This window comes from Nocardia sp. NBC_01009 (assembly GCF_045208035.1).
Taxonomy (GTDB): domain Bacteria; phylum Actinomycetota; class Actinomycetes; order Mycobacteriales; family Mycobacteriaceae; genus Nocardia.
Genome location: NZ_CP108695.1, coordinates 2350775 through 2579087, shown reverse-complemented (window position 1 = coordinate 2579087; position 228313 = coordinate 2350775). Strand labels below are relative to the sequence as shown.

The window sequence follows — 228313 nt, the reverse complement described above, 5'->3', positions numbered from 1 at the left end:
CTGCGCGATCCGCATATTGGCCTCGGCCTCGACAGTGGCCAAAGCCCAGCTGCCGCCGTTTTCGACGACAAGTCGCTCGAGCAGTTTGACCAACTCGACGCTGCCGGGGCTGCGCTGCGAGTACAGCGCGACAACCACCGGCACCGCGATCGAGCGGCGCAAAACCTTTGTCTCGAAATCCGTCTCGTTCACCGCATAGTCGCCACCGGGCGCACCGGCCGCCCCGGCCGGGGGCTGCTTCAGGCTGGACAGATCGACCGCACCGGACATAGCGGCGGCGACGGCGGGCGAAGGACGGCGGGCAGCAGGTCGAGTCACGGCTTCCAGTTTGTCACGGCGTGACGGATGCGGGAGCCCCGGAGTCGACCGACGGCGCGTTGCTCAGCTCACCCAGCTGACCCGTCCGCACCGCCCACACCTCGAAAAGCATCGTGCAGAACGGCGGAATGCTCGACAGCAGCGCAAGCACCGTGGTCTTCACGGTCCAGCCCAGCTCACGGGCCGCGACGATCGTCGCGATCACGAACAGCACGAAGATGATGCCGTGCGTCATCCCGAACACCTTGACCGGCCACAGGACCGGCTCGGGGAGACGCTTGAACACCATGCCGACAATCAGGAAGGCCCAGGAAATAGCCTCCAGCACGGCGATGAAGCGGAAGCGCTTGGCCACGGTGCTCAGGTCGAAGAAATTGTCCATGGCCACCATTGTGCCGGACTCCTACGACGGTCCGTAGTTGAACCCGTCACACCACGGCGGTGCGGATCAACCTGCCCATCGCCATCGGCGCCGCGGGCGTGCTGATCACGGCGAATGCCCCGATCAGACCGCCTGGTCCGGCACCGGTCGGCTAGACCTTGATGATCAGGGCGTCACCCTGACCGCCGCCACCGCACAACGCGGCAGCGCCGATGCCACCACCGCGGCGCTTCAGCTCCAGCGCAAGGTGCAGCAGGATCCGCGCGCCGGACATGCCGAGCGGGTGACCGATCGCGATCGCGCCACCGTTGACGTTGACCTTCTCCGGGTCGATGCCGAGCTTGCGGGTGGAGGCGATGCCCACCGCCGCGAAGGCCTCGTTGATCTCGACCAGATCCAGCTCCGCGGGCGAAATACCTTCGCGCGCACAAGCCTTGGCGATCGCATTGGCAGGCTGGTCCTGCAGCGACGAGTCGGGACCGGCCACCACGCCTGCGGCGCCGATCTCGGCGATCCAGCTCAGCCCGAGCGCCTCGGCCTTGGCCTTGCTCATCACCACGACGGCAGCCGCGCCGTCGGAGATCTGCGAGGCGGTGCCCGCGGTGATGGTGCCGTCCTTGCGGAAGGCCGGACGCAACTTGGCCAGCGACTCCGCGGTGGTGTCCGCGCGAATGCCCTCGTCCGCGGAGACCAGCACCGGGTCGCCCTTGCGCTGCGGCACCGCGACCGGAACGACCTCCGCGTCGAAAAGCCCGTTCTTCCACGCCGCCGCGGCCCGCTGGTGCGAGGCGGCCGCGAACGCGTCCTGGTCCGCGCGGCTGATCGGCTCGGTGTCGTTGCGCTGTTCGGTCAGCGCACCCATCGGCTGGTCGGTGAAGATGTCGTAGAGGCCGTCGTAGGCCATGTGATCGCGCAGCGCCACGTCGCCGTATTTGAAGCCCTCCCTGCTCTTTTCGAGCAAGTGCGGCGCCTGGCTCATCGACTCCTGGCCACCGGCGACGACGATCTCGTACTCGCCCGCCCTGATCAGCTGGTCGGCGAGGGCGATCGCGTTGATACCCGACAGGCACACCTTGTTCAGGGTCAGCGCGGGCACGTCCATCGGAATGCCGCCGGCTACCGCCGCCTGCCGAGCCGGGATCTGGCCCGCGCCCGCGGTGAGCACCTGACCCATGATCACGTAATCGACCTGCTCGGGCGCGACGCCACCCTTCTCCAGCGCCGCCTTGATCGCGAAGCCGCCGAGGTCGGAACCGCTGAAGTCCTTCAGCCCTCCGAGCAGCCGGCCGACCGGGGTACGCGCACCGGAGACGATCACGGAAGTGGTCACGACGAGCCCTCTTTTCCTTACAGCAGCATTCGTTGGATCGCCAACGGCCGCGCCCGGGCGCGGCGTCGAATCTTGTACTCAACGGTAGCTTGTCCGTCCGAGTCGGCCCCTGCCAGGTACGCGGTGCCCTCACCTGCGCTGGGCCGAGCACGGGACTACCGCTGGACGTCGTCCGACTGCGCCCCACCAAGCGGTGGCCTCGCCTGCGCTCGACCGAGCGCTGGACTGCGGATGGACCCCATCCGACTGCGTCTCACCAAGCAGTGTCTTCGACCGAGCACAGAACTATCGATGGTCTTCATCCGGCCGTGTCGGGCAGACGCTACGTTCGAGTGGTGAGCAACGTTATGGATCCTTCGAGCTTCATCCCCGGCGACTACGTCATCGCCGTCGATCATGTCGGCATCGCGGTGCCCGATCTGGATGCCGCGATTGCCTGGTATGCCGAGAATCTCGGCATGATCGAGACGCATCGCGAGGCCAACGAGAGCCAAGGCGTGCACGAGGCGATGCTGTCGCTGCCCGGCGCACCGGACAGCGCGACTGCCCTGCAGTTGCTGGCGCCGCTGAACGCCGACTCCACCATCGCCAAGTTCATCGACCGTAGCGGACCGGGCCTGCAGCAACTCGCCTACCGCGTCACCGACATCGATGCGGTGTCGACCTATCTGCGCGATCGAGGTCTGCGTTTGCTGTACGAGGCGCCACGGCGCGGAACCGCCGATTCCCGCATCAATTTCATCCACCCGAAGGATGCTGGCGGTGTGCTGATCGAGTTGGTCGAACCGAACGCGAATGTTACGCACTAGTATCAAGATCGGGCCCGAAAAACTCTTCAGAATCACATTCGCGGTCGAGTCACCATGATGTCTCGGTAGGCTGTAGTTTGTTGGCCATGTCGTCACCTGAGTCCGATCGCAATCGCTTCGTTGCACTGCCCTTCACCGTTGTGCGCAAGGGTTATGCGCAAGACGAGGTACGCAACTACTTCGACCGCTTCGATGCAGAGCTGAGGGTCACCGCCACTGACCGGGATGCTGCTGCGGCACAAGCCCGTAACCTCGCGAGCCAGTTGGAGGACGCGCGGGACGAGATCGACGAGCTCCGCAAGGAGGTCGACCGCCTCTCGGTTCCGCCGACCACTGCGGAAGGCATGTCCGACCGCATCTCCCGCATGCTCCGCCTGGCCTCCGACGAGGCCTCCGAGGTCCGCGCCCTGGCGCAGGCCGAGGCTGCGGAAATGGTGTCGATCGCGGAGCAGCAAGCCACGGAAATGCGTGGCAAGTACGAGTCGTTGCTTGCCGAGACCAAAGAAAAGCGCGAAGCACTCGAGATCGAGTTCGAGCAGACCCTGGCCAATGCGCGTACCGAGTCCGCCAAGATCATCGAAGCCGCTCAGGCCGAGGCCGACCGCCTCGGCAAGGAAGCCGACGCCAAGCGCAAGGCGACCCAGCAGGACTTCGAGGTCACCATGGCCGAGCGTCGCACCAAGCTCACCCGCGCCATGGAGGAGCTGGAGGCCACCAGCCGCGCCGAGGCCGCACAGCGGATCAAGGACGCGACCGACGAGTCGAATCGCCTCATCACCTCCGCCACCCAGACCTCCGAGCGCAAGATCGCGCACGCGAAGGAACTGGCCGAGGAGATGCGCGTGCTGCGCGGTCGGGTGCTCGCCCAGCTGCTCGGCATCCGCGGCCAGCTCGACTCGGTGCCCGCCATGCTCGCTGCGGTCAACCGGGAAAGCGAACTGCTGGACGGGGTTCCGGACCAGCGCAAGTCGATCGGCGGCAACACCAAGTCGGTGACCGGCTCGCGCACCAAGGCGATCCCCGATGTCGCCACCGAGGATGACGACATCGTGGACGAAGAGCGCGAGAACGCCGACATCACACACTGACGTCGGACCACGCGGCGACACGCGGTACCACCAAAATTCACACTGAAGGCCGCCCCGACCGGGGCGGCCTTCCTAATTCTCCGACCGCCACTGCATGTACCCGGGCTGTACCCGTTCGCTGCTACGACAGTTGCGTTCAGGTCCCACGGCGGATGCCGAACCAGTCTCGGGCGTGCCCGACGCGTTATTCGACCTGCCCGCGAATTCAGTCGTTCCATCGGCTAACAGGGCCTGCGTCTCCAGGAAAGCACGTTCGGCCGCAAGGGCATTCACGACCAGCGACGGGTTATCCTGCGCGTCTGGCGGCCGTTCCAGCAACCCCGATGCCAGTGCCTGCGATCGTCCTCACCGCCATAGGCGGGCCAGGCGACGACATGGGCTACGCCGGGGGCGATTTCGTGATCACAGCCCGGACAGCGATATGTCTTGATTGCCCGACTACCTGGGATGGTCCGGACGGTGTAGAGGTCGTCACTGTCCGGTCCCGGCTCGGTACTTCCGAAGACGTCGCCGAGCCCACCGCCCGCGGGCGGACCCGCGCGGCGGTCGGTGCGAGGCTTCCGACGCGGCATGCACTCAGCCTAAGCCTCGACCGAACGCGCTCTTTGCGCCCGTCTGGATCGATCGGAGCCATCGGTCGGCTACTTCGACTCAGAAGAGGCGGAATTCGTTGCTCTCGGTGCCGCGTAGGGCGTTGTAATCGAGGATCAGGCATCGAATTCCGCGGTCCTCGGCGAGCGTACGGGCCTGCGGCTTGATCTGCTGCGCCGCGTAGACCCCGGCGACAGGGGCGAGCAGCGGGTCGCGATTGAGCAATTCGAGGTACCGGGTGAGCTGTTCCACACCGTCGATCTCGCCGCGGCGTTTGATCTCCACGGCCACGGTGGCGCCGTCGGCATCGCGGCACAGCAGATCCACCGGCCCGATGGCCGTCATGTATTCACGGCGGATGAGCGTATAGCCGGGACCGAGGGTCTGCACGTGCTCAGCGAGCAACTCCTGAAGATGCGCCTCCACGCCGTCTTTCACCAGACCAGGATCGACGCCGAGCTCATGCGAGGAGTCGTGCTCGATGTCCTCGATAGTTATCCGCAATTCTTCGCCGGCCTTATTGGTGACGACCCACAGCGCCTTCGCGCCGTCGGGCACCTCGTCACCGCTGCGTTCCTCCAGCCAGCACGGCGGGCTCATCCAGTTCAGCGGCTTATAGGAGCCACCGTCGGAATGCACGAGAACCGAACCGTCCGCTTTCATCAGCAGCAACCGGCGGGCCATTGCGAGATGGGCGGTGAGTCGCCCCACGTAGTCGACCTGACAGCGAGCAATCACTAGGCGCACCCAAGCACTGTAGGCGAGTGCCCGGCCGCCCCTGTCGCCAGCCCGTCGCGCCGCCGGTCAGCCCATGAGCATGATGGCCGCGAGCAGTACGCTCACCGCGAGCAGAGCCGATTCGACCCTGGTGAGTTTGTGGGTGGATGTCGCATTGGCCCGAATCATGCCGAACCCCACGGCCGATCCGATGCAGCACGAGAGCAGATGACCGACGCTGGTGAAGGTCCGCTCGATCAGGACGCCCTCTGCGGCGATCATGAACCATGTGGTGGCCCAGGCGATCCGCCAGCGGTGTGGGACCGCTACGACGAGAGCACCGATCAGTGCCATGGCCCCATAGCTCACGCCGACATCTTCCGCCCAGCGGATACTCGCGGGCACCCAGCCGACATCGATGGCAACCCAGAGACCTGCGGCGACGAGCAGCGTGGCCCCGAGGTGCCCAGCCAGGAAGACGCGCACCACGTGCACCGCGCCGAAGCGCAATTCGGCAAGGGCGAGCAGGCAGCCGAGCAAGGGAATGATGGCCCAGGCTGCGCTCACATCACCGATCACCAGGGCGCTCGAAAAAAGGGTGCCGACGTGCCCGTTCAGCAGATTATGGAGGTTGGTGCTCGCGTGCAGCACCATCTTCGACTGGTCGGAATCGCTCAGTACCGAGAAGATCGTCGTGACGATGACGAGCGCGGCCAGGTAGCCGGCCGTCGCGGGCAATCTCGGCCACGAGCGAGATCGGGTCGGTGCGCCGGCATCACTGGGCGCCCGGTCGGCCGTTGTCGTCGCCACGACCATGTGCACCTCCATGCTTCTCGGCTTATCCGTCCCACCGATGATATATGTCTACGTTCATGATCAACGCCGGTGCTCTGCTTACCTTGACTGTTCCCTGCGAGATTGCTGCGAAACCACTTCGTCCTGTGTATCTCGTCAGTAAACGACGAAAGCCCCCCGACCGAAGTCGGGGGGCTCTCGCGAATGATGTTCCGGCGGTGTCCTACTCTCCCACACCCTGTCGAGTGCAGTACCATCGGCGCTGGCAGGCTTAGCTTCCGGGTTCGGAATGGGACCGGGCGTTTCCCTGCCGCTATGGCCGCCGTAACTCTATGAAACTATCCACACAGAGAGCACACCATCAAAAACAGAAAACAATCTGCTTCATCAAGGTGCTTCTGTATCTGTGTATTGTTTCAGATACCGCACAGTGGACGCGTAGCCTCTTCGTTGGTAAGTCCTCGGCCGATTAGTACCAGTCACCTACACCCGTTACCGAGCTTCCAGTTCTGGCCTATCAACCCCATGGTCTGTGGGGGGCCTTAACCACTCAAGGTGGTGAGAAACCTCATCTTGGAACAGGCTTCCCGCTTAGATGCTTTCAGCGGTTATCCCTTCCGAACGTAGCTAACCAGCAGTGCTCCTGGCGGAACAACTGGCACACCAGAGGTTCGTCCGTCCCGGTCCTCTCGTACTAGGGACAGCCTTCCTCAAGTTTCTGACGCGCGCGGCGGATAGAGACCGAACTGTCTCACGACGTTCTAAACCCAGCTCGCGTGCCGCTTTAATGGGCGAACAGCCCAACCCTTGGGACCTACTCCAGCCCCAGGATGCGACGAGCCGACATCGAGGTGCCAAACCATCCCGTCGATATGGACTCTTGGGGAAGATCAGCCTGTTATCCCCGGGGTACCTTTTATCCGTTGAGCGACACCGCTTCCACTTGCCGGTGCCGGATCACTAGTCCCGACTTTCGTCCCTGCTCGAGCTGTCGCTCTCACAGTCAAGCTCCCTTGTGCACTTGCACTCGACACCTGATTGCCAACCAGGCTGAGGGAACCTTTGGGCGCCTCCGTTACATTTTAGGAGGCAACCGCCCCAGTTAAACTACCCACCAGGCACTGTCCCTGAACCAGATCATGGTCCGAGGTTAGAGGTCCAATACGATCAGAGTGGTATTTCAACGATGACTCCACAAACACTGGCGTGCCCGCTTCACAGTCTCCCACCTATCCTACACAAACCGTACCGAACACCAATACCAAGCTATAGTGAAGGTCCCGGGGTCTTTTCGTCCTGCCGCGCGTAACGAGCATCTTTACTCGTAATGCAATTTCGCCGAGTCTGTGGTTGAGACAGCAGAGAAGTCGTTACGCCATTCGTGCAGGTCGGAACTTACCCGACAAGGAATTTCGCTACCTTAGGATGGTTATAGTTACCACCGCCGTTTACCGGGGCTTAAATTCTCAGCTTCGCGCCGAAGCGCTAACCGGTCCTCTTAACCTTCCGGCACCGGGCAGGCGTCAGTCCGTATACATCGTCTTACGACTTCGCACGGACCTGTGTTTTTAGTAAACAGTCGCTTCTCTCTGGTCTCTGCGACCCAACCCAGCTCCGAGAGTAAATCTCATCACCAGACCGGGTCCCCCTTCTCCCGAAGTTACGGGGGCATTTTGCCGAGTTCCTTAACCACAGTTCTCTCGATCGCCTTAGTATTCTCTACCTGACCACCTGTGTCGGTTTGGGGTACGGGCCGTGTACCAACTCACTAGAGGCTTTTCTCGGCAGCATAGGATCACTGAATTCGCCTCAATCGGCTACGCATCACCTCTCAGGCACATGCTGTGCGGATTTGCCTACACAACGCCCTACAGGCTTACACCAGTACAACCACTGACTGGCCCAGCTACCTTCCTGCGTCACCCCATCGCTTGACTACTACCAGCCGGGGTCATGTGCATCCCTCCACTCGAGACCCGAAGGTCTTCTCGGAAGTTCAGGACACTTAGCACAACTGATTCATCATGGGCGCGGATACACGGGTACGGGAATATCAACCCGTTGTCCATCGACTACGCCTGTCGGCCTCGCCTTAGGTCCCGACTCACCCTGGGCGGATTAACCTGGCCCAGGAACCCTTGGTCATTCGGCGGACGAGTTTCTCACTCGTCTTTCGCTACTCATGCCTGCATTCTCACTCCCGTAGCCTCCACGGCTGGATCACTCCGCCGCTTCCCTGGCTACAGGACGCTCCCCTACCCATCCACACCACTGCACCACCCCCCGCAGGGAATGGCGGATGTATTGTGTGAATGCCGCGGCTTCGGCGGTGTACTTGAGCCCCGCTACATTGTCGGCGCAGGATCACTTGACCAGTGAGCTATTACGCACTCTTTCAAGGGTGGCTGCTTCTAAGCCAACCTCCTGGTTGTCTTCGCGACCCCACATCCTTTTCCACTTAGTACACGCTTAGGGGCCTTAGCCGGCGATCTGGGCTGTTTCCCTCTCGACTACGAAGCTTATCCCCCGCAGTCTCACTGCCGCGCTCTCACACACCGGCATTCGGAGTTTGGCTGATTTCGGTAAGCTTGTAGGCCCCCTAGACCATCCAGTAGCTCTACCTCCGGTGTGAAACACGCGACGCTGCACCTAAATGCATTTCGGGGAGAACCAGCTATCACGGAGTTTGATTGGCCTTTCACCCCTACCCACAGCTCATCCCCTCAGTTTTCAACCTAAGTGGGTTCGGGCCTCCACGACGTCTTACCGTCGCTTCACCCTGGCCATGGGTAGATCACTCCGCTTCGGGTCTAGAACATGCGACTGGAAACGCCCTATTCGGACTCGCTTTCGCTACGGCTACCCCACACGGGTTAACCTCGCCACATGCCACTAACTCGCAGGCTCATTCTTCAAAAGGCACGCCATCACCCACCCAACCGAAGTTGGCGCAGGCCCTGACGGATTGTAAGCGCACGGTTTCAGGTACTATTTCACTCCCCTCCCGGGGTACTTTTCACCTTTCCCTCACGGTACTAGTCCGCTATCGGTCACCAGGGAGTATTCAGGCTTACCGGGTGGTCCCGGCAGATTCACAGCAGATTTCACGGGCCCGCTGCTACTCGGGCACTCACTACGAGAGCCGCCAGGTTTTCGTCTACGGGATTCTCACCCTCTACGACAGGCCGTTCCAGACCACTTCGACTAACCCAACGGTTTCTTACTCTCGCTCATCACGGCAGTGATAAGAAAATGAGCCCCACTACCCCACATGGACAACGCCTGCCGGCTATCACATCCACATGGTTTAGCCTCATCCGCTTTCGCTCGCCACTACTCACGGAATCACTGTTGTTTTCTCTTCCTGTGGGTACTGAGATGTTTCACTTCCCCACGTTCCCTCCACACACCCTATATATTCAGATGCGGGTAACACGACATCACTCGTGCTGGGTTTCCCCATTCGGAAATCCTCGGATCTCAGCTCGGTTGACAGCTCCCCGAGGCTTATCGCAGCCTCCTACGTCCTTCATCGGCTCCTGGTGCCAAGGCATCCACCGTACGCTCTTAAACACTTACTAACAAAGATGCTCGCGTCCACTGTGCAGTTCTCAAACAACACACCCAGTACGAACCGAACCACCACCATGCCCACTCATTTACACAAGTGCGGTCTGCGTGAAGCCCGAACCGGATCGTTATCTTGCCTAAGAGGAAACACTCGCGTGTTCTCTCAGGACCCAACAGTGTGTCGATATATCAACCGCGGGACCGGCCACTGAAGGACCGACCACAATGCGGGAGAGCTTGTCAGCGTTCCACCCATGAGCGTCCGCAGCTCCACATACGGGAACTAAACGGTCTCTGGCATCAACGTTTACCATCCCCGACTCTTCGGGGTGCGATGCAGAAGTGCTCCTTAGAAAGGAGGTGATCCAGCCGCACCTTCCGGTACGGCTACCTTGTTACGACTTCGTCCCAATCGCCAATCCCACCTTCGACGGCTCCCTCCACAAGGGTTAGGCCACCGGCTTCGGGTGTTACCGACTTTCATGACGTGACGGGCGGTGTGTACAAGGCCCGGGAACGTATTCACCGCAGCGTTGCTGATCTGCGATTACTAGCGACTCCAACTTCACGGGGTCGAGTTGCAGACCCCGATCCGAACTGAGACCGGCTTTAAGGGATTCGCTCCACCTCACGGTATCGCAGCCCTCTGTACCGGCCATTGTAGCATGTGTGAAGCCCTGGACATAAGGGGCATGATGACTTGACGTCGTCCCCACCTTCCTCCGAGTTGACCCCGGCAGTCTCTCACGAGTCCCCGCCATTACGCGCTGGCAACATAAGATAAGGGTTGCGCTCGTTGCGGGACTTAACCCAACATCTCACGACACGAGCTGACGACAGCCATGCACCACCTGTACACCGACCACAAGGGGGCCTACATCTCTGCAGGTTTCCGGTGTATGTCAAACCCAGGTAAGGTTCTTCGCGTTGCATCGAATTAATCCACATGCTCCGCCGCTTGTGCGGGCCCCCGTCAATTCCTTTGAGTTTTAGCCTTGCGGCCGTACTCCCCAGGCGGGGTACTTAATGCGTTAGCTACGGCACGGATCCCGTGGAAGGAAACCCACACCTAGTACCCACCGTTTACGGCGTGGACTACCAGGGTATCTAATCCTGTTCGCTACCCACGCTTTCGCTTCTCAGCGTCAGTTACTTCCCAGAGACCCGCCTTCGCCACCGGTGTTCCTCCTGATATCTGCGCATTTCACCGCTACACCAGGAATTCCAGTCTCCCCTGAAGTACTCTAGTCTGCCCGTATCGCCTGCAAGCTTAAGGTTGAGCCCCAAGTTTTCACAGAAGACGCGACAAACCGCCTACAAGCTCTTTACGCCCAGTAATTCCGGACAACGCTCGCACCCTACGTATTACCGCGGCTGCTGGCACGTAGTTGGCCGGTGCTTCTTCTACAGGTACCGTCACTTGCGCTTCGTCCCTGTCGAAAGAGGTTTACAACCCGAAGGCCGTCATCCCTCACGCGGCGTCGCTGCATCAGGCTTTCGCCCATTGTGCAATATTCCCCACTGCTGCCTCCCGTAGGAGTCTGGGCCGTGTCTCAGTCCCAGTGTGGCCGGTCACCCTCTCAGGTCGGCTACCCGTCGTCGCCTTGGTAGGCCGTTACCCCACCAACAAGCTGATAGGCCGCGGGCCCATCTCGCACCGATAAATCTTTCCACCAAAAACCATGCAGCTCTTGGTCATATCCGGTATTAGACCCAGTTTCCCAGGCTTATCCCGAAGTGCGAGGCAGATCACCCACGTGTTACTCACCCGTTCGCCGCTCGTGTACCCCGAAGGGCCTTACCGCTCGACTTGCATGTGTTAAGCACGCCGCCAGCGTTCGTCCTGAGCCAGGATCAAACTCTCCGTTGAAGACTCACAACCACACCCCGAAGGGTGCAATCAGAAGAATAACTAGAGTCCGAAAACCTAGCAAAACAAAACGCCAGCAAAAAGATTTGCTGACTAAATGTCCAACCCTACAACCGGGGGGTATGCAAGGCCGGAACCAATTAAATAATTGGCACTGACATTCATCGACACACTATTGAGTTCTCAAAGAACACACGCACACACCATCGCCCAGATTTACTCTGATTGATCGGTGAGGCAACTTTTCAAGCTTAGCTCAGCCGCATACCCAGGCGCAAACCGGAGTCTCGATCGAGCTAGTGTGATCGTCAGGCGCTCCTCGTACTACCTCGTTTCCCTCGCCTCCGCTCAGCGTTTCCGCTGTGCTTCTCGGCTCCGGGTCGGTGTCCGTGTCGCTCTGACTTGAATAAAGTTACGTGTCTGCGTGCATGATGTCAAATCGCCTGGTCAGGAACGGTTTTCGACGACACGCGATCATTGTGTCCGTCCATTCCTGGCGGACAAGATCAATCAGCCGCGCCGACCCGCTCCACTTGACCACCCAATGCCTGCAGCTGCTCGACGAAATTCGGGTAGCCGCGGTCGATATGGAAGACGTCGTGCACTTCGGTGACACCATCGGCAACCAGACCCGCGAGCACGAGTCCCGCGCCTGCACGAATATCCGACGACCACACCGGCGCACTCGACAACCGCGGAATTCCGCGCACCACAGCGTGGTGTCCATCAGTTCGCGCGTCGGCACCGAGCCGAATCATCTCCTCAACGAAGCGGAACCGCGCTTCGAAGACGTTCTCGGTGATCATCGAGGTGCCGTCGGCGATCGCCGCGAGGCCGATGGCCATCGGCTGCAGATCGGTCGGGAACCCGGGGAAAGGCAATGTGGAGAAGTTGACTGCACGCGGCCGGTCGGCCTGGACCACACGGAAACCGTCCGGTTCGAACGAAATCCGCGCTCCTGCCGAGCGCAGCTTGTCCAGCACCAGGGACAGATGCTTCGGGTTGACGCCGGTCACCCGGATGTCGCCCATAGTCATCGCGGCGGCAATCCCCCAGGTGGCGGCGACGATGCGATCACCGATCACACGGTGCGTGGTCGGCGAAAGGCGCTCGACGCCCTCGATCGTCAGCACCGACGTGCCCGCGCCACTGATACGGGCGCCCATCTGAACCAGCATGTTGCACAGGTCGACGATGTCCGGTTCACGTGCGGCGTTATCGATGACCGTCTCCCCTTCGGCCAGCACGGCCGCCATGAGGATGTTCTCGGTCGCCCCCACCGACGGAAAGTCCAGCCTGATCCGCGCGCCGCGCAGTTCGTCCGCCCGCGCGACCACACAACCGTGTTCGATTTCGCTGGTCGCCCCGAGCAGGCGCAGGCCGGCCTGATGCATATCCAAGGGACGCGAACCGATTGCGTCCCCACCGGGCAGCGCGACAACGGCCCGCTTGCACCGAGCCATCAATGGTCCGAGCACACAAACCGACGCGCGGAACTGTGTCACCGCGGGAAAGTCCGCGTGGTACTTCGGTTCCGCAGGAGTGTTGATGATGACGACCGAACCATCGATCGTCACGTCGCAGCCCAGGCCGCGCAGCACATCACCCATCAGCGGCACATCGAGGATGTCCGGGCAGTTCGTAATGGTGGTCGTGCCCTCGGCCAGCAGGGCAGCGGCCATCAGCTTGAGGACGCTGTTCTTGGCACCCCCGACCGCGACCTCACCGACGAGTTGATTCCCGCCGGTAACCAAAAACCTCTCCATGCCGCCTCTCAGTCCGCCTCTCCGGATATTCAGCGCACTATTGAGTGCCACGATAGTTGCGTTTCGGGCCGGCGGTAGGTGCCTGGCTCAGTTCCGGGCGTACCCGGCGAGTTACCCATGTAGTCACGAAATCAGCCGTTGCGTGTCGAGCCCATCGTGTCCGCGTTCGCGTCCATCATGATGCACCCGCCTGGTCTCCGCCCGGCTTCCAGAGCACATCGCCGCCAGGGTTGGCGACCCGGCTCAGGATAAACAGCAGATCCGATAGACGATTCAAGTACTTGGCCGGCAGCACGTTCGTGTCGTCCGGGTGTGCCTCCACCGCAGCCCATGCGGCGCGCTCGGCGCGGCGCGCGACGGTGCGCGCGGTGTGCAACAGCGCAGCAAGCGGAGTGCCGCCGGGCAGGATGAACGAATTCAGCGGCGCCAGTTCGGCATTGAATTCATCGCACCAGGCTTCGAGCCGGTCGATGTAGGGCTGGGTGATCCGCAGCGGCGGATACTTGGGCTCCGCGACGACGGGGGTGGACAGGTCCGCGCCCGCGTCGAACAGGTCGTTTTGAATCTGGTGGAGCACCGCCAGTAGTTCCGGCGTCGGGCTGCCGAGTGCGATGGCAACACCGATGGCAGCATTGGTCTCGTCGCAATCGGCGTAGGCGACCAGTCGGGGATCGGTCTTGGCGACCCGGGAGAAGTCACTGAGTCCAGTGGTCCCGTCGTCCCCGGTACGCGTGTATATCCGCGTCAGATGCACGCTCACAAGACCACCTTAGATGTCGGACCCGAACGACTGACCGTTCAGAGGCCTGGAAGCCTGCGGGTGCGGTCGGACGGACGGGATTCGACCCAGGAAAGGAAGGCCGCGAGAGAACCGCGGTCCAAGGCGAGTTCGAAAGCGCCGTCGCTATCGGACACCGCGGTCACCGACAGTTCTTCGGTCATGATGTCGAACTCGTCGCCGCGCGGGCCGCGACGGTCACCGATCTCGATGCCCTGGCGTCGAATGGTGGAGTCGGGGCCGAGTTTGAGGCTCGACAGCTTGTAGAAAACCAGCCGATCCTCGTCGTATCGGATCAGGCCGTGCCGCCAGCCCTGGCCACCGCGCGCGGGCAGCACCCGCAGCAACGCAGCCGTGCCACCTCGACGCAGCATGATCAGACGGTAGGTCGAAGCCAGCGCCAGAAAAACGAGCATGAGCACCAGAATGATCAGGAGAACCATCCCGGTCTGCAATGCCGTTCGTCCCTTCGCTCCGCCGCCGTCTCGGCGACACCTCGCGGTCATTCAACCACGGACCCGAGTTTACAAATGGCGCGGCCATGTCTTTTGCCCCGCAGCTCGTACCAACCCCCGAAACGACGCTGTCGGCGGCGAATAAGTTTCGCCGCCGACAGCGTCGTGCGCAATGGTGGTGCGTGACTACGCGTTCGCGTTCTGCTCGACCGCGCGCACTCGGGCCTGAGCCGCCCGCTGCTGTTCCTCGGTGGCGTCCGAGTCGGCCAGCACCCGGCGGGCCGCCTCGACGTCGACCTCACCGGCGAACTCCGCGGACTCGGCGAGCACCCGGACCGTGGTAGCGGTCACCGAGAAGAAACCGCCGTGCACCGCAGCGACGATGCGCTGCCCATCGGTGTCGACGATGGCCACGGTGCCGCCCTCGACCAACTGGCCGAGCAGCGGCTCGTGGCCCGGCATGATGCCGATTTGGCCCTCGGTGGTCTGCGCGCTGACGAACGACGCCTGGCCGGACCAGAGCAGTCGCTCGACCGCGACGAGATCAACTGACATTTCCGCCATCGGTGACTACTTTCCGGCGATCTTCTTCGCGGCGGCCTCGACGTCGTCGAGTCCACCGCAGCTGTTGAACGCCTGCTCCGGGAAGTGGTCGAACTCGCCCTTGCAGACGCGGTCGAACGCCTCGATGGTGTCGGACAGCGGCACCACCGAACCCGGCTGGCCGGTGAACTTCTCGGCCACGATGAAGTTCTGGCCGAGGAACTTCTCCAGGCGACGGGCCCGGCCGACGAGGACCTTGTCCTCTTCGGAGAGCTCGTCCATGCCGAGGATGGCGATGATGTCCTGCAGTTCCTTGTACTTCTGCAGGATCCGCTTGACCTCGTTGGCGACCCGGAAGTGTTCCGCACCGACGATCGAGGCCTCCAGGATGCGGGAGGTCGAGGTCAGCGGGTCGACAGCCGGGTAGATGCCCTTCTGCGAGATCGGGCGGGAAAGCTCGGTCGTCGCATCGAGGTGGGCGAAGGTGGTCGCCGGAGCGGGGTCGGTGTAGTCGTCGGCGGGCACGTAGATGGCCTGCAGCGAGGTGATGGACCGACCACGGGTGGAGGTGATGCGCTCCTGCAGCTCACCCATCTCGTCGGCCAGCGTGGGCTGGTAACCGACGGCGGAGGGCATCCGGCCGAGCAGCGTCGACACCTCGGAACCGGCCTGGGTGAACCGGAAGATGTTGTCGATGAACAGCAGCACGTCCTGGTGCTGCACGTCGCGGAAGTACTCGGCCATGGTGAGGGCCGAGAGAGCGACGCGCATACGGGTGCCCGGCGGCTCGTCCATCTGGCCGAAGACGAGGGCGGTGTCCTGCAGGACGCCCATCTCTTCCATTTCCAGGTGCAGGTCGGTGCCCTCACGGGTGCGCTCACCGACGCCGGCGAACACCGACGTACCGGAGAACTCACGCGCGATACGGGTGATCATCTCCTGGATCAGCACGGTCTTGCCGACACCGGCGCCACCGAACAGACCGATCTTGCCGCCCTTCACGTACGGGGTCAGCAGGTCGATGACCTTCACACCGGTCTCGAGGATTTCGGTCTTGCCCTCGAGCTGGTCGAATGACGGTGGCTTGCGGTGGATGCCCCACTGCTCGCCGTCCCGGCCGAGGCCGGGGGTGTCGAGGCAATCGCCGAGGGCGTTGAACACGTGGCCCTTGACGACGTCACCGACCGGCACCGAGATCGGCTTACCGGTGTCAGAGACCTTCGCCCCACGGACCAGGCCGTCGGTCGGCTGCATCGAGATGGTGCGCACGATGTTGTCGCCGAGGTGCTGGGCAACCTCGAGGGTCAGGGTCTTGGCCACCGACGCCAGCGCGATCTCGGCGTGCAGAGCGTTGAACAGCTCTGGGATGGAACCCCGCGGGAACTCGACGTCCACGACGGGGCCGATGACACGGACGACGCGGCCTGTTGTCGCGCCCGTCCGGCTTTCTTGCGTGACTGCTGCGGTCATTATTCTCTTCCTGCGCTTAGTCGCGGTCCGAGCTCGAAGCCAGCGCGTTCACGCCGCCCACGATTTCACTGATTTCCTGCGTGATCTGGGCCTGCCGCGCCGAGTTCGCCTGCCTGGTAAGGACATTCGACAGCTCATTGGCGTTATCGGTGGCGGCCTTCATTGCGGTGCGCCGAGCCGCGGACTCGGATGCCGCTGCCTCGAGCAACGATGAGTAGATACGCGTGTTGATGTACTTGGGCAGCAGCGCCGCCAGCAGCACATCGGCGTCGGGCTCGAACTCGTACTGCGCGTGCACATCGGCGGTGGCCGAATCGGACAGGCTGTCCTCGCCCAGGTCGAAGTTCTCGTCGACGTAGCTCACCTGGATCGGCGCCAACCGGCGCACCTCCGGGGTCTGCGTCAGCATCGAGACGAACCTGGTGTACACGATGTGCAGCTCGTCGACCCCGGCGATATTGCCGGTGCCGTTCGGAGCAGGAACCTCGCCCTCGGAGCCCGCCATGAAGCTGTCCACCAGGTGCCGGCACGCGGCCGAGGCATCGGTGTACTTCGGCTGCTGGGAGAACCCGGTCCACGACGCACGCGGCGCACGGTTGCGGAAGGTGTAGTAGATGAGGCCCTTGTTGCCCATCACGTACACCACCGGCTCTTTACCCTCGCCGCGCAGCGTGGTCATGAGCTCCTCGGCGCGCTTGAGCACGTTCGAGTTGTAGCCACCACACATACCGCTGTCACTGGTGATCACCAGCACGGCGGCGCGACGCGGGTTGGAGCGCTCCGTCAGCAGCGGATGCGAGAGGTTCTTCGACGCACTCGCCAGCTCACCGAGAACCTTGGTGATCTCCTCCGCGTACGGCTTGGCCGCAGCAACCCGGGCCTGAGCCTTGGTGATTCGCGAGGTCGCGATCAGCTCCTGGGCCTTGGTGATCTTCTTGATCGAATTCACACCACGAATGCGGGAGCGCAATTCACGCAGGTTTGCCATCAGCGGTTCACTCTCCCTTCATTCGCCAGATTCCAATAACGCATGCTCGCCCGCGCTACTTCTCGACGTGCTTGCGGGTCACGGTCAGCGACTCGACCTCTTCGGACTCGAGCTCACCCGCTCCGTCCTCGCTCACCACACGACTGCCGTCAGAGGCGAGGAAGCCCTGCTTGAACTTGTCGGTGGCCAGCTTGATCGCGTCGGCCGCGTCGCCCTGCAGCACCTTGCCGCCGGCGATCGACTCGAACGCCTCGGGTGCGGTGCGGTGCAGGTCCTCGATCAGCTCGGCGTTGAACCGGCGGATGTCGGCAACCGGGACCGACTCGTAGTAACCGGCGTCGACCAGGAAGATCGAAACGATCTGGTCTTCGACGGGGACCGGCGAGTACTGGTCCTGCTTGAGCAGTTCCACCCAGCGGGCGCCACGCTCGAGCTGGGCGAGGGAGGCCGCGTCCAGGTCGGAAGCGAAGGCGGAGAACGCCTCCAGCTCGCGGTACTGCGCCATTTCCAGACGCAGCGAACCGGCGACCTTCTTCATGCCCTTGGTCTGGGCGGCGCCACCGACACGGGAGACCGAGGTACCGACGTTGATCGCCGGACGGACACCCTTGTTGAACAGGTCGGACTCGAGGAAGACCTGGCCGTCGGTGATGGAGATGACGTTGGTCGGGATGAAGGCCGAGATGTCGTTGGCCTTGGTCTCGATGATCGGCAGACCGGTCATCGAGCCCGCGCCCATCGCGTCGGACAGCTTCGCGCAACGCTCCAGCAGACGGGAGTGCAGGTAGAAGACGTCACCCGGGTACGCCTCGCGGCCCGGCGGGCGGCGCAGCAGCAGCGAGATCGAGCGGTAGGCCTCGGCCTGCTTGCTCAGGTCGTCGAACACGATCAGGACGTGCTTGCCCTGGTACATCCAGTGCTGGCCGAGGGCCGAACCGGTGTAGGGCGCAAGCCATTTGAAGCCGGCGGAGTCCGAAGCGGGGGCCGCGACGATGGTGGTGTACTCCATCGCACCGTGCGCCTCCAGCGCGGTCTTGACGCCCGCGATGGTGGAGCCCTTCTGGCCGATCGCGACGTAGATGCAGCGCATCTGCTTGGTCGGATCGCCCGACTCCCAGTTGGCCTTCTGGTTCAGGATCGCGTCGATGCAGACCGCGGTCTTGCCGGTCTTACGGTCGCCGATGATCAGCTGACGCTGACCACGGCCGATCGCGGTCAGCGCGTCGATGGCGGTGATGCCGGTGGCCATCGGCTCCTCGACCGGCTGGCGCTCCAGCACCGACGCGGCCTGCAGCTCGAGCACGCGCTGCTCTTCGGCTTCGATCTCACCGAGGCCGTCGATCGGCTGACCGAGCGGGTTGACCACGCGGCCGAGGAACTTGTCGCCCACCGGAACCGAGAGCACGTCGCCGGTACGGCGGACTTCCTGGCCCTCTTCGAGGGTGGCGTACTCGCCGAGGATAACCGCACCGATGGCGCGGTCCTCGAGGTTCAGCGCCACGCCGAGCACACCACCGGGGAACTCGAGCAGTTCGTTGGCCATCGCCGAAGGCAGACCGCTCACGTGGGCGATACCGTCACCGGTGTCGGTGACAACACCGACTTCTTCGATGGAGGTTTCCGGGGTGTAGCTCTGGGTGTAGCTCTCGATCGCGCTACGGATCTCATCGGTGGAGATCGTCAGCTCCGCCATAGTCTTCCTGCTCTCGCTGTCTGGTCTCGAATGTCGGGGGGATTAGGAGTCGTCAGGCTGTGACATCAAGCCAGGGCCCGACGCAGCCGTTCCAGTCGGCCGGTGGCGCTGCCGTCGATCACGTCGTCGCCGATGTGCACGACGACACCGGTCAGCAGACTCGGATCGACCTGGACGTGCACCGTGACCGGCTTGCCGTAGATGCGCTGCAACGACGCCGCAAGGTGGCCGCGCTGCTGGTCGGTCAGCATGATCGCCGCGCGAACATGCGCAACGATTTGCTCGCGCCGCGCGGCCGCGAGATCGGACAGCTCGTCGAATGCTTCGCCGATGCCCGTCTTCGACCGGGTGACCACCTGGTCCGCCAGGGTCTGGGTGATGGTGTCGGTTTTGCCCGTGAGCAGGCGTCCGATCAGCTCACGTTTGGCCGTTGCCGGCTTCCCGTGGTCCGACAGTGCCTGCTCCAACTCGGGGTTGTCGCTGATGATCCGGCCGAGTCGGAACAGTTCGTCCTCGACCGCGTCGATCCGCCCGCTGTCGGCAGCCGACTCCAGCAGCGCTTCCTGCCCGAGCAACACCAGAGTGTCGACCAAATCGGCAGTGCGCGACCAGTTCTGGGCCACCGCGGTGGTCAGCACCGCCAGCGTGGCAGCGCTGACCTTGCCGCTGAAGACCCGCTCGCTCAGCTCGGCGCGAACCGCGCCGGGCACCGAAACGTCCGCGAGCGCAACACGCAGCGAACGCTGGTCATCCAGCACGGCGACAACGGCGAACAGTTCCGACCCCGTCGTGGCCGCAACACTGTCGCTTCCGGTCAGAGCGGCCCGAAGCGCCTCCCGGGACCGGGAGCTTGCCTCGCGGCTCGCTGCGTACATGCTTCTCACTTTCGCGTCGCTACCTTCCGACCCCGATGCCGGCATTCGACTGGTCGAGCTCGGACAGGAACCGCTCGATCGAAGCCGCTTGCTTGGCCTCGTCCGAAACCGACTGTCCGATAATCTTTTCCGCCAGATCGACGGCCGTCTGTCCGACCTCGGCACGCAGTTCGGTGAGGATCTGCTGCCGCTGGGCTTCCAGCTGGCTGTGGCCTGCCGCGACGATGCGGTCGCTTTCGGCCTGGGCTTCCGTGCGCATCTGCGCGAGGATCTGCTGGCCTTGTGTGCGTGCGTCCTCACGGATGCGCGCGGCCTCGAGCCTGGCCTCGGCCAGCTGCTGCTGATACTGCTGCAGGGTCAGCTGGGCCTCTTCCTGCGCGGCCTCGGCCCGCTGGATGCCACCCTCGATCTTGTCGGCACGCTCGTCCAGCACCTTCATGAGGCGCGGAATTACGTACTTGTAGAAAATGAAGCCGATGATCGCAATGCAGACCACCGACCACACGATGTCGTATGTCTCGGGGATAAGGGGGTTGACATCTTCCCCTGTCTCCGCGGCGAGCACAGAAAGCGTGGTCATCGCAAACTCAGAAAATGAAGCCGGCGACGAGGCCGATCAGCGCGAGCGCCTCGGTGAACGCGATACCGAGGAACATGTTGGTGCGGATCGTGCCCTGGAGCTCGGGCTGACGGGCGATGCCCTCGATCGCCTTACCGACGACGATGCCCACGCCGATGCCCGGGCCGATGGCGGCCAGACCGTAGCCGATGGCGCCGAAGCCCTTGAACTTCTCGGAGGTGGTTGCAGCTTCCTGGGCCAGGTACGCGAGGCTCATGAGTTCCATTCCCTTTCTATTGCTCACCCGCCGGTCGGCGTGATGTAGCAGGTTTCCGGTAGTTGTTGCGGGTCAGTGCGAGTCAGCGTGTTGCGCGAGTCCGATGTAGACCGCGGTCAGCAGGGCGAACACATAGGCCTGCAGGAAGATGACCAGGATCTCGAAGAGGGTGAACCCGAGTCCCGCGATCAGCGAGAACGGCGAGAACACCTTCATCCACGCGGTGGCGTCGAACAGGAAGAACCAGGTGGCGCTGAAGAACAGCACCAGCATGATGTGCCCTGCGAGCATGTTCGCCATGAGTCGGACGGTCAGCGTGAACGGGCGGAGCACGAACGTCGAGATGAACTCGATCGGAATCAGCAACCCGTGCAATGCGAGCGGAACATTCGGGACCACGATGCTGCTGCGCATGTACTTGAGGAATCCGTACTTCTTGATACCCACGTAGTTGAACGTGATGTACGCAAGCAGGGCAAGTACCAGCGGCATGCCGACTCGGGCGTTCGACGAGATGTTCAACCCCGGAATGATGCCGGAGAAGTTCAGAAAGAGGACCGTGAAGAAGATTGTCGCGATCAGCGGGAAGAACTTGCGGCCGGATTCCTTACCGAGAACCTCATCGCAAATCTGTTCCTTGACGAAGACCAATCCGGTTTCGGCAATGTTCTGCAGGCCGCGCGGGACGATGCGGGGACTCCGGAATGCCAACACCATCACAATGACAAGAACTGCCGTCATGATCAGACGGATCAGCATCAGTCGGTCGAGTTCGAACGGCGTACCCTCGAACAGCACAGCTGGAGGGAAGAAGTCGGACAGCGATGGCGCGTGGAACTCGCCCGCCAAAGTGGTGACGCTCAGCGTTCTCTCCCGTGTTCGGGCCGTGGGTTCGGTCGTACCCACGGTTCGATCGGACATTGACGATCAATTAGTCGACTCAGGTCGGCTCGAATTTCGTCAGCAGCTGTGCGGTGGGATGGACTCCACCTGGCGTCTGTACGTGTGTCGGCGACATCGTCGACATGCAGAACCGGAACCCTCGGAGCCCGGCACGGCAGTAAGCATAGCGGCACTCAGCGGGATCGGGGTGATCCCCCCTCGCTTGGTTGCTTGCTTACCAACACTTTACCAAGTTATCTACGACAGTGTGTAGGTGGGTGGGATTTATTACCGACCAGTACCCGGTTCGGGCTCGGCATCGGGCACCGTCACGTACGGAACCTTCTGGCGCAGAACGCCATACGTCTCAGCTCCGAGCACGATGACGAGGGCGCCCACCACGGTCAGGAACAGGGCCATCCGGTTGTAGAAATCGAAGTTCTGCAGCACCGCAACCACCACCATCGCGACCAGCAGCTTGCCGACCCAGCTGACCAGCATGACCAGGCCCGCAGTGCTCGCGGGCAGCTTCGCGCCGAGCAACACGACGACCGCCGTGGTGAGGATGAAACCGCCGCCGATGGCCGCGCCGATCAGCGCACCCCAGAAGCCGGGCATACCGGCCGCCGCGGAGGCGATCGCCACGGCGAGCACGACCAACACGATCAATCCGATCGCGCCGTAGCGCAGCGCCGCCTTGAGCGGCGCTTGGGGACCGGGGACAGGTGTCGGAGTAAAGCTCACGACCAAAACTTTACCCGGGCGGCGTCCGGTCACCCGCGGCATCCCCGCGGCGCAGGCCTGGGATCGCCGTAACGACGAGGGCGAAAACCAGCCCGCCCGCCATCAGCAGCACCACCAGCCGCCGGTCCATCAGTGCGGTGCCGACAGCGCCGAAGGCGAGCACACCGACCCACAAATAGATAAGCAAAACCACGCGCCGGTGCGAATGTCCGATCTGCAGCAACCGGTGATGCAAGTGCATTTTGTCCGGAGTCGAGAAACTGACGCCGGCACGGACTCGGCGCACAATCGCCAGCACGAGATCCAGCACCGGAATGAACATCACTGCGCCGACCAGCAACAGAGGTGACAGCAAGCCGACTACATCGCGAGGCCCGAAGCCGTTCAGCGGTATCCGCCCGGACGCTCCGGTGGACACTGCAGCCAACATCAACCCGATCAGCATCGAGCCGGAGTCGCCCATGAAGATTCGCGCCGGCTGAAAATTATGCGGAAGAAAACCCAAGCACGCACCGGCCAGCGCTGCAGCGAGCAGAGCTGGCCGATAGGTGTCAGCTGCTCCACCCTGCTCGTTCAGCAATCCGATAGTAAAGACGAACACAGCCAAGGCCGCGATCAAGCCGAGGCCCGCCGCCAGGCCGTCCAGACCATCGACAAAATTCATTGCATTGATCATCACGACGGTGATGCCGACAGTAATCAATCCGCCCAGCAATCTATCGAGAACCACCGTCTCGTTGTTGAACGGGTCGTAGACGATAACCCAGCTCAAACCCATAACGGCCATCACTCCCGCAGCAGTCACCTGCCCGGCAAACTTTGTCAGCGCGTCCAAACCCCAGCGATCGTCGACAATGCCGACCAACACGATGAGTGTCCCTGCCACCAGAACTGCTGAAATATCATGCTGCCACTCGAACCCACGACGCAGCGCGGGCAACTGCTGAGCGAAGAGGATTGCGGAGACGACCCCGACATAGATGCCGACCCCACCCATGCGGGGGATCGGCTTGACGTGGACGTCCCGCTCACGCGGCACCGCGACTGCACCGAAGGCAATCGCCATCAACCGAACCCCTCCGGTCGCCAGGAACGTCACGGTCGAGGCAACCAGCAGCACAAGCAGTAGCTCACGCAGGGGGACCACAGCTCCCTGACCGGTCACCGCAGCCCCTCATCCACCAGAAGCACGCTGCCCGTCCCCAGCAAACGACCATCGAAATAGATGTTGTCCCGGACCATCTTCACGGCGACCATCATCGCATCCATCACCTGAACACCACGCATCCCAGATTGATCGGGCCAGGCAGCAGCGGCGACCCACACCGGCCCGGTTCGGCTCCGCGACCATACCGAGGCCTGCGGTCGACATGCGCCACGCGACCGACAGCATCGGACGGCAAGCCGCTTCATGTCCGTGGCCGAGGTCAAGAGCTCAGCGCCTCGGCTTGCGGTCCGACATCCAGGGTTACTGCATCCGGGCCGAGCAACTTATCGCGACACAGCGCCGGTCAGGGCTTCCGGCGACATTCCCAGCACCTCGGCAATATCGGCGACCGCCACCGCGCCCTCGCGCAGAACGCGCGGCTGGTCGGCGGTGAGATCGACGATGGTGGAGGCGACGGCATGCTCGGAAGGTCCGCCGTCGAGGTAGACCCCGACCAGATCGCCGAGCTGATCGCGAGCCTCGGCGGCGGTCTTGGCAGGCGGCTGTCCCGAAACGTTGGCACTGGACACCGCCAGCGGGCCGACCTCACGCAGCAGCTCGAGCGCGACCGGGTGCAGCGGCATCCGCAGCATTACCGTTCCTCGGGTGTCGCCGAGATCCCAGGCAAGCGAAGGGGCTTGCTGCACAACCAGACTCAGTCCGCCGGGCCAGAACGCACGAATCAGTTCGCGGGCCTGTGGGCGCACCGAGAAGACCAGGCCGTCGATGGTGTGCCACGATCCGACCAGCACCGGCACCGGCATGTCCCTGCCGCGTCGCTTGGCCGCAAGCAGCGAACCGACCGCCGAAGAATCGAACGCGTCGACGGCAAGGCCATAGAGCGTGTCGGTGGGCAGCACGACCAACCGCCCGGATTTCAAGGCGCTCGTCGCTGCGGTCAGTCCGGCGGCGCGGGAGTCGGCATCCGCGCAGTCGTAGACGGTACTCACGCCCCCATCCTGTCACAGTGTTTTTTGGCAGGGTTGTGTTGTCTTGGCAGCGCCTGCGGCGCTGCGTGTTCGCGGCCCCCTTGGTCTCGCTTCCGAGCCGTCGAGACTCGCGCCTGCGGCGCATGCGCTTCGACGGCTCGGAAGCGAGACGGGCCGCGAACTCTAGTGCTCGGTCTCGCTGCGCTCGGAAGGTGTCATCGTGCCTAGTGGGGGCGTCGGTAGTTGAGCTTGCGACTTCGGTCGAGGCGCTTCGGTGGCTGTGGAGGTGGGATGCGCCGCGAACTCTCATGCTCGGTGTCGCTTTGCTCGGAAGGTGTCTTCGTGCCGAGTGGGTGTGTTGGTAGCTGAGCTTGCGACTTTGGAGAATGCGCTGCGGCTGTTGCGGAGGTGGGGCGGGCCGCGAAGTCTGGGGCTGGATCTCGCTGCGCTCGGAAGGCGTCACCGTGCCGAGTACGTGCGTCGGTAGGGCTTGCGACTTCGGTCGACGTGCTTCGGCTGTTGTGGAGGTGGGGACGGGCCGCGAACTCTAGGGCTGGATCTCGCTGCGCTCGGAAGGCGTCACCGTGCCGAGTACGTGCGTCGGTAGGGCTTGCGACTTCGGTCGACGTGCTTCGGCTGTTGTGGAGGTGGGGACGGGCCGCGAACTCTAGGGCTGGATCTCGCTGCGCTCGGAAGGCGTCATCGCGCCGATAGGGGTGCATCGGTAGCTACACGCGGCATTTACTGCCGGCCGAAATCCGACTGGTCGAAGGACATAGGACAAGGTCGCGAGCATCAGTTCGACGCACCCCTCGGCACGACATCGTCTTTCGGGCTCACCAACCCCCCTTGGCAGGACGACACCGTGGTGGATGCTGTTGGGCTGCACGAGTGGTGGGATAGACCGCGGGCTCTAGTGCTGGATCCAGCTGCGCAGAGCAGGCGAGACTCGGGCCGTGGGGGTAGGGCGCTCGGCGTGTAGCGCAGCTGACGAGCTGGACCGGATCAAGGGCGTGGTGGGGCGGTCATGTGTGGTTGGCGGCGACGAAGCGCGGTTTTCCGGCGAGGTCGGGGTGTTCGACGATGTCGGTGAATTCGCCCTGTTTGCCGAGTAGGGCCGCCAGTTCCGAGCCGTTGGTGTCGTCGTGTTCGATGGCCATGGTGCCGCCGGGGCGCAGCAGGCGGGTGATGGTGGGGATCATCGCGCGGATGACGTCCAGGCCGTCGGGGCCGCCGAACAGGGCCAGATGCGGGTCGTGGTCGGCGACCTCGGGGTCGAGTTCGGCGGCATCCGGGATGTAGGGCGGGTTTGATACCACGAGGTCGACGCGGCCGTTGAGCTCGGACAGCAGGTCCGGGTCGGTGACGTCGTCGGCGTACAGGGTGATGGCGGTGTCGCCGTCGGCGATACGGAGGTCGGCATTGCGGCGGGCCCATTGCAGTGCGGATGGATCGATCTCGATGGCGTGCACGTCGGCGTCGGGGCGGGCGTGCGCGATGGCCAGGGCGAGCGCGCCGGAACCGGTGCACAGGTCGACCACGATGGGCGTGTGATCGTGCGGCAGCTTCTCCAGCTGGCCCAATGCCCAGGCGAACAGCAGCTCGGTCTCCGGACGCGGCACGAAAACGCCGGGCCCGACCGCCAGGTCGATCTCACCCATCGCGGCCGTACCGGTCAAGTGCTGCAACGGGATTCGTTCCGCACGCTTGGCGACCAGCGCGCGGTACTGCGCCAGCTTCTCGGGCTCGACCAGAGGCGTCAACGCCAGTCGTGTTCGCTCGACGCCGAGCACGTGTGCCGCGAGATGTTCGGCGTCTGCCTGCGGACTGTGTACCCCGCTCGCCCGCAGGGTCTCGACGGCTTCATTGATGACTGGACGCAACGGCTCACGACTCATAGCGCTGACTTTGCCCGATCGAGGCCTATTCGGCGGCCATTCGGGCCTCGCGATCCGCCTTGCCCAGCGCATCGAGCAATGCGTCCATATCGCCATCGAGCACAGCATCCAGGTTGTGGGCCTTGAATCCGATGCGGTGGTCGGCGATCCGATTCTCCGGGAAGTTGTAGGTGCGGATGCGTTCGGACCGGTCGACCGTGCGGATCTGGCTGGCTCGGCCCGCCGCGGCTTCCTGGTCGGCCTGCTCCTCGGCGAGCGCCTGCAGCCGTGCGGCGAGCACCTGCATGGCACGTGCCTTGTTCTGCAGCTGGGAACGCTCGTTCTGGCAGGTCACCACGATGCCCGAGGGCAGGTGGGTGATGCGAACGGCCGAGTCGGTGGTGTTGACGCCCTGACCGCCCTTGCCGGAGGAGCGGTAGACGTCGATGCGCAGATCGGTTTCGTCGATCTGCACCTCTTCCACCTCGTCGGGCTCCGGATAGATGAGCACGCCCGCGGCCGAGGTGTGGATGCGGCCCTGCGATTCGGTCACCGGGACGCGCTGCACCCGGTGCACACCGCCCTCGAATTTGAATCGCGACCAGACACCGTCGCGTGCGGCGTCCTTGCTCTTGATCGATAGCGTGGCGTCTTTGTAGCCGCCGAGGTCGGAGATGGTGACGTCGAGAACCTCGACCTTCCACCCGTGCCGCTCGGCGTAGCGGATGTACATGCGAGCCAGGTCAGCAGCAAACAGCGCGGATTCCTCGCCGCCTTCGCCGGACTTGACCTCGAGCACCACATCGTCGCCGTCGTGCGGGTCGCGCGGAGCGAGCAGATCCGCCAGCGTCTGCTCCAACTCGACGACCTGGCGTTCCAGATCGGGCACCTCGGCCGCGAAAGCCGCGTCGTCGGCCGCGAGTTCCTTGGCGGCGGCGAGATCGTCGCGGGCGGTCTGCAGCTTGTTGTAGGTGGCCATGATGGGGGCCAACTCGGCGAACCGCTTGCCGACCCGGCGCGCAGCGCCCGGATCGTTGTGCAGCGCCGGATCGGACAGCTGCATCTCCAAGCCCGCGTGCTCGGCCAGAATGTCATCGATCGCGGACGGTTGCGTCACGGTAACTGCTTCCTCTCGATTTTCCACGCCATCCCGGGCGAAGACCGGGACCACACAAAAGCACCGACGCCCGGCCTGCAGAAGCAGGACCGGGCGTCGGCGAGGAAGCTACTTGGCGTCGGCTTCGGCTTCGGCCTTCTTGCCGGCACGCTTGCCGTAGCGGGCCTCGAAGCGGGCCACACGGCCGCCGGTGTCGAGGATCTTCTGCTTGCCGGTGTAGAACGGATGGCACTGCGAGCAGACCTCGACGGTGATGTGTCCCGACTCCTTGGTGCTGCGAGTCTGGAAGGTGTTGCCGCAACCACAGACGACCGTGGTGTCGACATACGTCGGGTGGATTCCTGCCTTCATGGGTGTCCTCTCGATATTGGCCGCCGGGTCGCCCTTGCAGATCGCGAGAGCGTGAACCGGAGCCGACTAGGCGGGAGGTCTGCTCGGTGAGCAGACGCAACGACCGTTCAGTATGCCAGAACTGCCGCTACGCTCCCAAAACGCATCCCGGTACGGGTTTGTTCCCGGCCAGCGAGTACTCCCCCGCCTTCCCGCCCATAGAAGTCCGGGCACGCGGATCCCACGCTCTTACTGAACCCTTAAGTCGAGTAGTCCGCTACTCAGGAATGCGAACACTGCTGTTCATAGAGTTTGAGCCCTGGTAGCACAACGCCGTGCCGAGACAGAAAGGAGAACTCATGAACAGCCGAATCGCACTCGCGATCTTCGCCCTGTTGATTCTCACTGTCGCGGTGGGCTGGCTTGCCGTACCCGACGCCCCGCACACCTCGACCGCCGTATACACGGCGCCGACCACAACGGCCTTCGAACCCGTGAACACCGCAACCGCCTCCGGCTCAACAGCAACGACCGCAATGATCCTCGGCTGCATGATCATTGGCGCCGCCGCTATCGGCCTGGTGTTCTTCAGCCCACGCAGCACTCAGGGGCCCCGTGTGCACGGAGCCCCTGAGATTGCTGGAACAACTACTGATTTCGCGAGTACCTGGGTAGCTCTGGGGGTACACCCAGAAGTCGCCGAGTACTCGACCGCCGGCCCGCCGCGCGACTCTCGCGGCACTTATTTGTGCGCTCGAGTCGCGGGGAGGCGGACTGGCTCATTCGTCGAGTGCGCCTGGCGCGGTCTTACTCACCTGCATCAGGAACTCGAGGTTGTTCTTGCTCTTCTTCAGTCGGTCGATCAGCAGATCGATCGCCTGATGCGAGTCCAGGCCGGTCAGTACGCGGCGCAGCTTATGCAGCACCGCGGCCTCGTCGGGGCTGAGCAGTAGCTCGTCCTTACGGGTACCGGACGGATTGACGTCCACCGCCGGGAACACACGCCGTTCCGCGATCTTGCGGTCCAGCTTGAGCTCCGCGTTGCCGGTGCCCTTGAACTCCTCGAAGATCACCGTGTCACCGGTCGAACCGGTCTCCACCATCGCGGTGGCGATGATCGTCAGCGAGCCGCCGTTCTCGATATTGCGCGCCGCGCCGAGGAACCGCTTGGGCGGGTACAGCGCGGTGGAATCGACACCACCGGAGAGGATGCGGCCGGAAGCGGGCGAGGAGTTGTTGTACGCACGGCCCAATCGGGTGATCGAGTCGAGCAGCACCACAACGTCTTTGCCCATTTCGACCAGGCGCTTGGCCCGCTCGATGGCCAGCTCGGCGACCGAGGTGTGGTCTGACGGCGGCCGGTCGAAGGTGGAGGCGATGACCTCACCCTTCACCGAACGCTGCATGTCGGTGACCTCTTCCGGACGCTCGTCGACCAGCACAACCATGAGGTAGACCTCGGGGTTGTTGATGGCGATCGCGTTCGCGATGTCCTGCATGATCGTGGTCTTACCCGCCTTGGGCGGGGAGACGATCAGCGCACGCTGACCCTTGCCGATCGGCATGATCAGGTCGATCACACGCGTGGTCAGCTTGTTCTGCGTGGTTTCCAGACGCAGTCGCTGATTCGGGTAGAGCGGGGTCAGCTTGCTGAACTCGGGACGACGCTTGGCCGCATCGACGTCACCGCCGTTGACGGTGTCCAACCGCACCAGCGGATCGAACTTCTGCCGCTGGTTGCTCTGCTCACCGTCACGCGGCGCGCGCACCGCACCGGTGATCGCGTCACCGCGACGCAGGCCGTTCTTGCGGACCAGGTTCATCGAGACATACACGTCGTTCGGTCCGGCCAGGTAGCCCGAGGTCCGCACGAACGCGTAGTTGTCGAGCACGTCGAGGATGCCCGCGACCGGCTGCAATACGTCGTCTTCGCGGATCTCCAGCTCACGGGCCTCGCCCGTGCTCGGGCCGCCTTCGCGGTCGCGACCACGACGACGCTCACGGAAGCGACGTCCACGCCGTCCGCGACCGCCCTCGTCCTCGTCGCCGCCACGGTTGCTGTCGCCGCCACGGCTTTCGCCGCCACGGTCCCGATTGCCGCTCCCGTTCTGGTTGGCGCGCTCGGACTGGCCACGCTCACCGGACTGGCCGCGTTCGCCGGACTGGCCGCGTTCACCGGACTGGCCGCGTTCACCGGACTGGCCACGCTCACCGGACTGGCCACGCTCACCGGACTGGCCGCGTTCACCGGACTGGCCGCGTTCGCCGGACTGACTCCGCTCGCGGCGGCGTTCGCCCTGCTCCTGATCCTGCTTCGGCTCGTCACCCCGCGATTCCGCCGACGCGGTCTCGCCACCGGAGCGGGCCTGGTCACGTCCGCGACGCTGCCTGCCACGACCACGCTGACCCGGCTCGCGGCCGGAATCCTCGGTGGTCTCGGTCGGCGCGGCCTCGGCCTGCGCCGAGTCGGCCTGCGTTTGCTCGGATCGAGCAGACTTCGAGGGAGCGGACTTCGACGTGGCCGCGGGAGCTTCATTCGACTGAGCCGCGACGGGAGCCTGATTCGACGGAGCGGAAGCCTCGTTCGCCGCGGCAGGAGCCGCGGGCGTCACATCCAGGGTTGCCTGCACCGGCACCGCCTTGGCGGTGTCCGCATCGGACTTCACCTCGCCACGCGCGGACTTTTCTGCCTTCGCCGACTTTCCGGCCTGGTTTTCCTTGATAGCGGCGATCAAATCGCCTTTGCGCATTCCGGAGGTGCCTCGGATACCGAGCTCCCCCGCGAGCGCGCGCAACTGCGGCAACAACATTCCAGTCAGCCCCGATCGTGCGACGTCGGTTTGTTCGCTCATCTTCGAAATCTGTCCGGAGTCACTTTCGCGGTCGCCCGGGGTCGTTGGGTTGGATTCCACCCCGGGTGTCGCGAGCAGGTCCGTATCTGTCACGGAAATCCTTTCCTTCCCTCGATTGCCGTGTGCTATTTCGAGGGTTTGTTCCGCAGTTCGGGCACTGTGCCGAACTCGGAGTACAACCGCCGGACATCCGTCCTGCCGGTCGCTTTGTGCCGTATCACCTGCCCCGCCGGACCGGCGGCTTCGCCACCAGTTTGTGAAAGGTGGGAGAGATCATTCCAGTTGCGCAGCTACGCAGCACCCCCATGGCCTGGAGGCTCGAGCCTGGAGCCTGCTGGAGCGATTGCCCTGATGAAGCACCGGCGTCTGATGCGCACGATGTACGGACTCGCTCAGGATAGCTGGCAACTGTCAACCTCGGCAAGGCAGACTCGCCGTCAGTCGACCTGGACGCCTTCTGCGAGTCCCGGCTCGACCACCCGCAGACCTTCTGCGGCTGCCAGTTCGCGGAGTTCCTGGGGGAATTCGCTGGTGACGAGGGCCAGTACGGTCGGGCCCGCGCCGGAAACCGTCGCCGCGATACCAGCGGCCCGCAGCCGGTGGATCCAGGCGGTCGTCAGCGGCAGGGCGGGCGCACGCTGGCCCTGATGCAGCCGATCCGCGGTCGCGGGCAGCAGCAGATCCGGGCGCTCGGTCAGTGCGACCACCGCGAGGGCGGCCCGGCTGACGTTGAACGCGGCGTCGCCGTGCGGCACCACCTCGGGCAGCAGACCACGAGTGTGCGCGGTGGACGAGCGCTCCTCGGGGATGAGCACCACCGCACGCAGGTCGGGATGTGGCTCGAGGCGCACCGCACGGTAGATCCGGGTCGGCGCGGCCGCGGTGCCGTCCGCGCCTGCATCAGCGGGCCGGTCGGTCTCGGTCCAGGACACCACCACACCGCCCAGCACGCTGGCGGCCGCGTTGTCCGGATGACCTTCGAATTCCGATGCCAGCTGCACCAATTGGTCCGCGCCGGTGGCCAGTGCCGGATCCAATTTCGCGGCGAGCGCACAGCCGGCGGCCAGCCCGCCGACCACCGCGGAGGCCGACGAACCCAGACCACGTGAATGCGGAATCACGTTGCGGCACACCACATCGAGGCCGTCGGCCCATACGCCGGCAGATTCCAGCCCACGCTCGATGGCACGCACCACCAGATGCGAAGGGCCCCACGGCACGTCGTCGGCGCCCTCACCCTCCACCCGGATCGTCAGGCCGGAATCGGTAGTGCGCACCTCGATCTCGTCGTAGATGCCCAATGCCATACCGAGCGAATCGAATCCGGGACCCAGGTTCGCGCTGGAGGCGGGCACCCGCGCGAGCACGGACAACCCAGCGGGCAGCGTCCGCGTCATGGCTACTGCCCGCTCATGCAGTTGACTTTCCCGAGCACTCAACTCAGGCCAGCTCTAGTTCGGCCGCCACCGCGACCGGGTCGACCTCGAGCGCCTGGACCTGTGGCATTCCCAACAGCGCGGTGTCGGGATCCTTGAGTCCATTGCCGGTGACGGTGCACACAACGGTCAGGCCGGAGTCGAGCCAGCCCTCCTTGCGGGCCGCGAGCAGACCTGCGACGCTGGCCGCCGAAGCAGGCTCGACGAAGACGCCCTCGGTGGCGGCGACCAGTCGGTACGCCTCCAGGATCTCCTCGTCGGTGGCGGCGCGGAATGCGCCACCGGACTGCTCTTTGGCTTCCATCGCACCGTTCCAGGACGCGGGCGCGCCGATCCGGATGGCGGTGGCGATGGTTTCCGGGTCCTTGACCGGGGCACCGTTGACCAGTGGCGCGGCACCCGCGGCCTGCACACCGAGCATGCGCGGCAGCTGCGTGGTGATGCCGTCGGCGTAGTACTCGCGGTAACCGCGCCAGTATGCGGTGATGTTGCCCGCGTTGCCCACCGGGAGCACGTGCACGTCCGGCGCCTTGCCGAGCACATCACAGATCTCGAACGAGGCCGTCTTCTGCCCCTCGATGCGGGCCGGGTTCACCGAGTTCACCAGACCGATGCTCGGGAATTCCGCGGTCACCTTGCGGGCCAGCTCCAGGCAGTCGTCGAAATTGCCCTCGACCTGGATGATCTTCGCGCCGAGCATGACGGCCTGGGCCAGCTTGCCCATCGCGATCTTGCCCTGCGGGATCAGCACGGCGCAGGTCATGCCCGCGCGGGTCGCGTAAGCGGCGGCCGACGCCGAGGTGTTGCCGGTGGAGGCACACAGCACGGCGGTCTGACCGCGGTACTTGGCGTCGGTGATCGCCATCGTCATGCCGCGGTCCTTGAACGAACCGGTCGGGTTGAGCCCCTCGACCTTGAGATACACATCACACCCGGTCAGCTCTGACAGGTGCGGCGCGGGCACCAGCGGGGTGCCGCCCTCGAAGAGGGTGACCGGCTCCCAGTCGGCCGCGCCCGCGAGCCGATCACGATAGGCCGCGATCAGCCCCGGCCAGCGCGAATGCACTCCGGTCTGCGGTGCGACGCCTGCGGTGTTCATGCCAGCGCTCCCTGCGTCGGACCGGCAGCGGGTGCGCACCGGAAACCTGTGGACATATCGCCTCGAATGTCGGCGACTGTCCGCACATTCGTCCTCATTCTTCGGTGCCTTCCAATCTCAGAACACTGGTCACTGATGTGACGGACTCCATCTCCGCGAGAGCGGCCACGGTGTCCGCGAGCGCCGACTCCACCGCGTGGTGGGTCACGACAACAAGGCGCGCACCGTTGCCGTGCCCTTCCTGGCGGACGGTCGAGATGCTCACCCCGTGCTGGGCGAACTCGCCCGCAACCTTGGCCAGAACCCCAGGACGGTCTTCGACCTGCAGGTTCACGTGGTAACGGGTCGGCGTATCGCCGATCGGCGCAATCGGTAGCTCAGCATAAACCGATTCGCCGGGAGCACGGCCACCGTAGAACTTGTTGCGCGCGGCCATCACCAGATCACCGAGCACCGCGGACGCCGTCGGAGCGCCGCCCGCGCCCTGACCGTAGAACATCAGCCGTCCCGCGTTCTCCGCCTCGACGACCACCGCGTTGAACGCACCGCTGACCGCGGCCAGCGGGTGCTTGCGCGGGATGAGGGCCGGGTAGACGCGCACCGAGACGCGGTCCTTGCCGCCTTCTTCCGGGCCGGGCTCGCCGGGGCCCGAGTCGACGCGCTCGCAGATGGCGAGCAGCTTGACGGTGCAGTTCAGCTCGGAAGCGGTCTCCAGGTCCTCCGCGGAGATCTTCGAGATGCCCTCGCGGTACACGTCGGCAGCGGTGACCCGGGTGTGGAAGGCCAGTGAGGCCAGGATCGCGGTCTTCGCGGCGGCGTCGTAGCCCTCGACGTCGGCGGTCGGGTCGGCCTCGGCGTACCCGAGGCGAGTGGCCTCGGCGAGCGTGTCCGAGTAGTCGGCGCCGGTCTCGTCCATCGCGGAGAGGATGAAGTTGGTGGTGCCGTTGACGATGCCGACGACCTTGTTGACCCGATCACCGGCCAGCGACTGGATGAGCGGGCGCACCACCGGGATGGCGCCGGCGACGGCGGCCTCGAAGTACAGGTCGGCGCGGCTGCGCTCGGCGGCCGCGGCGAGCTCACCGGTGTAGTCGGCGAGCAGTGCCTTGTTGGCGGTCACCACGGATTTGCCCGCATTCAGCGCGGCCAGGATCAGTCTGCGCGGCGGATCGATGCCGCCGATGACCTCGACAACCAGGTCGACGTCGTCGCGGGCGACGAGCGCGTCCGGGTCGGTGGTCAGCAGTTCGGCGGGCAGACCGCGGTCGGTGTCGAGGTTGCGCACCGCGACACCGCGGAGCACGACCGGTGCGCCGACGCGCGAGCGTAGGTCATCGGCGTGGTCGCGCAGAATGCGCACCACCTCGGTGCCGACATTCCCCATCCCGAGGACCGCGACCCCGATCGGACGATCGGTTCCCCAGGTTCCATGCTTCGCGGCATTGGTCATGATTCCACCTCTGTGTTAGTGCGGGATACCCGCACTCGATCGGCTTCGATGAGCGAGGCTGCGTCGGTGTTGCTCATTACACCTCCAGGCTGAGCAGGTCCGACACCGTTTCCCGGCGCAGAATGAGTCGCGGAACTCCGTCGCGCACTGCGACGACCGCGGGACGTGTCAGCTGGTTGTATCGACTCGACATCGAGTAGCAATACGCACCGGTGGCCGCCACTGCGACCAGATCGCCGGGGCCGACGTCGGCAGGCATCCAGGTGTCCCGGATAATGATATCGCCACTCTCGCAATGCTTTCCGACCACGCGCGCAACCACCGGGTCGGCGTCCGAAGAGCGCGAGACCAGCCGGCAATCGTAGTCCGCCTGATACAGCGCGGGGCGGATGTTGTCGCTCATGCCGCCGTCGACGCTGACATAGCGGCGGGTAAGTCCACCGTCGAGCGAGACGTCCTTGATCGTGCCGACCTCGTACAACGTCACAGTGCCCGGTCCCGCGATGGCGCGACCCGGTTCCACCGCGATGGTCGGCTCCGGCAGTCCGGCTCGGTCCGCTTCCTCGCCGACCAGCTTGCGCAGGCTCGTTGCGAACTCGTCCAGCGGCGGCGGGTCGTCGTTCGGCAGGTACGAAATACCAAGGCCGCCACCGAGATCCAGGGTGGCGATCTGGGCGGTGCGCTCGATGCCGAACTTGTCGACGGCGGCGCGCAGCAGTCCGAGCATCCGGCGCGCGGCGATCTCGAAGCCGTCGAGCTCGAAGATCTGCGACCCGATGTGCGAGTGCAGCCCGACCAGACGCAGGTTGTCGGCCTCGAAGACGCGGGCCAGCGCTTCCATGGCGTCGCCGCCCGCGATGGAGAAACCGAACTTCTGATCCTCGTGCGCGGTCGAAATGTATTCGTGCGTATGGGCTTCCACACCGACGGTGACACGAACGAGCACATCCTGCACCACGCCCGCGCGGCCCGCGACCACCTCGAGGCGATCGATCTCGATCAGCGAGTCGACCACCACATGCCCGACGCCCGCCGCAACCGCCGCCTCCAGCTCGGGAACCGACTTGTTGTTGCCGTGCAACGCGATTCGCTGGGCCGGGAAGCCCGCGTGCAGCGCGACGGCAAGCTCGCCGCCGGAGCACACGTCCAGCGAGAGCCCTTCGTCGCGGATCCAGCGGGCGATCTCGCCACACAGGAATGCCTTCGACGCGTAGTGAACTCGCGCATTCGAGCCGAACGCGCGCACCATATCGCGGCAGCGGGAACGGAAGTCGTCCTCGTCCACCACGAACAGCGGGGTGCCGAACTGTGCGGCCAGCTCGTGCACCGGCACACCGGCCAGCTGCACGACACCGTCGCCATCGCGAGAAGCGTTGCGCGGCCACACATTTACGGGCAGATCGATCATCTGCTTCGGGTCACGCGGGCGCTCGGCCAGACTGGGGGCGTGCGGGATCTCGGCGTGCCGGGGTCCGGCTGGATGCGCGCTCACTGAACTACCTTCCTCATGCTGCTCGTCTCGAAGCCCGATAGCCGGTTCACATGCGCTCCGGCGCACTGACGCCGAGCAGCCCGAGGCCGTTGGCGAGCACCTGACGGGTGGCCTCACACAGCGCGAGCCGTGCGGTGTGCAGCGGCGTCGGCTGCTCGTCACCCTTGGGCAGCACCTGGCAGGCGCCGTAGAACCGGTGGTACGCGCCGGCGAGCTCCTCCAGATAGCGGGCGACCCGGTGCGGTTCACGCAGACTCGCGGCGCTGGCAACCACCCGCGGGTACTCGCCGAGGGTGCGGATGAGTTCGCCTTCGTGCTCGGTGGCGAGCAACCCGAAGTCCGGGTTCGCGGCGCTCACCCCGAGATCCACCGCGTTGCGCGCCAACGACGACAGCCTGGCGTGCGCGTATTGCACGTAGTAGACGGGGTTTTCGTTGTTCGCGCTCGTCCACTGGTTCAGGTCGATATCGATGCTGGAGTTCACCGAGCTGCGCACCAGGGCGTAGCGGGAGGCATCGACACCGATCGCCTCGACGAGGTCGTCGAGGGTGACAACGGTGCCCGCGCGCTTGCTCATCTTCACCGCGACGCCGTCTTTGACCAGATTCACCATCTGCCCGATCAGTACCTCGACCGTGGCCGGGTCGTCGCCGAACGCGGCGGCGGCGGCCTTCAACCGGCCGATGTAGCCGTGATGGTCGGCGCCGAGCATGTAGATGCACAGGTCGAAGCCGCGGGCCCGCTTGTTCTGGAAGTAGGCGATGTCGCCCGCGATGTAGGCCGCGTTGCCGTCGCTCTTGATGACCACACGATCCTGGTCGTCACCGTAGTCCGAGCTGGCGATCCACCATGCGCCGTCCTTCTGGTACAGATCGCCGGAGTCCTTGAGGGTGGTGACGGCCTGCTCCACCGCGCCGGACTCGAACAACGAGCTCTCGTTGAAGTAGACGTCGAAGTCGGTGCCGAACTCGTGCAGCGATGCCCTGATCTGGGCGAACATCAGCTCCACGCCCTCGGCACGGAACAGCTCGAGCCGCTCGGCCTCCGACAGCGTCAGCGCATCGGGACGCCCGGCGACGATCTTGTCGGCGATCTCGGTGATGTAGGCGCCCGCGTACCCGTTCTCCGGCGTCGGCGCGCCGGAGGCGGCAGCGACCAGCGACTTGGCGAAGCGGTCGATCTGCGCGCCGTGATCGTTGAAGTAGTACTCACGAGTCACGTCGGCGCCCTGCGCGGCCAGAATCCGGCCCAGCGCGTCACCGACCGAGGCCCAGCGGGTACCGCCGAGGTGCACGGGGCCGGTCGGATTGGCCGACACGAACTCCAGGTTGATGCGAGTTCCGGTCAACGCTTCCGACGTGCCGTACCCCGCGCCTGCCGCAAGAACCTGCGCGACGATCGCGCCCTGTGCGGACGCGGCGAGCCGGATGTTCAGGAAGCCTGGACCCGCCACATCGGCGGAGTCGATGCCGTCGGTCGCGGCGAGCGCGGCGGCCAGCCAGGCGGCCAATTCACGTGGATTGGTTCCGGCCCGCTTGCCGACCTGCATCGCCACATTCGTGGCATAGTCACCGTGTTCCGGATTACGGGGGCGCTCCACACTGACCGCGTCGGGCAGGACCGCAGGGTCCAGTCCACGTTCGACAAGCACCTTCGCCGCAGTTGCGCGAAGGAGATCTGCAAGGTCAGCTGGAGTCACGAGTCTCTATCCTATGGTCTGGGCGGGTGTGCACCTCGAGTGGGCACCGCACTGCCAGCGGATCCATCACGTCGAAAGAGCACAACGAGCAATGCCGAGCACAAGTGCCAAATCGGCCAAGGCCGTACGGGCCGCCGGGAAGTCGTCGTCTTCGCGCAAAAGGGGCGGTGGCAAGAGCCCGCTCGGCAAGAAGCGCCAGATTCCGTGGCTGGCCATCGGCGCTGCCGCGGTCATCATCGCACTGGTCGGTGTCCTCGCCTACAGCCTGGTCCCGAAGTACCGAGACAAGGCCGACCTCGAGAAATACACGCCGAGCGCCCAGCGCAAAGACCCTTCCGATCAGATCTCGGGCGTGACCAAGCAGGAGTACCCGGCCGGTCTGCACGTCTCCGGCGCCCAGCGGGTGGCCTATGACCAGAGCCCACCGTTCGGCGGCCCGCACGATCAGGCCTGGGCGAACTGCACCGGCGTGGTGTACAGCAAGCCGATCCGGGCGGAGAACGCGGTGCATTCGCTCGAGCACGGCGCGGTATGGATCACCTATAACCCGGACAAGGTGGACGCCGCGGGAGTCGAAACTCTGAAGAAGAAGGTCGAGGGCAAACAGCAAACCCTGATGTCGCCGTACCCCGGCCTGACATCGGCGGTGTCGCTGCAGTCCTGGGGCCATCGGCTGACGGTGGACAGCCCCGACGACAAGCGGGTCAACCAGTTCCTCACGGCGTTGCGTGGCAACCCTTACGGCGCCTACCCCGAGGTGGGCGCGAGCTGCTCCAACCCATCCTTCGACGCGAACAACCCGCTGCCGTTCGACCCCAGCCCGCCCGGACCGAATGCGGTGCCGATGGACGGTAAGGGCCTCGAACCCGATCCGACCGAGCTCGGTGGCGGCATGCCGGGTCTGCCCGGCGGCATCCCCGGCGTGCCCGGTGTTCCCGGTCTGCCCGGTGCTCCTGGTCTGCCCGGCGCTCCCGGCCTTCCTGGTGCGCAGATCCCGACCCAACCCGCCCCCGGTCAACCGACGACGGGCCAGTAGATGGCCGACACAGGAACCAAGCCGGACCCGAGCGCCGGCAGTGACGCCGGTGGCGGTCCGATCGAACAGGACCTGGCCGCTGCCCCCGGCAATCACGCCGGTGCCGAGTCGACCGAACAGGACCCGACCGCCGCATCCGGAGATGACGACGGCACCGGTTTCGGCGCACAGTTCCGTCGTCAGCGCACCGCGTTGCTGGTCATCGGTGCGATCGGCATCCTGCTGATCGGTTTCGCCGTCGGCGTCCTCGCTCGGATTCCGTTGGACCACAATGCCGAACCCGACCCGAACGCCGTGGACACCGGTTTCAGCCAGGACATGTCCGCTCACCATGCCCAGGCAGTCGACATGGCAGGCGTCGCGCTCATCGGCTCCACCGACAACGACGTACGCAGGCTCGCCTACGACATCCTGACCACCCAGCAGGCCCAGCTCGGCAGGATGCAGGGCTGGCTGCAACTGTGGGGCAAGCCGATGCAGGACATCGACGGCTACATGGGCTGGATGACCGAACCCGCGGGCGGCGGCCACGACCACGCCGGCGCGGGCAGCACGGCGGGCCACCCGATGTCCGGCCCGATGCCCACCATGCCGGGCATGGCGACCAACGCGGAGATGACAGCGCTACGCCAGGCCACCGGCCCGGCGCTGGACACGATGTTCCTGCAGCTGATGCTGCGCCACCATCAGGGCGGCATGTCGATGATCCGATACGCGGCCGAGCACGCCGAAACCACCGCCGTGCGCAGCCTGGCGAGCACCATGGAGACAACCCAGCGCGGCGAAGCCCAGCTGATGACCACCATGCTCACCGCCCGAGGCGCAACACCCCTGCCGGTGACCTGAGCCCCGGGTCGAACCCGCGAAACCACCCGACCCGGCGCACTTTTTGGCGGACAGCTGCCGATGCGATACGCTTGCCCCGCCCGATCGGCCGCCCCACCCGGCGTTCGACCGAGATCTATCCCGCCCTCGTAGCTCAGGGGATAGAGCGTCTGCCTCCGGAGCAGAAGGCCGCAGGTTCGATTCCTGCCGAGGGCACACACGGAAATGGCCCTGACCAGCGCGCAGCTGGATCAGGGCCCTTTCTTTGGTCACGCACTGTAGCCCATCGACCGATTCCCGAACTCGCAGGTCGGGCGGTTTCTACGGCTCCGGTCGGGAGCTACTCCCTCAGCCCGCGTCTGTTCGTCCGCAGGGTCGGCCTGATCCTCGAGATCGTCTCCGATGCACCGACACTGAATTCGGTCACCTACTACGACCACAACTCCGAGCCACAGCGGGAAGTCGAAGTGGCGGCACCGTGGTCGAAATCGGTCACCAACAACTTGGGGATGGTGATTGTCGGCCTCCGCGCGCAGACCAAGGGAACATCCGTCACGTGCCGGGTCATCGTCGATGGCAAGGTGACCGACGAGAAAACCGCTACCGGCAAGGACGCCGCGGTGGTCTGCTCGGGCAGCACCTTCTGAGCGCGTAACCTCCAGCTCGAGAGCCCGATCCGGTCCCCTTCCGACAATTCACACCGTCGCCACGTGGCGGGCCGACTCCAGTAGCTCCGCCCGCACCGCATCGATTCGGTGATGGACGAGTCGCCCACCGCGTTTGACGATCTCGCCGCCGACCAGCACCGTGTCGATATCGGCTGTTCCGGCAGCAAGGACAACTGCGGCGATCGGGTCCGACAGGGCGCTCATGCCGAGGCTGTCGGTGCGCAGCACAAGGAGATCGGCCTGCTTGCCGGGGCGCAGCGAGCCGGTGACATCGCCGAGCCCGAGCACTTCGGCGCCTTCGAGAGTGGCCATGCGCAGGACGTCGCGGGTGGTGAATTCCAGTCCAGGACAGGCCCTTTCGAGTAAGTAGGCGGCTCGCATCACGCTGAACATGTCACCGGGGCCACTGGTGACGGAGTCCGAGCTGAGCGAGGTCGGAATACCGGCTGCGCGCAACCGGCCAGTGGCGGGATAGCCGATGTGCAAGCCGGCTTCGCTGATCGGCGCGATCGACGCGGTGCCGCCGGTGTCGGCGATCCGGCGCAGTTCGTCGTCGGAGAAATAGTTGGGGTGGATGTAGGTGGTGCATGGTCCGAGCAGGTCGCTTGCCGCCAGCACCGCCAATCCTCGTGCGGCGCTTTCCCTTCCATTGCCACCCATGTGCACCGTGATCGGCAGGCCGAGCTCCCTGGCTTCGCGCCATTCTCGAATCCCCTCGTCCGCTCCGGCGATTTCGGGCCCCATCGCGGCGTAGGCGAATGTCAGCCGAGGCGCGACTGCCGCGGGAGCGGCACCGCCATAGGCGAATACACCACGGATGCCCGACTCTCGGAGTCCCTGGATCGCGGCATCGGTGTGCTCCGGAGTCGCATTGAGCTGCGACCAGTCGAGCAGGGTCGTCGTGCCGGAACCGAGCGCGTCCAAAGCCCCCGCCAGGTTGCCGATGCGCACGTCGGCCGGTCGATACCGCGGCGCAAAGCCACCGAGAACACGAGCGAGGTAGTCGGCGAGGGTGGCGTCGGCGGTCGTCGCTCCGATGGCGGCCTGCCAGGTGTGGCGATGCGTGTCGACGAACCCCGGCATCACGATGTGACCGCTGACGTCGAGCACCTCGGGTGCACTCAATCCCGTTCCGAGAGCAGCGATTCGACCGTTCTCGATCAAGACGTCGGTGTGCTCGGTGACCCGCGGCTGCGGCTCGGTGTCCAGCACGATGCCGCCGCGGAGAAGAAGTGTCGAACTCATGACCCAAGGCTAGATTAAAAGCTTTTAAGAAAGCAATAGTGAAAGCTAGTAGACTCCCCGCTGTGCAGGATGACGTCGACGAACTGGTGCCGGGATGGCAGGCCAACGGCCTGTCCGACTCGTTGATCGCGACGCTGGAGCTGAGCAAGCGGATCTCGCGACTCGACGGGGTGATGCAGCAGGCGATCCGGACGGAGATTGCCGAATTCGGGCTCACCTATGCCGAATTCGATGTGTTGGCAGCACTATTGCGCGCGGGCGCCCCACATCGACTCAAGCCGAGTGAGCTCAGTCGCGCACTGTTTCTGACCTCGGGTGGCACCAGCAACGTGTTGCAGCGCCTCACCTCCGCAGGCCGCATCGAACGCGCCGAGAACCCTGGTGATGGACGCAGCCGATGGGTCCAGCTGACGCCCGAGGGCCTGCGCGTCGCCGAGGCCGCGGTGGCGACCGCGGGCCGCGTGCACCAGCAGGTGATGGCCGCCGTACCCGACGACGTGGTACGCCGAGCCGCGGACGCGCTACGCGACATCAACGCGATTGTCGGCCGACGACGCTCCCGCTGACCAGCACCTGCCCGCCCTCGGGCGGTCATCGCCAGCGTTGTCCCGGTTCCGTTCGCCAGCCCGCACAGTGCCGTAATCTTCGTGGCGAACCGGGGGTGAGCGGAGGGATGGGACGATGACATATCCGCCGAGCGGGCAGCCCCCGTACGGATCGCAGTACCCGGAACAGCCAGGTCAGCACGGGTATCCACAACAGGGGCCGTACCCGCCGCCGCAGCCCTACGGATACCCGCCGCAGGGCGGCACGGGCTACCCGCCGCCCGGATATCCGCCGCAGGGGTACCCACCACCGCCGAAGAAGAAGCGGACGGGGCTGTTCATAGGTTTGCTGGTGCTGGCGTTGATCGTCGCAGGCGGGATTGCCGCGGGTGTGGTGCTGACGGTGCAGGGCAAGACGCCGCTCGCCTCCGACGAGAAGAAGATCGAGGTGGCTATCCACGAGTTCTATGACGCCCTCGGCAAAGACGGCTTCCGAGCGGCGGCCGCGAAGGCGTGCGCGTCGGATCGGGCCGATTTCGACTCGCTGAGCCAGGAGCAGAAGCAGGCCTTCGATGCGGCCCAGGTGTCGGTGACCATCAATAGAATCGAGGACATTGTGGTCACCGGAGACACCGCGACCGCGCACATCGTCGGACACCTCACGCTCACGCTCCCCGGCGAGACGCCCAACACCGATGACAGCACCAACGAACATTTACGGAAGGAAGACGGGAAGTGGCGGGTCTGCTCGGCGGAAACGGGCAAGAACTGAACGCGCACAGTCGTTTATGAGTTGCTGCGGCCCCTCGCGCCGAAACCTGCTCGCCGCCATCGGCCTCGCCACGCTACTGCCCGTCACAGGCACGATCCGGTCGAGTTCGGCTCGGGCACAGCCGAATTCGCTGGTCGCCACCGACCTGGAGGTAGTCACGATCACCGATCGATCGGTGATCCTGACGTGGACCACGGTGACGCCGGATCCCTGGGGAGGGCTGGTGCCTGCGGACTCCGACACCGAAGTCCGCCTCGGCCCCGCCGACTCAGCACGCGCCGTGACACCGGTCTACGCCGACGCCGACCCCACCCCGTTCCACTACGCGGAAATCGACGGCCTCGAACCTGGTCGACGCTATCGATTCGAGGCGGTGTCGAACGGCGTGCCCGCGAGCCCCGCGCTCTCGTTGACCACGCTGACCCCCGGCAGTCCCGAATCCACCGGCGAATTCACCACATTGGTGCCGCCACCGGGCCGCCCGCTGCACACCCTGGCGCTGGCCAACGACGTGCACTACGGCGAGCAGGTCAGTGGTCTCGTCATCGGCGACCTGCCGCCCGGATTCCGGCAGGAGCCCAACCTGCCGCCGTATCCGGAGGTGATGCTCGCGGCATTGCTCGACGACTTGCGCCGTCCCGACCGCGACGCCGACCGGCTGATCATCGCGGGCGACCTCACCAGCGAGGCGACGGCTGTGGAGTCCCGCACCGTACGTGCCCACCTGGATCGGTGGGGCATGCTGGGGCGTGACTACCTCGTCGCGCGCGGCAACCACGACCGGCCTCATCTCGGCGCGGCTTATCAATCCTGCACACCCGCGCCCGCCGACCATCACGACTGCTGGGCCGACGAATTCACCCCACGCCAGCAGCTGATCGAGCACGAGGTCGGCGGGCTGCGGGTGATCGGCATGGACACCAGCGAGCTCGACGGCGCGGGCGGCAGCATCGAACGCCCGCAATTCGAGCACCTTGCCGGGCTGCTACGCGCCGACCCGGACCGTCCGACGCTGGTGTTCGGCCACCATCCGGTGACCATCGAGTCCGGACTCACCAACACCGCAGGACCCGGTTTCGTGCTGAACCGCCCCGACAGCGCCGAACTGCAGTCGCTCTACGAGCGGGCTCCCGGCGTGTTTCTGCAGCACAGCGGCCACACTCACCGCAACAGACGCACCCGCCCGGATGCGACGTGCGCGGTCGAATTCCTGGAAGTGGCCGCAGTGAAGGAATATCCGGGCGGCTACAGCCTGCTTCGACTCTACGAGGGCGGGTACATGGTGAATTTCTACAAAACCCGCACACCCGCGGCCAAGCAATGGAGCGCGACGACCAGAGCCGAATACTTCGGCCTGCTGCCGGATTACACGCTCGGCACGTGCGCCGATCGCAATCACGTTGTGCTGCGTGATTTCTCGGGACTCGGATAACAGCCCGGAATAAGGGCGTTGCTCGAGTGACCTGCATGCCGTCGTAGGCGGTGTTGTTCGCCCGACCTGCAGGCCGTCACCGACTGCCGTCGCACGGTGAAGCCGCAGCAGGACCGATACCATCCGCGCACGTCGAACGCGGTATGTTGCTTAGGTAAGCCTCATCATAGGTAGGCGGGCCTAGTACGCGTCGGAAGGACAGATAATGGTGTCGGTCAGATGGAAGTCGGTTTCCGCGACGCTGGCGGTCGCGGTCGCGGCACTAGGCATGACAGCCTGCTCCAATTCCTCGGACGACACCAACGAAATCACGGTCTACAACGCACAGCACGAATCGCTCACCAAAGAGTGGGTGGACGCGTTCACCAAGCAGACCGGCATCAAGGTCACCTTGCGTCAAGGTGGCGACACGGCGCTGGGCAACCAGCTCGTCGCCGAAGGCGCCGCCTCCCCCGCCGACGTCTTCCTGACCGAGAACTCCCCCGCCATGGCGCTGGTCGAGAACGCGGGCCTGTTCGCCGACGTCGACAAGCAGACTCTCGATCAGGTGCCTGCGCAGTTCCGCCCCTCCACCGGTAAGTGGACCGGAATCGCCGCTCGCTCAACGGTTTTCGTCTACAACAAGAACAAGATTGCCGCCGATCAGCTGCCCGCGTCGCTGCTGGACCTCGCGCAGCCGCAGTGGAAGGGCCGCTGGGGCGCGGGTGTCTCCGGCGCCGACTTCCAGGCCATCGTGGCCGGCCTGCTCGCGCTGAAGGGCGAGGACACCACGCGCGCCTGGCTGAAGGGCATGAAGGAGAACGCCACCGCATTCCCGAACAACGTCGCCACCATGAAGGCCGTCAATTCCGGCCAGCCCGACGGCGGCGTGATCTACCACTACTACTGGTACCGCGACCAGGCCAACACCAAGGAGAGCAGCGCCGACACCGCGCTGCACTACTTCAAGAACCAGGACCCCGGCGCCTTCGTCAGCGTGTCCGGCGGCGGCGTGCTGAAGTCGAGCAAGAAGCAGGAATCGGCGCAGAAGTTCCTGGCGTTCATCACCGCCGAGGCCGGGCAGGAGATCCTGCGCGCCGGCAACTCCATGGAGTACCCGGTGGCCAGTGCCGTCGCGGCCAACCCGGCGTTGCCGCCGCTCGCCGATCTGCAGGCGCCGTCCGTCGATCCCAGCAAGCTCGACGCCAAAAAAGTGACCGCGCTGATGACCGAGGCAGGTCTGCTCTAACCGTGGCCGTTCGGACCGCCGTCGTTTCCTCCCGGGTCGGTAGACCCGGGCCTCTCGTCACGACCGTCGCCCTGCTGCTTGTCGCGGCGACGTTCGTACCGCTGGGCTACATCGTGTCCACGATCTTCTCCACCGGTCTCGATCAGGCCGCCGATCTGGTGTTCCGGCCCAGAGTCGGTGAACTGCTACGCAATACGGCCGGACTGGTGGTGCTCACCGTGCCGATCTGCGTGGTGCTCGGGGTCGGACTCGCCTGGGTGGTCGAGCGCACGGCGGTTCCCGGCGCGGCCTGGTGGGGTCCGGTGTTCGCAGCTCCGCTCGCCGTGCCCGCCTTCGTGAACAGCTACGGCTGGGTGAGTGCTTTCCCGACGATGCACGGGCTGTCGGCCGGTGTCGTCATCTCGACCATGTCCTATTTTCCGCTGGTCTACCTGCCCGCGGCGGCGACACTGCGTCGCCTCGATCCCTCGGTGGAGGAATCCGCGCGTGCCCTGGGTTCCGGACCGGTCGCGGTATTCCTGCGCATTGTGCTTCCACAATTGCGGTTGGCGATTCTCGGTGGCGGGCTGCTGATTTCGCTGCACCTGCTCGCCGAATACGGCGCGTTCGTGATGGTCAGATTCGACACCTTCACCACCGCGATTTTCGAGCAATATCAATCCAGTTTCGCCGGTCCCGCAGGCAGCATGCTTGCCGGTGTGCTCGTACTGTGCTGCCTGGTATTGCTCGCCGGCGAGGCGGCGGCCCGCGGTAGTGCGCGCTACGCGCGGATCGGCAGCGGCGCGCCGCGCGCCGCGACGCGGGTTCGACTCGGCCTCGGCACAATTCCGGTGCTCGTCGCACTGACAGCGGTGACCGCCGGCGCGCTCGGGGTGCCGCTGTGGACGATCGTGCGCTGGCTGCGGTCGGGTGGTGCGAAGGTGTGGGACCTCGGCGAGATCGGCCAGGCGCTCGGGCAGACCGTAGCGCTGGCCGCCATGGCCGCCCTGATCACCACCCTCTGCGCGTTCCCGGTGGCCTGGATCGCGGTGCGCTCCACCTCGACGTTCGCCCGAATTGTGGAGGGCGCAAACTACATCACCAGCTCGTTGCCCGGCATCGTGATCGCCCTGGCCATGGTGACAGTCACCATCCGGTGGGCGCCGCCGCTCTACCAGACGGTGACCATGGTGGTGGCCGCATATGTGCTGATGTTCCTGCCTCGGGCGCTGGTCAGCGTGCGAGCCGGGCTGGCGCAGGTGCCGATCGGGTTGGAGGAAGTGTCGCGCTCGCTCGGGCAGTCCGGTGTTGCCACCTTCCTGCGAGTGACATTGCGGCTCACCGCACCCGCCGCGGCGTCCGCGGGCGCGCTGGTCTTCGTTGCCGTCGCGACCGAACTCACCGCGACATTGCTCTTGGCGCCCAGCGGAACTCGCACGCTGGCCATGCGCTTCTGGTCGCTGTCGGGCGAATTGGACTACGCGGCCGCGGCGCCCTATGCGCTGATCATGATCGTCGCGGCGGTGCCGGTGACGTATCTGCTGTTCACCCAATCCAGGAAGGCGGCGGGAGTATGAGCCGACTTGTCGTGGCCGACGTCGCGAAGACGTTCGGGCACACCCAGGTTCTCGGTGGGATCACCCTGGAGGTTCCCGATGGGAGTTCCACCGCGGTGGTCGGCTCGTCCGGCTGCGGCAAGACGACCCTGCTCCGGGTGATCGCAGGCTTCGAGTCGCCGGATGCCGGATCGGTGTCCATCGGCACGGAAACCGTTGTCCGGGATAGATTCTCGGTGCCGCCGCAGCGGCGCAACATCGGATACGTCGCGCAGGATGGCGCGCTGTTCCCGCATCTGACCGTCGGCCAGAACATCGCCTACGGTCTGCGCAGCGGATTCTGCGGTATGCGCAGCGGCAAGCACCGGGTCGGCGAACTGCTGGAGATGGTGTCGCTGGACCCCTCCTATGCCGACCGGCGCCCGCACCAGCTCTCCGGCGGGCAGCAGCAGCGCGTCGCGCTGGCCCGCGCACTGGCACGCAAACCCGATGTGATGCTGCTCGACGAACCGTTCAGCGCCTTGGATGCGGGCCTGCGCACCACCACCAGGCAGGCCGTGGCCGAGACGCTGCGCGCGGCAGGCATGACGAGCATCCTGGTCACCCACGACCAGGAAGAGGCGCTCTGCTTCGCCGAGCAGGTCGCGGTCATGCGGCAGGGCCGGTTCACCCAGGTCGGTGCGCCCGAACAGGTCTACGCCGCACCCACCGATCTGTTCACCGCCCGCTTTCTCGGTGACTGCGTACTGCTCGACGCGATCGTCGACGCGGATGTCGCCAAGTGCGCACTCGGGCGAATCCCGGTGCAGAAGTCGGCGCCTTCCGGCCCGGTGACCATCATGATCCGCCCGGAACAGCTGGTGGCCGATGTAGTTTCGGATGCCGAACAGTGCAGCGGCGTGGTGCACGAGGTGGAATTCCGCGGCGCCGATGTCATGCTGACCATCGCCTTGAACGGCAACACCGATCCGGTGCGCGTGCGCCGCGCCAGCGCCGCGGCCCCGATCACCGGCCAGCGCGTGCGCCTGGACGTGCTCGGCGCCGCAGTCGCGTACGAAGCAGTAGACGAATCCTGAACCAGCAGGGTGCCCGGCTCGGTGATGGTGTTCACCGAGCCGAGCACCCAGGCGGCACTCCTGACCGCATAGAGCGAGCGGCGGGAATTGAACCCGCGTAAACGGCTTTGCAGACCGTTGCCTCAACCACTCAGCCACGCCCGCCTCGCATTGAATAGTGCCGTTTCGAGCCGAGCCCGCCCACCCTTGCGCTCACTCTGATTCGAAGTGGGTTCGCGCGTTCGCCGAGCCGGGCCGGATGTGACGGGATGGCGGAATGGTGGCCGTGCGCATGGAATGATCGAGGTCATGTCTCGGCCACGCCCTCTCCCAGTGGACCCGATCGAGGAGGCCCATCGCCAGTGGGTCGACCACGGCTGGGGTGATGTCGCCGACGGAATGGCCGCCGTGACCTCTCTGGTGCGAGCCCAGCAAATCGTCATGGCCCGAGTCGACGAGGCTCTGAAACCGACCGGTCTGACCTTCTCACGCTACGAACTTCTGATGCTGTTGAACTTCAGCAAGACCGGCGCGCTGCCGATGGCCAAGGCGAGCGCCCGACTTCAAGTGCACCCGACAAGCGTGACGAATACCGTCGACCGACTCGAAGCCGCGCGGCTCGTCGAACGGGTACCGCACCCCAGCGATCGTCGGGCAACATTGATCGAAATCACCGATGCCGGAAGGGAACTGGTCGCCGAAGCGACCGAGGAGCTCAATGCGAAGGTGTTCGCGGTACCCGGGCTGGAGCCGGATCGGCTGCACACGTTGTTGCAGTTGCTCGCAGAATTCCGGCATGCCGCAGGCGACTTCGACACCGAAGGCGAGCCAGCTCGTTGGACCGCGACCGATCGCTGACTTCCGCACGAGAACTGGTTGGTACTACCCGAACTGAACGACCGCCCTGTAACGGTCCGGCATCCAACTAGCGAATTCCCAGCCCTGTCGTCTTGGCAGCGGCGCGGAAAAGGTTCACCATGGAGTCCATGGTGCTGGTCTTGGGGGTATCGGCGGGTGCTGGAGGCGCGCGCGCGATGCTGACACATTCCGATCAGCCGCACCTCCCCCCGATCGATCGCTGCCAGGTGCCGCGACGTGCGGGCGGCGGCGTCGACGAGCCCGTTTTCGAGGCGATTCGCCAGATGAGCGGATCCGCCGAGCGCCGCGACGAGCTGATCACCGGAACCGCGGTGACCTGCCGCTGCCCACTGCACGTTGAGTCCATCCGGGCCGCGGCGGGCCGCACCCGGCTCACCATCGTCGACGAACCACTTGCCCAGCTGCGGTATCTACGCTTCACCGGCCTGCTCCCCGACACCGGCTCGGTGATCCTCTACGACCTCGGCAGCTCCGGCCTGACCATCACGCACGCCGACTGCCGGACCGAAACCATCCTGTCCAGCAAACGCAGCACCGTGCTCGGCGGCGACGGCTACGACGCACTGCTGCGCTGGCAACTGGCCAGGGGCAGCGTGCTGACCGACAAACTGACAAGCCGCAGACACCGCGAAGCCCTGAGCAGCGCCAGGGTGGTGACAGCCATGGACCCCACCACCGGCGGCCGAGCCGTTGTCACCCGCAGCGACCTCGCCGAACTGTGCGCGGCGAGCATCCATCATTCGGCGTCGTTCGTCCGTCAGCTCATCGACGAAACCGGCGTGCAGCCCGAGGCGATGGTCCTGCTCGGCGGCTGCACCCGCAACCCGAGCATCCGCGAGGCGCTCGGCGAAATGACCGACCTGCCGATCATCTACGACTCCGAACCCGAATACGTCTCCGCCCGCGGCGCCGTCCTGCTCGCCGCCGAACGCCCCACCGGCGACGTCCGCATGGCCCGAATCCGCACCGGCGCAACCTTGCCCACCCTCCCCTCGCGCACCGTCGGCCGAAGAAAACTCATCGCCGCCGTAGCGGTCACCGTGGCACTCGGCGCAACCATCGCCGGATTGCTTGCCATGGGCAAGAATTCGGCGCAGACCCCCGGCGGGGGGACCGCGCCGACTCCGGTAGAGGTGGCGGGGATCCCGGCAACGCCCTTCGGCTGATCGATCGTCGCACCCGAACCCGACCGAGCTTCGGACATCGCACGCGAGCCGCTCTCGCTACGATGAGCGCGTCAGCACCCGAAGCTGCGAAGGGGGACACGGGTGGCATTCGCGCATTCCCGGCAGATCTTCAAAACCTCTGCCACAGTGTTGAAGTCGCGCAAAGAGTTGGCGCTGTTTCCGGTGTTGTCGGGGGGGGCGTACATCGTGGTCGGGCTCGCGTTGATGGTGCCGCTCGCGGGTCGCCGACGCCGCGCGGGAGTCATCGGCGGCTGTGCAACGCACATGGGGCGGCGGCAACGTCGTCGGTGAGACCGGCTTCGGCTTGCTCACTACCCTGTTGATCGTTCCCGGCGTGGTTGTGTTCTTCGCCAGCGGCTTTCTGTTCGGCGTCAGTGTCGCCGCGGCGTTTCTCGTCATGGCGTCGGCCGTTGTCTGGCTGCTCGTGACAGCCGCTGTGGTCACCGCGGTCTCCGGGATCTGCCGAACCGCGTTCTACCGCCTCGCCGTCGACGGCCGAGCTCTGGCGGCCTTCGCCGACGCCAACCTGTCGCGGCCTTTTCGCGGGGTCTGAAAACCACAAGGCCCGGCCGAAGTGCTCGGCCGGGCCTCCCTCATCGGCTGTGGTCAGCGGTTGGTGAATTTCGCGGGGCGCTTCTCGACGAAGGCGGACATGCCTTCCTTCTGGTCCTCGATCGCGAAGAGCGAGTGGAAGACTCGGCGTTCGAAGCGCAGGCCCTCGGCGAGGGTGGTTTCGAACGAGCGGTTGACGGCTTCCTTGGCGATCATGGTGACCGGCAGCGACATCGAGGCGATGGTCTCGGCGACCTCGAGTGCGGTGTCGAGCAGATCGGCGGCAGGCACGATGCGGGAAACCAGGCCGGCACGCTCGGCTTCCTCGGCGTCCATATTGCGGCCCGTGAGCACCAGGTCCATGGCCTTGGCCTTGCCGACGGCGCGAGTCAGGCGCTGCGAGCCGCCGATGCCCGGGATGACACCGAGCTTGATCTCCGGCTGGCCGAACTTGGCGTTGTCGGCGGCGAGCAGGATGTCGCAGATCATGGCCAGCTCACAGCCACCACCGAGTGCGTACCCCGCGACCGCGGCGATGGTGGGTTTACGGAATGCGGCAAGCCGATCCCAGCGCGCGAAGTAGTCGTTCATGAACATGTCCATGTACGACTTGGGCTGCATCTCCTTGATGTCGGCGCCCGCCGCGAAGGCACGCTCCGAGCCGGTGATGACGATGGCGCCGATCGCGTCGTCGTGCTCCAGTTCGTCGAGCGCGGCGATGACATCGTCGAGGACCTGCGCATTCAGCGCATTGAGCGCCTTCGGGCGGTTCAGCGTGATCCAGCCGACCCGGCCCTTACGCTCCAGCAGAATCGTCTCGAAGTCTGGCCCTCCCGTCACTCGACCCCCACCCCCCACGGAATCGCTTCGCGATGCGTCCATCTTTTTAGGCACCCTCTTGGTCGGAACGGTTACGGATATCGGTGACGATAGCCGAGAAGTCCTTTCCAGCCTCGGCCTGGTTGAACCGGGTGTAGATCTCGGCGGCGAGCATGCCGAGCCGGCCGTCGATGCCGTTGTCGCGCAGGGCGTTCGCGGCGAGACCGAGGTCCTTGGTCATCAGCGCGGTGGCGAAACCGGGCTGGTAGTCGTTGTTGGCCGGGCTGGTCGGCACCGGACCGGGGACCGGACAGTAGTTGGTCAGCGCCCAACTCTGGCCCGACGCGGTGGAGACGACGTCGAAGAACGACTGGTGGCTCAGGCCCAGCTTCTCACCGAGCACCAGTGCCTCGGACAAACCGATCATCGAGATACCGAGCAGCATGTTGTTGCAGATCTTCGCGGCTTGGCCGACACCGGGGCCACCACAGTGCACGACCTTGCCGCCCATGACCTCGAGCACCGGCAGTGCGTCGGCGAAGTCCGCGGCACTGCCGCCGACCATAAAGGTCAGCGTGCCGGCGGCAGCGCCTGCGACACCGCCGGACACCGGGGCGTCCAGTGCGCGATGACCTGCGCCGACGGCGAGCACGGCCGCGGCCTTGGCGTCGGCGACATCGATGGTCGAGGAGTCGATGAACAGCGTGCCCGGTGCGGCGGCGGGGAGCAGATCCGCGTAGACGTCGAGGACCAGTTTGCCGTTGGGCAGCATGGTGATCACGACATCGCGGTCGGCGGCCGCCGCGGCGGCGGTGTCCACCACGGTGGCGCCGTCCTTGCGCGCCTGCTCCTGCGCGGCGGGGACCGGGTCGAAGGCGATGACGTCGTAGCCCGCCCGCACCAGGTTGGCGGCCATGGGTCCGCCCATGTGGCCGAGGCCGAGGAAGCCGATCTTCTTACTCACTGTTGTCCCTCCGGAATCGTCGAACCCAGTTCGTACTCGCCCAATTCGGCGAAGTATGCGTCGACCTGCGCCGCCGTGACGTCGGCGAGCGTCGCGGGCGACCACTGCGGGTTTCGGTCCTTGTCGATCACCTGCGCGCGGATGCCCTCGACCAGATCATGCGAGGCCAACGAGGCGACCGAAACGCGGTACTCCTCGTTCAGCACTGCCTCAAGGCTCGACGCGGCGCGGGCCGCACGCAGTGAGCGCAGCGTGACTTTCAGCGCGACAGGTGATTTGCCGAGCACATCGGCAGCGGCCTTGACCGCAGCAGGGGAATCACTCGCCTGCAGTCGGGCAACGATCTCCTCGACGGAGTCCGCGCTGTAGCAGGCATCGATCCAGTCCTGCTGGGCGACCAACTCGGATTCCGGTGCGTCCGTTGCGAACTTGGCGATCGCGATCTCGGCCGTCTCCGAGCGCAGCGTTTCCAGCAGTGCCGGAATGTTTTCCGAGGGCACGTAGTAGTCGGCGAAGCCGGTGGCTATGGCGTCGCCCGCACCCATCCGTGCGGTGGTCAGCGCGATGTGCGTGCCGATCTCGCCGGGGGTGCGAGCCAAGAGGTAGGTGCCGCCCACGTCGGGGATGAAACCGATGCCGACCTCAGGCATGCCGATCTTGGAGCGTTCGGTGACGATGCGATGGCTGCCGTGGCCGGAAATACCGACGCCACCGCCCATCACGATGCCATCCATGACAACGACGTAGGGCTTGGTGTAGCGGCCGATCAGCGCGTTGAGGATGTACTCGTCGCGCCAGAAGGCGGCCGTCGCGCTGGTGGCGGCGTCGCCGCCGGCCTTCGCGTCGTGGTGGATGGCGACGATGTCGCCGCCCGCGCACAGCCCGCGCTCCCCCGCGCCGGTGACGACGACGGTGCGCACCTCGTCGTCCTCGGCCCACTCGCGCAGTGCGCGCGACATGGCAAGCGCCATCTCGTGATTCAGCGCATTGATGGCCCTGGGCCGGTTCAGCGTGATCAGGCCGAGGCCGTCGCGCTTGTCGATCAGGATGTCGGGTTCTGTTTCGGTCATGCCGCTCCTACCACCGAGCGGGCGACAACCACCCGCATGATTTCGTTCGTGCCCTCGAGAATCTGGTGCACCCGCAGATCGCGGACGATCTTCTCGACGCCGTATTCGGCCAGGTAGCCGTAGCCGCCGTGCAGCTGAAGCGCCTTGTTGGCGACATCGAAACCGGCGTCGGTCGCGAATCGCTTTGCCATGGCGCACAACTCGACCTTGTCGTCGGCATCGGCATCCAGTGCCGCCGCGGCACGCCACAGTAGAGTGCGAGCCGCTTCCAACGAGGTGCGCATATCCGCCAGCTCGAATTGCAGAGCGGTGTTGTCCAACAGTCGGGCGCCGAAGGCTTTGCGCTCGCCCAGGTAGGCAACCGCCTTGTCCAGTGCCGCGCGACCTCCGCCGAGCGAGCAGGCGGCGATGTTCAATCGTCCGCCGTTGAGCCCGTTCATGGCGATCCGAAAACCGTTGCCCTCCGGGCCGAGTCGATTCGCAGCCGGCACCCGGACCGCGTCGAGGATCACCTGACGGGTGGGCTGTGCGTGCCAGCCCATCTTCTTCTCGTTGGCGCCGAAAGAGATTCCCGGTGTGTCCGCGGGGACGATGAACGCCGAGATGCCACGCGCACCCGCATCGCCGGTGCGCGCCATCACGACGTACACGTCGGTGCTGCCCGCGCCGGAAATGAATTGCTTCACCCCGGTGAGCAGATAGTCGTCACCGTCGCGAACGGCCTTGGTGCTCAGGGCGGCCGCGTCGGATCCGGCGCCGGGCTCGGTCAGCGCATAGCTGCCGAGCCATTCCATCGAGGTGAGCCGGGGCAGCCAGCGGTGACGCTGCTGCTCGTTTCCGTAACTGTCGATCATCCACGAAACCATGTTGTGGATGGAGATATAGGCGGCGATGGCCGGGCAGCCGGTGGAGAGCTGCTCGAAGATGCGGACGGCATCGAGCCTGCGCAGCCCGGAGCCGCCGACATCCTCGCCCACGTAGATGCCGCCCATGCCCAGCGAGCCCGCCTTGCGCACCACATCGACCGGGAAGTGTTTCTGCTCATCCCATTCGAGGGCATTCGGGGCGAGTAGCTCGTCGGCAAAGGAGCGGGCCGTCTCGGAGATCGCCTTCTCGTCGTCGTCGAGTACGAACATGACCTCAGTCCATCGTCGGGATGACGAAGGCGTTGGGCGTGGAGCCTGCGGAGCGACCCACAGGCCCGAGCTCCTTGAGTCCGGAAGGCCAACGCTGCGTCACCGTCTTTGTCTTGGTGTAGAAGCGGATCGAATCGGGGCCGTGCTGGTTCAGGTCGCCGAAACCGGAACGCTTCCAGCCGCCGAAGGTGTAGTACGCGATCGGGACCGGGATCGGGACATTGATGCCGACCATGCCCACCTGGACGCGGGCGGCGAAATCGCGGGCGGTGTCGCCGTCGCGGGTGAAAATCGCTACGCCATTGCCGTATTCGTGCTCGTTGGCCAGGCGCAGGCCCTCTTCGTAATCCTTGGCGCGCACCACGCTGACCACCGGCCCGAAGATCTCTTCTTTGTAGATCCGCATCTCCGGGGTGACCTTGTCGAACAGGGTGGCGCCGACGAAGTAGCCGTTCTCCCCGCCTTCCACAGTCAGCCCGCGGCCGTCGACGACCAGTTCCGCGCCCTCGTCGATGCCGATCTGGACGTAGTTGTTCACCCGGTTCACGCCGTCCGCGCCGACCAGCGGACCGAGGTCGGCGCCGGGATCGTCGGAGCGACCGATATTGAGCTTGTGCACCCGCTCGGTGAGCTTGGCGACCAGGCGATCCGCGGTCTCCTCGCCGACCGGCACCGCGACCGAGATGGCCATGCAGCGCTCGCCCGCCGAACCGTAACCGGCGCCGATCAATTGGTCTGCGACGTCGTCGAGGTCGGCGTCGGGCATCACGATCGCGTGGTTCTTCGCGCCGCCGAAGCACTGCGCGCGCTTGCCGTTCGCGGTCGCGGTCTCGTAGATGTACTGCGCGATCGGCGTAGAACCGACGAACCCGACGGCCTTGATCCTTGGATCGTGCAGCAGTGCGTCGACGGCCTCTTTGTCGCCGTTGACCACATTGAACACACCCGCAGGCAGACCCGCCTCCAGGAACAACTCGGCCAAGCGCAGCGGCACCGAGGGGTCGCGCTCGGAAGGCTTGAGCACGAACGCGTTCCCACATGCCAGCGCCGGACCGGCCTTCCACAACGGGATCATGGCCGGGAAGTTGAACGGGGTGATGCCCGCGACGACACCGAGCGGCTGCCGCATCGAGTAGACGTCGATACCGGTGCCCGCGCCCTCGGTGTACTCGCCCTTGAGCAGGTGCGGGATGCCGGTAGCGAATTCGATCACCTCGAGGCCGCGCTGAATATCGCCCTTGGCGTCCGGGATGGTTTTGCCGTGCTCGCTCGACAGCAACGCGGCCAGCGAATCCATCTCGTCCTGTACCAAGGTCAGGAACTTCATCAACACCCGCGCCCGCTTCTGCGGATTGAACGCGGCCCACACCTGCTGCGCCTCGGCGGCGTCGGCGATGACCGCCTCGACCTCCGACTTGCTCGCCAGCGGCACCCGCGCCTGCACCGCCCCGATGTTCGGATCGAAGACATCGCCGAACCTGCCGGACGTGCCGGCAACGTGCTGCCCGCCGATGAAGTGTGTGAGTTCGCGAACCATGCCAGTCCTCAGGTGTCGACAGCGGCGGCGTGGACTCCACGCCAGATTTATGGTCATCCTATAGTTGGATGTCCAAGTAAATCCAGGCAAGGGTGCAGATGTGGGATACACCACTCTCCAAAACCGCAGGTCAGACAAAGAAGGGCCAGCCCAGGGGTTCAGAGCGAGGGCCGCGGGCGCAGGGGCGCGGCTCCAGTACGCGCCGCCCGAGGGCAGCGATGGCGGTGCGACCGCCCGCGCCACACCGAGAGTCGCCGTTCCGCACAGGGGGCCACTCACAGCGCCGGCCCGCAGGATCATGCGAGAGCGGCCTCCGATGGATGAGCCGCTGCCGCAGCACTTCCGACCGCGAGCATCTACGCCACGAACGCCCACGCAACCGCCACAAAGGCCGCCATGCAAGCTGCATGACATTGTGACCACCCTCACCGTAGAATTAGTTTGACGTCCTAGTATCGGGCGCCAAAAGGACCCGACGGAGGACCACCGTGGCCGATAGCAGCGCGCTTCACACGCCCGCCAACCCCGTCCGACTCGTGACATCCGCCGCCCTGTTCGACGGGCACGACGCGGCGATCAACATCATGCGGCGCATCCTGCAATCACAGGGCGCCGAGGTGATTCATCTCGGCCACAACCGAGCGGTGCACGAGGTCGTCGCCGCGGTGGTCGAGGAAGACGTGCAGGGCGTTGCGGTCAGCTCGTATCAGGGCGGGCACCTCGAGTACTTCGAATACCTGGCCACCGCGCTCCGCGAGGCCGGGGCGGAGCAGGTGCGGATCTTCGGCGGTGGCGGCGGCGTGATCGTCCCCGAGGAGATCGCGCGGCTCGCCGAATCCGGCGTGACGATCTTCTCGCCCGAGGACGGACAGCGGCTCGGCCTACCCGGCATGATCAACGAACTGGTCCGACAGTGCGATGTCGATCTGTCGACCGACCGGCCTTCGATCGATGCGGTGCTCGCGGGCGAACGCACTGCGCTGGCCAGGGCTATCACCTGCCTGCAACAGGACAGCCTCACTCCTGCCGAACGCGACGCGCTGACCGCGGCGGCGGCTGCGCGGGCCGTACCGGTGCTGGGCATTACCGGCACGGGTGGCTCCGGAAAGTCTTCTCTCACAGATGAATTGGTTCGCCGACTGCGCTCGGATCAGCAAGACAAGGTCCGTGTCGCGATCCTCGCTGTCGATCCGACTCGACGCCGCGGCGGCGGCGCACTGCTGGGCGACCGCATTCGGATGAACGCCTTGGACGGCGACCATATCTTCTTCCGGTCGCTGGCCACGCGCGGCAATCACGAACTACCGCAGAATATCGACGTGATCATCGCGGCCTGCCGAGCCGCCGGATACGACCTGGTGATTCTGGAGACGCCGGGCATCGGCCAGGGCGACACCGCGATCGTCGACCACGTGGACGTGTCGATGTATGTGATGACACCGGAATTCGGCGCAGCCTCCCAGCTGGAGAAGATCGACATGCTGGACTACGCGGATGTGGTGGCGATCAACAAGTTCGAACGCCGCGGCGGCGCCGACGCACTGCGCGATGTCTCGCGCCAGCTGATGCGCAATCGTGAGGCGTTCGGGGCAAGCCCGGACGATATGCCGGTATTCGGCACCAGCGCTGCGACATTCAACGACGACGGCGTGACCGCGCTCTACCAGCACCTGACCGCGCGCCTGGGCGAGCACGGCCTGCGACTGGAACCCGGGACGCTGCCCAGGGTCGAGACCCGCGCATCGACCCGCTTCGCCCAGATCATCCCGCCGGCCCGGGTGCGCTACCTCGCCGAGATCGCCGAAACAGTACGCGGTTATCACGCCGACACCGAGCAGCAAGTGCGTGCCGCGCAACGAGTTCAGCGCTTCGAACAGGTGCTGGCGGAACTCCCCGACGACACAGCGGTCGCCGCATTGCTCGACAACGCCCGTTCGGAACTGTCCACCGAGAACGCGGCTCTGCTCGCCGACTGGCCCGCCGTCGCCGAAAGTTACCGCGGCGCCGAGCAGGTGGTGCGGATGCGCGATCGAGAGATCCGGACGCCGTTGCGTCGGGAATCATTGTCGGGCAGCAGCATTGCCCGGGTCGCGTTGCCGCGCTATACCGATCACGGTGAGCTGCTGCGCTTCCTGCGCTCGGAGAACCTGCCCGGCCGCTTCCCGTTCACCGCGGGCGTGTTCCCGTTCAAGCGCGACAACGAAGATCCGGCCCGCATGTTCGCGGGCGAGGGCGATCCGTTCCGCACCAACCGCCGTTTCAAGGTGCTCTCCGCACATGCCGAGGCGACCCGGCTTTCCACCGCCTTCGACTCGGTGACCCTCTACGGCCGCGACCCCGACGAACGCCCGGACGTCTACGGCAAGGTCGGCACCTCGGGGGTGTCGATCGCCTCGGTCGACGATATGCAGGTCCTCTACGACGGATTCGATCTCACCGCACCGACCACCTCGGTGTCGATGACCATCAACGGACCCGCGCCGACCATCCTCGCCTACTTCCTCAACACCGCCATCGACCAAGCGCTGGCACGGTTCTCGGCTGCCGAGGGCCGCCGACCCACCGCCGACGAGGCCGCCGATATCCGGGTGCGGACCCTTGCCACGGTGCGCGGCACGGTGCAAGCCGACATCCTCAAGGAAGACCAGGGCCAGAACACCTGCATCTTCTCCACCGAATTCAGCTTGCGCATGATGGCCGATATTCAGGAGTGGTTCGTGCGCAACGGAGTTCGCAACTTCTACTCGGTCTCGATCTCCGGCTATCACATCGCCGAGGCGGGCGCGAACCCGATCAGCCAGTTGGCCTTCACCCTCGCCAACGGCTTCACCTATGTGGAGGCCTACCTCGCGCGCGGCATGCGGATAGATGAGTTCGCGCCGAACCTGTCGTTCTTCTTCTCCAATGGCATGGACCCGGAGTATTCGGTGATCGGCCGTGTCGCACGGCGTATCTGGGCCGTGGCCATGCGCGACAAGTACGGCGCCGACGAACGCTCACAGAAGCTGAAATATCACATTCAAACCTCGGGCCGCTCATTGCACGCGCAGGAGATGAACTTCAACGACATCCGCACCACGTTGCAGGCCCTCATCGCCATCTACGACAACTGCAACAGCCTGCACACCAACGCCTACGACGAAGCGGTCACCACCCCCACCGAGGAATCGGTGCGCCGCGCGCTGGCTATCCAGCTGATCATCAACCGTGAGTGGGGCCTCGCGATGAACGAAAACCCGCTGCAGGGCAGCTTCATCATCGATGAACTCACCGACCTGGTCGAGGAGGCGGTGCTCACCGAGTTCGAGCGGATCAGCGAGCGCGGCGGCGTGCTCGGCGCAATGGAGACCGGCTACCAGCGCGGCCGCATCCAAGACGAATCCATGCTCTACGAGCGCCGTAAGCACGACGGCTCGCTGCCGATCGTCGGTGTCAACACCTTCCGCAATCCGCACGGCGAACCGCACCGTGAACTCGAACTTGCCCGCGGCACCGAAACGGAGAAGAAGTCGCAACTCGATCGGGTCCGCGAATTCCAGCAGCGTCATCGCGACGAGGCCCACGACGCCCTTGCGCGCCTGGACGCCGTGGCCCGCACCGATGGCAACATCTTCGAGGTCCTGATGGACGCGGCCCGGGTCTGCACGTTGCAGCAGATCACCGACACGTTCTTCACCGTCGGCGGCCAATACCGCCGCAACGTCTAACGACACCGACTCCACGGCGGCGGTCCGCTTCATCAGGGCGAGCACCGCTGCCCGATCGGCGTCCGTGGCCTCGTTCCGGAATCCGAAACGCAACAGGTGAACGATCATGACCATCTCCTCATTTGAACCGACTAGTTCAAACGGCCGAGTGCGCGGTGGCCGAAACCACCGAACGACACGAACTCGGCAACACACTGCTAGCTGAGTGCGCCGTAGCCGAAACCACCGAACCACGCCGGCTCAGCGACCACCGCACATGAGTACGCCGAAGCCGAGGCCACCGTGCGCACTGTGCGGGCAACCTACCGCGCTGAGCAGCGACGGCTACGGGGACGTTTTCGACGCGCGCGCGAGCAGTACCGCGCCGATGATGAGAACTATTGCGCCGACGGCCAATACCGAACCCGCCGCGCCGACTGCTCCGTCGGTCCACTGCCATACCGCCTCCGCCGCAGCCACGGCAACCGCGACGCCGCCACCGATGACCAGAACGGCCGAGCGCTGCGCGGCATAGAGCGCGAAGCAGGCGACGGCCACCATGGCGGTGAGCAAGTAGGCCGGGGTCAGATTGTGGTCCCCGGTCAGTTGAGCGCCGAGCAGCGAGATCAGGATCGCCACCGAGTAGCCGGCCCATAGCTCGGCGAATGCGCCGATTCGGGTGAGCGCGAACCAGATTCCGCCGAGCCCGAACAAGCCGACGCCGATCCACGGCTCGTCGATGCCGAAGGTCACATCGAGCACCGCAGGGACCATGCAGGCACTGAAAACAGCGCAGGTGAGCAAGCCGGTCAGCGAAGGAAGCGCGAGGTAGCCGAGGATGGCCGCCAGTGTGCCCGCGACGGTCGCACCGACCCACCCGGCGGCGCTGTCGCCGCTACCTATCGCAGTGCCCACCGTCACGGTCACTGCCCCCGAGGCAAGGGCGAACAGCACTGTCGCGAGCCGAAGCCGCGCGGTGCTTCCGTCGACCGCGCGGTGGAACAGCGTGGAAGATCCACCGGCCACTGCGATCCCACCGGCCGTGAGCCCGATCGTCACCACCGCGAAGGTGACAATCCGGGCGGCACGCGCCATGTCCTCCCAGGATCCGGCGAGCACGAGCCCGCCGCCGCCGAAGAGCAACCCGGCACCGATATAGGCGGCGATCTCGGCGAGCAGCTTGCCCGGCGGCGGCCGATTGCCGGATTCCTCGGCAGCCAGCGCCGCTGCGACCGCCTCGAGCTGGGCCGCGGTCAACACCCCCTCGTCGACCAGCCGCTGCAAAGCGGCGGACGTCGGATGCTCTGCTTGCACCCGGTGATTATCGCCCCCGCTCCCGCGGTGACATGTGACAATCGCCGGAGCGGACGGTCGGCGTCGACGGGACGGGCACCATGGACCTCACAGGCATTCGCATCATCGATGCGCACATCCACCAGTGGGATCCACTGGCGACGCCACGAGACTTCAGCGCCATGGCGCGGCTGTTCAAGTACTTGCCGCTGCCGATCGAGATCGCGATCCGGCTCGCGCCGCGGCGAGACCGCGAATTCGTCGGTGATCCAACATTTTTCGCGCATCCCTACCTGCCGGCGGACTATCGCGCGGATGCGGAGGCGACTCCGGTCGAGGCGATCGTGCACATCGAGGTCGGGTGGTCGGGAGCGGGACCGCTGGCCGCAGCCGACGAAACCCGTTGGGTCGCAGAGCTACCGTTCGGCGGCGTGAATCCCGCGCTCGGCGCGACCCTCGGCCACGCGAATCCCGCAGCACCGAATTTCGCCGAGCTGCTCGACGCGCATCGCGCCGCGTCTCCCCTGCTGCGCGGCATTCGCGCCATGGTCGCCCACCACCCCGACCACGATGTGCGCTCGTTCACCAAGACCGAAAGCGCCCTCACCACGAAGGCATTCCTGGACGGCTTCGCGGCGCTGGCAGAGCGCGGTCTCTGCTTCGAGGCGTGGGTGTATTCGCACGCACTACCGGATGTCACCGCGTTGGCCGCACGATATCCCGAGGTGCCCATCGTACTGAACCATCTCGGCACTCCCGCAGGCATTTTCGGCCCCGTCGGCAAGCACACCGGCACGAATCCGAGCCTGCGCCGCGAACTGTTCATCCGCTGGCGCGACAATCTCACCGCGCTTGCCGCGAATCCGAACGTGTTCGCGAAGGTCAGCGGCCTGATGATGCCCGTTCTCGGCCATCCGGTCCCCCGTCGGGGTCACCCGACACCGGTCCCCGCACTCCTGGACCGGATCGGCCCACTCGTCGAACACGCACTCGACGTCTTCGGCGCCGACCGACTCCTGTGGGGCTCCAATTTCCCGGTAGACAAACCGATTACAAGTATCGGCAACAGTGTGGAGGTGATAGCCGCCGCAATCACCGGCCACGGCGGCGGCAGACCCGAACTCGAACAGATCTTCCGAACCACCGCGCTACAGCTGTACCGAATCGATACCGCAACCTGAGTTCCCGTTCGACGGCCCCGACCGGGTAGCCATTGGCCGGATCCGCCACGAATGCGCCCGCGGCGATCAGGCCCGCACCGAACACGGCGACCAGCCGGGGCGCCCACACTCGGCCCGGGCCGTCGGTGAACGAACGTCGTAGCCCCGCCGGGATGAACAGGGTTCCGGTGACCAAGAAAGCTGCACGCTGAGGTCCTGATCGTCGAGTGATCAGCCGGCCGATCGCCTGGTTGACCGTAGGCGGAGGCCGTACCGTGGATGGCATCGAGCACGGCGTCGACTGCGCCGAGGATTCGGACCGTGTGACGCCAGGGCGAGGTGAACTCGCAGGCCAAAGGAGGTCGCATGAGCAGCAACGCGATCGATCACCAGGTGATCGTCGTCGGGGCCGGGTTCTCGGGGATCGGCGCGGCGATAAAGCTACGGGAGGCGGGGTTCGACGACTTCCTGATCGTGGATGAAGCCGATGGGGTCGGCGGGACGTGGCATTGGAATACCTACCCCGGTGTCGCCGTCGACATACCGTCGTTCAGCTACCAGTTCTCCTTCGATCAGCGGGCCAGCTGGTCACGGGTGTACGCGCCGGGGCGGGAACTGAAGGCGTACGCCGAATCGTGCGTGGACAAATACGAGCTGCGGTCTCGGATCCGGTTCGGCACCACGATTACCGAGGCCGAGTTCGACGAAGACCTGCACTGCTGGCGATTGCACACCGGGGACGGCACCGAGCTCACCGCACGCTTCCTCATCAGCGCGACCGGCGTGCTGACCAGGCCGAAGCTGCCCGATATCCCAGGCGTCGCCGATTTCGACGGTGTCACCATGCACACCTCGCGCTGGGATCACGGGCAGGATCTGCGCGGCAAGCGTGTCGCGATCATCGGGACCGGCGCGTCCGCGGTCCAGGTGATTCCCGAGATCGCACCGGCGGTCGACCGACTGACGGTGTTTCAGCGCACCCCGATCTGGTGTTTGCCCAGACCGGATCTGCCGCTGCCGAAGCCGGTCCGGTTGGCGCTACGCGTGCCGGGTGGACGGACGCTGACCCGGCTGGTCAGCCAGACCTACGTGGAGTTCACCTTCCCGATCTCGGCGCACTATTACGGCACGCTACCGATGGCCAAGCTCGCCGAGCGGGCGGGGCTCGCGCACCTGCGGCGCCAGGTCGCCGATCCCGTCATCCGTGAAAAGCTCACGCCGCGTTACGGTCTCGGCTGCAAACGGCCCGGCTTCTCCAACGACTACCTGGCCACCTTCAACCGCGACAATGTCGTGCTGGAAACCGACCCGATCCAGGAGATCACCGCCACCGGAGTCCGCACGTCGAGCGGCATCGAGCACCCAGCGGACGTGCTCATTCTGGCGACCGGCTTCAAGGTGATGGAATCCGGCAATATGCCGACTTACGATCTGCGCGGCGTCGGCGGCCGCGATCTCGAAAAGTGGTGGGACGACAATAGATTGCAGGCCTACGAGGGCGTCAGCGTGCCCGGCTTTCCGAACTTCTTTTCCATCATCGGACCCTACGGCTACAACGGCTCGTCGTATTTTGCACTGATCGAGTATCAGGTCAGGCACATCCTGCGCTGCCTGCGACAGGCCCGTACGGCCAACGCCACCCTCGTGGAGGTCACCAAGGCAGCCAACGACCGCTTCTTCCAGGAAATGCTGGCGCGCCGCGACGGCCAGGTCTTCTGGCAGGACAGCTGCGCGCTGGCCAACAGCTATTACTTCGACGCGCACGGCGACGTCCCGCTGCGTCCGTCCACCACCGTCGAGGCCGCCTGGCGCAGCGGCCACTTCGACCTCTCCGACTACCGATTCGCCACGGGTGGCCGATGAGTCGAGCTGTGGGCTCCGACGGGCGCAACCGGCGGCCCATCGATTGTCGACAGGATCGGGCCCTGTCCGGCTGCGATCACCGCCCTGACAATTCGCCGGCGATCCCCATCCGAGCCCTCGACCCCTGGAGCGGCCAGTGGGTCTGTCATAGGACGAACGACTGCGAGGGCACGGACTCCCGAGCAGCCCGCACTTGTCGGTGCCGGTCGTTACCATTCGCCGCATGAAAGCAACCGGCACCTTTTCCGTCCCGTCCTTCGTCCCGACCGATGTCGTACCAGACCCGGCCATCACCACCGCGCTCTCGGTCGGTATCGCGCACATCCAGAAAGAATTCGAAGGTGAGATCAAGGGACGCTCGGCAACGTTGTTCACCTCCGCGTTCGACCATGCCACCGGAGTCGGTACATACGTTGCGATGGAGTCCTTCGAAGGCACTCTGAACGGCGCCGCGGGGACATTCAACTTCGCCCACTCGGCAACCACAGTCGGGACCGACCGCGGGGCCGAGTTCTTCATCATCGTCCCCACCAGCGGCACCGGCGACCTGGCAGGAATCAAGGGCACCGGCGGCCTGACCGTGGACGAAGACGGCACCCACCACCTCTGGTTCGACTACGAGCTCGGCTGAGACACCCGCCGCCGCGGTCACCGCTCGACGTTCAGCTCACGCAGCGTTGACCGCACGGTGCCCCGCGCACCGCCGTCAGCCACCCGGAGATCACCTCGCACAGCAGTCAACTCGCGCGGTCTATTCGATCGGCAAGCACAGCGCGGGCCGTGGCGAGAGAGGGGCCGTACCAGGTGAGTGCGCGACCTTCGACCAAGGCCACGGGGATGCCGGGGAAGGCGTCGGGGCCGTCGGTTTCGGTGAAGACGTATGGCTCGTCGGGGAGTACGGCCAGGTCGATATCCGCGGTCAGTTCGTCGTCGGTGAGGCGTGGATAGCGGCCGGGGCGGTCGGCGTGCACCAGGTTCAGGCCGAGGCGGCGGGCGAGGTCGCCGGTGAAGGTGTTGCGGCCGACTACCATCCACGGGTTGCGCCAGATGGGGATCACGGCGTTACGGGTGGGCGCGGGTGGCATTGCGGCCCAGGAAGATTCGGCCTCGGTGAGCCATGTCGGCACCGCGGCGCCGAGGGCAACGGTGAAAAGCCTGGTCAGCGAGGTGATGGCCGCGGGCACCGTCTCGATCCTGGTGACCCACACCGGGATTCCGGCGCTGCGCAGACGTTCGACATCGATGCGGCGGTTCTCCTCCTGGTTGCACAGCACCAAGTCGGGGGCCAGCTCGACAATGCGGCGAACGTTCGGATTCTTGGTTCCTCGGACACGCTCGACATCCAGATCGGCCGGGTGACTGCACCAATCGGTCGCCGCGACAAGGGTTTCCGGGCAGGTGGCCGCCACCGCCTCGGTCAGCGAGGGCACCAGGGACACTACCCGCCGTACCCGTCCGGCGAGCACGACTTCGACCCCGAGGTCGTCTGCGACCGTCGTCATCGAATCACCGCCCGCTGCCACCGAAACAACGTCCGGACTGTCCACGCCCGAGGCGACCTGAGCACCACCCGCCGCCGCCCGATCGCGCCCGGGTTGTCCACGCCCGAGATCACCGAACTACCCTCCATCACCCGATCGCGCCCAGTCCATCCGCAGCCATGGCCACCGAACCACCTCCCCATCACGCCCGGATTGTCCACGCCCGAGATCTCCGCCACCGAACCGGTTGCGCCACAGCCTGATTCGCGGACAGCCCGCCGGTCGATGCTCATCCCACGATCCGACGACAGAGCTCGCGAAGCTGCTCCGGTGGCACTGCGGGGAGCACACTGCCTGCTCCGAGCACGAGCAGGTAGAGGATCTGCGCGATGTCGTGTGCATCGGTCTCCGCATATCCGGACTCCATCAGAAGAATCCGCAAGAAACCGAGCCGAGCGTTGTCTACGCGTTCCTTGGCCGCGGCGGCGATCGGGTCGTTGAGTGCCCACGCCCGCACGGCCATTTCTATGTTGGCCGGCTCATCGTCTTCGAGCACCAAGTCGATCAGCAGCTCGAGCCGGCCGCGTCCATCGAGCCGCTCGGCGGCCGCCCGCACCTCGCGCAGGTAGCGGGTGGTGTGCATTTCCTCGAAGTACGCGAGCAGCGCGGTCTTATAGCCGGACATGCCAGAAAAGTGGTGGTAGAAGGACCCGGTGCTGAGTCCGGTCGCCGCGACCAGCTTGTCGATCGTGAGGCCGGTCGGCCCCGCTGTGCCGAGGATCGCCAGCCCCGATTCCAACCATGAACTCTTGCCTGCCACATCGCCCAGCCTATAACATAACTTTTGTTCTGTTCCTGGGAGCAACCCGAGTTTCCGCGTTTATGGAGGTCGCGATGACCGCGATAACAACCTCGTCCGCATCGAGCAGCACTACTTCCGCACGATGGGCCGCACCCGTCCATTTCACCGGCGCCGCGCTGCTCGGCGCGATCGGCCTAGCGCACCTGCTCGTGGTGCATGTCTTCGGCGGCGTGGATACGCCAGCAGAGGAAGCAATCAACGAGCTGTCGGCGCGGACCACAACGACCTTGATCGAGGGTGGCCGACAGCTCAGCGTCTTCGACCTGAATACCGGCTACAGCGTCGGAATGGGGCTGCTCGGCCTGCTTTTCGGGCTAGTGGTGATCTCCGCCGTCCGCGCCGCCCCGCAATTGATTGCCCGCTGGTCACTGTTCAACGGCGTCTGCGTCGTCGCGGCAGCAGGCGTCTTCTGGATCGCCCTGCTGTATTTCCCCGAACCGGTCATCGTGATATCCGGCCTGGCGACCCTGTGCTTCACCGCGGTGTTCGTGGCAGGGAGCCGGGGCGTTCGATCGCGGTGATGCGCCGTCAGCGACCGAGCTCCTCGTAGAGCGTGCGCAGATCACGCAGCCCGGCGGCGGCGATCTGTTCGTCCTCGGCGGTCATGCGCAACGCTCGTCGCAACAGCACCGGATCCAAATCATCCATGGCCGAATGGAATTCGATCTTCGGGAGCTTCGGCAGCTCGGTCCGGTCGCCGTAGGGATCATCGGACTGCGCCGGATTCGGGTCCCGTTCGATGCCCGCGATGAGCGTATCCAGATCGAGCCCACGCAGCGTCAGAATCTCGCGCGGGCGCTCGTCGAGCCGTTCGGCGAGCAGGTAACAGGTCGCGGCGACGTGCTTACACGGCCAGCCGGGGTCCGGGCAGGTACAGGCGAAATCCAGATCCGCGGCCGTGGTCGGCAATAGATGCGGGCCGAGTCCCGTCGGCAAGGCGCCGGAAGCGATCTCGGCGAGCATTCCCGGTGCGGTGCGGATGGTCTCGATGAGCAACGCGAGTTCCTCGTCCCGCAGCGGTCGGACGGTGAACACTGCCGTGAACGGACGGGGCTGGCTGCCCTGCACTTCGGCGGTCACCGCGCCCGGCTCGATCCGATAACTCACCACCTGCCCGGATCTGGCGTAGGTGCGGCCGCGGGCCAGCCGACCCGGCTCCGACATCGCCTCCACCACCTCGATCAGTGCCTTCCCCCACCACGTGTGCCCGAATGCGCCACGGCGGCTGCGCGCCTCGACCCCGCCCGACACCGGGCGGCGCTTGCCGTACTTGCTGTAGTCGGTGTAGGGACTCAATCGCCCACCGCCTCCGCCCCGAGGGCGAACAGATCACGCAGTTCGTCGGTGCTCAGCTCGGTGATCCAGTTCTCCCCCGCCTCGATAGCCAGATCAGCGAGTTGCCGCTTGCCGCTGATCATTTCGTCGATCCGCTCCTCGATGGTGTCGACGCAGATCAGCTTGCGCACCTGCACATTGCGCTGCTGACCGATGCGAAACGCACGGTCGGTGGCCTGGTTCTCCACCGCCGGATTCCACCAGCGGTCCAGGTGCACCACGTGATTGGCCGCGGTGAGGTTCAGTCCGGTGCCGCCTGCTTTGAGCGACAACAGCATCAACGGCGGGCCGCCGGGCTCCTGGAACCGGGTCACCATGGTGTCGCGGCGCTTCTTCGGCACACCGCCGTGCAGGAACGGGATCTCGGTGCCGAAACGCTCGACGAGGTAGGGCGCGACGAGGTCGCCGAATTCGCGGAACTGGGTGAACAGCAATGCCTTCTCGCCGTCGGCGAGCACGGCGTCGAGCACGTCCTCCACCAGGGCCAGCTTGCCCGAGCGATGGCTGCCGCGATGCAGCACGCCGGAACCGTCGCCGAGGAAATGCGCCGGATGGTTGCACACCTGCTTGAGGCGGGTCAGCGCCCCGAGCACAGCGCCCTTGCGCGCCATACCCTTCGCGTCCCTGATCTTGTCGATCATGTCGTCGACCACCGCTTGATACAGCGCCGCCTGCTCCACCGTCAGGTTGGCCCGCACCGTCATTTCCAGCTTCTCCGGCAGGTCGCTGATCACGGTGGGATCGGTCTTCACCCGGCGTAGCACGAACGGCTGGGTGATCATGTGCAGGCGGCTGACCGCGTTCTCGTCACGCTCCCGTTCGATGGGCACGGCGAAACGCGCACGGAAGGACTGCGGTGTGCCCAGCAGCTTCGGGTTCGCGTAGTCCATGATCGACCGCAGCTCTTCCAGCCGGTTTTCCACCGGAGTTCCGGTGAGCGCCAGCCGATGCCGCGCCCGCAACGACCGTGCCGCCCGCGCCTGCCTGGTCGCCGCGTTCTTGATGTGCTGCGCCTCGTCGAGCACGATCCGATCCCACTGCCTGCGACCCAGCTCCGTGGCATCCCGAGCCAGCAGCGCGTAGGTCGTGATCACCAGATCCGCGTCCGCCACCGCCGCGTCCAACTCCTCGCCCGCCAGCCGCCCGACCCCGTGATGCACCCACACCCGCAGATCCGGCGCGAACCGCTCGGTCTCGCGCTGCCAGTTACCCACCACCGACATCGGGCACACCAGCAGGGTCGGACCGGGCGAACCGTCGACCGACTGTCCACCATCGCCAGGCCACCCGCCCGCCGCTTGGCGCTCATGCACCAGCAGGGCGAGTACCTGCACCGTCTTGCCCAGCCCCATGTCATCGGCAAGGATTGCGCCGCAACCCAATCGGCTCATGGTGGCCAACCAGGACAGGCCGCGCTCCTGGTAGGGCCGCAGTTGCGCCTTCAGTCCGATCGGCGTTGGCACCGGTTCGGGTTCGCGCGCCTGATCGAGTAGTTCGGCGGCCCAGCCGGTCGCGGTGACTTCGGTGATCGGCACCTTCGCGACATGGCCCGCGCCGAGTTCGCCGATCAGATCGGCGAAGGTGAGTTCGGTGTCGTCAGTGTGGGCGGCGACGTAGCGGGCCGCGGCGGCGAGCACCTTGTGGTCGGCCTGCACCCACTCACCGCGCAGCTGCACCAGGTCGGATTTGGCGGTGATCAGTCGTTGCATCTCGGCCTTGGTCAGCACGGTGTCGCCGAGCGCGAGTTCCCAACGGTAGGAGACGAGTCCGCGCATACCGACCGTGCTCTCGGCGGCAGGCACGGCGCTGTCCACCCGCATGCGCATGGTCGGCGACGAAATGTTCCAGGCCCGCGGCAGCATCAATCGAATGCCGTCCGCCCGCAGCGCGTGCGCACCATGGGCGACCAGGTCGACGACCACCTCGGTCGGCAGCAGCAGATCCAGCGCGCGCGGGTCACTCGGCAGGTCGCGCAGCCGCGGATACGCGCGTTGCGCGACCCCCAGCTTTTCCACCGCGGTGCGAACCAGACTCGGATCACCATGCAGCGGTACGGGACTCGGGGCCTCACCCTCGGTCTGCAGGCACACCTCCAAGCGCCACAGGGCCACCGCCTCGTCCTCGGTGCCGAGTTCGCCGTCCGGCTCCAGTAGCCGCAACACCAGATTCGGCTCATCACCGGTCAGGCTCGCGCGCCACCGTTCGAGTGCCTCGGCCAGCCGGTGACTTCCGCCGTCCAGAGCCACATCACCGAGCAGCGCGGCCACCAGCGGATGGGTCGACTCCCCGAGGTCGAGCAGTTCTCTGGCAATGGGATCGGTGAGTTCGGCGACCATGTCGTCGAGCACTGCGCCGGGCCGACCGGCAACGCGAAGGGCGGGGGGCATGGCCACGGCAAGTTCGGCGAGCCAGGCGCGCTGCCGCTCGCCGCCGACCAGCCGCCAGCGCACCCACCATTGGCCATCGTCGCGGCGCAGCTCCGGCACGATCCGGCCGGCCCGCGCCCAGCGTTCGATGCCGTGCGCGACATGGGCGAGGAAGCGCAGATCCCCCGCGACCGCCTCGGCGGGCAACCGCTGCCGCAACGCGCCCGCTGCTGCGGCCGGTGCCATGGCGTGCGCGCGCACCTGTTGGGTCGGCGCCTCGTGCGCACGCAGGTGCGCCGCCGTATGTCCACGCGCTTGCCCGGTGACCACCCCCTGCGCGCGTTCGGCCGGCACTCCGGGCACCGGCATTTGCTCCGCATCCGACCCGATGACCAGCACCTCGGCCCGATGCCGGAATCGCGATGTCCGCAGCACACTGCCCAGCGGATCGGGTAGCGCGACGACCGGCGAGTGCTGCCAGAGCAGCAACCCCGATCCCGGCGACCACAGACCGTGCAGCATCAATCCATCCAAGCAGGCGGGTCCGACACGCCTGCGCGGGCCGTCGCGCCGGATTCCTGGATTTCTGAGCGCGGTCGTAACATACTGGGATATCCCCTGGTCATTGTGGCTGAATCGGAACTGGGTGCCAGCGGGAAGCTTAGGTATCTACCACAGAGTTTTAGGTATCTATGAAAGTCGGAGGGCAGCAGCATGACGATTCTGCTCCAGGCACTCGAGCAGAGCTTTACGCCTACGACGCCGTGGGAACGACGCAAAATCACCTTCGTGAATACCGCCAAGATCGTCGGTATGCGACTGGACGGACAGTGCGGCGTGTGGCTCGACCTGTCCCGCCCCGGTGAATCACAGCGCTTGGCCCGCACACTGGATCCGCATGACGCGATCACCTTTCTGCTCACCGCTTTCGCCAAGATCGCGGAGTGCGAGGAACGCGGCGGATCGTGGCTGATCGGGCATGACGGCGTGCGCGTCGAATCCATCGCGGCCACCAGGTTCCCGCCACGCTCGAGCGAGGTCACCGACGACGAGTTACTGGCTCGCGCCTGGTTGTGAGGTCGGCCCGCGGCAATTCTTTTTGCCCGGGCGCACGATCTCCAGGTTCTACGTATGTCGGTTCGTGCGGGTAGATCCGACGCCTTGCCGACATTCGGCGATGACTGCTGCTCTTGACGCATGCTGCCACCTGCCCGTGCAGGCAACTGCCTACGCGAGCAGATACAACGCCGTCGCCATCGATACGACCTGCCGGTGACCGCCACCGACAACGCGCATGGCACGACGTCGCCTGCACCTGCCCGTGATCGAACCTCAGCTACCGGTGGCGATCGGACGCTTGGGATCGTTCGACCATTGCGACCACGAACCCGGATAGAGGGCGGCCTGCACACCGGCGACCGCCAGTGCAGCAACCTGATGGGCCGCGGTGACACCGGAACCGCAATACACGGCGACCGGCCCGGAACCGAATTGGGCGAAGCGGCTACGCAATTCGTCCGCCGCGCGGAAGCGTCCGGCGGCATCCAGGTTCGCCGAGGTCGGCGCGCTGTGCGCGCCGGGGATATGTCCCGCCTGCGGATCGATCGGCTCCACCTCGCCGCGAAAGCGCTCGCCTGCGCGCGCATCGAGCAGCACGCCGTCCCATTTGGCCGCCACGTCGGCGTCGATGGTCGGCAGGTGCCCTGGGCTGAGGTGCACATCGCCGGGTTCGGGATCCGGCTCGCTGCCGGCGGCGATGGCACCGCCCGCACTCGTCCACGCGGGCAGTCCGCCGTCGAGGATCCGCACATCGGCGATCCCGGCCCAGCGCAGCAGCCACCAGGCCCGCGCCGCCGCCATGCCGCCGGTCGCGTCGTAGACGACGACGGGATCACCCGTCCGCACACCCCAGCTGCGCGCGCACTTCTCCAACTGCGCGACCTCGGGGAGCGGATGACGTCCACGCGCCGGCGAAGGCGGCGCGGCCAGTTCGGTCTCCAAGTCGACGAACACCGCGCCGGGAATGTGGCCGTCGAGATAATGCTGCGGGCCGTCCGGGTCACCCAATGCCCAGCGCACATCGAGCAGGCGAACCTGCTTGTCCGCCAAGGCTTCCCGCAACTCCCCTGCCGAGATAAGTACCGCGCCCACCACAGCTCCTCGCTCAGAATCCGTACCCTCGAGCACCGACTTTCCCCACCCTACGCAGTTGCGGGCGGCAGTGTCCGCGCGGATCGAAAGTACTCGCCGGTTGTACCGATCCGCCCCGTGTCCGTGGTCTTGCCCACATCGCGGCCGGAATTCAGTCCACTTCCGGACCACTGGCTGGTGACATGCGGTGGCCGGTGACGGCAGTATCCCGGAGATGTCCCACGTTTCCCCGGCGTCCGAAACGACCGATCCGATGCCGGATTCGACGATGCCGCACGAACCTGCGGCGCTTCCCGGATCAACGGTTCCGCCGGACCCGACCGACTCATATGAGCAGACAGCGCCGGGCAGTTCGAGCGTGCCGCCGGAGCCGACGATGCCGACCGCTTCGAGCGTTTCACCAGAGCCGACGATGCCGACCGCTTCGAGCGTTTCACCAGAGCCGACCAGTTCGAGCAGGTCCCCCGAGCTGACCAGTTCGAGCGGGTCACCCGAGCCGATAGGGTGGCCCGAGGCCGAGGGAGGGTCCACCGAAACAGGGCTCGCACACCCGCTCGGGGCCGGGGTGGTCACCGCTCTGGTCGGGTTCACCAGTTCGTTCGCGGTCGTGCTCGGTGGTTTGACCGCCGTCGGCGCCACCTCGGCGCAGGCGGCGTCGGGACTGCTCGCGATCTGTGTCACCCAAGCCGTCGGCATGATGTTGCTGAGCTATCGGTATCGAATGCCGATCACGCTGGCGTGGTCGACGCCGGGGGCCGCGCTACTCGCGAGCACCGGCGCGGTGGCGGGCGGCTGGGCCGCGGCGGTCGGCGCGTTCGCCCTCGCCGGTGTGCTGATCGTGATCACGGGATTGTGGCAGCGGCTCGGCGGGCTGGTTGCCGCGATTCCGGTGGAGATCGCACAGGCCATGCTGGCGGGGGTGCTCTTGCCCCTGTGCCTGGCTCCCGTGAAAGCGGTGCAGACCAGTCCGGCGGTGGTGGTTCCGGTGATCGTCGTCTGGCTGGTGCTGCAACGCGTGGCCAAGCGGTGGGCGGTGATCGCGGCGTTCGCGACCGCCGCCGTGGGTGCGGGGATCAGCATCACGGTGCAGCACAAGCACCTCGATCTCGCCGCGATGGCGCCCTCGATCGAACTGACACTGCCGCACTGGAATTGGCAGGCGATGATCGGCGTCGCAATCCCGCTCTACATCGTCACCATGGCCTCGCAGAACCTTCCCGGCATCGCGGTGATGAGTTCCTTCGGCTACAAAGTGCCATGGCGCGCGGCCATGAGCGTGACCGGCATCGGCACCATCCTCGGCGCTCCCGCCGGCGGCCACGCGATCAACCTGGCCGCGATCAGCGCCGCACTGTCGGCCGCACCCGCGGCGCACCCGGACCCCAAACGACGCTGGATCGTGGCCTTCACCACGGGCGTCAGCTACCTGATCCTCGCGCTCGGCTCGGCCGCACTGGTCACCCTGATCGCCACCGCACCGAAGGGCACCCTGGAAACCGTTGCGGGCCTTGCTCTGCTTGCCACCCTGGCCACGGCATTGGCAGGCGCACTGAAGTCGGAGCAGCACCGCGAAGCAGGCGTCGTCACCTTCTTGATCGCCGCGTCCGGCGTCGGCTTCCTCGGCATCGGCGCGGCCTTCTGGGCGCTGATCGCCGGACTGGTGGTCCGGCAGGTCCTCACCCGACGCACGGCTCGGTCCTGAACCCTCAGCGTGCGGATGCGGCGCCGACCACCGCGAGCGCCGAAGTGACTGTGTCCGTCAGGGTTTCGACCACCGGCACCCCATAGCGCCGCGCGGTCGACACCAGGTAGCGGTTGCGCTCCGGGTTCGGGCAATCCGGCGGACACCCGAGGACGACCCGGCCCGAGCGGGCATACAGGCCGAACTCCACGTTGGTCGTGAAGCCCGGCAGCCGCCGAATATCCCGCGGGATCCAGAACAGGATCGCGCTGGCGCTGTCGAGTCCGGCGACCTCCCAGTCGACCTGATCGTCGTAGTCCGATTCCCGCAGCCCGCCCCCGGTTTCCGGAGCAAGCACCAGCAGTGGTCCAGGACCTCGCCAGTGCGCTTCGATGGCGGCTATGGCAGCCGGACGCCAGGACGGCGTGTCGGCGTCCCGTGGCGTCGGGCCGGCGAGGAACACACTCGGCCCGGCCGGGATGGGCTCGCGCGCCCAGATCACAGTGACTCGGTCGTTCATGCGCGTTCCGCCTCCATGCCTTACTTTCGGGGACCGGTCCTATGAGACCACAGGCCTGATCAGCGAGCGGGTAAGTGGTTGCGACTCAGGCGGGGACGGGCACCGGGTCGGATTTCGAGGTCGGTACGCCGCCGGTGAGCAGAATCCGCCCGAAACGTGGCAGCACGCCGAGCACCACCAGGATTACGCCCGCTCGCCGCGGTGACGTGGCGGCTGTGTACCCGTGCATCGGCGAATGTGTGACTACATGCGGCCGAGGAGAGTGAGCGGGTCCTCGAGGAGACCTGCGACGGTCGCGAGGAATCGGGAGGCGAGCTCACCGTCGATCATGCGGTGATCGAAGCCGATGCCGAGGGTGGTGACCCAGCGGACGGCCACCTCGTCGCGGAACACCCAGGGCCGCTTGCGGATCGAGCCGAGGCACAGGATCGCCGCCTCGCCGGGATTGACCAGCGGTACCCCGATGTCGACACCGAACACTCCGACGTTGGTGATGGTGAAGGTGCCACCACGCAGATCGGTGGGCGTCGCGCTGCCCGACCGGGCCGTTTCGGCCAACCATCCGATCTCCTGACACAGCTCGCGCAGACTCAGTGCCTGAGCTTCCTTGAGATTGGGCACCAGCAGGCCGCGGTCGGTGGCTACCGCGATGCCCAGATTCACATAATGCTTGGTGACGATCTCCTGCTTCGCTTCGTCCCACAAGGCATTGATATCGGGGAATTCCGCGAGAGCGGCGAGAACGGACTTGGCAATCAGCGCGAGCGGAGTCAGCGTCAGCCCCTGGAACGACTTCGTGGTGCGCAAGTGGTCGAGCAACTCCATCGATGCGGTGAAGTCGAGGGTGACGAAGGTGCTCGCCTGCGGGATGGTGCGAGCGCTCGCGACCATGGCCGCCGCGGTGCGCTTACGGATGCCGCTGATCGGGGTGCGTTCCTCGCGGGCGGCGGGCCGGATCAGGCCGCCGTGCTGATCGCTGTCCGACCGCGGAGCCGCCGCTGCCCGAGCCGGGGCGCGCGTGGCCGCCGGGCGCGGCTGGGAGACCGGGACGGCGGCGCGGACATCCTCGACGGTCACCGCGCCGTCAGGTCCGGAACCCGCGACATACCAGAGGTCTATCCCGAGTTCGCGGGCGAGCCTGCGGGCCGCTGGTGTCGCCGCGGCTCGGGCGGTCTGCGGCACCGGTGCGACCGTATTATCCTGCGGCGCATCGGGTTCCACTGCGGCGGGAGCAGGCCTGCGGCGACGGGAAACCGTTTCCCCTTCAGGACCGTAGCCGACGAGCACGGCGGTGCGTCCGGTGCCGTTCGCCGAACTGTCCGGCACCGAGTTGTCTTGTTCTGCGGCGGTCGGCGCGGGAGCATCCGCCTCGGTACGCACGCGGATCAGTGGCGCGCCCACCAGCACGGTGTCGCCCGGCTGGGCGAGCAGCTCGACGACCGTCCCCGCGAACGGCGACGGCAACGCGACGACGGCCTTGGCAGTCTCGACCTCCGCGATCGTCTGATTCAACTCCACCGTGTCGCCGATGCCCACCGACCAGGACACCAGTTCGGCGTCCGCGAGCCCTTCACCGAGGTCGGGTAGCCGGAATTCCAGATCTGCCACGGAGGCACCTCTCACTGAGCGGGCGAGGTCAGGCGGCGAGCGAGCGATCGACCGCCGCCAGGATGCGGTCGGGGTCGGGCAGGTGGTGCTTTTCGAGCTTAGCCGGGGGGTAGGGGATGTCGAACCCGCCGACGCGCAACACCGGCGCCTCCAGGTGATAGAAACAGCGCTCGGTGATGCGCGCGGCGATTTCGGCGCCGAGCCCCGCGAAAACCGGCGCCTCGTGCACCACGACCAGCCGGCCGGTCTTGGTGACCGACGCCTCGATGGTGTCGAAGTCGATCGGCGAGAGGCTGCGCAGATCGATCACCTCGAGCGAATGCCCCTCCTCGGTAGCGATTTTCGCCGCGGTCAGTGCGGTCGCCACGGTGCCGCCGTAGGCGACAACAGTCGCGTCGGCGCCGGGTACGCACACTCGCGCCCGGTCCAGCGGGATGTCGTCGGGCGCGGCGAAGTCGACGTCGGCCTTGTCCCAGTAGCGCCGCTTGGGTTCGAAGAAGATCACCGGGTCGTCCAGCGCGATCGCCTGGCGGATCATGAGATACGCATCGGCCGGGTTGCTCGGTGTCACCACCCGCAGTCCGGCGGTGTGCGCGAAATACGCCTCCGGCGACTCCGAATGGTGTTCCACCGAACCGATCCCGCCGCCGAACGGAATGCGAATCGTGAGGGGCGCGATCACCTTGCCCTGTGTCCGAAAGTGAATCTTGGCGACATGCGAGACGATCTGGTCGAACGCCGGATACACGAAGCCGTCGAACTGGATCTCGCAGACCGGCCGAAAGCCGCGCAGCGCCATGCCGAAAGCCGTTCCGATGATGCCGGATTCGGCGAGCGGAGTATCGACGACGCGGTTGTTGCCGAAGTCTTTCTGCAAAGTGTCGGTCACCCGGAACACGCCCCCGAGGTGGCCGATGTCCTCGCCCATCAGCACGACCTTCGGGTCGTCTTCCAGCGCCCGCCGCAACCCGGCGTTGAGGGCGGCCGCGAAGGTGGTGATCATGAGTGGACTCCTTCCTCGTGCACCGCAGCATCGCCGGGATCGCCGGCCAGATACTGCGCGTACTCGCTCCGCTCCTGAGTGATCAGCGGATGCGGGGTGGCATAGACGTGCTCGAACAGCTCCATCGGCGCCGGATCGGGCATATCGATCGTCGCGGATCGCACTTGATGCGCGACCTCGTCGGCATGGGCGGCGACTCGCCGCTCGAATGCCTCGTCCCACAGCGACTCCCGTTCCAGCAGCTTGCGCAGCCGGTCGATCGGGTCGCGGCGCTTCCACTCCTCGGTCTCGGCGGCGGAGCGGTAGCGGGTGGGATCGTCGGCGGTGGTGTGCGGGCCCATGCGATAGGTGATGGCCTCGATGAACGACGGGCCGCCGCCCGACCTGGCCCGTGCGATGGCCTGCCTGGTCACCGCCAGCACCGCGAGCACATCGTTGCCGTCGACCTGGAGGCCGGGAAGGCCGTAACCGTAGGCGCGGCGCGCGATCGGCGTCGCGCTCTGGATGCGCACCGGGGAGCTGATCGCCCAGTGGTTGTTCTGGCAGAAGAACACCACCGCCGCGCTCCAGCTCGCGGCGAAGCCGAGTGCCTCGGCGAGATCGCCCTGGCTCGTTGCGCCGTCGCCGAAATAGGCGATGGTCGCGATTTCCGCGCCCTCGAGGTGGGCGGCGTAGGCGTAGCCGGTCGCGTGCAGACCCTGTGAGCCGACGATGATGTTCGGGTTGGTCATCTTCACCGCGTGCGGATCCCAGCACGAGTGTGCGACGCCGCGCCACAGCCGGGTCAGTTCGGTGGGATGGACGCCGCGGCAGTAGGCGACGGCATGCTCGCGGTAGCTGCAGAACGCGTAGTCGTCGGGGTGCAGTGCCCGCGCCGAGCCGATCTGGGCGGCCTCCTGGCCGAGCATCGGGGCCCACAGTCCGAGTTGGCCCTGGCGTTGCAGTGCGGTGGCCTCGATATCGATCCTGCGGGTGACGACCAGATCTTCGTACAGGTCGCGCAGCTGCTCGGGCCCGATATCGGCGACCAGCGCGGCATACTCCCGGTCGAACACGCGACGGCCGTCGGGCTGGATCAATTGAATGGGATACGCAGACTTGTCTGGCATCGTGATCGCCTCCTCACCACGGGCGCCGAGCGCGTGTGTCCTATATCACACAGCATGCCTCAGATGTCGATCTGCGCAAGCGTTCGACACACGAGTGAGCAGAATGCCCAATTCCAGCAGGGCAACCAATGTCATACTGCGTTGTATGTCCAGTAGAGAACCCGTCGACGCCACCCTGGACGCCACCGATGCGCGGCTGCTGCTGGAGCTCGTCGCCAATCCACGCGCGACCGGTGTGGAGCTGGCCACCCGGCTCGGGCTGTCCCGCAATACCGTGCAGGCTCGGCTGTCGCGCTGGGAGGCGAGCGGTGTGCTCGGCAGCTTCGAGCGGCGGGTCCACGCGCGAGCTCTCGGCTATCCGCTGTCGGCCTTCGTCGCGGTCGTCGTCGATCAGCATCAGCTGGATTCGGTGGTCGACGAACTTGCCGAGGTGCCGGAGGTGACCGAGGTGTGCGGCATGACCGGGCCGACCGACCTGACCGTCCGGGTGGTTGCCCAGGACGCGGACGACCTGTACCGGATCGCCGGGCAAATCCTGAAGATCCCCGGCGTGGAACGGACCAATATGGCGCTGGTGATGCGGGAATTGGTCGGGCCGCGTACCGCTCCGCTGCTCGACCGGCTGGCCGGGTCGGGCTCCTACCCGCGGTCGGCGCTGGAACCCGGCATCCGTCCGTAACGACGACGCGCCCGTGTAGCGCAGCGGGACAGCGCCGAGGCGTGGCGGGCGGCCGGGACGAATCCCGCTTTCCAGCAGCGCCTTGCCGCGGCGCCGACCTACGCCACCGCCAATCCCGCGCTGTACGAGGTGGTCGCCGAGTTCTAGGGTGCGGGCATGGAGATTTCGGGCAAGGTTGCGATCGTCACCGGAGCAGGTGCGGGCATCGGGGCTGCGCTGGCGCGAGGGCTGGCCGCGAACGGTGCGCGGGTGGTGCTCGCCGACCTGGATGCGAACGCCGTCGCGGGCGTCGCCGATTCGATCGGCGCGAGCGCGGTGGCGGTCGGCGGCGATGTTGCCGACGAGCAGACGATCCAGGGGTTGATCGATCGCGCCGCCGCCGAATTCGGTCCGGTGAACCTGTATTTCGCCAACGCCGGAATCGGCGGCGGACCAGGGCTCGACAGCACCGACGCGCAGTGGTCGGCCGCGCTGGAAGTCAATGTGCTCGCCCATGTGCGGGCCGCGCGACTGCTGATGCCCGACTGGCTGGAGCGCGGCAGCGGCTATTTCGTCAGCACCGCGTCGGCGGCCGGACTACTCACCCAAATCGGCTCCGCACCCTATTCGGTGACCAAGCACGCCGCCGTCGGCTTCGCCGAATGGTTGTCGGTCACCTACGGAGACAAGGGGATCCGTGTCAGCTGCGTATGCCCGATGGGCGTCGACACCCAGCTACTCCGCGGCGGGCTCATCCCTGAGGACGCCGCCGCCGGCGAACTCGCCGTCAAAGCCGTCACCACCGCAGGTGCCGTGCTGACACCCGAGCAGGTCGCCGAGGTCATCCTCGCAGGCGTAGACGCCGAACACTTCCTGATCCTCCCCCACCCCGAGGTCCTGAAAATGTACCGCCACAAGGGCGCCGACTACGACCGCTGGCTCGAAGGCATGCGCCGCTTCCAATCCGCCCTACAGAGCTAGCGGTACCGAGGGCAGTCGAATGGTGGTCCCGGAGACCTGCCCCAATTTCATTACCGCCGACAGCCTGAGGGCCCGCGCCTGCCGGAAGGCCTACTCGGTGACGAGCGTGGCGGCAGCAGTTCGGATGACCTCGGGAATCTCTACCGGTTTTCGGGTCTCGGCGTCGACGTAGACATGCACGAAGCTGCCCGTGGCGGCAAGCTCGAGCGCGTCGCCGTCTTCGCGGAAGATCGCCAGGTCATAGGTGATGCTGGAGCGCCCGAGCCGGGAAATGCGTAAGCCGACCTGGAGTTGGTCGGGAAAACTCAGCGACCCGAGGTACTGGCAGGAAGTCTGGGCGACCACACCGAGCGCGGGCAGCTCCCGAATATCGGTGCCGGTGGCCTGAATCAGCCACGCATTGACCGCGGTGTCGAAATACGAGTAGTACGTCACGTTGTTCACGTGCCCGTAGTGGTCGTTATCGGCCCACCGGGTCGGCACCGGCCAAAGGACTGGATACTGCTGGGTCACCCGGCCGACGATAGCTCAGCCGGGGTCGCGCCCTGACGGTGGTCGCGTGGGCTGACGCCGAAGTGGCGTTTGAACGCGGTGCTCAGCGCGAAGGCGCTGCCGTAGCCTACTTGGCGGGCGATCGATTCGATGGTGGCGTCGGACTCCTGGAGATAGTCGGCGGCGAGTGCGAGACGCCATTCGGTGAGGAATGCCATCGGCGGTTCGCCGACCAGGTCGGTGAAGCGGCGGGCCAGCGCGGCCCGCGATACGCCGACCGCCTCTGCCAAGCTCGCCACCGTCCAGCCGTGTGCCGGGTTGTGCTGCAGCAGCCGCAGCGCCTTGCCGACCAGCGGGTCGCTGTAGGCGTGATACCAGGCCGGTGCGTCGTTGCGGGCGAACCAGGCGCGCAGCGCCGCGATCAGCACCAGATCGAGCAGCCGGTCCAGGACCACGTTCTGGGCGGGCTCGTCCTTGGTGGCCTCGTCGACGAGCACGTCGAGCAGCCGGGTGTCGAGGTCGCCGCGCGACAACACGACGACCGGTGGCAGAGCGCGCAGCAGTCGTTGGCTTGCCGCGCCTGCGGACTCGTAAGTACCTGTCACCATCATGGTGGCGCCAGCCGCGTTGGTGCCCCATTGACGTGTGCCGAGACTCAATGTCTCACAAAGGATTTCACCGTCGGGAGTCTTGGTGACATTGCCGGGATCGATATAGATCTGCGGTTCGGTGGCGGGATCGTCCGCGAGTGTGTAGTGGTCGGGTCCTCGGAATATGGCGACATCACCCGCACTCAGCTTCCGTGGCGCGGCAGGCTTTCCACCCGGCTCGGTCATCACCCACGCGGTGCCCCGGATCATCGACACCACCGTCAGCGGGGCCTGGTCCTGAATACGCAGCGACCACGGCGGGTCGAGCAGCGAGCACATGACGAACGCACCTCTGGCGCGTGGACCTTCGAGCAGACTGGCGAGCGCATCCACACGACAACAGTAGACGAATACACATGATCATGAGCCGCTGAACTATGTCCCGTCTCGCGCTGGGCCGATGTACTCGAACCATGACAAACAGCACCGCTCACCAGCACCTCATCCTCGTCACCGGCGGCACGGGCAAGACCGGCAGCCGCATCGTGACCCGACTACGTGCGGCCGGTCATCCGGTCCGGATCGGCTCCCGCACCGCGGATGTTCCGTTCGATTGGGAAGACCGCGCCACCTGGACTCCGGCATTGACCGGTGTCGACGCGGTGTACATCGCCTACCAGCCCGACCTCGCCGTACCCGGCGCACCGGTGGCCATTCGCTCGTTCACCGCCGCGGCCAGGGCCGCCGGCGTCAGAAAGCTCGTGCTGCTGTCCGGCCGCGGCGAACCGGAGGCACTGGAATGCGAGCAGATCGTGCGGGATTCCGGCCTCGACTGGACCGTTGTGCGCTGCAGCTTCTTCGCCCAGAACTTCAGCGAGGGCGCCTTCACCGACTATGTGCTCGCCGGTGAGGTCGCGCTGCCCAACGGTGACGTTCCCGAGCCGTTCGTGCACGTCGACGATATTGCCGACGTGGCTGTCGCCGCGCTCACCGAGGACGGGCACAAGGGCGAGGTCTACGAGCTGACCGGACCGCGCGCGCTGACCTTCGCCGAGGCCGTCGCCGAGATCGCGGCGACAACCGCGCGCGAGATCGCCTATATCCCGCTGTCCCGGACCGATTTCATTGCGGCACTGACCGAATACCAAGTTCCCGCCGATGTGGTCAGCCTGCTCGACTACCTGTTCGGCACGGTGCTGGACGGCAGGAACTCCGCAACCGCGGACGGCGTGCACCGCGCGCTCGGCAGACAACCGAAGGATTTCTCCGAGTACGTCCGGGATGCGGCGGTCTCCGGGGTCTGGAACACACCGGGCCAGTAGGGAATTGGGAAGTCTGTCACCGGGTGGGCGGATCGCGACGGCGCGATCCACCCGCCCGGACCGTAGCGAGCCGACAGTGTCCGGTTCCGACCCGCTACAGCCGGGGCGCGGCGAGTGTGTTGTTGCGGGAACAGCCCGCGACCACGGCCGCGACGCGACCGCTCGCCCCTCGGAACTATCGTCGGTACCGTCGAATCGGTGGCAACCTCGACGATCGACCCCGCGACCCGTATCGCTCGTGCCGCAGTATTTGTGGTGTTCGCGCTGAACGGTTTCCTGCTGGCCATGTGGGTGGTCCACATTCCGGCCGTCACCGATCACACCGGCGTTTCGAAGTCGACGCTGGGCATGTTCATCCTGCTGATGGCAGGCGCGGGCATCGTCGGCATGCGGATCGCCGGCCCGCTCGCGGACCGCTTCGGCAGTCGCACCCTGGTCGGCGTGGCCGCGGCCATCGCGTCGGTCACGGTGCTCGGCCCCGGCCTTGCCAACGGCCCAGTCACGCTGGCTATTGCGCTGGCCTGCTTCGGTTTCGGCAACGGAGCGCTGGACGTGTCGATGAATACCCAAGCGGTACACGTGGAACGCAGCTATGGACGTCCGATCATGTCCGCGTTCCACGCGCTGTTCTCCGGCGGCGGACTCCTCGGATCCCTGATCGGTGCGGCGGCATTGCGCGCAGGTTGGGACGCGCGACCGACCTTGACGCTCGCGGCGGTCGCCGGCTTGATCGTCACCGCCGCGGTTGTCCCGCAACTGCTCCGCGATACCCGATCCGAATCGAGGACTCCCGAACCGTCCACCGCGCCGCCCGACGGCGGCAACCGAACGCAACCGATCGACAGCCCCGGAGCGCAGGCTGGGCAACACCCCAGTCGTGCAGATCAGCGCCGAAAGGTGCTGGCGCTGGCAGCTATAGCCTTCGGCGTGCTGCTCGCCGAGGGCGTGGCCAACGACTGGAGCACGCTGCAGATGCGCGAGCACCTCGGTGTCGACGAGGCCACCGCGGCACTGGCCTACAGCGCCTTCTCGATCACCATGACCGCGGGCCGATTCACCGCGGACCGCATCAGCGGCGCGTTCGGCCGTGTCACGTTGGTCCGCTACGGCAGCGCACTCGCTGCCCTCGGCTTGGGCCTGATCATGGTGTCCGGCTGGGTGCCGCTGTCTTTGCTCGGCTGGGCGATCGCCGGACTCGGCCTGTCCGGCACCGTCCCCCAGATCTTTACCGCGGCAGGAAATCTCGGTACCGACACCGCCGCCACCGACATGTCCCGCGTCTTCAGCCTCGGCTACTTCGGCCTGCTCGCCGGCCCCGCGGTGATCGGCTGGCTCACCGCCCTGGTGCCCCTCACGGTCGCGATGGCCGTCCCATTCATCGCGGTACTCCTATGCTGCCGATACGCGAGTGTTGTTGCTCCGCAACGGAACTGAGTGCTGTCGGCGACAACCTGGCCGGTCACCCGAGAGCTGCCGGTCGAGCAAGCGCAGCCAGCTCCCGCCACTGCGGCAGTGGCAATGCCGCGGGATCTGTCGAGAGCACTTGCAGGCATACGTGATCGGCCCCCGCGTCCAGGTGTCCGCGCACCCGGTCGGCGATCGTGTCCACATCGCCGTACGCCACGATCGCGTCGACGAGGCGTGAGCTCGGCCCGCCCAGGATATCGGCGTCACCGAAACCCAGCCGCCGGATATTGGCCACCTGGTGTGGCGCCGAATCGAGATAGCCCGCGATATGCGCCTGGGCGACCGCACGGGCCCGCATCCGATCGGTGTCGAGGACGACGACCTGCTCGACGCCGAGGAAAGCATCCGACCCGATGATCCGCCGGGCCTCAGCGGTGTGCTCTACGGGCGCGTGGTACGGGTGCGCGCCCCAGGTACGTTCGGCCGCCAACGCCAGCATCTTGGGCCCTAAAGCGGCGAGTACCCGTCGCGGTGGCGGGTCGGGTGCCGGCCCGTACTGCGGAACGGCCTCCATCGCGTCGAGATATCCGCGCATCAGCGCCAATGGTTTGCCGCCCGAGGGAATCGTGTATCCGCCGGCGTCGACCGAACGCCCACCGACCCGCTGGCCGCCGAGCCCGAGCAGGTATCGGCCGGAAAACGCCTCGCCGAGCGCGCGCTCGGCGGTGGCCAGCGCCATCGGATCACGCAGTGCCACATTGGCTATGCCCGCGGCGATCACCATCTTTTCGGTCGCACCGAGCAACAGCCACGCCTGCCCCACGGTGTCACGGCCGAATGCTTCGCCGAACCAGAGGGCACCGTAGCCCAGTTCCTCGATCTCCGCGGCGGCGTCTCGGACCAGTCCCGCCGGTTGTCCGTCGAAGGCGAAGGTCCAGATACCCACGCTGCCGAGTGCCCGTTCCACCATTATCGTCTCCTACCCAATCAAACGGAGAGGTTCTCCATTTACTGCACGGTACGATACGGAGAACTTCTCCGAATAACCAGGGGTGTGCATGCGAGTCGACGCACAACGGAACTACGAGCGGGTGCTCGCCGCGGCTGGCCGCGCGTTCGCCGAAGAGGGCCCCGAGGCATCGCTCAACGACATCGCCCGCCGCGCCGGGGTCGGCCCCGGAACTCTCTACCGGCACTTCCCCAACCGCCAGACGCTGCAGGCGGCCGTGCTGCGCGAGCGGATCGACACGCTGTGCGGATACGCCGAGGAACTGAGTTCGAGCGAGCCGACCTCCGCGCTCACCAGCTGGCTGCGCGCCCTGCTGATCCATGCCCGCACCGATCACGGCCTCGGCGGCGCGGTACTGGCCGGGCCGGTCGAGCTGGGCTTCGACTGCCAGCTGGCCATCCACCAGGCCGGTGCGGTATTGCTTGCCGAGGCCGAGGCAGCCGGTGGAATCCGCACGGATGTCACCATCGACGATGTGATCCAGCTGATTGCGGGCATCGCCTTGGCGGCCCGGCACAGCACCGACCCCGACCAACCCGATCGACTACTTCAACTCGTTCTGGACGCACTGCGGCGACCGCGCGAATAGTGTCGCGCCGCAGCCGGCGGCGACCTCGGTATGTTCGTGGCATGTTCGACAACAACAGACTCGAGCGCAAGATCGAACGGCTCGAACGCAAGCTCGATCTGATCATGAAGCATCTGGGCATCCCCGACCCTGCCGCGACGCTCGGAAACACCGAGATCGATGAACTCATCCTGCAGGGCAAGAAGATCCAGGCCATCAAGCGCTATCGGGAACTCGACCCGAGCGCCGGGTTGAAGGAAGCCAAGGAGGCGGTCGAGGCGCGCGAACACCAGCTCCGGCACCGCTGACGCCGCAGCAGAGTCCATAACGCCGGGAAAGCCCGTCTCCGCGAACGGAAACGGGCTTTCCCGATCCCCGGTGCGGCCTGAGAGAGCTCGTGCACCAGGGGTTTGGAGCAGTGCGAATGCTGCGCTTTTGCCGTCTTTACAGCGCCTTCAGTTCCTCGGTCACCGCGCCGACGGACTTCTTGGCGTCGCCGAACAGCATGGAGGTGGTATCGGCGTAGAACAGCGGGTTGTCGATACCGGCGAAACCGGAGTTCATCGAACGTTTGAGCACGATGACGCTCTTGGCCTGGTCGACATTCAGCACCGGCATGCCGTAGATCGGCGAGGACGAGTCCTCCCGCGCGGCCGGGTTGGTGACATCGTTCGCACCGATCACGAGGGCGACATCGGTACGGCCGAATTCGCCGTTGATGTCGTCCATTTCCTTCATGGCGTCATACGAGACTTCGGCCTCCGCCAGGAGCACGTTCATGTGGCCGGGCATGCGTCCCGCCACCGGATGGATGGCGTACTTGACTTCGACGCCCTTGGCCTCGAGCAGCTCCGCCATCTCCTTGACCGCGTGCTGCGCCTGGGCGACGGCCATACCGTAACCGGGCACCACGATGACCTGGTTGGCATACGCCATCTGAATCGCGGCATCGGCGGCCGAGGTGGCCTTGGCCTGCTTGGCCTCGCCATCGCCGCTCGCGCCGGGAGCCGCCCCGCCGCCACCGAATCCACCGGCGACGATGGCCGGGATGGACCGGTTCATCGCCTTGGCCATCAGGTTGGTGAGGATGGTGCCGGACGCGCCGACGATCATGCCCGCCACGATCATCGCGGTGTTGTTCAGCGCGAGACCCGCTGCGGCAGCCGACAATCCGGTGAGCGCGTTGAGCAGCGAGATGACCACGGGCATGTCCGCGCCACCGATCGGGAGCACGACCGCGAGGCCGAGCACGCCGGCGAGCACGAGCAGCGCGATCATCCACAGCTGCGACACACCGTCATCGGTGGCGCCGATACCGATCACCACGGCCGCCGTGATCGCGCCGAGCAGCAGCAACAGGTTCAGCGGTTGCTGAAGCTTGCCGAGGCCGATCGGACGGCCGGGCAGAATCTCCTGCAGCTTGCCGAAGGCGATCAGCGAGCCCCAGAACGAGATCGAGCCGATGATCGCCGCGAACAGCGAACCGACCACGATGTGCACGGTCGGCTCTTCATCGAAGCTCGAAAAGCCCTGGCTGTTGATGAATTCCGACCACGCGATCAGCGCGACCGTGCCACCGCCGACACCGTTGAACGCGGCGACCAACTGCGGCATCGCGGTCATTTTGGTGAACTTCGCGGGCGGCACACCGAGGGCGATACCGACCACGAGCCCGGCGATGATCAAGATCCAGTTACTGGTGTGGCGCACCGAGATCAGCGTCGCGACAACCGCAATGAACATGCCGACCGCGGCGATCAGGTTGCCGCGCACCGCGGTCTTCGGACCGGTCAGGCCCATCAGTCCGTAGATGAACATGCCGAAGGCCACGATGTAGAGGCCGTTGACCAGATAGGTCACATTGTCGAAGGTGTGCATCACTTATCCGCCTTTACCGGCGCAGAGTCCCCGGGTCGCTCCGCAGGCTGCGCTCCCGCGGCCTTCTTGCCCTTGAACATGCCGAGCATCCGGTCGGTGACCACGAAACCACCGATGACGTTCAGCGTTCCGAACACGACGGCGACGAACAGAATGATCTGCGTCAGGATCGAGGGATCCTGCACATTGCCGAGGGTGACCAGCGCACCGAGCACGACGATGCCGTGAATGGCGTTGGTGCCCGACATGAGTGGAGTGTGCAGCGTATTGGGCACCTTGGAGATGACGGCGAAACCGACGAACCCGGACAGCACCAGGATCGCGATGTTCGCGAGCAGTTCGGTGTACATCAGGCATCACCCTCACGTGTCACGCAGGAATCGGCGAGCACCTGATCGTGGAAGTCGGGCGCGAGCTTGCCGTCGACCAGCATCAGTTCCAGCAGTGCCGCAATGTTCTTCGAGTACAGCTCGCTGGCGTGCTCGGGCATGGTGGCGGGCAGGTTCAGCGGCGAGGCGATGGTGACCTCGTGCTTGACCACGACCTCACCCGGCTCGGTGAGCTCACAGTTGCCGCCGGTCTCACCGGCCAGGTCGACGATCACGCTGCCGGGCTTCATGCCCTCGACTGCCGCGGCGGTGACCAGGCGCGGTGCCGGGCGGCCGGGCACGAGCGCGGTGGTGATCACCACGTCGAAGCCCTTGATGGCGTCTTCCAAAGCCTGCTGCTGGGCCGCCTTTTCCTCGTCGGTGAGCTCACGGGCGTACCCGCCTTCACCGGCGGCGTCGATGCCGAGGTCGAGCCACTGCGCACCGACCGAGCGCACCTGATCGGCGACCTCGGGCCGCACGTCGTAGCCGGTGGTGCGGCCGCCGAGGCGCTTGGCCGTGGCCAGCGCCTGCAGTCCGGCGACACCGACGCCGAGCACCAGCACGGTTGCGGGCTTCACGGTGCCCGCCGCGGTGGTGAGCATCGGAAAGAAGCGCGTCGATTCCGACGCCGCGAGCAGCACAGCCTTATAACCGGCGACGTTGGCCTGCGAGGACAGCGCGTCCATCACCTGGGCGCGCGAGATGCGCGGGATGGCCTCGACCGCGAAGGCCTGCACCCCAGCCGACTTCAGCGCATCGATCTGGTTCTCGGCGTTGCGCGGCGCGAGGAAGCCGATGAGGGTCTGTCCGCTGGACAGCTTCGCCACCTCGGCGTCGCTCGGCGGGGCCACCTTCACGACCACCTCGGCCGACCACGGGTCGCCGATCGTCGCGCCTGCCTCGACATAGGCGGCGTCGGGAATGAGCGCGCCGAGACCGGCGCCCGATTCGACCACCACGTCCACGCCGTGCTTGCGCAGGCTGGGGATGATCTTCGGCACCAATGCGACACGCCGTTCGCCCGCGTTTGACTCGCGAACGACGCCGACCCGCGCGCCACGTGGCGACTGATCGCCTACGCTCTGCGTTGTCTCCACTTGTCAGACTTCCTTCTCGTGCTGAGCTTCAAGCAACCGGACGACGGCCGGACGATGTTACTTCAGAGTAAGTTCGTCCAAATCCTCGCAACTGTACCCGGCTCGCGGTGAGCGTAGCTGAGATGCCCGTCACATATTGATGCCGGATTCCACCGGTATGCCGGTTTCGGGGTGTTGGGGCGGACATGGTCGGTACCTCCGGCACTGGCGATTGATCAGGACTTACCGCGCTCTGATAGTTGTCGCCGCAGGTGAACGCGACAAGACCGTACGTAGAAGTCCTTTACTTACCCCGAGGTTCGAGAACTGGTCAGCGGCTCGACACACCGACCGACAGTGACGTGCATCATGCCGAATGCCGCATTCGGGGTATGCCGCGCTCGTCGTACGCCGTATGGTCGGCGATGTGAACGACTGCGTCTTCTGCCGCATCGCGGCGGGCGAAGCCCCGGCGACGAAGGTCTACGAGGACGACACACTGTGCGCATTCCTCGACATCCGTCCCATCGCCCGCGGCCACACGCTGGTGATACCGAAGCGCCACGCCACCGAGCTGGAGGACCTGGACGCCGAGCTCGGCGCACACATCTTCCGGGCCGGACACCGCCTGGCCCTGGCAATTCGCCGCAGCAGCCTGGCCGCCGACGGCGCCAATCTCGTCCTCAACGACGGCACCGCGGCCTTCCAAACCGTGCCGCATGTGCATCTGCACGTGATACCGCGCAGATACGGCGACAAGCTGCGCTTCGCGGCCGGACTGCTACTGCGCCGACCGCATGACCCCGCGACCACCGCCGCGGCCATCAAGGGCGGGATCGCGGCGCTGGACAACGAAGAAGTTCCGAGCACCGACGAGGCAGCGCCAACCGGCCGCGCCGAGAAAGGACCACAACGATGACCGACCCGACCCTGGACCGGACCGAGCTGATCGGCACGCTGTCCGACCAGTGGGACGCCATCGCGACGCTGGTCTCGGATCTCGACGACGACCGTTGGCGCACACCGTCTGCGCTACCGGGCTGGACGGTGTTCGATGTGGTCGGCCATGTCATCGGCACCGAATCGTGGCTGCTCGGCGAGCGCCCGCCCGCGCACGATCCGACCAGGGAGAAGACAGATGTGCGCGCGCTCCCCTATGTGCGCAACGAGACCGCCGTCCTCAATGAGATCTGGGTCGACCGGTTGCGCCCGCTGTCGGGTCCCCGACTGCTCGGGCTCTACCACGATGTCATCGACCGCAGGCGCGCGGCGCTCGCGGCGCTCGGCGACCCCGAATGGCAGGCCGAAACCCCCTCCCCGATCGGCCAGGTCAGCTACGGCCGTTTCATGCGGGTGCGGCTGTTCGACTGCTGGATGCACGAATTCGATATCGCCGACGCGCTCGGCGTGTCCGTCGAGGAGGGCGGCAGGCGCGGCGAACTGGCGTTCGCAGAGTTCGCCGGTGCGATCCCGCGAGTGGTCGTCAAGCGCGGCAAGGCACAGGACGGTTCACGGATCACCTTCGAGCTGACCGGCCCGCTGGCCAGGACGCTGCATATCCAGGTGGCGGGCCGGGCGGCGTACGTGGACGAGTTCGACACCCCCGCGGACGTCGAGATCCGCTTGGACTCCGGGCTTTTCGTCCGCCTCGGCGGCGGAAGGACCACCGCCGACAAGCACCTCGACGCGATCGCCATCAGCGGCGACGAACAGCTCGGCCGGCAACTGGTGCACAATCTGGCCTTCACGCTCTGAGACGCGGTGCGACTGTTCCTGTCGAGCTACCGATTCGGGGCGCACTACGACCGGCTCGCCGAGCTCGTCGGCAAGCCGGGCCGGGTTGCGGTGATTCCCAACGCCTGTGATGCCTGGCCCGCGGCATGGGCGGGCGCGGTCACCAGCGACACGGTGCCGCTACGCAAGCTCGGCTATACGCCGGAGACGCTCGACCTGCGCGATTACGTCGGACGCGCAACGGAATTGGAGCGGACGCTGGCCGAATACCCACTGGTGTGGGTACGCGGCGGCAATACTTTTGTGCTGCGCGCCCAATTCGCCCGCAGCGGAGCAGATCTGGCGCTGCGGAAGTTACTGGCCGCCGACGCGCTCGTGTACGCGGGATACAGCGCGGGGGCGTGCATCATGGCCCCGGATCTGCACGGCCTCGACGAGATGGACGATCCCGCCGAAGTGGCGCCGACCTGCGGTGTCGAACCTCGGTGGGACGGTATGGGATTGGTCGATCACCGGATCGTGCCGCACATCGACTCCGCGACGGACCCGGACGGTTACGGCAACCGGCTCGCCGCGCGCTACCGGGCCGAGGGCACTGCGCACTGGGCGCTCACCGATGACGATGTCGTAGTTATCGATGGCGACAAGACCGAGGTGCTGCGCTAGCCGGACGTTCGGGCGTCCGTGCGGCGGAACACCACCCAGCGCATCGCGCTGTACATATAGACCGCTTCGCAACCACCTGCCAGCAGCCTCGACAGATGGTACTCGAGGCCGAGGGCGGTCAGCCCACTGCCGACCCCGAGGATGAACGCGACGTAGTTGATCGCCACAACCACCGTATACACCACCGCCTGCCTGCCGACCGGCGCATGCGAATGGAAATTGAAGGTGCGATTGAGCACGAAGCTCAATCCGAAGGCGCACACGTAGGCCACCGTCACCGACAGCCAGACCGGAAGCCCCCACCAACCGTGGAACACCGTCAGCAACACCAGGTCGACGCCGAAGGTGCAGCCGTTGATCAGCGCGAAGCCGAGGAAGGTCGGGGCGACAAGACCATCCAGGCCCCAGGGCAGGCGCGCGACAACGGCCACGCACCAGCGGGTGAACCTGTCGGCAACGGTGTCGGTGGTCGTGGCAAGGCCTGGCACGCCGCCAGCATGGCAGCGGCAGGTGTCCACGAAGTGATCGTCGGGCAAACCGGCAGGTCGAACGGCCGCAATCAGCCGATCTGGGTGAGCGGAGGCCGGCGGTCGAGCGCCGACCACGCGGCCAGACAGCGTCTGCGAGTCACGTCGTCGGCCTCCGCCAGCAGTGCGTCGAGCAGGACGAGCGGGTCTTGCCGCCATTGCTCGGCGACGGTCGTCAACGCTGCTTTGTCGAAGACCCCGGAACGATCCAGCGCGGTGAGCCATTCGCCGAACTGGCCGGCATGAATTCGGCTCAGCACGCTCGCATCGATGCCACCGGCGACGAACTCGTGCGAGAACATCGCCGCGACCAGCTCGCGGTAGTCCGGTGAAACGACCTGCATCAGTGCCTCCTCCAAACGCCCAACGCTCCCTCGCCTGGATTCTTACCACCACTGGGCCCGAGCACCACTCCCCACCGGCGAGGGCACCACCGCTAGCTGGCCCGGCCCCAGCCGATGCGCAGGTCTGCCCCGCACGGCGCGGGCCGCGAACCCGACCGGCCGAACACGCCCGCTGCCTGAGCACAGGGCGCCGGGTCCGGCCACGGTCGAGCAGATACCGTGACCTGTGTGGAACTGGATGACCTGATCGCTCGGCTGCCCGACGGTGCGGTACTGACCGACGCCGATCTGCTCGCAGGCTATCGACAGGACTGGGCGCGTGACCCCGATGCCGGCGCTCCGCTGGCCGTCGTGCGCGCCACCAGCACCGACGATGTCGTCGCGACGCTACGTTTCGCACACGAGCACAAGATCGCGGTGGTCCCGCGCGGCGCCGGGTCCGGACTGTCCGGCGGCGCGACGGCCGTCGAGGGTGGCATCGTGCTGAGCACCGAGCGCATGCGCGCCATCGCCGTCGACCCGGTCACCCGCACCGCGGTGGTGCAGCCCGGACTGCTCAATGCCGAGGTCAAGCGCGCGGTCGCCGAGGAAGGACTGTGGTATCCACCGGACCCCTCATCGTTCGAGATATGTTCGATCGGCGGCAACGCCGCCACCAACGCCGGTGGTCTGTGCTGCGTGAAGTACGGCGTGACAACCGATTACGTGCTCGGTATGGAGGTGGTGCTCGCCGACGGCACCGTAGTGCGTCTGGGTGGTCCCCGACTCAAGGACTCGGCCGGACTGTCGCTGACCAAATTGTTCGTCGGCAGCGAGGGCACCCTCGGCGTGATCACCGAACTGACACTGCGGCTGCTGCCCGCGCAACCGCCGCAGAGCACGGTGGTCGCCTCGTTCGCGACGCTGACCGCCGCCACCGACGCCATTCTCGGCATCACCGGAAAGCTGCGGCCGTCCATGCTCGAGTTCATGGACGCGGTGGCGATCAACGCGGTCGAGGACGAGATGCGGATGGGATTGGACCGCAACGCGGCGGGCCTGCTGGTCGCGCGCTCGGACGCACCGGGCGAATTCGCCCGCCACGAGGCCGAAATCATGGTGGCCGTGTGCGAGCAGGCGGGCGCCACCGAGGTCTTCCACACCGAGGCCCCCGAGGAGGGCGAAGCCTTCACCGCCGCACGACGTTTCGCCATTCCGGCGGTGGAGAAGCTCGGACCGCTGCTACTGGAGGACGTCGGAGTGCCGCTGCCGCGCCTCGGTGACCTGATCAACGGCGTCGCGGCGATCGCGGCACACAACGACGTGATCATCTCGGTGATCGCGCACGCGGGCGATGGCAACACCCACCCGCTGATCGTGCACGACCCGACCGACGCCGCCATGACCGAACGCGCACACCGCGCCTTCGGCGAGATCATGGATCTGGCGATCGCGCTCGGCGGCACCATCACCGGCGAGCACGGAGTCGGCAGGCTGAAGAAGGCGTGGCTGCCCGATCAGCTCGGCCCCGACGTGATGGCGCTGACCCGGCGTATCAAGGACGCGCTCGACCCGCATGGCATTCTCAATCCCGGCTCGATTCTGTAGACCAGGCCAGACCCACACCACAGCCGCAGGAACATTCCCGGTCGAGAAGGAGTTTCACCAGATCATGACCACCAGGCTCGAGCACAACGCCGCCGATACCCGCTTCGAGATCTATATCGACGACACCCTCGCCGGGTACGCCGACTACGCCGAGGCCGAGGACACCAAGGTCCGCGACTTCCACCACACGATGACCTTCCCCGAATTCCGCGGCCGCGGCGTGGCCGCCCAGGTGGTCGAGTACGCGCTGAACGAATCGCGCGGTGCGGGCTTCACAGTCATCCCCACCTGCTGGTATGTCGAGAAGTACATCGCCGAGCATCGCGAATACGCCGACCTGGTCGCCTAGTTCCCGGCGCGGCCGACGGCCGACGCCTACTCCCCCGCAGATACCGCGCGAGGATCGGACCGATCACCTCGAGGCCCTGCGTGTAGCGGGCCGCACGCTCGGCCAGCGGACCGGCGGCCGGTTTGCCGTCCGCAACACCGGGTGATTGCAGGCCGTAGATGCCGCGGCCTCCGGGCCCGCACCCGATTCGATCAGTCTGTGTGCCAAGCGATTCGACAGTCGGTCCAGTTCCCCGTAGGTCAGCGTGCGAACACCGCACACCACCGCAGGGGCTGCTGGACCGGCCGCGCGCTGCCCGGTGTCGAGCACATCGGACAGCAATCGCAGTGTGGGAACCTCCGGCCCGTGCACGCCATTGTGCAGCCGCCGCTCATCGTCGAGGAAATATTCGAGGTCCCGCACCGCCGTCTCCGAGTCGACGGAGCCGAGCCCACCTACCAGTGCGGCCGCCGCGAACGAAGATCCGAGCGTCATTGCAGTTCTCCGGTCAGGAGGCCGGCCTCGGCCCAGTGGACACGGACTTCCCGTTGGCCCTGCCATGGGTCCTGCTGTCCGACGCACTGCTGGACGTCACTGTCCGGTCCGCTGCCGGCCGGTCCACTGCCGTCGTGCTGCCGTCGGATCCGGCGGCAGGCGCTGCCTCGAACTGGTACGTCAGGACATCGGTGCTCGAACTTGCGGTCAACCGGCTCACCACCGCCTCCCGCACGTAGGCGGGCAGCGCGGGCGCGAACTTATTGACGTAGGCCGCCATCCACTCCGGCCGCTCCAGCAGGAACGGAAGATCGGTGGCCACCATGCTGCGCACGACAAATATCGGAATCGGAGCGTCGAGCGGGCGGTTCCCGTTCCACAGGCCGGGCTGGTCGCATCCCGGATAGAACTGCCCGAGCATCGTGCCGCGTTCGACGAATGCCGACCTGAGCTCGTCGTGCAGGTCATCGATCAGGGCGTAGTCCCGCACGTCCGGCAGCACGGTGAGCAGCGTGCGCAGCACCGCCGCGCTGCCTTCGGTGGGCGGCAGGGTGGGGAGCAGCTCCATCGCATCCAATAGCACCAATCGTACGAACGACGGCCGCGGCAGCGTGCCGGATATTCGGCCGACCCACATCAGATCGCTGCGGAAGGATGGCCCGACAGGGGGGCACACCGGGCCGTCGCGACGGAGCTCAGGATGCGTCACGGTCAAATGATCTTGTGCCCAGGTCTTGACGACGTCCATGGTGGACCTCGTGAACGGGCATGCAATTTCGCCTGTGGACAGCGGGATCCAATTCATCCCCGACCGTGGTCCGATAACGATCTTTGTCATAAATTCACCTCGTCTCACGTCACGAGGTCCAGTCTGCACCTGTCCTACAAGTTTTTACTAGGTATTGGATACAAAAATTTCCGAGGCAGCGGGGACACATAATCAAGTGAAAGAACTGATAACGCCGCCCGGACCTGCGGCGATATAGATAGATGGCGCCTTTTCGCCAGCGCGACCAAAGATCGCGATTGCTTCAAGCGCAAATCAGCGCGACGCGTCCGAATTCGGTTTCGAACTATCTGTGCTCCGAATATGTTTCAAAATAGCTCTTGCGGAGGATACAAGTCGACAACCGATCAGCGTCGAAATTATTTCGATGGGGGATCATGTCCCGAAAAACAGGGTGGCCCGAGGCGAACGCCCCGGGCCACCCCCCAATGAATACCTGCTCAGCCACGCAGCAGCGCGCGCGACATCACAACGCGCTGGATCTGGTTGGTGCCCTCATAGATTTGCGTGATCTTGGCGTCGCGCATCATCCGCTCGACCGGGAAGTCGGTGGTGTAGCCCGCGCCGCCGAAGAGCTGAACGGCGTTGGTGGTGACCTCCATGGCCACGTCGGAGGCGAAGCACTTGGCGGCCGCGGAGATGAAGCCGAGGTTCTTCTCACCACGCTCGGCGCGGGCAGCCGAGGTGTAGACCATGAGGCGGGCGGCCTCGATCTTCATCGCCATGTCGGCGAGCATGAACTGGGTGTTCTGGAAGTCGGCGATAGCGGTGCCGAACTGCTTGCGGTCCTTGGTGTAGGCGATCGCGGCGTCCAGGGCGCCCTGCGCGAGGCCGACAGCCTGCGCGCCGATGGTGGGACGGGTGTGATCGAGGGTCTGCAGTGCGGTCTTGAAGCCGGTGCCCGGCTCGCCGACGATGCGGTCACCCGGCACCCGGCAGTTCTCGAAGTACAACTCCGCGGTGGGCGAGCCCTTGATGCCGAGCTTGTGCTCGAGCGGGCCGACCACGAAGCCCTCGTCGTCCTTGTGCACCAGGAATGCCGAGATGCCGTTGGCGCCCTTGTCCGCATCGGTGACCGCCATGACGGTGTACCAGGAAGACTTGCCGCCGTTGGTGATCCAGCACTTGGAGCCGTTGAGCACCCAGTCGTCGCCGTCCTGCTTGGCACGGGTGCGCATGCCCGCGGCATCGGAGCCCGCCTCACGCTCCGACAGCGCATAGGAGGCCATCTCGCCGCCGACGATGTCCGACAGCACCTTCTGCTTGAGTTCCTCGGAACCGTTGAGGATCAAGCCCATGGTTCCGAGCTTGTTGACGGCCGGGATCAGCGATGACGAACCACAAACGCGCGCAACCTCTTCGATCACGATGCAGGTCGCGACCGAGTCCGCACCCTGGCCGCCGTAGGCCTCCGGCACGTGCACCGCATTGAAGCCAGAGGCGTTGAGCGCGGTCAGCGCCTCCTCGGGGAAGCGGGAGTTGGCATCGACGTCCTTGGCGTACGGGGCGATTTCCTTCTCCGCGAGCCCGCGGATGGCCGCGCGCAGCTCGTCGTGGAAGTCCTCGAGCTTGAACAGGTCGAAATCGGGGTTTCCCGCCATGGGGGCACGCTCCTGGTCGTCGGTCGTGATCACTGTGTCCCGAAGCAACACGGAACATCCAGCTCCTCGGCACTCAGTGCCAGATTATCGTCAAGTATACGCCCGCATCACAAGGTCAAGTGCAGTTATTCGATGGCACCGAGTGTCATCTACCACATACTATGATTCCCGTCACAGATTACTCAGCCGACGGGTCACGAGATCGGCGACCTGTCGTGGCGGCATGTCACGCGGAAACACCGCGACCACCATGTCCTCAGCGCCCGTCGCACGCCCCGCGCCCCGAGGGATCGCCGCCAACTCCACCCGCAGGTCCGCAGCACCCGCATCGGACTCCCCGCGGACCATCCGTCGCAAGAGATAGTTGTGCGTCGCCGTGACCGTCGCCGCGAACTGCACCCGCGCCAGATCAGGAACCTCGGGCAGCCGCTCCCGCAGATAGTCCGTGAACAGCCGCTCGTAACGGAACACCGTCACGATCTCCCGCTCGCGCAGCGCGGGCACCCGCCGCACCACTCGATACCGCCGCTCCGCGATCTCCCGCCACTGCGTGAACCGCTCGAACACCTGCACCACCGCGGCACACACCGCCTCCCACGGATCCCCCTGTGCGGCGGCGAGGGACTCTGCCGCCTGCGCCAACTGCGACTCGTGATCGGCGAAGATCACGTCTTCCTTCGACCGGAACTGCCGAAAGAATGTCCGCCGCGAAATCCCCGCCGCCTCGGCGATCTCGTCCACCGACGTCGCCTCGTACCCCTGCTCGGCGAACAGCCGCAGAGCATGATCAACCACCGTCAGCCGAAACCTGGCCGTATCGTCGTCGTTTGCCACCGGACCACCGTAGTCAGGCGGGTCGACCGACTACCCGAGCAGCTTGGTGCGCAGCGCCTCGTCCTTCTGCAGGACCATCTCTTCCAGACCGGCCTGGAACTGTGCCATGCGGGCCCGCAGGGCCGGGTCGGCGGCGGCGAGGATGCGGACAGCGAGCAGCCCGGCATTGCGGGCGCCGCCGATGGAGACGGTGGCCACCGGGACGCCTGCAGGCATCTGGACGATCGACAGCAGGGAGTCCATGCCGTCGAGGTACTTCAAGGGGACAGGGACGCCGATCACCGGGAGAGGGGTCGCCGAAGCGACCATGCCGGGCAGGTGGGCCGCGCCGCCCGCGCCCGCGATGATGACCTGAAGACCGCGGCCCGCCGCGTCACGGGCGTAGTCGAGCATGCGCTGGGGCGTGCGGTGCGCGGAAACGACGCCGACCTCGAAGCGAATACCGAACTCCGCCAAGGCTTCCGCCGCGGCCTCCATGGTCGGCCAATCGGAGTCGCTGCCCATGATCAGGCCAACTTGCGGTTCATTCGCCATGGGGATCCCATCCGTCGGTCCACATCGCGTGCGACATCCACCGTGCCGCGCGCTCAGCCTTTTCTCGCACCACCGCGACGTCGTCGCCGAGCACGTTGATATGCCCGATCTTGCGGTCCTCGCGTTCACCCTTGCCGTACAGGTGCACCTTCGCATCGGGCATCCGCGCGAACAGGTGGTGCAGGCGCTCGTCCATCGACATCGCCGGCGCCTCGGGGGCGCCGAGAATATTCGCCATCACGGTGACCGGGGCCAGCGGGCTGGTATCGCCGAGCGGATAGTCGAGCACGGCGCGCAGGTGCTGTTCGAACTGGCCGGTGCGGGCGCCGTCCATGCCCCAGTGCCCGGAGTTGTGCGGGCGCATGGCCAATTCGTTCACCAGCAGGGTGCCGTCGTGAGTCTCGAACAGTTCGACGGCCATGGCGCCGACCACCCCGAGCGCCTTCGCGAGGTTCAGTGCCAGCGTCTCCGCCTCGGCCGCCAGATCCTCCGCGAGCTCCTGCGCAGGTGCGATCACCACCGCGCACTGTCCGTTGCGCTGCACCGTCTCCACCACCGGCCAGGTCGCCGCCTGACCATAGGGTGAGCGCGCCACCATGGCCGACAGTTCCCGCTTCAGGTCCACTCGAGCCTCGGCGAGCAGGTGCACACCGTGCACGAGCTGGTCGTCGACGATCGCCTCTGCCTCCGCCGCCGTCTCGGGCATCCAGACACCGCGACCGTCGTAGCCACCACGCACCGCCTTGAGCACCATCGGCCATCCGTGCTCGGCACCGAAGCGCACCGCGTCGGCCGCCGTGGTCACCGGCGTGAACGCGGGCACCGGCAGCCCCAGCTCGGACAACTTGGTGCGCATCGCCAGCTTGTCCTGCGCATAGATCAACGCCTGCGGCGGCGGCTGCACGTTCACGCCCTCGGCGACCAGCGCCTCCAGGTGCGCGGTCGGCACGTGCTCATGGTCGAAGGTCAGCGCGTGCGAGCCGACAGCGGCCTTGCGCAGCGCAGCCAGATCGGTGTGGCTACCGAGCACGACCTCCGGGCTCACCTGCGCGGCCGGATCGTCCTGGCGCTCGGCGAGCACGCGTAGACGCTGCCCCAGGGCAATGGCCGCCTGGTGGGTCATGCGCGCTAGCTGGCCGCCACCGATCATGGTGACGGTGGGCATGACAGACGGATCGAAGGAACGTGGGCTCACGATTGCGCCTCGCTAACGCTCGGCTCCGTCGTGCGCCCGCGCGCTGCATCCAGGGTTCGCTCGCTGCGCTCCCTCACGACTGCGCCTCGCTAACGCTCGGCTCCGGCATGAGCCGGGCTGCTGTGTCGATGGTTCGCTCGCTTCGCTCCCTCACGTCTGCCAATCTTGTCACGTCGAGCCCGAATAACTGCTACCGGTACACTCGGGCCTTGTGTCATTCGTCGACGACGTGGTCAACGTCCTCCCCCAACCGCTGCGGGAGATCGCGTACCGCCACCATGAGCTGATCAAATTTGCCATCGTCGGCGCTACCACTTTCGTGATCGACAGCGGCATTTTCTATGCGCTGAAGTGGACGGTCCTGGATACCAAGCCGGTCACCGCCAAGATCATTTCCGGCGTCATCGCCGTGATCGCGTCCTACATCCTCAACCGCGAATGGTCGTTCAAGAATCGCGGCGGGCGTGAGCGCCATCACGAGGCGCTGCTGTTCTTCGGTGTCAGCGGTGTCGGCGTCGTGCTCGCCTTCCTGCCGCTGTGGGTGTCGAGCTATGTCTTCGATCTGCGCCAGCCCAACGTGAGTTTCACCGTCGAGAACATCGCGGACTTCATCAGCGCCTTCATCATCGGCAATCTGCTACAGATGGCCTTCCGCTTCTGGGCAATGCGCCGCTGGGTTTTCCCCGACGAAATGCAGGAGATCGTCGAGGAATTCGAGGATCTGCTCGAGGAAGAGCAGCTCGGCCACAGCTGATTCAGCGCGGTTCGGGCACTCCGCTCGCCGACCGGATGGGCGTGGTCGCCCCGAGGAACACCGCGAATAATGCGGGCCTGCGCCGCTGCAACTCCAAGCGCCCGCCGTCGGCCTCGATCAGCGCCCGCGCCAAGGCCAACCCGACACCGGTCGATCCGCCCGCCGAAAATCCCCGATCGAAGATGTGCGGCGCGAGTTCGTCACGCACACCTTCGCCCTCGTCGGCCACTTCGACACACACCAGCGGCTCCCGATCCCGCCCTGGGCGCACTGTGCGCACCGACACCGTGCAGGTGCCGCCACCATGCATGAGGGCGTTGTCGACGAGCACCGCGACCGCCTCGCGCAACCGCGACCCGGTGATCGGCGCGCACAGCGACTCGTCACCGATCAGCGACAGCGTCCGGCCCGCCTCGCTGAACGGGTGCGTCCATTCGGTGACGACACCGCGCAACTCGGCCATCACCGGCACCGGATCACGGTCCGCCGCGTCCTCGTCCCGCGACGCGCGGACCAGGTCGTCGATCGCCTCGGTCAGCCGGTCGACCTGCGCCATCGCCTCCTCGGCCTCGTGCACGACATCGGGATCGGTGTGGGCGGACAACTCGTCCAAGCGCAGCCGCACCGCGGTCAACCGGCTGCGCAGCTGATGCGACACGTCCGCGACCAGGGCATGCTCGCGTTGCAGCCGGCCCGCGATCTCGACGGTGGCCGAGTCGAGCACATCGGAGACCCGGTCGAGTTCGGAAATGCCGTGCCTGCGCGGATCGGGCCGGAAGTCGCCCTTGGCCAGCCGTGCGGCCCGTGCCGCCACGTCGCGCAGCGGATCGGCCACCCGGCCCGCGGTGACCATCGCGACCGACACCGCCGCACCGAGCGAAGCGAGCACCGCAAGCGCCACCACGGCAACGGCCTGTCGCTGCCTGACATGCATCGGCCCCGACGGCACCTCCAGGCGCAGCGAGCCCGCGGTTCCCATCGACAGCGACTCCACCAGCGGGTCGGAGACCCGGTCCACGCCGATGTCCAGGCGCGAGGCGTTGTCCTTGGGGGCCGGATAGACGATGGTCAGCCTGCCGCCCGCGGGGACGAGCGGGCGCACCGATCGCTGGTCGAACTCGTCGGTCACCATGCCGTCGCCGTGCTCCTGCACGATGACCTCCGCGGCGATCCGCTCCAGCCTGCTCTGCAGATCATTGCGGGTGATGTCCTCGACCCACAGCCAGGCGGTGTAGATCAGCGGAACGCCGAGCACCACCGTGGTGATGGTCAGCACCGTGAGGATGGATCGCAGAATTCTGCGGCGCATGTCAGTCGGTGTTCAGCCGGAAGCCGACGCCGCGGACGGTGACGATGCGCCGCTCGGCCATCGGGCCCTCGTCGCCGATCTTGCGCCGCAGCCACGACATGTGCATGTCCAAGGTCTTGGAACCGCGCAGCTCGGCGTCGCCCCAGACCTCCCGCAGGATGGTCTCGCGCGGCACCACCTGGCCCGCGCGATCGATCAGCACCTTGAGCAGTTCGTATTCCTTGTTGGCCAAACCGATCTCGACGCCGTTCACCAGCACCCTGCGGGCCGCGGGCTCCAGCCTGATACCGCCGACCTCGACGACATCGTCACCGATTCCGCTGCGCCGCAACAAGGCTCGCACGCGAGCCAACAGCTCGGCGAGGCGGAACGGCTTGCCGACGTAGTCGTCGGCGCCCGCATCGAGTCCGACGACGAAATCCACCTCGTCGGTGCGCGCGGTGAGCATCAGCACGGCCAGATCCGCGCCGCGAGCGCGCACCTGGCGGCACACCTCCAGCCCGTCCATACCGGGCAGGCCGAGGTCGAGGATGAGCAGATCGTGGTTGCCCTCCAACGCGCGCTTCAGCACGGCGGGCCCGAAGCGCTCGACCGTCACCGAATACCCCTCGCGCCCAAGGGCTCGGGACAGCGGCGCGGCAATGGCCTCGTCGTCTTCGGCCAGGAGTACGGCGGTCATGACCCCAGATTACGGATCGGCGCGACAGCGACCGGGCATCTCATCGGTGGCCGCCGCCGGGTGTGCCGTGGCGACCGCGATCGTCCCACCGGTCCCCATTGCCCTGCGACTCCTCGAACACCTGGCGATACAGCAGCGCATGCACCTGTTGCACCTGCGGGATGTCGTCGTATTCGAGTGGTTCTTCCGAGGAAGAGCCGATGATCAACGTCCCGGTGCCGAGCAGCCGGTCGAAAAGACCGTGCCGGAACTGCACGCTGGAGATACGACTCATCGGAATATCGATGCCGGTGTGCGTGATCACGCCCTGACGAATGAGGACCCGTCGGTCGGTCACGATGAAATGGGTCGATTTCCAACTCAGAACCGGTGCGACACAACGCCATCCGAGGATGCCGAGCCAGGCGACCAGGATGACGCCGAGCAGGATCGACCGCGTGGTGGCTTCGGTGTTCCGCCAGGCGAGGCCACCGAGGAAACCGGCCACCGCGGTGGCGACGATCAACGTCACCGCCGGCCAGAACAGCATTTTCCAATGCGGATGACGATGGAGTATCAACTGCTCGTCCGGCGCGAGCACCTCCTCCGGATAACCCATGCCGGAACCCTACCGTGGCAGATGGCAGAATGCCTGGACACCGGGGCGCGCCGTGCTGCACAATCGTCACCTCGCGCAGCCTCCATCGCGCCCGAGATTCTCCCGTTCGCTCAAGTGATGTCCGCTCGACCTAGCTGTGAACGCTCTACCTGCGGAAAAGCCAAGTCCTGCTAGACAAACTGTCGATACGACCGTGGAGGCCCGAGTGACCAAGAATCTGACTCAGCTGGAAATCCTGACCGAACTCGAACCGGTAGCCGAAGCGAACCTGAACCGGCACCTGTCAATGGCGAAGGATTGGCACCCGCACGACTACGTCCCCTGGGACGAGGGCCGCAACTTCGCGGCGATGGGCGGGACCGACTGGGCGCCGGAGCAGTCCAAGCTGAACGAGGTCGCCAAGGCCGCGATGATCACCAATTTGCTCACCGAGGACAACCTGCCCTCCTACCACCGCGAGATCTCCGAGCACTTCTCCGCCGACGGCGCATGGGGCACCTGGGTCGGCCGCTGGACCGCCGAGGAGAACCGGCACGGCATCGTCATGCGCGACTACCTGGTCGTCACCCGCGGCGTGGACCCGGTCGCGCTCGAAGAGGCCAGGATGATCCATATGACCAGGGGTGTGCACTCCCCCGAGTACTGGAGCGGGTTCCTGGTGAACGTCGCGTATGTGACCTTCCAGGAATTGGCCACCCGGGTCAGCCACCGCAACACCGGCCGGGTCTGCAACGACCCGATCGCCGACCGCATGCTGCAGCGCATCGCCACCGACGAGAACCTGCACATGATCTTCTACCGCAACCTGTGCGGCGCGGGCCTGGATCTGGTCCCCGACCAGGCCATGGAGGCGATCACCGGGATCCTCGCCAATTTCGTCATGCCCGGCCACAGCATGCCGAACTTCCGCCGCAACGGCGTGCTGATGGCCAAGCACGGCATCTACGACCTGCGCCAGCACCTCGAGGAAGTGGTGCAGCCGGTACTGAAGAAGTGGAACATCTTCGAGCGCAACGACTTCGGTGCGCGCGGCGAGGCCGCCAGGGAATGGCTCGGCGAATACCTGGAGAAGCTGGCGGGCGATGTACTCAAGTTCGAGGAGCAGCGCGATCGAATGTTCGCGCGGGAAGCTGCCAAAGGCATCATGCAGCCGGTGTGAGTTCACTGTTCGCGGCCCCGGCGAAAGCCGGGGTCCCACAGTGGGGCGGAAGGCTCAGGCTTCGGCGCGCAGGTGGGTGACGTCGCCTGCGGACACCGCCTGATCGCCGATCAGCAAGCGCCCGGTGGCGTCGACGTCGGTGGCCGTGCCGGTCAGCGTTTGCCCGCCGGGCAGCTCCGCGCGCACCCGCGCGCCCAGCGTGGAACACCGCTCCCGGTAGGCGGCGATCAGATCGGTTGTCGCCCAGTTCGCGTCCTGCCACGCCGTGAAGCGTCGAGCGAATTCGGTGAGCAGCGACCGCGCCAGCAGCGTGCGGTCGGTGTCGGCGGCACCGGCCAGCGTCAGTGAAGTGGCGTGCGGCACCGGCAGTTCCGCCTCGGTGAGGCTCACATTCAGGCCGATGCCGATCACCACGGTGGGTGCGCCGTCGCCCGCCGCGACCTCGGCCAGAATGCCCGCGACCTTACGGCCGTCGATCAGTACATCGTTGGGCCACTTGAGAGTTGCGGCCACGCCCGACGTCGAGCGCACCGCATCGACCACCACGACCCCGGTGAGCAGCGGCAGCCAGCCGAGTGCTGCCGGGGCAACACCGGGCAAGCGCACCAACAGCGACATCGACAGCTGCGCTCGTGGCGGGCTCACCCAGGATCTGGCATGCCTGCCGCGGCCGTGCTCCTGAGTTTCCGCCAGGAGCACGCTGCGATCCGCATCCGGCTCCCCGGCTCGCGCAATCAGGTCGGCGTTGGTGGACCCGGTCGACTCCAGCACATCGATGCGGGAGAAGAACGACAGCTCGGGCAAGTCGGTGAGACTGCGCCGCAACTGTTCTGCATCCAACGGTGGCCTGTGCACATCGGCAGGCTACTCGGTGCCGATCGGCTTACCCCGATAGGTCGGCGGAGCCGTCACCATCGAGGTAAGCCGACGCATGCTGCGGTCAGCAGACGAGGTCGTACTCGCGAATCGGTGCTCGCATACCGGAGATATTCGCCTCGTCGCCTTCCCCTTCGTCCGCCTCGGCCCAGAATTCCGGGTCGACGACGGTCGGTTGCGGAGGCGTGGTCTGCCAGCTCGTCCAGGTCGCCGCGGTGGCAAATTCGGCGACGGTCCTACCCCATTCCCACATTGTTTTGCTCCTCCCCTGAGCCGAAAACCGGACGCCTTCAGGCTATCTGGGCATCCACACGCGGCACCAATTATTTTCTTGTAGGGAAACGCGGTAATCGACCAGGAATTTTCTGTCCGATGTCACAACGCAACGTGATCTAGCTGCGGTTTTCTACTCACTGGTAGCCGGTGCTCGTTTCGTACAAGCCACTGGTACTCGTTACACTCCGGAGCCATGACGAGTGTCCAGCAGCAGCCCTCCTCGGAATCGGCGGGCTCCCCCGATATCCACACCACCGCTGGGAAGCTGGCTGACCTGCGGAATCGGCTGGAAGAAGCCAAACACCCGATGGGTGAGGCCGCAGTCGACAAGGTGCACGCCAAGGGCAAGATGACCGCCCGCGAGCGCATCCTCGCACTGCTGGACGAGGGCTCCTTCGTCGAGCTCGACGCGCTGGCCCGCCACCGCAGCGTGAACTTCGGCCTGGAGAACAACCGTCCGCTCGGCGACGGTGTCGTCACCGGCTACGGCACCATCGACGGCCGCGACGTCTGCATCTTCAGCCAGGACGTCACCGTATTCGGTGGCAGCCTCGGCGAGGTCTACGGCGAGAAGATCGTCAAGGTGATGGATCTGGCGCTGAAGACCGGCCGCCCGCTCGTCGGCATCAACGAGGGCGCCGGCGCGCGTATCCAAGAGGGCGTCGTCTCCCTCGGCCTCTACGGCGAGATTTTCCACCGCAATATCCAGGCCTCGGGCGTGATCCCGCAGATCTCGCTGATCATGGGCCCGGCCGCGGGTGGTCACGTGTACTCCCCCGCACTCACCGACTTCGTGGTGATGGTGGACGGCACCAGCCAGATGTTCGTCACCGGCCCCGACGTCATCAAGACGGTCACCGGCGAAGACGTCACCATGGAGGACCTCGGCGGCGCGCACACTCACATGACCAAGTCCGGTGTGGCGCACTACGTCGCCTCCGGCGAGCAGGACGCCCTCGACTACGTCAAGGATCTGCTGTCCTACCTGCCGAGCAACAACCGCGCCGAGGCACCGCGCACGGCGCCGACCGACCCGATCGACGGCGCCATCGAGGACTCGCTCACCGACGAGGACCGCGAGCTGGACACGATCATCCCGGACTCGCCGAACCAGCCCTACGACATGCACGAGGTCATCCGTCGCCTGCTCGACGACGACGAGTTCCTCGAGGTACAGGCCGAGCGTGCGATGAACATCATCTGCGGTTTCGGACGCGTCGACGGCCGCAGCGTCGGCATCGTGGCCAACCAGCCCACCCAGTTCGCGGGCTGCCTCGACATCGACGCCTCCGAGAAGGCCGCGCGCTTCGTGCGCACCTGCGATGCCTTCAACGTCCCGATCATCACCCTGGTGGATGTGCCGGGCTTCCTGCCCGGCACCGGCCAGGAATACAACGGCATCATCCGGCGTGGCGCGAAGCTGCTCTACGCCTACGGCGAGGCCACTGTGGGAAAGATCACGATCATCACTCGTAAGGCCTACGGCGGCGCCTACGACGTCATGGGTTCCAAGCACATGGGCGCCGATGTGAACCTGGCCTGGCCGACCGCTCAGATCGCCGTGATGGGCGCCTCCGGCGCCGTCGGCTTCGTCTACCGCAAGCAGCTGCAAGAGGCCGCCAAGAACGGAAACGACGTCGATGCGCTGCGGCTCGAGCTGCAGAACGAGTACGAGGACACTTTGGTGAACCCCTACATCGCCGCCGAGCGCGGCTATGTGGACGCGGTCATCCCGCCCTCGCACACCCGCGGTCAGATCGTCTCGGCGCTGCGCCTGCTCGAGCGCAAAATGGTCACCTTGCCGCCGAAGAAACACGGCAACATTCCGCTGTGATGAAGCGATAAACCGTCATGGGCCGCGCACACTGGATGATAGAGCTGCAATTCAGTCGCTTCCAGAGGAAGATCATTTCATCGGTTCCACATCGAGTCGGGGAATAGGCCCGACCGATATAGAGAAAGGATCTGGCACTGTGACGACCGTGGCAGAGGAAGATGTGTTGACCGCCGTCGAACTGGAGCTCACAGTCGACCCGATCACCGACGAGATCGAGGTGGCCGTGGATCTGGTCGCTCCGGCCGCCGAATCGGGCGGACAGCCGTTCATTCGCATCGTCAAGGGTTCGCCGAGCGACGAGGAGGTCGCGGCACTGGTCTGCGTGCTGACCGCGGCCGCCAACAGCGCCGCCGCCCGCTCGACCGGCCCGGCCGACAACTGGGGCCGACCAACCTTCATGCATCGCGGCAGTTCACCGTTCTCGCCCTACGCTTTCCCGCAGCTGTCGCACCTGCGCGACTGACGTGCATCGACGCACCGAGCCGACCATCGACACCACCGCTTCGAGGCATGTCGCGACCGAACGCAACGGAGCGCCGTCGTGACCCGGCTGGTTCTCGCGTCCGCCTCGCCCGCCCGCCGCGAAGTGCTGCGCTCGGCGGGCATCGACCCGATCGTGCGAGTGTCGGATGTGGACGAGGACGCCGTCGCCGCGGCGCTGCCGGACAACACGCGACCGCAGGTCGTCGTGGTCGAGCTGGCCAGGGCGAAGGCCATGTCGGTTGCCGCCGTGATTCCCGAATTCGCCACCGATTGTGTGGTGGTCGGCTGCGATTCGATGCTGCTGGTCAATGGCGAACTACAGGGCAAGCCACACACTCCCGAGGTCGCACGGACCCGTTGGGCCGAGATGGCCGGGCGGAGTGCGGATCTCATCACCGGACATTGCGTCCTGCGGATGCGGGACGGAGCGGTCGTCGCCGAGGCTGTCGACTGCAGTTCCACTACAGTGCATTTCGCCAAGCCCGAACCCGAGGAACTGGACGCCTACATCGCGACCGGTGAGCCACTCCAGGTGGCGGGCGCGTTCACCCTCGATGGCATGGGCGGCTGGTTCGTCGATCGCATCGACGGCGATCCGTCCAGCGTGATCGGGATCGGTCTACCACTGCTGCGCCGACTGCTTGGCGACGTTGGGATCGGCATTGCGCAGTTGTGGGGCCACGCGGCCCGCTGACGGTGTCGCGATCCGCGGCTCGGCGGCGGTGGCCTCGGCACCGACCGGCACCGTCGTCACAACTACGGACGCGTCCCGGCCGGTGTCGGGCTCCCGTCGCATCTCCTGCGCCATGAGCTCCAGTCGCACGACACAGAGCTCCGGCTCGACGAACGGGTGCAGCCGCACATTCACCGCACCGCGGTCCCCGCCACGATCGAGCACCTCTTTGATCAGGCCGAGATGCACTCCGCACACCACCTCGGAGTGCGTGCGCGCGAGTTCACGCAGTGGGCAGGCCGTCAGTCTGATCGGCGCCTGCTCGTCGGCCTCGGTGGCCTGTTCGCGTTCCGGCGCGAAGCCGAGCTCCGAAAGCAGCGTCATCGCGAGGTCTTTGGCCTCCTCCAGCGTTTCGACGTGCTGGTCACCGACATCCAGCTTGGCGCCCCATGCACGCCCGGCGGCGATGGCCGCCTCCGAACGACGTCGCGGATCGGGGCCGAGCTGGTCGGCGAGTACCTGCGCGAGTTCCTGATAGCCGACCGATCGCTGCACCGCGCTGTATCCGATACGCGGGCGCCCGCGGCCACGGGGCGGCTGCTGGAATTGCCGCACCAGGGATTCCTTGGTGAGCACGTCCAGATGAAACCGAACCGTGGTGACGTGCTGTCCGGTGATTCTGGCCAGTTCCTGGGCGTCGAGAGGCTCACTGGCGCCACGTAGGATCGCGAGCAGTCGCCGCCGCGGCCAAGAATCGGACATAGCTCACCCCTCCTCCTGGGAGACTTTATCGGATGTGGGTGCGATTTATTCGCCCATTAAGCCGATTTGTGATCTGAAACGAGAGTCACTATCGCCTCACACCTACCATCGCTGTGAGACCCGAACCGCTGTAACCACCGTCTACCACGCGTGAAGGACCCACACCGTGCCCGTTGCCAAGGACCCTCATCCCTCATTCGGTTCCTACGCTCAGCCTCACCGACTGGTAACCACGGAGTGGCTGTCGGCAAACCTGGGCGCCCGCGGACTCGAGATCGTCGAGTCCAACGAGGACATACTGCTCTACGACATCGGACACGTACCCGGCGCCACCAAGATCGACTGGCGTGGCGACCTGAATGATCCGGTCACGCGTGACTATATCGACGGTGTCCGTTTTACCGAGCTTATGCGCGCAAAAGGAATCGAGCGCGACGACACGGTGGTGATCTACGGAGACCGGGGCAATGCGCAGGCGGCGCACACCGCGTGGCTGTTCACACTCTTCGGGCACGAGGATGTCAGACTGCTGGACGGCGGACGCGACGCTTGGATTTCCGAGGAACGCGACACCACCTTCGATCTGCCGTATCTCACGCGCAGCGAATACCCCACCGTGCGTCGCGACGACAGCACCGCGCGCGCCTTCCGCGAGGACGTGCTCGGCCACCTCGGCAGGCCGCTGATCGACGTGCGCTCACCGGAGGAATACTCCGGCGAACTCATCCAGCCACCGATCAATCCCGAGGATGCCGCGCTGCGGGGTGGACATATCCCGACCGCTGTGAATATCCCGTGGACCGAGACTTTCAATTCCGACGGGCGATTCCGTTCCCGCACCGAACTCGACGAGGTCTACGGCGCGCTGGCCGCACCGGACGAGCTGATCGTTTACAGCCGGGTCGGTGAGCGGTCCAGCCATACCTGGTTCGCACTGACGTTCCTGCTCGGATTCGACACGGTGCGCAATTACGATGGCTCGTGGACGGAATGGGGCAACTCGGTGCGAATGCCGATTGCCAAGGGAGCTGAACCAGGCGAGGCTCCGGCCGGTACATCACGTAAGACCCGCAGCAGATAAGGCCTACGCCACACCCGACGCCCTGGTGTGATGTGCGACCTACTGTTCGGTAGGGCTATCCGAGTGCAGTGTCTGTTGGCAGACTGCCTACACTCGCCCGAGACGTAAGTTTGATCGACCACGGGGCGACCAAAAGATTGCACACAGGAGGCTCAGTGCCCAGCCATGCCAGCGCGCGGATAACGAAGGTACTCGTAGCTAACCGAGGCGAGATCGCCGTGCGCGTGATCCGGGCGGCCAAAGATGCCGGAATCGGCAGCGTCGCGGTGTACGCGGAGCCGGACGCCGACGCCCCATTCGTGAAGCTCGCCGACGAGGCCTTCGCCCTCGGCGGTCAGACCTCGGCCGAGTCGTACCTCGTGTTCGACAAGATCCTCGACGCGGCGGCCAAGTCCGGCGCCGACGCCATTCACCCCGGCTACGGATTCCTCTCCGAGAACGCCGACTTCGCCCAGGCCGTCATCGACGCCGGGCTCATCTGGATCGGCCCGTCGCCCCAGTCGATCCGCGACCTCGGTGACAAGGTGACCGCACGCCACATCGCCGAGCGCGCGAACGCGCCGATGGCCGCGGGCACCAAGGACCCGGTCAAGAACGCCGACGAGATCGTCGAGTTCGCCAAGCAGTACGGCGTGCCGGTCGCGATCAAGGCCGCCTTCGGTGGCGGTGGCCGCGGCATGAAGGTCGCGTACTCCATCGAGGAGATCCCCGAACTGTTCGCGTCGGCGACCCGCGAGGCGGTCGCCGCATTCGGGCGCGGCGAGTGCTTCGTCGAGCAGTACCTCGACAAGGCCCGCCACGTCGAGGCGCAGGTCATCGCCGATCAGCACGGCAATGTGATCGTCGCGGGCACCCGTGACTGCTCGCTGCAGCGTCGCTTCCAGAAGCTGGTCGAGGAGGCTCCGGCCCCGTTCCTCACCGACGACCAGCGGGCGCGGATCCACGCATCCGCCAAGGCCATCTGCAAGGAGGCTGGCTACTACGGCGCGGGCACCGTCGAGTACCTGGTGCAGGGCGACACCGTCTCGTTCCTCGAGGTGAACACCCGTCTGCAGGTCGAGCACCCGGTCACCGAGGAGACCGCAGGCATCGACCTGGTGCGCCAGCAGTTCCGCATCGCCAACGGCGATGAGCTGGAGTTCAAGGAAGATCCGGCCCCGCGTGGCCACTCTTTCGAGTTCCGCATCAACGGTGAGGATGCCGGTCGCGGCTTCCTGCCCGCGCCCGGCCCGGTCTCGGTGTACCGGGAGCCGAGCGGCCCTGGCGTGCGCGTGGACTCCGGCGTGGTCGAAGGCAGCGTGATCGGTGGACAGTTCGACTCGATGCTGGCCAAGCTGATCGTCACCGGCGAGAACCGCACCCAGGCGCTGCAGCGGGCGCGGCGCGCGCTTGCCGAGTTCCATGTCGACGGCCTTGCCACCGTCATCCCGTTCCACCGCGCGATCGTCGAAGACCCGGCGTTCGTCGGGGACGGCGAGAAGTTCGACGTCTACACCAAGTGGATCGAAACCGAGTGGGTCAATAACGTCGAGCCGTTCACCCCGGGTGGCGCCGCTGCCGATGAGGACGAGGAGCTGCCGCGGCAGAAGGTCGTCGTCGAGGTCGGTGGGCGTCGCGTCGAGGTGTCGCTGCCCGGTCAGTTCAGCCTCGGTGGCAGTGGCGGTGGCTCGACCGGGGGTAACGGCGCCGGTGTGGTGCGCAAGAAGCCCAAGCCGCGCAAGCGTGGTGGCACCGGTGCCGGTGCGGCCTCCGGTGACGCGGTCACTGCGCCCATGCAGGGCACCGTGGTCAAGGTCGCGGTCGAGGAAGGCCAGTCCGTCGAGGCGGGCGACCTGATCGTGGTGCTCGAGGCCATGAAGATGGAGAACCCGGTCAACGCGCACAAGGCAGGCGTCGTCACCGGTCTTTCGGTCGAGGCGGGCGCCGCCATCACCCAGGGCACTGTGCTCGCCGAGATCAAGTAAACAGCTGCGCACAGCCGAGGTTGTGTCCCGTTAACTGCACATGAGCAACCGCTGGAGCGGGCGCTGGACCCAGACGTCCACGCCCGCTCTGTCGTATGGTGGATCGGGTGACCAGTTCGCCCGTTGCAGCTACCGTCGCGGAGGTCATCCGCGGCCGTCGTGAGTCCGCGAGCCGCAGCGACGGGCATCGCCTCGCACTGGTCATCGAGGGCGGGGGCAGCCGCGGCGTCTATTCCAGCGGCATGGTGCAGGCGTTGGAGGAGCTCGGTCTCGCCTCGATCTTCGATGCTGTCTACGGCACCTCCGCGGGCGCGATCAACGGCGCATGGTTGCTGTGCGGTCGGGCGCTGCCCGGTATGCGGTCGTGGACCGATCCCGCCATCATGCGACGCGCTGTCGATCCGGCCAGGCTGCTGTGCGGACGACCCGCGTTCGACCTGAACTACCTGGTCCATCAGGTGTACGACGGCGTCGAACCGATGGACTTCCCTGCGATCCTGGCCAACCCCACCACCTTCCACCCGATCGGCACCGATATCCGCACCGGCCTCGCGGTCGACCTACGCCGCCACATCGTCGATAAGCGGACGCTGATGACCGCGCTGCGCGCCTCGGCCGGGCTGCCGATTCTGGCCGGACCTCCCGTCCCACTCGGCGACTCCCACTACCTCGACGGCGGGCTCGCCGAAACCGTGCCCATCCGCACCGCAGTCCGGGACGGCGCCACCCACGCGCTCGTCCTACGCACCCGCCGCACCGACGAACAGCGCCCGCCCGCCTCCCGGCTACATCAGATCGTCGGCGGCAGCTACCTGCGCGTCCGCGCCCCGGGCGCCTACCGGGCCTGGTTGCAGCGCCCGCTCCAGCAACACGTCGAAGACCGATTCCTCACCGGCCTCGGCCACACTGCCCTCCAAATCCACCCCCCGCTCGGCTCCCCCGACATCGACAGCGCGGCCAGGGACACCACCCTTCTGGCCCGAGCACTCGAGATCGGCCGCCGGGCCGTCCACTCCAGCCTCGCCGCCGCCCTGGACATCAGCAGCGAAACCGCCTGACAGAGGTCCGCTCTGGTCGAGCAGTACGAATAGGCCACTGTGCCCATCTCGGACCAAACCGCGAGCACAGCGACCGCGACGATGTGCGACCGCCCCGCGCGGCCGCCGTGGTCAACCCACCATCAACGTGACGCCCTGGGAGAGCGGGAAGTCGTGTAGGTCGAGGTGACTCGGGGTGGAGTCGGGGGCGACGTCGAAAACCAGTTGGGTGGTGGCTGATTGGCCGGGGTGCAGTTCGAAGGAGTAGTTGTGGCGGCCTTGGGTGGTCTGCCACATGGTGGCGGCGGGGTCGTGGTCGATCACGCGGCCCTGGGTATCGATGAGGTGTTGACCGAATGGCAGGAACCACTTCGACTGGTCGGAGATGTTGTTCACCGTGACCGTGACGATCGTGAAAGAACCGCGGGCCGATTGGAATCCGACGCGGGAGATGCCGGAATCGGCACTGGTGACCACGAATTCGAACTTCCCGTCGCGCACCGCTGACTGCGCAGGCGCGGGGCCGGCCGGACCGGGATCCGGCGGGGGCGCGGGATGTTCTTCGGCCGCCGCCGTCGGTCGCGCGGCGCTCGAACCACCGCTCGAATCGCCGCCCCGGCTGCCCGAGGCCAACAGCGCGACGCACCCGGCCGCGAGCACGAACGGCGTCAGGAACACCACGACGAGCGCGCCGATTACCTTGGTGAGCACGCCGCCCGACCGCCGACGGCCGCGACGTGGGGCCGCGGGCGGCGGCGCGATCCACGGACGCCCCCGCGACACCGACCACCGCAGCGGCGCAACCGACGCACCACGCTGCCGCTTCGACTTCGGCTGATAGGCAGGCCGTTTCGCCGGGACCGGCGGCGGCACAGTCGCACCGGGCTGCACAGGTGCGTACGGCGCGTATCGCGAATTCTGCTGCGGGACAGCACCTCTTACCGGCGCCGGCACCAGCGGCGGCGCGAGCCGGGTTACCACCAAGGTCGGTGTCGGCCCCGGCTCCGGCAGCACCTTCGTCGGCACAGGATGTTTCGGCGCAGGGACCGATGATCGCGCATCGGCCGCCGAGTTCGGCGACTTGCTCGAAGCAGCAGGTGCTTTCCACGGCGACGGAGATGACGACGGTTGCCCCGTCGCCACCAACGTCGGTGTCGGGCCCGGCTCCGGCATCACCTTCGTCGGTGTCGGATGTCGAGGCGCGGGCGGTATCGGCGACTGCGCACCGGCCACCGACGACGGACCCGGCGTCGGACCGTCCGATGCAGCAGGCGGTGGCAGAGGTGCCGACGGTTCCGATCGACCCGTCGCCACCATTGTCGGCGTCGGTCCCGGCTGCTCGAGCAACTTCGTACGAGGCTTCGGTGTTGCCGACTGCGGCGGCACGAGCGGAGTGACCAACCGATTCCCGGCGCGCGGATTCGAGCGTTCCGAGCCGACGGCGGCGCGGGCGGCGTCCGCGAAGTCGCGGGCGCTCGCGTAGCGCCTGGCCTGATCCTTGGCCATGCCGCAGGCGATGACCGCATCCAACGCCGCTGGCACCGACGGATTCACCGAGGCCGCGCACGGCGGCGTGGCCATCAGGTGGTCGTGCATCTGGCGGGGTGGGTCGGTGTCGCCGTACGGGCGACGGCCGGTCAAGCATTCGTACAGTACGCAGGCCAGCGAGTAGATGTCAGAACGCGCGTCAACCGTCCCGTTGAAGCGCTCCGGTGCCATATAGGGCCAGCTGCCGATCGCCATACCCGTTGCGGTGACGGCGGTCTGCCCGATGCCCTTGGCGATACCGAAATCGATCAGGTACGCGTGCCCGCCGCTGTCGATCAGGATGTTGGACGGTTTGACGTCACGATGGATCAGCCCCGCCCGATGCGCGGCATCCAGTCCCGAGGCCACCTGCGTCACGAAGTCGACGGCCGCGGCCGGGGCCAGGGTGCGGACCCGGCCGAGCATTTCGGCCAGATCGATGCCGTCGATGTAATCCATCGCGATGAACAGTCGGCCGCCCTGCTCGCCGAAGCCGTGAATGCGCACGATGTGAGGGTTGCGCAGGGTCGAACCGAGCCTGGCCTCCCGCTCGAACCGCCGCCGATACTCCCCATCGGTAGCCAGGTTCTCCGACAACACCTTCAGCGCAACCTCGCGCCCGCCATCGGTGTCGCGCGCGAGCCACACTTCCCCCATCCCGCCCCGACCGAGCAAACGGTCGAGCCGGTAGTTCCCGAACTGTTCCTCCCCCATCGCTGACCTCCCGGTAACCGCGCCGCTGCGGGTGGGGCGGCAACCCGGCGACCCCGAATTGCCCGAACCTGCTCCGACCCTAGCCCCGCCACCCACCCCCGCACAGTGTGATGTCCCCTACGTAGCACTACCTCACCGCCGAAGCTGCCGACACCCCTCCGAGTACGCTCACTGCGGAGTACCGCCGACCACTACTTGCCCGGTTTGCCATGGCCGGGTGTGCCGTTGTGCGGCTTGTCGTTGCTGTGACCAGCGTTGCCAGAGTTACCGCTGCCGGCGTGCGGCTTGCTGTTCCCGTGACCGGCGTTGCCAGAGTTACCGCTGCCGTTGTCCGCATTGCTGTCGTAGTTGCTACCGGCGTCGGAGTTGTCGCTGCCCAGGGGGCTGTCGCCGCCCGGGGTGTTATGGCTGTTGCCAGAGTTTTCCATGGCCGGTTTGTCGTTGGCCGGTTTCGGTGTGTCGACGTGGGGCTGGGCTGGAATCCACGTGGCGAGGTGGCCGTCGGCGGGCAGGCAGGCGAGAGGGGTGCCGTCACCTCCGACCGTGTTGTCGTCGACGGCGGGGTTGCATGGCTGCCCGGCGGCCGGGACGAACGCGATCGGTGGCTGTGCTGATGCCGGTCCGATCGGCGCTTGCGGCCGCGGCGTCGGACTCGCCGAGGTCGGTGTGGATGACGGTGCGGTGGAATCGGTCTCGGTGCCCTGTGGGCGCCCGAGCCACAGCGCCATCCCGACCATCGCAAGGAGGGTCGAAAGGGCCGCGGCAGCGAGACCCGTGCCCAGAATCCGCGCCGGCTCGTGATCACCCGGCGGTTGCGCTGCACGCACCGATCCGGCCGTACGCAACGGCTCGATCCCGCGCAACGAATCAGCCCCACCGGACGACTCCACTCCACGCAACGACCCGACTCTGCGCGGCGAGCCGGCCTCACCCGACCACTCCACTCCAGGCATCGACCCGGCGGCACGCACCGAATCGAGCCCGTGCTGCGAGCCGGCCGCGTGCCACGATTCCGGCAGCACTGCTTGCGTGGCCACGCGCGCCGCAGTGATCTCGACCGTCGCTGTCTCCCGACCCGTGACCGCGGCATACGCATCGGAGGCCATTTCGCCTGCGCTGGACCAGCGCTGGTCCGGGTCCTTGGACATGCCGCGGGCGACGACGGCATCCAATGCCGCGGGCACGGTGGGATTCACGGCGGCGACTCGTGGTGGGTCGGTCATCAGATGCGCACGCAATTGCTGTGTGGAATCGACGGTGCCGAAGGGGCGCTGCCCGGTGAGGCACTCGTAGAGCACGCAGGCCAGTGAGTATTGGTCGGCGCGGCCGTCGCAGGTGCCGGTGAACCGTTCCGGCGCCATATACGCGAGGGTGCCGACCACGTTGGTACTGGCCGTGATCGTGGGCTGGTCGATCCGGTGGGCGGTGCCGAAATCGATCAGATGGACGAATCCGCTGGGGCTCACCATGATGTTGGACGGTTTGACGTCGCGGTGCACCAGCCCGGCCCGATGGACGAGGTCGAGCGCCGCCGCGGTCTGCGCGACGATCTCCACTGCCCTGGCCGGCGACATGGGCCCGTCACGTCGGAGTAGACCAGAGACATTGGTGCCCTCGATGAACTCCATGTCGATATATAGGCGACCGTCGAGTTCGCCGAACGTGTGGATCGGCACTAGGTGCGGACCACGAACCTGGGCGGTCAGCCGGGCCTCCCTGGTGAACCGCTGCCGGTATATCGCGTCGACGGCATGCACCGCGGCCAACAGCTTCAGCGCGACGTCACGCTGTGTGACGCTGTCGTGCGCCAGCCAAACCTGCCCGGTGCCCCCACTACCGAGCAACCGGTCGAGGCGGTAGTGGCCGAACCACACCTCGCCCATATCGAAACCTCTCACTAGCCTGCTCTCCCTCGAACAGGTACCCGAAATCCTCACCGGCACTACAAAATCGAGAACCCAACACGACAGCCATCCATCATTTCGCAACCCGCCACCTTCGGGGCACGGAATTCTCCCACCACCTCGCACCGGATCCATCGACGTACTTCGGTCCGTCAACACACAGGTGCCACGTCGGTCCCGACAGTCCACATCCGGTCGACCCAGCCGCCCACCAACAGACACCGGTGCGGCGGCCCGCCCGAGCCGGCACCCGACCCAGGTCGATGAGCAACGGCGGGGCGGCCGCATCGTCATCGACAGCCGCTAGCCTTGCTGGTATGAGTGACGTGCCCGAGATCCGCATCGGCACCGCGGAGCGTGAGCAGGCAATGCAACGGCTGTCCGACCATTTCGCCGCCGGTCGGCTGAGCGTCGCCGAGTTCGACGAGCGCAGCGCGGTGGTCGCGGCGGCGATGACCCGCGGTGTTCTGGACACGGTGTTCGTGGATCTTCCCGAGCCCGTCGCGGCTACCGCGGTGCCCGCGAAGCACGACACGAGGTTCATGGCCGAATGGCCGGAGCGAGTGATGGCGGTCATTCCGATCGTTGCTGTCATCCTGTTCTTCCTCACGCATAGCTGGCTGTGGTTTCTGGCGATTCCGCTGATGGGCGCGCTGCTGTACGGCAATCGGCACGATCGCGGGCGGGACCGGCGCCGGGGTCGGGGTCGGGGTCGGGGTCGGCGCGCGGAGGACAAGGACTGATGGAACCGGTCGAGATCAACGCGGGCACGTGGTACCTGCGCGCACTGCGCGCCGACGAACGCATCGACGACCGTCCGGCCCTCGCCGAGGGCGGCATCGATGACCCCGACTATGTCTCACTGCGTACAACGCAGTGGGACAACGGAACCCATTATTCGTGGGCGGTCTGCGAACCTACGACTGCGGAGATGGTCGCCGAAATAGGCGTGACCCCCGGGACCGACGACACCGCCGACATCACCGGGTGGGCCCGGCCCGGCTACGAAGCCGCGCTCGAGTCCGGCCTGACCTCCGTCAGGCGATTCGTCGAGGGCGGGCTCGGATTGCGGCCGAACACCCACTCCAGGCGGGATCCGGCCGCTTCCTGAGCTATCGCATCACGCCGGTATGCCCGGTGGAGTAGCGGCCGGGTTGTGGCCAGACGGTCAACCCGTGTGCCCCTCGGCCAACCGGTATGCGAGCCAACAGGTTCCAATTGACGATATCTACGGCGTAGACCTCGCCGTGATGGCGGCCAGAGACCCAGAAGACCCGGCCGTCAGCGGAGATATTGCCCATGTCGGGGCTGCCGCCTCCCGGGATGTACCACTTGTTGACCAGCTTGTTCGCCGCGAAATCCCACACCGAGATGCTGCCCTCGTGGCGGTTGGTGATGAGCATCTGCTGGGAGTCGCGGGTGACGTAGAGGCCGTGCGCGCCCTTGCCGGTGGGGATGAAGCCGGTGTTCTCGAAGCGGAGGGCGTCGACGGTGTAGACACCGTTGGCGGCCATATCGGCGATGAAGAAGGTGCGTCCGTCCGGCGAGAGCTTGACGTCCTGCGGCATACCGGAGCGCCCGCCGGGCAGGTCGATGGTCTTGACCTCGGTGCGCGCCGCAACGTCGAAAACCAGCATGCGCCCGGCGAATTCACAACTGGCCAGCGCGAACCGGCCGTCGGCTGTGAAGTCCATGTGATCGATGCCGGCGCACGTGGGCACCGCCATCGAGTGCAGCTTCTGCCAGGTGTGCGGATCGTAGAAATCCAGCGACTTGTCCGCTTCCGCGACGACGAGCGCGAACTGGCCGTCCGGCGTGTAATACATGTTGTAGGGGTCGCGTACCGGAAACGCCGAACCAGGCAGGCCGGTCTTCGGATCGATGGCCAGCAGGCTGCCGGCGCCGATCGGCAGATCGTTGGTGACATACAGCGTCTGCATGTCGTAGGACGGCACCACATGCTGCGGTTCCGAGCCGCCCGACCGGAAGGTGTCGATCACCTGGAAGCTGGCCTGGTCGATCACCGAGACGGTGTTGGATTGACTATTGGGCACGTACACCAGCGCCCGATGGTCGGCCACCGCCGGACTGAGCTCGCGGTTCGCGGCGTACACATCGGTCGGTGACAGCGGCGGCGGCATACCCGGTAGCAGGTTCTGTAGGTCCGGAGCCACCGCACTCGTAGTCGGCGCAGCAACAACCGAGCTCGGTGCTTGCGACACGCCTGCCGAACCCGCGCCGCTGGAGGCGCACCCCGCCACGGCCGCTACTACGGCTAGGGATGCGATGAATTGATAGGGGGCCGCGGCCGGAAGTCGGTCCGGTCGAGCGGATGGTGCGCAGCTGCGGAACATGCGCTGCCGGTTCACGCGCTGCACCATGCCAGGGGGTGGTGAAGACGAGATGACATGGGTGCGAAGCCTAGGTGGTGGGGCGCGGATTCTGCGGTAATCCGCGCCGAATCCACCGAAGCAGATTCTGCCACCCGGACATTCGCGACAGAACTCTTCCGAGTCGGGTCAGAGCCCCGGTCCGCGGTGTCCGCCGGCGCACCGGACAGAGGCGCATAGCCCAGGTCCGTGGCGGCGCGGATTCCGCAGCAATCCGCGCCGGATCCACTGAAGCAGGTTCGACCGTCCGGACATCGGCGGCTGGACTAACCGAGGCCCGTCGAACCTCGAGCCACAGCATCGACCGTCTGGCCGAACGCAATCCGCGCGACGGTCAGTCGAAGCCGGTCCTGCCATCCGGACATCAATGGCGAACTACCCAAGGCCGGTGAGAACCCGATCCAGGGCGTCGACCGCCGCATCCAATTCGGCATCGCTGACGGTGAGCGGCGGCCGGAAGCGGATGCCCCGTTCACCGGTGCCGAGTATCAGCACATGCTCCTCCGCCCACAGCCTGGCCAGCACTTGGTCGCGCAGCTGCGCCGAAGCGACTGTGACCGCGCACATCAGGCCGCGCCCACGGGGTTCGGTGATGCTCGGGTGCACCTCGGCGAGCCCTTCAAGTCGCCGCAACAGATGCGCGCCGAGCTCTCGAGACCCCTCTATCAATTGGTCCTGCTCGAGCACCTCGAGAATCCGCCTGGTGCGCACCATGTCGGTAAGGTTGCCGCCCCAGGTGGAATTGATCCGGGAGCTGACGACGAACACATTGTCGGGCACCTCGTCGATACGCCCACCCGCCATCACGCCGCACACCTGGGTCTTCTTCCCGAACGCGACCACGTCCGGCTCGAGCCCGAGTTGCTGGTAGGCCCAGGTGGTTCCGGTCATGCCGACCCCGGTCTGCACCTCGTCGATCACGAACAGCGCGTCGTTCTCGTGACACAGTCGCTGTACGGCCTGCAGGAACTGCGGCCGCAGGTGCCGGTCACCGCCCTCGCCCTGGATCGGCTCGGCGATGAAACATGCTATGTCGTGCGGGTTTTCGTCGAAGGCGCGCCGCGCCTGGGCCAACGCGTTCGCCTCGGCGACGTCGATGTCGAGGTCGTCGCACAGGTATGGTGCCTCGATGCGGGGCCAGTCGAACTTCGGGAAGCGCGCGACCTTCACCGGATCGGTGTTGGTCAGCGACATGGTGTAGCCGGTGCGGCCGTGGAATGCCCCGGTCAGGTGCAGCACCTTGGTGCCGAGTTCCGGTGCGCGGCCATGGGATTCGTTGTGCCTGCTCTTCCAGTCGAAGGCCGCCTTCAGCGCATTCTCCACGGCGAGTCCGCCACCGTCGATGAAGAACAGGTGCGGTAGCCGTGGATCGCCGAGCACCCGCGCGAATGTCTCTACGAACCGCGCCATTTCGACCGTGTAGATGTCGGAGTTGCTCGGTTTGTTGAGGGCGGCTGCAGCGAGTTCGGCGCGGAAAACTTCGTCCTCGGCCAGCGCGGGATGGTTCATCCCTAGCGCGTTCGAGGCGAAGAAGCCGAACATGTCGAGGTAGGAGCTGCCGTCTCGTTCATCGACGATCCGGCAGCCACGCGAATTACGGAGGTCGAGCACCAAGTCGAATCCGTCGGCCAGCAGGTGCGCCGACAAGATCTCGTGTACCCGGGTTGCGGGGGTGACCGGTGCTATGTCACCGTCCGTGCGGGTGCGGTCCAGTTCGAGGGTCACACCGGTCAGGGTACGGAAATATTTACGGAATCTCTACATCTCTTCGTACTAATTACGGCCAATTGTTATCTGTCATAGAATGTCTGCAAGATGATGGTGCTTCGGGTCCTGACGTTGGCGGTCGCCCTGATCTCCTGCAGCAGCTGCTCGAGGTGCCGTGGCGAGGCCACTCGCACCAGCAACACGTAGCTCTCGTCACCGGCCACCGAATGGCATGCCTCGATACCGGGGATATGTTGCAGAACGGCAGGCGCGTCATCCGGTTGCGAGGGGTCGAGAGGAGTGATCGCGACGAATGCCGACAACAGTTGACCGAGCGCCTCGGGGTCGACATGAGCCGTGTAGCCCCGGATCACCCCACGCGCCTCTAACCTGCGCACCCGCGATTGCACCGCGGAGACCGATAGGCTCGCCTTCTCTGCCAGGTTCGATAACGTGGCCCGACCGTCGGCCATCAGTTCCCGAATCAGCAGGCGATCGATGTCATCGAGTGCGGGTCTTGCCGGTGTATCCGCCATCAGCGAAGGCTAACTCAGCAAGCGCGACTCGTGGCGGAAACCTCTACTCGTTCACTTCCCGTAACAGCACAGCCATTGTGCGAATGCCCAAAGCGACAGCGGAGCAATCGATGACACATACGCTCGACGATCACCTCACCATGGACCTGGCAGCCCGTGCGGCGGCGCTGTTGCGCGAGCTCGGCGCCGAGCCGCCGGCAGCGGGCGCATTGCCTGCCCGCACACCGATTACCGGCGGTCAGCTCCTGACGCTGGCCGTCGACTCCCTCGACGACGTCGACGCCGCGATCGACCGTGCCGCCCTGGCATTCCGCGGGTGGCGCACCGTCCCCGCACCCGTGCGGGCCGCGGTGGTACGGCGGCTGGCCGAGCTGCTCACTGTGCACAAGTCCCAACTCGGCGAGTTGGTCACGCTGGAGGCCGGGAAGATCGGCCCGGAGGCACTCGGCGAAGTCCAGGAAATGATCGACATCTGCGAGTTCGCGATCGGACTTTCGCGACAGCTGTACGGCAAGACCATGCCCTCGGAGCGGCCGGGACATCGACTGCTGGAGACCTGGCATCCGCTGGGTGTGGTCGGGGTGATCTCCGCGTTCAACTTCCCGGTCGCGGTGTGGGCGTGGAATACCGCCGTCGCCTTGGTCTGCGGTGACACGGTGGTGTGGAAGCCGTCGGAGACGACGCCGTTGACGGCGCTGGCCTGTCATACCCTGCTGCGCCGCGCTGCGGCCGATGTCGGCGTGGATCCCGAAGTGCACCAACTGATTCAGGGTGGTGCCGAGGTCGGTTCACGGCTGGTCGACGACGAGCGCGTCGCGCTGGTGAGCGCCACCGGTTCGGTGCGAATGGGGCGCATCGTCGCACCACGGGTGGCCGCGCGCTTCGGTCGGTGCCTGCTGGAGTTGGGCGGCAACAACGGCGCGATCGTCACGCCGTCGGCGGATCTGGAACTGGCGGCGCGCGGCATCGTGTTCGCCGCAGCGGGCACGGCAGGCCAACGCTGCACCACGCTGCGTCGGCTGATCGTGCACGCCGATGTCGTCGGCCCACTGCTCGAACGCGTGGCGGGTGCGTATCGGCAACTGCGGGTGGGCAATCCGATCGAGGACGGGGTGCTGGTCGGCCCGCTGATCGACGGGCGGGCCTACCAGGGGATGCGTGCCGCGCTGGATCGGGCACTCGCCGACGGCGGCGAGCTGGTGTGCGGCGGGGAACGGGTGGACGGTTTCGGCGACGACGCGTTCTATGTGCGTCCGGCGATCGTGCGGATGCCCGCACAGACCGCGGTAGTGCGCGAGGAGACCTTCGCCCCGATCCTCTACGTGCTGACCTATCACGACTTCGACGCCGCGATCACGCTGCACAACGCAGTGCCGCAAGGACTTTCGTCCGCCGTTTTCACCGCCGACCAACGCGAGGCCGAGCGCTTCCTCGCCGCCGACGGCTCCGACTGCGGCATCGCCAACGTCAATATCGGCACCTCCGGCGCCGAGATCGGCGGCGCCTTCGGCGGTGAGAAGCAGACCGGCGGCGGCCGCGAATCCGGCTCGGACTCTTGGAAGGCCTACATGCGCCGTGCAACCAACACCATCAACTACTCCGACCAACTCCCCCTCGCACAGGGCATCCAGTTCGGCTGACAGGCCTCTGACCTCGCGATTAGGTTGGACAGCCACCCCATGCGTAGTCTTATGGCTACCCAACGCGGGGTGGAGCAGCTCGGTAGCTCGCTGGGCTCATAACCCAGAGGTCGCAGGTTCAAATCCTGTCCCCGCTACTAAGAAGACGGCCCGGAACGCATCGTTCCGGGCCGTTTTCGTTACCCCATGGGAGCGGATTCGGGAACCCTCAGCCAACTTTCGATCAGTGACTCGGCAAGACTTCGGCGAGAAACGCGTCCGTGTCGGGGCGGGCTTGCGACAAGAGCGTGAAGTGGATCGGCCGGGGATGCTCACGGGTTGGTTGCGGTGAGAATTTCGCGCGCAGCGCGTTGCCCGGATTCGACCGCGCCGTCGATGTATCCGGCCCAGCGGGTCGCCGTTTCGGTACCGGCCCAGTGCAGCGAGCCGGTCGGGCGGCGCAACTCCGGTCCGAAGCGTGTCAAAGTCGATGGGGTCGCGAAGGCGCCGTAACAGCCGCGGCTGTAGGTTTCGGTGGCCCAGTCCTGCTCGATGTAGTGGACCGGACTGCGCGCCTTGGGGCCGAAATATGCTGCGAGGTCGTCGAGAACCGCGTCGCGGCGTTCTTTCGGCGCCAGGCGAGCCGCGGCTTGGGCATGGGTGGCTTCGAGGAATCCGACCAGGACCGCGGGGTCGGCGCCGGGCGGACTGGCATCGAAGACCGTGCCGAGCGCGCGCCGGTCGCTGTTGGCCTGCCCGGACAGACCCTGTGCGCGCCAGAACGGCTCGTCGTAGACCGCGTTGACCTTGATGGTCCAGCCCATCGGCAGACGTTGGAGCAGTTGGGCGCGCTCGGCGGGCAGGTCCGGCGTGCATCGGATTCGGCTCACCAGCGGAGGCGGGACCGCGATGATCGCGTGCCGTGCCCGCCACTGCCGCCGCCCGGCACGCACCCGAACCTCGTCGTCGCTCCAGTCGATCTCGGTCACCGCGGCGCCGAGGACGACCCGGTCACCCAACTCCTCGGCCATGGCGATCGACAGTCGCTGTGTGCCGCCGACGACCCGGTCCTGCTGTGCACCACCGGTCGTGTTGATCAATGAGTCGACGCCGCCGCCCGAATGGATATAGAACTGCGCCCACAGCGCCGACATCTCGTCCGGCTCGGCGCACCAGACCGCCTGGGTGACCAACCGGAAGAACGCGCGTCCGGTGGCGGTGTGCGAGTGCTTGCGCAGCCACGTGTCGAAGGTCTGACCGTCGAGTTCCCGCGCATGGGGCGCCGTCCACGGTGCCTGCAGGGGTACTCGTCGAGCCGAGCGATCGAGTCGCAGCTGCGTGAGGCCGATATCGGCGAGCACGAGCGGGTTCAGCCGGGGCATTCGGCCCCGGAAGCGGCTGACGCGACCACCGAAGTCGCCGATGTTCGCGCCCTGATCGTGCGTCGGGTACGTGGAGAACCCGAGTTCGGTCAGCAATGCCAGCACCCGGTCCTGGCCGGGGCCGACCCACATGCCGCCGACTTCCACGTACGCGTCACTGCCCGGTACCTCGACGTTGCGGGTTCGTCCGCCCACTCGCTCCCTGGCCTCCAACACCACGACATCGCGTCCGGCCGCCGCGAGCGCGCGGGCTGCTGCCAGTCCGGCCGCCCCGGCCCCCACCACGATCACATCTTTGAGATCCGACATTCGCATACACCTAACATTTCAGATACACGATGTATGCGAGGGTAGTCTTGTCGCTGTGACTGTCAAGGGACGACGTGCGGAATACGCCGAAGCCACCCGATCCGCCCTGCTGGAGGCGGGCCGCGAGCTATTCATCGAACGGCGGTACTCGGAACTGTCCGCCGACGAGATCGCCCGAGCCGCCCGCCTGACGCGCGGAGCCGTGTACCACCACTTCAGCGGTAAGCAAGGATTGTTCGAGGCCGTGTTCGAGCAGGTCGAACAGGAGCTGACCGAACGTTTGACGAGTGCGCTCGGTGAACCGGGCAACCCTTGGGACACCGCGGTCCGCGCCTTGAACGTGTTCCTCGACGAATGCACCGACATGGCCTATCAGCGCATCGTGCTGCAGGAAGGGCCGTTCGCCCTGGGCTGGGACCGGTGGCGCGAACTCGACGAGCGGTACATGGTCGGCCTGATCCGCAACCTGGTCGACGAGCTGGTCCGAGCCGGTGTCTTCCGGCCTCGATCGCCCGAGCTCACAGTCCGCGCCATCTACGGGCTGCTCACCGAACTGGCCTGGAGCCTCGCCGACACAACCGACGATCAGCTGCGCCGGGAAGCGGGTCAGATCGCGCTCGGCATGATCAGCTCGCTACGCCGCGAAGCCGAATGACGACGAACCTGCGGCCTGCAGTCAGGCATGACGAATGGTTCTTTTGATGCCACCTGGGAGGCACTGACATGTTCATGACTCTTGCGGGCACCGAAATTCCCGAGCCTGGGCTCGGCGTTCCCGGGCGCGGCCCACATCGTCCTCTCCGCCTGCACGGCAACGGGCGGACCCTCAGCACCGGGCGGGCAGATCATTGGGCAACTGTGACGCACACATGCTCACTCGTCTTCGGCCACTCCGAGAATCTGTTTGCCCACCACCCCCGCGAGGACCTCGGTCGAGTAGGCCATCAGCTGGCCTGCTTCGGCATCTCGCAGATGGCGTTGGATCGGAGACTGTTTGAGGTAACCGGAAGCGCCACCGATACGGACGCCGAGTTGCGCGACGTCCACCGCCACCTTGTTGGCGAGATATTTGGCGCGGGCCAAGTTCGGGAAGAAGGCAGGGATGCCGTTGTCGGCCTCCCAGAGGGCACGGTCGTAGAGCGCGTGTGCGGCGGCGAGCCGGATCTCGACGTCGGCCACGTCGAACTGCACCCACTGCTGGTGCGACAGTGGCCTGCCCATGATCACTCGCGACCGCGCGTGCGCGATCAACGCGTCCAGCGCGGCGTCGGCGATGCCGAGGGAGATCGCGGGCAGTCCCGCCGGGATGACCGCGAAATCGCCGGGACCCGGTGCGCGGCCACGATATTCGGCGCGCAGCACGGTGTTGTCGAAGGAGAGCAGTTGGCTGCGGGTCGCGCGCAGACCCAAGGTGTCCCAGATCGGGATGACCGACACCGTGGCGTCGGGGATCACGCCGAAGAAGGTCGGCACATCGTCGACACGCGCATTGACCAGCAGATAATCGGCGATCTCGCTGGCCGAGACGAAGCGCTTGGCGCCGGTGATCGACCAGCCACCGTCGACAGGGACGGCTTCCTGTTGCGGATTGAGGAAACGGTTTCCACTGGCCGGCTCCGACAATGCGTTCGCGAACCGCTTGCCGGCGAGGAATTCGTCGGCAAAGAACGAGCCCAATGAATCCCGGGTGAACTCGGCGAGCGCGACACCCGCACCGGCGTGCATCACCCAGATCGTCGCCGTGGAAGGATCGGCCTTGGCGAGTATGCGCACCAGCTGCCCGAAAGCCAGGTAGCTCAGGCCCAGACCCCCCACCTGCTCGGGCAGCACCGCCCGATCGACGTCGGCGTCGTGGAGTGCGTCCAGATGCTCGACCGCGATCACGGCGCGCTCGTCGTAGTCCGCGGCGGCGGCATCGAAATCGACGGCCAGCTCGACGACCCGGGCGAGGATCTTGCGCTCGACATCGCGCAGCGGGCCTGGGAATTGCGCAGTGTTCACGAAACACTCTCCGGTAGTAGGGGTTCCGCGATCGCGCGGCGATTCGTCGATCAGGGTACGCAGCGCAAGTGCACCGGAGAGCGGGAAATTGAGAAACCCGCCGCTTATCCGCCGGGCCGACACCGGCGGAGCGCCGTTACCGTGACGGCCCAGGCGAGACGGCGCCACACCGCCCGGCCTGGGCCGTTACCTGCTTGCCTCGGACCGGCCGTCAACGGTCGGAGAGCAGCAGTTCGTTGCCGACTACACCTGCGGCGGCTCGATGCCGAGTTCGCGCAGGCCATTTCGATACAGCTCGACGTTGGCGAGCTTGATCTCCTCATAGCCGCGAACGATGTCGGTGAGGGCGGCCGCTTCGACGGCCCGGTCGTAGCCGACCGGGTCGAGGTCGGCGGCGAGCGCCGTCACCATCTCGGTGTAGTGGGCGAGCAGGGCGCGTTCCACTCGGCGGACGTGGGCATAGCCGAAAGGATCGAACTTGGTACCGCGCAGCCGCTTTCCCTTGGCGAGCGCACGCAGCACCAGGTGACTACGTGGGCCGAGGCCGATCTTCTTCTTGCGGCCCATGGCGCGCAGCACCGGCGGGTGCAGGCGGTAGGTGAGGTTGGCCCCTTCGGGGAGCTGGTCGGCCACATCGTCGAGGAACGCCGGATCGGTGAGGCGGCGGGCGACCTCGTATTCATCCTTGTAGGCGGTGAATTTGTACAGGCCGCGGGCAACTTGCTCGCTGAATTCGGTGCGGTCGGTGACGCGATGCTGCGCGTCCCAGATGTCTTGCACCGTTCGCACATAGGCACCGGCGACGCGGACACCTTGGAAACCGATCAGCTCGACGGCGCGCAGCTCGAGCAGACGCCTGGTCTCTCCCGTCGCGGTCACGCCGTCGAAAAGGTCTGCGGGGATGTCGATCTCGGCCCGCTTGCGCTGCTTGCGAGTGGTGGCGGCCGTGAAAACATCCGGGCGCTCCACCGCAACCCGACCCCAACGGAATGCCGCGATGTTGGCGGCCACGGCGACGCCGTTGATCTCGATGGCTTCCTCGATCGCCGTGGCGGGCAGGCGCAGGCCGCCGATCTGATAGGCGGCGCCGACCATCAGGAAGTTCGCTGCGGAGGTGTTGCCGAACAACACCTCCGCAGCGGCGAGTGCGTCGAACGAACGCACCGAGCGCGACACCTGCTCGAGCCGTGACAGCAACATGCCCTCATCGGGGTACGCGACGGACTTGTCGTAGACCATGTCGCCCGTCGGAGTCTTGCTCGTCGAAGCGACCGACACGGTGGTCGCCTTCGAGCCATAGGCCAGGTTCTTGTTGTCCGTGGCGGCGAGCAGGTCGAAAGCCACGATGCAGTCCGCGGAACCGGGCGTCAGCCGGTTCGCGGGCTCCAGCTCGCCGAACGCGAACCGCAGATGTGACACGACAGGTCCGGCCTTCTGGCTCAGACCGATCTGGTCCAGGCTCGCGACCTCGTAGCCTGCGCGCAGCGCGGCGGTCGCGAGCACCTGGTTGACCGTGACGATGCCGGTGCCGCCGATGCCGGCCAGGAACACATTCTGGGTCGTCGTGGGTGTCGTGTCCCGGAGTTCGGGCAGCACCGGCGGCTCGGCGCGCTTGGTCTCGGCGCGCTTCTTCGCTTTCGTCGGCTCCGGGAGCTCGACGGTGACGAACGAAGGGCAGTCGCCGTCCATGCAGCTGTAATCGGTATTGCAGGAGGTCTGATCGATGGTGGTCTTACGGCCGAATTCGGTGTCGACCGGCTGGACCGACAGACAGTTGCTCTTGACACCGCAGTCGCCACAGCCCTCGCAGACCGCCTCGTTGATGACCACCCGAGTACGACGAACCGGCAGGGTGCCGCGCTTGCGCCGGCGGCGCGCGTCGGCGGCGCAGTGCTGGTCGTAGATGAGCACCGTGACGCCGGGGACTTCCCGCAGCGTGCGCTGTGCTTCGTCGAGCCGATCGCGGTGCCACAGCAGGGTGCCCGCGGCAAGATCGCGCTTGCGGTACTTCTTCGGCTGGTCGGCGCAGATGATGATCTGCCGCACGCCCTCGGTACGGAGCTTGTGGGTCAGCATCGGCACCGCGAGCGCGCCCTCCGCGTCCTGCGCACCGGTCATCGCGACGACGTCGTTGTAGAGCAGCTTGTAGGTGATGTTGACACCCGCGGCGATGCAGGCTTGCACGGCGAGCTGCCCGGAGTGGAAATACGTGCCGTCACCGATGTTCTGGAACAGGTGCGGGACGTCGGTGAACGGCGCCTGGCCGATCCATTGCGCGCCTTCGCCGCCCATCTGTGTCAGCCCGGTGACCTTGCTGTCGTCGCGACCCGACATGGTCACCATGGTGTGGCAGCCGATGCCGCCACCGGCCAGTGAGCCCTCCGGCACCGCGGTGGATCGGTTGTGCGGGCAGCCGCTGCAGAAGTAGGCGGCCCGCTTGGCGGGCAGCACCGACAGTGACAGTGGTTGCGGCAGTGGTCGTTTCATATCGAGCTGCCCCTGCAGCGCGCGGCGCAGTGGCGCAATGATCCGGCCGGTGGTGAGTTCTCCGTCCTGGCTGAACAGCGGCCGGTTATCGGCATCGCGCTTGCCGATGATCTGCGGCGCGTCCGGTGTGCCGTACAGGATCTCCCGGATCTGGGTTTCGATGAAGGCGGTCTTGTCCTCGACGACCACGATGCGCGAAAGACCATCGGCGAACTGCCGGACCCGTTCGGGCGCAATCGGATACGGCATCCCGATGCGCAGCAGCCGGACTCCGGCGTGCTGCAGCGCCGCATCGTCGACACCGAGGTCGACGAGGGCCTGACGCACCGCGTCGAAGGTGGTTCCCGTTGCGGCGATGCCGAGGGTGGCGCGGGCCGGGTTCACCTCGATGACGTCCAGCTCGTTGAGTGCGCTGTAGGCCTTGACGATTTCCCAGCGCGGGCCGTATAGATCCGCCTCGGCGATCACACTGTCCATCGGCGCCGCCATCGGCCGCTGCAGATAGCTGAACGGCCTGCCCTCCCAATCGATTTCCGGCACGGTGATGGCGATGTCGCCCACCGAGCCTTCGACCGTCCACGCACCGTCGGCCACATCCGCCACGATCTTCAGCGCCACCAGGCATCCCGAAGCGCGGGACAGTGCGACACCGTGCAGACCCATGGTGACGATCTCGCGCGCATTGCGCGGGAACAGCACCGGGATGTTCAGCGCTGCCAGCGAGCGCTCGCTGACCGCGGGCACGGTCGACGATTTGGAGGCGGGGTCGTCGCCGACCAGCAGCAGCACGCCGCCGCGCGGATTCACCCCGTACATATTGGCGTGCCGCAACGCATCCGTGGCCCGGTCGAGCCCGGGCCCCTTGCCGTACCAGACCCCGACTACGCCGTCATGCGTCGCGGCGCCCGCGGGCAGATCGGCCTGGCTCCCCCACACAGAGGTGGCGGCGATTTCCTCGTTCAACCCCGGCACAAAGGAAATATCGTGCTCGGCAAGAACGTTCGGCATGCCGTTCAACATCTTGTCGACGCCGCCGAGCGGGCTGCCCTGATACCCCGAGACGAAGGTGCCGACCCGCTGTCCGGCGCGCAGATCGCGCACATGCTGTTCGACCAGCTGTCTGGCAATCGCCTGGACGCCGGTGAGAACGACGGTTCCGGCGCCGACCCGGTAGCGGTCGGCGAGGTCATACGGGGCTGAGATCAGTTCGCGGTCAGCGAGCTCGGTCATGCAGTCCACCCATCCGCTCAGCGCCGATCAGGCGCTTCGCTTCGTTGAGCACTTGGTGCCGTCATCCTGTCTTCGAAGACCCAAACGCACAATAGTGGTGAAAAAAGTTGAGCAAAGTGCGCAATCTCACCAATACAGAGTGGGCACCGCCTATGCAGGATGCGAGGTATGTGTGACCGTGACCACGCTACGCACGGGCCGCGGATTTTCGTCGCACCCGCGTGCAAACCCGCGCATGGCCCACCGCCGTCCGTGGCGGCCGATCTCGAGCCGCAGCCGACACTCGGCTATCTCGGGGACACCGCACCGCTGATTTCGTCGGCGCTGCACGGTCGGTTCGACCGACCATCTCGGCTTCTAGCGGAACTCGGCCACGGCAGCCACAACTAGGCAACTATTCGGCCTCCATGTGATCTTGACCAAGCCCACATGGGTTAGGTTGTGAAACTGACAGTTTCAGCAGGACGGTGTGGCCGTTTTCGTCGGGTCGACGATAACTTGTCGCATCGGATGGTGTCGCCTACGGCGGACACCGGCAGCCCACGAGCCGAAGGAGGTGCGACAGCCTGCCGCGATCGGCTCGTTCGGTCCGGCTGCCGGTTCCTCCTTTCCGTCTACGCAGTGAACGCAGAGGTTCGCTGCGTTTCCCCGTGTAATGCCGGTCCGTCCGATGCGCTGAGACCTGGGGCGTTGCTGCCCGAGGTCTGCGCCGGCGGCTGCCCCCATCGAAGGAATGCCTTGTTCAGAGTTCCCTTCAGGATTGCGATCCTGTTGTTGAGTATCGTTTCGCTCGGCCTGCTCGGTGTGCCCGCCAATGCCCAGCCGTTGTATCCCACCCCGGATCCCGATCCCTTCTACACGGCGCCATCCGAACTGGCGGCGCTGCGCCCGGGCGACGTGGTCCGGACCCGCAAGATCGACACCGCGTTCTACATCGGAACCGAGGGCTGGCAGGTCGCGTTCCGCTCGACGAACTCGCAGGGCGGCCCCGTCATGGGGGTGACCACCGTCCTGCTTCCCGTCGGTATAAAGAACCCGCCGCTGGTCTCCTACCAGGCGTTGATCAACTCCCTCGGCACTCAGTGCAACCCGTCGCGATCGCTGTTCAACGGCGAATTACAGGACGCGCCCGGCGCCATGCTCCCCATCGGTCGCGGGTGGGCGGTCTCGCTGCCCGACTACCTCGGCCCCACCTCGGCCTACGGCGCCGCGAAGCTCAGCGGCATGATGACCTTGGACAGCGTCCGCGCGGTGCAGAAGGTGACCGAACTCGGTCTGTCCACCTCACCGGTCGCCATCGCGGGCTACTCCGGCGGCGGCATGGCCACCGCGTGGGCGGCGGCACTGCAGCCCACCTACGCCCCCGACCTGAAACTCACCGCCGCGGTCGCGGGCGGCATCCCCGCCGACCTCGAAGAGATGGCGCTGTCACTCGGCTTCAATCCGCACCCCGGATTCGGCCTGGCCTTCGCCGCGGCCATGGGCCTGGAACGCGAATACCCGAACCGGTTGCCGATCTCCGATCAGCTCAACCCGAACGGCCTGTGGTTCCGGGAATTCACCCACGACGCCTGCCGCCGATTCCTGCTCTTCCACGGCGCGTTCCGCAGCGCCGAGCAGATGGCGGCGTCCAAGAGCCTGATGGACAGCCCCGAAGCGCGGGAGGTCCTGCGCGAGAACAGCTTGCGCCACTTCCCCGGCATCCCGACGGTGCCGACATACATGTGGCAGGGCCGCTTCGACGAGCTCACCTTCTTCAACCCCGTGGCCGAGGTAGCCGACCGATACTGTCGCGCTGGAGCCCCGGTCGAGTTCCGCCCCTACGACATCGCCGAACACATGACCACGGCCGTCGCCGGTTTCCTCGACGCGTGGAACTACGTGGAAGCCCGTTTCCGCGGCGACCCGGTACCGACCAGCTGCTGAGCACTCACCACGAGGCGGCCTCGGAGACGTTCTCCGGGGCCGCTTTTCGTTGGTAACGAGCCGTCGCCCAGGTCGATGAAGCAGGTACCCCGGGCATCGCAACATTCGTCGACCGGCCTGGAGTTCCTAGTAGAGAAGACATGTCGCACAGTTTTCGCACGCTCGTGTTCGCGAGTGTCACCGTCGCCGGGTCGTTCGCGCTCTTGTTGGGCGGTTGCTCGACTCCCCCGACCTCGACGAGCGGCGTGACAACCGCTCCGCCCGCCAACGTCGCGGCGCAAACAACCACTGCCGCACCGACTACTACGGCAACCGCCGCGGTGACGTCGCCGACCGTTCCCACAGCGCCTCGCCCGGTGGATTCGACGCCGCCGACCACGCCACCCGCAACCACGGACTACATCCCGCCCGCGGCGATCCTGCCCGCGCCGCAGAACGGTCCGGCCGCGTGCGGGCCGAATTCCTACCTCAATTCCTACGACCAGTGCGTGCACCGCCCGGAATCGGCTGCCGCCCCACCACCGGGAGCGACGGCACGGTGCAAGGACGGCACCTACAGCTTCAGCAAGAACCGCTCCGGGACCTGCTCGGGCCACGACGGGGTTGCGACCTGGCTCTGACCGCATCCAGGCCGACAGGCGGGTCACTCGGTGATCGAGCGGACTTGCTCCTCGTACTTGGCACGGGTCTCGTTGTCGGTGGGATGCAAGGCGCGGTCGCCGTCGAAGAGCTTGCGCACCAAGCGGACTGCGCGTTCGGGGGCGGCCGCGAGGGCGATGTCGATGGGGCCGAGGTAATTGGGGACCGCGACCTCGGCTTTACGGGTGTGGACGGTGTGCACGATGGCGGCGGCGACATCTTCGGGGTCGACGGTCGGCATGCCCTTGCCGAGGGTCAAACCCGACGACAGACGCGTGCGGACCGCCGAAGGCAGCACACAGCTCACACTGACGCCGTGCGGCGCGAACTCCAAACGCGTTGCCGCCGAGAGACCTACGGCGGCGAACTTGCTCGCGTTGTAGACGGCGAGACCGGCCACCGGGATCTTGCCCGCCAGCGAGGCCACATTGACGACGTGGCCGTGGCCGCGCTCGATCATGCCGGGGACCACGGCGCGCATGCCGTTGATCAGGCCCCACACATTGATATCCATGGAGGCACGGCCGACGGCGTCCGGTTCGTCGAGAAAGGCGCCCGCAGGCATGACGCCCGCATTGTTGACCAGGATGTCGATGCGACCGAAGTCGGCGACCGCCTTGTCCCATTGGTCGCGTGCCCGTACATCGAGTTCGTAAGCACGCGCGCCGATGGCGGCCGCGGCGGATTCGGCTGCGGCGGTGTCGACGTCGGCGATCGCGATCTCGGCGCCCTTGGCGGCGAACAGTTCTGCCGCGAATCGGCCGATGCCGCGGCCCGCCCCGGTGATGAGCACCCGGGCGCCCTTCAGGTCGAAGTCGGGGTAACCGCGTCCGAGAATGCTCATGCGAAAGCTCCTTGTTCCAGCGCCCGGCGGGTGCTGCGCAGACTGTGTTCGAAGGTGTCGAGACGGCGGCGGCCGTCCATGAAATTGGGGCCCACTACCGCGAGATCCTCGGCGGTGGCGTCGATACGCAGCACCGTAGTTCCCGCCGCGCGCAACGCCGCGACCTCGGCATCGAGTTGGGCGCTCATGCGGTTTCGCAGCTGCCGCTCGAAAAAGTGACCGGGTCCGGTTGCCGGAATCCCCCCGGTCGAGGCCATGGGGGCGAGCACAACAACCTCGTCCAGCTTGTCCGGGATGAGCAGGTCCACCGACGCCGTCGAGCCCGCGCCGCCATCGATGAAGCGGCGACCCGCGATCGAGACCGGCGGGAACCAGCCGGGCACGGCCCACGACGCCCGCAACGCCTCGCCCAGCGTTGCAGCGGGCGCGTCGGGCGACCCGAACGCGACGCGTTCCCCGGTGGCATAGTCCATGGCGACCAGCCGGGTCGCGGGGTGCGACACCCAGGTGCGGCCCGGGTTCAACCGCTCGGCGAGTTGCTGCAACCAACCCGGGTCACCGCCACCGACCGGCAGCAGGCCACTGCCCGCGGTGAGCAGCGCCTGCCCGGACTCGCTGCGGCGCAAGGGTAGTCGCAGCGAGCCGAGCCGCGGGCGCGGCAGCGGCGGAAAGCGTCCGGGTTCGGACCGCATGTGCGCCAACAGAATCGGATTCGTCGAGGTGCCGCGTTGCATCGCGACCAGCTCGTCGACCCCGATGCCGCTACCGAGCATGGTCATCATCTCCGCGCCCGCGGAGGTGCCGATCAGCACGTCCGCCTCGCGCGGATCCCAGTCCAGTACATCACGGGTCGCGGCGAGCGCGGCGACGATCCAGGCAGCGCCGAGTGTGCCACCGCATCCGATGGCCAGGCCACGCCGCTGTGACCCGTTTTTGTTACCCATAGTTCCAAACACTAGCAGAATCCAAATACCTGCGGTATCTGAAATCCATCGGTACGTAGAATCATCCGCATGGCACGTCTGACCCGGTCCGAGAGCCAGGCCCGCACCCGCGCGGACCTGATCGCCACGGCACGCGATCTCTTCCTGGCCGAGGGCTACGCGAAAACCAGCCTGGAGCGGGTCGCCGAGGAAGCGGGCTATTCGAAGGGCGCGGTCTACTCGAACTTCCGCACCAAGAAGGAACTCGGCCTCGAAGTGCTCGGGCTCATCCATGCCACCAAATTCCAAGAGGTCACCGACCTGATCGCGGCGGGCAGCACATTGGACGATCAGCTGGAGCGCTTCCAGGAATGGGCCGAACGGACCATCGGTGACGTCGGCTGGACCCTGCTGGAATTCGAGTTCGCCACGGTCGCCCGCGACGACCCCGAGTTGCAGGCCGCGCTGGTGTCCAGCCTCGCCATGGTGCGCGGCGCCGTCGCCACGCAAGTGCAGAGCCTGTCCGACACGGTCGGAATTCCGCTGCCGATGCCCGCGGAAGAAGCCGCGAGCGCGATCCTCAGCATGGGTATCGGCCTCGGCATGCAGCGCGCCATCGATCCATCGATCCCGGCCCGACTGATCACCGATGCCGTGCGGCTGCTGGTGACCTCCGGCGGCGGGGCGCTGCGTGCGCAACCACGCACGCTCACGCGGTGAAGTGCAGCGTCCACTCACCGCGGTAGTGCAGCCGGGTGACGCTGCCCGGCGGAATGTCGATCCGCCAGAACGATTTCGGCGGTGCGTCGAGGGCGACGAGCAAGGCCGCCCTGATCACCGCCGGATGGGTGATCGCGATGGTGGACATGCCCTCGGAGGCGATCTCGGCCATCCAGTATCTGGTCCGCTCGACCACGTCCACCACGGATTCACCGCCGTGGCCGCGGAACTGCGGGTCGGTCAGCCAGGCGTATAGCTCGTCCTGCGGCACCGACATCAACTCGCCACCGCGCCACGCCCCCGCGTCGAGGTCGCGCAGCCGGGTGTCCTCCTCGCCGGGCAGTCCCATCAGGGCCGCGGTTTCCACGGCCCTGCGTTCGGGGCCGGTGAGGACTCGGGCGGCGGTGAGCGGCCCGCACGCGGCAATTGCCCTGCGGCCCGCCTCGGTGAGCGACTCGTCGACTGGAAAACGTGCCTTTCGCATCGCCTCGGTCATACCATGGCTGACCAGGTCGAGTCTGAGCACCTTTTGCACGGATGGAAGCGTACGGCGCGGCGGAGGTGGCCGTTATTCGATTGCTCTGCCTTCGCTCGGACAGTGGGCAGGACGGGGACGCCGCCGCCGGGTTACCTGCACGGCCGGATGAGTTGTCGGTGCCCAGGTGCAGACTGGTGCCATGGCTCAGTTCTCCACCGCGACCCAGGAGTGGTTCGACGGGGCCTTTCCCGCACCGACCGCCGCTCAGCTGGGCGCATGGAAGGCCATCGCGGCAGGTGAGCACACATTGGTGGTGGCGCCGACCGGGTCGGGAAAGACGTTGTCGGCGTTTCTGTGGGCGATCGATCAGCTCGCGAGCCGGCCGAAACCCGAAGGCAAGCCCGCTGGCCGCGGTACCTCGGTGCTCTATGTGTCACCGCTCAAAGCGCTGGCGGTCGATGTGGAACGCAACCTGCGCGCGCCGCTGGTCGGTGTCACGCAGACGGCCGGACGGCTCGGCCTCGATCCGCCTGCCATCACGGTCGGGGTCAGGTCGGGCGACACCAGCGCGGCAGACCGGCGGTCGATGCAGCGCACACCGCCGGACATCCTGATCACCACACCGGAATCCTTGTTCCTCATGCTGACTTCCGCGGCGCGGGAAACCCTCAGCGATGTCCACACGGTGATAGTGGACGAGGTGCACGCCATTGCGGGTGGGAAACGTGGCGCGCATCTGGCGTTGTCGCTGGCCCGGCTGGATCTGATGACCGAGCGCCCGGTGCAGCGGATCGGTCTCTCGGCGACCGTGCGGCCGCGCGAGGAGGTCGGGCGATTCTTGGTCGGCAATGCGCCGATCACCATCGTGTCGCCACCCGCACCGAAGACCTTCGACCTGTCGGTGCGCGTACCGGTGGCGGACATGACCGAGCCGGGCGACTCCGACCAGCCGGGTTCCATCTGGCCACATGTGGACGACGCGATCGTGGACCTGGTGCTCGAGCACCACTCCTCCATCGTCTTCGCCAACTCCCGACGCCTGGCCGAACGACTCACCGCGCGGCTCAACGAAACCTACGCGGCGCGCATCGGCGAGCCCGTCGAAACCGAGCACAAGCCGCCCGCGCTGCTCGGGGCGTCCACGGAAGTGATCCATGGCGCCGGGCAGCTACTTGCGCGGGCGCACCACGGTTCGGTGAGCAAGGAGCAGCGCGCGCTCATCGAGGACGACCTCAAGACCGGCCGACTGCGCTGCGTGGTGGCCACCAGCAGTCTCGAGCTCGGCATCGACATGGGCGCAGTCGATCTGGTGGTGCAGGTGGAGGCACCGCCCTCGGTGGCAAGCGGCTTGCAGCGGATCGGGCGTGCCGGGCACCAGGTCGGGGAGATCTCCCGCGGCGTGCTGTTCCCGAAGCATCGCACCGATGTGATCCACTGCGCGGTCGCCTCGCAGCGCATGACCGCAGGACAGATCGAGGCGATCCAGATCCCAGCGCATCCGCTGGACATTCTGGCGCAGCAGACGGTCGCCGCGTGCGCGCTCGAATCGATCGACGTCGACGGGTGGTTCGAAACAGTGCGCGGCACCGGCAGTTACGCGGCGCTGCCGCGTTCGGCTTATGAGTCGGTACTGGATCTGCTGTCCGGCCGCTACCCCTCCGACGAGTTCGCCGAGCTGCGACCACGGGTGGTGTGGGACCGGGACGCGGGCACACTGACCGGGCGGCCGGGCGCGCAACGACTCGCGGTGACCTCCGGTGGCGCGATCCCCGACCGCGGCATGTTCGCGGTGTACATGGTCGGCGAAAAAGCCTCGCGGGTCGGCGAACTCGACGAGGAGATGGTGTACGAATCCCGCGTCGGCGATGTCTTCGCCCTCGGTGCGACCAGCTGGCGGATCGAGGAGATCACCTTCGACCGGGTATTGGTGACCCCCGCGTTCGGGCAGCCGGGCCGCCTGCCGTTCTGGCACGGCGACGGACTCGGCCGCCCCGCGGAACTCGGCGCGGCATTGGGCGAATTCATCCGCAAAGCCGGACAAGACTCCACCGCGGCCCTTGCGCAGCGCACCACAGCTACTGCCGACGCGCCTCGGAAACGATCGTCGCGCAGTAAGACCGGTGTCTCGGCGACGGCGGCAGGTGTGGCCGATTCGTCGCACAATGGCGCAGGCGCCGGCTTCGCGCAGATCGTGCAGGGCGCGGGCCTCGACGACAACGCGGCGACCAACCTGCTCGCCCTGCTCGAGGAGCAGCGCACCGCCACCGGTCAACTGCCCACCGATCGAACGTTGATCGTGGAACGCTTCCGCGACGAGCTCGGGGACTGGCGGCTGGTGCTGCACTCGCCCTATGGGCAGCCGGTGCACGCGCCATGGGCATTGGCCATCGGCGCGAGGCTGCGCGAGCGATTCGGTGTCGACGCCAGCCCGACCTCCTCCGACGACGGCATCGTGGTGCGGCTGCCCGACACCACCGATGATCCGCCCGGCGCAGAGCTTTTCGTGTTCGAGCCCGACGAGATCGATGAGATCGTCACCGAGCAGGTCGGCGGTTCCGCGCTGTTCGCCTCCCGCTTCCGGGAGTGCGCCGCGCGGGCGCTGCTGCTGCCACGGCGCGATCCCGGCAAGCGGGCCCCGCTGTGGCAGCAGCGTCAGCGCTCGGCGCAGCTGCTGGATGTGGCGCGCAAGTTCCCCGACTTCCCGATCCTGTTGGAGACGGTGCGTGAATGCCTGCGTGACGTCTACGACCTGCCGTCACTGCGCGACCTGCTCGGCCGGGTGGCGCGCCGCCAACTGCGGCTGGTGGAGGTGGAGACCGCGACGCCGTCGCCGTTTGCCAACGCCCTCTTGTTCGACTACATCGGGCAGTTCATGTACGACGGCGACAGCCCGCTCGCCGAGCGCCGCGCCGCGGCACTGTCCTTGGACTCCAGCCTGCTCGCGGAACTGCTCGGCCGGGTGGAGCTGCGCGAACTATTGGATGCGGCGATCATCGAGCAGACCGAGCGGGAACTGCAACGGCTGACCCCGGAACGCCGAGCCCGCGATGCCGAGGGTTTGGCCGACCTGTTGCGCCTGCTCGGGCCGCTCACCGCCGACGAGGCGACCGCGCGGTGCGTCCGCCCAGGCGACACCGATCCGGATACCGATCCGGATCGAGCGAGCAGCCCTCGCGCCGATGACGCCCGATCGGATACCGACCCCGCCGAATGGTTCGCCGAACTGGTGAAAGCGCGTCGGGCGCTGGAGGTTACCTTCGCGGGCCGCACCTGGTGGGTGGCGGTGGAGGACGCCGCCCGGCTGCGCGACGCGCTCGGAGTGCCACTGCCGATCGGCACGCCCGCGGCCTTCATCGAACCGGTCGCCGACCCGCTCGGCGACCTGGTCGGGCGCTACGCACGCACCCACGGGCCGTTCGGCACCGAGGCGGTAGCCGCCCGATTCGGCATCGGCACCGCCGTCGCCGCTACCGCCCTGCATCGCCTCGTTGCCGAAAAGCGTGTGGTGGAAGGTGAATTCACCCCGGCGGCCAGCGGCTCGGAATGGTGCGACACCCAGGTCCTTCGCCGCTTGCGTCGCCGCTCACTGGCGGCAGCACGGCACGAGGTCGAGCCGGTCGCCACCGCGGCCTTCGGACGTTTCCTACCGGCCTGGCAGCACATCGGCACCGGCGAACTGCGCGGTGTGGACGGCGTCGCCAGCGTGGTGGAACAGCTGGCGGGCGTGCCGATCCCCGCCTCGGCCTGGGAATCGCTGATCCTGCCCGCCCGGGTCCGCGACTACTCCCCGGCCATGCTCGACGAACTGATGGCCGCCGGCGAAGTGATCTGGTCCGGTCACGGCGCCATCACCGCCAAGGACGGCTGGATCGCCCTGCACCTGGCCGACCAAGCACCCTTCACGCTGCCGCCCACCGACGACATCGAGCTGTCCGAGGTACACCTGCGCCTGCTCACCGCACTCGGCGCATCGATCGCACCGTGGACGCCGATCGAGGCCACAGCGTCGGTCGAACCAACGATATCGGCCGATGACATGGCCGCCGGACATCGTTCCGTGGCAGACGGCAGCTCGCCGTCACTGCGACTGCCGCCGATACTGCAGGGCGGCGGCGCGTATTTCTTCCGCCACCTCTCCGACTCGACCGGGCTGCTGGATGACGCGAAAGTGGCTGCCGCACTGTGGGAGCTGACGTGGGCCGGCGTCGTCGCGGGTGACACTTTCGCCCCGGTCCGCGCATTACTGTCCGGCACCGCACGCACGACTACCGCGCACCGCATGCCACGCCGAGCGCCCCGGGGCCGCGTCTACCTGCCACGGCCGAGTACGCCGACGCGGTCCGGACCGCCCGCGGTCGCGGGCCGGTGGTCGCTGCTGCCGGATCGGGTGTCGGACAACACCGTTCGCGCGCATGCGACGGCGGACATGTTGTTGGAGCGTTACGGCGTGCTGACCCGTGGTTCGGTCCAGAACGAAGGTGTGCCCGGCGGATTCGCGCTCATGTACCGGGTGCTCACCGAGTTCGAGGACCGTGGACGTTGTCGCCGCGGCTATTTCATCGATTCGCTGGGCGGCGCGCAGTTCTCCACCACCGATGTCGTCGACCGGCTGCGCTCGTTCGACACCGATCGTTCGCACACCGCCGAGGACCGGCAGCACACCGGCTCCGCGCTCGCGCTGGCGGCCAGCGATCCCGCCAATCCCTATGGCGCAGCTTTGCCATGGCCCAAGGGATCGACCGAAGGCGCAGGCCACCGGCCCGGCCGGAAGGCGGGCGCGATCGTCGTGCTGATCGATGGCGAGCTGACGCTCTACCTGGAACGCGGCGGCAAGACGCTGCTCACGTTCACCGAGGATCCGAACGCGCGCCAGGCCGCCGCCACCGCGCTGGCCGGTCTGGTCCGCGACCGCCGCGTCGACTCGCTGGTGATCGACAAGGTCGACGGAGAATCCGTGCACGGCAACACCTTCGCCGGCTTTCTCGCCGAGGCAGGCTTCGCACAAACACCACGCGGTCTCCGCCTGCGGAGGCAACCGTGACCCACTACGTCGTGACCAGCTCCAGCCACTCTGCATCCGGCCATTCCGTCACCGACCACTCCGCAACCTACCGCGCGTCGACCGACCGACCGTCCGCCCATGCCTGAAGGCGACACGGTTTTCCTGACCGCGAGCAGGCTGCGCCTCGCGCTCGACGGAAAGACGCTGACCCGCAGTGATTTCCGAGTGCCCCGCTACGCCACCGTCGACCTGCGCGGACAACAGATCGAGAGCATCGGCAGCTACGGCAAGCACCTGTTCATCAGGACACCGGAGGTCAGCGTCCACACCCACCTGAAAATGGAGGGCGAATGGCGCACCTACTGCACCGGGGAACGCTGGACCCGGCCGCGGGTGACCGCACGCCTGGTACTCGGCACCGAGGACACCGAGGCGGTCGGCTTCGCCCTCGGCACTGTCGAGGTGCTGCGCCGTGCAGACGAGCACACCAGAATTGATCACCTCGGTCCCGATCTGCTCGGCGCGAACTGGGACGTCGCCGAGGCGATGCGGCGGCTGACCGAGCACCCCGCGCAACCGATCGGACTCGCGCTGCTCGACCAGCGGAACCTGGCGGGCATCGGCAATATCTACCGCAGCGAGATCTGCTTCCTGCGCCGGGTGCACCCGGCCACCGCAGTCGCCGATGTTCCCGATCTGCTGGCACTGGTCAACGAGGCGCATCGGGTGCTCACCAAGGCCGCCACCGAACCACCGTGGCGCCCACTGGCCTATGGCCGCACCCGCCGCCCCTGCCGACGCTGCGGCACCCCGATCGTGGTCCACCTGCTCGGCGAAACCGGCCCGGGCGACCGCATCACCCAACGCGAGCGCGGTATCTACTTCTGCCCGCGCTGCCAGCCGCCACCGGCCTGACGGGTCCGCCGAGTGCACACCGACACGCAGAAAGCCCTGCTGACGGTGTGATTTGCCATTTCATTGCTAATACTTCTCTACCGCCGCGCGACAACATCATCGGAAGGCGTCAGCGAGCACCATGAGAGCAGGCAAATGATGAGTGGCCCGACCAGAAGGTCGCAGCTATTCGCGATTGCCGTTCGTCTGCTCGTTGCCGCCGTGGCCATCGCCGCCACCGTGGTGTTCACCTACTGCCTGGCGCATTCGACTGCGCCGACGGGCGATTCGACCACACCCGACCCACGGCCACCCTCGATCTCCACCGAGGATCTCGACGAGCGCCTTCCCTGATTCACTAGACCGGTCGTCATAGTTACTGCTACCGTCGGAGCATGGCACCACGCACCGGCTCGCGACAGCGCTTCTTCGATGCCGCCGCCGACCTGGCTCGTTCTACTTCCACTTCCCCGGCGGCAAGGAACAACTCGCAGCCGAGGCGCTCACCCAGTCCGGCGACCGCCTGCGCGAAGCCGTCGACACCATCCTCGGCGGCGGCGACCTGACCACCGTCTTCGACGATGCGGTCGGCGACCATCTCCGCACCACCTTCGAACGAGAGCTCTCCTGATGCGAATCCATCACCTCAACGGCGGCACCATGCGCCCACTCGGCGGCCGACTCGTCGACGGCACCGGCGGCCTGTTGCGCCACGCCGAAATGGTCTGCCACTGCCTGCTGATCGAGCTCGATTCCAGGCTTGTCCTGGTCGAGACGGGATTCGGCGAACAGTCGGTGCGCCACCCCAAGGAATGGCTGGGCAGCAAGTTCCTACTCCTTACCAACCCGGTCCTCGAACTCGAGCAGACGACGGCATACCAGGTAGAGGCACTGGGCTTCCGCCGCGAGGACGTCCGCGACATCGTGCTCACCCACCTCGATCTCGATCATGCGGGCGGCCTCGCCGACTTCCCGAACGCGCGGGTGCACGTGTATGCCGAGGAACTGCGCTCACTCGAAGGCACCCATGGACCCGGGGAGCGCCTCCGCTACAAGGCCCCGCAGTTCAGGCATGGCCCGCACTGGGAAGCGTATTCCGACCTCGGGGAAAGCTGGTTCGGATTCGACGCGGTGCGACAGTTGACCGGACTACCTCCGGAGATTCTGCTGATCCCGCTGTCCGGGCACACCAGAGGACACGCGGGCGTCGCGGTCGACACCGGCAACGGCTGGCTGCTCTCGGCGGGCGACTCGTATTTCCATCCCGGCACGCTGGACTCCGTTCGTCCACGACAGCCGATCGGCGTCTCGATCTTCGAACGCAGCGTGCAGACGCTGCCCGGTCCCCGCATCGAAAACCAGCAGCGCCTGCGCGAGTTGGTGCGCGACCACGGCGACGAGGTGACCACCTTCTCCGCGCACAACGCCGCCGAGCTGCGCGCCCTCCAGAACGTGCCGGCCTGACTCGAAACCCTTGACGCCGCACACCCTTCCGATTAACTTGCATTTTGTAAGTTAATCGAGGGAGTGCACCGTGAACGATCCGCGACGGTATGTGGTCATCGGAGGCGGGCTGGCCGGGCTCGCCTCCGCTGTCTGGCTGGCCGAGGCAGGCAAGCAGGTCACCCTGCTGGAGCGTCGAGGCAGGCTCGGCGGCCGAACCCACGCCATGAGGGTCGATGCGGTCGACGATCTCCCCGACAATGGCCAGCATGTGATCGCCAGCGGTTACGACCACCTCTTCCGGTACCTGACCAGCATCGGAACCCGCGAGTTCGTCGCCTTCCCGCACCACGCCACGCTGCGCTGGCCCGATGGTCGCCACGCGACCATGGCAACGAAGGGCATCGGCGCACTGCGCACCCTGTTCGGCGCCCACCCCGACGCGAGCCTGCTCGACCGGCTGCGCGCGGCCCGCGCCACCCTGCGCCTCGGCTGGCAATGCCTACACCAGCCTGCCGATCTCGCCGATCTCACCACCGAGCAGTGGTTCCAACGGATCGGCATGCCCGCCACCGCACGCGAGGCGCTGTGGGACTGGCTCGCACTCGGCGTCGCGGCCGAGCCCGTCCAGCAGGAATCGGCGAAAGTACTCGCCGGCGTGATGGCCACCGGAATTCGGCTCGGCATCAAACATCGGCAACCTGCCACCATCGGCTATCCGACCACCGACCTGGACACACTCTTCATCACCGGCGCCGAAACGGTCTTCCAGCGGCACGGAGTCGAAGTCCGCCGACGCGCGGTGGCCCGGCGAATCCACATCGTGGACGGCGTGGTGACCGGCGTTGCGCTGGCCGACGGCACCGTGGTGCCCGCCGACGCGGTGGTGTGCGCGGTCCCCAACTCCAACGTGGGCGGCCTGCTGGACGAATTACCGGAGCACGCCGAGATCTACGCGGCCGCAGACAAACTCGGCTACACCCCGATCGTGAGCACCAATCTCTACCTGGACCGCCCGCTGGGCACCACGTCGCAGTTCGAGGCGCTGATCGGCGGCACCGGCGTCATCGACGAGGTCTTCGATCGGCAGCGGATGACCGGCCGCAACACCGACAAGGCCTGGCTGTACTGCCTGACCACCAGCGGCGCCTACCAGCAGATCCACAAGACCAACGAAGCAATCGTCGCCGAGCAGATGGAGCTGCTGCGCCGCTACTACCCCGCTGCCGCGGACGCGAAAGTGATTCAGGGCCATGTGGTTCGGATGCCCAAGGCCACCTTTTCCCAAGTGATCGGCACCCATGGGCTGCGGCCGGACCAGCGGACATCGGTGCCGACACTGGTGCTCGCCGGCGACTGGACGGCCACCGACTGGTCGGCCACCATGGAAAGCGCCGTCCAGAGCGCCGCGAAGGCCGTGGACCAGCTGCTTGCGCTACCGTCTGTGTTGTGACCACGGAGCGCTCCACATCCGAGCACCGCGCGGCCCGGGCACGCACCGCAGAGCCCGACACCACGCCGAAGCGCCGCATGTCCGCGGCCGACCGGCGCACGCAGTTGCTGGATGTGGCGCGCGACATCGTGGCCGCCGACGGATTCGGCGCGGTGAGTATCGATCGCGTGGCACGGGAGAGCCAGGTGGCCCGCGCTCTGGTGTATCAGCAGTTCACCGACCTGTCGGGCCTGATGACCGCGCTGCTGGAACGTGAGACGGCCGTCGCGCTGGCCGGCGTCAGCAGCGTCGACTGGTCGGGCACCAACTATGACATCGACGAGGTCGGCCGCGGCGTGCTCGCCTATCTACACGCCGCACCGACCAGCTGGCAGATCATCCTGAGCCCGCCCGACGGCGGTCCGCCCGATCTGCGCGAACGGCTCGAGCTCGGCCGCGCCTATGCGCGCGCGATCGGTGCGCGTCATCTGTCGCGCTTCACCGGAGTCACCGTCGACCCGGACGGCGCGACCGAGCGGATCATGTTGGCGGCCTTGGAAGAACTGGCTCGACTGCATCTGACCGACCGGGATCGGTACCCGGACGCCATGGTGCTGCGTTATCTGCGCTCGCTCGTGGCATGGGCCGCGGACGTCGAAGTGCCTAACAAGACCCGCTGACCTGCGATTTCGTCATCATCACGAAATCCTCACAGTGCGATTGGTTTTCTTGTTCCAGCGCGGAGAACCGCGCGGGGAAACGAGAGGAAATCCAAACCATGAAGATCAAGACCGCCATTGCCGCAGGAATTTTCGCCCTCGGCGCCGTCGCCGCCGGCACCGGCGTCGCCAACGCCGAGTTCATCGGAAACTACGCAACCTATGAGGCCTGCGCGGCCGACGGCAACTCCCCCAAGACCGGTGGCACCCAGTGGCAGTGCGTCGAAGTCGCCGAAGGCTGGGACCTGCACACCTTCTGATCGATCGAGTTCCGACTACCGACCGGCCCGGAGGGGTCGGGCCGGTCGGACTCCGGCCCGCACGCGGTGTCTGAAGTGCCTTATTCTCAGACCTCGTGCGGGTTTTGGTGATCGAGGACGACGAGGGTCTCGGCAACGAGGTGGCAGCGGGACTACGGTCGGCGGGCTTTGCGGTGGACCTCGCCCACCACCTCGCCGACGCCGATCTCAAGATCACTGTCAACACCTACGATTGCCTCGTCGTCGACCGCGGGCTGCCCGACGGTGACGGCCTGCACCTCGTCGCCGCCCAGCGCGCCGTAGGCCTGCGAGTGCCGGTGCTGATACTGACCGCGCGCGACGGGCTCGCAGACCGGATCGCGGGCTTCGACAACGGTGCCGACGACTACCTCGTCAAGCCCTTCGCGCTGGCCGAACTCGCCGCGCGGGTGCGCGCCCTGTGTCGTCGGCGCGAGCAGCCCGCGCCCGCACGGATCGTGCTCGGCGACATCGACATCGATCTGCCGCGTCGCCGCGTGCAGCGCGCGGGCATCCTGCGCTCGCTGACCCCCAAGGAATTCGCCGTGCTCGAACTGCTCGCCACCCGCGCGGGCAGCGTCGTGTCCCGCTCCGAGCTCATCGAATGCTGTTGGGACGAAATGGCCGAACCCGCGTCGAACGTGGTCGACGTGGTGGTCGCGCAATTGCGCCGCAAGCTCGGGGCACCACCGGTGATCGAGACCGTTCGCGGCACCGGCTTCCTGATCGGAAGTGCACCATTCGCACCGTGAGTTCGCTGCCCGCACCCCTCGGCGGCAGGTCCATCGGCTCGGCCGCCGACCGGCCCGCGGTGGCCAGGCTGCGCCGGACTCGCTGGCAGCTGACGGCGCTGATCACCGCAATCACCGCGACGTCGCTGATCATCCTCGGGCTGGTCGCGGCGACGATCGACTCGCGGTCACGCGACCATGCCATCGACAATTCCCTCGACCGCGTGGTGACCGGGCTGTACCGAGCCGTCAACCTGCCGCCCGGCGAGGACATCCTCGACCTGAGCCAGCTCGAGAACGACGCCCTCGCCAACGGCGAAACCGCGGTCATGATCGTCAGCTCCGACGGCGACGGCAAGTGGACAGAGAGCTACGCGCACCTGCGCACCTGGTTGCCCGCGGACGACGGTGCCGCCGCCCTGGCCGACGACGCCATCTTCGCGGGGGAAACGGTGTTCCGCAACGGCTTCGACAATATGGGCCGACCCGTCCGTATCGCAGCGACGCCGATCTCGTGGGAGGACTCCCGAATCCAGGCGGTCGTCATCGCGGGCACGAATCCTGGCCTGTGGGACCGTGATCGAGCGCTGCTGATCTGGGGACTCGTCGTCGGCGGCGCCACGCTCGTCGCACTCTCGGCCATCGCGGGGCACCTGCTTTCGGGCCGCAGCATGCGCCAAGCCATGGTGATGGTCGAGGAGCAGGAGCAGTTCCTCGGCGATGCGGCCCACGAACTGCGCACCCCGCTGACCACGCTGCGGCTGGTCACCGAGCCACGCGAACGCGCGCCGCAGGAGAATCAGCGGGCGCTGACCGACGCGCGGGCCCTCGGGGACAGGATGGAGCGCATCGTCGCCGGTCTGCTCGCCAGGGCGCGCATGCAGGCAGGCGTCACCACGATGGAGCAGGTACAGCTGCTGCTCGATCAGCTCACCGAATCGGTCGTCGAGGAGTTTCCGCAGGCGAATATCGTTGTCCAAGCCCATCCGACGGTGGTGATCGGCGACCCAGGCCTACTGAGCCTCGCGGTACGCAATCTTATCGAGAATGCGATCGTGCACGGCGCGGTGAACCGCAGCGCGCCGATCGAGGTGCACGTGGCAGACGGTCGCGTCAGCGTCCGCGATCATGGTGCAGGCATCAATCCGCAGCTGTCGAGCAATCCGTTCCAGCGCGGCGTGACCGCGGGACGCGGCAGCGGCATCGGCCTGGCGCTGGTGGCCTGGATCGCGGACCTGCACGGCGGCAACGCATCGATGGAACCCGCCGCCGGTGGCGGCACCATCGTCTCGATCGCCCTGCCGCCGCCGTCACTCGGCCACGCCTGACGGCTCAGCTGTCCAGCGGTACCGGTTCCAGAATCTCCGGGCGTGGCTCGGGAGCGGCGACGCGCAGTGCGTCGGCGGAGGCGTCGTCGGGCTGGGTCTGCGAGCGGATCTCGGCCTCGACCCTTGCCTGGTAGGTCTTCACCTCGCGGTCGATGTTGTCGTCGTCCCAGCCGAGTATCGGCGCGACGAGCCCGGCCACCTGTTCGGCGCAGTTCGCGCCGCGGTGCGAATACTCGATGGAGATCCTGGTCCGCCTGGCCAGAATGTCCTCCAGATGCAGCGCGCCCTCCGCCGCCACCGCGTAGACGGCCTCCACTTGCAGATACGAGGGCGCGTCCGTAATCGGTTGCAGTAGTTCGGGTTTGCCGTCGGCAATGGCCATCACCTCGTTGATGAGCGAGCCGTAGCGGTCCAGCAGGTGCTCGATCCGGTACGGGTGCACGCCGTAGGCCTCGGCCAGCTGCACCGTTTGGTTGATCAGCGCGAAATAGCCGTCGGCGCCCAGCAACGGGACCTTCTCGGTGATCGATGGTGCCACCCGGGCCGGAATATCGTGCGCCGCTTCGTCGACCGCGTCGTAGGCCATCACCCGATAGGTGGTGTACTTGCCGCCCGCGATACCGACGAGTCCCGGCGCGACCCGCGCGACAGCGTGCTCACGCGAGAGCTTCGAGGTCGAATCACTCTCTCCCGCAAGCAAAGGCCGCAGACCCGCATACACGCCATCGATGTCGGCGGGGGTGAGCGGCGTGACCAGCACCCGGTTCACCCGGTCGAGCAGGTAGTCGATATCCGCCTTGGTCGCCGCGGGATGCGCGAGGTCCAGATTCCAGTCGGTGTCGGTGGTTCCGATGATCCAATGCGCGCCCCACGGAATCACGAACAGCACCGAATTGGCGGTACGCAGGATAATGGCGGAATCGCTGACAATGCGGTCGCGGGGCACCACGATGTGCACGCCTTTGGAGGCGCGCACGTGAAATCGGCCGCGATTGTGCGAGAGCGCCTGCACCTCGTCGGTCCACACACCCGTCGCGTTGATCACCACATGACCGCGGACCTCGCCGGTGCGGCCGTCCTCGCTGTCGCGGACCTTCACTCCGACGACGCGGTCGGCCTCGCGAAGGAAGCCGACGACCTGGGTGGAGGTGCGGATGACCGCACCGTAGTGCGCGGCGGTCCGGGCGACGGTCATCGTGTGCCTGGCGTCGTCGACGACGGTGTCGTAGTAGCTGACGCCGCCGATCAGCGAATCGGGCCGCAGGCCCGGCGCCAACCGCAGCGCGCCGTGACGAGACAGATGACGTTGTCCTGGAACGGATTTGGCGCCACCCATGGTGTCGTAGAGCACCAGACCGGCCGCCACATACGGGCGCTCCCAGGCACGGTGGGTCAGCGGGTAGAGGAAGCACAGTGGTTTCACCAGGTGCGGCGCCAGCGTGGACAGCGCGAGTTCGCGCTCGCGCAGTGCCTCACGCACCAGCCCGAACTCCAGCTGCTCCAGATACCGAAGTCCGCCGTGGAACATCTTCGAGGATCGGCTGGAGGTACCGGAGGCGAGGTCACGCGCCTCGACCAGGGCAACACCGAGGCCGCGGGTCGCCGCGTCCAGCGCGATTCCGGCCCCGACCACGCCACCGCCCACCACGACGACATCGAAGTGATCCTTGCCGAACCGCTCCCATGCCGCCGCGCGCTGCTGGGGGCCGAGAAACTGCGATTGCGGATTCTTGGTCATTGCTCGACTCCTCCAGCCGACGACGGCGTCGGGTGTAGACGACGTTGTGGGTCTTCACGGGCACACGATCGAGCTGCTCTGGGTACAGGCTATGCGAGTCGAGGACGAATCCCCGGCCGTGGTACCGGCCGTGTCGCCGGGGAGCTACCCGCGGGTAACCGAGGTCCACAGTAGTCCGGCGACACCCACCACGCGAGGCGATGCGCAGCGCGCTCGACACCCACCGTGTCGCGTCGTTCGACCCGCAGCGCGCACCGCATTTAGTAGCCTGCACAAATGCGTCGCTATGTGGCCGCCATTGATCAAGGCACGACGTCGAGTCGGTGCATCGTGTTCGACAGGCAGGGCCGCGTGGTCGGCGTCGCCCAACGGGAGCACGAGCAGATCTTCCCGCGGCCGGGCTGGGTCGAACACGATCCGGAAACCATCTGGCGCAATACCGAATTCGTCCTCGGCGAGGTTTTGCAGACCACCGGTCTCGGCGCGGACGACATCGCGGCGGTCGGCGTGACGAATCAGCGCGAGACAACGGTGGTGTGGGAACGCGCCACCGGCAAGCCGATCTACAACGCCATCGTCTGGCAGGACACCCGCACCGACCGGCTGGTGACCGAACTGGGCGGGGAGTACGGCGCGACCCGCTATCAGGACCGCACCGGCCTGCCGCTGTCCACCTACTTCGCCGGACCGAAACTGCGCTGGATCCTCGATCATGTCGAGGGCGCGGCAGCACGCGCCGAGGCGGGCGAGCTGTGTTTCGGCACCATCGACAGCTGGGTGCTGTGGAACCTCACCGGCGAGCACATCACCGATGTGACCAATGCGTCGCGCACCATGCTGATGGATCTTCGCACGCTGCAATGGGATCCACAGATCTGCGCGGAATTCGGCGTGCCGCAGGCGATGCTGCCGCAGATCCGCAGTTCGTCGGAGGTGTACGCGGCGATCACGGCGGGCCCACTGGCCGGTATTCCGGTCGCAGGCATCCTCGGCGATCAGCAGGCAGCAACCTTCGGCCAGGCCTGCCTGGCCCCCGGCGAGGCCAAGAACACCTATGGCACCGGCAATTTCATGCTGTTGAACACCGGGACGACGCCGGTGGTCAGCAAGCACGGACTGCTCACCACCGCGTGCTACCGGCTCGGCAACGAGCCCGCGGTGTACGCGCTGGAGGGCTCGATCGCGGTCACCGGCTCACTGGTGCAGTGGTTCCGGGACAACCTCGGCATCATCTCGGCGGCCGAGGAGATCGAACCGCTGGCCCGCAGCGTCGACGACAACGGCGGCGCCTATATCGTGCCCGCGTTTTCCGGGCTGTTCGCGCCGCGCTGGCGGCCGGATGCTCGCGGCGTGATCGCCGGCCTCACCCGCTTCGTCAACAAAGGCCACCTGGCGCGAGCAGTACTGGAGTCCACCGCATTTCAGACCCGCGAGGTAGTGGACGCCATGCGCGCGGATGCCGAATCCGAACAGCTCGACCTGGAACTGACGACACTGAAGGTGGACGGCGGCATGGTCGGCAACGACCTGCTGATGCAGTTCCAATCCGACATTCTCGACGTCCCGGTCGTCCGCCCGGTGGTCAACGAAACCACCGCTCTCGGTGCGGCCTACGCCGCCGGACTCGCGGTCGGCTACTGGCCGAATACCGATGACATCCGCGCCAATTGGGCGGCCGACAAGACCTGGGAACCGACCATGTCTGCCGAGGACCGCGACCATCACCTGGCAGAGTGGAACAAGGCTGTGGAACGAACCTACAACTGGGCCTCTTGATCGACCCGAACCTCCAGTTGCACAACCTATTCCGCGGCGAGCAAGCTAAACCAGCCATGGCATTTCAGAGGCAGGAGCCGTGGGCTACCTCGCACTCTGCGAGGCAACCCACGGCTACGCCGCGGTGATTCGCGCTGATCGTGGACTAGAACTCGGACAGCGGCAGAGCAGCGGGTTGGCACCATGTCGTCACCGGCTGGCAGGGCGGCGGTGGCGGTGGCGGACAGTCGGTTGTCACCGGCTGACAAGGACCCGCCGTGGCAATGCTCGGCGCAAGAAACACCAGGCCGCCGGCAATCAGCGCACCCGTAATGAATTTCGCGATCATGAATCCCTCCCTTTGAGATCAAATACGGACGCTACCGCTGCGGTTCACTCCACAGCAAGAGGATCGATCAGCTTGGCAGTCCGAAAGATGATGTGGCAGTCACTGATTCGCGACAGCACGCGCCAAGCGGTCGATAGCCTCGGTCAGCGTCGTGGCATCCGAGGTGGTGAAGCACATGCGCATCGAGTTGCGGTAGCCGCCGTCGACGGCGAAGGCGGAGCCAGGGACGTAGGCGACACCTTCGGCCAGTGCGCGCGGGAGGAGCGCCTGGGTGTCGGTGTCGTCGGTGAAGTCGGCCCAGACGAACATGCCACCGGTCGCGTCGGTGCAGACGATCCGATCACCGAAGCGGTTGCGCACCGCGTGCACCAGAGCCTTGGCTCGGGCGCCGTAGGCGGTGCGGACGTTGTCGACATGGGCGGAAAGCCAGGTCTCGTCGGCGAGCAGCTCCGCGGCGATCTGCTGGGTGAGTGCCGAACCACACAGGTCCGCCCCCTGTTTCAGCAGTTCCACCCCGCGGCAGACCTGGTCCGGTGCCACCATCCAGCCGACGCGCAGGCTGGGCGAGAGGATCTTCGAAGCGCTGGAGAGCCGAATCACGTTGCTCGAGTATGTGGCAACCGGTTCGGGGGCGGGGCTGTCGAACCACAACTCGCCATATGGATCGTCCTCGATCACCCAGAAGCCGTGCGCATCGGCCAGCTCCGCCAGTTCGCGACGACGCTGACGGCTCATCGTCACCCCGCCGGGATTGTGGAAGTTGCTGACGGTGTGCACGAGTGCGGGACGTTCGCCGCGCCTGAGCAGCTCCGCGAGCACGTCGACCCGCATACCCTCGGCATCCAGCGGCACCGCGATGATCCGCGCCCCAGCGGCCCGGAACACTTGTAGCGCACCGACATACGCCGGATCCTCGACGATTACCAGTGCGCCGGGATCCAGCAGTACCTCGGCAAGCAGCGACAGCGCCTGTTGCGAGCCGTGGGTGACGAACACCTCGTCGATCGGGACGACACGGCCGAGCCGGGCCGACTCACGCTCGGCGAGTACGGCGCGCAGCGGCGCCCAGCCGGGCGATTCGGTGTACTGCAGGCAGCTGGTGCCGCTCAGCGCTGTGTCCGCGGCGGCGGCGATCCGCTCGCGTGGCATCAGCGCAGCATCGGGCAGGCCGCCCGCCAGGCCGATCACGTCGGCCCGGGTGGTGAGCTTCAGCAGATCGCGGATCGCTGAGCTCTGCAGACTGCCGAGCTTGCCTGCGAGCGGTGGGATAGTCGGCGGCATGCGCACCTCCGGGGACACCATGGACACGTGACCCAACTGTCCCAGATCAATTACCAGAATATGAAACTGTTTCCCATATGATGGGAACTCATCAACGTTCCCGGACCGCGAAGATCAACTTCTTGCCGTCCCGGTCGACCGTGCTGACCGTTTGCGGGTACACAATGGTCGTGCCGTTGGCACGGTGCTCGGTCAGGTCCACATCGTAGGTGTCCGGGGCGGTCTCGGCGATCCGGACGCAATGCGTGGTGCCCACCGGGATCTCCTCGTTGATGGCCTTCTGCAGGATTTCCGCGGGCGACAAGTACTCCGCATCCGGCGCGAGGTAGCTGCGGGCCCGCTCTCCACTACGCTCGACGTAGTACGCGTACTGGAAGCCGAGAATCGCGCCTGCGCCGCTATTGGTATCACCGGCACCATTGCCGACGGTCACCTTGCCGTCCTTGCTTGCCGGGCAGCTCAATGCGGCTGTCGGCGTAACAGGCGGCGGCGCCGCGGACCCGCCGCCGCTATCGCGGTTCACCGCAATGATGGTCGCCACCAACGCGCCCACGACCGCCGCCGCGGCGACCGAGCCGAGCGCGATCCAGCGGCCGCGCGAACCCTTCTTCTGCCGATTCGTGGTGAACACCGGGGTCGGGATGGCGCTGGGAGCCAGGCGCTTGGCAATGGGATCGTCCGACCACGACAGGCCGGGCTCCGAAGCCGGCGGTGGCGTCGGGACACCGCCGCCGTCGGCGGGCTGATTCCACCACGTATCGCGTTCGACACCGGGCGGCGCCGCCGGTGGACCGGGAGTGGTGAGATCTTCGTCCGCATCGACCGGAGGCTGCGGCGCCCGCTGATCCGGCGGCACGGGCGGCGGCGCATCGGGGAAGACCGTGGTGTCGGGCGCTCGATACTGCGCGGGCGGGGGCGGCATCGCCGGCGGTTCGTCCGCCGGACGCCAGATCAGCTCGGGATGATCGGTCGCGGGCTCCGACCACTGCGGCGGTTGACCACTCGTCGGCGGACCGAAATCGTCCACGGGCGGACCGAAGTCGCCCATGGGAGGGCCGAATTCGCCGACCGGCGGCCCGAATTCCGATACCGGCTGGCCGAAGTCGCCCATCGGTGGACCGAATTCCGACCTGGGCTGGCCGGATTCTCTGCCCTTCGTATCGTCCTCGGAACCCACACCAAATCCTTTCCCCAGGACACACGTGTGGGGCGGTCGCGAACGACCGCCCCACCCGTCGAATCAGCTCGTGTCAGTACTGGAGCGAGCCACCCCACTGAGTCGTGACACCAGCAATGTTGACCGTCTGCGGAAGCAGTTCACCCGGCTGCACCGGAAGTTTAACCTGCGCTGCCGCCTCGAGGGCAGCCGCGCCACCGGGCTGTGCCGCGATCCAGTGCTCGACGGCCGCCTTCGCCTTGTTCAGCTCGGTGGTGTCGAGAACGACGGTGTTCTTGTTGTCGGCCAGGCCCTCGCCACCGGTGTAGCTGGTGAGCTTGATGGTGTTGGCATCGACGTACTCGACCGACACACCGGCCTCGCCCGCACCGGTCGGGGTGTGGTAGCCGACGGTGCCGACATAGCCCGCCGCGTTGTTGAAGTGGTGGGTGTTGGCCGCGAAGCCGGGCAGCGCGCCACCACCGTCGATGTTCGCGCCGAGCTCCGCGTGCGGACCGGTCATCTCGACGACCGGAGCTGCGGGCGCGGCCTGCAGACGCGGCGCCTGCCAGCGCGGCGGCTGCTGCACCAGGGTCTGCGATTCGGGCTGTGCCGCCTCGACATTCGCCTCGCTGCCCGGTGCGGCGCCGGGGGTGCCCGGCTGGGTCGCACCCGGCTGGACCGGCTTCGCGTCGGTGCCGGCGGGATCCGGCACGACAGCAGGCTGAGCGGGCGGCTGCTGACCGGGAACCGGCAGCGGCGCAACCCGCGGGCTGGTCACACCCGGCTGGGTCGGTGCGGCGAGCTTCGGATCCTTCGGATTCGGCATCACCTGGTTGGGGTCCGGCGTGGTGACACCCGGCTGGCTCGGCGTCGGCTTGGACTCCGGCTTACCGGGTTCCGGCTTGGTCTCCGGCTTGTTCGGCTCCGGCTTGGTGGTTTCCGGCCCCTGGTCCGCAGGCGCATCGGTGCCCGGCTGTGCCGGTGCAGGTGTGGTCGGTGTGGTCGGCTCATTGGGAACTGCCCCCGCCGGCGCCGCGAAGAGAGTGGCCACAGCGGCCGCAGTGGCCAGCGGCAACGATGTACTCGCCATCGCTCGCTGCGCCCGACTCGGCTTACGATGTTTCACTTTTCGCAAATCCCTTTCCCGGGTGCGACCGAACCGACCGCACTCAGTTGTCTCCGGTGAGACGCACGGCCGCCGAACGGCTTCAGGGCCGTTCGCCGTATCCCGTTTGGAAAGGAGCAAGCCCCCCATACAGAAAACCTCGCGACCGCCCGCCGATCGCATCTCTGCGGGAAGTGAACCACATGTAAGCCGCACTGGCAATGCAATGAAATATGCCCAACGCCAGGAACACTCACGCAGCCGCGATCAGCGCTCCCCACCTCGACCGATCCGGGGCCGATGACCGGCTGTCAGTCCAAGTCGTCGTGGCGCATCAACAGGCGGGCGGCTTCGGTAACAGAGCCGGTCAGGGACGGGTACACCGAGAAGGTCTGGGCGAGATCATTGACGGTCAAATTGTTCTGCACCGCAAGGGCAATCGGCAGAATGAGCTCCGAAGCGATGGGGGCCACCACCACGCCGCCGATGACCACGCCGGTCGCGGGCCTGCAGAAGATCTTGACGAAACCTCGTCGCAAACCCGACATCTTGGCGCGCGGGTTGGTGTTCAGGGGCAGCATCACCGTGCGGGCGGGCGTCTCACCATTGTCGATGGCGGTCTGGCTCACGCCGACCGTCGCGATTTCCGGGCGCGTGAACACCGCGGAAGCCACAGTCTTCAAGCGAATCGGGCTCACGCCCTCACCCAGTGCGTGATACATCGCGATGCGACCCTGCATCGCGGCCACCGAGGCCAGCGGCAGCAGGCCGGTGCAGTCACCCGCGGCATAGATGCCGGGCACCGAGGTACGCGACACCCGATCCACCCGCAGATAACCGCGGTCGAGCTCGATGCCGACCCGCTCCAGACCGAGATCATCGGTATTGGGCGTCGAACCAACGGTCATCAGCGCATGGGTGCCGGTGACGGTCCTGCCGTCGGACAGCTTGACCACGATGCCGTCGGCGGTGCGCTCCACCGCGTCGGCGCGCGCGTGCTTGACCAGCTCGACGCCGCGCTCGGCGAGCGCGTCCTCCAGCACCAGCGCGGCGTCCGCGTCCTCGCCGGGCAGCACCCGGTCGCGGCTGGACACCAGCTTCACATGCACACCCATTTCGGTGTACGCGGAGACGAATTCGGCGCCTGTGACACCGGAACCGACCACGACCAGCGTCTCCGGCAGCTCCTGCAGGTCGTAGAGCTGACGCCAGTTCAGGATGCGCTCACCGTCCGGCTCGGCGCCGGGCAACACGCGCGGGCTCGCACCGGTGGCGATCAACACCACCTCGGCCTCGACGATCCGCTCCTCACCGCTGTCGAGATTCGCGCGCACCTGATGCGCGGCGAGACCGGTCGCGGCATCGATCAGCTGCCCACGTCCGGCGAGCACCGTCACCCCGACGGTCTGCAGCTTCGACCGAATATCCGAAGACTGTGCGAGCGCAAGTGCTTTCACACGGGCGTTCACCTCGGGCAGCTGGATGGTCGCCTGGCTCGGATCCAGGGTGATGCCCAGGTCACGGGCGCGCCGCAGGTCGGTGCGCACGCCGGTCGATGCGATGAAGGTCTTCGAGGGCACACAGTCCCACAGCACGCACGCGCCGCCGATGCCATCGGAATCGATCAGGGTCACCGATGCGCCGTGCTGCGCCGCAACCAGCGCCGCTTCGTAGCCGGCCGGCCCGCCACCGATGATCGCTATGCGGGTCATGGATACCTCCGCTCGAGCAGTTCGACCGGGATCTCCGGCACCTCGGACAACGTTAGCTGGGGCAGTTTGCCGCTGCTACGCGTGGTTGCGGCCGTAGTGGCGGCGCGCACAACACGGACATCTGCCGGGATGGAGTCGATGTGCGGCGGTTATTGGATACCCTTTGCTGGTGCCGATCTACGCCGCCTACGGGTCGAACATGGACTCGTCTCAGATGCTCGAGCGCTGTCCGCACTCCCCCATGTCCGGTACGGGCTGGTTGGAGGGCTGGCGTCTGACCTTCAGTGGCGACGACATCGGCTGGGAGGGGCCGCTGGCCACCGTCGTCGAAGAGCCGGGGTCCCGGGTCTTCGTCGTGCTCTACGACGTCTCACCGGAGGACGAGCAGCGGCTGGACCGTTGGGAGGGCTCCGACTTCGGAATCCATCGCAAGGTCCGGCTACGCGTCTCGCCGAATCCGGGCAGTGGCGCCCAGCCGATCCTCGCCTGGCTGTACGTGCTCGACGCCTACGAGGGCGGCCTGCCCTCCGCGCGCTACATCGGCGTGATCGCGGACGCGGCCGAGAAGGCCGGCGCGCCCGAGGACTACGTGCATTCCTTGCGCACCCGCAACAGCCGCAATGTCGGTCCCGGCAATTTCGGCTGACCCGACGCTCTCTCCGACAAAAGCAGCTGCGGCCGGACCCATTGGTCCGGCCGCAGCTGTCTGCGCAATGTTCGGTCGCTCAGCCCGCTTGCAGCACGATGTTGCTCAGCACGCGGACTCCGACCGCAAGCGCCCGCTCGTCGAGGTCGAACGTCGGCTGGTGCAGGTCGAGCTGTTCGCCGTGACCCGACCAGACGCCGAGCCGCGCCATCGCGCCGGGCACTTCCTCCAGATACCAGGAGAAGTCCTCACCGCCACCGGACTGCATGGTGTCGGCGAGCGCGTCCGGACCGATCTGGCGGATCGCGTCCTCGAACATCCGCGTCGACTGCTCGTCGTTGACCACCGGTGGCACGCCACGCTTGTAGTTCAGCTGGTACCGCACGCCGGTCGGGGCGAGCAGGCCGTCCACGATCTCGCGCACCATCGGCTCCAGCAGCGACCAGGTCGCGTGGTCGCCGGTGCGAACGGTGCCGGTGAGCATGCCGGTCTGCGGAATCGCGTTGGGCGCCTTGCCCGCGCTGACCGCGCCCCACACCATGACGGTGCTGGTGCGTGGATCGATGCGACGGCTCAGCAGCCCGGGCAACCCGGTGATCACGGTGCCGATCGCATAGACCAGATCACTGGTCAGATGCGGACGCGACGTGTGGCCGCCCGGCGAATCGAGCACCAGCTCGATCGTGTCGGCAGCCGAGGTGATCGCCCCGACGCGGATTCCGATACGTCCGACTTCCAGCCGCGGATCGCAGTGCAGCGCGAAGATCCGCTCCACACCCTCCATCGCGCCGGTGGCCACCACGTCGATCGCGCCGCCCGGCATAACCTCCTCGGCGGGCTGAAACACCAGCCGCACGCCCTGCGGCAGATCGGCGTCGGCGAGCGCGAGCGCGGTGCCGAGCAGAATCGTGGTGTGCGCGTCGTGCCCACAGGCATGCGACACGCCCGGCACGGTGGAGGCGAAGCTGAGCCCGGTGAACTCCTGTAGCGGGAGTGCGTCCATATCGGCGCGCAATCCGATCCGCGGTCCATCCGGTCCGATGTCACAGATGAGCCCGGTGCCGCCCGGAAGCCGTCGGGGCGAAAGCCCAGCCTTCGTCAGCCACGCCGAGAGGAACTCGGTGGTGGCGAACTCGGTACGAGAAAGCTCCGGGTTGGCGTGGATATGCCTGCGCCATTGGACGAGGTCGACCGTGTGCTCGGCCAACCATGCCTCGACCGCTTCCTGCCCGGTTCGCACGGTGTCCGACGATGCGGCGCTCGCCGAACTCTCCGTGGTTGCCGGGGCCACCGCTTGCGGGCCCGACGCCGGGGCCGCCAAACGGCTGGTATTGCTCACCGGATGTCCTCCTGTCGTTGAACGAGCCGTTGCAACAACCTGTCTCTATCTACATCATCGCGAGCGACGGCAATAGCGGTACGCGCGAGCGCTAGTGCGCCGTCGGTGACCGCACGATCCGCCGAGGCGTTGATACTCGCCGCGGCGAAGCCGGGCTGATGTGTCACCGCCCCACCGGCGTCTATGCCGATGACCGGATGGATGCCCGGAATGACGTTGGTGACGTTGCCCATGTCCGTACTCCCGAGCGGTCGCTGCGCCTCGAGCTCCGGTGCGATCGGCACCCGGCCCAATTCGACGATCTGCTCGCGATAGGCAAACAGTAATCCCGGATCGGGAGTTAGCTCGGTATATGTCGGCGCAACCGTCCGTATTTCGTGCGTGCAGCCGGTCGCCAGAGCGCCCGCCTCGAAACAATCCGCTGCTCGTTGCATCAAATTGTCGAGAGATGCGGAGTCGGCTGCACGTAGGTAATACAGCAATTCCGCACGTCCGGGCACAATGTTGGGGGCTACGCCACCGTCGCTGACTATACCGTGCAGTTGCTGACCAGGCAGAAGATGCTGCCTCAGCAACCCGAGAGCTACCTGCGCGACCGTCACCGCATCACCGGCGTTGCGACCCAGTTCCGGCGCGGCGCTCGCGTGCGCCTCGCGCCCGTGGAAGGTCACCGACAGATCCGCAAGGGCCAGCGAGCGCGCGCCGACGATGTCGAACGGGCCGGGGTGCACCATCATCGCCATCGCGATGTCGTCGAAGACGCCGCGTTGCAGCATCAGCACCTTGCCGCCGCCACTCTCCTCGGCGGGCGTCCCGAATACCACGACGGTGATCCCGAGCGCATCGGCGACCTCGGCGAGACCGATCGCAGCGCCGACCGCCGACGCCGCAATGATGTTGTGTCCGCAGGCGTGTCCGATCTCCGGTAGCGCGTCGTATTCAGCGCAGATGCCGATCGTCAGCTCGCCGCTGCCGTAGGTGGCACGGAAGGCGGTCGGCAGGTCGGCAACGCCGGTCTCGATCTCGAAGCCGCGCTCGGCAAGCGGCGCGATGGTCTTGGCGGCGCTTCTGGTTTCCTCGAACGCCAGCTCCGGTTCGGCATGGATCGCGTGCGACAGACCGATCAGCTCGGCGGCCGCGGCATGGATCGAAGCATCCGCCGCCTCGACCGCACCCATCCGCCCAGCGTGGTGGTCGCTGCGCGGTTCAGGGAGCCCGCTGCGCGGTGGTGGCATGGAACACAGTGTCGCACTGCGCCGGTTATAGGGCGCAGGCCACGTCAGTCCGATTGCTCACATCAGGGCGTGATCACGGGTTATCCGGCGGCGAATGCCAGATTCTCCGGGGTGGTCGGGGTGGCGAGGCCGGCAAGCGCCTTGGCGTGCAGTGCACGCTTGATCACCGGCAGGTTCGGTTTGCGGTTGCCCGCCAGTTCCGCGGCCCGCGCGATGGCAGCCCCCAGCAACGCCTCGGCGTCGGCCTTGTCGTCGACGATGCCCGCGGCGATCGCCTGATCCGCCGAGTAGCGGTGGCCAGTGGTCATGGCCTGCAAGGCGACCTGGTTGGAAAGCCGCTCGGTGAGCAGTGCGTTCATGCCGACGGTGAACGGCATCCCGAGGTGCACCTCGGGCAGGCAGTAGAAGCCGCGATCGGCGCGCATCACGCGGAAGTCGTGCGAGGTGGCGAGCATCGCACCCGCACCGAAGGCGTGACCGTTGATCGCGGCCACCGTCGGCATCGGGAAGGCGAGCAGCCGGGTGTAGAGCGAGTGCACACGGTCGAGGTAGCCGTGGATCGTGTCCAGATTGCCGAACAACCAGTCGGTGTCGAGACCGTTGCTGTAGAACTTCCCGGTCGCGGTGGTCACCAGCGCGGCAGGCCCCTCGGACGCTTCGACCTCGTCGAGCAGGCCGTGGAATTCGTCGATCCAATCAGGATGGAAGCGGTTCTCGCTATTGGTCTGCCCCTCGTTCCCGAGGTAGACCACGAACACATCTCCTTCACGTGACAGATACGCCATGCGTGCAGCGTATCGGGTGCGGAGCACCACCCCTACTCGCGGGTAGCTTGCGCAGGCGGGGTGCGTGGACACCCCCACAGCGCCCAGTTGCGAGCATCACATGAGCCCCCTCGGCGGAGCCGCTGCACAAGCGAAGCTCGCGGCCCGCCCAGGTACCGAAGCGGTGCCCAATGTCGCGAGCCTCCCCACCAAAGCACCCACCAAGGAGCGAGTCTTACGAGCGACCGTTCGCGGCCGGCTCGCGTCCGAGTGGCCGAAGCGCATGCGACGAAGTCGCGAGTCTCGGCCGCTCGGACGCGAGCCTTCGGGGCCGCGAACACGCAGCGCCGCAGGCGCTGCAAATCAAACCCAGCTATCGTGACTTTCATGCTTGCCGAACAGGCCGCCGAGGCGATCGCCGAACGTACGGGAGTCAAGCGTCACCGGGTTGCGGTGGTGCTGGGGTCGGGCTGGCAGGAGGCGGCCGCCGAGATCGGGGCGGCGACTGCGTCGGTGCCGATGCCGGAGCTGCCGGGGTTCGGGACGCCGAGTGCGCAGGGGCATGTCGGCATGGTTCATTCCGTTGCGGTCGGCGAGACGCCGGTGCTGCTGTTGATGGGCCGCCAGCATCTGTACGAGGGCTATCAGCCTGCTGAGGTCGTGCATCCGGTGACCGCGGCCATTGCCGCCGGTGCGGAGACGGTGGTGTTGACGAATGCAGCCGGCGGCATCCGTGACGGATTGCGTGTCGGTGAGCCCGTGCTGATCGGCGACCATCTGAATCTGACCGGTCGCACGCCGCTGACCGGTGCGACCTTCGTCGATCTCGTGGATGCTTGGGATCCCGAATTGCGTGCGCTGGCAAGGGAAATCGACCCAAGTCTAACCGAGGGTGTGTATGCGGGACTGACCGGGCCGCAGTACGAGACGCCCGCCGAGATTCGGATGTTGCGCACGATCGGCGCGGATCTGGTCGGCATGTCGACGGTGCTCGAGGCCATCGCTTGCCGCGCGCTCGGTGCACGGGTGCTCGGCATCTCGCTGGTCACCAATCTGGCCGCCGGTGTCACGGGTGCGCACCTTTCGCATGCCGAGGTGCTCGCCGAAGGGCATGCGGCCGCGCCGCGCCTCGGCAAGCTGCTGCGTGGCGTGCTGGAACGGCTGTAGATGCTGCGCTTCGGCACGGCCGGGCTGCGCGGGCCATTGCAGGATGGGCCCGATGGCATGAATCCGACGACCGTCAGCAGGGCGACGGCCGGTCTCACCGCGTGGTTGCGCGACCGTTGTCTCGGTGGCGGTGCGGTGGTGGTCGGTCGCGATGCCCGTCACGGCTCGGCCGAATTCGCGATCGCGACGGCGGAGATCTTTGCCGCCGCCGGCTTTCCGGTGACGCTGCTGCCGCGCCCACTGCCGACGCCGGTCGTCGCATACGCGGTTCGGGAACTGGGAGCCGTTGCCGGAGTGCAGATCACCGCATCGCACAACCCGGCGACCGACAACGGCTACAAGGTGTATCTGGGCGGTGGCTCGCAACTGATCGCCCCGGCCGACACCGAGATCGAACGCTGCATCGAGGCGGTCACCGAACCGATTGCCAGGACCTCGGTCACCCCCGCCGATGACGATCTTGTGCGCCGATACCTCGACCGGGTGGCCCAGTTGCCGACACTCATCGGCGGTCCCGGTGAGCGCTCCGATATCCGGATCGTGCTGACCCCGTTGCACGGTGTCGGCGGCGATACCGCGGTGAAAGCCTTGGCGGACGCCGGATTTGCCCACGTGCACGTCGTCGGCGAACAATTCGCGCCCGACGCCGACTTCCCCACCGTCGCGTTCCCGAACCCCGAAGAGCCGGGCGCCACCGACCTTTTGCTCGCCACCGCCGAGCGGATCGGCGCGGACATCGCCATTGCCCTCGACCCGGATGCCGACCGCTGTGCCGTCGGTATCCCCGATGGCAGCGGCGGCTGGCGCATGCTGCGTGGCGACGAAACCGGCGTGCTGCTAGGGGATTACGTGCTGCGCACCGCACCGCCGGACTCGCTGGTGGCCACCACCATTGTCTCCTCGCGACTACTGTCGAAGCTCGCCGCCGCCCGCGGCGCACGCTATGCGGAAACCCTGACCGGCTTCAAGTGGTTGGCCCGAGCAGGAGACGGCCTGGTCTACGCCTACGAAGAGGCCATCGGCCATTGTGTCGACCCGGCCACGGTGCGGGACAAGGACGGGATCTCCGCGGCCGTCCTCGCCGTCGACCTGGCCGCCCGATTGAAGGCCGTCGGCCGTACCTTGGCCGACGAACTCGACGACTACGCGCTCGAATTCGGCGTACACGCGGTCGATCAGGTGTCGCTGCGCCTTCCCGACGCGGCCGCAGCCGCCGCCGTCGTCGACCGCTTACGCGCCGCCCCGCCCGGCGAGATCGCGGGCGACCCGATGGAACACACCGACCTGCTACAGGCCCGCGGCCGAATGCGTACCGACGCAGTGATCTTCGAGAGCGCTACCGCACGCATCGTCGTCCGCCCCTCCGGCACCGAGCCCAAACTCAAGTGCTACCTCGAAGTAGTCCACCCCGCCCCCACCCGCCAAACCTTGCCCGCCGCCAAAACCGCCGCAGCCCACCACCTCTCCACCCTCCGCACCTTCTGCGAACAGCTCGCCCACTAGCTTCACGCGCCTGCGATGGTGAGCGTCAGCGCGGGCCGAATTGGCGGTCGCCGGCGTCGCCGAGGCCGGGCACGATGTAGGCGTCGGCGTTCAGGCCTGCGTCTACGGCGGCGGTGACGAGACGGACCGGGAACCCTGAATCTTCCAGTGCGGCAACACCTTCAGGTGCAGCCACGACGCAGACCGCGGTGATGTCTGTGGCGCCGCGCGCGGCGAGCAACCCCAGGGTGTGGCACATCGAGCCGCCGGTGGCCAGCATCGGGTCGAGCACGTAGACCGGGAGCTCGGAGAGGTCCTCCGGTAACGACTCCATGTAGGGGACGGGCTGGTGGGTCTGTTCGTCGCGGGCGATGCCGACGAAGCCGACCCTGGCATCCGGAATCAGTTCGGCGGCCGCGTCGATCATGCCGAGGCCCGCGCGCAGGACCGGCACCAGCAGTGGCGGTTTCGCCAAGCGCACGCCCTCGACCGGCGCCACCGGGGTGGCCACCTCGAATCGGACGACGGGGGCTTCGCGCAGCGCCTCGTAGATCAGGATTCCGGTGAGATCGCGCAGTGCGGCGCGGAAGGCCGGGTTGGCCGTCCTGGCATCGCGCATCGTGGTCAGCAGGGCGGCGGCGAGTGGGTGGTCCACGGTGTGCATGTGCATGAGTGAACGATAAGGTTGGCAACGAGTTCGACGTCGAACCTCCGGCGGGGAAATTTTTTCGATGGGGCTGGAACCGATCCGGAAGGCAGCGCGTCGAACTAGGTGGATGACGTACTCTGCCTGGGAAGAAAACAGATGGGGGAAGCACTATGCGAAAGATGTCGGCCGACACCGAGGGCATCGCAGCCTATGGTGCGTCCGCCCACACCATGGCCGCGGAGATGGCGACGGCCAGTGCGGGCGCGGCGGGCGCCGATCCCGCCTTACTAGGTCCCATCATGGGCTTGATCGGCGGTGATTTCATGGCCGCCTACACCGCTGCCCATGCCGGGCATGTCGCGGCGATCGGCCAACTGTCGGCCGTGCTGATGACCGTGGGTGGGGCCGCGACCGGCGCTGCTGTCGTCCTCGGCGAAACCGACCAGACCAATGCCGCCGCGATCGACAGCGCGGATTCCGGACTGGGCGAGTGACCCGATGATCGATATCAGCGTGCTGGCCAAGCCACTGCTCGACCTGCTTTCCAGCTTCGGCTCGGGAGTCCTGCCCACCGACGGCCCCTCCGGTCAGCTGCAGTCCACCTCGAGCATCATCGACCAGATCCACGCGTTCGGCCGCAACAGCATCAACAGCATGAACGAGGCCTGGGATGGTCGGGCTGCCGATTCCGCCACCGCGAAGGCGTTGCGTGTGCAGACCTCCGCCGCGACCATCTCCGATCGCGGCAACGACATGGCCACGGTGGTCGATCAGGCTGCCGCCCAGGTCGAGACCGGGCAGAAGGAACTGAGCGCAATCGTCGAGTCGTTCGTGAACACGGCGTCCGCTCTCGGTCCGACCATCGCGACGCCGGAAGGTCTCGCGGTGCTCGTCGGCTCCGCGATCGACCATCTCGGCCAGGGCTTGAACGTGGTCGGGCGGGTGCGCAGCGAACTCGACACCCAGACCGCGAGCATGACCGAATTGACCCCGCCACCGTCGACGGCACCCGCGACGCTGCCCGCCGGTCTGGCAGGCGGTGCGAGTGCGCTGGCCAGCGGTGCGGGTTCGGGAGCGCAGCAACTGCTCTCGACGCTGACCAGTGTCGGCGGTTCCGCGGGCAGCATGCTCACCAGCATGGCGACCCCGTCGATGTCCGGCTCGACACCATCCAAATCCGGCTCGTCGCCCAGCACACCTGGCCAGCAGAAACCCAACAGTGGTTCGGCGGGCCAGACGCCGGACGGCAAGGGTGTGAAGGTCACGCTGCCGGACGGCAGCGTCGTCGAGGCACCGAACGAGCAGGCCGCGCAGGCGGTTCGCTCCGCGCTCGGCGCCGTCGGCACGCCATATGTGTGGGGCGGCACCAGCCCGGGCGGCGGGCTGGACTGCAGCGGGCTCACCCAATACGCATACGGCGAGGCAGGCGTCGAGCTGCCCCGGCTTGCCCAAGAACAGGGCAACGGGCACATGGGGGTCTCCCCCGGTGACCTCATGCCCGGCGACCTGGCCGTGTGGGACGGCCATGTCGCCATGGTGATCGGCAACGGGCAGTTCGTCGAGGCGGGTGACCCGGTCCAGATCAGCTCGATTCGAACGGAGAACATAGGCATGGACTTCTACGGCTTCTACAGGCCGACCACATGAGTGAGCGCAGCGAGCAAATCAACGACACAGCGCCATCGGGCATGACGGAGACGATCGCCGGCGAGGCGCAGTCATGACCGAACCGAAGCCCCCGGCCGTCCCCAATGTCACGGTGGCGGCGAGCACCAACCGGTCCGGCACCATCTCGGTGCGCGCCACCGATCAGGGCATGCCGGTGGAGATCAAGTTCGAGCGCAGCGAATACCGTTACGGCGCACAGACTCTGGCGGACGAAATCCTGCGGCTGACGAAGCGCTCCACCGTCGCTGCCCGCGCCCGCAGGCGCGAAGTACTCGCCGAGGCCGGCCTGCCCGCCGACATTCTGGACCGGCTCAACCTGCCGACCCGCCAGGCTGCGGTGGACGAACTGGACCGGATCGATGACGCCGACACAGGACCCACGAGCTGGATGAGGCCGGTATGAGTGAGCGAAGCATCGACACCGTCGCTCCTGCGATCATGACGGAGCCGAGCGCCGGGGAGGCTCAGTCATGAGCGCGGAGATGGATGCTCTCGTCGCCAACGCGACGCAGAAGTTGGAGGCATTGGAGGCCGCGCTCTATGGCCTCAAGCAGGTGCGCGGCCGGTTTCGCACCGAGGACGGCGCGGTCAGCGCCGAGGTCGACAGCGATGGCGCGCTGGTCGCGCTGACCCTGTCGGAATCGGTCACCACGCTGCCTCCCGCCGAGGTCGGCCAGCTCATTGTCTGGGCCTGTAAGCAGGCCGCGGAGGACGCGGGCACCCAGCGCTCGAAGGTCGTTGCGACACTGAACGAGTCGTTTGTCCCGGCCGCCGAGGGGGCTCCGGGAACAATTGGGGGCGGGCCGGATAGTGCCTGACGCGGAAGGTCGATAGGCTTCCGCTCATGGCTTCTGGAGACATCGTCCCGATCGAGCTCGGCCTGACCGACGGCGATCTCGTCACCCTGTGGGCACCGCGCTGGCGCGATGGTGACGACGAGTGGGAGGCGTTCCTCGGACACGAGGACTCCCTCTACGGTTTCGAAACCGTCGCGGAGCTGGCCGCCTTTATCCGGACCAACTCCGACAACGACCTCATCGACCATCCGTCGTGGAAGGTCGTCGCCGGTCTTTCTGCGGTGGAGCTGGAGCCGGAGGAGAACTTCACCTTCGATCTGGTCGCGGTGCCGGAGCTGGCCGCGGGCGATCCCGATGTCGATACCATCGCGGAGCTGGAAGACACCCTCGCCATGGTCCGCAACATCGGCGAGGTGTGCGAACTGGAGACGGTGACCAAGTTCTTCGGTTCGCACCCCGTCCTCGGCGCGCTGCCGGGTGGGGTGAGCGCCTTCGTCGGACGCGACGGCGAAGACCTGTGGGATCAGATCGGCGCCGCCATCGCCAAGGGCTGGGACGACGTCCTCGATGCCATCGACTCCGTGGTGCAGACCCCGGATGTCGACCCCGAGGCCGTCGCTGTCGCGGAGGCGGAGCTGCTCGCCGCCGAGGAGAACGTCGTCGACGCCGACGACGCGGCCGACAGCGAGGAAGAGGAAGAGTTCGAAACCGTCGACCTCGATGCGGACGACGAAGACGAAGAGGACGACGAGGAAGAGGACGAGTCGTTCTGGCACGAGGTCGGCATCGACCCGGTCAAGATCATCACCGCCGACGGCAACTACTTCACGCTGCGCTGTTACCTCGACGACGAGCCGATCTTCCTCGGCAAGAACGGCTCGATCACCGTCTTCGGCTCCGAGCGGGCGCTGGCTCGCTACCTGGCCGATGACCACGAGCACGATCTGTCGCGGGTGAGCACCTACACCGATGTGCAGACCGCCGCCGTCGACGGCTCGCTCGAGGTCGAGGTCACCGACGAGAATGTCTACGTGCTGCCCGGCCTGGCCGACGATCTGGCCGAGGGCCCGGAGGCGGTCGATGTCGAGCAGCTCGATCTCGCGGTCGAACTGTTCACCGACGCCGCCGACTATGCCGACGACGACACCGTGGAGCAGGCACTCGCCCAGTCCAACCCGCTCGGCTGGTACGTCTCCTACCTGCTGAACCCGGACCCCAACCGGATGGCTCCCAACCCACCGTTCACCGCCGAAGCCCAGAGCTGGCGGGAGCTGGAGCGCAACTTCGAGAGTCGGCTCGCACCGCAGTGACTGTTCGAACGCTCCAAATTCCCGCTCGATTCAACGGCCCGCCCGGCTCCGGCAACGGCGGCTATGTGGGTGGGCTGCTTGCCGCGCAGCGCGACGATGCCGCGGTGACGGTGATCCTGCGCAGCCCGCCGCCGTTGGACACGGCGCTGCAGATGCGTGCGGGCCGGTTGTACGACGGCGACACCCTGCTCGCCGAATCGCGAGCGGGTGAGTTCGAACGGGACGCCCCGCAGCGCGTGTCGTTCGACGACGCCGAGGCCGCCGCCAGCTCCTACCAGAGCAACGAACTGTTCGCGCACTGCTTCGTCTGCGGCAGCGCTCGCACCGATGGCCTGCGGATTCAGGCGGGCGTTGTCGGCGACAGATTGGTCGCCGCACCATGGGTTCCCGACGATTCGCTGCCGCTGGAGACCGCCGTGCTGTGGGCCGCGATGGACTGCCCGGGCGGCTGGTCGCTGCCGGGGATGTTCGAGCGGCCCGCGGTGCTCGGCTCGATGACCGCCACCGTGCACGCGCTGCCCGAGGTCGGCGAGCGGTGTGTGGCCGTCGGCGAGAATCACGGCGAACAGGGCCGCAAGTCCTTCGCTTCGACGGCCGTGTACGGCGCCGACGATCGACTACTCGGCCGGGCCGAGCAGATCTGGATCCGCCTCAACTGAGCGGGACCGCACGCACCCGGCAAGCCGGACACGCGCGAAAGCCCTTGCCGCCATGGCTATCCGAGCAAAACTGCGTAACCCGGCTTGATGATGTCGTCGATGATGCGCAGACGTTCCGGGAACGGGATGAAGGCCGACTTCATGGCGTTGATGGTGAAACGTTCCAGGTCGCTCCAGCCGTAGCCGAAGGTGTCGACCAGCTTCGCCATCTCCTTGCTCATGCTGGTGTCGCTCATCAGCCGGTTGTCGGTGTTGACGGTGACGCGGAAACGCAGTCGGGCAAGCAGGTCGAAGGGATGCTTGTCCAGCGAGGGAACCGCACCGGTCTGCACGTTCGACGACGGACACAGCTCGAGCGGAATCCGCATATCGCGCACATAGTTTGCGACCAGGCCGAGGCTGGCGTCCTCGATCGCGCCCGGCACAGCGATGTCGTCGGTGATCCGCACGCCGTGGCCGAGCCGGTCGCAACCACAGAAGGCGAGGGCCTCGTGGATCGAGGGCAGACCGAAGGCCTCACCCGCGTGAATGGTGAAGTGCGCACTGTTGGCGCGCATGTATTCGAAAGCATCGAGATGTCTGCTCGGCGGGAAACCCGCCTCCGCGCCCGCGATATCGAAACCGCCGACGCCACGATCACGGAAACGCACGGTGAGCTCGGCGATCTCCCGCGAGCGCGCCGCGTGCCGCATGGCGGTGAGCAGGCAGACCACCACGATCGGGCGGCCCTCCGCCGCGGCCGCCGCCTCGCCCTCGCGGAAGCCGGCCAGGGTGTGCTCGACCACCTCGTCCAGGGTCAGGCCGCGCTCCAGGTGCTGTTCGGGCGCGAAGCGCACCTCGGCGTACACCACGCCGTCGGCGGCCAGGTCTTCCGCGCATTCGCGAGCGACCCGGCGCAAACCCTCCGGTGTCTGCATCACCGCGACGGTGTGGGCGAAGGTTTCCAGATAGAGCTCCAACGAACCGCTGTCGGCCGCGTCGCGGAACCACGCGGCCAGCGCCGTCTCGTCGGAGGCGGGTAGGTCGTCGTAACCGCAATCGGCGGCGAGCTCCAGAACCGTCGCGGGTCGCAGGCCACCGTCGAGGTGGTCGTGCAGCAGCGCTTTGGGAGCTTGGCGGATCGAGGCAAGGGTCAAAGGCATCGGTCCTGTCATGACCACACGTTAGCTGCATGTCACCGCTGCGGCAGCCCACTTGGTGCGCGTCATCACTTGTGATTGCCCTCTCGGGCGCGCCGCGTCGAGACGTCGACCTCATCCGAATTGCTCGAGTGGCCGTTCGCCACCGGATGCGGTATTCGGGGCCACGCACCGAAACCGCCGCCGACGTGCTGGCGTTCCCGACCGGCCGCATCGGGCATCCGATTGCGGTGGCGACGGGTTCCCTTGGCAGCCAAGGCATTCGACCGATATGCGTGCCAACGTCGGCACATCAGGAGGCCGCCGATGATCATGGTGGCGGAGGAGACTTGTTGCTCCGGGGCCGACAAGTCAGGCGGGCAGCGTCGGTGGGCAGCCCGGCAAGCGCAACCATGTGGTCAGCGGCATGGCGATGCCCACGTCGGCGCGTGCGCGGCAAGGCCGGTAGCGACACTCGGTACGGGATCGCGGTCGGCCGCAGAGATGCCGATCGAGTCAGTGACCGATTCGTCCGAGAATCAACGGCGCGTCCAGCTTCGGTCCCACCTCATCGATCGTGATAGCTCCTTCCAGCGCCGCCACAGCGCCGGAGAACGCCTCCGGAGTATCGGTATGCAGGGTGAGCACGGGTTGGCCCGCGGTGACGGAATCACCCGGCTTGGCATGCATCTCGATGCCCGCACCGGCTTGCACCGGGTCGCCCTGCCTGGCGCGGCCCGCGCCGAGCCGCCATGCGGCGATACCGACACCCATGGCGTCGAGGCCGGTGAGCACCCCGTCGTGCTCGGCGCGCACGATTTCGGTGTGCTTCGCGCGGGGTAGCGGCGCGTCCGGGTCGCCGCCCTGTGCCTGGATCATGGCGCGCCAGTGGTCCATGGCGCGGCCGTCGGCCAGTGCATCGGCGGGGTCGACGTCGAGCCCGGCCTGCGCGACCATCTCCCGAGCCAGGGTGAGGGTCAGCTCGACGACATCGGCAGGCCCGCCGCCCGCGAGCACCTCCACCGACTCGGCGACCTCGAGCGCATTGCCCGCGGTGCGTCCGAGTGGAGTGTCCATCGCGGTCAGCAGCGCGACGGTTCGCACTCCCGCGTCGGTGCCGAGTTCGACCATCGCCGTCGCCAATTCGCGGGCGCCCTCGATGGTCTTCAAGAACGCGCCCGCGCCGACCTTCACATCCAGCACCAGCGCGGCGGTGCCCTCGGCGATCTTCTTGCTCATGATCGAACTGGCTATCAACGGAATGGATTCGACAGTCCCGGTGACATCGCGCAACGCGTAGAGCCGCTTGTCCGCGGGAGCCAGATCGGCGCCCGCCGCGCACACCACGGCGCCGATGTCGGGATCTGTCAATATCTCGCGCATCCGCGGCACTGACACATCGGCCCGCCAGCCGGCGATGGCCTCGAGCTTGTCCAGCGTGCCGCCGGTGTGGCCGAGCCCCCGCCCGGACAGCTGCGGCACCGCCGCACCACAGGCCGCGACCAACGGCGCCAGCGGCAGCGTGATCTTGTCCCCGACGCCGCCCGTCGAATGCTTGTCCACCGTCGGCCGCGGCAGATCGGTGAAGTCCATCCGACGGCCGGAGGAAATCATCGCGGCGGTCCAGCGCGCGGTCTCGCGCCGCGTCATCCCTCGCCAGACAATGGCCATCGCCAACGCCGCCATCTGCTCGTCGGCCACCGCCCCCTTGGTGAATCCGTCGACCACCCAGTCGATCTGCGCGTCCGACAGCTCCCCGCCGTCCCGCTTGGTGGTGATGATCGAAACCGCGTCCCATGCCGTCACAGCCGCCAGTCTGGCACGGGACACGTTCGAGCCCTGGTTCCTGTCGGCGGCCTCCGATAGCCTCGCCGCATCATTCGTTCGAAGGCTGGGGCCGATAGTTACTGCTGCCCGGCGTCCAGGTCGTCGGGACCGAAGGCATCGGGCAGCAAGGTTCGCAGCGCAACGGGTCCGGACTTGTGGTCGATCAAAAGATCGGCGCCGCCGTGCTCGTGGAGCAACTGCCGGCACCGCCCACAGGGCATCAGGATTTCGCCGCGAGAATCGGCCACAGAGACCGCTATCAAGCGGCCGCCACCACCCGAAAATAAGTTACCGATGAGTACGCATTCGGCACACAGGCCCAACCCATATGAGACATTTTCCACATTGCATCCGCTTACAATTCGACCGTCGGCACTGAGCGCCGCCGCGCCGACCGGGAACCGCGAGTACGGCGCATAGGCGTTGCGCATGACTCGAATTGCATTGTCGCGCAATATATTCCAGTCGATTTCCGACATCGACGACCTCCCGTGAACCAGCCCGAATCGGGCCGCGCGAGGACTGCCGCGCAACCCTTCACGCATCAAGAAAGGTAAACCTAACTCTCCGGAATGTCGCGCAACGCACGGCACGCCGAATTAGTTCCGGCATTGCGAGGGGATTAGAGTCCACAACAGATCGGTTCAGGTTCCCGGCGGCGGGCCCCGCGTTAGCTCTTTGGCACAGCAAAACGCAGCCACCTGGGCATTCGCCCCTTTTTGCATGCCGGCGTCGGATCTGTAACCGGGTCCATCAACGACGTTGGAGGCGACCGCACTCTATGACCACGATAGAAGCTCCGGCACAGCCGAAGCGGAAGACGCTGTACCGAGGCGACCCCGGAATGTGGTCCTGGGCGCTGCACCGGATCACCGGTGTCACCATCTTCTTCTTCCTCTTCGTGCACGTCTTGGACACCGCACTGGTTCGGGTCAGCCCCGATACCTACAACGAGGCAATCGAGATCTACAAGAACCCCCTCGTCGCGCTGATGGAGATGGGCCTTGTCGTCTGCGTGCTGTTCCACGCGCTCAACGGCGTCCGCGTGATCCTGGTCGACTTCTGGTCCAAGGGACCGAAGTACCAGCGTCTGATGCTCTGGATCATCCTCGCGGTCTGGTTCCTGCTGGCGGTACCCGCGATCGGGCGTCAGTTCTTCTACCTGTTCACGGAGCACTGATCACTATGAGCGCACCCGTTATCGGTAAGTCCTATGACCGGCCTGCGAGCCTCGATCTGCCGCGGTCCCCGCGGTCGCGGTCGACCGGCAACTTCGAGAAGTACGCATGGCTGTTCATGCGGTTCTCCGGCCTGCTGCTGATCGTGCTCGTGCTCGGTCACATGGCGATCATGCTGCTGCTCGACGGCGGCGTGAAGCGACTGAACTTCGCCTTCGTGGCCGGTCGCTGGTCCAGCCCGTTCTGGCAGTTCTGGGACCTCACCATGCTGTGGCTGGCTCAGCTGCACGGCGGCAACGGCCTGCGCACGGTGATCGCGGACTACTCCCGCAAGGACTCGACCCGGTTCTGGCTGAACACCGCGCTGGCCATCTCGATGGTCCTCGTGGTTGGCGTCGGCACCTACGTCATCTTCACCTTCGACCCCAACATCAGTTAGGAACAGGCCACCTCCGATGAGTGAGCGCAGCGAACGAATCATCGACACGGCGTGTTTCACACATGCCGGAACCGAGCGCAGCGAGGTGCAGGCATGAGTGAATCGCGGATTCAGGAGCATCGCTACGACGTCGTGATCGTCGGTGCCGGTGGCGCCGGCATGCGCGCGGCGATCGAGGCCGGGCCCCGGGCGCGAACCGCCGTGCTGACCAAGCTGTACCCGACCCGCAGCCACACCGGTGCGGCGCAGGGTGGCATGTGCGCCGCACTGGCCAACGTCGAAGAAGACAACTGGGAATGGCATACCTTCGACACTGTCAAAGGTGGTGACTACCTGGTCGACCAGGACGCCGCGGAGATCATGGCCAAGGAGGCCATCGACGCGGTGATGGACCTGGAAAAGATGGGTCTGCCGTTCAACCGCACGCCCGAGGGCAAGATCGACCAGCGCCGCTTCGGCGGGCACACCCGCGATCACGGCAAGGCCCCGGTCCGCCGCGCCTGCTACGCCGCCGACCGCACCGGTCACATGATCCTGCAGACCCTCTACCAGAACTGCGTCAAGCACGACGTGGAGTTCTACAACGAGTTCTACGTGCTCGACCTGGTGCTGACCGACTCCGACCGCGGCCCCGTCGCGACCGGCGTCGTCGCCTATGAGCTGGCCACCGGCGACCTCCACGTCTTCCACGCGAAGTCGATCGTGTTCGCCACCGGCGGTTCGGGCCGGATGTACAAGACCACCTCGAACGCGCACACGCTGACCGGTGACGGCATGGCGATCGTGTTCCGCAAGGGTCTGCCGCTGGAGGACATGGAGTTCCACCAGTTCCATCCGACAGGTCTGGCCGGACTCGGCATCCTCATCTCCGAAGCCGTCCGCGGTGAGGGCGGCATCCTGCGCAACGCCAGCGGTGAGCGCTTCATGGAGCGCTACGCCCCCACCATCAAGGACCTCGCGCCGCGTGACATCGTCGCCCGCTCGATGGTGCTCGAGGTGCTCGAGGGTCGCGGCGCGGGACCGAACAAGGATTACGTCTACATCGACGTGACCCACCTCGGCGAGGACGTGCTCGAGGAGAAGCTGCCCGATATCACCGAGTTCGCCCGCACCTACCTGGGTGTGGACCCGGTGACCGAGCTGGTGCCGGTCATGCCGACCTGTCACTACGTGATGGGTGGCATCCCGACCAAGATCCGCGGCGAGGTGCTGCGCAACAACACCGACGTGGTGCCCGGCCTGTACGCGGCGGGCGAGTGCGCGTGCGTCTCGGTGCACGGCTCCAACCGTCTCGGCACCAATTCGCTGCTGGACATCAACGTGTTCGGCCGCCGCGCGGGCATCGCCGCCGCGGAGTACGCGCAGCGCTCCGAATTCGTGGACATGCCGGAGAACCCGGCGCAGATGGTGCAGGACTGGCTCGCGTTGATCCTGTCCGACCACGGCAACGAGCGCGTCGCCGACATCCGCACCGAGCTGCAGTACACGATGGACATGAATGCCGCCGTGTTCCGGACCGAGGACACCCTCAAGCAGGCCCTCACCGATATCCATGCACTCAAGGATCGCTACAAGCGGATCACGGTGCAGGACAAGGGCAAGCGCTACAACAGCGACCTGCTCGAGGCCGTCGAGCTGGGCTTCCTGCTCGAGCTGGCCGAGGTCACCGTGGTCGGTGCGCTCAACCGCAAGGAATCACGCGGCGGCCACGCCCGCGAGGACTACCCGGACCGCGACGACGTGAACTTCATGCGGCACACGATGGCTTACAAGGAGGGCGCGGAGCTCATCTCCGATATCCGCCTCGACTTCAAGCCGGTAGTGCAGACCCGCTACGAGCCGATGGAGCGTAAGTACTGATGACTGCTGTAGCCGAAGCACCCTCATCACAGAAGCCCGCGCCGATCCCCGAGGGTTCGGTCATGGTCACCGTCAAGGTTGCCCGGTTCAACCCGGAGGACGACAAGGGCGCGCACTGGGAGTCGTTCCAGGTGCCGGTTCTGTCGACCGACCGCTTCCTGAACGTGCTGATCTACATCAAGTCCTACCTGGACGGCACGCTCACCTTCCGGCGCTCCTGTGCGCACGGTGTGTGCGGCTCCGACGCCATGCGGATCAACGGTGTGAACCGGCTGGCCTGCAAGGTGCTGATGAAGGACATGCTGCCCAAGGACGGCAAGTCCATCACCCTCACCGTCGAGCCCATTCGCGGCCTGCCCGTGGAGAAGGACCTCGTGGTGAACATGGAGCCGTTCTTCGACGCGTTCCGTGCGGTGAAGCCCTACCTGATCACCTCGGGTAACGAGCCGACCCGCGAACGCATCCAGAGCCAGGCCGACCGCGCCAGGTTCGACGACACCACCAAGTGCATCCTCTGCGCCTGCTGCACCACCTCCTGCCCCGTGTACTGGACCGACGGCAGCTACTTCGGCCCGGCCGCGATCGTGAACGCCCACCGCTTCATCTTCGACAGCCGCGACGAAGCCGCCCGCGAGCGCCTCGACATCCTCAACGACGTCGAAGGGGTCTGGCGCTGCCGCACCACCTTCAACTGCACCGACGCCTGCCCCCGCGGCATCGAGGTCACCAAGGCCATCCAGGAAGTCAAGCGCGCACTGCTGTTCGCCCGCTAGCCTTTCCGACCCGGTTCAGTAGAACGAAGGCCGCCTCCATCGAAAGATGAAGGCGGCCTTCGTCGTTCCCGTAAGCGGGCGGCGCGGAACCGACGGGTATCGCCTCCCGCGCCACGGGTCACGGCAACTGCTGTAGCCCGGCCGCGGTGAGCATGTACTCGGGGGCGCTGGTCTCGGGGTCGGCCCGAACCAGTTCCACCAGGGCGGACCCCGCTATCTCGGGGGTCAACAGGTCGCCCGATGCCTGCAGGAATTCCTCTTCGGTGCGACCGCTGCGGGCCGCGTAGGCCCGAAAGCCTCGTCTGCCCACGTCTCCGTGTGGAGTCATCCTGGGCATGATCGTCGTCAGGGTGATGTCCAGGCCGGCACGGCGCGATTCATCTTGTGTGTACGCCGCGATAAAACGCTGAGTGGCCTTGGACCCGGCGTAACCACCGCTGGCAGGTGATCCGTTGATGGCGGCCCCGCTGCTCACCACCACCACCCTGCTGCCAGGCGGCAGTGGCTTCAGCAGTGCCTCCCGAAGCCAGGTGAACGCGATCTTGACGTCGGAATGCCAGTTCACGGAGAAGGTTTCCCACGTCTGGTGCTGGAGCGGACGCATGACCGGGTTGGCGCCGGCGACCAGGATGAGGACCTCCGGCTCGTATCGGTCCAGCAAGCTCCATGCCGCCGTCGCGTCTGCCGCATCCGCGGTTTCGGTCCGAACGCCGGCATTGGTCGCGGCCAGCTCGGCGAGTTCAGAGCCGGTCCTGGCGACGGCGACCACGGGAGCACCCGCCTCGGCGAATGCGGCAGCGATCCCTCGACCCAGGCCGCGACCGGCGCCGACTACGAGTGTGGTCCGGCTCGACAGGTCACTCATGGCCCGACCGCCCAGTCCCCGCCACGATCAGGTTCCGCAAACTGCCGTTGATGTAGGAGCCCCACGCATCCGAGCAGGCATCGAAACACTCGTACTCCGGGACCAAACCGAAGTGCGTGAAGCGAACCTGTGTCCCTTCATCTTTCTCGGACAGCTCGAAAGAAATCCTTGTGCCCTTCCACTCGGTTCTGTCTTCGACAAAATTTGGGCCGCCTTCGACAACAAGCCACACGACCCGTTCGCCGGGGATGGATTCCGTTATCCGCTGCTTGGAATGGTGTAAATCTTGGTAGCGGTAGGTGAACTCATCGCCGAGTTCGCTGGTACCGCCTTCGATCTCCCCCGACCACCAGCCGCGAACGTTGGTGATGGCATTGAATACTTCTGCCGGTGTTCGATCGACCGTGAAGGTGGTTGTGTAGCTTTCTGCATTCATGGTTCGCTCCATTTCCTGGTGGCGGGTTGTTCATGCCACAACGGGTGTGACGACAAAAGACGCGTTCTGGCGCTCGAGCGCCTTGGCGGCACCGCCGAGCCAACCCTCGGCCACGGACGCCGACATCGGATCGGGGAAGATGTCCTCCTCACCCTTCTCGAGTCCGTCGAAGATGCCTCGTGCCGCGGACTCCGGCGCGGCCTTCGGAATGTCGAAGGCCGCGTTCATGTCCGTGTCGACGGGGCCGGTCAGGACGGCATGAACACGCACGCCCTGACCTGCCAGCAAGGCGCGCAACGATTGCGACAGGGAGAACGCGGCCGCCTTGGAGATCGAGTAGGCCGGAATCACCGGCAACGGGGCCAAGGCAGCCAGCGAAAGACCATTGACGATGGCGCCGCCAGAACGGGTGAGCAGGGGCAAGAAGGCCAGGGTCATGTCATACATGCCGTAGAAGTTGACGGCGAGGGACTGGTCGATCGCGGCACGATCGCTCACCTCGTCGTACAAACACACGCCCGCGTTGTTGATGAGAATGTCGAGGGATTCGACGCTCTCGACAGCTGCCCGAATCTGCTCGGCGTCTGTCACGTCGAGCGTCAGCGGCGTGACGCGCGCGTCCGGGTGGTCCATGGGCTGGCGTGTCCCCGCGTACACCCGCCGGGCACCTCTGCGCAGGGCCTCCTCGACCAGCGCCTTTCCGATACCGCGGTTGGCACCGGTCACCAGAACCACTTTGTCGGCGATTGTCATACAAACTCCTCGCAACGAATCACACTGTCGAAGAGGTAGACACCGAGCCGTCGAGAAACTGGGCGCACAGTCACCGCCCAGTTCGCGGCTCGGGCGGTGTCTCTATAGAGAGGTCGACTAGGAGACTGGAGAAAGATGTGACGCGAGGGTGGAGTGATGGCACGTGGTGAGCACCGACTTGATCGCCAGGGCTCGGGCCGGAGACGGCGCCGCGTTCCGAGAGCTGACCGAACCGCACCGTCGCGAGCTACAGGTGCACTGTTACCGCATGCTCGGGTCCTTCCAGGACGCCGAGGACGCACTGCAGGACACGCTGCTGGCCGCCTGGCAAGGCCTCGACGGGTTTGCGGGACGCGCCTCGATTCGCACCTGGCTCTACCGGATCGCCACCAACCGCTGCCTCAACGCGTTGCGCTCGGCCAGCCGACGCCCGGCCAAGGAGTGGGACATCCCCGGAGTTGAGCCGCCGGAGCCGAATCGGCTCGGCGAAATCGTCTGGCTGGAGCCGTATCCCGATGCCCTCCTCGAGGGCGGGATCGACGTGCCCCTCGGCCCCGAGGCACGTTATGAACAGACCGAATCGATATCCCTGGCCTTCGTGACCGCGCTACAGATCCTGCCTGCCCGCCAGCGGGCCGTCCTCATTTTGCGAGAGGTCCTCGGATACCACGCCGACGAGGTGGCCGACATGCTCGATGTGACCGTCGGTTCGGTCAACAGCCTCCTCAAACGAGCCCGCGCCGGCCTTCAGCAGCGGCTGCCGCCGAGCGAGGATCCGGCGCCCGCGCCCCACTCACCTGCCGAGCAAGCACTCGCGGCAAAGTTCGTCAGCGCCTACCAGGCCGGCGATATCGAAGCGCTTGTCGCACTGCTCACCACCGATGTCCGCGTCTCCATGCCGCCGATTCCCCTCGAATACCACGGCCGTGACGCCGTGGCCCGCTTCTACGCCAGCATCATCGGCCAGGGCCGGACCTATGACTTCGTGCCGACGCGGGCAAATGGTCAGCCTGCGTTCGGGGCCTACCTCCGCGCTCCCGACGGCATCCGCCACGCGACCGGCATCATCGTCCTCACCCTCGCCGGCGACCGGATCTGCGCCATCACCCGATTCGACAACAGCGTGCTCCCACGGTTCGGGCTGCCGCGGTCACTCCCCGACTGATGCTCGACATTCACCAGAGACCGGGGACGAGGCGTTGGGTGTCGGCTCAGTAGATGTCGCAGATTCGGCCGAGTATCTCTGCGCAGGTCAGCCGAAGCTGCCGGTCGGCGGCTTGCCGGTCACATCGACAATGATCACGTCTGTCGTCGACGCATAGTCGTGGTTGCCGGTCGGGCGCGACCATGCGCACGCACCACGCACTCGCACCTGTCCGGTCGGGAGCCCGCCCAGCGAGGACTGAACCGTCTGACCCGCTTCGGCGAAGGAGGTGGGGTTGTTGCCGCCGAATATCTCTCCGGTGGCTTCGTTGAACGCCCAGCAGACGCCCCGGTCGTTCGGGTTGTGGAATGTCGCCGATACGGTTCCGGGCAGGGTGAAGACCTCGATCGTCGGGGGTTCAGCCCCCGGTGCGGCGGTGGCAGTGGCGCCGGAGGCGAGTGTTCCCGCCAGTGCGGGTAGGGCGAGCAATCCGGCAAGCGCGAGTCGTCGATTGGTCATGATCGCCATCCTGCCATCGGCCCGGCCGGTCACAGCGATGCAGGCCGCTGTCGTTCACCACCGCTGAAGCGCGAATCCCCCTGGGCTGCATCTGGTTTCCCGCCGATCCCGCGATCGACGGAAAAGATCCCAGCGATGGGGACCACTCGACAACGCCCACATAACTGCAACGGCGCGGCAGTCGGGATTGCCGTGCTGACCTTCCTCGTCGCGCTGACCTTCCGCAACCCGAGCCCGGCGAACTGATCTCCGCGCCATCACAGGCCCGAGAAACATGGCAGGCCGACAACGGCAGGCGGCACACACCGCCGTCAGGCTCCGACACCCAATCGCTGTGCCGCGATCGCCAGATCCTTGTCACCGCGACCGGACAGGCCGAGCACGATCACCGAATCCGCAGGCAGCTCGCCGTCCTCGGCCATTTCCATCAAATATCCGACGGCATGGGCGGATTCGAGGGCGGCGATGATGCCTTCGCTGCGACTGAGTGCCTGCATGCCCCGCAGCGCGGCTTCGTCGTTCGCGGCTCGGTAGGTGACACGGCCGGTGTCCTTGAGGTAGCTGAGTTCGGGGCCGACGCCCGGGTAGTCGAGGCCCGCCGCGATGCTGTGGGTTCGGCTGATCTGACCGTCTTCGTCCTGGAGGAGATAGCTGTAGGCGCCGTCCATTTCGCCGGGGCTGCCCGCGCTGAGACTGGCCGCGTGTTCGCCGGTCTCGATGCCCCGGCCTGCGGCCTCGACACCGATCAACCGGACCTGCGGATCGTCGGCGAACGAGTGGAACAGACCGATGGCGTTGCTGCCGCCGCCGACGCAGGCCATGACGTAGTCGGGCAGTTGCCCTTCCGATTTCAAGATCTGAGCCCTGGCCTCGATGCCGATCACCGTTTGTAAATCGCGCACGATCTTCGGGTACGGCGCCGGGCCCGCCGCCGTACCGAACAGGTAGTAGGTGGTCTCCACGTTCGCCACCCAGTCGCGGACCGATTCGCTGATCGCGTCTTTGAGCCTGCGACTGCCGGTGTGCACCGCGCGCACCTCGGCGCCGAGCATGCTCATCCGCACCACATTGGATGCCTGTCGTCGCATATCGTCGGCGCCCATGTAGATCACGCAGGTCAGGCCGAGCATCGAGCACACCGTCGCGACCGCGACACCGTGCTGGCCCGCACCGGTCTCGGCGATGATCCGACTCTTGCCCATCCGTTTGGCCAGCAGTACCTGCCCCAGCGCATTGTTGATCTTGTGTGCGCCGGTGTGTGCCATGTCTTCGCGCTTCAGATAGACCCGCAGCCCCGGCACCGCAAGCGATTCGGCGAATCGCGGCACCTGGTGAAACAGCGTCGGGCGGCCGACTCGGTCGCGCAGCAAAGCCGCGAGCTCGTCGATGAAGCCGGGATCGATGCGGGCCAGACTGTAGGCCTCGTCCAACTCCAGCAACGCGGCCATCAGACCTTCCGGAACGTACCTACCGCCGAATTCGCCGAACCTGCCGTGATCGTCCGGAAATACCCCATGCTGATAGGCGTTTCGTGCCGCGAAGTGGTCAATAGTCATCAGCACCAACGCTTTCGCTGTCGAGGATCCGGCACCGAGTCTGTGCTATTGAGACGAGCGTTCGGCAACGGCCTGGTAAACACTCGGTCTAACCCAGATCCTCCAGCTGAGCAACCGACCGGTTTACCGGGACTGGGAAGCCCTCAGCTGCGAGTGAGCGCCGGAACGCTCGCCCACCGCTCCCCCGCGATCACCACGTGCGCCAGAAATCGCAAGCCGACAGTCGCGGCGGCTTCGGTGAGCAACGTTGTGGCACGCCGGTCGTCGAAGCTCGGCGTCGGGTCGCCGGAGGGGTGATTGTGCACGAGCGCGAAAGCTCGACCGTCGTGACGAAGCACGGTATTGAGGATTTCGCGGACCGGGACAGCCACCTGGTCGATGGCGCCTTCCGCGACGAATACCTTCTGCCGCAATCGATTCTGGACATCGCAGACGAGCACGAGGAGCCGCTCGACGCGGGCGCCTGCAAACAGCGGCCCCGCGACCCGCACGACATCCGCAGCGCCGTCCAAACGGCATACGACCTCAGGGCTGTTGCGCGCTCGCGAGCCGAGGTGGAAAGCGGCAACCACCGCAGCGGCCTTTGCCACGCCCACTCCGGTGCGGCGGGACAGTTCCTCGGGGCGCGCTCCGGCCAGGCCGGTCAGCCCGCCGTATTCGGCGAGCAGATCGATGGCCATTTCCAGCACACTCTCACCGCGCCGACCCTGGCGAAGCAACAATGCGAGCAGCTCGCCGTCGCTGAGCGCCTGCGGACCGAGCGCGAGCAGCCGCTCACGTGGTCGTTGACCGTATGGCAGGTTGGCAATGGGTACCGACATCAGATCCCCCTCGAATGCGGTGCGATCCTCGGATCATGCCAGTGCTCACCGACATGTTGCCCACTGCCGATACCTGCCGGGATTCGGGGAGACAGTCACTCCCTGATCGATCCGGTACCGCCCGCCACACCGGCCGGACGTCTACTTCCTTCGCGGCGACCGAACTCCGCCGCCCGCGCCCGGGCTAGCCGTCGGCCACAGTGATGACTTCCGGTCCCGGCAGCGCGGACAACACACCCGCAGCCAGCCGCTCCAGATGATGAAGCTGTCGCTCGTGCACCACAATTCGGCGCAGGGCCTCGTTGATGGTGGCGTTGCTGGATGAGGTGCCCATGATAGAGGCGGCCGCGGCCAACAACTTCTGGTCGAGATCGATCCGCACGGTTCTCATGCGTCCTCCTTCGTACATTCGCCATCTTGCGTCATAAAGGAGGATCATGTCCGGTGAATCGCACATAGTCCGCGGCGTCAGCCCGCAGGACCGGTGGGTGCACGAGCAATCGCGGCTCTGGTCACTACTGATCAGAAACACCTCCCGATGCCGCCATCGGCGCCGGGAAGAGCGTCCAAAAGCCCTTCCAGCTAGGCAATTTGCGCATCTGGCTGGGCTTTTGTTGTCGGCGGGCCCAAGCAGTGCTTGCCTGGAGGCATGTTCACCGAGGCTCAGCTGTATTCGCCTGTGACCCGCAGCGGCACGGGCGACGTAACGGTGCACCTGAGCGATGAGCACCCCGGCGTGCACGACCCGGACTACCGGGCACGCCGGAACGCGATCGCCGCGCAGGCACTGGACTACGGACCCGGCAAGCCGGTGCCGCGGGTCGACTACACCGCAGAAGAACAGGAAGTGTGGCGCATCGTCTCGGCCGAACTGGCCCGCAAGCACGAGCGGTACGCCTGCACGGAAGTCCTGGAGGCCTCGGCTCGGCTCGGGCTCCCGCAGGACCGCATCCCCCAACTCGACGAGGTCTCCGCCGCGCTGACCCCGCTGACCGGCTTCCGCTACGTCCCGGCCGCAGGGCTGGTGCCGCTGCGCGAGTTCTTCGGCTCCTTCGCCGATCGCACCTTCCACTCCACCCAGTACATTCGGCACCACTCGGCTCCGCTGTACACCCCGGAGCCGGACGCCATCCATGAGATCATCGGTCACGCCAACCAGATCGCCAGCCCGCGTTTCGCCGCGATCTACGAGACGGTCGGCGCGGCCGTCGCCCGGCTCGGCACCGATACCGCATTGAAGTTCCTCGCCGATGTCTTCTGGTTCTCGATGGAGTTCGGCGTGGTCCGCGAGCACGGCGAAGTCCGGTGCTACGGAGCCGGACTGTTGTCGTCCTACGGCGAGATCGAAGAGTTCCGCCATGCTGATCTGCGCCCGCTCGACGTGGTCGCGATGGGCACCGCGACCTACGACATCACCCACTATCAGCCCGTGCTGTACTGCGCCGAATCGGTGTCCGAGATCGAGGATGTCATCGGCGGTTTCTTCGCCACCATGGACGACGACACTCCGTTGCGAGCCGCGGCCCATTCCCGTTGAAATCAGCGGGTCGGTGTCGGCCCCGAACCCGCCGAAGCATGGAAAGCATTCACCCCCAACGGTTTCCACCGATGAAACTGTGACATTCCACAACCCGTGACATCGTCCCTGGCCACCGCTGCGCGCCAGGGCTCATTGCCGTCGCACGCCCCGAAACATGTCGAGACAACCGATCGAGCGGCTGTTACCTTCGACGCGTTGATCGCACGCGAAAGGGGCGGGAAGCCGAAATGTCCGTTGATACAACAGATTCCACACCTGAGGCAGAAACACCACTGTGGCTCCAAGGCCGCGATGCCGTGGTCGCGGCGACGCCCGCCGAAGACTGGCGCGGCGCGCCACCGGACTACCACCTGACCAACCAGATCGTGCCGCGCGAGCGCACCACCAACCACGAGGCGGGCTCACTGGAGGCCATCGTCGAGGACCTGGTGCGGGTGTTCGAGATGGAGGTCTCACACAAGAAGGATCCGGCGACCTGGGTTTCGCTGGTGGCAGCGCACTACCGCGGCCGGGTGAACGGCGGCCCATGGCAGAACGCCGAGGAGTTCGCCAGGATCGGCAGCTACAACATCCTCATCGGCGACAACCCGTACTACGAGGTGGATGCCGAGACCTTCGAGTCCTCGCACCAGACGTTCCACACCGCATTCCCGAACGGCTTCTTCTGGGAGGTCCTCGAAGTACTGGCAGGCCCGCCCGCCGTCACCTTTCGCTGGCGCCACTGGGGCAACTACGACGGCGCCTACAAAGACCACCAGCCGACCGGCGAACAGATCGAGATGTTCGGTGTGACCATCGCCAGGGTCTCCGACGATCTGCGCATCCTCGAACTGGAGCACTTCTACGACAACAACAAGCTGCTCGGCCCCCTGGCCCACGGCTGCCCGGTGACGAAGTCCTCCTAATTCTTCCGCGCAGGCACGTCAGGGCCGCTCGGTCGGCTCAGTCTTGCCGAGCGGCAGCCCTGCCTCGAGGAAATCCAGTGCGCGAGTGAGGTTCTCGGCGTTGAGGGGCGAGGTGGTCCCGATCGCCAATGCGGCGCCCGCGATCGCACCCGTCGCCACCCGCACCTCGAAGTCCATCGGGTCCCTGCCCATCCGCTCAGCCAACATGCCCGCCATCAACTCGATACTGCGCTCGAACTCGGCTCCGATGGCCGAACGCAATTCGGGCACGTGATAGAGCAGCGCCTGCCGCTCTTGCTCGAACGCCACCTCCGCCTCGGGCAGATTCGCGAAGACCCCGGCGGCCGCATTACGGAAGGCGGTCAGCGGCGCAACGTCCAGCGGTTGCGCTCGCAGTGCCTCGATCATCAGTGGATCGAGGTCATCGGCGAGCACCAACTGATCCTTGGTCGGGAAATAGCGGAAGAAGGTGCTCGGCGAGACCTCGGCCGCCGCGGCGATCTGCTCGATCGTGGTCTCGCCGTAGCCCTGCTCACGGAATAGCCGGAACGCTTCGACACGAATCGTCCGGCGGGTCCGTTCCTTCTTCCGCTCCCGCAGTCCGGGCACAGCGGGCCCGTCACCGGGTAGTTCAACCGACATGTGTCGATTCTGTCGCATCGACGTCGGTGAGCGCCGCAGGCACCGCCTCGTCGGCTCGGACCGCCACCGATCGACGCGGCAGCACCCAGAGTGCCAGCGGGACCGCGACGGCGCTGATGGCCGCGCACACCCACAGCATCGCTCCCATTCCACTGACGAATGCCGACTGCACATGTTCGAGCATGCCCGCTTCGCCGGTCGACTTGGCTACGGCAACACCGGAATTCACGCTGTCGCTGATCGGGTCGACGTTCAGGTCGCCGAGTTCGCTGCGGTAGACGGTGGCCAACACCGTGCCGAGCAGCGCCACCGCGATCGTGCCCGCCGCTTGCCGCAACGCTTGCAACAGTGCCGAGCCCATGCCGGCGCGGGCTACCTCGAGGTCGTCCATCGCAACCGCCATGCTCACCGGCAGACCGAGCCCCATGCCCGCACCGACCAGGCCGATCCAGACCGCGGCGTACCAGTACTCGGTGCCGACCGAGGTCAGCGCGCCCAGACCGAGTCCGAGCGCGAGCACCACCAGGCCCGCCGCCACCATCAGTCGCGCACCGAGCTTCGGCAGCAGACCGTCGCTGAGCCGCGATCCGACCAGCAGGCCGCCGATCATGGGGAGCAATCGCAGTCCGCTGCCGAGCGCGTCGGTACCGAGCACGGCCTGGTAGTACTGCGGCACGGTGAAGAACAGGCCGAACATCCCGAAGGTGATGAGGACGGCGAACACCGCGCCCCAGCGGAAGCCACGGCTGGTGAACAGGCCGAGATCGATCAGCGGGAAGGCCGTCCGGCGCTGCCACCCGATGAACAGTGCGAGCACAATCGCACCGGCGATCAGCGCGCCCCAGCCGAGCCCGTTGCCCCAGCCCTCGTCGCCGAGGCGAATGAATCCGTAAGTCACACCGAGCATTCCGGCCACGGACAACACCGTGCCCGGCAGATCCAGCGGACGCCGGTCGGGATTGCGTGACTCCGGAACCAGACCCGCAACCGCGACCGCGCCGAGCACGACCATCGGGACATTGATCAGGAAGACCGAGCCCCACCAGAAGTTGTCGATCAGCCAGCCGCCCAGGATCGGACCGAGCGGCAACCCCAATGCCGTCGAGGTGATCCAGATATTCATGGCCCGCGCCCGCTCCTCCGAGCTCGGAAACAGCACCGGCAGCACGGCCAACGACAGCGGCATCATCGCCGCCGCCGCGACACCGAGCACCACCCGTGCCGCGATGAGCTGACCGGCGGTCGCGGCGAATGCGCAGGCCAGCGAGGCCGCACCGAACAGGACCAGCGCCCCGAGCAGGATCTTCTTGCGGCCGTACCGATCCCCGAGCGCGCCGGCGGGCAGCATCACCGCGGCGAGCGCCAGCGTGTAGGAGGTGCTGAACCATTGCAGCGCACCGTTATTCGCATTCAGGTCTACAGCCAGCGTGGGTAACGCGACGGTCAGCACCGTGATGTCGAGGCCGATGGTCAGCATGGCGACCGCCAGCGCACCGAGCGCCAGCCAGCGGCGGGTCGAGTCCGTATTCATGAGGCTCCAATAAATGGTAGTTACATCTTTTTGATAGTAACTCTCATTTACTAGTGTCTGTCAATACTTGGCGCGGCGCGCCGACACGCTCCGCGCCGTCCGGCGAGTCATAGCCGAACTCAGTCCGGCTGCGCCCATTAGGCTCTCTGCCGATGAGCATCCGGGACTTTCACCTCCGCACCGCGCTGTGCCTCGGCGCCGCACTGACCATTGCGGCCGTGACCGGGGGCGCCACCGCGGCTCCGGCGCCCGCGACACCGCCGAGCAGCACGACGACCGCGCCGTTCAGCACCCCGAACACCGACGGCTGCCCGCAGAAGATCAGACCGCCCGCGCCGATCGACGAGTCCGAGGTGCCCTCGCCCGGCGAGCCGACGCCGTCGGCATTGCCCGTGCCCTCCCCTCCGCTCGGCGGCGCGCGGATGGGCGAATGCGGTGTGGTGATCCCCAAGGGCGCGCCGCCGGTGCCACAAGATATTTCGGCGACGGCCTGGCTGGTCTCGGATCTGGACACCGGCGAGGTGCTCGCTGCCAAGGATCCGCACGGCCGCTACCGCCCGGCCAGCACCATCAAGGTGCTGCTCGCGACGGTGGCGCTGCGCAAACTCGATCTGAACAAGGTGGTCACCGGCACTCAGGAAGACGCCAACGTCGACGGCACCAAGGTCGGCATCGGTCCCGGCGGCCGCTACACCAACCGGCAGCTGATGCAGGCGCTGATCATGGCGTCCGGCAATGACGCCGCGCACGCCATCGCGGCTCAGCTCGGCGGGGATGCGGGCGCGGTGGCGCAGATGAACGAACTGGCAAAGTCGTTGCACGCCTTGGACACCCGCACCGCGAGCCCATCCGGCCTCGACGGCCCCGGGATGAGTACCTCCGCCTACGACCTGACGGTGCTGTTCCGTGAGGCCATGTCGATCCCGCTGTTCGCCGAGCTCATCCACACCGAGGAGGTCGACTTCCCCGGCTACCCCAAGAGCCCGGAGAACCCCGACGACAAGGACCACCCCGGCTTCCCCATCGGCAACGACAACCACCTGCTGTACGAATACGAGGGCGCGATCGGCGGCAAGACCGGCTTCACCGACGACGCCAGGCAGACCTTCGTCGCCGCCGCCGAACGCGACGGCCGCAGGCTCGCGGTGACGCTGCTGAAGGCCGACGTCAAGCCGCTACGCCCCTTCCTCCAGGCCGCCCGCCTCCTCGACTACGGCTTCGCCCTCCCCAAGGGTGCCGACGTCGGTCAACTCCCCGACAGCAGCGCCAAGCCGTCGAAAACCGGTGCGGTGCTGGCGTCCCCACCGCCGAAGGACAACGATCAGGAGGTACAGGCCAGTGCCGAGGACAACGATCGTGCAGGCACCAGAACACTGCTCGTGGTCGGTGGCATCGTGGTCGTACTTGCCCTGCTCCTCGGCGCCCGCCGCAGGAACAAGTCGCGATTCTGACCATTGCTGCTACTGGTGCCACCCCTCTGGGCACCAGTAGCAGCGGATCAGATCGGTAATTTTCTTGTTCGTTGGTTTCGACGCGCGAACAACGATCTTGGTTCCATCGATTCAGCGATCTGCCGCGATGCGGGCCAGCGACGGCGACCGGGCATCTTGCGCAGTTCCGACGACGTCAACCAGCCACCACCCGCAACGACACGCGAAACAGATTCCGCACAAGCTAAGGCTTACAAAGGCTTTCGTGCAGCGGCATCGCGTCGGCACGATTGACAAACCGAACGACGCTAGCGAGGGTGGCAGCGTCCGCCGGATTGGCGGCAGGTATCGCGAGTGGGGGTTTGATGCCGATTCCAGAGAAGAGAACGCTGTCCGCGTCGACGGCCAGCGGTTGCCGTGAGGTGCAGTGATGGCCGGCCGAGGGTTCTACAACCACTCGCAGGCGGCGAGTTTCAGTGATGCATCGGTTGATGGGGACAACAAATCCAACTGGAAGATCGTGTAATCGTGTCCATTGAAGGGTTCCGCAGCGTGGCCGCATGGGAAAGGGGGCTCCGCCTGTTCGAACTCGTTCTCGGAGCAACACCGGCCACCCTGATCGGGTGTGGACTCATGTTCACATTCGTCGGCGAATGGGCGGGAGTCGGTCCCATCCAGCGAGTTGCGATCGGGTTAGCGTTGGCAGTGCAGCCGATGGCGATCGCGATCAGCCGACGAGAGCCGCCACAGGGTTGACTCCTTGTCACACTTCGAAGCGCTTTTTTCACGACATATGCGGCGGTGGTGGTGGCAACGATTCTCAAGTTTTCGGACGGGAACTGGGAATTCTTGTCAATCACGATCTACTTCGCGCAGGCCACTTCGCTCCACGTTTTGTATGAACGCTGTGTCAAACCGACTAAGCCGCTCGGTAGCAGATGAGCCTTTTCATCCTGCCCTGAGGGCAATTGTCGCAGCGACTCGCTGGGCGGCGGGTCGTTGCGAGGATGAGTAAATCCTATGGTGAACGGCGTTTCTTCCTACCACTACCAGAGACAACAGTGGGTCTCAGTGAGCCTTTCCGGGTAGTGGTCGGTTCGGTGGCTCGAGCTGGCGACACGCCGGAAGGGGTTGTAGTGCAATGGGAAAGCAGAGTATCGGTAGAAAGAGTTCTTGCGATCCTACTCGGCTTCTGCGTGCCGCTGGATGGCCCGTGAGAACTCCGCCATAGAGCCCTCCAAGTCAGTCCGCCCGGCGTCGTCCGCGTCGAGCAGCGGCAGCTCTCGAGTGGCGAACTCATTGACGGCCTGCCAGACAGCGTCAAGGACCTGTGCGGCGTCGGTGTCGGCGATCTTGACGCGGCCGGCGCGAACACTCATCCTCCGTTTCATGAGGGTGAGGTTGAGCGAGAAATACGAGGACATTCCCGTGTAGTCGAATCCGCCTCGTCCCCGCTCGACCAGCGTGCACAGCTCGTCGAGCAACACCCCGACAGATACAAAGATCATCATGGGGCCCACGCCATCGTCCTTGGACGAGGCACTGCCCAGATCGCCGACGACCTCCATGTCGCCGAAGTCGAACCCGGTCGGACCCAGGTCGTCGGGATTGTCCTCGTGGCGGGAGAACTCGAAGATGATCATTGAGCCTCTCTGGGTGGTGATCGGCCAGGTGGCCTGAGTTGGCGACAGGCCGGAAGTGGTTGTGGTGCAACGAGGAAGCGCAGAACCTCGGGTATGAAGGTGGTCCGTCGAAAGATCAACTTCATAGAGGTCCTGCGCGAGATGAGTGTGACATACACAGCGGTGCTGCCGATCGCCGCTCGCTGGTATGCGACGCACGGCCGATGGCGTTGTGCCACAGCCGAAAGCTTGGGCTTGGGTCAGGGTTCAATGGACTCGAAGCCATCGATCTCAGCAGAGCGCGGACAGTGCTGTCACCTATCGAACTCGCCGCGCGTTGCCGCGCTTGTGAAGGCCGACCACTCGGCAGTGGTGAACGTCAGCGCCGGGCCGGAGGGGTTCTTCGAATCACGCACGCCGACGAGACTATTCGGGAGAAACGCGACTTCGACACAGTTCCTGGAGCCGTCGCTGCGACTGCTCTTGAACCACGACACATTTGACTGTTCGTTCACCACGACCCGTACTCCTTTGCTACTTGTCGCAACAGTTCTCGGCTGGCCACAGCGTCCAAGGAGCTTTGCTGAAGGCAACCATATGCCTGATGATATCGCCGAACGATATGAGGTTTCGAGAGATAAAGCTCGCCTATGTAGGACTCCGAGTACACGACCGGCGGTTCGATCTGCCTCCCCTTCTGGTCGGCACCGAACTCGAGGACAACAAATGGTCCAACCTGCTCCCTCAACGGTGAACCCACGCTGAACGGCAGCACCCGCACACTGACGTTGGACCGAGTTCCCATGTCCGACAAATGCTTCAGCTGGGTGGCCATGACCCGGGGGCCGCCGACCACACCCCTGAGTACCGACTCTCGCACGATGACGTCAAGCGTTGCTGGCTTGTATTTCCGAGTGATACGGGCCTGCCGCCGCATACGGAAATGAACCCGACGTGCATGCTCCTCGGCACAGTCCTCCGGATACGCGGCACGTATCACCCCACTGGCATATGCGGAAGTCTGTAGCAAGCCCGGCACAAATTCGGGCTCGTAGGTCGCCAGCTTGCATGCCGCGGCTTCCAGACCTGCGTAGATATGGAAGCCGTTCGGAATCACGTCGCCGTACTCACGCCACCAGCTCTGCTCGTTTGCCTGTGCCGCAAGGCCGTTCATCGCCGCTGCGTGGTCCGCGTCGAACTCGTAGATCTTGCTCAGCGCCTCGAGGTCGGCACCGCGCAGATGCGACACCACGCCCTTCTCGATACGTTGCAGCGTGCTGGCACTGCGCTCGATCAGCTCGGCCGCCTGATGGAGCGTTAGCCCGCATTCCTCCCTCCCGGTACGCAGATACTTTCCCAACTGTCGCCGCGCCAGCGTCGATCCGTCCTCCGACATGCCCGCCTCCCATCAGGATTCATCGCTCGCACCAGCAGACCACGCCACCATCCCCCAGGGCGGCAACCCCGCGAATTCTCATGCAATCAGCACATAACCCCAGGAAGAATTTCGTTTCACGGCGGTTTCGCACCGCAGTTGGGCACCGGCACAGGCCCGTTAGACGCGCCGGTCCGATCCGCTACAAACCCGGACCCCGTGCGCAGGCCGAGTGGGACTCGGCGTCTGAGCCGCGACACGCGCCAAAACCGCAGGACCGATCCCGGTCGAACCGACCCCCACGTCCCAACGGAACCGATCGCCTATGTCGTGCGTCCAGTAAAGTGAGCGGGCAAATGCCAAGGGAGGGCCAGTCGATGGAAGTGGGGCAGTCAGCGGCGAACGCGCTGTACCAGGACGCCGTAGGGGGAACATTTCGGATGGAGGCCGATGCCGCCCGACGGTGCGCGGACGTATACACCAGATTGCTCGACACGACCCTGGACCCGCAGATCAAACGATCACTCGATTTGCACCGACTCAATGGCTTTGGGGGGTTCGACTCAGCTCAGCAACTTCAATCTGGGTTTTCAGACAAGGCAGGGAAGATGACCGAGGCGCTCAAGGGGATGAGAGAGGCCGCCCTCAAGATGGCGGCGGCCTACCTGCGGGCCGGTCAATTGGTGGAGGAAGCCGACGCGATGTACGCGAAATCGATCAACACCGCTACCCCGGAGGTGTAGTCCCCATGGCGGGAATCCGCAGTTCTGTGCTGGTACTGCTAGCGGCGTCGGTGATCCCGTTGGCGGCGGGCTGCACAACTGACAACGACGCGGCGCAGCACCCAGCAGAGTCAGGTCAGGCCACCACGTCGTCCACCGGCACGCAATCGTCCCGGCCGACGCTTACGGCTCCAAAGCTCCAGCCGCCGCAACAGGACAACAAATACTCCGCTAGCACAGGCCGATCAAAGGTCGTTTTCGATCCCTGCACCTGGATCAGTGATGTAACCATTCAAAAGGCAGGATTCGAACCCGCCTCCCGAAAACGCGGTGACGATCTGGTCGCCGAGTACAGCTTCCTGACCTGCGATTTTTCTTCGCCAACAAAAGACCTGAGTTTGAACTCGGGAAACGCATCCTGGGATGAAGACCTCAAGAAGGTCGGCTCATACAGCGAGCCGACCACCGTCAATGGCCGCGAAGCCGTATGGGTCCGCGACCCAACCCCGGCACTGCGACGAAGCTGCCAGATCGACGTGCGAACGAAGGTGGGCTTCGTACAGATCGCAGTCGATCTGACCGACCAGGTTGCACGGGGTACCGACCCATGCGTCGGACTACTCGACATCGCAACCACCATCGAGCCGGAAATCGGCAAGGACAACTGACGATGACCGGCTCGTATATCAATATCAATGACAATCCGGCGGCACTGAGCACGTTCGGCGCTGGGGACAAACCTGATGTCGCCCAGCCGAGTTCGCGGTCACGCGCCCAACAGCAGGGTGCGGAGGGGGCTCAGCAGTCGGTTTCCGACAACGGTGCCGATCCGGCGTATATCGCCCGGATGGAACAGTTCGAGGGACACACGCACGAGGAGATCTACCGCAACGTCACGCAGATGAGTCCGGGTGTCATGCATCAGCAGGCCGACACATGGATCAGCATCGCCGACACGCTGAGCGGCGGACTGCTCGGCATGCATATCGCAATCCAGAAGGCCCTGGCCGACGGTGTAGAGGGACAGATGGCCGACGCGGCTGTCGCCGCTGCGCAGAAGTTCTACCAGCAGGCCAGCGATGTCCAGCAGGTAATCAGCACCTGCGGGCACCGGGTAAAGGGAGTCGCGCACGCCGCCGAGGTCATCAAGATGTCGGTGCCCCCGCCGAGCGCGGCGCAAGGGCAAGCGGGCTCGGCCACCACGCTGGACCCGGCGCAGGTGATCATCTCCGCGGTGGGTGCGGGGCTGGTAGGCGACGGGGACAGCTCTGAGGTCGCCTATCAACGCGGTGTGGAGGCGCTTTACCGCACGGCGATCGACACCATGAACAACAGCTACAAACCGTCCTATGGGCCTGCCGGGACCGGAGTCCCAACCTTCGTGCCCGTCTCGTTGCCGGGTGACGGTGGAGGCGGCGGCGATCCCGGCGGCGGCAATGGCAGCGGTGGCGGTGGCGGTGGCGGTAATGGCAGCGGTGGCGGCAACCCGGGCGATCAACCGACATCGGAGCCCCCGACCTCGGTGGAACCCGCCGGGTCCGGCCAGAATTCGGGCGCTGAGCAGCAATCGGCGCAGACCCCCACCACCCCCAGTGCCAGTACCGCGCCCGCCGCGGCGACCGTTCCCGACGCGGGAGCGCTCGGTTCGGGGCAGCCGGGCGGCCCCGGCACGTCTCCACCCGGCGGCCCCGGCACATCCCCACCCGGAGGTGGCGGCCCACCCAAACCCGGCACACCCGGGCCCGGTGGGATCGGTACTCCGAGCCCAGGACGCAGCATCAGCGGCCAACCGACCGCTGGAAGTCCCGCCGCGGCAACGGCTTCCGCGGCCAATCGCGCGGGGGCAGCCGGTCGGCCCGGCATGTCCGGCATGCCGTCGGCCGGTGCGGGGAAAAAGCAAGACGACTCCGAGTCGGCTCGCAAAACCCCCGACTACCTGATCGTGAATCGTGAAGAAGAACTACTCGGCGCACCCCAGCGGCTGGTGCCGCCGACGATCGGCGATGACGCGCCGGCAGCCCAGCAAAGTCCGCCGCAGCGCTCGAGCAACGAAGACCACTACCAATGATGTGGGAGTTCACGTCCGACGAGTTCATGCATATCTGGCGGGAGACGGGCGCGGATCGATATCCGTTCCCGCTTCGCCTGATCGCGTCGACGCGGTGGGAAGACGAACACGAACAGCTCACCCGCCAGCTCGACCAGCGTCTCCCGCCGCACGGCGACCCGGACCTATCGGCCGTGTTGCGGGTGGCGGCTGATCCCGAAACATCGTTGGCGCTCACCGGAACCCGGACCCGTCCGATACGGGCGTACGGCGCGATCGACGCCGATATCGGCGTAACACTGGTCCAACGCCCGGGCCCCACAAAAGATTTCGGTGGCAATGTCGTCATCGAGGTCGGCACCTCGGCGATCGTGCCCAAGGTGTTCACCGCCGTGCTCGGCAACGTGTCGCCCGGTCGCCATCGCGCCATCGCCGAAGACCTCGAGCTTCTGCGCGTGGGCCTCGAATCCTGGACCGGCACAAAGGAAACCGCGGCCGACCGGATCTGCCGCCTGCTTCGCGCCCCCCGATCCGGGTCCGGAACCCTGGAAGCCCTCCGCGACTTGCGCGGTGCGCGACCGTCCACACCGGAGTACCTGAACTGGTTCGATGTCGACGGCGACGGGCGTTATCTCTACCGCCGCCAGTACAACGAATTCCACATCGTGCCCTGCGACCAGGCCACGATAGGTCGCGAAATAAGCCGCCTGGCACACGCCGTTCGGTAGTGCCGACCACCTATCCACCGAATACCTACCCGCACAACAGCTATCCGCCGCCTTCACCCCAAGCCAACCAGCCGAACAGCTATCCGCCCAGCCGTATCCAGGGCACAAACATCTTCCGCGCACCTACTGACCGTCCGCTACGACCAAAAGGCGTGCAGAGCGGGTCAGCGACGGCGGCCGGAAACCTTGCGCAGTTCCGAAAGAGCGAGGGCGGCAAGGGCACCGGCACCGAAAGAAGCAGCGACAGTGCTCATCGATGAGCCCGGCCCTGTCATCCGTGGTGCGATCACCGCGGGTGCGGGCGGGGCGATCTCGGCTTCCCGCAGATTGTCCGACGAGGTCGCCGCCCATGCCGTGGCGAACAGGATGATGCGATAGGTGACGTAGCTGAAAACCATCAGACCGATGATCGAACCGAAGGCGGCGCCCGCGGGGCTGTTCAGCACTTTTTGCAGGTAGATGGATGCCACGTACTTGAAGACCTCGAAGACCACGGCGGCAATGGCCGCCGCTCTTGCCGCACTGCGCAGCGTGACCGGTTCCCGTGGCAGCCGCGCGATGATCCAGGCGAAGACGGCCCAGGACGCCAGGAATCCGAGCAGGATCGACGCCAGTATCAATAGCAGGCGCGCGCCGGGCAGATGGGACAGACCGAGGCTGATCAGCAGTCGCGCACCGAGGGTGCTCGAGCCGAGCGCGGACAGGCCGAGCGACACCACGAAGGCGAGACCGAGCCCGATCAGCGCGCCGAGGTCGGACAGTTTGGTCAGGAACCAATTATCATCCGGGCTCTTCTGATCCCATTGCTCGGTCAGCGCCGCGCGCAGGTTGGCCATCCAGCCGAGACCGCTATAGACACCGGCGAGCAGACCGAGGGTGCCGACGGTACCCCTGGAGCGGACGGCCTGATCGATCAGATCGTTGAGTTGGGCGCCGAGCGAGCCCGGCATGTTCTCCACGATCTTGTCCTGCAATTCGGTGAGCAACTCCTGGTGGCTGGACAACACGAACCCCGCGACCGCGAAGGCGACCATCAACAGCGGAATCAGCGACAGCACCGTGAAATACGTGATGCCCGCCGCGTAGAAGTCACCCCGCTGCCGCTGGTATCGCCCACCCGCTCGGACCAGATGGTCCAACCAGGGGCGCCGCTGGATCCGCCGCTCGAGCCACGCCTTGATGTTGTCGATCGCCTGCACCAGTTGCCCCTTCACAGAGACCCCGCCGGGTTGTTTCGACCGACTTGCGAGCAGTCGCCGGTGGTGGAGCCGCCCGCGAACTAGCGGGGCAGCAGGCCCACCCGGTCATATACCTGTGCGAGGGTGTTGCCGGCGATCTCACGCGCCCGCTCGGCACCGGCGGCGAGGATGCGGTCGAGTTCGCCCTGATCTGCCAAGTACTCTCCCACCTTCGCCCGCAACGGCGTGACAAATTCGACCAGCGCGTCGGCGACGTCGGACTTCAGATCGCCGTAACCCTTACCGGCGTAGTCCTGTTCCAGCGTGACGATCGGCGTGCCGCTCAGCGAGCTCAGGATCACCAACAGATTGCTGACACCCGGCTTCTGCTCCAGGTCATAGCGGATCTCACGCTCAGTGTCGGTCACCGCAGAGCGGATCTTCTTGGCGGTGATCTTCGGGTCATCGAGCAGATTGATCAGGCCGGCATCGGAGGAGGCCGACTTGCTCATCTTCGCGGTGGGGTCCTGTAGGTCGTAGATCTTGGCGGTGCCCTTGGTGATGTGCGCCTCCGGCACCACGAAGGTCTTCTTGAACCGAGTGTTGAAGCGCTGGGCCAGGTTTCGGGTCAGCTCCAGGTGCTGGCGCTGATCCTCGCCGACCGGCACCTGATGTGCGCGATAGAGCAGGATGTCCGAGGCCATCAGCACCGGGTAGGTGAACAGCCCGACCGTTGCGTTCTCCGCGCCCTGTTTGACCGACTTGTCCTTGAACTGGGTCATCCGGCTCGCCTCACCGAAGCCGGTGATGCAGCTGAGCACCCAGGCCAGCTCGACATGCTCTGGCACCTGACTCTGCACGAACAGGGTGGAGCGCTTGGGGTCGATGCCAAGTGCCAGCAGCTGCGCTACCGCGCCCCGCGTCCGTGCGCGCAGTTCCTTGGGATCTTGCGGCACGGTGATGGCGTGCAGGTCCGGGATGAAGTACAGCGCGTCGTAGTCGTCCTGCATGGTCACCCAGTACTGCAGCGCCCCAAGGTAGTTGCCGAGATGGAAGGACGAGCTGGTCGGCTGGATCCCGGACAGTACCCGCTGTTTACGTTCAGCGGCCGGGGTCGTCTGAGCAGGACTGGACATACTGCGATCTTCGCACGGCGCTCAAGCGGAATTTCGCGCCGCCCAGTTGCGCGGGTCGACGCCGGGCATGCTCGGGCGTCCGGCACGCGCCAGTTCGTGTTCGCGCCGAGACACCAGCTGGTAGACCGGCGCACTCGGACCGGCCAACGTGCCACGCAGCACCGGCGGCACCAACGGTGGAGCAATGTGCGCCGTGCGGACGGCCGTGGCGAGCGCGCCGTAGGCGACCTGCTCGGCGATCCCCCACCGCATGCCGTACATATCGCGGATGCGTGCGGGCAGGCTGCCCTGCACCAGCAGGAAGAACGCGGAGGTGACCTGCTGTAACGGCATTCGCTGTGGATAGGGCACTCGCTGCCCGGCCAGGTAGGAGCCGACCAGCCTGGCCTCGTCGGTGAGGAACAGCTCGTCGGAGCGGAGGTAGGCGTCGAAATACCTGCGGAACATCGGGTAGCTGCCCGGCGCCGCCTCGCGCGGCATGCCGAACAGTTCCGCCCAGCGCACGTAGTCCTGGTACAGCGCTTCGCGTTCGCCATCGGTCAGCGGCCGGACCAGCAGGTCGTACATGACCTCGGCGGAATCGAAGGTGAACGCCATGGTCATGAACATCAGGTGGGGATCGGCCGCGGAGTAGCCGGTGCCCGCCGGGTGGTGCGAACCCGCGTCTTCGGGCAGCGCCCCGCGCACCTTGGCGTGCTTCTTGCGCGTGAACGCCAGCGCCCGATCGGCCTCGTCCTTGCTACCGAGGAACACCGCCTCGAACAGCTTGCCGGTGAGTGCGAGCCGGGTGTAGGGCGTCATTCGATGCTCGGTGTTCTCGGCGGTCCCGACATAGAGCAGCGGGTGCACAGCCCCGATCACCAGGGCACGCTGCCCGTAGGTGAGCCCGACCGCTCGCTTGCTCATGACCCGCCGTGCCATGGAATTGTCGGCGAAATAACCGGGTGCGGACATTGCTGCCTCCTCGTCGAGCGCATCTGGCAACAGCATCCACCAGAATCTCAATTCTGGCAATGGATCATGCCAGAATTGTGACCACACCAATTCCATACCGGCGCGTTGCAGCGCGGCCGATCCGGCACTGTCAGAATCGAGCAGTGGCACAGCGGACCTACGGCGGAATCTCCGCAGACGAGCGGCGCGCGCAACGGCGCGCGGCACTGTTGGACGCCGCGCTGGAGATCATCGGCACCGATGGCCTCGCCAAGCTGACCGTCTCCGGACTGTGTGCGCAGGCCGGGCTCAACGAGCGGTACTACTACGAGAGCTTCGACAGCCGTGACGCGGTGCTGAGCGCGCTGGTCGACGGGATCGCCGAGGAATTGGCGGGCGCGATCGTCACGGCATTGCACGCCGCGCCGGACGATACGCGTGCCAAGGCGCACGCCGCGATCACCGCGGGCATCCACCTGCTCACCGACGACCCGCGCAAGGCCAAGGTCGCGCTGGTCGCGGGCATGGCGACGCCGGAACTGCGCGCACGCACGAATCAGACGGTGCGCGTTTTCGCCCGGCTCGTGGCCGCGGAGGGCATCGATTTCTACGGTGTCGCCGACCCGCCGGACCCCTCGATCGACTTCCGCGCCACCTATCTCGTCGGTGGGCTCGTCCAGACCCTGACCGCCTGGCTACAGAATGATCTGCCGCTGACCCGCGACGAACTCATCGAGCACACGACCGATGTCTTCGTGCTGCTCGGCGAGGATCTCGCGCGCCGACTGACCTGACCGGGGCGCGGGTCCCGCACCGAAGTCACCGAGTGGGCCGGTGCCGAGGCGTCGACAGGTCAGAGCGTCGCGATGTCGGAGATCAGCGCAACGGCCTTCGGAAGCATCGGTTCGCCTTGGAGAACGACACGGAAGACGATGTCCCTCCTCGACCAGTAACCGGCGCAGTCGTCGAGGGCCTCGGCGAACCACTCACGCTCGTCCGGCTGCTCGATGAGTAGCGAGGACGAATTCCGAATCACAGCAACGTATCCGGCTGCCTCGCCGACGAAATCATCCAGGTCGCGCAGGCATTCGTCGAAGGCGTCCTTGTTCTCGCCGAAGTAGTAGGGGAATTGGAACGCGGCGGCGAACTCATCGAAAACGCCCATGGTGGTGTGCATCTTCGGTCCGCGCAGTTCGCGCACCACATAGCCGGAGGGAGCGCGATAGCGCAGTGCGCTCAGCTCCGCGGCGTCGATGGCGAGCGCACCGAGTGCGGGTGCGGCGACCGGACCGGCGGCGGGACCGGATTCGGCGTCGCCGGGACGGGCGAGGAACTGCGACAACGGGATCGGCACGGCCATCAGCGCATCCTCGCGAAGGTCTCGTAGTGGTCACCGGTGTACCAAGCGGAGCCGTCGCTACCGGTGACGATCCGTTCGGCATCCCGGGATCGGTTGCGTTGCTTGGGATTCACATCCCATTCCTGATAGGTGATCGGCTTGCCGGTGGAATCCCTGGCCGCCAGGGTGCCCGCACGATTCATCCACCGATCACCGCCCTTGGTGCCGGCTGCGTTCGCGGAGTCCGGCCAGCGGCCCGCGTCGATCTCGGCCAGGGTCGCGTACGCGCGGTCCGGCACACCGGGGGCGCGGGACGCGGCCGGTGCGGTGGTGCCCGCGAGTAGCGGTGTCGTGGTACTGCCCGCGGCAGGTGGTTTGGCCTGCGTCGTAGGCGCACCGCGGGCGCTCGAGGTCGCCGAGCCGAGGACCGAGCCGCCGTCGCCGCCACGATTGAGCGCGATGAGTCCGACGACCGCAATCAGTACAGCCAGGACACCGAGCACCGTGTACGTGCCACGCTTTCCTGCGATCATCGCAACCACCTACCGACCGTACCGATGACAAGAGTGTGGGGGCACATATTTCCGTCGCTCATCGGTACTGCACCGTGACCGGGGCGTGGTCCGACCAGCGCTGATCGTAGGCGGCGGCGCGCTCGACGACGGCTTGCTTGGCTCGGGCTGCCAGGTCGCCGCGGGCGAGTTGATAGTCGATGCGCCAGCCCGAATCGTTGTCGAAGGCGCGGCCGCGGTAGGACCACCAGCTGTAAGGGCCCTCGACGCCCGGATGCAGGCTGCGCACCACATCCGCATAACCCGCGGCGAGCAACTCCTGGATCCAGGCGCGCTCTTCCGGTAGGAATCCGGCCGACTTCAGATTCCCCTTCCAGTTCTTGATGTCGAGCTCCGACGGTGCGATGTTCCAGTCGCCGCTCACCACGAATTCGCCGGTGCGGCTGGTGAGGTAGGCGCCGAGCTCGGCCATGAAGCGGTACTTCTCGTCCTGGCGCGGCGTGCCGGCATCACCGGAATGCACGTACACGCTGGCCGCGGTGACATCATCGAAATCGGCCTCCACATAGCGACCAGATGCTCCGAACTCGTTGCTGCCGAACCCGATTCGCGCAGCCTTCGGCTCGCGCCTGGACAGGATGCCGACCCCTGCCCTGCCTTTGGACTCCGGTTCGGCATGCGTGAGCCACCAGCCGTCGGCCAGTGCGGGCGCGAGCGCCGCTCTGGTCTGCTCGTCGGTGGCGCGGGTCTCCTGCAGGCAGACGATGTCGGCCTCGGTGGACGCGAGCCAGGCGAGCATGCCTTTGCCCGCGGCGGCGCGGACGCCGTTGACGTTGATCGTTGAGATGATGGTCGGCACCTCACGACCGTACAATGCTGGTCAGATGAATTTCCCCGGACACCGCCGTCCAGGAAGGGGTGTCGACGATGACGTCTCACACCACCACGTCCGCTGTCGCCAAGTCCGCGACCGATCCCCAGCCGATCAAGGCCCTGCACCTGGGTTCCGGCGATCCGGTACTGCTGTTGCACGGGTTCCTGCTGTCACCGCATTGCTGGGAACAGGTGGCGATCCGGTTGTCCTCGAACTGTGAGGTGTTCGCGCCCGCGTTCGCCGGACACTGGGGTGGTGGGGGCGTCGACGGCTGGTCGGTCGACGCCTACACCCTGGCCGACCGGATCGAGGACCAGCTCGACGAACTCGGCTGGCGCACGTGCCATATCGCGGGCAACTCACTGGGTGCCTGGGTCGGCTTCGAATTGGCGCGGCGCGGGCGCGCCCGCACGCTCACCGCGATCGCACCGGCAGGCGGCTGGAACTTACCGTCGCTCACCCAATTCCGGGCCGGACTGAAGTTCCTGTCGCTGGTGCCGATCGTCGAAATCGGCAAGCGCCTCGGCGGATTCGCGGTGCACAACGCACTGGTGCAACGATTCGCGCTGCTGGCATTGAGCAAGAACGCCGCGGCCGTACCCCGCCGCGATATCGCCGCCATGATCGCCGCGATACTGCACTGCGATGCCATGCTGCCCTTCATCGTCGGCAACCTGCGCGCCCCCGCGCTGGAAGACCTCTCGACGCTCGCCACCCCCGTACGGCTGCTGATGGCCGAATACGACCGGGTGATACCCAACCGCGTCTACGCGCGCCGCTTCCTGAAGGAACTCCCCGACTCCGCGGACCGAATCCTGGTCAACGGCGTCGGCCACGTCCCGATGCTGGAGGCCCCCGACCGGATAGCCACCCTCATCGCCGAACACATCTACGCGAGCCGCACCCACCTGCGCGCGGTCTGACTCGACGGATATCCACAGGTCAGCGTCATCCACAGATCGAAATATGTTTCGGAACCACACCCGGGCGCGCACACCGTTGTGACGCACCCGGGCCGATCTGTCTACCGGGCCAGCAGACCCTTCGCGATGTGGGTCACCTGGATCTCGTTGCTGCCCGCGTAGATCATCAGCGACTTCGCATCACGGGCAAGCTGTTCCACGCGGTATTCGGTCATGTAGCCGTTGCCGCCGAACAGCTGCACCGCCTCCATGGCCACCTCGGTGGCGGCCTCGGAGGCATACAGCTTGATGGCCGAGGCCTCGGCAAGCGTGGGCGGCTTACCGGCCCGACCCCGCTCCAGCGTGTTGAACACCATGTTCTGCACGTTCATTCGGGCGATCTCCATCTTGGCCAGCTTGAGCTGGACCAACTGGAAGCGGCCGATCTCCTGGCCCCAGAGCTTGCGGTTCTTGGCGTAGTCCAGGCAGAGCCGGTGGCATTCGTTGATGATGCCGAGCGCCATGAAGCCGACGCCGATGCGTTCGGCGGTGAAGCTGGAGCGCGCGCTGTCGCGGCCGTCGCCGCCCTTGTGTTCCTCGGTCTCCCCCAGCAGCCGGTCCTTGGAAAGCCGGACGTTGTCGAAGAACAGTTCTCCGGTCGGCGAGGCGTGCAGCCCCATCTTCTTGAACGGCTTGCCCTGCGTGAGGCCCTCCATGCCCTTGTCCAGCACGAACGTGAGCACTTTGCGCTCACGCTTGTCGCCGCCGTCGCCCTCGTCGAGCTTTGCGTAAACGATCATCACGTCGGCGAAGGGGCCGTTGGTGATGAAGGTCTTCTGCCCGTTGAGGATGTAGTCCGCACCGTCGCGCCGCACGTAGGTCTTCATGCCGCCGAAGGCGTCCGAACCCGAGTCCGGCTCGGTGATCGCCCAGGAAGCGACCTTTTTCATGGTCACGAGGTCGGGCAGCCAGCGCTCCTTCTGGGCCAGCGTGCCACGCGACATGATGGTCGTCGCGCCGAGGCCGATGCTGACGCCCATCGCGGTGACCATGCCCATGCAGACGCCGGAGAGTTCCCCGATGAGCACCGCCATCAGCGATTCCTGACCGCTGAACGGGCTACCACCGGAAGACTTTTCTTTCTTCTCCGGCAGCGGCTCGCCTGCCGCGATCGCCGCTTCTTTCTTCCGCTGCTTGGCGAGCAGCTTCTCGACCGCATCGGCGCCCATGGCATCGATCCCGAAGTCGCTGAACAACTTCCGGATGATCGGGTAAGGCGACATGTCACCGCTGTCGAGCGCGTCGAGGTTGGGGCGGACCTCCTTGTCGATGAAGGTACGCACCGCCTCGCGGATCATCTCGTCGGTCTCGGACCATTCGAACATCGTCGTTCTCCTAAACTTGTTCAGCCGGACAGCGCGAGATCAAGGCAGCCGGGCGGCGATATCGTCGATGAGCCAGGGCCCTTCGGTCTCGATCGTCTTCACGTCGTGCCAGCCTGCCAGCTCGGAGATGGCTCCGCCCTGCACTGCGAAAACCTTGCCGGTGACCGGGCACTTGTCCGACGCGAGGTAGGCGACCAGCGGCGAGATATTGGCCGGGCTGAAGGCATCGAATTCGCCCTCCTCGACCTCGGCGCCGAGGATCGCGCCCATGCCGGGGGTGGCCAGCGTGAGCCGGGTGCGAGCGATCGGGGCGATCGCATTGACGCGCACGCCGTAGCGTTCCAGCTCGTCGGCGGCGACCAGGGTCAGTGCCGCGATCCCCGCCTTGGCGGCCCCGTAGTTGGCCTGACCGGCGTTGGGCACGGTGACGCCCGAGGCCGACGCGGTGTTGACGACCGCGGCGTTGGGCTGGTTGCCCGCCTTGGACTGTGCCTTCCAGTACGCGGCCGCGTGGTGCAGCACCGCGGCATGGCCTTTGAGGTGCACCGCGACGACGGCGTCCCACTGCGATTCCTCCAGGCCGGCGAGGAAGCTGTCGCGCAGAATGCCTGCGTTGTTGATGACGATGTCGAGGCCGCCCAGCTCCGAAACGGCCTGCTCGATGAGGTTGCGCGCGCCGCCCCACGTCGCGATGTTGTCGGTGTTGGCGACCGCCTTGCCGCCGGCGGCCACGATGTCGTTCGCGACTTCCTGCGCCGGACCGACATCGGTGCCTTCACCGGCATTGCTGCCACCGAGGTCGTTGACCACCACCGCCGCGCCCTCACGAGCGAACAGCAGGGCGTGCTCACGCCCGATGCCGCGACCCGCGCCGGTGATGACGGCGACCCGTCCTTCCAATGCACCCATGGAGTGCCTCCTGTCCTCGTCCCCCCGGCGTTCGGTTTCTGCTCGTCCCCCGGCGCTCCCGGCCGAAGCCGCAAACGCCTGCTATGTCGGCGTCCCTGTCGACCGGCGCACAGTCCGAAACGACAGAGCAGCGTCGGCGATCAGTCCTCGATCTCCGCCAGGCCGTCGCTGAGCACGACATCATCGCCGCGCACGGTCTCGAAGGCATAGGTGGTGACGCCGCGCTCGGAGCCGACCTGCCAGATCCGGGTCTCCAGATCGTCGCCGGGGAAGACCATCTTGGCGAAGCGCACGGCAAATCGCTTCAGCCGGTGCACATCCGAGCCCGCGACCTCGGTGAGCACGGCCCACGAGGCGAAAGCCATGGTGCACAGGCCGTGCGCGATGATGCCGGGCAATCCGGCATCCTTGGCGACCTGCTCGTCCAGATGCAGCGGCACCGGATCACCGGAGGCCGGTGCGTAGCGGTAGGTCTGGTCGAGATCCACATGCTGTGGCACCACCGCCACCGGATCCTGCGCTCGCAGGCTCTCGTCGAACTTGTGTGCGGGCGCTGGGGCGCCGACCGTCTTGCCGGCGTCGATGTTGCGGAAGAAAGCGGTCAGATACTGCTCATTGACCACCTCGCCATCCTCCGTGCGACATTCGATGAGGATGGTGATGGCGGTGCCGTTCGAGCGGCTGGTGTACCCGGTCGCCTTGGCCCGCGAGACCAGCTTGTCTCCCGGCTGGATCGCGCGATGGAAGTGGAAATCCTGCTCCCCGTGCACGACTCGGCCGAAGATGTCCATCGGCGCGACATCGATCACCGGCATCATCATGGCTTCGAAGACCGGCACGATGCCGAAGACCGGCGCGGCCGACTTGCCGGTGAGATGCGCCTCGATCGGATCATTGGTCGCGGCCGCGTATTCCGCGATCCGCTCCGGTGTGACCTCGAATCGCTCATCGTCACACCAGGTTTCGAGCCCACTGTCGTCGAACTCGACCAGCCGGGCTGCGGCGGCCTCCGCTGTCATCGCACTCTCCTTCGCTCGACGCGATCCGGCATCAGACCGAGGCCAGCGCGTCGAGCTGCTCGAGGGATTTGTCCAGCTGCTTCAGACCGTCCTTCTCGACCGCCTTGCCGAGCGCACCCTTGATCAGCGCGCCTTCGAAGTCGCCGGAGACCAGGATGGTGCTGCCGCCGTCGCCCTTGGGCTGGATATCGAAGGTGAATTCGGTCTTCACACCGGCCATGCCGGTGCCGCCGAGGGTGAGCTTGCTCGGCTGCTGCACCGAGACGACGGTCCATTCCAGCTTGTTCGCCATCCCGAGCATGACGATCTTCGCGACCAGCTTGGCCCCTTCGGTGAGGGTGGCGGGCGGCTCCTCCATGAAGCGCTCGTGGATGGTGAACCACTTGTCCCAGCTGTTCGGGTCGGAGACGACCGCCCAGAGCGCATCGGGGGTGGCGTTGACGTCCTTGGTGGCTTCGATGTGGCCCATGAGTTACTCCTCGTCGAGTGGTGAATAGCCTTGGTGTGCCCTGACTTTCGCCGGGGCGACGGATCAGATCAGCGGTCGGCCCGCTGGTAGGCGGTGACGACCGCGGCGCCGCCGAGGCCGATGTTGTGCTGGAGGGCCGCGGTGACGTTGTCGACCTGGCGCTTGTCCGCGGTGCCGCGCAGTTGCCAGGTGAGTTCGGAGCACTGCGCCAAACCCGTCGCACCCAAGGGGTGTCCCTTGGAGATCAGGCCACCCGAGGGGTTCACGACCCATTTGCCGCCGTAGGTGGTCTGGTTGTCGTCGATGAGCTGTCCGGCCGCACCCTCGCCGCAGAGCCCGAGGGCTTCGTAGAGCAGCAGTTCGTTGGCGGAGAAGCAGTCGTGCAGCTCGATGACCTGGAAGTCCTCCGCGCCGAGGCCCGCCTGCTGGTAAACCTTGCGTGCGGCTCGGACATTCATGTCGTAGCCGATCAGGTTCTTGGCGGAGTCGTCGAAGGTCGAGGCGAAGTCGGTGGTCATGGCCTGCCCGACGATCTCCACCGCCTGCGCGGCGAGGTCGTGGGTGTTCACGAAGTCCTCGCTCGCCAGGATCACTGCGCCGGAGCCGTCCGAGGTCGGTGAGCACTGCAGTTTGGTGAGCGGATCGTAGATCATTCGCGAGGCGAGGATGTCGTCGAGTGAATATGCGTCCTGGAACTGCGAATACGGGTTGTTCACCGAGTGCTTGTGGTTCTTGTAGCCGATCTTCGCGAAATGCTCGGCGGTGGTGCCGAATTGCTTCATGTGTTCGCGGCCGGCGGCGCCGAACATCCACGGCGCCACCGGGAAAAGCACCTCGGAGATCTCGGCGAGCGCCATGATGTGCTTGGCCATCGGCTGCTCGCGGTCGTCCCAGGTGGAGCCGAGCGAGCCCGGCTGCATTTTCTCGAAACCGAGTGCCAGCGTGCACTCGGCGAGACCGCCCCGAATCGCCTGTGCCGCAAGGTAGAGCGCGGTCGAGCCGGTCGAGCAGTTGTTGTTGACATTGACAACGGGAATGCCGGTCATGCCCAGTTCGTAGACCGCGCGCTGCCCCGAGGTCGATTCGCCGTAGACGTAGCCGACATAGGCCTGCTCCACGAGGCCGTAGGCGATTCCGGCATCGGCGAGCGCCTTGGTCCCCGACTCCCGAGCCATATCCGGGTAGTCCCAATCGCTGCCGTCTTCGTTCTTGCGGCGGCCCGGCTTCTCGAACTTCGTCATGCCGACGCCGACGACGTAGACCTTGTTCGCCATCGAACTCCTCACGTAGTACCTGCCCCGGTGTGCACTCGGCCGTAGCCGACAGTGGCAGCCGACAGTGACCGATCCGGCCGGACCGGACAGAAACAAACATACAGAGCTGTATGTAAGGCCGCAAGGTCATTGACCCGTATAGCCGGGCATTCGACACAGTTGCCAGCTCAGACCGATCGGTCCGGACATACAGCCAGTCGCGTATGTTGCGCCATCGAGCCGTACCGCCGCGAGGACGACATCGACCAGCCGGTGTTAGACGAGCACGACAATCCGTCGGGCGAGATGCCGGCCCGCCACGTCACCGGAGTCGAGTTCGACAGGCCGGACATTGTCGGCGCCCGGCCCGGAAGGCGAGATCCGGCACATCAGTTCGCCGGCGCTGCCCACTCACCAGGACGGCGCACACCTACCGCCCCGGCAACACTGAAACAGGCAGGCGCCGCAGACACGGCGATCGGGCGGAAAGCGGCCGTGACTATTCGGACTTCTCGACGGGACGGTGTGCGGCAAGTGCGGCGGTCGCGATCTCACGCAGGTGCACCGAGGCCCGCCGCCAACGCCGATGCGCCCGTTCGGTATCCGGATCGATGAAGTTGGACACCAGGATTCCGCGCAGCGCGTCCATCGCGGTATAGACGAAGTCCCGAGCTTCCTTACGCCGCATCTCATCCGGCACGAATCGGGCGACCGCCATCAGCACGGCGTTGTTCACGAACGGCTCGACCTTCTCCATGGCCGAGGCGAGCACCCGGTCGGTCCGTCCCGCCACCCAGAGCTCTGCGGTCGCGATGAACAGTGGTCCCTGGTGCAGTTCCCACAGCGAGTCCAAGGCCGCGCCGACCGGATCGTCGACGCTCTCGATCTTGGACATCTCTCGCATCGCGGTCTCCGCGCGCAATTGCGCCAGGTGACTGATGGCTGCCACCACCAGATCGGTCTTCGACCCGAAATGATGAACCTGAGCCCCGCGGGTGACCCCGGCACGCTCGGCTACCCGGGGTGTCGTCGTCCCGGCGTATCCGTACTCGACCAGGCAGTCGATGGTGGCATCGAGCAGCCGCGTACGCATCTCGCTGCTACGCTGCTCCTGCGTGCGGCGCTGCTGTTTGGGCGCTGCGGACCTGGTCATTCCGGCGATTCTACACTTACATACAGATCTGTATGTTCACGCGGGCCGGGCCCGTCCGCCATCCACCACGGCCGATAAGCAGAACTGATCAGCCGTGCGCGAATTCGGCGGTTGTTCCGACATCGCCACGTCACCGAAGCTGAGCCGGCACGTTGGATCAACCCATGGAGCCGAATTGTCGAGGCGGCCGCCTGGTGACACTGCCGGACACCGTCCGTCGACAATCGCGCCGGGCCGAGCGGAGGCGAGGCAGCCGCCTGGGTGACACTGCCGGACACCGTCCGTCGACAATCGCGCCGGGCCGAGCGGAGGCGAGGCAGCCGCCTGGGTGACACTGCCGGACACCGTCCGTCGACAATCGCGCCGGGCCGAGCGGAGGCGAGGCAGCCGCCTACCAGGTCCGGCCGAGGTAAGCGAACAGCTTCCGATGCGCGGGGGCATCGCCCGACGCCGGGAGCTCGGGTCCGAACATGCCGGGTGTGCGGAAGTTGTCGACACCCATGTCGCGCATGATCGCCAGCATCTCGCCACATAATTGCTGGTCGAGCAGCTGTTCCTGATCGGTGGCGATCGCGAGGTCGATGCCGTGCACGAGTACTTCGGTCAGGTGGATCACCGCGGCCATGGGACCGGGCACGACACCGAATCCGAGGCGCACGGTCTGTTCGAGCGCGTCGGGGCGATGCCACGCCGCGCTGTCGGCGACGGCCGCAGCGGTGTACGCCCCGTGCGGATCTGCGCCGAGCCAGTCGTCGTGGTGGCCTCGGTCAGGGTCCTCGCGCTCGAGTTGCGCGGCGAAGATATTCATGCCGCCCACCAGGTGGTTGAGCAGGTAGTGGACGTCCCACTCGACGCACGGGGTCGGCGCGCTCATGCGGTCGGCAGGGATTCCTGCAACGACGGCGGCGGTCATGTCGATGGCGCGGTCTATGCGGTTGATCATGGCGTTCATGTGATGCTCCAGAAGATGGTGACAGCCAAGAGGATTGGTTCGCCGGACGACGCTCAGGAGTGCCGAGTCGGTGCAGTCCAGCTCCTAAACGCAGTTCGTAACGGCGTTAATTGAACAGTAGCGACCGCGACCGCGTAAACGCAAGTGCTAACTGCGTTAAAGTGGTCGGCATGGAGGAACGCACCCGCCGCCCCGGCGGTCGCAGCGCCCGCGTCCGCGCGGCGGTACACCGGGCGGTCACCGAACTCGTCGCCGAACGCGGATACGGGAACTTCACCGTCGCCGAGGTCGCGGCCCGCGCGGGTGTGGCCGATACGAGCGTCTACCGCCGCTGGGGCAATCTCGAGGCGCTGGCCATGGAGGTTGCGGTCGATCGACTCACCACCGAGTCCGCGATCCCCGACACCGGAACCCTCGACGGCGACCTGCGCGCCTACGCGGCGAATGCGGCCCGAGATGTGAGCGGCCCCAACGGACTTGCGTTGCTGCGCACGATCCTCGCGCTCATCGATACCGGCGCGGCAGGCGAAGAAACCCGCGACCGATTCCTCGCCGACCGCGTCGATCAGATCCAACGCATGCTCGACCGGGCCACCGCTCGCGGCGAAGCCGCCCCCGAGGTGCTCGAGGTCGTCGACATGGTCCTGGCGCCGATGTACACCCGCACCCTGTTCGGCACCGGCCCCCTCCGCGACGAGTATGTCGACACCCTCGTCGACCGCCTGCTCAGCATCGCCAGCCCCGCCGCCCCCAGGGGGATTCGCCGGCCCCGACGCCTCGGTGCGCGACAGGTCGATAAGCCAAACTGATCGGGAACTCGGTGTTGTTCCCGACAGGCCATTCTCGCAGGCTAAGGCAGTGCCAGAGATCAGACCGTTCCGTATCGAAATTCCCCAGGCCGACCTGGATGATCTGGCGCAGCACCTTGCGAACACCCGGTCGGAGGCTCCCTTCGACGAGCTCGTGGGTAATGCCGACTTCGAGCTGCCGGTCCAGCTCAGCTGGGACTACCGGGGGCCGCGGTCATACGTGCAACCGCTTCTCGAATACTGGCGCGATCGGTTCGACTGGCGCGCACAAGAGCAGCGGCTCAACAGTTTTCCCCAGTTCACCACCGAGATCGATGGACAGAACATTCATTTCGTGCACGTCCGCTCCCCGGAACCGGACGCGACACCACTGCTTCTCGTCCATGGCTGGCCCAGCTCCTTCACCGAATTTCTCGGCCTGATCGACGAGTTGACCGATCCACGCACGCACGGCGGCGACCCCGCCCATGCTTTCCATGTCGTCATCCCGTCCTACCCCGGCTTCGCGTTCTCCAAGCCGGCGGATCGAGCCGGCTGGCATCCGGTTCGGGTCGCCGCCGTCTTCAACGGACTGATGGCCAGACTCGGCTACGACCGGTTCGGCGTGCACGGCAACGACGGCGGCGCCATCGTCGCGCCGGAAATGGGCAGACTCGCCCCGGACAAGGTGATCGGCGTGCACGTCGACCAGATTTTCTCCTTCGCCAAGGGGGAACCGGACGAGCTGAACGGGCTCAGTGACTTCGAACTGAAGCTGATGGGTTTCGGGCAGCAGTTCCTCAAAAACGCCATCCACGACTCCGCATGGCGGGCACAACGGCAGGCCATCGGCCGGGCGCGCACGGATTCGCCCGCAGCCTTGATCGCGTGGAGCGGACAACCCACCTGGAGCGGGCAGGTGCTCACCGATTCGATGACACCGGACGAGCTGCTGACCAATATTTCGATCTACTGGTTCACCAGCACCGCGGCGCCCTCGGCCCGGTTCTCCTTCGAAACCAGCGACGCGGACGCGCCGACGACCGTGCCGATCGGACTGGCTTCCTTCGGCTACGACTTCACGCCGCCACGCAAGTTCGCCGAACGCGACCACGCCAACATCGTGCAGTGGAACAAATACGAGATCGGCGGTCACTGGGCGGCCCACGAGGTGCCCGACCTGCTGCTGGATGACATCCGCGGCTTCTTCGCAAAGGTGCACTGACACCGCCCGGCCACTGCTCGCCGTCGCGACCTTCGAGGGGTCGGTCCCGGCAGCGACGCATCAGGTGCTCGGAATGATCTCCCACTCCCGGCGTTGCACGAGTGCGCGAACCGGGCGACAACGGAAGGCGGTAATGCCGTGGAACTGCGGGACATAGAGATTCTCCTGACGCTGGCCCAGGAGCTGCACTTCGGCCGCACCGCGCAGCGATTGCAGTTGTCCCAGGCGCGGATCAGTCAGTCGATCAAGGGCCAGGAACGCCGTCTCGGCGCGCTTCTCGTCGATCGCACCAACCCGCGCAATATCCGACTGACACCGCTCGGCACGCAATTGTGCGCCGACCTGCTTCCGGCGTATCGCGATGTGCGACAGGCGCTGGACCGGGCGCGGTCGGCCGCGGGCAGTGCCTCCACGATGCTGCGCATCGGCATTATCGGCGGGAACGCCCACGATTACCGCTCGATCTGGCAGACCTTCCGCACCAGACACCCCGAATTCGTGCTGCAGATCCGGTCCATTTCGTTCACCGACCCGTTCGGCCCGCTGCGCCGCGGTGAGACCGACGTCGTCATCGCCTGGCTGCCGGTCGAGGAGCCCGACCTCACCGTGGGGCCGACGCTGTTCACCGAGCCGATGGTCGCGGCGGTGTCGCAGAACCGTGAACTGGCCGGGGTCAAAGGCCGCGCCATCCAACGGATCTCGACGGTGTCGAACGGTGACAACATGTCCAAGTCCGTGCTGGGCTCCGACGGCGCCATCCATAACGTCTCCGACCATCTGCCCCGGTACTACAGGCCCGGCGTCAGTTATCTCCCCATCGCCGACGCACACCTGCTCCGCTGGGCGCTGGTCTGGCACAGCGAGTCCGAAACCGATCAGATCCGCGCGCTGGCGCGCATCGTCGGCGAATTCGGCAGGCCCGACCACCGCTGACTCGACCGAAGCGCTGTCATGGGCGCTGGTGGCAGGCTTTCGGCGGAGTCGGTGCGACGTCGAGCGCGGGATTGCGGTCGAAGAAGCCGACAGGTTTGAGCCAGAAGTTCACCGTGTCCACCGGCATGATCGGCCAGTCCTCCGGGCGGGTGATGTGATGGATGCCGAAGACGTACCAGAGCACTACGTCGGTGTTCACGATGGACCGGTTCGCCGCCGTCCACTCGGGCAGCCCGTGATCGACCTTGCTCTGGGTGACGAATTCTCCTGCGGGCCAGCGCTCGTCGGGAGAATTCGGGGTGACCCACAAGGTGTGCTCGATTGCCTTGCAGCGCGCGAGGATCGGCGATCGCGGATCGAACATGGCCGGAATCGCGCCCCCCGGCACCAGCTTGTAGGCCGGTGCGGTGCCCAGTCCGTTGGTGGTGTTGTCGTTTGCCACTTTCCAGACGCGCTGGGTCGACCAGTCGAAGTCCTGCTTTCCTTCGGCTTCGGTGCGCAAGGGAGTGTTGTTCTGCCGCAACGAAAGTCCGTAGGGGTTATCCGGTCCCATCGGGACGATCTCGGTCTCGCTGCGGTAGACCGTGTTCTCGGTGCCGTCGATGTCGAGATCCAGGCGGGCAACCAGAAAGTGCTGATGGAACGGCGCGTAGGTGCGCTGGTCGACCAATGTGCCATGCGGGTGCGCACCGCCTGCCGGGAAGTGACCGACAACCATAATTCCGGTCGCACGGACCTCACACTCGATATTGCCGTCCTGGTAGAAGCGCCAGTAGACGAGGTACTCGTAGTTCGCGACGGTGACGTGGGAGGACACTGTCAGCCTGCGCATTCGACGCACCTCGGCGCCCGCGTGATGGTCGACGTGTTTCCACAGGACGGCGTTGTCCTCTTCGTGGAGGCAGATGGCGTTCCTGATCGTGACGGGTTCACCACTGCTGTTGTGCACCACCGCATCGAGGTAACGGATCTCGCCGAGGCAGTCGCAGCCCAATTCGAGCGAGGTGGTCATGAATCCGATGCCCCACTCACCGATGTCGAAGGCCGTTCGGCGGTAGTGGTCGGTGCAGTGATCCCGGTACGGAACCATCATCTCCGCGAAAGAGAGCCGGTTCGCGATCGAGCGGATCCGGCCGCCGTCGTTGTACTTGACCGCATGCAGTGTCATGCCCTCGCGATAGTTGAAACCGACGCGCAGCGACCAGTTCTGCCACTCGACCTTATTGCCCGCCACTGCAAAGGACGGCCCATCCGGCTGCGTTATCTCCAAGGGGCGCAACGGTTGCCGGGTGCTCGCGGCGCGAATCCGGTCCGGGATGTGGCGAGGGACGTACTCGCCCATGATCTCCGGTGTGTCGACCGTGCCGGTGTCCTCGATCTCGAGTAACTCCATGGTGTTCATGTCGATGATGCAGTGGAATCCGTTGACCGGCCCGGCATAGGGGTTCGCGCCGTCGGCGGCCCTGACCCAGGTATCGGACCAGCCGAGCCTGCGACCTCGATACTGCGGCGGCAGCACCGCGTCACCGTAGGTCCAGGTGTCCATGAACACCAGGCTCATGTCGGTGATCCCCCGCGCGGCCAAGGCCTCGATCACCTCGGGATGCCCGCGCAGCGCCGCGTCGGCCTCCTCCCATTCGTCGAGGGTGAAGTTCGCCTGCACGCCAGGCAGGTGCGTCCAGGACAGCACGGTGTCGGTGGTCAGCGAGACGAGCGCCTTGTAGGTCTTGTTCTCGGCCCGCTCGAAACACACCACGTGCGCGTTGCGGTCGGGCACCGCTGCATCGGCATCGAACGCTGCTATCTCGGGCTTCGACGGCTCGGCGAGTTCGATCGACGCGTACCGCCAGCCGGGGCCGACGCCGTATGTACGGGTCAGCACGGCGACAACTCGACGGAACTCGTCGGACGACAGCGGATCGAGCGGATGGAACGTATCGGCCACGATTACTCCCTACCGGTCGAAGGTCCTCGGTGTGACGGGCTCGCTGCAACTTCGCTACGCCGACCCTACGACGCCGAGCAACTCTTCCGGCACTGTTCGGCCCGCGCCGCAACAGGCGTCGGCCGTGACGGGCAGCAACGCACCAGCAGACCATGAGCGGTAGTGCCTTCCCCACGGCGTTTCCACACCCAGCCGCAGGACTCGCCCGGCCGACGGAACGTCAGGAGTGCACAGTGCGCCGCGAAGTCCAGACGGTGATGGTGAACAGCACAACACCGAGTACCGCGAGGCCCGCACCGACGGTCGCGGGAGCGGTGTAACCGAGGCCCGCGGCGATAACGAGGCCGCCGAGCCAGGCGCCCGCGGCATTGGCGATGTTGAGGGCGGCATGGTTGAGGGCAGCGGCGAGGGTTTGGGCGTCGGCGGCGACGTCCATCAGCCGGGTCTGGAGGGCAGGGGCCAGTGCCGCGCCCGAGGCGCCGATGAGGAAGGCGCCGATGGCGGCGGTGTACGGGTTGTGTGCGGCGGCAACGAATCCCGCGAGGATGACGACCATCGCACCGAGGGCGGCGACGATCGCGAAATCGACGCCACGGTCGGCCAGGACGCCGCCGACGATGTTGCCTGCCACCATGCCCAGGCCGAAGAGCATGAGGACAAGCGGGACCAGACCCGCTCGCATATCGGCGACGTCGGTGAGCGTGGTGGTGATGTAGGTGTAGACGGCGAACATGCCGCCGAAACCGACCGCGCCGACGAGCAGAGTCAGCAGAACTTGCGGGCGGCGCAGCGCACCGAGTTCGGTCATCGGGTTAGTGGTTCTGATGCCGGTGAGCTCCGGCACGTAACGCAGAAGGGCGGCCACAGTCGCCAGTCCGATCGCCGCGACCACGACGAAGGCGTCCCGCCAGCCGAGATGCTGGCCCAACCAGGTGGCACTGGGAACGCCGACAACGTTGGCGGCGCTCAAACCCAGCATAACCGCAGCAACAGCCTTGGCACGCTGCCCCACCGGGGCGAGGGTCGCGGCGGCCAGCGACGCAACGCCGAAATAGGCGCCGTGCGGCAGGCCGGCGATGAAACGTGCGACAACGAGGGTTGCAAACGTCGGGGCGAGCACGGTCAAGGCATTTCCGATGGTGAACGCCACCATCAGCACAACGAGCAGACGCTTGCGCGGCACCCGGGCGCACAGGGCGGCGATCAGTGGAGCGCCGACGACCACGCCCAGCGCATACGCCGACACCGCGTGCCCTGCCGTCGGCTCCGACACACCCATGGCACTCGCGATGTCGGGCAGCAAACCCATCGTGACGAACTCGGTCGTCCCGATCCCGAAGCCGCCGAGCGCCAGCGCCAGCATCGCCGGGATGTGCCAATCCCTCCGTTCGGCCTCGACTGGTGCGATGGGCGGCGGGGCTACGGGACTGGTCACGTATTCATGTAACCGCCCGCCCGGCCCTTCCGCTTCCCGGGCAAACGTGAGTTCGCCCACCTCAGCGTCGAGTTATCGCGCAGGTCATCCCGCGAACGACCCGTTCGAGCAGCCACCGGGCAATCCGGCGCTCAGCCGGAATGCAGTGGCTCGCGGCGTTCGAAGGTGCGCCGGTACTCGGCGGGTGACACACCGATGACGCTCGCGAAATGACGGCGCAGGTTGGCCGCCGTGCCTCGGGGCCGCAGCCTCCGAGCGGAGTTGACCGGCTCGAGCCGCAAACAGTTCGGGCACCCGTACCACTTGCCGATCCGAGCGACCGGCATGCAGTCGCCCGCGGCGTGGTGCGGGTGCCCGTTTGTTCGCGCCCGGCGCCGGAATGTTCCAGCGCCGGGAGTGGTGGGAGTCCGGTCAGCGCAGGGCGCGGGCCAGATTGGCGTCGAGCGCACCGAGGAACTCCTCGGTGGTCAGGTAGCCCTGGTCGCCGCCGACGAGCGCGGCCAGGTCCTTGGTCATCTGCCCGCCTTCGACGGTCTTGATGACGACGTCCTCGAGAGTCTGCGCGAAGCCGATCACCTCGGGGGTGTTGTCCAGCTTGCCGCGGTGCTCGAGACCACGCGTCCAGGCGAAGATCGACGCGATCGGGTTGGTCGAGGTCGGCTTGCCCTGCTGGTGCTGGCGGTAGTGCCGGGTGACCGTGCCGTGTGCGGCCTCGGCCTCACAGGTGCGCCCGTCCGGGGTCAGCAGCACCGACGTCATCAGGCCGAGCGAGCCGAAGCCCTGCGCGACCGTGTCGGACTGCACGTCGCCGTCGTAGTTCTTGCAGGCCCAGACGTAGCCACCCTCCCACTTCATGGAGGAGGCCACCATGTCGTCGATCAGCCGGTGCTCGTAGGTGAGCCCCGCCGCGTCGAACTGGGTCTTGAACTCGGCGTCGAAGACCTCCTGGAAGGTGTCCTTGAACATGCCGTCGTAGGCCTTCAGGATGGTGTTCTTCGTGGACATGTACACCGGGTAGTTCTGCGCGAGTCCGTAGTTGAGCGATGCGCGCGCGAAATCCTCGATGGACTTCTTGAAGTTGTACATGCCCATCACGACGCCGCCGTCCTCGGGCATTTTCACGACCTCGTGCACGATCGGCTCGCTGCCGTCGTCCGGGGTGAAGGTGAGGGTGACAGTACCGCCCTGGAACACCTTGAAATCGGTGGCGCGGTACTGGTCGCCGAAGGCGTGGCGGCCGATGATGATCGGCTTGGTCCAGCCGGGCACCAGGCGCGGGACGTTCGAAATAATGATCGGGGCGCGGAAGATCGTGCCGCCGAGAATGTTGCGGATGGTGCCGTTGGGCGACCGCCACATCTTCTTCAGGCCGAACTCCTCGACGCGCGCCTCATCCGGGGTGATGGTGGCGCACTTCACGCCGACGCCGTGCTGCTTGATGGCGTTGGCGGCGTCGATGGTGACCTGGTCGTCTGTTTTGTCCCGGTACTCGATGCCGAGGTCGTAGTACTCGAGGTTCACGTCGAGATACGGGTGGATCAGCTTGTCCTTGATGAACTGCCAAATGATCCGAGTCATCTCGTCGCCGTCGAGTTCTACGACGGTGCCTTCAACCTTGATCTTGGACATGGATCTTCGTGTCCTCCTAGGATGGTGCCCTCATTGCACGGCCAGGCGAACACTTGTGAGCGGACCCCAGCTGTTCCAAAGACAACGTATATGCCCCGCGTTGTCCGCGGAACGTGTGGTGCAAACAAGACAAGCGTACTGCTGGTGAGGATCTCACCGCGCGGGCAGCCCCCCGAGTGAGCGCGCCCGAAATGGTTACCGACAAGTAGGTCGGGAGTGGCCGCGATCACACGCGAGCCGACGACCGACGCGGCGTTGTGCCCGTCACCACGGCGTGTCCTGCGGCGGGCAAAAGAAAGTCCACGTATCGCCACCGAGCGGAGGCGATACGCGGACTTCCGATGCCGTGAGAGGAAGATCTCAGACCCCGACGTGGACCCGAGCGCCGTCCTCGGAGCCCTCGATCAGGTTCTGCGGCTTGTCCCTGATCATGAACGCGATCACCGGGACCGCGGCGAGGAAGAAACCGGCGCCGACATAGAACGCCACGTCGTAGCTGTGGATCGAGGCACGGGCGACCAGGTTGTCGAGCGTCGGATTGCCCTCCGCGAACGACTTGGCCGTCTGCACCGAGATGGTGGTCAGCAGGGCGGTGCCGACCGCGCCGCCGACCTGCTGCGCAGCGTTCAGCAAGGCACTTGCCACACCAGAGTCCTCTTCCTCGACCTGATGCAGCGCGACGGTCTGCATGCCGACGAACAGCGGACCCATGCCGAGCGCGATCAGCACCTGCGCGGGCAGCACACTCGCCGCGTAGCTGTCGCCATAGCTCAACTGCGCCAGCCACAGCAGACCGAGGACACCGAGCACGGCGCCCGCCACCATCAGCGGCCGCGGGCCGAGCTTCGGCAGCAGCGCACTGGTGACACCGGCGGAGATCGCGATGCCCGCAGGGAACGGCAGGAACGCGAAGCCGGCCTTCAGCGACGAGTAGCCGAGCGTGATCTGGAAGTAGTAGCTCAGGAACAGGAACATCGCGAACATCGCGATCGGGATGAGCAGCGCGGCGAGGAAGGCACCGCCGCGGTTGATCTCACCCGGAATGTGCAGCGGCAGCAGCGGATTCGAAGAGCGACGCTCGATCGCGACGAATGCGATCAGCAGCGCGACACCCGCGACGAGCAGCCCGAGGGTGCTGCCCGCCAGCCAGCCGTCGTCGGCGGCGCGGCTGAAGCCGTACACGATCGCGATCAGGCCGAGTGTCACGGTGACGGCACCCGGCACGTCGTAGCCGCCGGTGCGCGGGGCCGGTATGTCCTTCACCACAAAGGCCAGCGCGCCGACCAGAGCGAGAATGGCGATCGGGGTGTTCACCAGCAGGCACCAGCGCCAGGAGGCGTACTCGGTGAGCGCGCCACCCGCGATCAGCCCGAGCGCGGCCCCGCCCGCGGAGATTCCGGCGAAGACACCGAACGCGGTCGCGCGTTCTTTGGCCTCGGTGAAAGTGACCGAGAGCAGCGAAAGTGCCGCCGGCGCAAGCAAAGCCGCGAACGCGCCCTGCAGCGCGCGGCCGGCGAACAGCTCCACACCGTTCTGCGCGAGACCCGCCAGCGCGGAGGCCGCCGCGAATCCCACGAGACCGACAATGAAGATCCGGCGCCTGCCGAGGTAGTCGGCGAGCCGGCCGCCGAGCAACAGCAGACCGCCGAAGATCAGCGTGTAGGCAGTGAGCATCCATTGCTTGTTGCCATCACTGATGTCGAGATCACGTTGTGCGAACGGCAGCGAGATGGTCACGATGGTGGCATCCAGCACCACCATGAGCTGGGCCAATGCGATCACCCCCAGGGCCCACCAGCGCGCCGAACTGCCTTGTTTTCCCGGAACGTCTACCGCTGTCGCAGTCTCGGTCACCTTGATCTCCTTGAAACTCGAAGTCGTGACGCCATCCTGTCATTGTCAGACATTTGTCGTCAAGGGAAAAATGTCGCAATCCGACATTTGACCGCTAACGACACGAAAAGTCCCAGTTGCGATACAGTGGAAGGATGCTCGAGTCATCAACGCCGACCGGCGCGAGCGCAGCAGCGGACTCCCCTGCCAGCGCCGAGTCGAACCAGGACCTGGACCAGGACCGGGCCGCAAATCCGGCGCCTGCCGGCCTGCGCGAGCGCAAGAAGCAGCAAACCCGGTTGCGCATCATCGAGGTCGGACTCGACCTCTGCGACGCGCACGGTTTCGATGCCACCACCGTCGAGCAGATCGCCAATGCCGCCGACGTCTCACCCCGCACGATCAACCGGTATTTCGACAGCAAAGAGGACATCATCCTCGGGCCGATCAAGGACTTCGGCCGCACTGTCGCCGAGACCCTGCGCGGACTCCCGGTCACCGGCAACGAGCTGCAAGCGCTGCGTGAAGCCTTCCTACGGACCGTCGACCAGGCGGTAGATGGAAACGACATGATGCTGTCGTTCCGGCAGTTCCAGCAAATGCAGCGCATCCTGCGCAGCAGTCCGTCGGTCAGTGCGCGCAGCCTCGAGCACGCCGACAACAAGACCGCCGCGATCGCCGAGGTGCTCGCCGAGCGACTCCAGACCCAGCCCGACGCACTGGAGGTGCGGCTGATCGTCGGCACCTGGCAGCTGATCGGTCAGCTCGGGATGGAATGTTCGGTCGACATCTTCGACGACGGCGACCCGGCGGCAGCGGCCTTGGCGGGCCGCACCGCGTTCCTCTCCACCTTCGACGAGTTCGTGCGCATCTGCTGCGTACCGCTGGCCACCGCAACCCGGTGAGTTTCCACGACGATTTCGATCGTCGACCGACCGCCAGCTATGATGCCGATCAGGTCATGAGTGCCAGCGCGAAGCCCCGGCTTGCTGGACGGCAACCCTCCAGCAGCGGTGGGGTGCTCCGGGTGATGACCGGGCTCTCGAAAGTCGAGAGCAAGCGCGCACTTCAGGAGGTACCCCCAATGTGTTGTTGTCCGTCGCCCGCATCCCATTAGCAAGTAGTTCTGGCGAACAACCCCTTTGGAGCAAGACATGAGTGACCCCATCGCGTCCGCGGCCGATCTCGATCCGATCGCATCCGATCCGACGCAGTGGTCCTTCGAGACCAAGCAGGTCCACGCGGGGCAGGCCCCGGACGAGGCCACCGGCGCCCGCGCCCTCCCGATCTACCAGACCACCTCCTACGCCTTCCGTGACACCGATCACGCGGCCGCGTTGTTCGGCCTCGCCGAGCCGGGCAACATCTACACCAGGATCATGAACCCGACCCAGGACGTGGTCGAGCAGCGCATCGCCGCCCTGGAGGGTGGCGTCGCCGCACTGTTGCTGGCCTCGGGACAGGCCGCGGAGACCTACGCGATCCTCAACCTGGCCTCGGCGGGCGACCACATCGTGTCCAGTCCGCACCTCTACGGCGGCACCTACAACCTCTTCCACTACTCACTGCCCAAGCTCGGCATCGAGGTCTCCTTCGTGGCGGACCCCGACGACCTGGAGCAGTGGCGTGCGGCCATCCGGCCGAACACCAAGGCGTTCTACGGCGAAACCATCGCCAACCCGAGCAGCGCCATCTTCGACATCCCGGGAATCTCCGCGATCGCGCACGCCAACGGACTGCCACTGATCGTGGACAACACGGTCGCCACCCCGTACCTGATCCAGCCGCTCGCGCACGGTGCCGACATCGTCGTGCACTCGGCGACCAAGTACCTGGGCGGCCACGGCACCGCGGTCGCGGGTGTGATCGTCGACGGCGGCACGTTCGACTGGACCGTGCGTGACGAGCAGGGCGAGCCGCAGTTCCCGGGTTTCACCACACCGGACCCGAGCTATCACGGTGCGGTGTTCGCCGACCTCGGCGCACCCGCGTACGCGCTGAAGGCGCGCGTGCAGCTGCTGCGCGACCTCGGTGCCGCGGTGTCGCCGTTCAACGCCTTCTTGATCAGTCAGGGCGTCGAGACGCTGAGCCTGCGCCTGGAGCGCCACGTCGCCAATGCGCAGGCGGTGGCCGAGTTCCTGACCGGCCAGCCCGCCGTCGAAGCGGTGTACTACGCGGGCCTGCCGTCCTCGCCGTGGCACGAGCGCGCCAAGCAGCTCGCGCCGAAGGGGCCGGGCGCGATTGTTGCGTTCGAGCTCAGCGGCGGGGTCGATGCGGGCAAGAAGTTCGTGGACGCATTAGCACTGCACAGTCATGTCGCTAACATCGGTGATGTGCGTTCTCTCGTGATCCATCCTGCCTCGACCACGCACTCGCAGCTGACACCCGAGGAGCAGTTGGCCTCCGGCGTCACGCCGGGGCTGGTTCGGTTGGCGGTGGGCATCGAGGGAATCGACGACATCCTCGCCGATCTGCGAGCCGGTTTCGCGGCGGCGGCGACGTGACCGTGCGCGCCGAACCGAGTGCCGTGCGACCCGCCGCGGCGGTGGCCCTGCCACCGCCGGACGGGCGGCTCGGCATGATCGCCATCGGGGACGTGCGGCTGGAGAACGACGCGGTCGTCCAGGACGTGCACCTGGCCGTGCAGCGCTGGGGTGAGCTCTCCCCCACGCTGGACAACGTGGTGCTGGTCGAGCACGCGCTGACCGGCGACTCGCATGTGATCGGACGCCCGGACGACATCCATCCGCTGCCCGGGTGGTGGGACGGCATGGTCGGTCCCGGCGCGCCGATCGACACCGACGAGTGGTGTGTCATCGCGACGAATGTGCTCGGCGGCTGCATGGGCAGCACCGGACCCACCTCGCTGGCTCCCGACGGAAAGCCGTGGGGCGCAAGGTTTCCGGAGATTTCGATCCGCGATCAGGTGAACGCGGAAGTGGCGCTGATGGATCTGCTCGGCATCGAAAAGCTGGCCGCGGTCGTCGGCGGGTCGATGGGCGGCATGCGAGTGCTGGAGTGGATGGTCGGCACCCCGGATCGGGTCGGCGCCGCCCTGGTGCTCGCCGTCGGCGCGCGCGCCACCGCCGACCAGATCGGCACGCAGACAACGCAAATCGCCGCGATCAAGGCCGACCCCGACTGGCAGGGCGGCGACTATCACGACACCGATCGCGCCCCGACGACCGGCATGGGCATCGCACGGCGCATCGCGCACCTGACCTATCGGACCGAGTCCGAGCTGGATCACCGCTTCGAGAACAACGCGCAGGGCGACGAGGATCCGTGGCGCGGCGGCCGCTATGCGGTGCAGAGCTATCTGGACCATCAGGCCGACAAACTCTGTAGCCGTTTCGATCCGGCCACCTACGTCTTGCTCACCGAGGCGATGAACCGGCACGACATCGGGCGCGGGCGCGGCGGGGTCGAGGCCGCGCTTGCCGCGACGCCGGTGCCGTGTGTGGTCGGCGGCGTCGACTCCGATCGGCTCTATCCGCTGCGCACCCAGCAGGAACTGGCCGATGGGCTGCCCGGCTGCGATGGACTGGAGATCGTGCATTCGCGCGACGGCCACGACGGGTTCCTCACCGAGGCGGCCGCGGTGTCGAAGCTGCTGACCGAGACGATGCGGCTGGCTCGGGTGCACCGCAAGCCGGTCGACTGACACCCGCTATTTCGGCGAGCCCGGGCACTGGTTGCCGGGCATGCGAAATACCTTGTCCCAAGCCTATTCGGCGACGGGTGCGCCGACGAGCAGACCGACGATGGAACGCACGTAGGCCTGCAGCCGCTCTCTGGGATAGGCGTCGGGCTCACTGACCGCCAGCCGGCCGAGCATCTCGGCGATGGTCAGCAGCGAGCCCCCGACTCGCCGAGCTGGAAGATCTGGACCGCACCGACCGCAGTGATCGGCTTCCAGCGCGCGGTGGTCCTCGAACATTTCGACCCGTTCCTGACCGCGGCCGTCGCCGACTCCCGCGGCATCTACACCGACCCGCGCAAGCGCCTCGACCACACCTTCTCGTACTTCCTCATCGTCGCGGTCGCCGACGGCCGCACAGCCATCGAGGCCGCCGAGCACCTGATGCAGGTGCACGCCCCGATGACCGGCATCGAACCGATCAGCGGGACGCGCTACAGCGCCAACAGCCCGGAGACCCAGCTGTGGATCCACATCACCGGCTGGCACTCGGTACTCGAGTCCTACGAAATGTTCGGGCCGGGCCCGCTGTCTCCCGAGGAGGAGACGCGCTACTGGCACGAGTGCGCGATCGCGGCCGAACTGCAGACCTGCAAGCCGGATGACGTGCCGCGCTCCCGCGAGGAGGTGCGCGCATACTTCGCCAGGGTCCGCCCGCGACTGTGCACCTCCGAGCGCGCCGAGGAGGGCATGCACCACCTGCTGTGGACCTCACTGCGCAACGGTGCGGGCCTCAGCTATTTCGCGGGCAGCAGGCTGCTGTCGCTGGCTTCGGTCGCCACGCTGCCGAAGTGGATGCGCAAGCTCGGCAGGTTCGATCGGCCGCGCATCGTGGATCTACTGGTCCGTCCCACCGCCCGGATCATCGTGCGGGGCGCGTCCGCGTTCAATTCCTACGGCCTCATCGTCGCGGCGCCGTTCATCGCTCCGATGGCGGGTCAGATCCTCGAACAGCACCTGAAGGGAGAACCGCCCGCCGAGCTCGAGACGATCACGCCGGCACAGGCGCGCAGCCGCTACGGTGCGCGCAGCGGACGCGCGGTCGTGGCCGAAGCGAGCTAGCGCACTACCCCTCGGGCGCGCGATCATCCTCCAGCGCGCTCCACGGTCCTGTCGCCCATTCCGCACCGTTGCGAAACGGCTTACTGATCCACGCAGGCCGTGCGGGGCAGCCGGTCAACCGACCCGCGCCCGCCCTGCTGCGCGTGGCGACCAGGTAGTAGCCCTTCGAATCCTGTTCCAGGGCCGGTAGATACGCGCAGACCAGCCCCGCCGCCATATCCAGATCGCCCGCCATGGCGGTCCCCACGAGCGGCGCGCCCTCGCGGCCGTTGTCGTCGAAGGCCACCACGGTCCACAGCGAATGTGCCCCGCCGCTCCCGCCATCGGTATCACTCATGCCGTTTCCCCTGCACTGGAGTCGCTGCATCGGACCGGACCGTCGGGTTCCCGGACGGCCTCGGACTCGCTCGGCATCCGAGCTATAGCTCATGAAAACCATTGCGAGCCGGAGGATTCAGTTTACTACCCGAGACACCCGGCGTGGATCGGGTCGCGATATCCGCACCGGCCTCAGCCTGCCGCGAGACGCCTGGCCTCCTCGACCCGGTTGATATTGGTCTCGATCCACTCGCGTAGCGCCGCGATCGGAGTGCGCAGGCTGCGGCCGAGCTCCGTGAGGTCGTAGTCGACGCGCGGTGGAATGGTGGGATGCACTGTGCGCGTGACGAATCCGTCCGTTTCGAGCTGACGCAGAGTTTGCGTGAGCATCTTCTGCGAGACGCCATCGATGCGGCGGTGCAGGTCTGTGTAGCGCATCGTCCCGTCGGCGAGGGCATCCACGATCAACACCGTCCACTTACCCGCGACCTGGTCGAGGAGCTGCCGGGTAGGACACTTCGCCGAGTAGACATCGGCAGGTAGCCCACTGGCCTCATGGATCGTACGCACGTTTTCGAGTGTAACGCACTTTCAAGTGCCGTCTTCCCATTGGAGAGCAACTCTCCGATAGTAAGAATCATGACAACACAGACACTTTCGGTTCCCGACGCCATTCGCACCCGCCGCACCACGCGCCACTACCGCCCGGACCCGGTGCCGAGGGAGCTGCTCGAGGAGCTGCTGGACCTGGCGGTCGAGGCACCCACCGCGTGGAATATGCAAGACCGTTCGATCGTGGTGGTGACCAGCGAGTCCGGCCGCCGCAACCTGTCGTCCGCCGCCTTCGGTCAGCCGCAACCACTGGAGGCGCCGGTGGTGCTGGTCTTCGTCGCCGAGACGGCAGCCTGGGAGGCGAGCAATACCGACATCGCCGAACTGGCGGGCCGCAACGGCGCATGGAACGCGGAGTTCACCGCGATGTTCGACTCCCGCGCCGAATTCCACTCGCTGCACCAACGCGGGCTGATCCGCGAGAACGCCGTGAAGAACGCGATGATCGCGGCAACCTACGTCATGCTCGCCGCCACCAGCCTCGGCCTGTCCTCGGCGCCGATGAACGGCTGGGACCCGGACCTCGTCAAGAAGGCCATCGGCATCGACGACCGCCCCGACCTCGCCATCACGGTCATGGTCGCCCTCGGCTACAGCGACGCCAACCCACCGCACCCCGGTCGCCGCCCGCGCGAGCACACCGTGTTCGCCGAGCGCTACCCCGCCGACCGGTGATCTAACTGATGCGGGCGTCGTCCTCGCCGACGACATCGGCGAGGACAACCGAACGACCTTGTGCCCACCGAAAATTTCGCTCCGTCACCCCAGTCACGAATCCGACGCGAGCGCTGCCCCGTCAGCCGACGCCGAGGGTGTTGATCGTCGCGGCGATGAAGACGATCAGGGTGCCGAGGATGCTCAAGGTCGCGACATCGAAGGGCTTGCTGCGCACCGCGAGCAGGCCGACCCGAGCCGTCGGCAGACACAGCCGGAAGGCGGCAGCCAGCAGCGTCGCGCCACCGAAGAACAGCGCCCCACGACGCCAGCGATCCGAGGCGACAAAAATCACCGCGAGCACGATGACCACCGCCACGATGACCATCGGCAGGTGAGAGCGCAGGAACTGCTCACCCCGGTTCCTACCGGACTGCCGTTCGGCGGCAGAGGCGTCCACGTCGGTCACGCACCGATTCTTGCAGACACCAAGCGGCCGGTCACAGACAGCGGTCATCCCACCGTGAGTTGTTCGACGACGGCGACACCTTCGACCTCGATGAGATGTCCGGCGCAAACAAGGCCGCGCCGCCGACCAGCACCACAGTTTTCGGAGCATGGAAAGCCTCTACTACAGGGCGTAGTTTCGAGGTACGGTGGGTTGATCCGACGCAAGGAGGTACCGGCAATGAAGGCATTCGCACGGATTCGACAAACCCTGCGCGCGATTCGACAGGCGAAGCGAAACCGGTCCGATCTACTCGGCTGGCTCATCCGACGACCACAGGTCCTGATGAGCACGATCGGGTACGAGACGGCCTTGCTGTTCAGCAATCGACTGGATCCGAAGCTCAAGGACCTTGCCGAGCTGAAAACCGCCGGCCTTGTCAACTGCGAATTCTGCCTCGACATCGGCTCCGCGGTGGCCCGGTCGAGCGGCCTCACCGAGCAGCAACTCACCGACCTGCCGCGTTACCGAACCAGCGACGCCTACAGCGACCTGGAGAGACTCGTCATCTCCTTCGCCGAAGCCATGACCACGACCCCGGCCACCGAGCTCGACGACCTGCGCACCGCATTGCTGGCACAGCTGACCAAGACACAGGTCGCCGAGTTGGCCACCACCATCGCCTGGGAGAACGAACGGGCCCGCCTCAACCAGGGCCTCGGCGTGCGTCCAACCGGAATGGCGGACGGCATGGCCTGCGCCCTGCCGGAGCGGCCTGCCGAGTAAGCCTTCTCCGGCCCACAGCCGACGCACCCGCGTGCATGGCCGATCCTGCGATCGCCGACGGTAGGCAAACAAGTTGGCTGCAACAGAACCTGATTGACTGGCCTGGTGTTCCGATTGATGTTTCACGAGCCGGCCATCCCGGGGAATACCGGCAATGCGATCCGACTGGTCGCCGGGACCGGGTGTGAGCTGCATTTGGTCGAACCGCTGGGGTTCGACCTTTCGGAGTCGAAGCTGCGACGGGCCGGGTTGGACTACCACGATCTGGCTTCGGTGACGGTGCACGAGAATTTGGCGGCGGCGTGGCAGGCGCTGCGGCCCGAGCGAGTGTTCGCGTTCACTACGCAGGCCCAGACGCACTACACCGAGGTGGCCTATCGGAAGGGGGATGTGCTGTTGTTCGGCACCGAGCCAACCGGTCTGCCCACGGAGGTGCTTGCCGACTCCCATATCACTGAGCAGTTGCGGATCCCCATGCTGCCGGGGCGGCGGTCGATGAACCTGTCCAACGCAGCCGCGGTCACCGTGTACGAAGCTTGGCGGCAACTCGGTTTTCCCGGCGGGGTGTAAACGCCTCGTCCCTTATGCGGGAGCCCACGAATTTCAGAGGTCGACTTCGAAGCGTTTGAAGCGCGAGGTCGCGCCGGCGGCCAGGCGGACAGCGGATTTGGGGACGCCGTAGTGCTCGGCAAGGAGTTCGATGGCGGCCTTGTTCGCCTTGCCTTCGACGGCGGGGGCGCGGACGTACAGCTGCAGAGTGCCGTCGTCGAGGGTTTCGATGAGCGGGCCTTTACGGCTATTCGGTTTTATCGTCGCCCTTACCACTGTCGACACCTGCCGCTCCTGTCTCGCCGCTGGTATCGGGGCTCTTCGAGGTGGCCGCAGCCTTCGGTTCGGGCACCGATTCCGCCGCGACCGCCGGTTTCTTCGGCGTAGCCGATTCTTCTGTCGCCGTGGCACCTGGTTTCCGGCCGGGCCGCCGCACGATGCGCACGATGCCCCAGACCACCGCGCCGACGACCACGAGGAAACCGAGCCACGGAATCGCCTTGCCGCTGAAGACAACCGCGTCCTTCAGCCAGTCCATCAGCGAGTGCCAACCCGAGACGATGCCATCCCAGAAATTGGTCGGCCCGTCGTCGTCGGACTTCTTGTCTGCGGTGGTGATGTCGATGGTCAACGTGGACAGTGCGACCTGGTCGTCGAGGTGACGCTTCTGCGCGGTGAGGCTGTCGAGTTCGCCTTGGCGGCTGGACAAGGCGCTTTCCGCGGCAATGAGATCCGCGGTGCTTGTTGCGCCGGCGATGAGTGCGCGCAGCCGGTCGACCGAGGCCTGGAGCGCCTTGATCCGCGCGTCGAGGTCTTCCCACTGCATTGTGACGTCATCGCGGTTGGTGCTCACCTGGGTGACGCGGCCGAGGCCGCCGAGGCCGTCGATGAACTTGTCCGTCTTGTCCGAGGGCACCCGCACCGTGAGCGTGGCGCTCGGGTCGACGTCGTCGCTGCCCGGTTGTTCGGTGCGGCTATCGATCCGGCCGTCGAGCAGCCGCACCTGATCGGCGACCTTGCCGGCGGTGCCGACCGGGTCGCTCGCGGTGAGGGACACGCTGCCGGTGACAACCTCTTTACGCAGCGTGATCGACTCACCGCCTTGCCCACGGTTGTCCTGTTTCGTCGCCGGGCCTTGTTCGCGCAGCCCTGGCGGCGCGATCGCGGGTGCGGGTGCGGGTGCAGTGGCCATGGTCGACCCATCCGAGGCGGAGCTGCCGTTGTCGTCACCGCACCCGACGAGCAACGTCAAACCCAGCAGGCCGGTCATCACGACAGCAAGCTTGCGCATGACCGAAGACTAGCCGCTGCAGTGAGTTCGGTCACCGAGCTCGCCACCCGGGTTATCCCGCCGGTACGACGCCGACCAGCCTGACGAGGAACCTTTCGATCTGATCGGTGAGCGGCGGCCACGGTTGGTCCGGCTGGTTGAGTCGGATCGATACCGCACCGTGGACTGCCGCACGCAGCCGATCCCGGCGGATTCGGTCAACCAGAACGGAATGTTCTG

At 66.2% G+C, this 228313-nt stretch carries 217 protein-coding genes, 3 tRNA genes, 3 rRNA genes and 1 riboswitch (1 of these 224 only partly in view); of the genes, 92 read left to right on the top strand and 131 right to left on the bottom strand.

Features of this window, described 5'->3' with window-relative positions; translation table 11 throughout:
• The 3 genes from OHA42_RS11425 to OHA42_RS11415 all read right to left on the bottom strand — a co-directional run.
• Positions 1-270 carry the 5' end (the start) of a co-chaperone YbbN gene (locus OHA42_RS11425; protein ID WP_406239289.1) on the bottom strand. The gene continues 579 nt to the left of window position 1, outside the view, so only the first 270 of its 849 coding nucleotides appear in the window; it begins with the start codon at positions 268-270; the stop codon falls past the left edge of the window.
• Between the two features lie 61 nt (positions 271-331).
• A complete protein-coding gene (locus OHA42_RS11420) occupies positions 332-700 on the bottom strand; it encodes a DUF3817 domain-containing protein (RefSeq protein WP_406236717.1) in 369 nt (122 codons plus the stop codon).
• A gap of 151 nt (positions 701-851) precedes the next feature.
• Positions 852-2030, bottom strand: coding sequence for an acetyl-CoA C-acetyltransferase (locus OHA42_RS11415; RefSeq protein WP_328409900.1), 1179 nt, complete (start codon positions 2028-2030; stop codon positions 852-854).
• A gap of 347 nt (positions 2031-2377) precedes the next feature.
• Between OHA42_RS11415 and mce the strand changes: the two genes are divergently transcribed.
• Both mce and OHA42_RS11405 read left to right on the top strand, forming a co-directional pair.
• Positions 2378-2839, top strand: a complete 462-nt coding sequence (mce, locus tag OHA42_RS11410) for a methylmalonyl-CoA epimerase (protein WP_406239287.1) — start codon at positions 2378-2380, stop codon at positions 2837-2839.
• An 86-nt stretch (positions 2840-2925) separates the two neighbouring features.
• Positions 2926-3927 (top strand): hypothetical protein, encoded by a 1002-nt coding sequence (locus tag OHA42_RS11405; protein WP_406236716.1) that lies wholly within the window; start codon positions 2926-2928, stop codon positions 3925-3927.
• 269 nt (positions 3928-4196) lie between these two features.
• Here the strand turns inward: OHA42_RS11405 and OHA42_RS11400 are convergent, their stop codons facing one another.
• The 30 genes from OHA42_RS11400 to argS all read right to left on the bottom strand — a co-directional run bounded on the left by OHA42_RS11400 (position 4197) and on the right by argS (position 37988).
• Positions 4197-4499 carry an ATP/GTP-binding protein gene (locus OHA42_RS11400; RefSeq protein WP_406236715.1) on the bottom strand — a complete coding sequence of 101 codons (303 nt, stop codon included), beginning with the start codon at positions 4497-4499 and terminating at the stop codon, positions 4197-4199.
• A gap of 79 nt (positions 4500-4578) precedes the next feature.
• Positions 4579-5265, bottom strand: a complete 687-nt coding sequence (nucS, locus tag OHA42_RS11395; protein WP_328409893.1) for an endonuclease NucS — start codon at positions 5263-5265, stop codon at positions 4579-4581.
• Between the two features lie 57 nt (positions 5266-5322).
• Positions 5323-6051 carry a rhomboid-like protein gene (locus OHA42_RS11390; protein ID WP_406236714.1) on the bottom strand — a complete coding sequence of 243 codons (729 nt, stop codon included), beginning with the start codon at positions 6049-6051 and terminating at the stop codon, positions 5323-5325.
• 189 nt (positions 6052-6240) lie between these two features.
• A 5S ribosomal RNA gene (gene rrf / locus OHA42_RS11385) occupies positions 6241-6357 on the bottom strand.
• Positions 6358-6479: 122 nt separating this feature from the next.
• Positions 6480-9611 (bottom strand): 23S ribosomal RNA (locus tag OHA42_RS11380).
• 342 nt (positions 9612-9953) lie between these two features.
• Positions 9954-11470: ribosomal RNA gene (locus OHA42_RS11375) — 16S ribosomal RNA — on the bottom strand.
• The 16S, 23S and 5S rRNA genes sit together here, the layout of an rRNA operon.
• A gap of 506 nt (positions 11471-11976) precedes the next feature.
• Complete coding sequence (murA, locus tag OHA42_RS11370; protein ID WP_406236713.1) at positions 11977-13236, bottom strand: UDP-N-acetylglucosamine 1-carboxyvinyltransferase; 1260 nt, start codon at positions 13234-13236, stop codon at positions 11977-11979.
• 175 nt (positions 13237-13411) lie between these two features.
• Positions 13412-13996 (bottom strand): cob(I)yrinic acid a,c-diamide adenosyltransferase, encoded by a 585-nt coding sequence (locus OHA42_RS11365; RefSeq protein WP_406236712.1) that lies wholly within the window; start codon positions 13994-13996, stop codon positions 13412-13414.
• Between the two features lie 38 nt (positions 13997-14034).
• On the bottom strand, positions 14035-14457 hold the full coding sequence (locus OHA42_RS11360) for a DUF2550 domain-containing protein (RefSeq protein ID WP_328409885.1): 423 nt from the start codon (positions 14455-14457) through the stop codon (positions 14035-14037).
• A 198-nt stretch (positions 14458-14655) separates the two neighbouring features.
• Entirely contained in the window at positions 14656-15033 is a 378-nt protein-coding gene (locus tag OHA42_RS11355; RefSeq protein WP_406236711.1) for a F0F1 ATP synthase subunit epsilon, read from the bottom strand.
• Positions 15034-15039: 6 nt separating this feature from the next.
• Positions 15040-16482, bottom strand: coding sequence for a F0F1 ATP synthase subunit beta (atpD, locus tag OHA42_RS11350; protein WP_364906523.1), 1443 nt, complete (start codon positions 16480-16482; stop codon positions 15040-15042).
• A gap of 16 nt (positions 16483-16498) precedes the next feature.
• On the bottom strand, positions 16499-17470 hold the full coding sequence (locus OHA42_RS11345) for a F0F1 ATP synthase subunit gamma (RefSeq protein ID WP_328409878.1): 972 nt from the start codon (positions 17468-17470) through the stop codon (positions 16499-16501).
• A 55-nt stretch (positions 17471-17525) separates the two neighbouring features.
• A complete protein-coding gene (atpA, locus tag OHA42_RS11340) occupies positions 17526-19163 on the bottom strand; it encodes a F0F1 ATP synthase subunit alpha (protein WP_406236710.1) in 1638 nt (545 codons plus the stop codon).
• A 65-nt stretch (positions 19164-19228) separates the two neighbouring features.
• Entirely contained in the window at positions 19229-20038 is an 810-nt protein-coding gene (locus OHA42_RS11335) for a F0F1 ATP synthase subunit delta (protein WP_406236709.1), read from the bottom strand.
• A 19-nt stretch (positions 20039-20057) separates the two neighbouring features.
• Complete coding sequence (locus OHA42_RS11330; RefSeq protein ID WP_406236708.1) at positions 20058-20618, bottom strand: F0F1 ATP synthase subunit B; 561 nt, start codon at positions 20616-20618, stop codon at positions 20058-20060.
• 7 nt (positions 20619-20625) lie between these two features.
• Positions 20626-20874: an ATP synthase F0 subunit C gene (locus tag OHA42_RS11325; protein ID WP_040687112.1), complete on the bottom strand. Its 249-nt coding sequence runs from the start codon at positions 20872-20874 to the stop codon at positions 20626-20628.
• Between the two features lie 72 nt (positions 20875-20946).
• On the bottom strand, positions 20947-21795 hold the full coding sequence (gene atpB / locus OHA42_RS11320) for a F0F1 ATP synthase subunit A (protein ID WP_406236707.1): 849 nt from the start codon (positions 21793-21795) through the stop codon (positions 20947-20949).
• 249 nt (positions 21796-22044) lie between these two features.
• A complete protein-coding gene (locus OHA42_RS11315) occupies positions 22045-22500 on the bottom strand; it encodes a hypothetical protein (protein WP_406236706.1) in 456 nt (151 codons plus the stop codon).
• A 10-nt stretch (positions 22501-22510) separates the two neighbouring features.
• A complete protein-coding gene (locus OHA42_RS11310; RefSeq protein ID WP_406236705.1) occupies positions 22511-23665 on the bottom strand; it encodes an MraY family glycosyltransferase in 1155 nt (384 codons plus the stop codon).
• On the bottom strand, positions 23662-23787 hold the full coding sequence (locus tag OHA42_RS11305; RefSeq protein ID WP_406236704.1) for a hypothetical protein: 126 nt from the start codon (positions 23785-23787) through the stop codon (positions 23662-23664). Before OHA42_RS11305 ends, OHA42_RS11310 begins: the two co-directional genes overlap by 4 nt.
• 204 nt (positions 23788-23991) lie before the next feature.
• Complete coding sequence (locus OHA42_RS11300) at positions 23992-24657, bottom strand: L-threonylcarbamoyladenylate synthase (protein WP_406236703.1); 666 nt, start codon at positions 24655-24657, stop codon at positions 23992-23994.
• A 1004-nt stretch (positions 24658-25661) separates the two neighbouring features.
• Complete coding sequence (gene prmC, locus OHA42_RS11295; RefSeq protein WP_406236702.1) at positions 25662-26534, bottom strand: peptide chain release factor N(5)-glutamine methyltransferase; 873 nt, start codon at positions 26532-26534, stop codon at positions 25662-25664.
• A 25-nt stretch (positions 26535-26559) separates the two neighbouring features.
• Positions 26560-27576, bottom strand: a complete 1017-nt coding sequence (gene prfA, locus OHA42_RS11290; protein ID WP_328412772.1) for a peptide chain release factor 1 — start codon at positions 27574-27576, stop codon at positions 26560-26562.
• 162 nt (positions 27577-27738) lie between these two features.
• A complete protein-coding gene (gene rpmE / locus OHA42_RS11285) occupies positions 27739-27981 on the bottom strand; it encodes a 50S ribosomal protein L31 (protein WP_328409859.1) in 243 nt (80 codons plus the stop codon).
• 758 nt (positions 27982-28739) lie between these two features.
• Positions 28740-30905, bottom strand: coding sequence for a transcription termination factor Rho (gene rho / locus OHA42_RS11280; protein WP_406236701.1), 2166 nt, complete (start codon positions 30903-30905; stop codon positions 28740-28742).
• A 344-nt stretch (positions 30906-31249) separates the two neighbouring features.
• On the bottom strand, positions 31250-32209 hold the full coding sequence (thrB, locus tag OHA42_RS11275; protein ID WP_406236700.1) for a homoserine kinase: 960 nt from the start codon (positions 32207-32209) through the stop codon (positions 31250-31252).
• Between the two features lie 43 nt (positions 32210-32252).
• On the bottom strand, positions 32253-33347 hold the full coding sequence (gene thrC / locus OHA42_RS11270; protein WP_328409852.1) for a threonine synthase: 1095 nt from the start codon (positions 33345-33347) through the stop codon (positions 32253-32255).
• Positions 33348-33441: 94 nt separating this feature from the next.
• Positions 33442-34797: a homoserine dehydrogenase gene (locus tag OHA42_RS11265; protein WP_406236699.1), complete on the bottom strand. Its 1356-nt coding sequence runs from the start codon at positions 34795-34797 to the stop codon at positions 33442-33444.
• Positions 34798-34873: 76 nt separating this feature from the next.
• On the bottom strand, positions 34874-36289 hold the full coding sequence (lysA, locus tag OHA42_RS11260) for a diaminopimelate decarboxylase (protein ID WP_328409848.1): 1416 nt from the start codon (positions 36287-36289) through the stop codon (positions 34874-34876).
• A gap of 46 nt (positions 36290-36335) precedes the next feature.
• Positions 36336-37988, bottom strand: a complete 1653-nt coding sequence (gene argS / locus OHA42_RS11255; protein ID WP_406236698.1) for an arginine--tRNA ligase — start codon at positions 37986-37988, stop codon at positions 36336-36338.
• A gap of 91 nt (positions 37989-38079) precedes the next feature.
• On the opposite strand from argS, the gene OHA42_RS11250 reads away from it, so the two are divergent.
• From OHA42_RS11250 to OHA42_RS11235, 4 genes are all read left to right on the top strand, one after another.
• Positions 38080-39024 (top strand): DUF3105 domain-containing protein, encoded by a 945-nt coding sequence (locus OHA42_RS11250; protein WP_406236697.1) that lies wholly within the window; start codon positions 38080-38082, stop codon positions 39022-39024.
• Complete coding sequence (locus OHA42_RS11245; protein WP_406236696.1) at positions 39025-39870, top strand: DUF305 domain-containing protein; 846 nt, start codon at positions 39025-39027, stop codon at positions 39868-39870. It begins immediately after the preceding gene.
• Between the two features lie 122 nt (positions 39871-39992).
• Positions 39993-40065 (top strand) — tRNA-Arg (locus tag OHA42_RS11240).
• Entirely contained in the window at positions 40020-40496 is a 477-nt protein-coding gene (locus tag OHA42_RS11235) for an MmpS family transport accessory protein (protein WP_406239285.1), read from the top strand. Before OHA42_RS11240 ends, OHA42_RS11235 begins: the two co-directional genes overlap by 46 nt.
• A gap of 48 nt (positions 40497-40544) precedes the next feature.
• On the opposite strand, the gene OHA42_RS11230 is transcribed toward OHA42_RS11235, so the two are convergent.
• Positions 40545-41762, bottom strand: coding sequence for an amidohydrolase family protein (locus OHA42_RS11230; RefSeq protein ID WP_406236695.1), 1218 nt, complete (start codon positions 41760-41762; stop codon positions 40545-40547).
• Positions 41763-41824: 62 nt separating this feature from the next.
• On the opposite strand from OHA42_RS11230, the gene OHA42_RS11225 reads away from it, so the two are divergent.
• The 6 genes from OHA42_RS11225 to OHA42_RS11200 all read left to right on the top strand — a co-directional run bounded on the left by OHA42_RS11225 (position 41825) and on the right by OHA42_RS11200 (position 48350).
• Complete coding sequence (locus OHA42_RS11225; RefSeq protein WP_406236694.1) at positions 41825-42328, top strand: MarR family winged helix-turn-helix transcriptional regulator; 504 nt, start codon at positions 41825-41827, stop codon at positions 42326-42328.
• A 115-nt stretch (positions 42329-42443) separates the two neighbouring features.
• Positions 42444-43079, top strand: a complete 636-nt coding sequence (locus OHA42_RS11220; RefSeq protein WP_406236693.1) for a hypothetical protein — start codon at positions 42444-42446, stop codon at positions 43077-43079.
• 16 nt (positions 43080-43095) lie between these two features.
• Complete coding sequence (locus tag OHA42_RS11215) at positions 43096-44511, top strand: metallophosphoesterase (protein WP_406236692.1); 1416 nt, start codon at positions 43096-43098, stop codon at positions 44509-44511.
• A gap of 205 nt (positions 44512-44716) precedes the next feature.
• Positions 44717-45739: an iron ABC transporter substrate-binding protein gene (locus OHA42_RS11210; protein WP_406236691.1), complete on the top strand. Its 1023-nt coding sequence runs from the start codon at positions 44717-44719 to the stop codon at positions 45737-45739.
• A 2-nt stretch (positions 45740-45741) separates the two neighbouring features.
• Positions 45742-47295 carry an ABC transporter permease gene (locus OHA42_RS11205; RefSeq protein ID WP_406236690.1) on the top strand — a complete coding sequence of 518 codons (1554 nt, stop codon included), beginning with the start codon at positions 45742-45744 and terminating at the stop codon, positions 47293-47295.
• The gene (locus tag OHA42_RS11200) at positions 47292-48350 is read left to right on the top strand and encodes an ABC transporter ATP-binding protein (protein ID WP_406236689.1); all 1059 of its coding nucleotides are present in this window, start codon (positions 47292-47294) and stop codon (positions 48348-48350) included. The genes OHA42_RS11205 and OHA42_RS11200 overlap by 4 nt, the downstream gene beginning before the upstream one ends.
• A 72-nt stretch (positions 48351-48422) precedes the next feature.
• Here OHA42_RS11200 and OHA42_RS11195 read toward each other — a convergent pair.
• Positions 48423-48494 (bottom strand) — tRNA-Cys (locus OHA42_RS11195).
• A 144-nt stretch (positions 48495-48638) separates the two neighbouring features.
• Between OHA42_RS11195 and OHA42_RS11190 the strand changes: the two genes are divergently transcribed.
• The 3 genes from OHA42_RS11190 to OHA42_RS11180 all read left to right on the top strand — a co-directional run bounded on the left by OHA42_RS11190 (position 48639) and on the right by OHA42_RS11180 (position 50948).
• Positions 48639-49187 (top strand): MarR family winged helix-turn-helix transcriptional regulator, encoded by a 549-nt coding sequence (locus OHA42_RS11190; RefSeq protein WP_406236688.1) that lies wholly within the window; start codon positions 48639-48641, stop codon positions 49185-49187.
• A 119-nt stretch (positions 49188-49306) separates the two neighbouring features.
• Positions 49307-50374 (top strand): Hsp70 family protein, encoded by a 1068-nt coding sequence (locus tag OHA42_RS11185; protein WP_406236687.1) that lies wholly within the window; start codon positions 49307-49309, stop codon positions 50372-50374.
• Between the two features lie 274 nt (positions 50375-50648).
• Complete coding sequence (locus tag OHA42_RS11180) at positions 50649-50948, top strand: hypothetical protein (protein ID WP_406236686.1); 300 nt, start codon at positions 50649-50651, stop codon at positions 50946-50948.
• 53 nt (positions 50949-51001) lie between these two features.
• Here the strand turns inward: OHA42_RS11180 and OHA42_RS11175 are convergent, their stop codons facing one another.
• From OHA42_RS11175 to OHA42_RS11155, 5 genes are read right to left on the bottom strand one after another with little or no spacing between them, the layout of a single operon-like run.
• Positions 51002-51787 (bottom strand): enoyl-CoA hydratase, encoded by a 786-nt coding sequence (locus OHA42_RS11175; RefSeq protein ID WP_328409811.1) that lies wholly within the window; start codon positions 51785-51787, stop codon positions 51002-51004.
• A 46-nt stretch (positions 51788-51833) separates the two neighbouring features.
• On the bottom strand, positions 51834-52694 hold the full coding sequence (gene mmsB / locus OHA42_RS11170; RefSeq protein ID WP_406239283.1) for a 3-hydroxyisobutyrate dehydrogenase: 861 nt from the start codon (positions 52692-52694) through the stop codon (positions 51834-51836).
• Between the two features lie 32 nt (positions 52695-52726).
• Positions 52727-53800: an enoyl-CoA hydratase/isomerase family protein gene (locus OHA42_RS11165; RefSeq protein ID WP_406236685.1), complete on the bottom strand. Its 1074-nt coding sequence runs from the start codon at positions 53798-53800 to the stop codon at positions 52727-52729.
• Positions 53797-54936 carry an acyl-CoA dehydrogenase family protein gene (locus OHA42_RS11160; protein WP_406236684.1) on the bottom strand — a complete coding sequence of 380 codons (1140 nt, stop codon included), beginning with the start codon at positions 54934-54936 and terminating at the stop codon, positions 53797-53799. Before OHA42_RS11160 ends, OHA42_RS11165 begins: the two co-directional genes overlap by 4 nt.
• A gap of 4 nt (positions 54937-54940) precedes the next feature.
• The gene (locus OHA42_RS11155; RefSeq protein WP_406236683.1) at positions 54941-56473 is read right to left on the bottom strand and encodes a CoA-acylating methylmalonate-semialdehyde dehydrogenase; all 1533 of its coding nucleotides are present in this window, start codon (positions 56471-56473) and stop codon (positions 54941-54943) included.
• 488 nt (positions 56474-56961) lie between these two features.
• Between OHA42_RS11155 and icmF the strand changes: the two genes are divergently transcribed.
• Complete coding sequence (icmF, locus tag OHA42_RS11150; RefSeq protein WP_406236682.1) at positions 56962-60180, top strand: fused isobutyryl-CoA mutase/GTPase IcmF; 3219 nt, start codon at positions 56962-56964, stop codon at positions 60178-60180.
• A 324-nt stretch (positions 60181-60504) separates the two neighbouring features.
• On the opposite strand, the gene OHA42_RS11145 is transcribed toward icmF, so the two are convergent.
• A complete protein-coding gene (locus OHA42_RS11145) occupies positions 60505-61473 on the bottom strand; it encodes a DUF2157 domain-containing protein (protein ID WP_406236681.1) in 969 nt (322 codons plus the stop codon).
• Positions 61474-61553: 80 nt separating this feature from the next.
• Here OHA42_RS11145 and OHA42_RS11140 point away from each other — a divergent pair, with 80 nt between their 5' ends.
• On the top strand, positions 61554-62633 hold the full coding sequence (locus OHA42_RS11140; protein ID WP_406236680.1) for an amidohydrolase family protein: 1080 nt from the start codon (positions 61554-61556) through the stop codon (positions 62631-62633).
• Here the strand turns inward: OHA42_RS11140 and OHA42_RS11135 are convergent.
• The gene (locus tag OHA42_RS11135) at positions 62545-62898 is read right to left on the bottom strand and encodes a DUF998 domain-containing protein (protein ID WP_406236679.1); all 354 of its coding nucleotides are present in this window, start codon (positions 62896-62898) and stop codon (positions 62545-62547) included. The two genes, OHA42_RS11140 and OHA42_RS11135, sit on opposite strands and share 89 nt — an antisense overlap.
• Positions 62899-62978: 80 nt before the next feature.
• Between OHA42_RS11135 and OHA42_RS11130 the strand changes: the two genes are divergently transcribed.
• Positions 62979-64475: a flavin-containing monooxygenase gene (locus OHA42_RS11130; RefSeq protein WP_406236678.1), complete on the top strand. Its 1497-nt coding sequence runs from the start codon at positions 62979-62981 to the stop codon at positions 64473-64475.
• Positions 64476-64698: 223 nt separating this feature from the next.
• On the top strand, positions 64699-65106 hold the full coding sequence (locus OHA42_RS11125; RefSeq protein WP_406236677.1) for a DUF3224 domain-containing protein: 408 nt from the start codon (positions 64699-64701) through the stop codon (positions 65104-65106).
• A 106-nt stretch (positions 65107-65212) separates the two neighbouring features.
• Here the strand turns inward: OHA42_RS11125 and OHA42_RS11120 are convergent, their stop codons facing one another.
• Both OHA42_RS11120 and OHA42_RS11115 read right to left on the bottom strand, forming a co-directional pair.
• Complete coding sequence (locus OHA42_RS11120; protein WP_406236676.1) at positions 65213-65977, bottom strand: helical backbone metal receptor; 765 nt, start codon at positions 65975-65977, stop codon at positions 65213-65215.
• Between the two features lie 268 nt (positions 65978-66245).
• Positions 66246-66776: a TetR/AcrR family transcriptional regulator gene (locus OHA42_RS11115; RefSeq protein WP_406236675.1), complete on the bottom strand. Its 531-nt coding sequence runs from the start codon at positions 66774-66776 to the stop codon at positions 66246-66248.
• A gap of 74 nt (positions 66777-66850) precedes the next feature.
• On the opposite strand from OHA42_RS11115, the gene OHA42_RS11110 reads away from it, so the two are divergent.
• Positions 66851-67339, top strand: coding sequence for an LIC_13387 family protein (locus tag OHA42_RS11110; protein ID WP_406236674.1), 489 nt, complete (start codon positions 66851-66853; stop codon positions 67337-67339).
• A gap of 7 nt (positions 67340-67346) precedes the next feature.
• Here the strand turns inward: OHA42_RS11110 and OHA42_RS11105 are convergent, their stop codons facing one another.
• Together OHA42_RS11105 and OHA42_RS11100 are read right to left on the bottom strand one after the other, a co-directional pair.
• Positions 67347-68114 carry a hypothetical protein gene (locus tag OHA42_RS11105; RefSeq protein WP_406236673.1) on the bottom strand — a complete coding sequence of 256 codons (768 nt, stop codon included), beginning with the start codon at positions 68112-68114 and terminating at the stop codon, positions 67347-67349.
• Positions 68111-71041 carry a DEAD/DEAH box helicase gene (locus OHA42_RS11100; RefSeq protein WP_406236672.1) on the bottom strand — a complete coding sequence of 977 codons (2931 nt, stop codon included), beginning with the start codon at positions 71039-71041 and terminating at the stop codon, positions 68111-68113. Before OHA42_RS11100 ends, OHA42_RS11105 begins: the two co-directional genes overlap by 4 nt.
• 192 nt (positions 71042-71233) lie before the next feature.
• Here OHA42_RS11100 and OHA42_RS11095 point away from each other — a divergent pair, with 192 nt between their 5' ends.
• On the top strand, positions 71234-71596 hold the full coding sequence (locus OHA42_RS11095; RefSeq protein WP_406236671.1) for a hypothetical protein: 363 nt from the start codon (positions 71234-71236) through the stop codon (positions 71594-71596).
• Between the two features lie 255 nt (positions 71597-71851).
• Here the strand turns inward: OHA42_RS11095 and OHA42_RS11090 are convergent, their stop codons facing one another.
• Positions 71852-72670 carry a sulfurtransferase gene (locus OHA42_RS11090; RefSeq protein ID WP_406236670.1) on the bottom strand — a complete coding sequence of 273 codons (819 nt, stop codon included), beginning with the start codon at positions 72668-72670 and terminating at the stop codon, positions 71852-71854.
• A gap of 499 nt (positions 72671-73169) precedes the next feature.
• Between OHA42_RS11090 and OHA42_RS11085 the strand changes: the two genes are divergently transcribed.
• The gene (locus OHA42_RS11085) at positions 73170-74372 is read left to right on the top strand and encodes a benzoate/H(+) symporter BenE family transporter (protein ID WP_406239281.1); all 1203 of its coding nucleotides are present in this window, start codon (positions 73170-73172) and stop codon (positions 74370-74372) included.
• A gap of 4 nt (positions 74373-74376) precedes the next feature.
• Here OHA42_RS11085 and OHA42_RS11080 read toward each other — a convergent pair whose 3' ends face one another.
• The 5 genes from OHA42_RS11080 to pdhA all read right to left on the bottom strand — a co-directional run bounded on the left by OHA42_RS11080 (position 74377) and on the right by pdhA (position 78591).
• Positions 74377-74871 (bottom strand): nucleoside 2-deoxyribosyltransferase domain-containing protein, encoded by a 495-nt coding sequence (locus tag OHA42_RS11080; protein WP_406236669.1) that lies wholly within the window; start codon positions 74869-74871, stop codon positions 74377-74379.
• An 85-nt stretch (positions 74872-74956) separates the two neighbouring features.
• Positions 74957-75100, bottom strand: coding sequence for a hypothetical protein (locus tag OHA42_RS11075; protein WP_406236668.1), 144 nt, complete (start codon positions 75098-75100; stop codon positions 74957-74959).
• A gap of 14 nt (positions 75101-75114) precedes the next feature.
• Positions 75115-76479, bottom strand: coding sequence for a dihydrolipoamide acetyltransferase family protein (locus tag OHA42_RS11070; protein WP_406236667.1), 1365 nt, complete (start codon positions 76477-76479; stop codon positions 75115-75117).
• Between the two features lie 28 nt (positions 76480-76507).
• Positions 76508-77482, bottom strand: a complete 975-nt coding sequence (locus tag OHA42_RS11065) for an alpha-ketoacid dehydrogenase subunit beta (RefSeq protein WP_406236666.1) — start codon at positions 77480-77482, stop codon at positions 76508-76510.
• Entirely contained in the window at positions 77479-78591 is a 1113-nt protein-coding gene (pdhA, locus tag OHA42_RS11060) for a pyruvate dehydrogenase (acetyl-transferring) E1 component subunit alpha (RefSeq protein ID WP_406236665.1), read from the bottom strand. The genes OHA42_RS11065 and pdhA overlap by 4 nt, the downstream gene beginning before the upstream one ends.
• A 145-nt stretch (positions 78592-78736) precedes the next feature.
• On the opposite strand from pdhA, the gene OHA42_RS11055 reads away from it, so the two are divergent.
• Both OHA42_RS11055 and OHA42_RS11050 read left to right on the top strand, forming a co-directional pair.
• Positions 78737-79270: an Lrp/AsnC family transcriptional regulator gene (locus OHA42_RS11055; RefSeq protein ID WP_328409767.1), complete on the top strand. Its 534-nt coding sequence runs from the start codon at positions 78737-78739 to the stop codon at positions 79268-79270.
• Between the two features lie 156 nt (positions 79271-79426).
• Positions 79427-80230 carry an SDR family oxidoreductase gene (locus OHA42_RS11050; RefSeq protein WP_406236664.1) on the top strand — a complete coding sequence of 268 codons (804 nt, stop codon included), beginning with the start codon at positions 79427-79429 and terminating at the stop codon, positions 80228-80230.
• 90 nt (positions 80231-80320) lie between these two features.
• On the opposite strand, the gene OHA42_RS11045 is transcribed toward OHA42_RS11050, so the two are convergent.
• Both OHA42_RS11045 and OHA42_RS11040 read right to left on the bottom strand, forming a co-directional pair.
• Positions 80321-80743 carry an acyl-CoA thioesterase gene (locus OHA42_RS11045; protein ID WP_406236663.1) on the bottom strand — a complete coding sequence of 141 codons (423 nt, stop codon included), beginning with the start codon at positions 80741-80743 and terminating at the stop codon, positions 80321-80323.
• Positions 80740-81705, bottom strand: coding sequence for an AraC family transcriptional regulator (locus OHA42_RS11040; RefSeq protein WP_406236662.1), 966 nt, complete (start codon positions 81703-81705; stop codon positions 80740-80742). Before OHA42_RS11040 ends, OHA42_RS11045 begins: the two co-directional genes overlap by 4 nt.
• Positions 81706-81785: 80 nt before the next feature.
• Here OHA42_RS11040 and OHA42_RS11035 point away from each other — a divergent pair, with 80 nt between their 5' ends.
• Together OHA42_RS11035 and OHA42_RS11030 are read left to right on the top strand one after the other, a co-directional pair.
• The gene (locus OHA42_RS11035; protein ID WP_406236661.1) at positions 81786-82634 is read left to right on the top strand and encodes an NAD(P)H-binding protein; all 849 of its coding nucleotides are present in this window, start codon (positions 81786-81788) and stop codon (positions 82632-82634) included.
• A 198-nt stretch (positions 82635-82832) separates the two neighbouring features.
• Positions 82833-84068 carry an MFS transporter gene (locus tag OHA42_RS11030; RefSeq protein ID WP_406236660.1) on the top strand — a complete coding sequence of 412 codons (1236 nt, stop codon included), beginning with the start codon at positions 82833-82835 and terminating at the stop codon, positions 84066-84068.
• A 25-nt stretch (positions 84069-84093) separates the two neighbouring features.
• Here the strand turns inward: OHA42_RS11030 and OHA42_RS11025 are convergent, their stop codons facing one another.
• Positions 84094-85011, bottom strand: a complete 918-nt coding sequence (locus tag OHA42_RS11025; protein ID WP_406236659.1) for a TIGR03620 family F420-dependent LLM class oxidoreductase — start codon at positions 85009-85011, stop codon at positions 84094-84096.
• 88 nt (positions 85012-85099) lie between these two features.
• Here OHA42_RS11025 and OHA42_RS11020 point away from each other — a divergent pair, with 88 nt between their 5' ends.
• Positions 85100-85639: a TetR/AcrR family transcriptional regulator gene (locus OHA42_RS11020; protein WP_406236658.1), complete on the top strand. Its 540-nt coding sequence runs from the start codon at positions 85100-85102 to the stop codon at positions 85637-85639.
• Between the two features lie 41 nt (positions 85640-85680).
• Complete coding sequence (locus OHA42_RS11015) at positions 85681-85926, top strand: hypothetical protein (protein ID WP_328409751.1); 246 nt, start codon at positions 85681-85683, stop codon at positions 85924-85926.
• A gap of 136 nt (positions 85927-86062) precedes the next feature.
• Here OHA42_RS11015 and OHA42_RS11010 read toward each other — a convergent pair whose 3' ends face one another.
• From OHA42_RS11010 to OHA42_RS11000, 3 genes are read right to left on the bottom strand one after another with little or no spacing between them, the layout of a single operon-like run.
• Positions 86063-87496: an NAD(P)(+) transhydrogenase (Re/Si-specific) subunit beta gene (locus OHA42_RS11010; protein ID WP_406239279.1), complete on the bottom strand. Its 1434-nt coding sequence runs from the start codon at positions 87494-87496 to the stop codon at positions 86063-86065.
• Complete coding sequence (locus OHA42_RS11005; RefSeq protein ID WP_406236657.1) at positions 87496-87846, bottom strand: NAD(P) transhydrogenase subunit alpha; 351 nt, start codon at positions 87844-87846, stop codon at positions 87496-87498. The genes OHA42_RS11010 and OHA42_RS11005 overlap by 1 nt, the downstream gene beginning before the upstream one ends.
• Entirely contained in the window at positions 87846-88964 is a 1119-nt protein-coding gene (locus OHA42_RS11000) for a Re/Si-specific NAD(P)(+) transhydrogenase subunit alpha (protein WP_406236656.1), read from the bottom strand. Before OHA42_RS11000 ends, OHA42_RS11005 begins: the two co-directional genes overlap by 1 nt.
• Positions 88965-89370: 406 nt before the next feature.
• Between OHA42_RS11000 and OHA42_RS10995 the strand changes: the two genes are divergently transcribed.
• The 3 genes from OHA42_RS10995 to OHA42_RS10985 are packed head-to-tail and all read left to right on the top strand — an operon-like array spanning position 89371 to position 91343.
• Positions 89371-89862 carry an HIT family protein gene (locus tag OHA42_RS10995; protein ID WP_406236655.1) on the top strand — a complete coding sequence of 164 codons (492 nt, stop codon included), beginning with the start codon at positions 89371-89373 and terminating at the stop codon, positions 89860-89862.
• Positions 89859-90698 carry a maleylpyruvate isomerase family mycothiol-dependent enzyme gene (locus tag OHA42_RS10990; protein WP_406236654.1) on the top strand — a complete coding sequence of 280 codons (840 nt, stop codon included), beginning with the start codon at positions 89859-89861 and terminating at the stop codon, positions 90696-90698. The genes OHA42_RS10995 and OHA42_RS10990 overlap by 4 nt, the downstream gene beginning before the upstream one ends.
• A 6-nt stretch (positions 90699-90704) precedes the next feature.
• Positions 90705-91343: a Type 1 glutamine amidotransferase-like domain-containing protein gene (locus tag OHA42_RS10985; RefSeq protein WP_406236653.1), complete on the top strand. Its 639-nt coding sequence runs from the start codon at positions 90705-90707 to the stop codon at positions 91341-91343.
• Here OHA42_RS10985 and OHA42_RS10980 read toward each other — a convergent pair.
• Together OHA42_RS10980 and OHA42_RS10975 are read right to left on the bottom strand one after the other, a co-directional pair.
• Positions 91340-91831, bottom strand: coding sequence for a GtrA family protein (locus tag OHA42_RS10980; RefSeq protein WP_406236652.1), 492 nt, complete (start codon positions 91829-91831; stop codon positions 91340-91342). The two genes, OHA42_RS10985 and OHA42_RS10980, sit on opposite strands and share 4 nt — an antisense overlap.
• A 71-nt stretch (positions 91832-91902) precedes the next feature.
• Entirely contained in the window at positions 91903-92214 is a 312-nt protein-coding gene (locus tag OHA42_RS10975; RefSeq protein WP_406236651.1) for a hypothetical protein, read from the bottom strand.
• A gap of 228 nt (positions 92215-92442) precedes the next feature.
• Here OHA42_RS10975 and OHA42_RS10970 point away from each other — a divergent pair, with 228 nt between their 5' ends.
• Both OHA42_RS10970 and OHA42_RS10965 read left to right on the top strand, forming a co-directional pair.
• Positions 92443-93801, top strand: a complete 1359-nt coding sequence (locus OHA42_RS10970) for an FAD-binding oxidoreductase (protein WP_406236650.1) — start codon at positions 92443-92445, stop codon at positions 93799-93801.
• Positions 93802-93865: 64 nt separating this feature from the next.
• Positions 93866-94150 (top strand): GNAT family N-acetyltransferase, encoded by a 285-nt coding sequence (locus OHA42_RS10965; RefSeq protein ID WP_328409737.1) that lies wholly within the window; start codon positions 93866-93868, stop codon positions 94148-94150.
• A 63-nt stretch (positions 94151-94213) separates the two neighbouring features.
• On the opposite strand, the gene OHA42_RS10960 is transcribed toward OHA42_RS10965, so the two are convergent.
• From OHA42_RS10960 to OHA42_RS10935, 6 genes are all read right to left on the bottom strand, one after another.
• Entirely contained in the window at positions 94214-94624 is a 411-nt protein-coding gene (locus OHA42_RS10960) for a hypothetical protein (protein WP_406236649.1), read from the bottom strand.
• A 13-nt stretch (positions 94625-94637) separates the two neighbouring features.
• Positions 94638-95372, bottom strand: coding sequence for a DUF6875 domain-containing protein (locus tag OHA42_RS10955; protein WP_406236648.1), 735 nt, complete (start codon positions 95370-95372; stop codon positions 94638-94640).
• 479 nt (positions 95373-95851) lie between these two features.
• On the bottom strand, positions 95852-97012 hold the full coding sequence (locus OHA42_RS10950) for an acyl-CoA dehydrogenase (protein ID WP_406239277.1): 1161 nt from the start codon (positions 97010-97012) through the stop codon (positions 95852-95854).
• 171 nt (positions 97013-97183) lie between these two features.
• Positions 97184-97846 carry a TetR/AcrR family transcriptional regulator gene (locus OHA42_RS10945; protein ID WP_406236647.1) on the bottom strand — a complete coding sequence of 221 codons (663 nt, stop codon included), beginning with the start codon at positions 97844-97846 and terminating at the stop codon, positions 97184-97186.
• A 30-nt stretch (positions 97847-97876) separates the two neighbouring features.
• Complete coding sequence (purE, locus tag OHA42_RS10940) at positions 97877-98380, bottom strand: 5-(carboxyamino)imidazole ribonucleotide mutase (protein WP_406236646.1); 504 nt, start codon at positions 98378-98380, stop codon at positions 97877-97879.
• Positions 98370-99545, bottom strand: coding sequence for a 5-(carboxyamino)imidazole ribonucleotide synthase (locus tag OHA42_RS10935; RefSeq protein ID WP_406239275.1), 1176 nt, complete (start codon positions 99543-99545; stop codon positions 98370-98372). Before OHA42_RS10935 ends, purE begins: the two co-directional genes overlap by 11 nt.
• Positions 99546-99786: 241 nt before the next feature.
• On the opposite strand from OHA42_RS10935, the gene OHA42_RS10930 reads away from it, so the two are divergent.
• The gene (locus OHA42_RS10930; protein ID WP_364906333.1) at positions 99787-100329 is read left to right on the top strand and encodes a GtrA family protein; all 543 of its coding nucleotides are present in this window, start codon (positions 99787-99789) and stop codon (positions 100327-100329) included.
• Position 100330: 1 nt separating this feature from the next.
• On the opposite strand, the gene OHA42_RS10925 is transcribed toward OHA42_RS10930, so the two are convergent.
• Genes OHA42_RS10925 through OHA42_RS10915 form a run of 3 tightly spaced genes read right to left on the bottom strand, consistent with a single transcriptional unit; the run spans position 100331 to position 102915 of the window.
• A complete protein-coding gene (locus tag OHA42_RS10925; protein ID WP_406236645.1) occupies positions 100331-101638 on the bottom strand; it encodes an ATP-binding protein in 1308 nt (435 codons plus the stop codon).
• A gap of 1 nt (position 101639) precedes the next feature.
• Positions 101640-102317, bottom strand: a complete 678-nt coding sequence (locus OHA42_RS10920) for a response regulator transcription factor (RefSeq protein ID WP_328409720.1) — start codon at positions 102315-102317, stop codon at positions 101640-101642.
• Between the two features lie 40 nt (positions 102318-102357).
• On the bottom strand, positions 102358-102915 hold the full coding sequence (locus OHA42_RS10915) for a PH domain-containing protein (protein ID WP_406236644.1): 558 nt from the start codon (positions 102913-102915) through the stop codon (positions 102358-102360).
• Between the two features lie 205 nt (positions 102916-103120).
• Between OHA42_RS10915 and OHA42_RS10910 the strand changes: the two genes are divergently transcribed.
• A complete protein-coding gene (locus OHA42_RS10910) occupies positions 103121-104074 on the top strand; it encodes an acyl-ACP desaturase (protein ID WP_406236643.1) in 954 nt (317 codons plus the stop codon).
• A gap of 54 nt (positions 104075-104128) precedes the next feature.
• Here the strand turns inward: OHA42_RS10910 and OHA42_RS10905 are convergent, their stop codons facing one another.
• Both OHA42_RS10905 and OHA42_RS10900 read right to left on the bottom strand, forming a co-directional pair.
• The gene (locus tag OHA42_RS10905) at positions 104129-104929 is read right to left on the bottom strand and encodes a biotin--[acetyl-CoA-carboxylase] ligase (protein WP_406236642.1); all 801 of its coding nucleotides are present in this window, start codon (positions 104927-104929) and stop codon (positions 104129-104131) included.
• Positions 104930-105014: 85 nt separating this feature from the next.
• Positions 105015-105203, bottom strand: coding sequence for a hypothetical protein (locus tag OHA42_RS10900; protein ID WP_406236641.1), 189 nt, complete (start codon positions 105201-105203; stop codon positions 105015-105017).
• A gap of 216 nt (positions 105204-105419) precedes the next feature.
• Between OHA42_RS10900 and OHA42_RS10895 the strand changes: the two genes are divergently transcribed.
• The 3 genes from OHA42_RS10895 to OHA42_RS10885 all read left to right on the top strand — a co-directional run bounded on the left by OHA42_RS10895 (position 105420) and on the right by OHA42_RS10885 (position 108240).
• Positions 105420-107060, top strand: a complete 1641-nt coding sequence (locus OHA42_RS10895) for an acyl-CoA carboxylase subunit beta (protein WP_406236640.1) — start codon at positions 105420-105422, stop codon at positions 107058-107060.
• Between the two features lie 139 nt (positions 107061-107199).
• Positions 107200-107526 carry an acyl-CoA carboxylase subunit epsilon gene (locus tag OHA42_RS10890; protein WP_328409708.1) on the top strand — a complete coding sequence of 109 codons (327 nt, stop codon included), beginning with the start codon at positions 107200-107202 and terminating at the stop codon, positions 107524-107526.
• A 78-nt stretch (positions 107527-107604) separates the two neighbouring features.
• The gene (locus OHA42_RS10885) at positions 107605-108240 is read left to right on the top strand and encodes a Maf family protein (RefSeq protein ID WP_406236639.1); all 636 of its coding nucleotides are present in this window, start codon (positions 107605-107607) and stop codon (positions 108238-108240) included.
• Here the strand turns inward: OHA42_RS10885 and OHA42_RS10880 are convergent.
• Entirely contained in the window at positions 108166-108981 is an 816-nt protein-coding gene (locus OHA42_RS10880) for a helix-turn-helix transcriptional regulator (RefSeq protein ID WP_406236638.1), read from the bottom strand. The two genes, OHA42_RS10885 and OHA42_RS10880, sit on opposite strands and share 75 nt — an antisense overlap.
• A gap of 166 nt (positions 108982-109147) precedes the next feature.
• Here OHA42_RS10880 and OHA42_RS10875 point away from each other — a divergent pair, with 166 nt between their 5' ends.
• From OHA42_RS10875 to OHA42_RS10865, 3 genes are all read left to right on the top strand, one after another.
• Positions 109148-110062 carry a sulfurtransferase gene (locus OHA42_RS10875; protein WP_406236637.1) on the top strand — a complete coding sequence of 305 codons (915 nt, stop codon included), beginning with the start codon at positions 109148-109150 and terminating at the stop codon, positions 110060-110062.
• Between the two features lie 155 nt (positions 110063-110217).
• A complete protein-coding gene (locus OHA42_RS10870; protein ID WP_406236636.1) occupies positions 110218-112026 on the top strand; it encodes an acetyl/propionyl/methylcrotonyl-CoA carboxylase subunit alpha in 1809 nt (602 codons plus the stop codon).
• A 107-nt stretch (positions 112027-112133) separates the two neighbouring features.
• Positions 112134-113084: a patatin family protein gene (locus OHA42_RS10865; RefSeq protein ID WP_406236635.1), complete on the top strand. Its 951-nt coding sequence runs from the start codon at positions 112134-112136 to the stop codon at positions 113082-113084.
• Positions 113085-113195: 111 nt separating this feature from the next.
• On the opposite strand, the gene OHA42_RS10860 is transcribed toward OHA42_RS10865, so the two are convergent.
• Both OHA42_RS10860 and OHA42_RS10855 read right to left on the bottom strand, forming a co-directional pair.
• The gene (locus OHA42_RS10860; protein WP_406236634.1) at positions 113196-115304 is read right to left on the bottom strand and encodes a protein kinase domain-containing protein; all 2109 of its coding nucleotides are present in this window, start codon (positions 115302-115304) and stop codon (positions 113196-113198) included.
• 191 nt (positions 115305-115495) lie between these two features.
• On the bottom strand, positions 115496-117187 hold the full coding sequence (locus OHA42_RS10855; RefSeq protein WP_406236633.1) for a protein kinase domain-containing protein: 1692 nt from the start codon (positions 117185-117187) through the stop codon (positions 115496-115498).
• A gap of 338 nt (positions 117188-117525) precedes the next feature.
• On the opposite strand from OHA42_RS10855, the gene OHA42_RS10850 reads away from it, so the two are divergent.
• Entirely contained in the window at positions 117526-117951 is a 426-nt protein-coding gene (locus OHA42_RS10850) for a DUF1707 domain-containing protein (RefSeq protein ID WP_406236632.1), read from the top strand.
• Positions 117951-118319, top strand: a complete 369-nt coding sequence (locus OHA42_RS10845) for a hypothetical protein (protein WP_406236631.1) — start codon at positions 117951-117953, stop codon at positions 118317-118319. Before OHA42_RS10850 ends, OHA42_RS10845 begins: the two co-directional genes overlap by 1 nt.
• Position 118320: 1 nt before the next feature.
• On the opposite strand, the gene OHA42_RS10840 is transcribed toward OHA42_RS10845, so the two are convergent.
• The 3 genes from OHA42_RS10840 to OHA42_RS10830 all read right to left on the bottom strand — a co-directional run bounded on the left by OHA42_RS10840 (position 118321) and on the right by OHA42_RS10830 (position 121841).
• Positions 118321-119577, bottom strand: a complete 1257-nt coding sequence (locus tag OHA42_RS10840; protein ID WP_406236630.1) for a hypothetical protein — start codon at positions 119575-119577, stop codon at positions 118321-118323.
• A 396-nt stretch (positions 119578-119973) separates the two neighbouring features.
• Complete coding sequence (lat, locus tag OHA42_RS10835; RefSeq protein ID WP_406236629.1) at positions 119974-121323, bottom strand: L-lysine 6-transaminase; 1350 nt, start codon at positions 121321-121323, stop codon at positions 119974-119976.
• Positions 121324-121388: 65 nt separating this feature from the next.
• Positions 121389-121841 (bottom strand): Lrp/AsnC family transcriptional regulator, encoded by a 453-nt coding sequence (locus OHA42_RS10830; RefSeq protein ID WP_040732134.1) that lies wholly within the window; start codon positions 121839-121841, stop codon positions 121389-121391.
• 110 nt (positions 121842-121951) lie between these two features.
• Between OHA42_RS10830 and OHA42_RS10825 the strand changes: the two genes are divergently transcribed.
• Entirely contained in the window at positions 121952-123481 is a 1530-nt protein-coding gene (locus tag OHA42_RS10825) for an aldehyde dehydrogenase family protein (protein ID WP_406236628.1), read from the top strand.
• A gap of 63 nt (positions 123482-123544) precedes the next feature.
• A tRNA-Met gene (locus OHA42_RS10820) sits at positions 123545-123618 on the top strand.
• A gap of 174 nt (positions 123619-123792) precedes the next feature.
• On the opposite strand, the gene OHA42_RS10815 is transcribed toward OHA42_RS10820, so the two are convergent.
• Entirely contained in the window at positions 123793-125151 is a 1359-nt protein-coding gene (locus OHA42_RS10815; RefSeq protein WP_406236627.1) for a flavin monoamine oxidase family protein, read from the bottom strand.
• Positions 125152-125206: 55 nt separating this feature from the next.
• Between OHA42_RS10815 and OHA42_RS10810 the strand changes: the two genes are divergently transcribed.
• Positions 125207-125806, top strand: coding sequence for a TetR/AcrR family transcriptional regulator (locus OHA42_RS10810; RefSeq protein ID WP_406236626.1), 600 nt, complete (start codon positions 125207-125209; stop codon positions 125804-125806).
• A 218-nt stretch (positions 125807-126024) separates the two neighbouring features.
• Here OHA42_RS10810 and OHA42_RS10805 read toward each other — a convergent pair whose 3' ends face one another.
• The gene (locus OHA42_RS10805; RefSeq protein ID WP_406236625.1) at positions 126025-127152 is read right to left on the bottom strand and encodes an acyl-CoA dehydrogenase family protein; all 1128 of its coding nucleotides are present in this window, start codon (positions 127150-127152) and stop codon (positions 126025-126027) included.
• Between the two features lie 243 nt (positions 127153-127395).
• Positions 127396-130869 carry an indolepyruvate ferredoxin oxidoreductase family protein gene (locus OHA42_RS10800; protein WP_406236624.1) on the bottom strand — a complete coding sequence of 1158 codons (3474 nt, stop codon included), beginning with the start codon at positions 130867-130869 and terminating at the stop codon, positions 127396-127398.
• A 771-nt stretch (positions 130870-131640) separates the two neighbouring features.
• Here OHA42_RS10800 and OHA42_RS10795 point away from each other — a divergent pair.
• Together OHA42_RS10795 and OHA42_RS10790 are read left to right on the top strand one after the other, a co-directional pair.
• Positions 131641-132795: a lipase family protein gene (locus OHA42_RS10795; RefSeq protein WP_406236623.1), complete on the top strand. Its 1155-nt coding sequence runs from the start codon at positions 131641-131643 to the stop codon at positions 132793-132795.
• Between the two features lie 245 nt (positions 132796-133040).
• Positions 133041-133415, top strand: a complete 375-nt coding sequence (locus OHA42_RS10790; RefSeq protein WP_406236622.1) for a DUF3761 domain-containing protein — start codon at positions 133041-133043, stop codon at positions 133413-133415.
• A 23-nt stretch (positions 133416-133438) separates the two neighbouring features.
• Here the strand turns inward: OHA42_RS10790 and OHA42_RS10785 are convergent, their stop codons facing one another.
• Positions 133439-134278 (bottom strand): SDR family oxidoreductase, encoded by an 840-nt coding sequence (locus OHA42_RS10785; RefSeq protein WP_406236621.1) that lies wholly within the window; start codon positions 134276-134278, stop codon positions 133439-133441.
• Entirely contained in the window at positions 134275-135222 is a 948-nt protein-coding gene (locus OHA42_RS10780; RefSeq protein ID WP_406236620.1) for a patatin-like phospholipase family protein, read from the bottom strand. Before OHA42_RS10780 ends, OHA42_RS10785 begins: the two co-directional genes overlap by 4 nt.
• A 69-nt stretch (positions 135223-135291) precedes the next feature.
• Here OHA42_RS10780 and OHA42_RS10775 point away from each other — a divergent pair, with 69 nt between their 5' ends.
• A complete protein-coding gene (locus OHA42_RS10775) occupies positions 135292-135921 on the top strand; it encodes a TetR/AcrR family transcriptional regulator (RefSeq protein ID WP_406236619.1) in 630 nt (209 codons plus the stop codon).
• Here the strand turns inward: OHA42_RS10775 and OHA42_RS10770 are convergent.
• Positions 135911-136456 (bottom strand): histidine phosphatase family protein, encoded by a 546-nt coding sequence (locus OHA42_RS10770; RefSeq protein ID WP_328409656.1) that lies wholly within the window; start codon positions 136454-136456, stop codon positions 135911-135913. The two genes, OHA42_RS10775 and OHA42_RS10770, sit on opposite strands and share 11 nt — an antisense overlap.
• Positions 136457-136598: 142 nt before the next feature.
• Between OHA42_RS10770 and OHA42_RS10765 the strand changes: the two genes are divergently transcribed.
• The 3 genes from OHA42_RS10765 to OHA42_RS10755 all read left to right on the top strand — a co-directional run bounded on the left by OHA42_RS10765 (position 136599) and on the right by OHA42_RS10755 (position 142649).
• Entirely contained in the window at positions 136599-141440 is a 4842-nt protein-coding gene (locus OHA42_RS10765; RefSeq protein WP_406236618.1) for an ATP-dependent helicase, read from the top strand.
• Positions 141441-141539: 99 nt separating this feature from the next.
• Positions 141540-142316, top strand: a complete 777-nt coding sequence (locus tag OHA42_RS10760; RefSeq protein ID WP_406236617.1) for a DNA-formamidopyrimidine glycosylase family protein — start codon at positions 141540-141542, stop codon at positions 142314-142316.
• A 135-nt stretch (positions 142317-142451) separates the two neighbouring features.
• The gene (locus tag OHA42_RS10755; RefSeq protein WP_406236616.1) at positions 142452-142649 is read left to right on the top strand and encodes a hypothetical protein; all 198 of its coding nucleotides are present in this window, start codon (positions 142452-142454) and stop codon (positions 142647-142649) included.
• A 28-nt stretch (positions 142650-142677) separates the two neighbouring features.
• Here the strand turns inward: OHA42_RS10755 and OHA42_RS10750 are convergent, their stop codons facing one another.
• Positions 142678-142893: a hypothetical protein gene (locus OHA42_RS10750; RefSeq protein ID WP_406236615.1), complete on the bottom strand. Its 216-nt coding sequence runs from the start codon at positions 142891-142893 to the stop codon at positions 142678-142680.
• Between the two features lie 32 nt (positions 142894-142925).
• Here OHA42_RS10750 and OHA42_RS10745 point away from each other — a divergent pair, with 32 nt between their 5' ends.
• The 6 genes from OHA42_RS10745 to OHA42_RS10720 all read left to right on the top strand — a co-directional run bounded on the left by OHA42_RS10745 (position 142926) and on the right by OHA42_RS10720 (position 148226).
• Positions 142926-143759, top strand: coding sequence for an MBL fold metallo-hydrolase (locus OHA42_RS10745; protein WP_406236614.1), 834 nt, complete (start codon positions 142926-142928; stop codon positions 143757-143759).
• A 70-nt stretch (positions 143760-143829) separates the two neighbouring features.
• The gene (gene hpnE / locus OHA42_RS10740; RefSeq protein WP_406236613.1) at positions 143830-145191 is read left to right on the top strand and encodes a hydroxysqualene dehydroxylase HpnE; all 1362 of its coding nucleotides are present in this window, start codon (positions 143830-143832) and stop codon (positions 145189-145191) included.
• The gene (locus tag OHA42_RS10735) at positions 145188-145850 is read left to right on the top strand and encodes a TetR/AcrR family transcriptional regulator (protein WP_406236612.1); all 663 of its coding nucleotides are present in this window, start codon (positions 145188-145190) and stop codon (positions 145848-145850) included. Before hpnE ends, OHA42_RS10735 begins: the two co-directional genes overlap by 4 nt.
• A 98-nt stretch (positions 145851-145948) precedes the next feature.
• Positions 145949-146149 (top strand): hypothetical protein, encoded by a 201-nt coding sequence (locus OHA42_RS10730; protein WP_406236611.1) that lies wholly within the window; start codon positions 145949-145951, stop codon positions 146147-146149.
• Positions 146150-146244: 95 nt separating this feature from the next.
• Entirely contained in the window at positions 146245-146919 is a 675-nt protein-coding gene (locus OHA42_RS10725; protein WP_328409641.1) for a response regulator transcription factor, read from the top strand.
• Positions 146916-148226: a sensor histidine kinase gene (locus OHA42_RS10720; protein ID WP_406236610.1), complete on the top strand. Its 1311-nt coding sequence runs from the start codon at positions 146916-146918 to the stop codon at positions 148224-148226. The genes OHA42_RS10725 and OHA42_RS10720 overlap by 4 nt, the downstream gene beginning before the upstream one ends.
• 4 nt (positions 148227-148230) lie before the next feature.
• Here the strand turns inward: OHA42_RS10720 and OHA42_RS10715 are convergent, their stop codons facing one another.
• The gene (locus OHA42_RS10715; RefSeq protein ID WP_406236609.1) at positions 148231-149964 is read right to left on the bottom strand and encodes a glycerol-3-phosphate dehydrogenase/oxidase; all 1734 of its coding nucleotides are present in this window, start codon (positions 149962-149964) and stop codon (positions 148231-148233) included.
• Positions 149965-150240: 276 nt separating this feature from the next.
• On the opposite strand from OHA42_RS10715, the gene glpK reads away from it, so the two are divergent.
• Entirely contained in the window at positions 150241-151740 is a 1500-nt protein-coding gene (gene glpK / locus OHA42_RS10710; RefSeq protein WP_406236608.1) for a glycerol kinase GlpK, read from the top strand.
• A 427-nt stretch (positions 151741-152167) separates the two neighbouring features.
• On the opposite strand, the gene OHA42_RS10705 is transcribed toward glpK, so the two are convergent.
• The 4 genes from OHA42_RS10705 to OHA42_RS10690 form a co-directional block, all read right to left on the bottom strand.
• Positions 152168-153349 (bottom strand): PLP-dependent aminotransferase family protein, encoded by a 1182-nt coding sequence (locus tag OHA42_RS10705; protein WP_406239273.1) that lies wholly within the window; start codon positions 153347-153349, stop codon positions 152168-152170.
• A 91-nt stretch (positions 153350-153440) separates the two neighbouring features.
• On the bottom strand, positions 153441-154526 hold the full coding sequence (locus OHA42_RS10700; RefSeq protein WP_406236607.1) for a hypothetical protein: 1086 nt from the start codon (positions 154524-154526) through the stop codon (positions 153441-153443).
• Between the two features lie 73 nt (positions 154527-154599).
• Positions 154600-155598: a hypothetical protein gene (locus OHA42_RS10695; RefSeq protein ID WP_406236606.1), complete on the bottom strand. Its 999-nt coding sequence runs from the start codon at positions 155596-155598 to the stop codon at positions 154600-154602.
• A gap of 326 nt (positions 155599-155924) precedes the next feature.
• Positions 155925-157325: an NAD(P)H-quinone dehydrogenase gene (locus OHA42_RS10690; protein WP_406236605.1), complete on the bottom strand. Its 1401-nt coding sequence runs from the start codon at positions 157323-157325 to the stop codon at positions 155925-155927.
• A 169-nt stretch (positions 157326-157494) separates the two neighbouring features.
• On the opposite strand from OHA42_RS10690, the gene OHA42_RS10685 reads away from it, so the two are divergent.
• Positions 157495-157971, top strand: a complete 477-nt coding sequence (locus OHA42_RS10685; protein WP_328409628.1) for a gamma-glutamylcyclotransferase — start codon at positions 157495-157497, stop codon at positions 157969-157971.
• Positions 157972-158050: 79 nt separating this feature from the next.
• On the opposite strand, the gene OHA42_RS10680 is transcribed toward OHA42_RS10685, so the two are convergent.
• From OHA42_RS10680 to OHA42_RS10670, 3 genes are all read right to left on the bottom strand, one after another.
• Positions 158051-159211 (bottom strand): M20 family metallopeptidase, encoded by a 1161-nt coding sequence (locus OHA42_RS10680; RefSeq protein WP_406239271.1) that lies wholly within the window; start codon positions 159209-159211, stop codon positions 158051-158053.
• A gap of 95 nt (positions 159212-159306) precedes the next feature.
• A complete protein-coding gene (locus OHA42_RS10675) occupies positions 159307-160488 on the bottom strand; it encodes a M20 family metallopeptidase (RefSeq protein ID WP_406236604.1) in 1182 nt (393 codons plus the stop codon).
• Positions 160489-160625: 137 nt separating this feature from the next.
• Complete coding sequence (locus OHA42_RS10670) at positions 160626-161330, bottom strand: enoyl-CoA hydratase/isomerase family protein (RefSeq protein ID WP_406236603.1); 705 nt, start codon at positions 161328-161330, stop codon at positions 160626-160628.
• A gap of 366 nt (positions 161331-161696) precedes the next feature.
• On the opposite strand from OHA42_RS10670, the gene OHA42_RS10665 reads away from it, so the two are divergent.
• Both OHA42_RS10665 and OHA42_RS10660 read left to right on the top strand, forming a co-directional pair.
• Complete coding sequence (locus OHA42_RS10665) at positions 161697-162476, top strand: purine-nucleoside phosphorylase (protein ID WP_406236602.1); 780 nt, start codon at positions 161697-161699, stop codon at positions 162474-162476.
• A complete protein-coding gene (locus OHA42_RS10660) occupies positions 162477-163979 on the top strand; it encodes a phospho-sugar mutase (RefSeq protein WP_406236601.1) in 1503 nt (500 codons plus the stop codon).
• Between the two features lie 25 nt (positions 163980-164004).
• On the opposite strand, the gene upp is transcribed toward OHA42_RS10660, so the two are convergent.
• Positions 164005-164628 carry a uracil phosphoribosyltransferase gene (gene upp / locus OHA42_RS10655; RefSeq protein ID WP_406236600.1) on the bottom strand — a complete coding sequence of 208 codons (624 nt, stop codon included), beginning with the start codon at positions 164626-164628 and terminating at the stop codon, positions 164005-164007.
• A 149-nt stretch (positions 164629-164777) separates the two neighbouring features.
• Between upp and OHA42_RS10650 the strand changes: the two genes are divergently transcribed.
• From OHA42_RS10650 to OHA42_RS10625, 6 genes are all read left to right on the top strand, one after another.
• Complete coding sequence (locus OHA42_RS10650) at positions 164778-165101, top strand: hypothetical protein (protein WP_406236599.1); 324 nt, start codon at positions 164778-164780, stop codon at positions 165099-165101.
• A 4-nt stretch (positions 165102-165105) separates the two neighbouring features.
• Entirely contained in the window at positions 165106-166254 is a 1149-nt protein-coding gene (locus OHA42_RS10645) for an NlpC/P60 family protein (RefSeq protein ID WP_406236598.1), read from the top strand.
• A 73-nt stretch (positions 166255-166327) separates the two neighbouring features.
• Positions 166328-166678, top strand: a complete 351-nt coding sequence (locus OHA42_RS10640) for a hypothetical protein (RefSeq protein ID WP_328409612.1) — start codon at positions 166328-166330, stop codon at positions 166676-166678.
• Between the two features lie 67 nt (positions 166679-166745).
• Complete coding sequence (locus OHA42_RS10635; protein ID WP_406236597.1) at positions 166746-167093, top strand: YbaB/EbfC family nucleoid-associated protein; 348 nt, start codon at positions 166746-166748, stop codon at positions 167091-167093.
• 26 nt (positions 167094-167119) lie between these two features.
• The gene (locus OHA42_RS10630) at positions 167120-168382 is read left to right on the top strand and encodes a primosomal protein (RefSeq protein WP_406236596.1); all 1263 of its coding nucleotides are present in this window, start codon (positions 167120-167122) and stop codon (positions 168380-168382) included.
• Positions 168379-169041 carry a hypothetical protein gene (locus tag OHA42_RS10625; RefSeq protein ID WP_406236595.1) on the top strand — a complete coding sequence of 221 codons (663 nt, stop codon included), beginning with the start codon at positions 168379-168381 and terminating at the stop codon, positions 169039-169041. The genes OHA42_RS10630 and OHA42_RS10625 overlap by 4 nt, the downstream gene beginning before the upstream one ends.
• A 56-nt stretch (positions 169042-169097) precedes the next feature.
• On the opposite strand, the gene OHA42_RS10620 is transcribed toward OHA42_RS10625, so the two are convergent.
• From OHA42_RS10620 to OHA42_RS10610, 3 genes are all read right to left on the bottom strand, one after another.
• Complete coding sequence (locus tag OHA42_RS10620) at positions 169098-170195, bottom strand: adenosine deaminase (protein WP_379058370.1); 1098 nt, start codon at positions 170193-170195, stop codon at positions 169098-169100.
• A gap of 480 nt (positions 170196-170675) precedes the next feature.
• Positions 170676-171965, bottom strand: coding sequence for a thymidine phosphorylase (locus OHA42_RS10615; protein ID WP_406236594.1), 1290 nt, complete (start codon positions 171963-171965; stop codon positions 170676-170678).
• A gap of 98 nt (positions 171966-172063) precedes the next feature.
• Positions 172064-172465 carry a cytidine deaminase gene (locus OHA42_RS10610; protein WP_328409600.1) on the bottom strand — a complete coding sequence of 134 codons (402 nt, stop codon included), beginning with the start codon at positions 172463-172465 and terminating at the stop codon, positions 172064-172066.
• 302 nt (positions 172466-172767) lie between these two features.
• Between OHA42_RS10610 and sdhC the strand changes: the two genes are divergently transcribed.
• The 4 genes from sdhC to OHA42_RS10590 all read left to right on the top strand — a co-directional run bounded on the left by sdhC (position 172768) and on the right by OHA42_RS10590 (position 176236).
• On the top strand, positions 172768-173166 hold the full coding sequence (gene sdhC, locus OHA42_RS10605; RefSeq protein ID WP_406236593.1) for a succinate dehydrogenase, cytochrome b556 subunit: 399 nt from the start codon (positions 172768-172770) through the stop codon (positions 173164-173166).
• Between the two features lie 5 nt (positions 173167-173171).
• Positions 173172-173603: a succinate dehydrogenase hydrophobic membrane anchor subunit gene (locus tag OHA42_RS10600; RefSeq protein WP_406236592.1), complete on the top strand. Its 432-nt coding sequence runs from the start codon at positions 173172-173174 to the stop codon at positions 173601-173603.
• A 93-nt stretch (positions 173604-173696) separates the two neighbouring features.
• Positions 173697-175463, top strand: a complete 1767-nt coding sequence (sdhA, locus tag OHA42_RS10595; protein WP_406236591.1) for a succinate dehydrogenase flavoprotein subunit — start codon at positions 173697-173699, stop codon at positions 175461-175463.
• Positions 175463-176236 (top strand): succinate dehydrogenase iron-sulfur subunit, encoded by a 774-nt coding sequence (locus tag OHA42_RS10590; RefSeq protein WP_328409593.1) that lies wholly within the window; start codon positions 175463-175465, stop codon positions 176234-176236. Before sdhA ends, OHA42_RS10590 begins: the two co-directional genes overlap by 1 nt.
• A 118-nt stretch (positions 176237-176354) precedes the next feature.
• On the opposite strand, the gene OHA42_RS10585 is transcribed toward OHA42_RS10590, so the two are convergent.
• The 3 genes from OHA42_RS10585 to OHA42_RS10575 are packed head-to-tail and all read right to left on the bottom strand — an operon-like array spanning position 176355 to position 178272.
• Positions 176355-177101 (bottom strand): SDR family NAD(P)-dependent oxidoreductase, encoded by a 747-nt coding sequence (locus OHA42_RS10585; protein WP_406236590.1) that lies wholly within the window; start codon positions 177099-177101, stop codon positions 176355-176357.
• Positions 177094-177537 carry an SRPBCC domain-containing protein gene (locus OHA42_RS10580; protein ID WP_406236589.1) on the bottom strand — a complete coding sequence of 148 codons (444 nt, stop codon included), beginning with the start codon at positions 177535-177537 and terminating at the stop codon, positions 177094-177096. Before OHA42_RS10580 ends, OHA42_RS10585 begins: the two co-directional genes overlap by 8 nt.
• Before the next feature lie 30 nt (positions 177538-177567).
• A complete protein-coding gene (locus tag OHA42_RS10575) occupies positions 177568-178272 on the bottom strand; it encodes an SDR family NAD(P)-dependent oxidoreductase (RefSeq protein WP_406236588.1) in 705 nt (234 codons plus the stop codon).
• A gap of 181 nt (positions 178273-178453) precedes the next feature.
• Here OHA42_RS10575 and OHA42_RS10570 point away from each other — a divergent pair, with 181 nt between their 5' ends.
• On the top strand, positions 178454-179455 hold the full coding sequence (locus OHA42_RS10570; RefSeq protein WP_406236587.1) for a sigma-70 family RNA polymerase sigma factor: 1002 nt from the start codon (positions 178454-178456) through the stop codon (positions 179453-179455).
• Positions 179456-179542: 87 nt separating this feature from the next.
• Here the strand turns inward: OHA42_RS10570 and OHA42_RS10565 are convergent, their stop codons facing one another.
• The 4 genes from OHA42_RS10565 to OHA42_RS10550 form a co-directional block, all read right to left on the bottom strand.
• Complete coding sequence (locus OHA42_RS10565) at positions 179543-179953, bottom strand: hypothetical protein (RefSeq protein ID WP_406236586.1); 411 nt, start codon at positions 179951-179953, stop codon at positions 179543-179545.
• A gap of 311 nt (positions 179954-180264) precedes the next feature.
• The gene (gene trpB / locus OHA42_RS10560; protein WP_406236585.1) at positions 180265-181509 is read right to left on the bottom strand and encodes a tryptophan synthase subunit beta; all 1245 of its coding nucleotides are present in this window, start codon (positions 181507-181509) and stop codon (positions 180265-180267) included.
• Positions 181510-181652: 143 nt separating this feature from the next.
• Entirely contained in the window at positions 181653-182330 is a 678-nt protein-coding gene (locus tag OHA42_RS10555) for a RadC family protein (RefSeq protein WP_406236584.1), read from the bottom strand.
• Positions 182331-182514: 184 nt separating this feature from the next.
• The gene (locus OHA42_RS10550; RefSeq protein WP_328409574.1) at positions 182515-182721 is read right to left on the bottom strand and encodes a type II toxin-antitoxin system VapB family antitoxin; all 207 of its coding nucleotides are present in this window, start codon (positions 182719-182721) and stop codon (positions 182515-182517) included.
• 258 nt (positions 182722-182979) lie between these two features.
• On the opposite strand from OHA42_RS10550, the gene OHA42_RS10545 reads away from it, so the two are divergent.
• Complete coding sequence (locus OHA42_RS10545; RefSeq protein ID WP_406236583.1) at positions 182980-183867, top strand: phenylalanine 4-monooxygenase; 888 nt, start codon at positions 182980-182982, stop codon at positions 183865-183867.
• 230 nt (positions 183868-184097) lie between these two features.
• The gene (locus OHA42_RS10540) at positions 184098-184775 is read left to right on the top strand and encodes an ester cyclase (protein ID WP_328409570.1); all 678 of its coding nucleotides are present in this window, start codon (positions 184098-184100) and stop codon (positions 184773-184775) included.
• A gap of 18 nt (positions 184776-184793) precedes the next feature.
• Here OHA42_RS10540 and OHA42_RS10535 read toward each other — a convergent pair whose 3' ends face one another.
• Positions 184794-185417: a TetR family transcriptional regulator gene (locus OHA42_RS10535; RefSeq protein WP_406236582.1), complete on the bottom strand. Its 624-nt coding sequence runs from the start codon at positions 185415-185417 to the stop codon at positions 184794-184796.
• A complete protein-coding gene (locus tag OHA42_RS10530; RefSeq protein WP_406236581.1) occupies positions 185407-186948 on the bottom strand; it encodes an MFS transporter in 1542 nt (513 codons plus the stop codon). Before OHA42_RS10530 ends, OHA42_RS10535 begins: the two co-directional genes overlap by 11 nt.
• Positions 186949-187100: 152 nt before the next feature.
• Between OHA42_RS10530 and OHA42_RS10525 the strand changes: the two genes are divergently transcribed.
• On the top strand, positions 187101-188399 hold the full coding sequence (locus OHA42_RS10525; RefSeq protein WP_406236580.1) for a D-alanyl-D-alanine carboxypeptidase family protein: 1299 nt from the start codon (positions 187101-187103) through the stop codon (positions 188397-188399).
• 1160 nt (positions 188400-189559) lie between these two features.
• On the opposite strand, the gene OHA42_RS10520 is transcribed toward OHA42_RS10525, so the two are convergent.
• From OHA42_RS10520 to OHA42_RS10510, 3 genes are all read right to left on the bottom strand, one after another.
• Positions 189560-190021 (bottom strand): hypothetical protein, encoded by a 462-nt coding sequence (locus OHA42_RS10520; protein WP_406236579.1) that lies wholly within the window; start codon positions 190019-190021, stop codon positions 189560-189562.
• A 293-nt stretch (positions 190022-190314) separates the two neighbouring features.
• On the bottom strand, positions 190315-190497 hold the full coding sequence (locus tag OHA42_RS10515) for a DUF397 domain-containing protein (protein ID WP_406239269.1): 183 nt from the start codon (positions 190495-190497) through the stop codon (positions 190315-190317).
• Positions 190498-190511: 14 nt separating this feature from the next.
• Positions 190512-191396 carry a helix-turn-helix domain-containing protein gene (locus OHA42_RS10510; RefSeq protein ID WP_406236578.1) on the bottom strand — a complete coding sequence of 295 codons (885 nt, stop codon included), beginning with the start codon at positions 191394-191396 and terminating at the stop codon, positions 190512-190514.
• Between the two features lie 356 nt (positions 191397-191752).
• On the opposite strand from OHA42_RS10510, the gene OHA42_RS10505 reads away from it, so the two are divergent.
• The 4 genes from OHA42_RS10505 to OHA42_RS10490 are packed head-to-tail and all read left to right on the top strand — an operon-like array spanning position 191753 to position 194872.
• Positions 191753-192118: a hypothetical protein gene (locus tag OHA42_RS10505; RefSeq protein ID WP_406236577.1), complete on the top strand. Its 366-nt coding sequence runs from the start codon at positions 191753-191755 to the stop codon at positions 192116-192118.
• Between the two features lie 5 nt (positions 192119-192123).
• Complete coding sequence (locus tag OHA42_RS10500; protein ID WP_406236576.1) at positions 192124-192765, top strand: DUF3558 domain-containing protein; 642 nt, start codon at positions 192124-192126, stop codon at positions 192763-192765.
• Between the two features lie 2 nt (positions 192766-192767).
• A complete protein-coding gene (locus OHA42_RS10495; RefSeq protein ID WP_406236575.1) occupies positions 192768-194165 on the top strand; it encodes a hypothetical protein in 1398 nt (465 codons plus the stop codon).
• Positions 194162-194872, top strand: coding sequence for an ESX secretion-associated protein EspG (locus OHA42_RS10490; RefSeq protein ID WP_406236574.1), 711 nt, complete (start codon positions 194162-194164; stop codon positions 194870-194872). The genes OHA42_RS10495 and OHA42_RS10490 overlap by 4 nt, the downstream gene beginning before the upstream one ends.
• A gap of 164 nt (positions 194873-195036) precedes the next feature.
• Here OHA42_RS10490 and yhjD read toward each other — a convergent pair whose 3' ends face one another.
• From yhjD to OHA42_RS10475, 3 genes are all read right to left on the bottom strand, one after another.
• Positions 195037-196071, bottom strand: coding sequence for an inner membrane protein YhjD (gene yhjD / locus OHA42_RS10485; RefSeq protein WP_406239267.1), 1035 nt, complete (start codon positions 196069-196071; stop codon positions 195037-195039).
• Positions 196072-196151: 80 nt separating this feature from the next.
• Entirely contained in the window at positions 196152-197186 is a 1035-nt protein-coding gene (trpS, locus tag OHA42_RS10480) for a tryptophan--tRNA ligase (RefSeq protein WP_406236573.1), read from the bottom strand.
• Positions 197187-197207: 21 nt separating this feature from the next.
• A complete protein-coding gene (locus OHA42_RS10475; protein WP_406236572.1) occupies positions 197208-198176 on the bottom strand; it encodes an oxygenase MpaB family protein in 969 nt (322 codons plus the stop codon).
• 107 nt (positions 198177-198283) lie between these two features.
• Here OHA42_RS10475 and OHA42_RS10470 point away from each other — a divergent pair, with 107 nt between their 5' ends.
• A complete protein-coding gene (locus tag OHA42_RS10470; protein WP_406236571.1) occupies positions 198284-198913 on the top strand; it encodes a TetR/AcrR family transcriptional regulator in 630 nt (209 codons plus the stop codon).
• 59 nt (positions 198914-198972) lie between these two features.
• Here the strand turns inward: OHA42_RS10470 and OHA42_RS10465 are convergent, their stop codons facing one another.
• Genes OHA42_RS10465 through OHA42_RS10455 form a run of 3 tightly spaced genes read right to left on the bottom strand, consistent with a single transcriptional unit; the run spans position 198973 to position 200829 of the window.
• On the bottom strand, positions 198973-199479 hold the full coding sequence (locus OHA42_RS10465) for a barstar family protein (RefSeq protein ID WP_406236570.1): 507 nt from the start codon (positions 199477-199479) through the stop codon (positions 198973-198975).
• A complete protein-coding gene (locus OHA42_RS10460; protein ID WP_406236569.1) occupies positions 199479-199991 on the bottom strand; it encodes a ribonuclease domain-containing protein in 513 nt (170 codons plus the stop codon). The genes OHA42_RS10465 and OHA42_RS10460 overlap by 1 nt, the downstream gene beginning before the upstream one ends.
• A 58-nt stretch (positions 199992-200049) precedes the next feature.
• Positions 200050-200829 (bottom strand): exodeoxyribonuclease III, encoded by a 780-nt coding sequence (locus OHA42_RS10455; protein ID WP_406236568.1) that lies wholly within the window; start codon positions 200827-200829, stop codon positions 200050-200052.
• Positions 200830-200897: 68 nt separating this feature from the next.
• Here OHA42_RS10455 and OHA42_RS10450 point away from each other — a divergent pair, with 68 nt between their 5' ends.
• Positions 200898-201767 (top strand): alpha/beta fold hydrolase, encoded by an 870-nt coding sequence (locus tag OHA42_RS10450; RefSeq protein ID WP_406236567.1) that lies wholly within the window; start codon positions 200898-200900, stop codon positions 201765-201767.
• A 101-nt stretch (positions 201768-201868) separates the two neighbouring features.
• On the opposite strand, the gene OHA42_RS10445 is transcribed toward OHA42_RS10450, so the two are convergent.
• The 7 genes from OHA42_RS10445 to OHA42_RS10415 all read right to left on the bottom strand — a co-directional run bounded on the left by OHA42_RS10445 (position 201869) and on the right by OHA42_RS10415 (position 208886).
• Positions 201869-203131 carry an acyl-CoA dehydrogenase family protein gene (locus OHA42_RS10445; RefSeq protein ID WP_406236566.1) on the bottom strand — a complete coding sequence of 421 codons (1263 nt, stop codon included), beginning with the start codon at positions 203129-203131 and terminating at the stop codon, positions 201869-201871.
• Between the two features lie 39 nt (positions 203132-203170).
• On the bottom strand, positions 203171-204040 hold the full coding sequence (locus tag OHA42_RS10440; protein WP_406236565.1) for an SDR family oxidoreductase: 870 nt from the start codon (positions 204038-204040) through the stop codon (positions 203171-203173).
• Positions 204041-204180: 140 nt separating this feature from the next.
• Positions 204181-205059, bottom strand: a complete 879-nt coding sequence (locus OHA42_RS10435; protein ID WP_406236564.1) for a MaoC/PaaZ C-terminal domain-containing protein — start codon at positions 205057-205059, stop codon at positions 204181-204183.
• A 31-nt stretch (positions 205060-205090) separates the two neighbouring features.
• Positions 205091-205528 carry an SRPBCC family protein gene (locus tag OHA42_RS10430; protein ID WP_379058490.1) on the bottom strand — a complete coding sequence of 146 codons (438 nt, stop codon included), beginning with the start codon at positions 205526-205528 and terminating at the stop codon, positions 205091-205093.
• Between the two features lie 68 nt (positions 205529-205596).
• On the bottom strand, positions 205597-206802 hold the full coding sequence (locus OHA42_RS10425) for a lipid-transfer protein (RefSeq protein ID WP_406236563.1): 1206 nt from the start codon (positions 206800-206802) through the stop codon (positions 205597-205599).
• A gap of 478 nt (positions 206803-207280) precedes the next feature.
• Positions 207281-207934 (bottom strand): TetR/AcrR family transcriptional regulator, encoded by a 654-nt coding sequence (locus OHA42_RS10420; RefSeq protein ID WP_406236562.1) that lies wholly within the window; start codon positions 207932-207934, stop codon positions 207281-207283.
• A gap of 391 nt (positions 207935-208325) precedes the next feature.
• Complete coding sequence (locus tag OHA42_RS10415) at positions 208326-208886, bottom strand: TIGR03086 family metal-binding protein (protein WP_406236561.1); 561 nt, start codon at positions 208884-208886, stop codon at positions 208326-208328.
• A 170-nt stretch (positions 208887-209056) separates the two neighbouring features.
• On the opposite strand from OHA42_RS10415, the gene OHA42_RS10410 reads away from it, so the two are divergent.
• From OHA42_RS10410 to OHA42_RS10400, 3 genes are all read left to right on the top strand, one after another.
• Complete coding sequence (locus tag OHA42_RS10410; protein WP_406236560.1) at positions 209057-209695, top strand: TetR/AcrR family transcriptional regulator; 639 nt, start codon at positions 209057-209059, stop codon at positions 209693-209695.
• Between the two features lie 49 nt (positions 209696-209744).
• Positions 209745-210899 (top strand): epoxide hydrolase family protein, encoded by a 1155-nt coding sequence (locus OHA42_RS10405; protein ID WP_406236559.1) that lies wholly within the window; start codon positions 209745-209747, stop codon positions 210897-210899.
• A gap of 138 nt (positions 210900-211037) precedes the next feature.
• On the top strand, positions 211038-211832 hold the full coding sequence (locus OHA42_RS10400) for a LysR family transcriptional regulator (protein WP_406236557.1): 795 nt from the start codon (positions 211038-211040) through the stop codon (positions 211830-211832).
• Between the two features lie 16 nt (positions 211833-211848).
• On the opposite strand, the gene OHA42_RS10395 is transcribed toward OHA42_RS10400, so the two are convergent.
• From OHA42_RS10395 to OHA42_RS10380, 4 genes are all read right to left on the bottom strand, one after another.
• Positions 211849-213780 (bottom strand): primary-amine oxidase, encoded by a 1932-nt coding sequence (locus OHA42_RS10395; protein WP_406239265.1) that lies wholly within the window; start codon positions 213778-213780, stop codon positions 211849-211851.
• A 217-nt stretch (positions 213781-213997) separates the two neighbouring features.
• On the bottom strand, positions 213998-215140 hold the full coding sequence (locus tag OHA42_RS10390; protein WP_406239263.1) for an MFS transporter: 1143 nt from the start codon (positions 215138-215140) through the stop codon (positions 213998-214000).
• Between the two features lie 483 nt (positions 215141-215623).
• The gene (locus OHA42_RS10385) at positions 215624-216841 is read right to left on the bottom strand and encodes an NADP-dependent isocitrate dehydrogenase (RefSeq protein WP_406236555.1); all 1218 of its coding nucleotides are present in this window, start codon (positions 216839-216841) and stop codon (positions 215624-215626) included.
• A 360-nt stretch (positions 216842-217201) separates the two neighbouring features.
• Positions 217202-218695, bottom strand: a complete 1494-nt coding sequence (locus tag OHA42_RS10380; protein WP_406236554.1) for an MFS transporter — start codon at positions 218693-218695, stop codon at positions 217202-217204.
• 134 nt (positions 218696-218829) lie between these two features.
• On the opposite strand from OHA42_RS10380, the gene OHA42_RS10375 reads away from it, so the two are divergent.
• The 3 genes from OHA42_RS10375 to OHA42_RS10365 all read left to right on the top strand — a co-directional run bounded on the left by OHA42_RS10375 (position 218830) and on the right by OHA42_RS10365 (position 222338).
• Positions 218830-219579 (top strand): TetR/AcrR family transcriptional regulator, encoded by a 750-nt coding sequence (locus OHA42_RS10375; protein WP_406236552.1) that lies wholly within the window; start codon positions 218830-218832, stop codon positions 219577-219579.
• Between the two features lie 52 nt (positions 219580-219631).
• A riboswitch (SAM riboswitch) is annotated at positions 219632-219742 on the top strand.
• 86 nt (positions 219743-219828) lie between these two features.
• The gene (locus OHA42_RS10370) at positions 219829-221178 is read left to right on the top strand and encodes a bifunctional o-acetylhomoserine/o-acetylserine sulfhydrylase (protein ID WP_406236550.1); all 1350 of its coding nucleotides are present in this window, start codon (positions 219829-219831) and stop codon (positions 221176-221178) included.
• 74 nt (positions 221179-221252) lie between these two features.
• A complete protein-coding gene (locus OHA42_RS10365; protein ID WP_406239261.1) occupies positions 221253-222338 on the top strand; it encodes a homoserine O-acetyltransferase in 1086 nt (361 codons plus the stop codon).
• A 63-nt stretch (positions 222339-222401) separates the two neighbouring features.
• Here the strand turns inward: OHA42_RS10365 and OHA42_RS10360 are convergent, their stop codons facing one another.
• Positions 222402-222614 carry a hypothetical protein gene (locus OHA42_RS10360; protein ID WP_406236548.1) on the bottom strand — a complete coding sequence of 71 codons (213 nt, stop codon included), beginning with the start codon at positions 222612-222614 and terminating at the stop codon, positions 222402-222404.
• Here OHA42_RS10360 and OHA42_RS10355 point away from each other — a divergent pair.
• Entirely contained in the window at positions 222558-223436 is an 879-nt protein-coding gene (locus OHA42_RS10355; protein ID WP_406239259.1) for an oxygenase MpaB family protein, read from the top strand. The genes OHA42_RS10360 and OHA42_RS10355 overlap by 57 nt on opposite strands.
• Before the next feature lie 4 nt (positions 223437-223440).
• On the opposite strand, the gene OHA42_RS10350 is transcribed toward OHA42_RS10355, so the two are convergent.
• Both OHA42_RS10350 and OHA42_RS10345 read right to left on the bottom strand, forming a co-directional pair.
• Positions 223441-223773 (bottom strand): hypothetical protein, encoded by a 333-nt coding sequence (locus OHA42_RS10350; RefSeq protein WP_406236546.1) that lies wholly within the window; start codon positions 223771-223773, stop codon positions 223441-223443.
• A 173-nt stretch (positions 223774-223946) separates the two neighbouring features.
• Positions 223947-224324, bottom strand: a complete 378-nt coding sequence (locus OHA42_RS10345) for a winged helix-turn-helix transcriptional regulator (RefSeq protein ID WP_406236544.1) — start codon at positions 224322-224324, stop codon at positions 223947-223949.
• Positions 224325-224393: 69 nt separating this feature from the next.
• On the opposite strand from OHA42_RS10345, the gene OHA42_RS10340 reads away from it, so the two are divergent.
• On the top strand, positions 224394-225041 hold the full coding sequence (locus OHA42_RS10340; protein ID WP_406236542.1) for a nitroreductase family protein: 648 nt from the start codon (positions 224394-224396) through the stop codon (positions 225039-225041).
• A 121-nt stretch (positions 225042-225162) separates the two neighbouring features.
• Here OHA42_RS10340 and OHA42_RS10335 read toward each other — a convergent pair whose 3' ends face one another.
• Complete coding sequence (locus OHA42_RS10335; RefSeq protein WP_328412754.1) at positions 225163-225408, bottom strand: DUF3017 domain-containing protein; 246 nt, start codon at positions 225406-225408, stop codon at positions 225163-225165.
• Positions 225409-225708: 300 nt separating this feature from the next.
• Here OHA42_RS10335 and OHA42_RS10330 point away from each other — a divergent pair, with 300 nt between their 5' ends.
• Both OHA42_RS10330 and OHA42_RS10325 read left to right on the top strand, forming a co-directional pair.
• Positions 225709-226254, top strand: a complete 546-nt coding sequence (locus tag OHA42_RS10330; RefSeq protein WP_406236540.1) for a carboxymuconolactone decarboxylase family protein — start codon at positions 225709-225711, stop codon at positions 226252-226254.
• Positions 226255-226359: 105 nt separating this feature from the next.
• Positions 226360-226824, top strand: coding sequence for a tRNA (cytidine(34)-2'-O)-methyltransferase (locus tag OHA42_RS10325; protein ID WP_406236538.1), 465 nt, complete (start codon positions 226360-226362; stop codon positions 226822-226824).
• A gap of 33 nt (positions 226825-226857) precedes the next feature.
• On the opposite strand, the gene OHA42_RS10320 is transcribed toward OHA42_RS10325, so the two are convergent.
• Together OHA42_RS10320 and OHA42_RS10315 are read right to left on the bottom strand one after the other, a co-directional pair.
• Positions 226858-227088 (bottom strand): DUF167 domain-containing protein, encoded by a 231-nt coding sequence (locus OHA42_RS10320; protein ID WP_406236537.1) that lies wholly within the window; start codon positions 227086-227088, stop codon positions 226858-226860.
• A complete protein-coding gene (locus OHA42_RS10315; protein ID WP_406236535.1) occupies positions 227051-228094 on the bottom strand; it encodes a DUF4349 domain-containing protein in 1044 nt (347 codons plus the stop codon). The genes OHA42_RS10320 and OHA42_RS10315 overlap by 38 nt, the downstream gene beginning before the upstream one ends.
• Between the last annotated feature and the right edge of the window lie 219 nt (positions 228095-228313).

What these genes read in the sequence shown, in the direction of transcription:
- OHA42_RS11420 (WP_406236717.1), bottom strand. Translation starts at nt 700, where the DNA reads ATGGACAATTTCTTCGACCTGAGCACCGTGGCCAAGCGCTTCCGCTTC.
- mce (WP_406239287.1), top strand. Translation starts at nt 2,378, where the DNA reads ATGGATCCTTCGAGCTTCATCCCCGGCGACTACGTCATCGCCGTCGAT.
- OHA42_RS11405 (WP_406236716.1), top strand. Translation starts at nt 2,926, where the DNA reads ATGTCGTCACCTGAGTCCGATCGCAATCGCTTCGTTGCACTGCCCTTC.
- OHA42_RS11400 (WP_406236715.1), bottom strand. Translation starts at nt 4,499, where the DNA reads ATGCCGCGTCGGAAGCCTCGCACCGACCGCCGCGCGGGTCCGCCCGCG.
- OHA42_RS11390 (WP_406236714.1), bottom strand. Translation starts at nt 6,051, where the DNA reads ATGGTCGTGGCGACGACAACGGCCGACCGGGCGCCCAGTGATGCCGGC.
- murA (WP_406236713.1), bottom strand. Translation starts at nt 13,236, where the DNA reads ATGGAGAGGTTTTTGGTTACCGGCGGGAATCAACTCGTCGGTGAGGTC.
- OHA42_RS11360 (WP_328409885.1), bottom strand. Translation starts at nt 14,457, where the DNA reads ATGGTTCTCCTGATCATTCTGGTGCTCATGCTCGTTTTTCTGGCGCTG.
- OHA42_RS11355 (WP_406236711.1), bottom strand. Translation starts at nt 15,033, where the DNA reads ATGGCGGAAATGTCAGTTGATCTCGTCGCGGTCGAGCGACTGCTCTGG.
- atpD (WP_364906523.1), bottom strand. Translation starts at nt 16,482, where the DNA reads ATGACCGCAGCAGTCACGCAAGAAAGCCGGACGGGCGCGACAACAGGC.
- OHA42_RS11345 (WP_328409878.1), bottom strand. Translation starts at nt 17,470, where the DNA reads ATGGCAAACCTGCGTGAATTGCGCTCCCGCATTCGTGGTGTGAATTCG.
- atpA (WP_406236710.1), bottom strand. Translation starts at nt 19,163, where the DNA reads ATGGCGGAGCTGACGATCTCCACCGATGAGATCCGTAGCGCGATCGAG.
- OHA42_RS11335 (WP_406236709.1), bottom strand. Translation starts at nt 20,038, where the DNA reads ATGTACGCAGCGAGCCGCGAGGCAAGCTCCCGGTCCCGGGAGGCGCTT.
- OHA42_RS11330 (WP_406236708.1), bottom strand. Translation starts at nt 20,618, where the DNA reads ATGACCACGCTTTCTGTGCTCGCCGCGGAGACAGGGGAAGATGTCAAC.
- OHA42_RS11325 (WP_040687112.1), bottom strand. Translation starts at nt 20,874, where the DNA reads ATGAGCCTCGCGTACCTGGCCCAGGAAGCTGCAACCACCTCCGAGAAG.
- atpB (WP_406236707.1), bottom strand. Translation starts at nt 21,795, where the DNA reads ATGTCCGATCGAACCGTGGGTACGACCGAACCCACGGCCCGAACACGG.
- OHA42_RS11305 (WP_406236704.1), bottom strand. Translation starts at nt 23,787, where the DNA reads ATGCGTGGTGTTCAGGTGATGGATGCGATGATGGTCGCCGTGAAGATG.
- prmC (WP_406236702.1), bottom strand. Translation starts at nt 26,534, where the DNA reads ATGAGTCGTGAGCCGTTGCGTCCAGTCATCAATGAAGCCGTCGAGACC.
- prfA (WP_328412772.1), bottom strand. Translation starts at nt 27,576, where the DNA reads ATGCAGCTGTCCGATCCGGCGCTGCACAACGATCCGGGCGCTGCGCGC.
- rpmE (WP_328409859.1), bottom strand. Translation starts at nt 27,981, where the DNA reads ATGAAGGCAGGAATCCACCCGACGTATGTCGACACCACGGTCGTCTGT.
- thrB (WP_406236700.1), bottom strand. Translation starts at nt 32,209, where the DNA reads ATGACGCGGACGCTGCCCGCTGGGTTGTCCGTGCTCGCGCGGGTGCCC.
- thrC (WP_328409852.1), bottom strand. Translation starts at nt 33,347, where the DNA reads ATGAACACCGCAGGCGTCGCACCGCAGACCGGAGTGCATTCGCGCTGG.
- OHA42_RS11265 (WP_406236699.1), bottom strand. Translation starts at nt 34,797, where the DNA reads ATGACCAATGCCGCGAAGCATGGAACCTGGGGAACCGATCGTCCGATC.
- OHA42_RS11250 (WP_406236697.1), top strand. Translation starts at nt 38,080, where the DNA reads ATGCCGAGCACAAGTGCCAAATCGGCCAAGGCCGTACGGGCCGCCGGG.
- OHA42_RS11245 (WP_406236696.1), top strand. Translation starts at nt 39,025, where the DNA reads ATGGCCGACACAGGAACCAAGCCGGACCCGAGCGCCGGCAGTGACGCC.
- OHA42_RS11230 (WP_406236695.1), bottom strand. Translation starts at nt 41,762, where the DNA reads ATGAGTTCGACACTTCTTCTCCGCGGCGGCATCGTGCTGGACACCGAG.
- OHA42_RS11220 (WP_406236693.1), top strand. Translation starts at nt 42,444, where the DNA reads ATGACATATCCGCCGAGCGGGCAGCCCCCGTACGGATCGCAGTACCCG.
- OHA42_RS11215 (WP_406236692.1), top strand. Translation starts at nt 43,096, where the DNA reads ATGAGTTGCTGCGGCCCCTCGCGCCGAAACCTGCTCGCCGCCATCGGC.
- OHA42_RS11210 (WP_406236691.1), top strand. Translation starts at nt 44,717, where the DNA reads ATGGTGTCGGTCAGATGGAAGTCGGTTTCCGCGACGCTGGCGGTCGCG.
- OHA42_RS11200 (WP_406236689.1), top strand. Translation starts at nt 47,292, where the DNA reads ATGAGCCGACTTGTCGTGGCCGACGTCGCGAAGACGTTCGGGCACACC.
- OHA42_RS11190 (WP_406236688.1), top strand. Translation starts at nt 48,639, where the DNA reads ATGTCTCGGCCACGCCCTCTCCCAGTGGACCCGATCGAGGAGGCCCAT.
- OHA42_RS11185 (WP_406236687.1), top strand. Translation starts at nt 49,307, where the DNA reads ATGGAGTCCATGGTGCTGGTCTTGGGGGTATCGGCGGGTGCTGGAGGC.
- mmsB (WP_406239283.1), bottom strand. Translation starts at nt 52,694, where the DNA reads ATGGGCGGACCCATGGCCGCCAACCTGGTGCGGGCGGGCTACGACGTC.
- OHA42_RS11165 (WP_406236685.1), bottom strand. Translation starts at nt 53,800, where the DNA reads ATGACCGAAACAGAACCCGACATCCTGATCGACAAGCGCGACGGCCTC.
- OHA42_RS11160 (WP_406236684.1), bottom strand. Translation starts at nt 54,936, where the DNA reads ATGTTCGTACTCGACGACGACGAGAAGGCGATCTCCGAGACGGCCCGC.
- OHA42_RS11155 (WP_406236683.1), bottom strand. Translation starts at nt 56,473, where the DNA reads ATGGTTCGCGAACTCACACACTTCATCGGCGGGCAGCACGTTGCCGGC.
- OHA42_RS11140 (WP_406236680.1), top strand. Translation starts at nt 61,554, where the DNA reads ATGGACCTCACAGGCATTCGCATCATCGATGCGCACATCCACCAGTGG.
- OHA42_RS11135 (WP_406236679.1), bottom strand. Translation starts at nt 62,898, where the DNA reads ATGCCATCCACGGTACGGCCTCCGCCTACGGTCAACCAGGCGATCGGC.
- OHA42_RS11130 (WP_406236678.1), top strand. Translation starts at nt 62,979, where the DNA reads ATGAGCAGCAACGCGATCGATCACCAGGTGATCGTCGTCGGGGCCGGG.
- OHA42_RS11125 (WP_406236677.1), top strand. Translation starts at nt 64,699, where the DNA reads ATGAAAGCAACCGGCACCTTTTCCGTCCCGTCCTTCGTCCCGACCGAT.
- OHA42_RS11120 (WP_406236676.1), bottom strand. Translation starts at nt 65,977, where the DNA reads ATGACGACGGTCGCAGACGACCTCGGGGTCGAAGTCGTGCTCGCCGGA.
- OHA42_RS11110 (WP_406236674.1), top strand. Translation starts at nt 66,851, where the DNA reads ATGACCGCGATAACAACCTCGTCCGCATCGAGCAGCACTACTTCCGCA.
- OHA42_RS11100 (WP_406236672.1), bottom strand. Translation starts at nt 71,041, where the DNA reads ATGCTGCACGGTCTGTGGTCGCCGGGATCGGGGTTGCTGCTCTGGCAG.
- OHA42_RS11095 (WP_406236671.1), top strand. Translation starts at nt 71,234, where the DNA reads ATGACGATTCTGCTCCAGGCACTCGAGCAGAGCTTTACGCCTACGACG.
- OHA42_RS11080 (WP_406236669.1), bottom strand. Translation starts at nt 74,871, where the DNA reads ATGAACGACCGAGTCACTGTGATCTGGGCGCGCGAGCCCATCCCGGCC.
- OHA42_RS11075 (WP_406236668.1), bottom strand. Translation starts at nt 75,100, where the DNA reads ATGCACGGGTACACAGCCGCCACGTCACCGCGGCGAGCGGGCGTAATC.
- OHA42_RS11065 (WP_406236666.1), bottom strand. Translation starts at nt 77,482, where the DNA reads ATGATCACCACCTTCGCGGCCGCCCTCAACGCCGGGTTGCGGCGGGCG.
- pdhA (WP_406236665.1), bottom strand. Translation starts at nt 78,591, where the DNA reads ATGCCAGACAAGTCTGCGTATCCCATTCAATTGATCCAGCCCGACGGC.
- OHA42_RS11055 (WP_328409767.1), top strand. Translation starts at nt 78,737, where the DNA reads ATGTCCAGTAGAGAACCCGTCGACGCCACCCTGGACGCCACCGATGCG.
- OHA42_RS11050 (WP_406236664.1), top strand. Translation starts at nt 79,427, where the DNA reads ATGGAGATTTCGGGCAAGGTTGCGATCGTCACCGGAGCAGGTGCGGGC.
- OHA42_RS11035 (WP_406236661.1), top strand. Translation starts at nt 81,786, where the DNA reads ATGACAAACAGCACCGCTCACCAGCACCTCATCCTCGTCACCGGCGGC.
- OHA42_RS11025 (WP_406236659.1), bottom strand. Translation starts at nt 85,011, where the DNA reads ATGGTGGAACGGGCACTCGGCAGCGTGGGTATCTGGACCTTCGCCTTC.
- OHA42_RS11020 (WP_406236658.1), top strand. Translation starts at nt 85,100, where the DNA reads ATGCGAGTCGACGCACAACGGAACTACGAGCGGGTGCTCGCCGCGGCT.
- OHA42_RS11015 (WP_328409751.1), top strand. Translation starts at nt 85,681, where the DNA reads ATGTTCGACAACAACAGACTCGAGCGCAAGATCGAACGGCTCGAACGC.
- OHA42_RS11010 (WP_406239279.1), bottom strand. Translation starts at nt 87,496, where the DNA reads ATGCACACCTTCGACAATGTGACCTATCTGGTCAACGGCCTCTACATC.
- OHA42_RS11005 (WP_406236657.1), bottom strand. Translation starts at nt 87,846, where the DNA reads ATGTACACCGAACTGCTCGCGAACATCGCGATCCTGGTGCTGTCCGGG.
- OHA42_RS10990 (WP_406236654.1), top strand. Translation starts at nt 89,859, where the DNA reads ATGACCGACCCGACCCTGGACCGGACCGAGCTGATCGGCACGCTGTCC.
- OHA42_RS10975 (WP_406236651.1), bottom strand. Translation starts at nt 92,214, where the DNA reads ATGCAGGTCGTTTCACCGGACTACCGCGAGCTGGTCGCGGCGATGTTC.
- OHA42_RS10965 (WP_328409737.1), top strand. Translation starts at nt 93,866, where the DNA reads ATGACCACCAGGCTCGAGCACAACGCCGCCGATACCCGCTTCGAGATC.
- OHA42_RS10960 (WP_406236649.1), bottom strand. Translation starts at nt 94,624, where the DNA reads ATGACGCTCGGATCTTCGTTCGCGGCGGCCGCACTGGTAGGTGGGCTC.
- OHA42_RS10955 (WP_406236648.1), bottom strand. Translation starts at nt 95,372, where the DNA reads ATGGACGTCGTCAAGACCTGGGCACAAGATCATTTGACCGTGACGCAT.
- OHA42_RS10950 (WP_406239277.1), bottom strand. Translation starts at nt 97,012, where the DNA reads ATGGCGGGAAACCCCGATTTCGACCTGTTCAAGCTCGAGGACTTCCAC.
- purE (WP_406236646.1), bottom strand. Translation starts at nt 98,380, where the DNA reads ATGGCGAATGAACCGCAAGTTGGCCTGATCATGGGCAGCGACTCCGAT.
- OHA42_RS10935 (WP_406239275.1), bottom strand. Translation starts at nt 99,545, where the DNA reads ATGCCCACCGTCACCATGATCGGTGGCGGCCAGCTAGCGCGCATGACC.
- OHA42_RS10925 (WP_406236645.1), bottom strand. Translation starts at nt 101,638, where the DNA reads ATGCGCCGCAGAATTCTGCGATCCATCCTCACGGTGCTGACCATCACC.
- OHA42_RS10920 (WP_328409720.1), bottom strand. Translation starts at nt 102,317, where the DNA reads ATGACCGCCGTACTCCTGGCCGAAGACGACGAGGCCATTGCCGCGCCG.
- OHA42_RS10915 (WP_406236644.1), bottom strand. Translation starts at nt 102,915, where the DNA reads ATGGGTTATCCGGAGGAGGTGCTCGCGCCGGACGAGCAGTTGATACTC.
- OHA42_RS10900 (WP_406236641.1), bottom strand. Translation starts at nt 105,203, where the DNA reads ATGTGGGAATGGGGTAGGACCGTCGCCGAATTTGCCACCGCGGCGACC.
- OHA42_RS10895 (WP_406236640.1), top strand. Translation starts at nt 105,420, where the DNA reads ATGACGAGTGTCCAGCAGCAGCCCTCCTCGGAATCGGCGGGCTCCCCC.
- OHA42_RS10880 (WP_406236638.1), bottom strand. Translation starts at nt 108,981, where the DNA reads ATGTCCGATTCTTGGCCGCGGCGGCGACTGCTCGCGATCCTACGTGGC.
- OHA42_RS10860 (WP_406236634.1), bottom strand. Translation starts at nt 115,304, where the DNA reads ATGGGGGAGGAACAGTTCGGGAACTACCGGCTCGACCGTTTGCTCGGT.
- OHA42_RS10855 (WP_406236633.1), bottom strand. Translation starts at nt 117,187, where the DNA reads ATGGGCGAGGTGTGGTTCGGCCACTACCGCCTCGACCGGTTGCTCGGT.
- OHA42_RS10850 (WP_406236632.1), top strand. Translation starts at nt 117,526, where the DNA reads ATGAGTGACGTGCCCGAGATCCGCATCGGCACCGCGGAGCGTGAGCAG.
- OHA42_RS10845 (WP_406236631.1), top strand. Translation starts at nt 117,951, where the DNA reads ATGGAACCGGTCGAGATCAACGCGGGCACGTGGTACCTGCGCGCACTG.
- OHA42_RS10830 (WP_040732134.1), bottom strand. Translation starts at nt 121,841, where the DNA reads ATGGCGGATACACCGGCAAGACCCGCACTCGATGACATCGATCGCCTG.
- OHA42_RS10825 (WP_406236628.1), top strand. Translation starts at nt 121,952, where the DNA reads ATGACACATACGCTCGACGATCACCTCACCATGGACCTGGCAGCCCGT.
- OHA42_RS10815 (WP_406236627.1), bottom strand. Translation starts at nt 125,151, where the DNA reads ATGTCGGATCTCAAAGATGTGATCGTGGTGGGGGCCGGGGCGGCCGGA.
- OHA42_RS10800 (WP_406236624.1), bottom strand. Translation starts at nt 130,869, where the DNA reads ATGACCGAGCTCGCTGACCGCGAACTGATCTCAGCCCCGTATGACCTC.
- OHA42_RS10785 (WP_406236621.1), bottom strand. Translation starts at nt 134,278, where the DNA reads ATGAGCATTCTCGGACGCGGTTACCCCGACTTCGACCTGAAGGGCGCC.
- OHA42_RS10780 (WP_406236620.1), bottom strand. Translation starts at nt 135,222, where the DNA reads ATGGGTAACAAAAACGGGTCACAGCGGCGTGGCCTGGCCATCGGATGC.
- OHA42_RS10775 (WP_406236619.1), top strand. Translation starts at nt 135,292, where the DNA reads ATGGCACGTCTGACCCGGTCCGAGAGCCAGGCCCGCACCCGCGCGGAC.
- OHA42_RS10765 (WP_406236618.1), top strand. Translation starts at nt 136,599, where the DNA reads ATGGCTCAGTTCTCCACCGCGACCCAGGAGTGGTTCGACGGGGCCTTT.
- OHA42_RS10760 (WP_406236617.1), top strand. Translation starts at nt 141,540, where the DNA reads ATGCCTGAAGGCGACACGGTTTTCCTGACCGCGAGCAGGCTGCGCCTC.
- OHA42_RS10755 (WP_406236616.1), top strand. Translation starts at nt 142,452, where the DNA reads ATGATGAGTGGCCCGACCAGAAGGTCGCAGCTATTCGCGATTGCCGTT.
- OHA42_RS10750 (WP_406236615.1), bottom strand. Translation starts at nt 142,893, where the DNA reads ATGGTCGCCGACCGCATCGTCGAAGACGGTGGTCAGGTCGCCGCCGCC.
- OHA42_RS10745 (WP_406236614.1), top strand. Translation starts at nt 142,926, where the DNA reads ATGCGAATCCATCACCTCAACGGCGGCACCATGCGCCCACTCGGCGGC.
- OHA42_RS10730 (WP_406236611.1), top strand. Translation starts at nt 145,949, where the DNA reads ATGAAGATCAAGACCGCCATTGCCGCAGGAATTTTCGCCCTCGGCGCC.
- OHA42_RS10715 (WP_406236609.1), bottom strand. Translation starts at nt 149,964, where the DNA reads ATGACCAAGAATCCGCAATCGCAGTTTCTCGGCCCCCAGCAGCGCGCG.
- glpK (WP_406236608.1), top strand. Translation starts at nt 150,241, where the DNA reads ATGCGTCGCTATGTGGCCGCCATTGATCAAGGCACGACGTCGAGTCGG.
- OHA42_RS10705 (WP_406239273.1), bottom strand. Translation starts at nt 153,349, where the DNA reads ATGCCGCCGACTATCCCACCGCTCGCAGGCAAGCTCGGCAGTCTGCAG.
- OHA42_RS10695 (WP_406236606.1), bottom strand. Translation starts at nt 155,598, where the DNA reads ATGGCGAGTACATCGTTGCCGCTGGCCACTGCGGCCGCTGTGGCCACT.
- OHA42_RS10690 (WP_406236605.1), bottom strand. Translation starts at nt 157,325, where the DNA reads ATGACCCGCATAGCGATCATCGGTGGCGGGCCGGCCGGCTACGAAGCG.
- OHA42_RS10675 (WP_406236604.1), bottom strand. Translation starts at nt 160,488, where the DNA reads ATGGGTGCGGTCGAGGCGGCGGATGCTTCGATCCATGCCGCGGCCGCC.
- OHA42_RS10670 (WP_406236603.1), bottom strand. Translation starts at nt 161,330, where the DNA reads ATGGCGTATCTGTCACGTGAAGGAGATGTGTTCGTGGTCTACCTCGGG.
- OHA42_RS10665 (WP_406236602.1), top strand. Translation starts at nt 161,697, where the DNA reads ATGCTTGCCGAACAGGCCGCCGAGGCGATCGCCGAACGTACGGGAGTC.
- OHA42_RS10660 (WP_406236601.1), top strand. Translation starts at nt 162,477, where the DNA reads ATGCTGCGCTTCGGCACGGCCGGGCTGCGCGGGCCATTGCAGGATGGG.
- upp (WP_406236600.1), bottom strand. Translation starts at nt 164,628, where the DNA reads ATGCACATGCACACCGTGGACCACCCACTCGCCGCCGCCCTGCTGACC.
- OHA42_RS10650 (WP_406236599.1), top strand. Translation starts at nt 164,778, where the DNA reads ATGCGAAAGATGTCGGCCGACACCGAGGGCATCGCAGCCTATGGTGCG.
- OHA42_RS10645 (WP_406236598.1), top strand. Translation starts at nt 165,106, where the DNA reads ATGATCGATATCAGCGTGCTGGCCAAGCCACTGCTCGACCTGCTTTCC.
- OHA42_RS10640 (WP_328409612.1), top strand. Translation starts at nt 166,328, where the DNA reads ATGACCGAACCGAAGCCCCCGGCCGTCCCCAATGTCACGGTGGCGGCG.
- OHA42_RS10635 (WP_406236597.1), top strand. Translation starts at nt 166,746, where the DNA reads ATGAGCGCGGAGATGGATGCTCTCGTCGCCAACGCGACGCAGAAGTTG.
- OHA42_RS10630 (WP_406236596.1), top strand. Translation starts at nt 167,120, where the DNA reads ATGGCTTCTGGAGACATCGTCCCGATCGAGCTCGGCCTGACCGACGGC.
- OHA42_RS10620 (WP_379058370.1), bottom strand. Translation starts at nt 170,195, where the DNA reads ATGACAGGACCGATGCCTTTGACCCTTGCCTCGATCCGCCAAGCTCCC.
- OHA42_RS10610 (WP_328409600.1), bottom strand. Translation starts at nt 172,465, where the DNA reads ATGTCGGAAATCGACTGGAATATATTGCGCGACAATGCAATTCGAGTC.
- sdhC (WP_406236593.1), top strand. Translation starts at nt 172,768, where the DNA reads ATGACCACGATAGAAGCTCCGGCACAGCCGAAGCGGAAGACGCTGTAC.
- OHA42_RS10600 (WP_406236592.1), top strand. Translation starts at nt 173,172, where the DNA reads ATGAGCGCACCCGTTATCGGTAAGTCCTATGACCGGCCTGCGAGCCTC.
- sdhA (WP_406236591.1), top strand. Translation starts at nt 173,697, where the DNA reads ATGAGTGAATCGCGGATTCAGGAGCATCGCTACGACGTCGTGATCGTC.
- OHA42_RS10590 (WP_328409593.1), top strand. Translation starts at nt 175,463, where the DNA reads ATGACTGCTGTAGCCGAAGCACCCTCATCACAGAAGCCCGCGCCGATC.
- OHA42_RS10585 (WP_406236590.1), bottom strand. Translation starts at nt 177,101, where the DNA reads ATGAGTGACCTGTCGAGCCGGACCACACTCGTAGTCGGCGCCGGTCGC.
- OHA42_RS10580 (WP_406236589.1), bottom strand. Translation starts at nt 177,537, where the DNA reads ATGAATGCAGAAAGCTACACAACCACCTTCACGGTCGATCGAACACCG.
- OHA42_RS10565 (WP_406236586.1), bottom strand. Translation starts at nt 179,953, where the DNA reads ATGACCAATCGACGACTCGCGCTTGCCGGATTGCTCGCCCTACCCGCA.
- trpB (WP_406236585.1), bottom strand. Translation starts at nt 181,509, where the DNA reads ATGACTATTGACCACTTCGCGGCACGAAACGCCTATCAGCATGGGGTA.
- OHA42_RS10555 (WP_406236584.1), bottom strand. Translation starts at nt 182,330, where the DNA reads ATGTCGGTACCCATTGCCAACCTGCCATACGGTCAACGACCACGTGAG.
- OHA42_RS10550 (WP_328409574.1), bottom strand. Translation starts at nt 182,721, where the DNA reads ATGAGAACCGTGCGGATCGATCTCGACCAGAAGTTGTTGGCCGCGGCC.
- OHA42_RS10545 (WP_406236583.1), top strand. Translation starts at nt 182,980, where the DNA reads ATGTTCACCGAGGCTCAGCTGTATTCGCCTGTGACCCGCAGCGGCACG.
- OHA42_RS10540 (WP_328409570.1), top strand. Translation starts at nt 184,098, where the DNA reads ATGTCCGTTGATACAACAGATTCCACACCTGAGGCAGAAACACCACTG.
- OHA42_RS10535 (WP_406236582.1), bottom strand. Translation starts at nt 185,417, where the DNA reads ATGTCGGTTGAACTACCCGGTGACGGGCCCGCTGTGCCCGGACTGCGG.
- OHA42_RS10530 (WP_406236581.1), bottom strand. Translation starts at nt 186,948, where the DNA reads ATGAATACGGACTCGACCCGCCGCTGGCTGGCGCTCGGTGCGCTGGCG.
- OHA42_RS10525 (WP_406236580.1), top strand. Translation starts at nt 187,101, where the DNA reads ATGAGCATCCGGGACTTTCACCTCCGCACCGCGCTGTGCCTCGGCGCC.
- OHA42_RS10520 (WP_406236579.1), bottom strand. Translation starts at nt 190,021, where the DNA reads ATGATCATCTTCGAGTTCTCCCGCCACGAGGACAATCCCGACGACCTG.
- OHA42_RS10510 (WP_406236578.1), bottom strand. Translation starts at nt 191,396, where the DNA reads ATGTCGGAGGACGGATCGACGCTGGCGCGGCGACAGTTGGGAAAGTAT.
- OHA42_RS10505 (WP_406236577.1), top strand. Translation starts at nt 191,753, where the DNA reads ATGGAAGTGGGGCAGTCAGCGGCGAACGCGCTGTACCAGGACGCCGTA.
- OHA42_RS10500 (WP_406236576.1), top strand. Translation starts at nt 192,124, where the DNA reads ATGGCGGGAATCCGCAGTTCTGTGCTGGTACTGCTAGCGGCGTCGGTG.
- OHA42_RS10495 (WP_406236575.1), top strand. Translation starts at nt 192,768, where the DNA reads ATGACCGGCTCGTATATCAATATCAATGACAATCCGGCGGCACTGAGC.
- OHA42_RS10490 (WP_406236574.1), top strand. Translation starts at nt 194,162, where the DNA reads ATGATGTGGGAGTTCACGTCCGACGAGTTCATGCATATCTGGCGGGAG.
- trpS (WP_406236573.1), bottom strand. Translation starts at nt 197,186, where the DNA reads ATGTCCAGTCCTGCTCAGACGACCCCGGCCGCTGAACGTAAACAGCGG.
- OHA42_RS10475 (WP_406236572.1), bottom strand. Translation starts at nt 198,176, where the DNA reads ATGCTGTTGCCAGATGCGCTCGACGAGGAGGCAGCAATGTCCGCACCC.
- OHA42_RS10465 (WP_406236570.1), bottom strand. Translation starts at nt 199,479, where the DNA reads ATGGCCGTGCCGATCCCGTTGTCGCAGTTCCTCGCCCGTCCCGGCGAC.
- OHA42_RS10460 (WP_406236569.1), bottom strand. Translation starts at nt 199,991, where the DNA reads ATGATCGCAGGAAAGCGTGGCACGTACACGGTGCTCGGTGTCCTGGCT.
- OHA42_RS10450 (WP_406236567.1), top strand. Translation starts at nt 200,898, where the DNA reads ATGACGTCTCACACCACCACGTCCGCTGTCGCCAAGTCCGCGACCGAT.
- OHA42_RS10445 (WP_406236566.1), bottom strand. Translation starts at nt 203,131, where the DNA reads ATGTTCGAATGGTCCGAGACCGACGAGATGATCCGCGAGGCGGTGCGT.
- OHA42_RS10440 (WP_406236565.1), bottom strand. Translation starts at nt 204,040, where the DNA reads ATGGGTGCATTGGAAGGACGGGTCGCCGTCATCACCGGCGCGGGTCGC.
- OHA42_RS10435 (WP_406236564.1), bottom strand. Translation starts at nt 205,059, where the DNA reads ATGACAGCGGAGGCCGCCGCAGCCCGGCTGGTCGAGTTCGACGACAGT.
- OHA42_RS10430 (WP_379058490.1), bottom strand. Translation starts at nt 205,528, where the DNA reads ATGGGCCACATCGAAGCCACCAAGGACGTCAACGCCACCCCCGATGCG.
- OHA42_RS10425 (WP_406236563.1), bottom strand. Translation starts at nt 206,802, where the DNA reads ATGGCGAACAAGGTCTACGTCGTCGGCGTCGGCATGACGAAGTTCGAG.
- OHA42_RS10420 (WP_406236562.1), bottom strand. Translation starts at nt 207,934, where the DNA reads ATGACCAGGTCCGCAGCGCCCAAACAGCAGCGCCGCACGCAGGAGCAG.
- OHA42_RS10415 (WP_406236561.1), bottom strand. Translation starts at nt 208,886, where the DNA reads ATGAACGCCATGATCAACCGCATAGACCGCGCCATCGACATGACCGCC.
- OHA42_RS10410 (WP_406236560.1), top strand. Translation starts at nt 209,057, where the DNA reads ATGGAGGAACGCACCCGCCGCCCCGGCGGTCGCAGCGCCCGCGTCCGC.
- OHA42_RS10390 (WP_406239263.1), bottom strand. Translation starts at nt 215,140, where the DNA reads ATGCTGGCGCTGGCGCTCGGCGGCTTCGGGATCGGGACGACCGAGTTC.
- OHA42_RS10385 (WP_406236555.1), bottom strand. Translation starts at nt 216,841, where the DNA reads ATGTCCAAGATCAAGGTTGAAGGCACCGTCGTAGAACTCGACGGCGAC.
- OHA42_RS10375 (WP_406236552.1), top strand. Translation starts at nt 218,830, where the DNA reads ATGCTCGAGTCATCAACGCCGACCGGCGCGAGCGCAGCAGCGGACTCC.
- OHA42_RS10370 (WP_406236550.1), top strand. Translation starts at nt 219,829, where the DNA reads ATGAGTGACCCCATCGCGTCCGCGGCCGATCTCGATCCGATCGCATCC.
- OHA42_RS10365 (WP_406239261.1), top strand. Translation starts at nt 221,253, where the DNA reads ATGATCGCCATCGGGGACGTGCGGCTGGAGAACGACGCGGTCGTCCAG.
- OHA42_RS10360 (WP_406236548.1), bottom strand. Translation starts at nt 222,614, where the DNA reads ATGTTCGAGGACCACCGCGCGCTGGAAGCCGATCACTGCGGTCGGTGC.
- OHA42_RS10350 (WP_406236546.1), bottom strand. Translation starts at nt 223,773, where the DNA reads ATGAGTGATACCGATGGCGGGAGCGGCGGGGCACATTCGCTGTGGACC.
- OHA42_RS10340 (WP_406236542.1), top strand. Translation starts at nt 224,394, where the DNA reads ATGACAACACAGACACTTTCGGTTCCCGACGCCATTCGCACCCGCCGC.
- OHA42_RS10335 (WP_328412754.1), bottom strand. Translation starts at nt 225,408, where the DNA reads ATGGTCATCGTGGCGGTGGTCATCGTGCTCGCGGTGATTTTTGTCGCC.
- OHA42_RS10330 (WP_406236540.1), top strand. Translation starts at nt 225,709, where the DNA reads ATGAAGGCATTCGCACGGATTCGACAAACCCTGCGCGCGATTCGACAG.
- OHA42_RS10315 (WP_406236535.1), bottom strand. Translation starts at nt 228,094, where the DNA reads ATGCGCAAGCTTGCTGTCGTGATGACCGGCCTGCTGGGTTTGACGTTG.